This window comes from Ruegeria sp. CJ9 (assembly GCF_056536625.1).
Genome location: NZ_JBQFPY010000001.1, coordinates 897,444 through 1,096,146, shown reverse-complemented (window position 1 = coordinate 1,096,146; position 198,703 = coordinate 897,444). Strand labels below are relative to the sequence as shown.

Genomic DNA, 198,703 nt, shown 5'->3' with positions numbered 1-198,703 from the left:
CTTATGCTCACCCATGATCCCCAGCGGATACTGAACAGGCATCTCCCAACCCGCAAAATCAACCAGCTTGCCTCCCAACTCAACATGGAGATCGTAGAGAGGAGTGCGTTTTAAGTCAGTCATAGCTGTAGCCTTTCAATCAACGGGACTGGTCACGGACAACCATGACGGTGCAATGCGCGTTGCGCACAACACGGGCCAGGTTCGGGCCAATCTCATAGTTCGGGAAATCGCCTTTGGTCGACGCCATGACGATCAGATCAAAGCCGTCCTTATAGGCAAGCTTCAGAATTTCGCGGTAGACGCTGCCTTCTTCGACATGCACCGGCACATCAGAGGCATTGGCATGATCCAGTATGGCCTGAACCGCACCCCGCACGTGGTCTTTGGCGCCTGCGCCATAGTTGGCGGGTAGGTTCGGCAACTGGATGATCTCGGGGATGACGGCGACCGTGTGCAGTTCGGCACCATAGAATTTTGCCTGTTCCAAAGCGACCGGCAAAGCCAGTTTCCACGAGCGGTCGTCAGTGTGATCAATCGGCAGCAGGATTTTCGTGGCCATCACGTCTCTCCTCGAGATAGAAAATTTGTTTCAAAGGCGGGGGGCCGGGTTGGCCCCCCGTTTTATTTTGTCAGTGCCGAAGTTATTCGGCAGGTGAGCCGCCCGGTTCTTCGGACTGACCGTTCGAGGCAAAGAACTCTTTCGTCAGTTTGAAGACGATCGGGCTCAGCAATGCCAGAGCGATCAGGTTCGGGATGGCCATCATGGCGTTCAGCGTATCCGCCAGCAGCCAGACAAAGCCCAGATCTGCAGTCGCACCGAAATAGATCGCAACGATCCAAAGGATGCGGTAGGGCAGCAGGGATTTAACGCCCAGCAGGAACTCAACACATTTCTCGCCATAGAACGACCAGCCAAGGATGGTAGTGAAGGCAAAAATCGACAGCGCGATTGCGATCAGGTGACCACCACCCGGCAGAGAGGTTGCAAATGCCAGCGACGTCAGAGCCGCGCCCGATTCACCCGAGGTCCATGCGCCCGTCGAGATGATTGCTAGACCAGTGATCGAGCAGACGATGATGGTGTCGATGAACGTACCCAGCATCGCGATCAGGCCCTGATTGACCGGACCTTTGGTTTCGGCCGCTGCGTGTGCAATCGGAGCGGAACCCAGACCGGCTTCGTTGGAGAACACGCCACGTGCCACACCAAAGCGGATGGCGGCCCAGACAGCTGCACCTGCAAAACCGCCTTCAGCGGCAGATGGGGTGAAGGCGTAGGTAAAGACCAGCGACAGGGCGTTACCGATTTCGCCAATGTTGATGATCAGAACCAACAGGCCAGCGACGATGTAAGCGATCGCCATGGCCGGAACCAGCTTACCGGCAACCGCACCGATGCGGGTAATGCCACCCAGGATAACGGCGGCGGTCAGGACCATCAGAACAATTCCGGTGATCGAGGTATTCACGCCGAAATTCGATTCCAGAACTTGTGCCACACCGTTTGCTTGTACACCGTTACCGATGCCGAAGGCAGCAATGGCACCGAATAGGGCGAAGGCCCAACCCAGCCAGTGCCAATTCGACGACAGACCGTTCTTGATGTAGTACATCGGGCCGCCAACAAAATTGCCCAGCTCGTCCTTCTCGCGATACTTCACCGCGCAAACGGCTTCGGCATATTTGGTGGCCATGCCCACCAGGGCGGTCATCCACATCCAGAACAATGCGCCCGGACCGCCCAGGAAGACAGCAGTGGCCACACCGGCGATGTTACCCGTACCGATGGTCGCCGACAGCGACGTCATCAGCGCGTTGAACGGGCTGATCTGACCGTCACCCTGACCTTCGCGGCCTGCGAACAACAGCTTAAAGCCAGTGCCGATGCGCAGGATCGGCATGAATTTCAGCCCCACCTGCAAGAAGAAGCCGACGCCAAGAATGAGAACCAGCATGAGCGGCCCCCACACGACGCCATTGATGGCCCCTACGATTGAATTTAACGCTTCCATGGTTTCCCTCCCATTTGCGTTTGGATTATGCCCCGGTGGCGATAGCCCGTTGGCGGGCTTGCTTGAGGGCGGCAAAGTCTTCGTCCGCATGGAACGACGAACGGGTCAGCGGGGTTGCTGACACGTGCAGAAAGCCCTTGGAGCGCGCGATTTGCTCCAGTTGGGCGAATTCGTCCGGAGACCAAAAACGATCAATCGGGTGGTGTTTCGCGGTCGGTTGCAGGTATTGCCCGACCGTCAGGAAATCGACCTGAGCCGCGCGCAGGTCATCCATCACCTGGCGAACATCGTTTAGGGTTTCTCCCAACCCGACCATCAAGCCGGATTTGGTGAAGATCTCGGGGTTGGCGCGCTTGGCATCGTCCAGCAGCCGCAGCGAGGTATAGTAGCGCGCGCCGGGGCGAACGGACGGATACAGATGTGGAACGGTTTCCAAATTGTGGTTGAAGACGTCTGGGGCAGCCTGGAACACGACATCCGCCGCGTCGCCTTTACCTAGAAAATCGGGGGTAAGAACCTCGACCGTTGTGCCTGGGTTTTGGTGGCGGACGGCCCTAATGGTCTGAGCGATATGTTCGGCCCCGCCATCAGCCAGATCGTCCCGGTCCACGGATGTGATCACCACATGGCGCAGGCCCAGCTTTTTGACCGCCGCTGCGACGCGGCCCGGTTCAAATGCGTCCAATGCATCGGGACGTCCCGTGGCCACGTTGCAGAAGGAGCAACCGCGGGTGCAGATCTCGCCCATGATCATCATGGTGGCGTGACGTTTGGACCAGCATTCGCCGATATTGGGGCAGGCGGCCTCTTCGCAGACGGTCGCCAGATTGTGCTCGCGCATCAGACGACGGGTTTCGTAATACTCGGCGCTGTCGCCCTTTTTCTTGCGAATCCACTTGGGCTTACGCGGGATGACACTGTCTGCCTTCTTGGCCTTTTCAGGGTGGCGGGGGCGAAGCTGGATGGTCATCTGGCAGGTCCCTCTTAGGCGTGGATTGCGCGGCCCATGGCGTCAAGGCAGGCTTCTTTGACCGCCTCGCCCATGGCTGGGTGTGCATGACAAGTGGCAGCGACCTCGGCGACGGTTGCGCCTTTGGTCATGGCCAGAACCAACTCGGCAATCAGGTCTCCTCCGTGGGCGCCACAGATGTGGGCGCCCAGGATTTTGCCGCTTGGGTCCGCCAGAACCTTGACTGCGCCGTCGGTGTCGCCGGTCGAACGGGCGCGCGAGTTGGCCATGAAGGCGAACTTGCCAACCGAATACTCGGTGCCAGCCTCTTTCAGCGCTTCTTCGGTCAGACCGACCGAAGCGACCTCGGGGTCGGTATACACGACCCCCGGCACGGTGTTGTAATCGACATGGCCAGCTTGTCCTGCGAGAGTTTCCACGCAGGCGACGCCGTCTTCTTCGGCCTTGTGCGCCAGCATCGGACCGGGCACGCAGTCGCCGATGGCGTAAATGCCGGGAACCGAGGTCTGGAACGTCCCATCCACCTCGATGAAGCCGCGCTGACTTACTGTAACGCCCAGCTCCTCCAGGCCCAGCCCACGGGTGACAGGGCGGCGGCCCACAGCGATCAGGACCTTATCAGCCTCGATCACTTCTTCTTTGTCTTTGCCGACGCGATCAACGGTCAGCACCAGACCGGTATCGGTCTTTTCGACCGTTTTCAGCGCACGACCCAGCTGGAATTTCAACCCGCGCTTGGACAGTGCGCGTTGTGCCAGCTTGGCGATTTCACCATCAATGCCGGGTAGAACGCGGTCCAGATACTCGACCACGGTAACCTTTGCGCCCAGACGGGACCAAACCTGCCCCAGTTCCAGCCCAATCACACCTGCGCCGATCACGACCAGATGGTCCGGTACGCTCTCCAATGCAATCGCACCGGTCGAACTGAGGATGTCCTGCTCGTCGATCTCGATCCCCGGCAGCGAGGTCGGTTCCGAGCCGGTGGCGATCAGAATGTTTTTCGCTTGATAGACATCATCGCCGACCTTGACCTGTCCGGCAGAGGGGATGCTGGCCCAGCCATCGATATGGTCGACCCCGTTTTTCTTGAACAGAAACGCGATGCCTTTGGTCAGGTCGCCTACGATCTTGTCCTTACGCCCCATCATCGCGGGTACGTCGATGCTGGCCCCCTCGACCGCAATGCCGTGGGAGGAGAGATGTGCAAGTTCGGCATACTTGGCCGAGGAGGTCAGCAACGCTTTGGAGGGGATGCACCCCACATTCAGACAGGTCCCGCCAAGTGCCCCGCGCCCTTCGACGCAGGCCACTTTCAGTCCCAGCTGAGCCGCGCGGATCGCAGCGACATAGCCGCCAGGTCCGCCCCCGATGACAATCAGATCGTAGGTCATGACGCTAACTTTCAGTAGATCGGGTGGCTTGCGCACAGGGCGCGCACTTTTTCACGGGTTGCTTTTTCAACGGCTTCGTCTCCGCCCGGGTTCTGCGCCAGCGCGTCCAGAACGTCACCGATCAGATGGCCGATCTGCTTGAATTCCTCGGGGCCAAAGCCCCGGCTGCAACCGGCCGCAGTACCCAGACGAATACCGCTGGTGATGGTGGGTTTCTCGGGGTCACCGGGCACGCTGTTTTTGTTGCAGGTAAAGCCAGCGCGTTCCAGCGCGGCTTCGGCGTCTTTACCGGTTACGCCAACCGGGCGCAGATCCACCAGCATCAGGTGGTTTTCCGTGCCGCCCGAGACGATGTCGCAGCCACGTGCCATCATAACGTTGGCCAGAGCCGAGGCACTGTCGACGACGCGCTGCATGTACTCTTTGAATTCGGGTTTCAGAGCCTCACCGAAAGCGACGGCCTTACCGGCGATCACATGCATCAGCGGGCCGCCCTGCAAACCGGGGAATACGGCTGAGTTGATCTTTTTCGCCAGCGCTTCGTCATTGGTCAGGATGATGCCACCGCGCGGACCGCGCAGGGTTTTATGCGTGGTCGATGTCACGATATGAGCGTGCCCGACGGGAGAAGGGTGCAGGCCGGTTGCAACCAGACCGGCGATATGCGCCATGTCGGCTAGCAACCAGGCGCCAACCTCATCCGCAATCGCGCGGAAGCGGGCAAAGTCGATTTTCTGTGAATAGGCCGACGCGCCTGCAATGATCAACTGGGGCTTTTCGGCCTTGGCCAGTGCTTCGACCTGATCATAGTCGATCAGCCCCGCATCGGTCAAACCATATTGGATCGGACGGAACCATTTGCCGGATTGCGCCGGTTTCGCGCCATGGGTCAGGTGACCGCCCGCGTCCAACGACATGCCCAGAATGGTGTCACCGGGGCTGAGCAGCGCTAGCTTGACCGCGCCATTGGCCTGGGCGCCCGAATGGGGCTGCACATTCGCAAATTCGCAGCCAAACAGCTGCTTCAACCGGTCGATGGCTTCCTGCTCGACCTCATCCACATATTCACATCCGCCATAATAGCGGCGGCCGGGATACCCTTCGGCATATTTGTTGGTCAGAACCGAGCCCTGAGCGTCAATCACAGCCTGAGAGACGATGTTTTCAGATGCGATCAGTTCGATCTGTTCGGCCTGACGGGCGCCCTCGCGTGCAATCGATGCAGCAATGGTCGGATCGGCCTGTGTAAGCGACGTTTTGAACATGGTCATCTCCTCTGATTTCGAATCTCCGGTTCGAAACTATGTTTCCTATAGTGGAATTGATTCCCTTAAGGCAACATAAATCTCTTATTCGTGAAGTTGCGTGCGACTAAGGGAATATGTAAGCTGGAAAGAACGGGGAGATTTTCATGGGCGAAGACCAAAGAAACGAAGGGGTTACACCCGAAGAACTGGATGAAGGGGCGGCCTTGGGGCGTTCCATCCGCGACGCGCGACGGGAAAAGGGCTGGACTCTGGAAGAGGCCGGGCGTGCAGCAGGTATCGGGCGATCGACCCTGTCGAAGATCGAAAACAATCAAACCAAACCCAGCTTTGAGATCGTGCGGCGGTTGACACAGGCGCTGGATATGAACCCTCCGCAACTTTTTCTTCAATCGGGTCAGTCAGGCATAAACGGTCGGCGGGACTATACCGCTAAGGGGCAGGGTGAGTTCAGGGAAACCGCCACCTATTTGCACGAATTGCTGTGTTCGGATCTGACAAGCAAACGCATGCTGCCCTATGTGGCCACGATACGGGCCCGCGATATCTCTGAGTTTGACCCCTGGATCCGACATTCGGGCGAAGAATTCATGTACGTGCTGAGCGGCGAGTTGATTTTCATCTCGGAACACTACCGCCCTCTGCCGATGAAAGCGGGTGATTCGCTGTATTATGACAGCAGCATGGGGCATGGCTGTGTGTCGACCAGTGAAGAAGACGCGCAGGTTCTTTGGGTGTCGTTGGAATAGGTCGTGTACCTGGGAAACTTGGCGTTACCGCAGTTTATCACCTTTCCGGTGTGGCTTGGGTTTCGCGCACAGAAGAACTAAAAACCCAGTTTGTGGAAGTTTCAATATTGAGATCAGACGTCTTGGGATAGACCGCTAAAACCTGCTGTGATCCTTTGCTGTCGCGGTTTAAGAACAATCTATGCAGTCAACTTCGTTTAGTTGGCGTCAAACACATTCGTTACCAAACCGCGATTCCGGAACCCCAATACCGCTGAAGCTTGAATTTCCGTGGGGCGAGCAAGAGTTTTGAGGAGGGAGAAACACGTACTTATGGTCGCGTGGTTCTCTTGGCCCTCAGCCCATTGAAAGCGCATATTTGGTGCTTTCCTATTGGGCTCATAAGAAGATTGATGCCGGTGAAAACCCCGACGCCCTCATCAGGCAGGTTTTGGAAGGGAGCGAAAGTGTCGCGGCCGTTGGCGTTGCTGCCTCGAAAATACTTTAGACTCAGCATGTCTCCGAAGTCAGTCTTCCCTTCATCGCGAATTTTAGGATTTGGGACATGGACATCAACCGGCAAGCTCAGGAGTTTGGACGTGGACTAAACTTGATGGGCATAGATCCACTGCAAGGTACGACCGACAAAGAACGCGAGGCGCTAAAATATCTTGATGAGAGAACCCACAAGACTCGCACCCTACAAAGCATGGCTCCTATAGCTTTGTTTTCGGCCTCGGATGAGCTGCGCGACGCCTTCAAATCAAAGATTGCCGGGTACGAACATCACCTGCCGATTTATTTCAATGAGGAATTTGGCAACGTCGAGCATATCGAGGCTGTCAGGCGCAATGCCGAAGAGTGGGCACGAATGGTCGAAAGCACCAGCTATCAAATTTTTTCTAAGCCTGACACTGAGGGCATGTCGGAGATTGCATAAGTGCCTCCCCAGCCGACCACGGAAGACGGCAAGAAACAATAGAAAGAGGCAAGGGATAAACTAAGCGAATACAATGTGTTCTTTTGGGCAAAGGCGCGGCTCAGTGGCGAAGCTCCTAATCCAGACTAGGCGCCCGAGGATGTAGTAAGTTTCGCCAAGGCGCGGGCTAGACACGATTCATTCTGTTTTTTTGGAACGCGCGGGTGAAGGGGTGCACCAGGCCGCATTGGCAGCTGTGGCCGCGCTTACCCGGTTGTTCCGGCCCTGTCCCGATGGCAAAGCAATAATCGCCATTGCGATACCGGATATCGCTGCATTTGAGCAGGAGGATTTCCTCAATCCGAGAGCCGATTGTAAGAACGATAAGCGGAACCCAGTAGGTCGCATCCCGGATGATAAGCTTGCCTCGTTTCCACCGGCGATGGGCCGAAAGACAGCCGGTGAAAATCGGCGACGTCAGGAACTTTGCCAGGCGTTCTTCGGTCCAGGGTATTTGGATCTTGGGCATGGTCACGCGTACATAGAGCTCATCATTCGGGGCCTGCGCCGCGATGTGCCCTTCGACCTCTTTATGGGACAACGCCTCTGGAGGATTGATGCCGAGGTTCTTGGCACTCTTGAACATACGATTCCGCCCATCCCGATCTCGCTTGATAGTCGTTATGGTGCGGCGTGGAACCAGGTTATCGGCCAGGATCACCCGCTTTTCTGCAACCGAGATATCGTCTCGCCCCCTGATCTCTTCGGTCACCAGGAGGTCATGAGCATCAGCTGCAGAGATCTCGGTCGCCTTCGAGATTATCTTTCCTTCTTTGTTAAAGCGGTTCTTACCGTGACTACGACCTTGGGTGCGGGGTAGTCGGGCTTCCCAAGCAAAGAACTCTTTTTGCCGTTCCTCGTGATCGCCGAGACGGGAATATCGCCGAAGAATTCCAGCGTCAGCTTTTCTAGGGCATTGATGTTGCCCTGCATTGACGGGGTTGGATGGTTTTTCCGGGGTCTGGCCCCAAGCGTGTGAGAGAAGAACGGGCTCCTGAACGAAGCCGTCGAAATCCTCGATACCATGTTCTTTGAGCAGTTCACGGCTGGCAGTCCGCGCATCGTCGCCATCGGCTACGTCACTCTCGACATCGTTAATGCGCCGCTTGAGCGAAATGGCCTGGCGACCGAGGTCCGGCGAGAGCGGATTCGGCAAGGCAAGCGATATCATTTCACTGGCTTTTTTAAGCAGCTCTTTAACTCCCTCCCAATTTCCGCGCCTGGCGGCGCGGCGCAGTTTCTTGTTTTCAGCTTCGAGTTTTTCAATGCATTCGTCCACATCTTCCTTGGACAGACTACCCATGCTGTTCTACTCGGCCAGGATCCGGGACAACTCCACCCGGAGGGCTTCATTCAGCAGGGCCTTGGCGTCGGCAGGGGGCAGGGCAGTTGTATTCAGCGTGTCCACGATTTCGATCTCCTTTTGCTCGCAGACCGTGAAGAGCCTTGCGGCTCACATCACGGCGTCGCGCGGGAGATCGGTTCGCAACGAAAAACAGAGAAATGAGTTTGTTTGAGGGTTTGATAAGCTTCTGCGTAGGCGCTTGCGGAAATAGAAATACCGGCCCCTTCTCATAAGGTAGGGGCCGGCGCAGAGCTTGGGTTTTCGGTGGGACGAGTCGGCGCGCTTGCGGGCATAGCGCGCATCGGCATGTGTTACACTATGTGTCACAGTTTCGGATGGCTGTGACACATCGTTTTTCAGGGACTCTGTAAAGCTCTTATTTTCTTGGATTTTTTGAAGCATGTGGCTGGGGTGGTAGGAATCTTTGCCGTCCGATGAAACCTAAGAGCTTTTCCAACCGGCGGCCGAAACTGGGGCGGTTCCGAGGCATTTCGGGAGGGAACACGGGGCATGCCTGACCGCTAGAGAGGTCGTTAACCCGTGCCGACAAGTGCTGACGAGACCGCTAGATCGACCGTTCACTGGCGCTGACTGGACCGCTGACGACTGGTTCCGGGTGCTGACGGGTAGTCGCTGGTGCTGGCGGTTGGGTGGGCTTTGGTGGGGCTGGGGCGATCGTTCGAGCGGATTGCTGTCAACGTCCGCAACGAGCCCATACCCGACCGACATCGTAAATCGAATTATTGTTGTGGCGAGTACCAAATCGGCGAAGTGTAGGCCCGTTCCTGTGTTGTTAATTGGACGCCATCCGGCATGTCTATTCCGAACTTCACTGCATCATACGCCGTCCAGCGAGGGGTCGGAATTTCCATAACCCGGGCATAATAAAATGCGCTTTCCGAGGGATCGAAATCCGGGTCTTCCCACACGGTTCCCAGCTCAGAGGCTCCAATTGTGTTGGTCCACGAGGGGATAGAAAGGTCCACTGTGGTGCCTACCGACGGCAACTTGCCAGCGGCATCTGGTTCGCGGGAACCAGACCAGGCCACGTCGTAGACTTTTTCCCGTTGCTCTCCATCTGCATCTAACCAGCCCTTTATGATCTGGATTCGATCCAGGTTTGCTCCCATCGGATCACGAAGCGCATATACTAGAAAGGAAGGTGCGCCTTCACCGGGGTAAAGATCACCACCCATCGGCACCCCTTTGCTGTATCCCACAAGCGCCAAGTCGCGCCGTAGGGCATCTTCTTCGGCAAAAGAAAATCCTCCGAACATACGGACGCGCATTCGAGGTCCTGTAGTTGCGTAGGTTTCACGCCGATGCATCGCATCCCAAATGGCTTCTCGGGAATTCTCCTGCGCCCACACAGCTGTCAAACCACCAGTAATGTATTGCGACGAAAGCAGCGCAACAGTCCCGTCAGCATAGGTCTTACTGACATGTTGGCTGCGCTCTTCGCTGGGCTCGTAACCGGTAAACTTCCCGAAGAAATTGTCGTTATCTGGAGCCGTTAAACCTGTGTGTGTGTCACTAGCCCCACCCAGGCCAAACTTGAAAGGGTTTACTCCCAAAGCCTTTTCCAAAGATAAGCCTCGAAGTAACCCGGATCGAGCGTATTCACCGGGCAACATTTCTGGCTCTTTCGGAACCGAAGCATCCAGATTGCCGTAATCCCATGTTTCGAAGTCAGCAAATTCATCGTCAGGTGATAGGAACGGGTGGGCCTCACCATCTCCCTTAATCTGCGTTGGTTCGTATAGTCTTTCCCATTTGTTTCGCGCTTCTGCGTATGCGGGGTCTAACGGCACACCATCCGCGAAGTCATCGACTAACGGGAACATCCAGCCGTTAGACAAGTTCCCATTATGTGGAATAGCAAGAACACGCCCGCCTGTCGTTTGTTCATAGTTCTCCAACCACTTCCAAAGATCACGAGGGTTAGGTGAGCCCACAGGTGGCGTTGTTGTATAAGGCAGTATCTGTCTTGTGAGCTCAGGGCCATCGCGAAAGATCACATTTCGGTGCAAATTGTTCCCTGCGACGAGAGATGTCCATTCATAGGCAATAAAGGTGCTGAACACGCCCGGATCATTGTACTCTTCCGCGGCATCGATAATTTCGTCCCAAACACGGGCATACGCAGGGTTGCCTGGTTGATAGTTCAGCGCAGGGGAAACCTGTCCTTGCGCAAACGCGGCTGTAAGCTCAAGCGCAGCCGCTAGAGCGGCTTCTCCGCCCTTATTGAATTCTTCATGGAAATATCTGCCTTGCTCATCTGCCAAGATATTGGGAGCACCTCCGATGATATCGGTAATCGCACCCATAGCATCCGAATGATCTGTAATTATGAAGAAATCGAGAGGCCTCGACAACTTTACAGGTTGCCCCGTGTTCGACACAACTTCTTCGCCATGCGCAAACCGATAGGCATCATGAGGCATGAGGCGCGTACCGCCCCCACCAGCATCCCCGGAAAGACCAGTGTGAACGTGAGTGTCACCAAAATAGACTTGAGTTGGATACGCACGTTCGGCGTAAGGTGAATAAGGTCGACCGGAAGGGCCTGAAAGGCCTGACGGATTTATTGCATCCTGAGCTAGGACTGGGCTCCCCAGAATGAGAGCTGCCGGCAAAACATAGCGAAACAATTTTTCCTCCATAATTGAAGGCACCATAGCATAACTCTGCTCGGGAAGTTATTTCGACTGAGTTTGAAGGTTTGCTAAGTCCGCACAGCCGGCGCTGGTCATGTCGGGACAGACCACAAGCCCGATAGAAAGCGTCGGTTGACCGGTGTGAGCCCTTTTGCGTCTTTGCTGAGGAGCGAATAACAGATCATCAAGGATGTTAAGTGGGTGGGTACAAGGTTACGAACACGTTTTCTGTTCTCCAAAATCTTAGGCACTCAACAGAGCAGCTTCAACCGCTTTCGCAATACTAAGCAGATCGAGGTCAGCCTCCGGGCGCCCGTCAAGTTCCAACCCCACAGGTAGATGATCCCTTTCTGATGCACTCAGGGGGATTGATATTCCCGGAGCACCATAGACCCCGGTTGCAGCAACGTTTCGCATGAAAACAGGCAATATAGGCACATATTCACCGTTCAGGAAAACGGCCGCATCAGATCCCTCAATTGGGGGGGCTTCAAGTGGTGCAGTCGGAAAGATCAGGGCATCGAGTCCAAATTCCTCAAACAGCCTTAGATAAATCTGTCTGATCCCATCAATCCTGGCGATTGCCTCACGATAAGTAGTCTCTGATGGCGCGTCGTCACCCAAGACCGAATTGACATACGTGTTCTTGACGTCCTTGCTAGCGATCTTGTCGACCATGTCCTGCAATGTTGTGTTTGGTTGCTTTTGCGCCAGACAAGCAGCCATTGCATTTTTCATTTCGTAAAAACCAGCGGAGAACCCCACTTCGAAAGATGCCGCGCTTATCGGCGATATTTCGACTTCGATCAGGGTAACGCCAGCCTGTTCGAGTTTTGCGAAAGCATCGCTGACAGCGCGAGACACATGGGGCGAAAGGTTCACCATGTAGTCTTTTACTAAACCCAGGCGCAGACCTCGCAGGTCACGAGGTTCAGGCATTGTTTGATGAGTCATAATTGAAAACAGATACGCAACGTCTCCAACGGTTGTCGCCATGGGGCCTGCAACGTCAAACGTCGGGACAGAAGGGACAATGCCGTTCATATCTATCAGCGACGTCGAGGGTCGAAACCCAGCCACGCCTGTCAGTGCGGCGGGAACCCTGATCGAACCCGCGGTATCGGTTCCGAGCCCACCCAAAACGATCCCGGACGCAATCGCTGCAGCGGTTCCACCTGATGACCCGCCCGGGATGCGGGTAAGATCGGCGGGGTTTCGAACGGCACCAAACGCTGCGTTGTTAGACGTCACCCCAAAGGCAAGTTCGTGCATGTTCGCTTTGCCAATAACAATTGCACCCTCGGATGTCAGGCGGGAGACAATCGGGGCCGACTTCGAGGCAACATAATTGATACTCGGGGTGCCTGCTGTGGTCCGATACCCTTCAACATCGATATTGTCCTTGATAGCGAGCGGTATACCCGCCAATCGCCCGGTGTTGCCGCCAGAGCCAATCAACAGATCCACCCGCCTCGCGTCTGCCAAGGCCTTGTCCCGGTCATATGAAATGAAAGCGTTGATTTCACTGTTGGAAGCCATCTCATCAAACGCCTGCTCGACGAGCGAAACCGCCGAGAGCGATCCGCTGCGAACCTGATTTGCTTTTTCAACAATAGAGCCGGACATCTGCTGAAAACGTACCAAAGTTATGAATGCGTCTGAAGTTTATATTCGTCGATTCTCCGGTCAGCACCAAACTGTTCGACGGGAATTCACTCAAACGCGTAGATGCTTCATAGAATGGGCTAGGTTTTTGCGAATGCTGCAAACGGCAACTTCGTTCGCCTGACGGAAACTCGTCCAGAATGCTTGAATATCCGCTCCCCTAAAAACCGAGCAACTTCCTGCATCTAAATAAAGAAGCAACTGCAGGAGTTTGATCCATGAAGTACCTGTCTGCCCTCGGCGTTCTCGTTGGGGGTTTTCTTTTGCACCCACCGCCCAAGGCTGTCCTGACGACGATGCTCTGGGTGGTTGCTCGGTCTCATCCCGCTGTCTCGGCGCTGGTTCTGCTGGCGGTTCTCTGGACGTGGAGACATGGAGGCGACGATGACTGAACTGGAGCTAAACCCCGGCGACGTCGTGGTCGTCCGGGCCTTCGATGACGTTCCTGAACATCTGTTCCGCGTGGATGAGGTGTTTGAAGACTGCGTGACCGGCTTTGCTGTCACCGGCCCACTGGCTGGTTCTTACGGCGAACCAGCCCTCGAGATGATCCTGCGGATCGTCTCAGACACCTGAACCCATCCCAATCCTAAATCTGAAAGGAGGAGACCTATGTCTGCTCATATTCGCTATGCCTATCTGAAGGGCTATACGTGGCTGTATAGACGCAACTATCCCGTTGACGTTGCTCTCGCGCTGGGCACTCAGGCGTTGATGCAGAGCCTCAAGACCGGAGATCGTAACACCGCCCGTGTCCGAGCCGCCGAAGTCAATGCGCGGTTCGAGACGCTGGTGGAACAGGTTCGGTCGCAGGCAGAAGACGTCCTCTCTGCACCGGAGAACACCGCTGACGTTCCTGATTGGATCGATCAACCGGAGTCGTCTCTCGTCCGTCTCCGGGCCACTCTGGAGGACTCTGGATGCAATCTCGAGCGGTCTAAGTTCATCAGGCCATCATCGCCGGTGAAAGTGCCGGTTCGTGACCTGAGCCGGGCCTATCTGAACAAGCGCAGTAACGAACTACGACCCAGCGGGTTCAAATCGATCCGATACTCTGTCGGGTATTCACTAGTCGCTTTGGTGGCCAGTCTGTTTGCAGCCCGACACGGGATGACGGGCGGGACTTCCTGTCCGCAATAGCCCAACTGTCTCCGATGATCGGCAAGTCGGAACGAACCTGTGGGCTGACCCTGGACCAACTGGTCGCGTACTCGTCTCGTGGGTCGGTAACCATAACGGCCAGAACCCAGCGGCGTATCTGGTCGCAGGTCAATCACTTCCTCGACTGGGTTGTTTATGAGGGGCATCTGGAAGTTAACCCCTTCCGAACCGTTCTGTTCGCCCGGAAGATACGTCCTCAACCCTATGCAGTTCCGACTGACGATGAAGTGTCGCGGTTGCTGGGAGCCAAGGACCGCGACCTGCATCCGGTTCTGCTGACCTGTCTACTATCAGGAATGCGCGCGGGGGAAGCGGTCGGGCTGCTCCGGGAAGACCTCGTGACCAAGGGCAACCTCGGTTGCTTCTTTCATGTTCAACCCAATGAACTGCGACTGCTGAAGACCGACGCTGCCGAACGGTTGGTTCCGGTTCACCCGGCGCTGGATGAGACGTTCCGGCAGTTGCCTAGCCATGGCCCTCTGTTTCCTGACCTGACCGTGGCGCATGTCACCAAGGGGTTTGCGAGACTGAGACGAAGGTTGGACTTGGAACGACCGGGACTGGTGTTTCACTCGACCCGCAAGTGGTTCATCACCCAGTGCGAGCGAACAGGTGTTCTTGAGCCTTTCACGGCATCTCTGGTCGGCCACCAATCGGCACGGTCAGAGAACGGGATCACCTATGGCATCTACTCGGCTGGCATCAGTGATGAGCAGCGTCGGTCGATCGTCGATCAGATCCAACTCCCGACATGACTTTCCCGGACATTGAAGCGTTCGAGGAGCGAGCAGCAATTGCCGAATACGATGGCGGCTGCACCCGTAAGGCAGCGGAAAATCTGGCGGCTCGGGCTCAAGGGTTCTGGGATGCGGAAGCCTACTGGCAGTGGCTGGCTGACTATGTCGTCCACCGAAGGCCACCCTGACAACTAACCCTCGGCGGCCCTAAGCGGGTTGCCGGGGGAAGCTCACTTTGTTTTCTTTTTTCAGAAGCGGGCGTTGGTTGAGGGTTGGCTGAATGACCGTTCTGCGGACGAAGCGGACAAATATACCATCCGGTTTTCCGCTGCCGACTCAAGCAAGTAGGCAACCTTTCGACCCACTGAGCCAACTAGTCGCTTGCTCTTTGCATCGCGTCTTCGAGCTTTTGAATGTCGGCTTGACTCAACTGGGGCCGGTCGATTTTTATCGTTAGCTTTTCCAGTTTCGCGGTTAGTGGGAACGGTGGTTGGTAGTCGTCGTCGTTAACGCCAGTCAATGTATCAGAACCTATGTCAAACGCCTCGTCCCACTGAAGGGTGGTGGGAATAGTGTTCTTCATCTTTTGGGTTGCTACGACTTCGCCATCGACTTTCAGCGTCCCGCTGCCACCCTGACCTAAACCACTGGTGCTTCCATATGCGAGGGTTTCTGGTCCGAGGCCGTCATATTTGAAGTCAAACTCCAGAGTGTGCTTTCCGGGTGCCAAGGCTTCTTTGCCTTCCCATTTGATCCGTTCGAGATTCAACATATTCCAGAGAAAGACTGGCTTGCCATCAAGTAGGTAGAAACCATAACCGGCAAAGCGGCCGCCTGATGTCAAAATCATGCCTTCAGCACCACCTTCGGGCACATCTATCTCTGCTGTAATGGTGTACGAGCTGTTAAGAATACTTGGGGAATCTCCCTGAGGAACCCCAGTCATTGGCCGGACATAAACGAACTCCTTTCGTCCCGCCGCAATGCTTGGCCGAGGCAATGAAATTCTGGACGTGACCGAGGCATCCATCGGGAAGACCTGATACTTATTTGCTTCTTCTATAAATATAGCCTTCAGTTCTTCGATCTTCTCTGGGTGCTGCGCCGCCAGATCATTTCTTTGATTCATATCCGTGGTTAGATCGTAAAGCTCGAGCACTTGATTGTTCAATGGGTCAGGGTTTGGCGTCTTTGGCGTTTCCCATGGCATCCGGTTTACTTTGGTGCTCAGTAACCAACCTTCGTGATACAAAGCCCATTGTCCCATCATTTCAAAGTACTGAGTTCGGTGACGGCTCGGTGCATCCTTGTTCCTCTCATCGAAAGTATATGCAAAGCTGGTGCCTTCAATTGGAGATTGAACAATCCCGTCGACTTCCAACGGTGCATCAATTCCGGTGACTTCTAGGATCGTCGGCACGACGTCGATTACATGCATGAACTGATCTCGCTGACCGCCTTTGTCTGCGATTCCGTCAGGCCATGCCACCACCATGTTCTGTCGGATGCCGCCAAGCCTGTTTGCGTTCTGCTTGAAGTAGTCAAACGGAGTATCAAAAGCCCAGGACCATCCTGCCGACATGTGGTTGTAGGTCTCTTCGGTTCCCCAGGCATCGTACCACTGCAACTGTGTTTTTGCAGGCATCTCTGCGATACCATTGAACCAAGCCACCTCGTTCGGTGTCCCCATTGGACCACCCTCAGCCGAGGTGCCATTGTCACCGTTGATGTAGAAGATCAGCGTGTTGTCACGTTTTCCAAGGTTCTCTATTGCGTCAATCACACGCCCAATTTCATGGTCTGTATAAGCCGCATAGGCGGCGAACACTTCCACCTGCCGCACGAAGAGTTTTTTCTCGTCGTCTGTCAATTGATCCCACGGCTTGATTTTGTCTGCGGGCCAAGGCGACAACGTTGCATCTTGCGGGACAAGCCCCAACTCTTTCTGGTTCTCAAAAATTGTCTGCCTAAGTGCTTCGTACCCCCCATCAAACAGGTTCATCGCCTCGATCTTCTCGACCCACTCTTTGGTCGGGTGGTGAGGCGCATGCGTTGCACCGGGAACATATTTGACAAAGAATGGCTTACTTGGCTCGATTTGGTGCAACCGCGAAATGTGGTCAATCGCATCGTCGGCCATTCCAGTGATCAGGTTCCACTCAGGATCACCTTCAAACGGGTAAATCGGGGTGGTGTTTCGATATAGGTTCGGCTGCCATTGGTTCGCGTCTCCACCAACAAACCCATAAAAGTACTCGAAACCTAAACCAGTCGGCCATTTGTCAAATGGACCAGCCTGGCTCGCTGCAAATGCTGGGGTGTTATGATTTTTTCCAAACCATGAAGTGGCGTAGCCATTGTCTGAAAGTATCCTCCCGATAGTGGCTTTGTTGTCTGGAATAATACTGTTGTAGCCGGGATACCCGGTCGAAGATTCCGAAATCACTCCGAACCCGACCGAGTGATGATTGCGGCCTGTCATCAAGGCTGCCCTGGTCGGTGAACAAAGTGCGGTCGAATAGATATTCGTAAAACTCAAACCCTCTTTTGCCAATTCATCCATCGTATCAGTCGGGATGACGCCGCCAAAAGTACTAGGAATACCATACCCAGCATCATCCAACATGATGAGGAGGATATTTGGCGCGTTCTCAGGTGGCACGACACGCGGCGGCCACCAAGGGGTTGAATTGGTCGCTTGCTCCTCGATTTTTCCTCCAAACACCGAAGGTTCCGGAGGCAATTGCCTGCCATCAATTGTGGTGGTTCCGTCTGGAGAACCCACTTGCGATTGGGATAGCGCCATTTCGGTAGTGGAAACGAATGAGACCAATACTGCTACAGTTAGCTTCAATCTATTGGTTGCAGGCATTTCTAACCCTCCCTCCACATTGACACACGGGATTGCGGTCAACTTTATTTCCGTCGGTTTCGGGTTTCAGTGCCGCGCTAGACCAAATCCCGTAGTGATATTCATATTCAAGAATGTTCTATGTGTAGCACTAGATTTCCTTGGCACGGCAATTTTTTTTGCGACCGCTATGGGCTCAGACCAGTCGTTCGCAGCACTTGGATTGAACGAGCCCTCCGCCACTCAACAGCCCCAACCAGCTAGCACCAGCGACCACCCGTCAGCACCCGGAACCAGTCGTCAGCGGTCCAGTCAGCGCCAGTGAACGGTCGATCTAGCGGTCTCGTCAGCACTTGTCGGCACGGGTTAACGACCTCTCTAGCGGTCAGGCATGCCCCGTGTTCCCTCCCGAAATGCCCCGGAACCGCCCCAGTTTCGGCCGCCGGTTGGAAAAGCTCTTAGGTTTCATCGGACGGCAAAGATTCCTACCACCCCAGCCAGCTCTTCAGAACATGGAACGACGACAGGCACTTGGAGACAAGCCATGTCTCGAATTCGGAAACACCGATGTCGCAGCTGTTTCTTCAGAATACTTCTGGCTTAACGTTCGATAGAGTGGAGGTCGTAGTCGAAGCTGACGCAGGATACGCCAAGTTCCAAGATTCAACGGTACTCAAGGGTGTGGATAAGGCCACGCAGGTTATAGGGCTGCCTCGTATTCCTCTCAAAGAGCTGACCTTTAACGCTGACAATACAGTTTCCGCTTCATTCGAAAGCGTACGGGTAACGGTATCGGTGTTGGACAAGAGTGTCGATGAGCGCTGCCGCAACGCGGAATCTTTGACTATGTCGCCGACTTACACGGAGCTTCTGAACTCAAAATGGGACAAGAAGTGGGGATATATTTGGAATCTAAATTATATCGAGCGCACAAAAAGTGAGATGGTTGCGTACATTAAGTTTCACCTGGCGACCCAGAGAAGTATTATCCAGTTTCAGTGGATGACTTGTCATTTTCTGACCAGCTTAGCGGTTTTTCCAGAGCAACTGTTGGCAAACCGCTAAGCTGGGTGCTCACACGTAAGTTCTCTATCTGGATGTTGTTCTGGATTCCGATTTTCTTGCGGTTGCGACGACTGCGCCCCACAACAAGCACCAAGTAATTGTAGACACTATTCAACCGGGTTTAATCTGGTTGTGCTGAAGTAAAAAGCATGTGAGCCGGCGAGCTTTTTATTCCTTCAACTCAGTAGCTCGGCACTGATCTGCTTGCCGTCGAACTGACGCAACGCGGGGCAGAGCGGACATTCGCAGCGGTTGAGGCATTGGCCGTTTTCGGAAACCGCTGCGTCAAAAGCAATCGGAGTTTTGCCACCGACTATGGCGCCGATCACAAGTTTACTCGACACGATGAGTTGCTCTTTTGACGTTCCGCTGCCACTGCAGCGCAACATAGATCATCCGAGCGTCGCCAGATCGCGTTCACCAGACGGTCACACAGCAAAGACGCTTAAAAGAAGACTTTGTCTTTGCGTTACGTGATCTCCGCCTTAAGCTAAATAGACATTATTGTGTTCAGTCTTGAGTTTAAAACTATTACGAAGGGGGAATGCATGGCTTTCCAAAAGGAACTTCTGCAAGGCGAAGCGATCACGTCGATTGAATTCATAGAGGCTCTATGCGATGAAACGTCGCCGGTTCAGGAAACAGACGACGCATTAAGACGGCGAAGCAATCAAACGCTGAGTTGGATGCAGCCCGGCCTCGTTTATCCCGCACCCTTTCAATGCGCAATCAACTTGCTCAGCCTTCCCGACAGCCTAAGCCGAACACATTTTGCTGACATCCTGTCGGAGGCCCGCAGCTTTATTCACAGTGACTGCGGTAGTCTGCACGGCAGCGTATGCTTGGCGTTCAGGCCGAGTTTTTGGAGAAGCATTTGTGCGGACGAGGGCCTTACCCCGCCAAGAGATATAGACTTTTCCCAGTCGCTCGAAGGTGGTGATGCGCCTGAGGTCGTGGCGCGATCGAGCGGTGTTTTGCAGGACAGCCCGGTTCTTGCATGGTTTCTGGTCAAGGCGGATACGGAGGACGCGGTTCAAGAAATCGTGGAGTTTGTCGTTGGTCAGTTGCAAGTTTTGGGTGTTGCTGCGGAGGCGTTTGACTGTGTCTTCATGAGCAGCCGTCATCGCGATGATACTGGCTGCCCCGCGCATGGAGGCCGCGTACTAGGCGGCAGGTTTAGCGAAAACCTGCGTAATCCGTCTTCTCCTTCTGAAATCCTAGAGCATGTTCTCATCGGCAAGGAGAACCCCGCCTCAGCAGGCGGGGCCTTTGTGTTCACCCAGAGGTTTCACTTTAATTGGCCGGAGGTCAATTCGCGCACTTCAAGCGAGGTTGAAAAGCTGATTGGACGTGAACCTCACAGCGACGAACTCATTCCGTCTTTTGATGCCCGTTCCCACATCCGTTCGTCACACACCTATGACGCAGACGGTCATACGATCAAACTGCTGCGGATCGGCTTGCCATTTGGAACCAGAGGAGAAATGGCACCTTCTTCGCCCTTAATTGATGGCGTACGATCAGCATCCACAACCGACGAGGCAGGAATCTATTTCATTGGTATGGCCAAAACCGCAGACCGCATTGAACGGGTTCTGGAATCGCAATTCGGATCACCGACAGATGATGGCTTCGGTCGTGATCGATTGCTGAACAGTGGCGTGCTTAAATCCGATTTGGGGGCGTTCTTTTATGCACCAAACCTTAGGGAACTGGCGCCTAAACGCATCGTCGCGGATGTCCAGGCAAGAGCGAAGAAAGCTCAATCTGACTGGACACGGTTTCCGGCGATAGATTGGGACCGGTTTAATCGCCACTACAAAGACAGGTCAAAAAACGGATGGATGTACTACAACCATCAGGACTATCTTTACCACATTGGAACACGGCCTGCGGGGGGCGAGGACCTGCCAAGCCCGATCTCGATGCGAGTTCAATTTCTACTGGAGCGCATGTTCGCGAGGTGGGACGACACCTGGTATCGATCTCAAAAACCCGAGGAGCTAGCCCCTCTTCGCCAGCAACTGGAACGCTTTTTTAGCCATCCGGACAACCGCGATGAATGCGAAAAGGTGGCAGCAGAGACTGATGTGGCTTTTGACGATGCGGTTCGTGCAGCGACCAATGCGATCATGGACAGCTCCATTGCAATTCGCGCTGCTTGGGCGAAGCGCCTACTGTGCTGGCTTGCGGCTCGGAAAGACGGAATTGGTGGGCGTGGCAAGGGCGGCATGGATACCGCTGATGTTCACCCGCTCGACCTACTTGCTGGCTCAATGCCGGCGCAGTCCCTTTCTCAAGGCCGTTACTTTATCAATTACGCGAGAGATGACGACGAAGAAGCCGAGCGATATCAGTGGTATGCCATGGGACTCGGGCCGAACTCTGGCGTTGGCCATGTGGTGCCCGGTTATGACGTCTTGTTGCAGAGTGGAATTTCTGGAGTAGAAAAGCAGATTCGCGATGCGGAAGAAGCTCTGAAAAAAACTGATCCGGAGCGGGCGACTCAGTCGGTTGACTTCTATGCAGCTTCGCGGATCGCATTGAAAGGTCTCGCCGATCATCTGGCGGGCTTGCGAGGGACGGCCCAAGTAAAGCTCGACAGGCTTCGGCAAGGCGAGGATATCGAACGTCAGAACCTGCAAGACCTAATAAACCGCCTTACTTGGTTGGCGGGCGGCCACCCGCCACGCAATGTGTTGGAAGCGCTGCAACTCGTTTTTACGGGCCATTCTACATTGCACCTTTGCGGTGAGCCGGTGGCCGTCGGCCGGTTGGACCGGCTCTTGCGCCCATTCTTTGAAAACGGCCCGCAAGACAAGAGTGCATTGCAGGAGGCAATTGACTGCTTTTGGATAAAGCTAGCTGAAAAAGTTCTACTCAATCGTATTTTTATCGACGACCGTCAAGAGATTGGCAACATGGCGATGGGGCACCGCGCTGGGTCTTACCCCAAGGGGCAGAGTGTCAATCAGTGGATTCAGCAATTGACGGTTGGTGGTAAGAATCCAGATGGAAGTTTTGAGCATTCGGAAGTCACGATTGCTTGCTTGCAGGCCTCGGCCCGTTTGCCGTTCAACGCGCCTGTTTTATCGTTACGCGTTTCTCGGGACATGCCAAAAGATTGGCGAACGCGGCTAATCCGGCTGGCGGCTTTCGGCCAGATGAGTGGCGGGGCAAGCCCCATCTTGATGCATGACGATAAGATCATCCCGGCGATGGCCAAATCAGGCGACGACTTCGGACCGCCAGAAGGATCACCGGCAGCCGAGAAATGGTCTTCAACTGTGCGCATAGAAGATGCCCATAATTATGCCGCCGATGGATGTTACGAGCCACAATTCGTAGGTGCCAATTGGTTCACCCTTGGTGGCGCGATCATGCTGAAACCGTTGGAATACGCGCTCAATGAGGGCCGTGACATCCAATCTGCTGGCCCGGTGCATCTGCTGGGCCGAAATGCGTCGTTTCGGTCCAAACACGTACGTGATTACGGCAGCTACGATGAGCTGGAAGGTGTCTTTTTTAAACATTTTTCTTGGGGCTATGCCAAACAGATGGAGGGGTCTCTGCGGGATTTCGGACGCATGGAGAACATTTGTCCTGCGCCAATGCTCAGCCTGTTCATCAACGACTGTCTCAAAAAGGGTCAAGACATCTACGGCGGGGGCGCCCGATACAATGTTTTCGGACCCTGTTTCACAGCGCTTGCCAATACGATCAATGCTCTGTGGGCAATCAAGACGATGTGCTTTGACAAAGAGACGGCCTGTACGACGCTAGAAGAGCTTCTGCCTGCTCTTCTAAGTGACTGGGGTGGCAAAATGATAGATCCACTCATTCATCCGACCATCCTGGCCAAGGATGTCCCGGCTATTCGTGATGCAAGTGAGCGTTTCCAGCATTTGCGATCAATCGCACTCGAATTGCCAAAATGGGGCAGGAACCAGGGTGAAATAGACCTGTTTGGCAACCGGATTGCTGCCCGTGTTGCGACGATTGCAGTTGAGACCATGACCAAGCCAAAACCGGGGCTGGCAGCCCAATATGTGCGATGTGCCGAAAGGTTCGGGACGAAAGCGCATCCGTTCGGCGGATTTTCAATGCAACCCGGCGTAGGCACATTTGCGAGCTATGTCGAGCAAGGAATTGGCTGTGGCGCATCGGCTGACGGGCGCCTCTCGGGGCAGCCGCTCGCCACGGATATGTCCCCCAGTCCTTCGCCGCTCGACTTCCCGGCCACGCAAGAGAATCAACAAGCGGCAGATGGCGAAAAGGTGCTGGAAGCTGTCAGTTCCGATGAGTCATTCGGTTTTGCAAATGGTGCTCCAATTGACATCAACATCTCTGAAGACATGGCGGCGCATCGCCTACAAGAGATATTGGATGCGTTCGTTGATGGGGCTGGCTCAAACGTTTTGACTGTGACTACCGCGGATCAAGACACGTTCCTAGCGGCCTCAGGCTCTCCCGAAGCCTACGACCTCCTGAGGGTTCGCATGGGGGGCTGGACCGAAATGTTTGTTGCTATGTACGCCGTTCACCAGCAAGTGCATCCCCGTCGACCCTATTCGATTTGACAATACGAAATTTCATAAGCGGCGTGGAGGTATAAATGGCCGACATCTATCAGAAAATTTGGACTGCCGATCAAGAACACAATGGGCTTGAAGCGTTGCGTTCGACTTGGGATCCTGGCGACAGAACCGCCTACATAAAAGTCGATACGACACCAGCTGAGGCGCGCAACCCAGATCACCGTGTATTGTCCGATCTGTCCATCCCAAATGACAGACGAGAAACTTACGATTTATGCACGAAGCTCTTTAACAACTATGCACTGCCAGAGCGCGCGCGGGAGGTGGACACGCCGGAAGAGCGGACCGAGCGGCACGAATTCATCGAAGCGATCCGAGAAACGCCACCCATGAGGGTTGCAAGGGCCTACATTGAAGAACGCGTCGGAGTACCCATAACATCGGATCGTTGGCACAATCTGCTGATCGAACAATGGTTCCGCACTTTTGAGATGGGCGGCGATCCTGAACTATCTGGTTTCGAACATGTCATTGTTGGTGAGCAGGAAGGTTCCAAAGTCCAAGGCTATCATTTCTGGTACAAGTATTACTTGGATGACGGCTTTGCACGCGAAGTCGACGGGGGAAACGTCCTCATCCCGGGGTTGTCTGATGATCGCATTGTCTATGGTGGATCGAAAGCCAACAGCAGTCAGGACGAGTTTCCCGAAAGTGTTACGATTGAGTATCGCTGGCTTGCGCCTGACTACGATGCAGAAGCTATCAGACCTTTGTACAAAAGGATCGGCGGATTCTTTGTGGGGTGCTCGGTTGAGGGGCTTATGGCGCTTGGCACAGTCAGAGCTCATGTGGGTGCCAATGCTCCAAAAACAGCGGTGATTGAGGGCGCGCGCTATGACATGAAACTGTATAGGTCTCCCAATGACCGGCATATTCGCACGTTCTACCCCATCTTCCAACGCGCGGTTGATCCGGTCACGGGCAGCGACGATGCCGTGCGGTCAACATCGACAGCACCGCGTCCGGTCGAGGCGGGTGATGTAGGAGATGTGAGGATCATTGCGGCCCTCGTCAATCCAGAAGGCGACGATCCAGGAGCGGAAACCGTGACAGTTGTGAATGCTGGGCCAACGTCTTTGTCCACCGAAGGTTGGAAGATCGTCGACAAGAACGGCAAAGCTTCACACTTTGACATAGGCGCATTGCAACCCGGTACGCCATATGTCTTGCGACTTGACGGGAAGGGGGCTCAGCTTTCTAACAACGGTGGGACGATCTTACTTCAGCGCCCAGACGGGGAGATGGTCCATGTCGTCACCTACTCTAGGGCGCAGGCAAGCCGTCCGAACGCGACTGTGATCTTTCAATAAGGTTCAAGCCTCCGCCAGCTTCCAGCTGACGGGGGCCATACAGGACGTTATGGGAAAGCGCCACTTAGGAGTGGACGCGATCAACCAAGTCAAAAAAGGAGCAAACGTTATGCTTCAGCTTCCCATAACCCTGTAGTTCGTTTCTATTTCTGCTCGGAGCCCGAGACCTGTCACAATCAAAGCGAATTTTTGCGATTGCAGCGAATGACCGGTTCCACCCGCGATACGCGCGCAACATCGGAGATCTTTGCCTATGTCCTAAACAAAATGATCTCGCCAGCCTTGCGCCCCTGTTCGCCGGTATAGCTGACACCGTCCACCTTTAGCCCGTTATTGTCTAGCAGTGAGATGAGGCCGCCACCGTTAGCCAAGGGAGTTGAACCCATCGTCACAGCCCTGACTTCGCCCGGCGCCAACCACGTATCCGGCGCCAATGTGTGTGCCGCATCTTTTCGGTTCAACAACTGCCAACCACCAAGCGACACGCCCCGTGATGTTCTGTTCATCAGATAGACCAGCTCAGGTCGGCCATCGTGGTCTGGCTGGCCCTCGGACCCGACAGGGTTCACCAATGCCCCCACGATCGCGACACGCCTATCATCAGGAATGATCGTATCGTCATCTGGTCGCGGCGTGACAACATCATCGTCTGGCTGTGGACGTTCATAGCCAAGAAGCTCAGCTACGAGTTGAGAATTTGGAAGTGCATTGCCTGTGGTCTCATCCGTATGCACCGCTTGCGATCCGAAAACCAGAAACAAGCCAATATGGCGACCTGAATCGGCATCCTCGATAATCAGCCCGCCATCCTGCCAAACACCATTGTACTGGTCGAACTGACCCGCACTGCCCTGGTTCATATGGACGTCATGGATGCCCTTCATATCGCTATACGCCTCACCAAAAAGATAGATCTTCGATTGTTTGGAGCAGGCGGTTTGTAGAATTGGTATGATGAGATCGAGCAGATCGTTCTCGCTTCCAGGCACGTCATGCGGCAACAAAATACCGTCTTCGAAGTTAAGCAGGTTGCCCCGAATGTAATCCAGCGCAGCCCCGCCTGGCGCCTTATCAAGAACATGCCAGCCCATCGTCAACTCGCTGAGATGCGTCAGAACAGGGTGCTCGAAGTTATCAAACCGATAATGAGCGAGTTCAGAGATCGAACTTTGGGACTTCACGTTGATCGACGCCCGATACTCTTCGCCTCTTCCATCCTCTTAGAACAAGTGGATATGCGGCGACTGATCATCATCCTGTGCTGTCTCAGCAGTGACGCGAACGGCTTTGGCGCACCAGACGCCATATGGATCAATTGGCAAAATACTACTCCCTCTTCATTGGTTATCAAATGTCGTGACTGTTTCTCTGTCCAAAGCTTATCCGCTCGCTCCCTCAAGAAAGATCAAGATCTATCCAAATCCCATGGTGATCCGATGCGGCATACAGGGGTTTTGTGAGCTCGGGATACATCTCCCAACGGCCCGAAGCTGTGTACACACCTTTACGGAAAAGGCCGCCGAGCTGCACCATGTTCCAAAGTGATGGTGACAGGAGAATATAGTCGATCTTCTTGCTGTCTGCCCCGGTTCCAAATGTGCCAATACCGCGGTCACCCGTGCTTGCATTGAACTCAAATTCCGTGAAGGACGGGTGGTTTGTCACCTCTCGCAATGTAGTGGCCAGCAAGGGTGCCAACTCTTCGCTTTCAGGGGTGTCATTCAGATCACCCAGTACCACAACGTTTTCGATTCCTTCATCCAGGAGGCGCTGATAGTACTGTGCAGTGAAAGTGGCTTGCGCCTTTCGCTTGTCTTTAGAGGCCTGGTCATTGCCGCCGTACTTGGACTTGAAATGGTTCGGCAGAACCGCGATTTTTTCGCCGCCCGGGGTTTCTATGATGTATTCTGGGCAATCTCGCGAGAAGACCTTCTTGCCGCCGAATTCTTCATCAACATGGCTCCGCATCGATGGAATAGAGAAGCCGTGTCGTGCCATGATGCCTACGTCAATGCCACGATCATCGTTCCCATCAATGACCATCATATGCTTGTAGCTGTTGCCTGCGAGCGGTTCATAAATATGGTCGTGAAACTCCGTCAATACCGGTCGGCTCTCAATCTCAACAAGTGCCAGAATGTCGGCCCGCATGTCTCGGATCATCCGTGCCGTCATCGTGATCGCTTCTTCTTCGACGCGAGCTGTCTTGAGTTCAACCCAACCCACCCAGTCGTCTCTGCCGTCGGCATCGATACGCACCGGGCCGGTTCGTGGACGCACGACAATCTTGCCCCGAATTTTCCTGAGCCAGACAAAGCGCCCCTCGTCCCGATTGAGGATGCCGAGCGACTTCATCAAAGTAAGCATCCTAGCTTTGTCGGCTCCTGAATAGATCGGTTTCTCAAAGAGTTTGTTCAGCTCAGCATGAGCGTCGAGCACGTCTTTATGCGTGTCCGGATCTTCGTCGTTGAAGGCCTTGACCCGGTCAAAGAGGTTTTCGACGTTGAAAGCAGCAATGCGCATGGGGGCTTCCTCGATATCTCATGTTTGATTGCAAAGACTTTGATGGATGGGCTTAACGCGGCCCCTCTGGAAGGGTTGAACAATTGCTGGACTGTTCCGTGCCCCACCTCAATCCTCGCGAAGTCGCCTTCAGGACAGGTATTGAAGCATGTCCGAGAAGGTCACGACATCGCGGTCCCGCAAATCGGCGAACTGCTTCAGCATCACTTCCGCACCCAAGCGGGTATCGGCCAAAGCGTCGTGAAGCTCATCAGGGTCAAAGTCGATCCCATAGAAGGTCCCACATTCTGCGAGAGACTTACCGTCAAGATCCGGATGCAGCCTCCGCATCAGCTTCAGCGTATCGATGAAGTAATCGGACTGGACCGCCACACCGGTGCTCGCCTCTGCGCGCCGGATAAACCCAAGATCGAACCGGGCCACGTTGTGTCCCGCAACAATGCGTGTTTGAACGAATGCGTCGAACGTCTGCATCATCGATTTAAGGTCCGGGGCGTCATCCAGCTGATCATCCTGAATACCAGTGTAGTCTTGGATATAGTCAGGAATCGGCCGATGCTCCGCGCCAGGATTGACGAAACTCATCCACTCCTCGCCAATAACCGATTGGCTCACCTTTACTGAGGCGACTTGGATGATTGCGTGCGTGGACGGAAAAAGGCCCGTAGTTTCGAGATCAAAAACAGCGATGTCCATTTCAGAAAGCTTGGCGTCATATATCGGGTGCGTGCTCATCGAAAGTTCTCCCAGAAATCGAAGCGTGAAATCACATGTTTTTATCCTAGTTTTGATGACAAATTTTGTGTGTCTTTCAAAGTGGATTATGCAAAAAAATCAATGAAACAAACAAATGAAGTGTTCGCGGGCAGGCGACTAGTTCGTTTTCTACCTGAGCGGTCAATGGACACGGGGAGGCCGTTTCATGGAGTGATTGCTTGATGCCAAGGGCGTCTGGTTTTGTATGAACCACCAAACACACTGCACCCGCGTCGAACGGCAGCTTTCCGCTCGACGTGTCCTCCGCGGCGGTTGCAAAGCGCACAAAACGGTCATTCAAAAGGAAGATTTCAACGGTCGGTTTGTCCGCTGAGCCGACTTTGTAGCAAGGTGTCACTAACGCCCGCTACGCGGGACAAAACTCAGCTTTCTGTCGCAAGACCGATGCGCATTTTCCACAGTTTCAGGAAAGCGAATGTTTCTTACGGTGATGTCTTGAAGAACGATACCCGCAGTATCACTATTAGACTAGGCGACCTTAAACCAAGTCTTGTTCATTGTTTTCACTCCCTGATTGGCTGCGTTCCAAGCCAAAGCAGCTCACCGAAGCGAATCAAAAGACCGCAAGCGAGCTTGATGCCGAACCGGTTGCGAAGGTCGGCACCAATATCGACCGGCCGGTCATCAATCTTTATCGACCCCATATCACCTCCGGGGATTGTCTGATTGTCACCGGGTATCAGGACTTCTTGTCTTCGCTGTCGATTTTGATGAAGGAATTGCCAGAGCTAAGGGATCCCGAAAACGACAGCGATATCCGGATCCGGATATCGTTCGGGATCGACACAGCGAATACCAAAAGGCTAACCAACCCCAAACCAGTCACCGAAGAAATGAAACTCTACTGGCTGGAGCGCTCCGGGCTTCAAGTGGAGGAGGATCACGATCTCATCGCAGTGCTGGCAAAACACGCCATCAAAACCGGGAAAATTGATCTGCGTGTCTTCGATCCGGAGCTCGCCAAACGCAAGTTGGGGATATCTGGGGACCGGCGGTTACACTCAAAAATCGTCAGCTCACCAAAAGGTGCCATCGCCGGGTCCGCAAACTTTTCCTACTCAGGGCTCTACAGAAACATCGAGTATGCCGATGACCTGGATGCGGGCACTCATGAACTTCAGGTCGAACGCACAGAAGCCGCTGAGCAGGCTTGGGATGTATCTGTCGATTGGAATACCGAAGCGCTGGAGATACTCGAAAAGCTCATCAAACCGGTGACCGCTGAAGATGCGATGGCGCGTACGATCTCCGAGCAAAAGGGGTTCGAACCTTGGCTCACCGGAGACCGAAAAGATATCACGAGCCATACGCTGTTTGGGTATCAACAGGACCTGACCTATGAGGCGTGTTCCATCGTCTATGACCATGGGATCGCCTTTGTAGAAGCGCCAACCGGTTCAGGAAAGACAGAGATCGGCTGTCACCTGGCCGAAGCATTGTCAGAAACGTTCTCAGAAGTCGTGCCTCGCTCCCCGGTCCATGGCGTTGCGCGAAAAAATGCAGCTGTAATTGCCCCACCCAAAGTCATTCCCAGTTGGCGCAAGTACTCGACAAACTCGCTCCAACCTGTCGCAAACAGCAAACTTGCCAAACAACACCTCCGCGGCGCTGGCGATGAAGAAAAATCTGGGCTCAGGCTCGATCAGTTTGGCATTCTGATAATCGATGAGAGCCACACTGTGACACCGGGCTTTGAACAAGCATCTCAAATGGCCTCAGCTATTGAGCTCGCCCCGCCAAGCTGGAACGTCTGTCTGTCGGCGACTCTGCTCGGGAACCGCGATGTCGACTGGTTGACCCATATGCAGGAAAAGCGAGCGTCCATTTTCATGACTCCGCATTTCATTCAGGCCATGGGTGAATTGTTCGAGCGCGAAACCCAAGTTCCTAAGGATATCTTCAACCAGGATGCGCAACTGGCCGTCCTGTCAGAACCTGACACGACGCTCACGCGAGAGGCTCGCAACGAACTCGCTCAGTTGGTTTCGCCGTTTTTGACACGCAGACAACGGAAATGCATTGGCGAGGACGAAGATCCGACCAAGCACAGTTACCCAAGACTAGAAAACCACGGGCGCCCGAAGAAATTGAAGGTGACAAAGCCTCAGCAAACGCGCCTGGATGAGATTGTTGCTCTCTGCAAAGAACTTGCGCCTGGCGGTAGGGTGACCGCAGTCGAGAAAAGCCGCTTCGGACACGTCAGCACGCAACAAAGCACGCAGGATCAGCTCTACATCCGAAACCTTTTGAACATTCTGCGCGTGAGTGCAGCCCAAGCCCATTGGGAGATGTCTAATGGAGCTATTGGCAAATCGCTTCGCGACTTCGAGCGTGGTGGAAAATCGAAAAAAAAGGTATCCCACCGCGACCAGTCCGACATGTTCGCAGCACTGGGAATAGAAGCGCCTGAACCCACAAAGAAATGCGACGCTCTAAACCAAAAACTGGGTCTCAGTGTTCTCAAGGAGCTTGATGAGAAGCGGTATGAGGCGTGCCTGAGAATACAAAATGAAAAAGACAGGGTCGTCTTTCTCGCAGAACGGACGGACACACTCGAGATTTTTGCAGAAGCGCTGTCGCGCAGAGGCCACCACACCAACTATGTCGTGGGAAACCAAACCAAGGGTGAAGATCGCGCAGTGAAGGCGATCTTTGGAGATGGCCCCGACAGTTTCAAGCGTATCAAACAGGGCAAGTCCGTGGAGTCTTACTTCCGACCTGGAGGAAAGAACGAACCAAAAGGATCTGCATCGGTTTTTCTGACTTACAAGATGGCTGAAGGCATCAACCTTCAGTCGTCAGACACGCTGGTGTTCCTTGGTCTGACCTCGAACCTGAAAGAGCTCATCCAAGGTCTGGGTAGGATCGATAGGATCGATAGTGAGTTCGGGGTCGTCAATTACCACCTTGTTGATGTGCCAGTAGGTCAGTTTGCATCTGACGAAAAAATCGCCCAGCGCATAGAGAACTATAAAACTTTGGCGGGGGAGGCGCTAATAGACGCCGTCTTAGAAGAAAGCACCGAAGACGCAGAACTGATCCTCGAGAGTGTCGTTGAATACCTGCGATCCCCGCGGCGGCTCCGCGAAAATAACTTTCACGACGTGCTGGAACGCACCAAGCAAACAATCCCCGAAGACCGCTATAAACTCATCGACAAGGCCAAGATCCAAGGCACCTGGGGTGCGGAGTTGGCGCTCTTATCCGCTCGTGAGAAGTTCACGGCACTGCACCTCAAGGGGCTAAACAAGAGCAACAGCTTCTTCCCGCCTCGCCTGCTGCTTCTCAAGGATTCTGCGCCAGGCCTGATGTTGGAACGCAACCAGCTGGTCTGCGCCCAGTCTCTGGAGACTGCGTACGAACGGACCAGAAGCCTTGGCATGGAACACGCCCACATGTCACTGGAAGATCTCTCTGAAGCGCTAGAGACGATTTCAGAGCAGATTGGCAAGCTGACCGAGTGGGACTTGCGCCCGGCGCGCGTTGAGAGCCTCATGAAAGCCTGCGCCGAGTTCATGGGACGTAAAGGTGGTATCGAACTCAGTGATCAAGAACTGTTTGGCCATTTGTCTCTGCGCGCCGTAGAAATGGTGTGCGAGGCGTGGAGCCGTGAGCTTGATCCCTTCTGGGAACAAGCAAAACACGAAGTGCGTGACAGCTTCGCGTATGAGGATCTTCCCAAGGGCTACATCGCGCTTCAAGTAATCCTGGAAAAACTCGAAAGCGATCAGCAGGCGTCCGCTGCGATCCATGAAAAGATGGTCCGGGTCATCGAGGAAGCTGAACAGATTTCACGCGACCACGAACCCGCAATTGGACAGCGCATTTCAGTGGTGTTCTTTTCGGATGGTGCAGGCGAGCACTAAGCAGCCTCAGATAGCAGTGAAGCCAGATCCCGCTTTCCAAGCTCATGGATGATGCCATCATCGCGCTTTGAGTTTGGATTCTGCGTGCTTCCAGCAATTCGTTGAGTTGCATCCCGTCTTCCAGCGTGGCGCTTGGTTCAAGTTCACTTAGAGCTTCATCGATGGTTGTCGTCCTACGCCTATCCGAGCTCATGTTCCTGAAGCGCCCCTCGAACCAGGGACTTCAGAGCTTCGACATGCGCATGCGACGAGCCAGTGACGTCCAGCGTAGCTACCTGGAGGCATTCTTCCGCGCCTTCGCTTGCAATGGCGTATCGAGTGCGGATCGGATCGGGTGGCAAATCACCGTGGTGTGGATAGAGCAACATGACGTTCGGGCACCGATAGAGTTGGCTGTAGGCCATCAATTGATACACATCGGACTGACTTACACCCTGTTTCGGATCGTCAATGCGCGGCGCCATCCTTTTCCATTTCGTGTCGATGACGAGCGCGGTCCGATCGCCCTGCCGGATGATGAGGTCGGGCTTGGTCCGAAACCGACCTGTACCGCCTTCGAATAGGCAATCTCGATGACCGCCTTGCGCTGCGACACGGTATCCGCTGCCTGCGAGGGCGCGGGTGACCAGTCTGGCAACGTATTGTTCGAACAAGGCATTCATCTCGAACAGGAGCGCATGACCATTAATAGCGCCAGCAGTGGTTTGCTGATGCCGGTCTGTGAGTATTAGTCGGGCGAACGAAAGAAGCTCACTCCACCGCTGATTAGTCCTATCCAGAGTGATCTGGTCCCATCGCAACGCAGGGACGGAAACCTCGCTCACACCGGCATAGGTAAAGCCAAGCTCGCGCAGGATACGCTGGTTGTCGGGCGCCTGTGCCACGTGCTGCAAGCGCGTCACGGCGGCGCGCATCACCTGGTTGAGCGGTATATCAGAAGACAGTTCATCGTATCGGCAGGCCAGCCTCTGCGGCGCGACCGCATGGCGAGAGAACTGGCGGGTGACATCGAGCCTGCCGCGGAGGGCAGGTAGGTCGTCCGCATGATCCAAATAACGGCGCGGCAATCCCATTCGCACCGCTTCCATCAGGCGGGCGCAAAAAAGCCGGATCAACAATTCCAGTATGGTGTCCTTCTGCCATCCGAGCTGGGCCAGCGATCCTGCATCGATGCGCAGATCGTGGACAACCGCCAGCATGTGGATCAGGCGGCGACGCAGAGCATCATCGGAAGCCTCGCGCTCACCCAGGCCTTCGATCTTCGGAAGGATCTCCAATTGACAGCCTTGCGCGACGATTACGCCGACCACGCCGCGGACCCGCAGGCCTTTGCGGCCGTGTTCGAGTACACCTTCTCCACGGCGTCCCGCGAAGGTCGAGCGTGCCGCAACAGCGGCAATCCGATCAGCTTCCGCCTGCGGGATGGTCGCGTCGTCGTCCCCATAGCCGATGCGCTGCCATTCGCGGAGAGTGCGGCGGATCATGAACCAAGCAACCTCGCGTACTCGAAGCCGTCTTCAGCACTCCGCACATCCCATCTGAAACGCGGCATCGCGTCGCCATTGTCGAGGCCTGGAGGCGCTTTCAGAACAGTCCTGTTGAGGAAGCCACCCTTTATCGGCCCGTCATGAGTTTCCAGATCGCCCAGGACTGCAGCGATTTTGCCCCAGTCTTCGAAGAAGTATTCAGCCAGCAGCGGGATAACCTTGTGCTGCATCACTTCGTCCACGTCGGCTCGGGTGTCGCAGCCGGTAAAGTATGCTTGGCCGATCTGGTGGTCACGATCGTACAGATACTCAATGCGTTCATTAATGATTGCCAGAAGGCTAGGTAGGTCGATCCCGGTGCGGGCTGCGGCCTCCTTTAGAACTGTCGCATTTGGCATCATCTCGCGGAATGTGAACCGACGCCGAAGCGCAGTATCGAGCAGGGCGATCGAGCGGTCAGCCGTGTTCATGGTGCCAACGATGTGCAGATTCGATGGAACACCAAACTCGTCCCCGGAATAGGGAAGGCGCACCTTCAGCTGGTTCGGCTGACCGAGCCTCTTGTCCGATTCCAAAAGCGTAATCAGCTCGCCGAAAACCTTGGAAATATTGGCGCGGTTGATCTCGTCGATGATCAGGACGAAGGGTTCGGGATCAGTTGGCCCCTCGTGTTGCTGGCTGTTCATGTAGCGTTCAAGGGCCGGCACGTTCAGTTCAGCATCATAAAGCAAGTAAATTGATTTCATCGAGAAACGCCGGGAGTAGATTTCGCCGACAGGCACGCCTTCGCGGTCGATCCAGAGCCAACGGACTGCACGACGATGGGCGTATCCGCCACCGGGACGGGGGGCGAATTCGTAGCCGCCGGTAAACTCCCCGATGGCCCGGAACAGGCCGTTACCTTTCGACACGATGACGATGTCACCTTCTTGAACCCAGTTCCGAAAGATGAAGGGCATCTGCACCACGCCGGATCGGGCATCCACGTTGCCGTCTTGGTCACCCTGGGCCTTACAGGCCTCTATGATCTCGTCTCGGCTTTCGAATTTGTCGTCCGACCAGTCGATATCCCCGAAACCAAGGAGGGTGTAGCGGCCCTTGATCGCCTCTTCGAAGAGATGCGCGTCTTCCGGGTTATTCGCCTCACCGATCGACATCTTGAAGACTTGCCGGCCTTCAACCCGTATCAGATCTTCGCCAGATGAATGCCCATGACTGGTTTCCGCACGTTTAGCGATGCGGCGAAAAATGCCCGGCACGGTTTCCAACCGGAAGCCGGCTGTGGATGTGTCCTCGCCATCATCCGCACCGGTCATCGGCTGCCGCCCCTCGACGAACTCTTCATAAGCCATCGACTGGTGAAACGTGACGAAGTCGATCCGTCCCGCGGCGAGCAATCCTTGGTAGACGGCCATCAGATCGTCGCGATCTTCTGGCACCGGCTCCCCACACAACCTGACTGCCTCAGCCGCTGTGCTGAAAGTCTTCCCTGTGCCTGGCGGACCATAGAGAATAAGATTGGTAGCTGTGGGACGCTTATCCTGTTGGGCAATGGCCACAGTATTCTCTACCTGATTGGTCGGTTGTTGAACGCTGCCATTGGCAGGTACATCAATTTTCTTCGCTATGTCGGGATCAAGTTGGTATCGAACGAGCCTTTCTCCACCGTAGGTCAAATAGTTGATCGTGCCGCCGGCGATGGCTTTGACTCTCGAAGCAAGTCCTTCCACGAGCATTGCCCGCGCGACGTCGACTATATCTTCAGTTTCGATCGCGTCGTCCGCTTTGTTGCCCGCACCCTTGGGCTTGATCCGATAGGCTGAAACTCCGTTGGACCGATTGAAATTCTTCACTGGTTGGAATGGATTCCCAGCGGCGTCAAATAACGTGAATGGTCGCTCGTTTTGTGATGCCGCCGACTCGTCCAGCCCAAAGCGAAACACCGTGGCTGGGCTCTGATCAGCCCCAATCCGCTCCGGAGCGCTGATCTGTGCGAGGTCCTGGAAAATCTTCCCCGCCATAGCTTGGCATATGTTTGGCCATGCCTGGTTCAGGTCGAGTGCAGTATTCACGTCACGAACGAGCACGTCGACATGGGATGTACCTTCTTCACGGGCCGGCTCGATATACTCTTGCAGCACGTGTTGGCGAATTCGATCTGCATCCTTCGCTGCGCCGGGCGTTTCGCCTGCAATGAACCGTCCGTATTGCGACAACCAGCTGCTCCAATTAGATAGGCGGTTTTGCGGCTTTTCGGAGACCGGCATCAGGATTCGATAGTCTTCACCTCCGGAACGAGCGTCGTCGCGCATCGCTTTGAGACGTTCCCTGAGCTTCGCGAATTGATCGGCCTTCCAAGCTTCCTCAAGGTTGTCATAAGTCATGCCAAGCGCGCCGAGATTGCGCTCTATTGTACGGACAGCATGGGTTCTTGTATTTCGTCCTGCCTCGGTCTGCGCGCCGGATTGTTTTAACCAGGCCTTGAATTCATTGTCGTTCAACGGCTTCTCCCAAACTCAGCTCTACGAATATTGTTGCTCTTTTCTGACTGAGTGTCTTTACGTGAGGGCTTTCTGCGGCACCCGAGAAAGCGAAAGTGTTCCTTCGCTCATCCAGTTGATCGCTATTCCTTTGAGCTGTTTATCCGGCCACTCCTTGCGGATCAGCTCTGCATATGCTGCAAGCTGAGGTAGATAGGTTGCGAAACGTGCCTCAGGATCCAAGCAGGTCCCGGATTTGTGGTCGACGATTAGCAGCCTGTTTTGGCCTTCGGCCAGCAAATCGATGATCGCATTGGTCTCAGAGCCATCTGCAGCCACTTTCTGAATAGGAAGTTCGAAATATAAACGATCAAATCCCTGATCGGAGAGCCAAGAAGTTAGAGCCCTAGCCTGCGTTTCAATCTCCTCAAGAGTGTCTTTCGACAGGCCGGTAGCGGCTTCCAGCTGATCTGCCTTATCTGGGTGTTGGGCGAGGACGCGCAATGCAAGATGCCATGCAGTTCCTCGGGCCGCAGGATCAGCCAGTGCGCGGTCTGAGATAGGTGATCCAAGATTGTACGTTGCCAGATGGCTTGCTGGTTCATCGATCTGGTTACCAAAAGTCGATGGGCTCCGCCGCCACGCTGTCTTACCAGTCAGACTCAACATCCGTCGCTCGCCGAAGAGAGCATACCCAACGTTTTCAACGATTCTTGTCGAGTCGGGGCTTTCGACATTGCCGTCGAAGATTCGAGCCTCAAACGCGCGTCCGCAGAGAGAGATTTCGCCGTCGATGACTGTAAGACCGGCCTGATCCCGTAGAATATCTATCATCCGCTCGGGTTGCGTGCGTGCTGTCTTCCGTTCCTTTGGGAGAACCAAGATCAGTCTATCCCGAGCTCGCGTCAGCGCGACGTAGAGCTTGCGGGCGGCATCTTTCATATCTTCGGGATGCCGCGCCTCAGCAAAGGCTTGCTGGCTCTCCGGGGTTGCGAAGTCTGGGAGGAAGCCTAGTCCAGCGTTGTCCAGCACACTCGCAAGATGATCAAAGCTTTCGAACTCTGCACGCAACGTCCCAGGTCGCTCAGCAATGCTTTGATCGAGGCCGGCCACGAGTGTTATCGGCCATTCCCGACCCTTTGCTGAATGCCATGTACAAATTTCAACGCCACTGCCTGACCAAGCGTCGCGGTCCGGGTGGCGATCCCAGTCTCTATCCGTCTGCCCTGAAATCCAACCCAGAAAAATCTGCATGTTGTTGCCATGGAAGCCTGCTGCGGCGCGCAGCCCGGGCAACATCCTGTCAAACTCCTTCGCTTCACCATCTAGGCGGGCCAAATCCGCCAGGGCCTGTGTTGCATCGGAAATGCCTGCAGCCCAGTCTCGTAACCCGGTGGACTGCAACACCAAGGCGACCGCATCAGCGATAGGAAGCGCTTCGATTGCTTGGTTCAACCCTCGTAGGGTTTCCAATGACTGATGTGTGTCCAGTATTCCATCCACGGCGTTGCGAAGAGCATCCTCCGCCGCCATTCGAGGTGGCCCGAGCGTCAGCCACGTGAGTGCCGCGTATTTATCTCCGGGGTCAGACGCGTAGGCCAACGCCGCGCGCGTTGCACGCATAGCGGGTGCGCCCAGCCAGCCCGCCTGCTGAATGCGGACAGGAATGCCATGTGCCTCAAGTGCTGCGGCGACGCTGCTGGCATGACCATGCGTGTAACAGAGGACGGCGATGTCTTCTGGGCGAACAGCCCGAAGCTCTTCTCGCGCTTTGTCGAACACTTGTGTTCCATCAGCCAGAAGATCAGCGACGCGGTTGGCGATGCTGGGAGCCGCATTTACGAAGTCACTTCGCGGCAAATTCAGAACTTCGAATGCCGTCTCACCGGTTTCAGCCCTCACTGGCGAAAGCACATCGTAGTTATCTGGGAAGAGTGTTGGCCCCAGCGTGTTCACCAGTTCCATGATCCGCGGATCGGATCGCCAGTTGCGGTTAAGCGGTGCAATAACATCCGGATTGGCCGATTGAAGTGCTGCTGACAGCCGGGCGTCTGCGCCCTGAAATCCCATGATCGACTGTTTGGTGTCTCCAACGATGAGTGCATGCTTGGCGCTACAAGCCAGCCGCCAAAGCAGGGCGAACTGAACCGGGTTTGTGTCTTGAAACTCATCGATCACCACACAATCGATCTCGCCAAGAACCGATTGCAGGATTGCGGGGTCTTTCCGCAGCAAGGTTTCGGTTTCGACGATCATGTCGGCATAGTCGATGAGCCCTGCTTCCCGTTTCGCAGCCTGATAGGCGGCGAGAACCTCCTGTGCACCGGTCACAATTGCAGTAAGATGGGCGCGAGCATCCGCCAGCGGCCCCGGATGGCGTGGCAAGAAATCTGCAGCGGCGACCACGGCAGCTGCACGTTCATCGTAGCCATCAGGGGTTTGTGAGCCCCGCTTCGACTGACGAAGATTTCTCAGTTTTTGCCATAGCTTCCAGTCGCCCTCCAAAACACCAGGCCCCAAAGCGCGGCGCAGGTCTTTGTGGTTGCCGGAAAAGTCCTTCACGGCAGACGCATTGCCTTGGAATTGATTTGCAAGATTGTGCGGAAATGCACCCAGAAGAGACTGCACAGCCCGTCTCAATGCATCTGTCAAAGCTGTACCATCAGCTTCGCATTCGCCATAGCCATCGGTCAATTCCGCCAGTGCAGAGTTCAGAATATCCGGAGAACCACCTCTCTCGCCCAAGCCTCGGATCAGGTCGACGGTTTGCAGGAGTTTCGCGCGGAATTTCTCCTCGGCACTCATGCCTGTCTGCGGATCCCAAGCATAGCCAAATCGAGCCAAGTCAGCCATCAACGGCTTCAACGCCTCACAACGCCCCATCTCCAAGCGGATAAGAAGATCGCGCTCGGGCTCTGTCAGAAGACGGCTCTCGGGGGAGCGCCCGCCGACGAAGGCATGTTCTGTCAGAAGCCGCTGTCCTAAAGCGTGGATAGTACCGATGTATGCTCGGTCAATTTCAAGCGCATCCCCGATGCGCCCCCGCGCCATCAATGCGCCGCGGATACGATCGCGCATCTCCGAAGCAGCAGCTTCTGTGAAGGTCACTGCCAAAATCCTGCTGGCAGCAATTTCGCCACCCACCACCCAATCGGCAAGCGTTTCTTTGATGCGATGGGTTTTCCCGGCCCCTGCTCCGGCAGGTACAAGCGTGAGATGTGTCATGCCTGGTCCTCCTCGGGCAAAGTGAAGGCCGCAACCAGCGGGTTGCCTTCGAGTGCGTAAGCTTTGATACCGCGCTCTTTCTCGAACCGCTTGGCATCTCCCTCTCGGTTTAATCGCACTGTACCAGCACCAACCTCTGCGACGGCATCCGCAAGATGCGACATTGCATTCTCAGAGACATCTCGGGAGGCAGCTTCGATACGGGCAAGGCCCGCTCCAAGGTCATCGGACAAAACCGTCGCGTCGCGTGTTGTGTGATAGGCGGTGACGATTTGCGCTCCATCGTCGACCAGTCGCGTCAGCGCGGTCTCTTCGTTGGGACGCTGCAGCATAGCGCGATAGAGTGCGACTTGTAGGTCCCAGCCCTTTGACATGCGGTCGCGGCGATTGCCGGCTCCTGATCTCTTGTGATCAACAACGAGAATCCGCCCGTCCGGCAACTGTAGCAGGCAGTCGGCCTTGCCATGCAAGAGCAGTCCACCGTGATCCCCGGCAAGATTGATCTCGTTGTGCAAAATGGTCGCGCCAGTTTCGTTCAAGAATCCGGCCCAAGTTCTTGCGACGTCAAGTGCCTCGCCCAAGAGGGATTGACGTTCTGTAGCCCAAGATGCGCCGCTGAGCCATCTTGCGTGTTTCTTGATCGCTGCATCCAGAATATCGGGCAGTGTTGCTTCCAAAGCGTCAATCGCCGAGACTGGCGCGTTTTCGGGGAAGGCGTCTTCGAGGACCTGATGTATAATTGTCCCGAGGGTCATGACATCGAGGGTTTCTGGTGCCCAGGTGCGGTCTTTCGCATCGAGTTCGTCGAGCAACCAGGCCAAGGGGCTCACAAGCAGGGATTCAAGACGCGAGGGCGATTGCGGCAGAATCCGCCCCGCATCATCATGCCGGATGCGGAGAAGATCGATGCCCGGTTTGTCTGGTGTCCCAAGACCACGGTTGAGCCGCAGAATACCATCTTCCGGGAGTTCAGCCCTGAACCCGTGCGAAAGGTGGGGCGTTACATGCCATGCCACGGGCCATTGATCACGCGGTAGAGCTCGAACGTCCTGCACAAGGTCTGTTGGTTTCTCAAACCCGAGCATATGGCTGATCAAGGCCAAGCCGGTGGAAGGCGACAAAGGTTCTCCGAGCAGATTTTTCGCCGGTGCGAGGAGTGTCAAACCTTCTGTCCCTGCGCAAAGTTGACGGCGGAAGAGTTCCAGTCCACGCGCGAGCTTCTTCCGGCGGCCCTTAAGTTGCAGTCCGGTATTCTGGCGGATCAGAGCAACTTCAGCCTCGGTGAAGAAAGGATCCGACCCAGGGCTGCGTGGCCAGCGGTTGCCGTTCATCCCCAGCACAAGTAGCTGGCGAACGGGCCGCCACGGAAGTGTATTCTCTGTGAAGAGCGATACCCCTTCCACAAACCGTTGATGTCCAGTGGCGTCAACCTGGTGTGGAACCGCCAGCTTGTGAAGCAGTGCCCAGTCGAGCGTTTCGCGGGTTACTGCGCGCAAGGGCGCGATGCGCGGTTGCAAGTCCGTATCTGGTAGAGATTTATCGATCGCGCCCAGACGCGCGAACAATTGCTCCGGGGTATGCGATGGATGCAGTGCGTCCAGCAGCTCCTTCGCTGATCCAGTCAACTGAGAGGCAGTCTTGGACCAGCCGTAAACCATTACTTCACGGGCCATTTGATGACCAACGTAGCGCGCCCATGGCATCAAAGGAGAGATGTAAAGGGATGCCAGCGCCGTGCGCGGTGCAGGCACGGACAACAGGACCAGCAGGAGCGAAAGAAGTTCGCCTGTCAGGTCTCTCCTGGCCGCTTCCTCCGGCGCACCCGCAAGCGGCAGACCGAGTCGTTCGCAGCCTTCCTGCATTGCCAACATGTAGGCGGGGTCATCGGGCACCAAGAACCCTATTTCGCCAGGGCCATCAACGCAGCCGTCATCAAGCATGCGTTGGGCAAGTGCCGCTGCAAATTGTACTTCGTCTCTCGGATCACGCAGCCCGAAACAGGACACCGTGGAATCACGGTCGACTGGGTTCGTCGCCGTACCCAAGTGTTCTTGGACCATACCGTAGCAACCAACTGCCGACTCATCACCTCGCGGCTGGCGCTGCCTCCAACTTGTCTGAACTGCTTCGGGTGCAGCGCCGTGTTGGCGGGTCAGAGCTTCCACTAGGGCAGCTTCTGCCGCATCAGCGTGTGGACACGGCGACGGATCAAGGATCGGCAGTGGCTCGAGTGCATCTTTCGCTTCAGAACAGATCACGCGCGCCCATGCCGCCAATGGCTCAGGCAAACTGCCCAAGTCCTTCCAAAGTTCTTTCAAGGCAGCGAGGTGTGTTTTCGCACGACATTCCGGCAATGCCGAAACATCGAGTTCAGTAGGACTGAGGCTCTGCGTAGATCGAACCACAGCTGTGAGAGCTGCTTCGATGGCGCGCGTTGTCTCTGCTGGAGCGGCCTCAAAGCTGGCGCTCCAAGGTGCGTTCCGTCCTTCGAGGGTGGCAATCAAGTCCAAATCACAGGGTTTAGGAGCGAGATAGGTTTCGCGTAACAGGTCATCCGTCACATAGCGCACGGCTCCGGTAATTGGGTTGGCGGTCAACAACGGATCAATGCGCATCAGTGGTACTCTTTTGGAAATTATGTTGGAGAAAATGCTTTTTAACTATCTTAACTACTCTACCCTTAAGTTGAAAAGACTCAATCCAGTGCTCCCTTAAAATGAAAAGTTCACGTCGGCAGGGCTATGAGAGTCAGCGTCGGCTTGGGTTCACCGTATGGGATCAAGCTCAGCTCTCAAGGTTCGGGGTCCTATTTAGGTTCCTTCAAGCAGCCAAAACTAACCTCTCCCCTCGGAGATCGTCTGGATCAATGCTATTGTCCTCATCACTGCCTTTGCTGTTGAAGCAGTATAGATTTGTGATCCTTGTACCATCCCAGTTGTATCGGAAATGCTCACACTGAACCGCTTGGCCCAGAACGTCACCCGTCAAAATAGCTACTTTCGTACCTGTTGGACGTTCGGGGCAGTTGAATAGAACACCATCAAATCTATCTTCGCTCCTGCGCTCCAAAATGGATCTCCCGAATGCTCTTCGGGTCTCGAATGACATATCTGACTTAATACCGCGAGCATCCAAAAAATCGCCTTCCACGGGTCTACTTACCATTCGCATATCCACCCCAATTGGAGGCTCGGAAGTGCGACTCAGAAATAGCTCGCGCTTTGCCACAGACACAGCAAGTGCCGTTTGCTTGTCTGCCGAAAGCTCAAGGCATTTCGTAAATTGGTCAAAAAACCAACTTCCCTCAGGATTAGAATAAGTGAACGGAGCATGGTTCCAATTCTGTAGCTTTGGCGATCGTTCATATTGTGCATCAGGCGTTGCCCCAATGGCCCGATGCTTCTCTCGAAGGCGCGGATTGTATAACTCAGCAATTTCCGCCACTTCTTCGTGCCGACCGGAGGAGATTCTGGTGTACAGCGCAACTGGAGGAAACCGGGAAGGGATCAAAACGAAGTAGTTTCCGTTTTGCCTCGTGATTGGTAGTTTATCCGCCTCGTTGAGCATCTAGGTATTCTCTCACTTTGTAGATATCGACGACGCTACCGCCCATCATGTGTTCTAGGGCACTTATGTCGCCGAAATACTTGTTTGGGCGTTTTATCCAACTGTCCGCCGACAAGGGATCGGGGAGCAGGATTTGCAGGCACTTATATATTCCAAGTAGGTGCGAAATTCGTTCAATTGTGTCATTCGGTAGATTTCCTCCTTCTTTCTTCCACTTGAAGAACGTTGAGCGGCCGGGAGATCCCAGCAGCCTAATTTGCTCCTCAGTTGATAGCTTCCAGTCATCCGCGAGGTTCGAAAAGGCTTCCATCATTGCTGGAATCGTTTTTGCTCCCGCGTCGCTTCCGACGGCGGGATTAAGCTGTGGCATTCATCTTCCCTCCAATAGTCCAAAAATGGACTTGTATTCACAAAAGTCTCGATATAGATAAGTCCGTATCGGGACTTGTGAGGAGTATTAGTCCAAGAATCCCGAGATGCAAGTGAAACTTGTCGTTTGACGGCAAAGAACAAAGGACTGCTGCCATGCAGAGTATGATCGACATTGAAGACTGGGTGCGCGCCCAGCCAAACGCGCAAATTCCTGAAGCTGAGAGCTACCGTTTGCGTTTGTGGGACGGAGATGGCTTTGACGAAAAACGCTCGCTGAGCGATGCTAAACCGTCTGGTCGGCAGATTCTGGATGCCTTTGACCAATCGCCGGCCGATGAGTATGTGTTGCTCTACCTCCCTCGTCGCAAAAAGCTGGAGGTGATCGAACTGGACGACATCATCGATCTGCGAGCGCGGGGCCCAGAGCGCTTCTTCGCATTCAAGACCGATCGTCTCTTGAACTTCATCGTGAACGGACACCGGTTCAGCTGGGGGGCGTCAACGATTTCCGTCGCTCTTATTCGGCTCATCGCCCGGATTCCTGACAATGAGACCCTTTTTCTGGAGCGCGCAGACGCACCTGATAAGGAACTCGCTGATGACGATGCTGTCCGTCTGTCAGGCAAAGGTCTCGAACGGCTTGTTTCTCGCCAGCCGTCCTGGAAGCTCAACGTACAGGGTGTGTTGCTGACGCTGACATCTCCTGTCGTTGTGGTCAAAGATGCCTTGGCGCAGGCCGGTTTCGATCCGAGCGCTGGATGGATTGCGATCCTGAAGCGGAAGGGTGAAGCGAAACTCCAGGTAGCGCTGACCGATACGATCGATTTGACCCTACCGGGGATCGAAAAGCTTCGGCTGACTCCGGCTCAGATCAACAATGGCGAGGTGCAAACAGCGCCTCGCCGTGAATTCGGACTGTTGGAAAAAGACGAGGCATATCTGAATGAGCGCAGCTTGCACTGGGAGACCTTTGTCGATCGTGGTCGCCGTTGGCTGCTGCTTAGCAACTTCGTGCTGCCAGAGGGCTATAATCACTCGTTTGTCGACATCGCAATTGATGTGCCGCCAACCTATCCTCGGTCTGAGATAGACATGTTTCATTGCTTTCCCCACCTGACGCTCAGCAATGGCCGTGTCATTGGCGAAACATCGGGGCGGACAGCCATCGCAGGTCAGACCTTCCAGCAGTGGTCCCGTCATCTGAACGGTCAGACGCGTTGGAACCCGGCGACCGACAGTGTGATGACACACATTGCTGTTGTTGAAGCTGCGCTTTTGAAGGAGGTGGGCGAATGACTAGAAGCCTCACCTTAACAGAGCGTCAGCACGAGGAACTACGGGGCATGCTGTTTCCAGGCGATGGCTTGGAATCAGCGGCAATCCTGATCTGCAGGTACACCGGTCCGAAACGTGAAAGACTGATCGTTGCCGATATCTTGAACGTGCCTGATAGGGCGTGCGCTACACGTAAACGAGATTTTGTTAGCTGGCCAGGTTCAAGTATCGAAGAGGCTATCGACAAGGCCGAACAAGATTCCGACGCCATCGTGTTGGCCCACAGCCATCCTGGCGGCGGGCTCAAATTTTCTCGTGTCGATGATGCGAGCGACCGCGTAACTATGCCGGGATTATTCGCGGCAATCGAAGCAGATGGTCCCTATCATGGGTCCGCAATCATGACGCCAGACGGAGCGATGAAAGCCCGCGTGTATGACGAAATTGGCGGGCATCAGGAGATTAACCAAGTCTGGCGCGTTGGGAGGAACATTACGAACCTCACTACGCTCAGTGCATGCCATATCATGCCCTTTGGAAAGCAGATGACCGATTCCTTTGCGCGTCAGACCGCATGCGTGATTGGTGTGTCCGGTACTGGATCTTTGGTCGCCGAACTGTTGGCGCGTAAAGGTGTCGGCCATTTGATTCTGATCGATTTCGACACAATCGAACACAAGAACCTCAACCGTATCGTCAATTCCTCCATCGCGGATGCTGATGAGAACCGATCCAAAATACAGATGATGGTCGAGGCTATTGCGCGATATGCACCCAATACCAGAGTCACCATCATCGATGCGCCAATTGATGAGCGAAAAGCGGTCGTCGCAGCATCATCTGCTGATATTCTGTTCTCTTGTGTGGACAGCATGGTCGGCCGGAGCATCGCTGAACTAATTTCACGGCACTGTCTGATCCCATTGATCGATATGGGTGTCACGATTCCGACACGTAGGGATGCAGATGGACATCCTCACGTTGCAGACGTTTGCGGGCGCATCGATTTCGTGAGCCCCGATGGGCCAAGTCTGACTGATCGAGGAGTGGTGACTGCGGAGGGATTGCGCGCGGAATACTTATTTGCCAACGCGCCTGAAGCAGCCAAACGGGAGATTGAGGCTGGGTACATCTCGGGGATTCACGAAGAGGCGCCCTCCGTCATGGCATTGAACATGCGGGCTGCCTCCGATGCTGTCTTGGAATGGATAGAGCGTCAGTATCTCTATCGGCTCGACGGTAGTACTGGCTTTGCGCGCACGCTCTTCTCTCACGCTGCGGGCGAAGTTGAGTTCTTTTCGGAAGGTGATTTCGTGTGCGATTCAGCACACGGCTTAGCGCAAGGCCTCGTCGAGCCACTACTCGGAATACCGGGCCTGGCGCGGCCCGCCCGAAAGGATGCGGCATGAGTTTTGGTTTTTGGCTCAGATCCCTTTGGCAGCGTCATGGTCCCAAGAGACGACTTATCGTCGTCGAAGGAGATACACCCCCTGCTCCGATCCCATCGCGTCACGTTTATCTCTGTCGCGACGACGGCGATAATTGGTCAGTAGCTATGCGGTGCCCTTGCGGTTGCGGGGATGACCTCGAGCTCATGCTGTTGAAAGAGGTGAAGCCCAACTGGTCGCTGAAGACCAAAGAAAACGAGGCTCCGACCCTTCGGCCATCAGTTTGGCGAAAGTCTGGTTGTGGTTCACATTTTTGGCTCCGTAATGGACATATCCACTGGTGCTGAAGGAACTACCCTTTCCCTTATCCCGCTGATCTTCGATCCGGGCGAGACCTACCGATTTGACCGGAGCCCCGAGATTCTGGAGATCGACGATGCGACCACCACTGTGAAGGTGGGGCGCATACCCGCTTGTGTTGCAGGCCGCTGTTGCCGGTCAAGGCATTGCCCTTGGCTGGGGCAGGAAAACCGAAGGCATGATTGCAGGGGGCAAATTGATCCGACCCTGTCGCGAGAAAGTGGAACGGCCGACCGAGATTTCGGTTTTCCGTGGCAACGTGCGCAACCTGCATTCAAAGACTGATGATCTAGTCGAGTAGTTAACAGAAGAGCTAGAGGCTTAGCGGGCGTTCATTCAAGGTGCAGCATTCGTCTTTAGGCTTGAAGCTGCGGTTCTCTGCAACTCGTGTCAGCGACGGTTCCTGCCCAAAGCGAACACTCACCTCAGCGGCTGAGAATGGCGGCTTTCATGAGCAATTTGATAGTAGCATGCTTGTAAGACGCCCATTATGTGCCCGAAAGCATCCTTGAAATACGCAGCGCATACCGATCAGTCATGCCCGAAATAAAATCCGCCATGCTATGCAGGGCCTGCTCAACATTCGAGATTCCTCTGAGATCGAGTAGCAGCGCCCTCTCTACCTGCTTTGAATGATCATCCAAACTTTTTCGATCCCAATTATTGGTGGCAAGCTGCTCGTAAACGGGCAGGATACCGGACAAGACATTGCCGATAATCCGGTGGCCAGAAACTTCCAATTCAGTCTTTCGCCGGGCAGTGAAGATCCTCTTCTTGGAGAGATCCTTGATTTCCTCAAACTGCTTACTCAGCTTCCCCGCCTCGACCAACGATTGAGAAAAAGTGCCTGCCATAATCGCACTGTAGTTTGCCTTGAAAGCCTCAAGGCAATTTTCGATGCCCTTTCCGATGGCTACTGCGCGTAGATAAGCGATCTGTTCGGCTTCGCTCATATCCGAGGTGTCCCGATTGGGCTTGTCAGCAAGGTCAAAAAGCGCTCGACGCACGACATCAAACTGGAGTTCGCCGGTGGTAAAAGCGTCTTCGAGATCAACGATGTTGTAGCAAATGTCGTCCGCTGCCTCGACCACGAACACCAACGGGTGACGCCGCCACCAAGTATTCGACCCAACTTCAACTTTTGTCAGATTGAGCGCTTGAGCGACTTCTTCAAAAAGAGGCAGCTCAGAGTTGAAAACACCAAATTTTTTTCCGCCGAAGTATCCATCTTCCTTGTAGGCCAAGTCTGAGAGACCCTCCTTGGTCGCTGCGCTGAGGGGATACTTCATGAAGGCACCAAGCACCGCCTTTGATAGTCGCATGCCGCCATCGTTGCGATACATTTCCGTTCTGGCGATGATACGGAACCCCTGAGCATTTCCCTCAAATGCGCAGAACTCTTCCTGCAAGATCGGGTCCAGGTCAGCGAACATTCCTTTGGCATTCGTAAACTTATCCGAGAACCATTCGCCAATTGCGTTCTCGCCAGAGTGCCCGAACGGAGGGTTGCCGATGTCATGCGCAGCGCAAGCAGCTTGAACGATATTGGCCAGACTGTTTTCCTCACCCTTGTCGATGATCTCATGCTCAACTAGCCATTGCCCGATTGCCATCGCCAGTGATCTTCCGACGCTGCCGACTTCAATGGAATGGATCAGACGGTGGTGAACATGGTCATGCTCGTAGAGTGGCTGCACCTGAGTTTTATTCGCCAGACGCCGAAAAGGCTCCGAGAAAACAATTCGGTCGTAGTCCTGTGTAAAAATCGATCTGTTCACTTGTTCCGAGTACTTTGGATCGTGCAGTCGTTCGTTCGACAGCAAGGTGCTCCATTCCATTTCAATAGTCCTTCGCTCAATAAAACAGATCGCAGCTTGATTACCTGAAGTTGTTTTGCTCTTAAAGCAAAGAAGGACCGCTTTCCGCTCTGACGCCCCAAAGCAGTAGACAGCCCATAGTCCCAGTCATTTGTAATTCGTAGGTCCGTGGATCGGGTCCGTGTGGCGCTTGGCCTGGCCACGTTGTTCCAGTTCGATAGACCAGGGCAAACACACCCGCAGCGAATGCCCGGGTTGCAGGATGTCGTATTTGGTCAGCTCGTTTGACTTTGCAAAGTCCGACTTCTGCGCATTGCTTTCGTTGGTGCAGATTGAAGCGGATGTCAGCAATTCGCCTGAGGCGCTGAATCCAGAGTTAAAGACCTTATGTGCCGCGGCAGTTATTGGTAGCTAGGACACCAGCGAACTAAGCTGTGAGCCACCCGCCAAAACCGCCAAATTTGATAAAAGTTGTCGTCCTACCCGACAAAAGTTGCGATTCAAGCCGGACAAGTTGCGATTCTTACCGGACGACACACACACCGATGAACTGGCTGGGGTGGTAGGATTCGAACCTACGATACACGGTACCAAAAACCGCTGCCTTACCACTTGGCTACACCCCAACGGTGAGGCGCTGTCTACGATTGTTGGTTGGAGGGTTCAAGGGCTTTCGAGTGAAAAAAACTGACTTGGAGCAAAAATTTTTTTCCACGCTCCCGACGATCCAAATTGGTAAAATTTCCGGTCATGGATTGCCTATCTGGAAAAGGATTTATTGGTCACAAAGCCCATGGGAAAGGTCTGAAAGTGTTGAACACAGCCACTGTGTTCGAAGGGCGGAGGGTCTTTCACCCACGTTCTGAGCGGCGTTTTGAAGCTGGGAAATACATTGACTTGGAAATTCGCCCCGGAATTGCAAACGCCTTTCATTTGCAGGGAGCGGCATCTAAAATATTGAAATTAAATTATAAAAAAACGAAACTGGGTTGTGGAATTCCTTGAAAATACGTAGCAATGCAAATGCACTGGTACCCCGCGTTACAGGAGACGAAGATGAAGCTGAACCCGAATGTCGCAGAAGCACTGAACCGTCAGATCAACAGTGAGCTTCAGGCATCCTATATCTACCTTGCCATGGCCGCATATTTTGAATCGCAGGACCTGCCAGGATTCGCGCAGTGGTTCCGCGGCCACTCGGATGAAGAACAAACACATGCCATGCGTATCTTCGATTTTTTGGCGCAGCGCGGCGGGAGAATCGAGCTGGAGGGTATCGACACACCCAAGATGGACTATGACTCGCCGGTCGAGGCGCTGGAATATGCGCTTGCCAATGAAGAAAAGGTCACAGGTCAGATCAATGCGCTGTTTGAACTGGCGCAAGGGGTCAAGGAATACAGCACGCAAAACATGCTGAACTGGTTTTTGGCCGAGCAGAACGAAGAAGAAGACTTGTTTGGCAAGATTCTCGACAAGACCAAGGCGGCCAATGGCGATCGGTGGAACCTGTTGCTGTTGGACAAGGATATGGGCACGCGACCCACCCAGGCTACGGAATAGGCGACGGGACGGCTGCGGTCGCCCCCGTTACTCGCGGATTTCAGAGGGGTCGACTCCCCATAGGCTCGATTTCCGGGCCCAGCCGCGGTAACCGCCAGCAGAGATTTGGCACCAGTCCAGGCTGCAACTACCTAGGCGCGCCACCACCCCGGATTCGAATTGGGCACTGATCTGCGCATTTGGGTCGGGGCTGGCATAGACAGGCAGCATTTCGGATTCGATCAATACGGTCCGCACGCCGGACAGTAGGGCATAGTGAACCCATCCGCCGGCACCGTCACGGTCCTGAACCTTGCGCCAATTGCCGTATTCAGCCGTGATTTGCAGCGGCATGCCGCGCCGTTTGAACACCCAGTCGATTCGATGTGTTAACGAAGGACCACGCCGAACATTGCCCTCGGCGGCCTTCATCGAAACATATCTTGGCAATGGCAGGTTGGTCACAGGGCCGCGGGCATCCTGTGCGCTGGCAGCCAAAGTGCCCAGCACAAACAGAAATACGGACAAAACCACCAGAAGGCGGCGTTTTACCGATAGAAAACCACTCACTGACTGCCTGCTCTTGTGCCTGTTGATTTGGTTCCGAAAAAAGGTCGTCTCAATGCGTTGGGGTTCTTGTGCCCCGCCTTATCCTGCGCCACGATGCCATGGCGCGCGAAGGTTTGCAAAGCGATGGGAGGGCGAAAGTGCCAAGAGAACGTCTGAGTGTTGTTGTAACGCGACGGTTGCCCGAGGCAGTGGAAACCAGACTGAGCGAGTTGTTCGACGTCCAGCTGCGCGAGGATGACACCCCCATGTCGCGCGAAGAGCTGGTCGCAGCAGTTCAGAGTGCAGATGTCCTTGTTCCAACGGTGACCGACACAATTGATGGCGGTTTGCTGGGGCAGGCGGGCGAAAACCTGCGCTTGATCGCCAATTACGGGGCCGGTGTAGACAATATTGATGTGTCGACGGCACGACAGAGGGGCATTCTTGTTTCCAACACCCCCGGTGTGCTGACAGACGATACGGCCGATATGACCATGGCATTGATCCTTGCGGTCACGCGGCGTTTTCCCGAGGGCGTTGGTGTGATGCAACGGGGGGATTGGACCGGCTGGGCGCCGACCGCACTGTTGGGTGGGCGGATCGGTGGACGTCGCCTTGGCATTCTGGGCATGGGTCGGATCGGCCAGGCCGTGGCCCGCCGTGCCCGTGTCTTTGGAATGCAGGTGCATTACCACAATCGTCGTCGCCTACGCCCTGAGGTCGAAGACGAGTTGGAAGCCACCTATTGGGAAAGCCTAGACCAGATGGTCGCTCGGATGGATGTTCTTTCAATTCATTGCCCGTCGACCCCGTCTACCTTTCATCTGATGAACGCGCGTCGGTTAAAGTTGCTGAAGCCCTCGGCGGTAGTTATCAACACCTCTCGGGGTGAAGTGATTGACGAGAATGCGCTCACGCGCCTGATCCGATCGGGTGATATCGCAGGCGCGGGGTTGGATGTCTACGAACATGGCACTCAAGTGAACCCGCGTTTGCGGCAATTGCCTAATGTTGTTCTGCTGCCTCATATGGGATCGGCCACGCTGGAAGGCCGGATCGAGATGGGCGAGAAAGTCATTATCAATATCAAGACCTTCGAAGACGGGCACCGCCCGCCGGATCAGGTTGTGCCATCCATGTTGTGACGCAGCCGCGCCGAAGGAACAATTTTTCAGGAGGATACGATGCGACGAAATCTGATATCAGGATTGTTTGTGACGGCATTGACCTTTGGCGGGGCGTCCTTTGCGCAGGAAACAGCGGATGCGGTAGCACCCGAGGGTGCCTCGGACGGGCAGGTTCAGGGCCTGACCGACGAAGTGATTGCCTCGCTTGAGGCGAAGTTGGCCGGTCAGCCCGTAACTTCGCAGAACTGGATGGTTGCTGCGGCGAACCCGTTGGCCGTTGAGGCCGGAGCCAAGGTTCTGCGGGCCGGAGGGTCTGCGGCGGATGCCATGGTCGCGGTGCAGGTCGTGCTGGGGTTGGTCGAGCCTCAATCCTCGGGCCTTGGCGGCGGCGCGTTTCTGGTTTGGTACGACGCGGCAACTGGCAAGTTGACCACGCTGGATGGGCGCGAGACGGCTCCGCTGGAAGCGAACCACCGCCTATTCCACGATGAGAATGGTGAGCCCTTGCAATTCTACGATGCCGTTGTGGGGGGGCTGTCAGTCGGTACGCCCGGTACGCCAGCGTTGCTGGAAGAGGCGCACCGGCGTTGGGGTCGCAGCCCGTGGCCCAGCCTGTTTCAGGATGGCATCACGCTGGCGGATGAAGGGTTCCTTGTATCTCCGCGATTGGCCACTTTGGTCGAGGCAGATGGTGAGAGGTTATCGCGTTTTCCTGTGACGGCTGAATACTTCCTGCCCGGTGGTACGCCTTTGCAGCAAGGTCAGCGCCTGATGAACCCGGACTATGCGAACACGTTGCGTGTTTTGGCCAGTGAAGGGTCGGCCGGGTTCTACGGCGGTGAAATCGCCGCCGGCATCGTCAGCACGGTGCGCGGAGCGCCCGGAAATCCCGGAGTTCTTTCCGGCGTAGATCTGGCGCTATATCAGGTGATTGAACGCGAACCGGTCTGCGCGGCCTATCGTGTTTATGAGGTTTGCGGCATGGGGCCGCCCTCATCCGGGGCGCTGACGGTCGGTCAGATCCTTGGCATGCTAGACGGGTATGATCTGACCGCGATGGGCCCCGAGGATGCGAATGCTTGGCGGTTGATCGGCGATGCGTCGCGTTTGGCCTTTGCGGATCGCGGCCGTTACATGGCCGATCACGACTATGTACCGATGCCCACGCAGGGTCTGGTCGACCCCTCCTATCTGTCTGAACGCGGGCAACTGCTGGGCGGCGAGGGCGCGTTGATCGAAGCGACCCCGGGCAATCCAGAGTTCGATCACGCGTCGAACTGGGCGGATGATGTTTCGCTCGAGTTGCCCTCGACCTCGCATATCTCGATTGTCGACCAATATGGCAATGTGCTGTCGATGACCACGACGATTGAAAACGGGTTCGGCTCACGGTTGATGACTAACGGGTTCCTGCTGAATAACGAACTGACCGATTTCTCGTTCAAAACCCACAGCGATGGTGTTCCGATTGCTAACCGGTTAGAGCCCGGCAAGCGGCCTCGTTCCTCGATGAGCCCGACGATAGTCATGCAAGATGGCAAACCGGTATTGGCCATCGGATCACCCGGTGGAAGCCGTATCATTGGCTATGTCGCCAAGTCGATTATCGCCTGGGCTGATTGGGATATGGATGTACAACAGGCGTTGTCACTGCCGCATCTGGTTAATCGCTTTGGCACCTATGATGTGGAACAAGGCACCGCAGCCGAAGGGTTCTCGGACCCGTTGATCGAGCTGGGGTTCGAGGTGAACCCGCGCGATCTGACGTCTGGCCTGCATGCGATCGAGATCGGAGAGGTCCTAACCGGTGGCGCTGATCCACGTCGCGAAGGCATCGCGCTGGGCGAATAAAAGGAAAATTACATGGTGCAGGCAGCAGCGTTGCCGCGAAACGAGGCCGGGATTGAAACGGCTGTCAGTATTCTAAAGCAGAGGTTTGGTGATCGCCTGCAAACCGGCGTTTCAGTCCGAGAACAACATGGCCACACGACAACCTGGATCAACAATCAGGCCCCGGACGCGGTGGTTTTTCCCCATTCGACCGCGGAAGTATCCGAGATTGTCAAAACCTGTGCCCAGCACAAGGTGCCGGTGATCGCCTTTGGCACTGGCACATCGCTGGAAGGGCATGTGAACGCCCCGGCGGGTGGTATCTCGGTCGACTTGGGCCAAATGAATCAGGTGCTGGCCGTGCATGCAGGTGATCTGGATTGCGTCGTGCAATCAGGGGTGACGCGAGAAGACCTGAATACCCATCTGCGCGATCAGGGCCTGTTCTTTCCCATTGACCCCGGTGCCAATGCATCGCTGGGCGGTATGGCGGCAACGCGGGCCTCGGGCACCAACGCGGTGCGCTATGGCACGATGAAGGACAATATCCTAAGCCTTGAAGCGGTCATGCCCGATGGTCAGATCATCCGCACCGGCCACAGGGCACGGAAATCCTCGGCCGGGTATGACCTGACCCGCTTGCTGATTGGGGCCGAGGGCACGCTGGGCATAATCACCGAACTCACCCTGCGCCTGCAGGGCATCCCCGAGGCGATAACCTCGGCCCGGTGCTCCTTTCCAACAGTTGATGCGGCCTGTCAGGCGGTGATGATGACGATCCAATACGGCGTGCCCGTGGCCCGGATCGAGCTGTTGGACGAACTCTCAGTCAAGGCAGCCAACGCCTATTCCGGGCTTAACCTGCCGAAAACGCCTTTGCTGCTGTTGGAATTCCACGGATCGGAATCCGGCGCAGTTGAGCAGGCCGAAACCTTTGGTCAGATCGCTGAAGAGTTCGGTGGTACGGATTTCGCCGCCACTTCAACAACGGAAGAGCGCAACAAGCTGTGGCAGGCCCGGCATGATATGTACTGGGCCAGTCTGCAATTGCGCCCCGGTGCGCGGGGGATTTCCACCGATGTCTGCGTTCCGATCTCGCGCCTGGCGGAATGCGTCACCACGACCCGGGACAAGGCCAAGGAACTGGGCCTGATGGCACCGATCGTGGGGCATGTGGGGGACGGGAATTTTCACACTCTGCTGTTGATCGACATGGACAACGCCGATGAGGTGGCGCGGGCGGATGGGTTTGTCGGTTGGCTGAACGATCTGGCCATCTCGATGGAGGGCACGTGTACCGGTGAGCATGGAATCGGGCAGGGCAAGCGACCCTATCTGATCAAGGAACTGGGCGCGGCGGTCAGCTATATGGATGCAATCAAAAAAGCACTCGACCCGGACAACATCATGAACCCTGGGAAAATCCTGTCGAATGCAGATTTCGACCATCGTTAAAATTTCGGGCTGAAAGCCACAAGGCTGCCCAAATTCCATTCTATCTTTCGCAAAAATGAGCAGCGATTGATTTTGGAATCTCAGATGGGCATTTTGCGGATTTTTGGTTTTATGGTGGTCGTAATATCGACTATTGTGGGCCTTGATTATTACCAACAGGGCAAAAAGCACGAAGGCACTTTGTCCGTCAGTGGTTATGTCGAATCGATCAAGCACCGTTTTGCGCAACAACAGGAAGAGCGTGAGGCCAAAGCCGTCGAACGTAACCGGAAAAAACGCTGGAAAGCCGGGGCCAAGTCTTATCTGCCAGCAGCCAGCGCCGGATGGGCACAATTTGAGCTGACCCAGATGGACAGCGCGCCCGTCGATACGGTGCTTTCGAATTATGCCCCGATCCCCCTGATCAGTTCGGTAACTGGTACGGCTGAACTGATGCGTCTGGTGAAAGGCGGCAAGAAAGGGATCGCGCGCAAGCTGAGCGAAACCGGGCTGGTATATGCCAAAGGTGATGAGGTCGTCTGGTTCGACATCAGCCTCAAACCTAAATCGGCGCGTAACTCGCTGGCGGGCATGGCCCTTTCGCGGCAGCAAAATTTCATGTCGCATACCGCGATCAAACAGGGTTTTGCGGTGATTGACGGTGTCGCATTCATGGAAATCACTCAGGACCTGACCAATCCCACCGAAGCGGTGGATTATCGCAGGATCATCGGGCGGATCGGGATTGACGAAGAGGTTGTGATCCGGATGGGCACTAATGCCGATGACGCCACGATTCTAGAGCTTTTGGAGGCCGTCGATTATGCCGCCCTTAACACTTTACTGACTTATCCGTCGCTTGTGGTGGGGCAGGGTGTTTCGGTCCAGCAAGACCGCCAGCCAGAGGTCGCCGAAAAGATGGATCAGCTGTATAAGGAAATGCAGTTGGTTCAGGAAAAGATCACCGATGAAAAGCTCAAGAATCTGGATGTCACGGCGATGATGGTCAATTCGATGACGGCGTCGGATTTCAACAGCGATGGCATCATGGATATTACCGGGGGTGAGGTATTCGAAAATCAGGACATCCTGCAAATCGGATATGGTCGGGCGCAAAAACTGCTGTTGGACTCTGATCAGCGCCAGGCGGCTTTGGCAGAAGAGGACCAGGCCAAAGGATCAGGGTTTTTCAACAGGCTGAAAAACAAGCTGCCAGCCTTTGCCGCGCCCAAGTACAAGGATACGGCAGTGAAACCGGCCCCGAAAAAAACCTCGCAACCAGTGCGCGTGCATAAGGGCGGGTTAGGGACGTCCTGCGCGCAGGTTGGCAGCATCAAGCGGTGTTCAGCCTCGGGGCAATAACGCCAATCACGATGATTCCGCAGTCTGTTTACGGTAGCGGGTCGTTTTTTTTCTCTCACTGGTCGGATGAATGTCGCGCCGGGTGCTTCAAATGCGCCATATGGTGTCAACTGAATTCAAGGGGAGACGCCCGGTTATGAAAACCCAAGTCAAAGCATTGGTTGTTGGCGGCGGCGCCGTTGGGACCTCGATTGCCTATCATCTGGCCAAAGCGGGTTGGGATGATGTGATGTTGATTGAACGGGATGAGCTGACGTCCGGCTCGACCTGGCACGCCGCTGGCCTGCTGCCGTTGTTCAACATGTCCTACGCGACAACTCACATCCACAAGTACTCGGTCGACTTCTACAAGACGCTTGAGGAAGAAACCGGTCTGAACGCAGGGTTTGCTGTGGTCGGCAACCTGCGCATGGCCCAAACGCAAGAACGTATGGACGAATACATGCTGTATGCGTCCACCGCCGAGACCTGCGACGTTGCATATGAATGGCTGACCCCGGACCAGATCAAGGAACGCTGGCCGCTGATCGAGACGTCGGACCTGAAGGGTGCGATCTACCACACTGAAGATGGTTACATTAACCCGGCCGACGTGACGCAGGCGATGGCCAAAGGCGCCCGTCAACGCGGCGTCGATATCGTCCGCAAGATGCAAGCCGATGCGTTCCACTGGAACGGTACCCACTGGGAAGTCACCTGCACTAAGATGGTCGAGAAGGGCGGCAACCTCATTCCTTCGGATGAGCAGGTTGTTATCACCGCCGAGCATGTCGTCACCGCTTCCGGAAACCACGCGCAGCGCACGGCCAAGATGCTGGGCATCAAAATGCCTGCGATCCCGGTCGAGCACACCTTTATCGTCATGGACAAAGACCCCGAGCTGGTCAAATGGCGCGAAGCTGGCAACCCCGAACACCCTGTTGTCCGTGATGCTGACAACGAATCTTACGCCCGCGAGGAACGTGGCGGCTGGATTCTGGGTATTTACGAACACGGCGCGCCTGCGCAGTTCGAACACGGCGTTCCGGACAGTTTTCGCGCGGACCTGTTCCCGCTGGATCTGGACCGGATTGCTGATCAGTACATGGCGATGGCCGAACGCGTGCCGTCCTGCGCCGAGTCTGGTCTGAAAGACGATTTCAACGGCCCGATCTGCTATACCCCCGACGGCAACCCACTGGTTGGTCCGGCTCCGGGCCTACGCAACATGTGGCTGGCTGAGGGTTTCAGCTTTGGTATCACGGCTGCAGGCGGCACCGGCTACTATCTGGCACAGATGATGGTGGATGGCGAAGCCGAGATCGACATGGCCTCGCTGGACCCCAAACGCTACAGCAGTAACTGGATGACCACCGAGTTCGCGGCCCGCAAGAACGAAGAATGCTATGAGCACGTCTACATCCTGCACCACCCGGATGAAGAGCGTGAAGCCTGCCGTCCGCTGCGGACTGTTCCGGCCTACGACCGTCAGAAAGCACGCGGCGCGCAGTTCGGTTGGGTTAACGGATGGGAACGTCCGAACTACTTCGGTCCCACCGATGCGCCAGATAACTTTGATAAGGAAAGCCGTTCGTTCCGTCGTGGTGGCTGGTGGCAATACGCCGTCGAAGAGGCCAAAGCGATCCGTGAAGGCGTGGGTCTGGTCGACGCGTCCGCGTTTACCAAGCATGTCGTCAAAGGCCCCGGTGCTACCCAGTTTCTGGACTGGTTCACCTGCAACAAGCTGCCCAAAGTTGGTCGTATCAACCTGACCTACGCGCTGACCTCGCATGGCACCACCCGAACCGAATACACCATCGTCCGCAATGGCGAGAATAACTATTACATCGTCTCAGCCGGCGCTTGGACCGAATATGACGCCGACTATCTGCGTAAGGCGGCTGAGGACAAGATGGAAGAGTTCGGCTACATCGAAATCCAGGACGTAACCACCCAGTGGGGCGTCTTCGCCATCGCCGGACCCAAGTCGCGTGACGTTCTGAAAGAGCTCATCAAGGACGCCGATCCGGAAACCGCGCTGTCCAACAAGCGTTTCCCGTGGCTGTCGGCCCGTCAGATCGAACTGGGCATGTGCCCGGTCAACGCGATCCGAGTGGCCTATACCGGTGAACTGGGCTGGGAACTGCACCACCCGATCGAAATGCAGAACTACCTGTTCGACTTGCTGGAAAAAGCGGGTGAGAAGCACGGTATGAAGCTGGTTGGCGCGCGCGCCCAGAACTGGTTGCGTCAGGAGAAATCCTATCGCGCCTTTGGAACCGAACTGGGCCGCGACGCGACCCCACTGGAAGCTGACCTGCCGCGTTTTGTCGACCTGTCCAAGGACTTCCACGGCAAGGCCAAGCTGGAAGAAACCGGCGTGCGTGTGAAGTGCTGCACTTTGTTGATCGACGGGCCGGACGATGCCGACCCGTGGGGCCGCGAGGCGCTGTATACGCCAGAAGGCGAGCGTGTGGGACGTCTGACTTCGGGCGGCTACTCGGTGGCGTTCGAAAAGTCCATCGGTATGGGCTACGTGAAACCTGAAATGGCAGTCCAAGGCACCAAGCTGAAGGTCAAAATTCAGGACAAGCTTTGGGATGCGGTCGTGACCTGCGACAGCCCCTACGATCCGAAAAACGAAACCATCCGCAAGGACGGTTAACCCGGACAGAGAACAGGCGGCGCAGAGGTGCCGCCTGTTTTGCTATTGGCCCGGCTTTTCCGCGATAAAGGCCAGGTTGTTTGCAGGCATCTCAACGATTTCGACAATGGTTAGGTTCTGGTCGCGCATCAGCGCGGCAATGTCATCGTCATCCTTATACCCGATCTCAGCGTCTTGCTGGACCAGAGCATCGTGAAAGCGTTGGTCGCCATCGCTGGTCAATTGCCCCGAACGTTTGAATGGTCCGTAAAGGATAAACCGCCCCTTGGGGGCCAACGCCTGCGCGGTTTCGGTCACCAGCATTTGTGTTTCCGGCCAGCTGATCAGATGCACCAGATTGATCAGGACGATCAGGTCCTGACCGGCGAACTCGGTGTGCCAACCTTGCGCAGTGGCGTCCAAAGCCACTGCGTCCACAACGTTGGGCAGATCGGCAGCATAGGCTTTGATGCTGGTTATCCGCTCGACCTCGACTTCGGTCGGTTGCCAGATGAGGTTTGGCAGGCACTGGGCGAATGCGCTGACATGCTGGCCGGTGCCGCTGGCAATTTCCAGCGCCCGGCCTGCCTTGGGGGTCCATTGAGCCAGTAGGTCACACAAAGCTTCGGCATTGCGGGTCGCGGCAGGGGCGACAAGCCGCCCGTCCTGACCTTCGGTGGCAACGCTGGCGTTAGAGGGGAGGGTTCTTTTACTCATCGACGCAACCTTTTCGGGCTGAGGGCAGCAATGATTTCAGGGTCCAGTTCAGATGTCGCGCCGGTTGTCAGATCAGCAACCAGTTGCGAAGCCGCCGGAGAGGTCTGGAACCCATAGCCACCCTGACCCGCAGACCAGACAAAGGACGGATCAGACGGATCGGGCCCCAATACCAAAGTTCCATCCGGCGCGAAGCTGCGTAGCCCTGCCCAGTTTACCTCAACCCGGGTGACGGGTTCGGTCACCATCTCTTCGTACCGGGCCAGCCCCTCAGCCAACACCATGTCATCGGCGTAGGCATCCTGCGGTGGTACGGGATCGGCCTCGCACGGGGAAACCAACAGTTTGCCTGCATCGGGCTTGGCATACCATGTCTCACCCGCGCCCAACATCATCGGCCAGCCGCTCAGGTCATGCCCGCCGGGGGCAGGCAGCCGCGCCATCGACCTGCGTTTCGGAATTATTCCGATTGGTGCAATCCCCGCCATCACGGCGATCTCGTCAACCCAAGGGCCGGCAGCATTGATCAGGATGCGGGCTTCAAAGACTTCCCCAGCCTCGACGACCCAGCGCCCATCCTTGCGAATGGCGGTGACCCTGGCCTTGGTCACCACGTCACCGCCATTGCCGCGAATGGTGCGGGCGAAATCCTGCAGCAACCGGTCCGTGTCGATATCAAATGCCCCACTGCTGAGCGCTGCGAACCCAAGAGTGTCGGGGTTCAGGATTGGCACACGTGCCAGCGCCTGCGCCGTTTGGATCACCTGCATATTCAGATCATGGACGTCCCGTTCAAAGATTTCGGCCTGATCCTTACGACCAACCAACATCAGATCGCGGGGCGTCAGATACCCGCCGTTTTCAGCTCGCATAAACGCGGCACTGGCCCTGTTCAGCGCAACGACGGAGGGCGGACCATAGTTTTCCTCGAACAACGCGGCGGACCGGCCAGACGCGTGATAGCCCAACGCATCCTCAGCCTCGAGCACAGTTACCCGACCGTGATATGACAGGCGTGCCCCAGCGCTCAGACCGGCGATACCGCCGCCTATGACAAGAAAATCAATCATATGTCCCCTTTTCACCGCGTAACTATTATGGCGAAACCGATCGTCCTAACCTGTCTGGAACTCTAAGCAGGCTTGAATTTGCGCATCAACCCATCCAAAGAAGTAACAAGCAATAACAGGAGGGCAGGGTGAGTACCGCAGATCTACACCCGATGGCCACGGGGCATATTCCGTCCTACGTGACCCAGGCGGACGGCAGTGATTTTCTTTTAACGTTCATGTTTGTGTTTACCGTTTTGGTGATTGTTCTGATCGGGGTTGGATATTTCACCCTGCATTCGATCCCCGAAAAGATAGCGCACGAATCCAACCACCCTCAGTTCCAGTTGGTCGGGATACTGGCCTTGCTGGCGCTGTTCACCCATAACGGGTTGTTCTGGGTCGCCGCCATTCTGGTGGCTGGGTTCCAGTTCCCCGATGTGGCCGCTCCACTCAGAGCCATTGCGGATGCAATCCGATCTTTGGGCAATCAACGCCCCGAAGGCCCCGCAACGGCCCAACCCACCGAACCCACCGCGCAGCAGGAGCATTAGAATATGCTTGAGACATTGATGTGCGCGCTGGTGACGGTGCTGCCCGACTATCTGTTTCGCCGCTACGTTCAGGGTAAGCGGATCGGGCATGAAATCACGCTGTTCACCATGTGGTACGAATTGCGCTGGGGTCTGACCACTTGCGCCATTCTGGCGCTGACAGTGATCACCACGCTGTTTTATTTTCATCCCGCCAGCAAAACCGCGGCCTCGTATTTCCGCACCGTGACGATCCTGCCGCAACTGGGCGGGCGTGTGTCCGAGGTTTATGTGCGCAACAACGAAACGGTGACCGCTGGACAGCCGATCTTCCGGATCGAGGATTTCACACAGAGAGCCATGGTCGAGGCCGCGCACGCCGATATAGCGCAGGTTCAGGCATCGCTCAGGGTGGCGCAGACCGATCTGGCTGAGGCTGAGGCTGGCATCGCCGGGGCACGCGCTGCGTTGGATCAGTCGCTGGAGGATCTTGAACGCAACACCACGCTGCGGGACGAAGGGTCCAGCGCCGTGCGTCTGGCCGAGATTGACCGGCTGGAAAACCTGGTAGCCGAGCGTGAGGCACAATTGCGGGCCGCCGAGTCACAGCGCGCAGCAGTCGTGCAGCAGATCGAGGAGTTGATCCCCGCTCAACTGGCCAGCGCCAACGCTCAGCTGGACGCTGCCCTGACCGAGCTGGACAAAACCGTGATCAGCGCCGGGGTCACTGGCCGGATTGAACAGTTTGGCCTGCAGGTCGGCGACTATGTCAGCCCTCTGTTGCGTCCGGCAGGTATCTTGGTGCCGTCACACTCGGGCCATGATCGGTTTCAGGCCGCTTTCAACCAAATGTCCGCTCAGGTTATCAAGCCAGGAATGATCGGAGAGCTGGGTTGTATGACCAAGCCGTTCACCGTGATCCCGATGGTCGTGGTTGAGGTGCAGGATGTTATCCCCTCGGGCCAAATTCGCCCTTCGGATGAGCTGCGGGATGTGCAGGCCAATACCAATCCCGGATCAATCCTGGTGTATATGGAGCCGCTTTATAAAAGCATGGCCGATGACATCCCGCCGGGCAGCAACTGTCTGGCCAATGTCTATACCGACAACCACGAACGGCTAGAGCATGAGGATTTGGGTTTCTGGAAATCTGCAACGCTGCATGTGATCGACACGATTGGCGTTGTTCACGCTGCGGGCCTGCGCCTGCGTCTGATCCTGATGCCGGTGAATACGTTGGTTTTGACCGGTCATTAAACCAACCCCGGCCGCGCCGTCACTTAGTCGCGCGGCCGGGTATTTTCGCCTCGGTCAGCGAGGCATAAGAATAGGCCAGAACGCAGGCTGCGAAGCCTGCCACAAAGCCAAATACCATGGTGTATGAGTTGCTGAGGGCATAGACGGAACTGCCCAAGGCCATGCCGACCGTGCCACCCAACAGTTGAAACGTCATGGATATCCCGCTGGCCTGCCCGTGCAGATCCTGTGGCACGGCAAGCATGATGGTCCGTCGGGGCGGGACAAACAGGAACGGTACGCAACACCCCCACAAAACATAGCCAGCGAAGATCGGCGCCGTGACTTCCAGATGCATTCCCAACGCAACCAGCACGATGGCCAGTGTCCCCAACGCTGTGCCCGTCAGCGATGGGCCGCGCGTGCCAAACCTGTCGGCCACCTTACCGGCCAATGGGGCCACGAAGATCTGCGGAAACGCGATTGGCAAAAGGGCGGCACCGGCGGCCAGCGGTGAAAAGCCAAGTTTGGTTTGAAAATACGACGCGCCGAACACAAACAGGGCAATCTTGCCGAACTGCGCAGTGAACAGGATCATGTTCGAGGCCGCGAAACCCGGCTTTGCAAATAGTGATATTGCAATCAGTGGCGTTTGAATGCGTTGTTCGACCCGGACAAATAGGGCCAGCGCTACGAAGCCTGCAAGAAGCGCCATAATCACCTCGGGCTGGGTCCAGCCCCGATCTGGCCCCTCCATGATCCCGAACACCAGCGCAGCCAGACCCGGCACCAGCAGCAACAGACCCTTCCAGTCAAACCCAAGTACAGGCTGGTGTGGTGGATCACGCCAGTAGGCCCAGGCAATCGCGGCAACAGCCAATACAATTGGCGGGTTGACCCAGAAAATCCAGCGCCACGACAAGTATTCGGTCAGTATGCCTCCGACCAGTGGCCCGAGTGACAGAAAGACTGTTCCGATGCCGCCGTACAGACCAAGGGCAAGACCGCGTTCCTTTTCATCGAAGGACTGGATCAGCACCACCATCGACAAGGGAAAGATCAGCGCAGCACCAACGCCCTGAACCGCGCGGGCCGTCAGCAGCGCCAGGCCGCTCTCGGCAAACCCTCCCAACGCTGAGGATAGACCAAAGATTAAAAGGCCCACGCTCAGCAAAACCCGGATGCCCAAAATGTCGCCCAATCGTCCCGCAGCGCCGGCAAAACAGGCCAACACCAAAAGGTAAATATTGACCACCCAATGCGCATCCAACCGCGACAGATTTAGTTCGGCCCGGATGGTGGGCAACGCGACACTGACGACTGTTTCATCCAGCAATATGACGCCAAGAATGGCCCCCATCGCGCCAAGTATCCACCAGCGGCTGCGATCTTGTGCCTTGGTTTGCATCGGTTTTTCGTCCCACCGTTGATGGATCACCGACCCCATCAGGTCTGGTGCCGGCCCGTTCGTCAAGGCGCACTCCAACAAAAAAGGGCCAGCCAAATGGCCAGCCCTTCGGTGTGAGTGTTGTTAGGTTTACTGCGGAATGTCGCCTTCCAGCCCTTCGACGTAGAAGTTCATCCCTGCCAGTGTACCGTCATCGGCGGTTTCGCCTTCTGCCAGCCAGTCGCTGCCGTCCTGCTTTTTCAGCGGACCCGTGAAGGGGTGGTATTCACCTGCGGCCATGGCGGCCTTCATCGCCAGCGCTTCTTCTTTCACTTCGGCAGGAACCGCGTCCGAGATTTCGCCAATCTCAACCATGCCTTCTTTGATGCCGTCCCAGGTGTTCACAGTTTCCCACGACCCATCCATAACAGCCTGGGTGCGCGCGATGTAATAGGGCGCCCAGTTGTCGATGATCGAGGATACGCGTGGCTTCGGGGCGTATTCGCTCATGTCCGAGGCTTGCCCGAAGGTGATCACGTTGCCTGCCTCTTGCGCGGCCGCCTGCGGTGCGGTCGAGTCGGTGTGCTGCAGGATCACGTCGGCGCCCTGTTCGATCAGAACGGTGGCGGCGTCCGCTTCTTTTGCGGGATCGAACCAAGTGTAGGCCCAGACAATCTTGAACTCGACATCCGGGTTCACCTTCTTGGCGTGAATATAGGCCGAGTTGATGCCGCGGATCACTTCGGGGATCGGGTAGGAACCAATATAGCCGACGATGTTCGACTCGGTCATTTTACCGGCGATGTGGCCCTGAACGGCACGACCTTCATAAAAGCGAGCAGAATAGACCGAGACGTTGTCGGCGGTCTTGTAGCCAGTCGCATGCTCGAACTTCACGTTCGGGAATTTCTTGGCCACGTTGATGGTCGGGTCCATATAGCCGAACGAAGTGGTAAAGATCAGGTCAGCCCCTTCCAGCGCCATCTGAGTCATCACACGTTCAGCGTCCGGGCCTTCGGGCACCGATTCAACGAACACGGTTTCAACCTTGTCACCGAAATGCTCTTCGACCGCCAGACGGCCCTTGTCGTGTTCATAGGTCCAGCCGCCGTCGCCGACGGGGCCGACATAGACGAAACCGACTTTGGTTTTGTCTTCGGCCATGGCGCTTGTCGCCAGACCCAGCGCCATGGCGGCGCTTGCCAAAAGTGATGTGAATTTCATGTGTTACTCCCCAAGTTGGTTTAATTGGCCCCTAGTGTGAGGCATGGAAGATCCGGCCTAGTGAGGCAGGTGCGCTGCTCTTGTCGGCCGAAAGGATCACAAGCACAAGGATCGTGATGATATAGGGCGACATTGCCAGATACTCGACTGGAATGGCAACGCCCGCCGCCTGCAAATTAAGCTGCAACACCGTGATTCCGCCGAACAAATAGGCACCCAGCAAGGCGCGCCATGGCTTCCAGCTGGCGAAGACCACCAGCGCCAGGGCGATCCAGCCGACACCGGCCGTCATACCCTCGGTCCACTGCGGGACGCGGATCAGGCTGATATAGGCTCCGCCGAGGCCCGCGCATGCGCCACCGAACAGGATCGCCATGATGCGGATCTTGATAACCTTGTAACCCAAGGCGTGAGCCGCATCGTGGTTTTCACCCACCGCGCGCAGGATCAAACCGACGCGAGTGTATTTCAGAACGGCCCACACGGCGGCTGTTAGTGCGATACCGACATACAGGATCGGGTCATGCTGGAACAGGATCGGGCCGATCACCGGGATATCGCTGATCACCGGGATGTGGATGTCACCCATGCTGGGCGGCTTGATACCTACATAGCTTTGGCCCAGAAGGGCGCTGAAACCCAGGCCAAACAGGGTTAGGGCCAAACCACTTGCAACCTGATTGGCCAGCGCGAACTGTGTCAGCAGCACAAACAGTAGCGACAGTACGGCGCCGCCGATGGCCGCCGCAATGAACCCCAGCCAGGGTGAGCCGGTTTCGACCGAGATCGCAAATCCGCTGATTGCACCCACGATCATCATACCCTCGACGCCAAGGTTCAGGACGCCTGCTTTCTCGACCACCAACTCTCCGATTGCAGCCAACAGCAGCGGAGTTGCGGCCACCATCAGCGAGGCGATCAGAAGTACGGGATTGATTTCACCTAAATCCATGGGTCACGCCACCTCGCTATGGGCCGCACGGATGCGGTAGTTGGTCAAAAGATCGAAAGCCAGCAGGAAGAACAGAAGCATCCCCTGGAACACCTGAATGGCAGCGGCGGGCAGGCCCAGCTGAGACTGCGCGATTTCACCGCCGATATAAGTCAGCGCCATCAGGCCACCGGCCAGCAGGATACCCACCGGATGCAGACGGCCCAGAAAGGCCACGATGATCGCGGTAAAGCCATAACCGACGTTAAAGTCGATGCTGACCACACCCGAGGGGCCGGACACTTCGAACATGCCCGCAAGCCCGGCCAGCGCGCCGGACAGACCCAGGCAGAACAAGATCAGCCGCGCCGGGTTCACGCCTGCAAACTTTGCCGCGCGAGGGGCTTCTCCGGTCAGCCGGATGTGGAAGCCCAACATGTGCCGGTTCAGCAGGACATAGGCAAAGATCACCGCGATCAGCGCGGTCACGACACCCCAGTGCATCCCGGACCCCGCGATCAGTTCCGCATTATGTGCGCTTTCATAGGATTGCAGGTTACGCGAGCCGGGAAAGCCGAAGCCTTCGGGGTTTTTCAGCAGGCCCAGCGAGACCGAGGCCAGCATCTGTTCGGCCACGTACACCAGCATCAGCGAAACAAGTATTTCATTGGTGCCGAAGCGGACCTTTAGAAAGGCCGGAATGGATGCCCACAACCAACCGCCAAGCGCGCCAGCGATCACCATGATCGGAAAGACGTAAAACGCCTCTAGCGGATAGAAGGCCAAGCCCGCACCGGCCCCAAAGATGGCACCCATGATGTATTGACCCTCGGCCCCGATATTCCAGATACCGGCGCGGAAACCCAGCGATAGGCCAATGGCGATCAGCACCAGAGGTGCCCCTTTCACCAGCAATTGCGGACGGTAATAAAAGGCGAATTCTCCGAACAGAGGTTCCCAGAAAATAGTGCCGATGGCTTCGATCGGGTTCTTACCCAGAATGGCGAACAGAATGCCGCCAAACACCATCGTTGCCAACACCGCCACCAGCGGGGTGGCATAAGACCACGCCTTGGACGGCTGCGGCCGTTTCTCCAACACAATCATCCGCTCATCCCCCTGATTTCATTCTTTTGTAATGGATTAGACATGGGCCACCTCCATGCCATGTGCGCCGCCCATCATCAGGCCAATCTCATCCACGGTCAGGCCGGTGGTTGGGCGCGGCGCGCTCAGACGCCCTTCGTTGAGGGCGGCAAAGCTGTCCGAGATTTCCATTAATTCATCTAGATCTTGGCTAATGCAGATGACTGCGGTTCCTTTGGCCGCCAGGTCCAGAATGGACTGCCGGATCGAGGCTGCAGCCGCCGCGTCCACGCCCCAGGTGGGCTGGTTCACCACCAGAACGTCAGGGTTCTGCAACACCTCGCGTCCGATCACGAATTTCTGCAGGTTGCCGCCTGATAATGACCGCGCCGCATTTTCGGGGCCCGGCGTGCGGACGTCGAAGGCGCTGATGATTTTCTCGGCGAAACTTTTGGTTTCTGACCACTTCAGAAAGCCGTTGCTTTCCAAACCTTCGCGCACCGAACCGGTCAGCAAAGCGTTTTCGGTCAGGCTCATGTCCGGGGCCGCTGCATGGCCCAGCCGTTCTTCGGGCGCGGTCAGCACGCCCAGCTTGCGTCGGGCCGTCGGCCCCAGCTTGCCGATCGGCTGGCCGTTAAACTTGATGGCATCTGCTGTTGTCTGGATTTCACCGGACAGGACGCCCAGCAGTTCATCCTGACCGTTGCCAGCCACACCGCCGACCCCCAGAACCTCGCCCTTACGGACTGTCATGTGAACGTTCTTCAAAGCCGTGCCAAATTCCGAGGGCGACGGAACCGACAGCCCGCTTACATCCAGCGCTACCTCGCCAAATTCACGCCCCGAGCGTTCCGGTGTCTGCAAGGTCGAGCCGACCATCATCTCGGCCATGTCCCGCGCCGAGGTTTCAGAGGGCACACACTCACCTACGTTCTTGCCCAGACGCAAAATGGTGGCATGGTCGCAAAGCGTGCGAATTTCTTCCAGCTTGTGCGAGATATACAGGATCGAGGTGCCCTCGGACCGCAATTTGTTCAGTGTTTCGAACAGGATCTCAACCTCTTGCGGGGTCAGAACCGAGGTCGGCTCGTCCATGATCAGCAGCTTGGGGTCCTGCAACAGGCAGCGGATGATCTCGACCCGCTGACGCTCGCCGGCGGAAAGATCGCCAACGGTGCGGAACGGGTCCAGCGGCAGGCCATAGGTTTCCGACACTTCGCGGATACGCGAGGCCAGATCGCCCATCGGCGGCGGGTTCTCCATCCCCAGCGCGATATTTTCGGCCACGTTCAGCGCGTCAAACAGCGAGAAGTGCTGGAACACCATCGCGATCCCGTCGGCTCGTGCGGCGCGGGGTTCCGGTGGCGCAAAAGCCTGACCGCGCAGCAGCATTGTGCCGCTGTCGGGCTTCACCAGCCCATAGATCATTTTCACCAGCGTGGATTTACCCGCGCCGTTTTCGCCCAGCAGGGCATGAACTTCGCCTTCGCCGATGTCAAAGGACACCTGATCATTGGCCACGACGCCGGGATAGGCCTTGGTTAAACCTTGTAAGCTTAGCAGTGGAGTGGTCACGCGCTCAGGTCCTTTTTCAATTCGTTCTGCCGGGCGGGACGCAGCAGGTCTGCTGCGACGCCAACGGCGATCATCTGCGGGTGTTTGCCCAAGTCGGGGTCGCCGATTGGACAGGTGATCCGGTTAATCCGTTCGGGCATATGCCCCAGCGCTGCCAACCGAGACCGGAATCGCGCCCATTTCGTAGCCGAGCCGATCAGCCCCGCAAAGCGGAAATCGTGTGAAAGCAGCCGGTTGCACAGCTCCAGGTCCAGATTGTGTGAATAAGTCAGCACAAGATGTTCGGCATTGGTCGGCGCGTGGCGCACCAACTCGGCCGGTTTTGCTACCGGAACCACTGTTACTCCGTTTGGAACCGTGTTCGGAAAACGCTCAGGTGCAGTGTCGACCCATGTGATTGCCAGATCGGGCAATGGTGCGAGCACATCCACAAGTGCACGGCCGACATGACCTGCACCCCATATCCACAGATTGCGGGCCGGTTTGTGTACCGGTTCAACCATCCAGCCGTCGATCAGTTGCGGATCGGGCGCGATACCCTGACCGCGCGCAGCCGCCAGCAGGCGTTTGACGGACAGGGGCATGTCACCTCCCGCTGCCGTTCTTGCGATGACCATATCGTCCAGAGCGTCCACCGCGTTGGCGTCAAAGACTTCGCTAAACAACGAGACCGCGCCGCCGCAGCACTGCCCCATGTCTGGGCCAAGCGCATGATGCGTCAGTCGCGAGGATACGATTTGGGTTCGTGCGGCCTGGGCTGCTTCGTATTCAAGTACGCCACCCCCGATTGTACCGCTTTGCCCATCCTTCCAAACCAGCATAGCGGCCCCAACTTCGCGTGGGGACGACCCTTTGATCGCCGCGATGACCACCCGAGTTACTTTCCCGTTGGTTTTGACCGCCTCCCTCAAAGCCTCCAGGTCGAATCCCATCAGATGCCTCCCTTCACCCTTTGGACGCCGCGCCAGACTTCTTCGGCCGTGGCAGGCGCATCCAGTGCCGGGTAGCTGTCTCCACAGGCCGTCACCGCGTTGGACAGTGCCAGCCAGGCGGAAATTCCTAACATAAAGGGCGGCTCACCCACCGCTTTTGAGCGATAGATCGTGTCTTCGCGGTTCTGTCCGTCCCAGAGTGCGACGTTGAAAATGTCGGGTCGGTCCGAACAGGCGGGGATTTTGTAGGTTGACGGTGCATGCGTGCGCAGGTTGCCCTTGTCGTCCCAGACCAGTTCTTCGGTCGTCAGCCAGCCTGCGCCTTGCACATAGCCACCTTCTACCTGCCCGATATCCAGTGCCGGGTTCAGCGACGCACCCGCATCATGCAGGATGTCGGTGCGCAGAATGCGGTTCTCTCCGGTCAATGTGTCGACGGCAACCTCGGTGATCGAAGCGCCATAAGCAAAGTAGTAAAACGGGCGGCCCCGGCCCTTGATCCGGTCCCATTCGATCTTAGGCGTCTTGTAGAACCCGGTTGCCGACAGACTGATGCGCCCTTGATACGCCAATGCAGCGGCTTCAGCGAAGGTATAGCGTTCTTCGCCGACCGAGACGTGGCCATCCGTGAAGGTAACGCTGGACGGATCAGCCTGATGCCGTTCGGCCAGATAGTCGGCCATCCGATCGCGGATCGTGTCGCACGCGGCCTTCACCGCCATGCCGTTCAAGTCACTGCCCGAAGACGCGGCCGTGGCAGAGGTATTCGGCACCTTGGCCGTGTCTGTGGCGGTGATCTTTACCAACTCGAGCGGAATGCCAAAGCGCGAGGCCGCAACCTGCGCGACTTTCTGGAACAGGCCCTGGCCCATTTCTGTGCCGCCATGGTTCAAGTGGACCGAACCGTCCTGATACACATGCACCAGCGCACCCGCCTGGTTCAGGTGGGTCAGCGTGAAGGAAATCCCGAATTTCACCGGAGAGAAGGCGATGCCTTTCTTGATCACGCTGTTTTCGGCGTTCCACGCCGCGATCGCCGTCTTGCGCGCGGCATAGTCGCTGGATTTCAGCAGCGCTTCGGTCATGCCGTGCAGTTCGAAATCGGTGACTTCCATGCCGTAGGGCGTTGTATTGCCGCCTTCCGGCACCGGGCGCACGGGCGGAGCGGTCTCAACCTGCTCAACAGCGCCAAGGCTTGTCAGATCCTCATGCGGATCGACGCGTTCCAACGGACGCTTCGCCAGATGTTCAGGTTCCATGGTTGGCGGATGGGCAGGGTCGTAATAGTTCCGGCGGCGCAGCTCGACCGGGTCCAGACCCAATTCATAAGCGGCGTGGTCCATGACCCGTTCAATCGCGATCATGCCCTGCGGGCCGCCAAATCCGCGGTAGGCGGTGGCGGATTGGGTGTTGGTTTTCAGCCGGTGGCTTTCAATCCGCGCATTGGGCAACAGATAGGCATTATCCGAATGCAGCATGGCACGGTCAGCGACCGGCAGGGACAGGTCCTGCGCCCAGCCGCAGATGGCGTATTGCAGGAAGGACACGCCCTGAATATGGCCATGCTCATCAAAGCCTGCGCGATACGAAATCCGGAACGCATGGCGCTTGCCGGTGATGACCATGTCATCGTCGCGGTCATAGCGCATCTTGCAGGCCTTGCCGGTTACACGCGCGGCAATGGCACAGGCCACGGCCAGCGCGTTGCCCTGGCTTTCCTTGCCGCCGAACCCTCCGCCCATGCGGCGGGTTTCGACCCGTACGGCGTGCATTGGAACGCCCAAAGCGTCAGCAACCTTGTGCTGAATCTCGGTCGGGTGCTGGGTCGAGGAATGCACCAGCATATCCGCACCTTCGTTCGGCACGGCCAGGGCGGCCTGACCTTCCAGATAGAAATGTTCCTGCCCGCCGAGCTCAAAGCCCCCGTCGATAACATGGGTCGCGCCCGCGATAGCCGCATCCGCGTCGCCCTTGGCATAAATGCGCGGGCCTTCCTCGAACCGGCTATTGGCAGCAAGCGCCTCTTCGACCGTCAGGATTGGGATTTCTTCGTCATAGTCGATCTTGCCCAGCCGTGCGGCCTTGCGGGCGGCCAGATGGCTGTTGGCGACCACCAGAAAAACGGGTTGGCCGATATAGTGAACGGTGCCGTCAGACAGCAGCGGCTCATCATGGATCGAGGGCGAGACATCGTTGGCAAAAGGCAGGTCTTCGGCCGTCATGACCATCTCGACGCCTTCGGCTGCTTTGACCGCGGACAATTCCATCGCGGTGATCTTGCCCTTGGCAATCGGGCTCATACCGAACGCCAGATACAGCGTTCCCTTGGGCGTCGGAATGTCATCTACGTAGCGGGCGGTGCCGGACACATGAAGCGGCGCTGCGTCGTGGGGGAGGGGTTTTGTCACGCTCATGCCGACACCTCCAGCACGTTGGTCACGTGGCCCTGATCTTCAAGGTAATACCTTTCCAGCAGCGCCTTGGCCGTCTCAAGCCGATAGGTGGCCGAGGCGCGCATATCCGTCATTGGTGTGAAGTCATCGTCAAAGGCCAGCATCGCAGTATGCACCGTTTCACGTGTCCATGGATTGCCGTTCAACGCGGCCTCGACTTGAGTGGCGCGTTTTGGGACGCCGGCCATGCCACCAAAGGCGATGCGCGCCTGGTCGACGACACCATTTGAAACGGTGATGTTGAAACAGCCACACACGGCCGAGATATCCTGATCGAACCGTTTGCTGATCTTATAAGCCTTCAGGCGATCCGCCTGACGGGGGAAGCTGACGGCCTCAACAAACTCGCTGGGGCTGCGGTCCTGCTTGCCGTAGTCGATGAAGAACTCCTCCAGCGGTATCGAACGGCGGTCGTTGCCCTTGCGCAGATGCAGGGTGGCGTTCAGGGCAATCAGCGCGGGCGGGTTGTCCCCGATTGGGGAGCCATTGGCGATGTTGCCGCCGACGGTGGCCGCGTGGCGCACCTGAACGCTGGCATAACGGCGGATCATCTCGGCGTACGAGGGGTGCAGATCGGTCAGCGCCTCGCCCATGCGGTTCATATCGACCATGGCCCCAAAACGAATTTCATCGTCCGCTATTGTAATGTCTTTCAGATCGTCACAGCGATTCAGGAAGATCACCGGATCAAGATCGCGCAATTGCTTGGTGACCCACAGCCCTACATCGGTTGCGCCCGCGACCAAAATGGCATCTGGGTGTTCGGCATAGACCGCGGCCAATTCGTCAGAGGAGCCCGGCAGCATGGGCATCGTGGCAGATGTAGAACCAGGTTTGTCCTTGACCCAAACGGGCACGGGGTGTTCTTCGGCGGCTTTTGCTGCCCGAATGATCGGGGCGTATCCGGTGCAGCGACAAAGGTTCCCCGCCAACTGCGTGTCATGGTCCTTTGCGCCGCTCGAATGGCTGGCCACCATCGACATCACGAAACCGGGGGTGCAAAAGCCGCATTGCGATCCATGCAGATCAACCATGGCCTGCTGCACCGGATGGGCTTCGCCATTTGGGCCACTTGCACCTTCGACGGTACGAACCGCTTTGCCGTGCAGTTGCGGTAAAAACAGGATGCAGGAATTCAGCGCCTTGGCGCCGCCTTCATCCGTGACCATGACGGTGCAAGCCCCGCAATCACCTTCGTTGCAGCCTTCCTTGGTGCCGGTCAGGCCCCGATCCTCGCGCAGCCAATCCAGCAGGGTCGCTGTCGGATTGACATCCGCCAGTTCCACTGTCTCTCCGTTCAGAAGAAACGTGATATCCATTCGAGAAACCCGTCGCCTTACCCGGTTGCGCCCCTGTGGCCCTCCTTCGATGCGACGTAGAAAGAGTGGCGGGCGGAAAGCTTGCCATTAGATGTTAGAAACAGGGCAGGTTATCTGGCAAGAAAAACTGCTTATATGATGTACCATTAGGGCCGTTTTGCGAAAAAACACCGGGTTTCTGTAATATTCAGGCATCTGAAATTAAAGTGTTTTCTGTCAATCCAACGAATTTCTGCCCGAAGCACCTTCTGTAAAAACCGAACAATCGGTTTTGATTTTTTAAGCTTTCAAAAGCATCGGTTCCCGCTTTTGCCGCGCCGCTGGCTGGGATAGCGTAGGCGGTATGAGCAGCACCACACGATTCATTCACCTCCGCGTTCACACCGAATATTCCCTGCTGGAAGGCGCCGTACGGCTGAAAAAACTGCCCGCATTATGCGAAAAAATGGAGATGCCAGCCGTCGCCGTGACCGACACCAACAGCATGTTTTCGGCTTTGGAGTTTTCGGTCACCGCAAGCGGGGCAGGGGTGCAACCGATTATGGGGTGCCAGGTTGATCTGACCTATGTGCATGCGCAGCCAGGTGAAAAGCCGAAAATCCCGGCTCCGCTGGTGCTGCTGGCGCAGTCCGAGGTCGGATATGAGAACCTGATGAAGCTGAGTTCCTGTCTTTACGTGGACAAGGGCGGACAGCTTCCGCAGGTCACCTTGGAAGAACTGGCACAGCACTCGGACGGCCTGATCTGCCTGACAGGTGGGCCGGACGGGCCGGTGGGTATGTTGCTGCAGCAAGGCCAACGCCCGGCGGCTGAGGCTTTGGTGGATCGGCTGGCGGGCATGTTCCCTGATCGTCTTTACATCGAGTTGCAACGCCATCCGGGTGAGGGTGGCCAGCCCGAGGCCGAACACCTGACCGAGCGTGGGCATGTCGAAATGGCCTATGCCAAGAACCTGCCGCTGGTCGCCACCAATGATGTCTTTTTTCCCACTTCGGACATGTACGAGGCCCATGATGCGCTGATCTGTATTTCGGAAGGGGCGTATGTCGATCAGCAGGACGGACGCCGCCGTCTGACTGCGCAGCATTACTTCAAGTCGCAGCAGGAAATGGTGACATTGTTTGCCGATTTGCCCGAGGCGATCGAGAATACGGTGGAAATCGCCAAACGGTGCGCCTTCATGGCCTATCGCCGCGACCCGATCCTGCCGAAATTCGCCGATGACGAGGTCGCCGAACTGCGCCGCATCGCCAATGAAGGTCTGCAAAAACGTCTGGTAGTTATCCCGCATGCGGTGACGCCCGAGGAATATCAGGAACGGTTGGATTTCGAATTGGACATCATCGAAGGCATGGGGTTTCCCGGCTATTTCCTGATCGTTGCTGACTTTATCCAATGGGCGAAAGACGAAGACATTCCGGTGGGGCCGGGGCGGGGTTCGGGTGCGGGCTCGCTGGTGGCTTATGCTCTGACGATCACGGACCTTGATCCGCTACGTTATTCACTGCTGTTCGAACGGTTCCTGAACCCCGAACGGGTTTCAATGCCCGACTTCGATATCGACTTTTGTATGGACCGCCGTGAAGAAGTGATCCGCTACGTGCAGCAGAAATACGGCCGCGATAAGGTGGGGCAGATCATCACTTTTGGTGCCTTGCTGTCCAAGGCCGCCGTGCGCGATATCGGGCGAGTGTTACAGATGCCCTATGGCCAGGTGGATCGTCTGTCCAAGATGATCCCGGTCGAGGGTGTCAAACCCGTCTCCATCGAAAAAGCGTTGAAAGACGAACCCCGCCTGCGCGAAGAGGCCCGCAGTGAAGAGGTCGTGGACCGGCTGCTTACCTATGGCCAGCAGGTCGAGGGTCTGTTGCGGAACGCCTCGACCCACGCGGCGGGGGTAGTGATTGGGGACCGTCCGCTGGACGCGCTGGTGCCGCTGTATCAAGATCCGCGCTCGGATATGCCTGCAACCCAATTCAATATGAAATGGGTGGAACAGGCCGGTCTCGTCAAGTTCGACTTCTTGGGTCTGAAAACCCTGACCGTAATCCAGAATGCGATGGATCTGATCTTCAAATCCGGTCGACCCCTGCACATCGCCGCCGATAGCACGGAACTGTATGAGCCCGCCGAGGGGGCCGAAAACCAGATCAACGCTATCCCGCTGGATGACGAAGCGACGTATAAGCTCTATTCAGCCGCCAAGACGGTGGCGGTGTTCCAGGTGGAATCGTCGGGTATGATGGATGCGCTGAAACGCATGAAGCCCACGTGTATTGAGGATATCGTGGCGCTTGTGGCGCTCTATCGCCCGGGGCCAATGGAGAACATCCCCACTTACTGCGAGGTCAAGAATGGTCTTCGAAAGATTGAATCCGTACATCCTCTGATCGACCACATCCTTGAGGAAACCCAAGGCATCATCGTCTATCAGGAACAAGTGATGCAGATCGCGCAGGTGATGGCTGGGTACAGCCTTGGTGGCGCGGACCTGTTGCGCCGCGCGATGGGTAAGAAGATCAAAGAGGCGATGGATGCCGAACGCCCCAAATTCGAAAAGGGCGCGGGTGAGAATGGCGTGGATGCCAAGAAAGCCTCTGAGGTTTTCGACCTGTTGGAAAAATTCGCCAACTATGGTTTCAACAAGTCCCACGCCGCTGCCTATGCGGTGGTCAGCTATCAAACCGGTTGGCTAAAGGCGAACCACCCGGTCGAGTTTATGGCGGGTGTCATGAACTGCGATATCCATCTGACCGACAAACTGGCCGTGTATTTCGAAGAGGTTCGCAAGGGGTTAGAGCTGCCCTACGTGCCGCCCTGCGTGAACCGATCCCTGTCAACCTTTGATGTGGTCGACGGGCAGTTGGTCTATGCGCTGGGCGCGCTCAAGAACGTGGGCGCCGAGGCCATGACCCTCGTGGTTGATGGCCGCGGTGATAAGCCATTCGTCAACCTGTTCGACTTTGCCCGCCGTGTGGACCTGAAAAAAGTCGGCAAACGCCCGCTTGAAATGCTGGCGCGGGCCGGAGCATTCGACCAGCTTGATAAAAACCGCCGCCGTGTGTTCGAAAGCCTTGATCCGCTGGTACAGTACTCGGCGGCGATCCACGACCAAAAGAACTCGAACCAGGTTTCACTATTTGGCGAAGCAGGCGATGACTTGCCCGAACCCCGCTTGTCGCAAACGCCGGACTGGCTGCCTGCAGAACGCCTCAGCGAAGAGTTCAAAGCCATCGGTTTCTATCTGTCCGGTCACCCGCTGGACGACTATATGCCCGCGCTGAAACGCAAGAAGGTCATGACATTGGATGAGGTGACGGAACAGGCGCGCTCGGGCCCGTTCATTGCCAAGATGGCCGGTGTGGTGTCTGGGCGTCAGGAACGCAAATCGGCCAAGGGCAACCGCTTTGCCTTTGCGCAATTGTCTGACCCAAGTGGGGCGTTTGAGGTCACGCTGTTTTCGGAAACACTGGAGAAATCGCGCGAGTTTCTAGAGACCGGATCGCAAGTGGTGCTGACCGTCAAAGCCGAAATGGAATCCGATCAGCTCAAGTTGCTTGCGAATTCTGTTGGGCCGGTTGATTCTGTAGTTGCCGAAGCAGGCGCAACGGGGTTGCGAATATTTGTTGACGTCCCCGAGGTGCTTCCGACGGTCGCCAAGGTTCTAGAAGACGCGGCTGGTGCAGCCAAGCGCGCGGCCAAAGGGCCGATCCACATCTGTCTGCTGGATCCCGGTCTGCCGGGGGATGTTGAGATGGATCTGGGACAGGATTTCCCAATCAATCCGCAGATCAAGGGGGCCATTAAATCTTTGGATGGCGTCACCATGGTCGAGGAAATCTGACCCACCCTTTTGTTGCCACAGTGTTTTTGCGCCGCTAGGCTGGACTTATGCCCCGTTTCGGGGTGTGTCACAGGAGGGCACAGCTATGGCAATTACAGCTATTGGGTTCAGAACATTTGCATTGGCAGCCGCTGCGTCACTGGCGGTGGCGTCCGGGTCGCTGGCAGATGACAAGGATGACAAGAAGAAAAAGCAAACGATCGAAGGGGCTTTGATCGGAGCGGGCGTGGGTGCGTTGATCGGCGACGGCAAGGGTGCAGCCATCGGTGGCGTGGCCGGGGCCATTATCGGACATAACTGGAAGTGATTGTGATGCGGTTTGTTAGATTCAGAATGCTTGTTTGCGCCGCGATCCTGGCGGCCCCGTGTTTGGCGACGGCCGATGAGACTGCTGAACAGATGGTCCAGGACGCATTGCCTGTGATGCACTATACCTGCGCCTCGATTGCCGAGGAGGCGGACGGGGATGAAGCCTTTGTTGTAGAGGTTGTTGGTAAGATGACGGCCCTATCGCTCTACAACCGCCAGATCAATATCGAAGATCACGCGACCACGGACGAAGAAAAGGCCCAACTGCGTGAAGCTTTCATAGCCGCACTGTCGGAAGGCTGCGCCGCGGATAAGCATGCCCTCTTGGGCGGGGTGGTCGACAATGCGGTGAAAACGACGCTGGGTCTGTGATCAACGGTTTTCCGTATCTCTGACCAGATTTCTGGATTGAGAATTCAGTCGGGTGACCGAAGTGCGGGCAGCCCGACGCCAGTGCTCTCGAACCCGCCATCGGACGCAATCACTTGGCCAGTTACATAGCTGGCCTTGTCCGAGCAAAGAAATAAGATCACCTGAGCGATCTCTTCTTCCGAACCATAACGGTTCAGCGGAATGGCGTCATGATACGCGTTGATGATTTCGGGTGTGTGAACGGCCATCGCCAGCTTGGTACGAACCGGGCCGGGACAGACGCAATTGGCTCGAATCCCGTATTCTCCCAATTCTGCGGCTTGCTGTTTGGTCAGGTGGATGACGCCAGCTTTTGAAGTGCCGTACGCAACACGTAGGGTGCTGGCCCGCAGTCCCGAGATCGAGGCGATATTGACAATAGAGCCCCGGCTTTCGCGAAGGGCTGGAATTGAAGCCTGTGAAACCAGAAACACACCGTCAAGATTGGTTTCCATGACGCGGCGCCACACCGCAAAGTCGTGTTGCTCGATTGGTCCAAATTCGGCGATACCCGCATTGTTCACCACGGCGTCAATTCGTCCAAAATTTGACATAACGGCCTGTATTGTATCGTCCACCTGATCTGGATCTGAAACATCGGCAACAATCGGCATCGTGCCATCAAGATTGCTCGCCGCCTCGGTCAATGCTTCCGCATCACGATCGACCATCGCCACGTGCCACCCGTCCTGGAGAAACAGTCTTGAGGTGGCCAGCCCAATACCGCGCGCGGCACCGGTAACCAGAGCGAGTTTTTTGACCATTAATTTTCTCCGGTTATTTGGTTGCTGTGAATGCAACCCGTTTCACCAATGAGACTGAAGAAATAGAATTTCAGCCTCTTGATAAAGGCGGTACACAAAAAGCGCTCAATAATGCGGCGGACGTTCGTCTCCGAACACAACACCACCTGATCCTTCCTGCGCCCGTTCGCCTTCGCGACGCATCAGCATCTCGACCCGGCGGGTCAGGCGGTCGATCTCGGATTGCTGGCGGGTGACAACCGTGTTTAGTTCTTCGACCGTGCGGGTCAGATGGGCGATCTGCTCTTCCAAATGCTGCATGGGAGACTCCTTCTTTGCCGGTCATAGCGACACGTGAGGCCCAAGGCCAGCGAAAGCGCGCCTTGCCCCGATGCGGACCATGGGATAGACCGCGCGCGGAACACTAAACGCCCAAGGACGCCCCACATGGCCAAGCCCAAGAAACAGCCCCGCCCCAAGGCAGTAACGCCAAAAGGGTTCCGCGACTATTTCGGCCAGGAAGTCACGCAGCGCACCGAGATGCTGCGGGCTATTGCGGACGTCTATCATCGATATGGTTTTGATGCCTTAGAGAGCAGCGCGGTTGAGACCGTTGAGGCGCTGGGCAAGTTCCTTCCCGACGTAGATCGCCCGAACGAGGGTGTGTTCGCGTGGCAGGAAGTGGACGAGAATGACAAGGGCGACTGGATGGCCCTGCGCTATGACCTGACCGCGCCACTAGCCCGTGTCTATGCGCAGCACCGCAATGATCTACCGACACCTTATCGCCGCTATGCGATGGGCCCGGTCTGGCGCAACGAAAAGCCGGGTCCGGGACGCTATCGTCAGTTTTACCAGTGTGACGCGGATACTGTGGGTACGGCCTCGATGGCGGCCGATTCCGAGATTTGCGCCATGTTGTCGGACACGCTGGAAACCGTGGGCATCCCGCGCGGCGACTACTTGGTACGGGTCAACAACCGCAAAGTTCTGAACGGCGTGCTTGAGGCGATGGGACTGGGCGAAGACGCTGCTGCCCGCGACAATGTCCTGCGCACCATCGACAAGTTCGACAAGGTGGGTGAGCAGGGCGTGCGCGAGTTGCTGACCAAAGGCCGTCTGGATGCCTCGGGGGCGTTTATCGACGGCGTGGGCCTCAGCGACGATCAGGCCGAACCAGTGATTGCTTTCCTGACTTCGAAAGCCGCAGACACCGCTGGGACATTGGCCAACCTGCGTGCTGCTGTCGGTGACAGCAAGATCGGTGCCGATGGTATTGCCGAACTGGAACAGATCGGCGCGTTGCTGGATGCGGGCGGCTACGGTGCGGATCGGATCGAGATTGACCCTTCAGTCGTGCGTGGCCTCGGTTACTATACCGGGCCGGTGTATGAGGCCGAACTGACCTTTGAGATTTTCGACGAGAAAGGCCGCAAGCGGCAGTTTGGGTCGGTCTCTGGTGGTGGTCGCTATGACGATCTGGTCAAGCGATTTACCGGGCAGGAAGTGCCTGCGACCGGTATTTCCATCGGCGTCGACCGTTTGCTGGCCGCGTTGCGCGAAAAGGGTCGGATCGCTGCGCAGGCGACAGGCCCCGTCGTTGTGACTGTCATGGACCGGGATCGGATGGCCGACTATCAGACCATGGTGGCCGAGCTGCGCAATGCTGGCATCCGGGCCGAGGTCTATCTGGGCAATCCCAAGAACTTTGGCAATCAGCTGAAATATGCGGATAAGAGGAACTCTCCGATCGCGGTGATTGAAGGCGGCGATGAAAAGGCCAATGGCATCGTACAGATCAAAGACCTGATCCTGGGTGCGAAGATCGCCGAAAGCGCCACGCTGGAGGAATGGAAAGAACGCCCAAGCCAGTTCGAAGTGCCGCGTGGCGATCTGGTCGCCAAGGTGCGCGAAATTCTGGACAGTCAGGACTGATCCATGGCCAACCGTTCCCAGATACAAGCCCGCGCCGCGATGATGCGGGTCCGGTTCGAGGCCGCTGGTGCACAGGTCGTCGACCCGCCCCTGTTGCAACCAGCCGAAACGCTGCTGGACCTCTATGGCGAAGATATCCGTGCCCGCGCCTATGTGACCTCGGATGCGCTGCGCGGCGAACAGATGCTGCGCCCAGATTTCACGCTGCCAGTCGTGCAGATGCACATGAGCGATGGGGCTGAACCCGCGCGCTATACTTATTCCGGTGAGGTGTTCCGCCGTCAGGAGCACGACCCGGATCGGTCAAACGAATACATTCAGGTGGGGTACGAGGTCTTTGACCGCGATGATCCCTCGGGCGCAGATGCCGAGGTTTTTTCGCTGTTCGCCCTTCAGCTGCGCGGGCTGCCGTTGCGTGCGGCGACCGGCGATATTGGTATCCTGATGGCTGCGGTTCAGGGCCTGCGCACCACGGATCGCCGCAAGGCCGCCCTGATGCGGCACCTGTGGCATCCGCGTCGTTTCCGCAATCTGCTGGATCGGTTTGCAGGGCGCAAGCCGGTGCCAGAAGGCCGTGATGCCTTGCTGGATTCCCAGGACCCGCTGGCCATTGATGTGCCGATGATCGGCAAACGCCGCGCAAGCGAGATTGAGGCGCGGATCGAAGCCTTGCGCGAAGACCGCGACATCCCGCCGATTTCCGACAGCGAACTAGGCGGGTTGGAAACTTTGCTCAACGTGCGCGAAACCATGCCTTTTGCGTTAGAGCAACTGCGCGATGTGGCGGTAGACCTGCCGCAGATTACCCCGGCGCTGGACCGTCTTGAGACACGCGTGGCCGCATTGCAGGCGCGTGGTGTCGATGTCGAGAGGCTAGACTTCGAAGCTGCCTATGGCCGTACTTCCATGGAATATTACGACGGGTTCGTCTTTGGCTTCTATGCTGAGGGACGCCCGGACCTGCCTCCGGTTGCCACGGGCGGGCGGTATGATGCGCTGACCCGGCAATTGGGCAATGGTGCTGAAATCCCTGCTGTGGGTGGCGTGCTGCGCCCTGACCTGATCCTGGAAATCGAGGAGGGCGCGCAATGAGCCTGAAACTGGGCGTGCCCTCGAAGGGCCGGTTGATGGAGAAAACCTTCTCGTGGTTTGAAAAGCGCGGCATTACCCTGTCGCGCAGTGGTTCGGACCGGGAATATGCCGGTAAGGTCGAAGGGATTGAGGGCGTATCGCTGATTCTGCTGTCTGCAGGGGAAATTCCGCGCGAACTGGCGGCTGGGCGCATTCATCTGGGCGTGACCGGTATTGATCTGGTGCAGGAAAAGCTGCCGCGCTGGGAACAGCAGGTGGAAGAGGTGTCACAGCTGGGCTTCGGTAAGGCTGACCTGATCATTGCGACACCGGCCTGCTGGGTGGATGTCGACACGCTGGACGATTTGGACGCTGCTGCAGCGGCCTTTCGTAAAACCCATGGCCATCGGCTGAGGATTGCCACCAAGTACCACCGGCTGGTGCGCGAGTTTCTGACCGATGCGGGCGTCGCCGATTACACCCTGGTCGACAGTCAGGGTGCGACCGAGGGCACGGTGATGAACGAAACGGCCGAGGCGATTGCGGATATCACTTCGACCGGCGAAACCCTGCGGGCAAATCACCTGAAGATTCTGTCGGACGGAGTGATCTTACGGTCGCAGGCGACGCTGTGGCGCAGCAGGGTGCCCAACTATTCAGCCGATGACAAAGCGGTTCTATCCAAGTTACTGGATCACCTGACCTGATCAAAGCACTCCGATTTCGGCCAGCGCGCGGTTCAAATCATCGGGCAGGGCGTCGTCCTGCTCGCGCCCTTTTGGCAGATCGGCAGGGGTGTCTTCGGGTTTCAAATAGCGCCAGCCCTGAAACGGGCGCTTCAGAGCGGTTTGCGTACGGTGCACCTCTGGATCAAGCACGACGGCGCAACGGCGGATGCCGTCCTCACCGCGCACCTCATCCAGCCGCAGGATGCGCTGACGGCATTGGATTACACCCTTGATCACCCAATAAATTGACCCGCCGTTCAAAATCTCGGCCTCGCGCTTGGGCCACATGCGGGTGACATGGCGCGGGCAACCATCCTCGTACAGCGGTTTACGGCTGTCCTGCCACGCGATCAGCGTGTCTACACTTTCCGATCCGACCGAGAGTTTTATCAGGTTTACGTACTTATCCACAGCTTTCCCACAGAGTCGTCCCAAGGTCCACCTTTATATTGTAGCCTGATGACCGGCGTCATCAAGGTGTTGTGGTGGACGTGTGATTTAGGATAGTCTGGATACCTCTTTCAGTACAGGGAATCACCAATGAGCCGCTTTGCCGCCCCCATCGCCGAGCAGATCTGGGACATGAAATACCGCTTCAAACAGGCGGATGGCACACCGATCGACCAGACAGTCGAAGACAGCTGGCGGCGCATTGCCCGCGATTTGGCACGAGTGGAAAAAGATCAGGGGCATTGGGAAGATAAGTTCTTTGAAGCGCTGGAAGATTTCAAATACCTGCCCGCAGGTCGTATCACTGCGGGCGCAGGTACTGCACGGCAGGTGACCCTGTTCAACTGTTTTGTCATGGGAACCGTTCCCGACAGCATGGGCGGTATCTTTGACATGCTGAAAGAGGCTGCGTTGACCATGCAGCAGGGTGGGGGGATCGGCTATGATTTCTCGACCATCCGCCCACGTGGGGCTGATGTGCATGGGGTGGCCGCCGATGCCTCGGGGCCGTTGTCGTTCATGGATGTGTGGGACGCGATGTGCCGCACTATCATGTCGGCGGGTTCGCGCAGGGGTGCGATGATGGCCACCATGCGCTGCGATCACCCGGATATCGAACAGTTTATCACAGCCAAATCCGACCCGGCCCGCCTGCGCATGTTTAATATGTCGGTGCTGGTGACCGACCCCTTCATGGAAGCCGTCAAAGCCGACGGCCCGTGGGATCTGGTCTTTGGCGACAAGGTCTATCACACCGTTCAGGCGCGCGATCTGTGGAACAAAATCATGCAGGCCACCTATGACTATGCCGAGCCGGGCGTGATCTTCATCGACCGCATCAACCAGGCCAACAACCTGAGCTATGTGGAAACCATCGCCGCCACCAACCCATGTGGTGAACAGCCCCTGCCGCCATATGGCGCGTGTCTGCTGGGCTCGATCAACCTTGCGCGATTGGTAGCTGAACCTTTTGAGGATGCGGCACACCTGGATGAGGCCGCATTGCAGGATCTGGTCGCCACCGCCGTACGCATGATGGACAATGTGGTCGACGCGTCGAAATTCCCGCTGCCGGAGCAGGCGGCCGAAGCGCAAGCCAAACGCCGCATCGGGCTGGGTGTGACAGGTCTGGCCGATGCATTGTTGATGAAGGGCCTGCGCTATGGCTCGGACGAGGCGGCGCGTCAGACCGAGCGCTGGCTGCACGCGATCGCCCGCGCCGCGTATCTGGCGTCGGTGGACTTGGCGAAGGAAAAAGGGGCGTTCCCCCTGTTCGATGCCGAGAAATTCCTGGCCAGCGGCACGATGCAGCAAATGGACGAGGATGTGCGCGATGCGATCCGTGAACATGGCATCCGCAATGCATTGCTGACCTCGATTGCGCCCACGGGAACGATTTCCCTTTACGCTGGGAACGTGTCATCGGGAATCGAGCCGGTCTTTGCTTATGCCTATACGCGCAAAGTTCTGCAGAAAGACGGCTCGCGCACCGAGGAAGAGGTGGTGGATTATGCCGTGCAGATGTGGCGTGACAAGTTCGGGGACGCGGAATTGCCCGACTATTTCGTCAATGCGCAGACGCTACCACCGTCCGATCACGTCAAGATGCAGGCCGCGGCGCAGAAATGGATCGACAGTTCGATTTCCAAGACGATCAACTGCCCCGAGGACATCAGCTTTGACGCGTTCAAGGATGTATACATGCAGGCGTGGGATCAGGGGTGCAAAGGCTGCACCACCTATCGACCGAATGACGTGACCGGGTCGGTGCTGACCGTTTCGGAAAGTGCCGACACTGCGCCGGGCGAAAGCGCCGCTGCGCCGCATGAGGTCGATGGAGGCGAAGTCGTGTACATGTCCGAGCCTTTGGATCGTCCGCAGGCGTTGGAGGGGTCGACCTATAAACTGAAGTGGCCCGATAGCGAGCACGCGATCTATCTGACCATCAATGACATTGTCATCGGCGGCCGGCGTCGCCCGTTCGAGGTGTTCATCAACTCGAAGAACATGGAACACTACGCTTGGACGCTGGCGCTAACCCGGATGATCTCGGCCGTGTTCCGGCGGGGCGGGGATGTGTCCTTTGTGGTCGAAGAGTTGAAGGCTGTGTTTGACCCGCGCGGCGGAGCCTGGGTTCAGGGCAAATACATCCCGTCGATCCTGGCCGCGATTGGTGGCGTGATCGAGCAGCACCTGATCAATATCGGCTTTCTTGAAGGGGAAGGCATGGGGCTGAAATCCGACCCTCAGGCGCAGGTGGTCAATATGGATGCGCCACGCGGCAAAGCCTGTCCGTCCTGTGGTCAATTCGATATGGTGATGATCGAAGGTTGCATGACCTGCCGCAGTTGCGGGCATTCCAAGTGTGGCTGAGTTAGAAATCCTAAAGCAACAAAAGTTGATCGATTCTGGCGGGAAAATACCCCGCCAGAAGTCAATAGTTGAATCTCAAAGGCCACAATTTCGTTAACATTACATTAACGTCTCTTTTCCGCCTTAATTTACGTTGATAAGGGTAGCCCAGTACGCAGTGATGGGTTTAAGGGTACAGGCGGTAATATGAGAACCGGAAAAAGCGGTCGTATAGCCATTTCTTGGAGGCAAACGGAAATCGATGGACTTGAGGCAGCGCCCTTGTCCTTTTTGAGCGTCGGAGCTGCCTGGTCGTGGCGCGGACAGGCACGATTTTTGAAGAATTCCTCTGTGCAGATGCTGGAAGGAGCCGAAGACATTGGTTCCGACTTAGCGACGCTGAGCCATTGCGCGCATGTTCAAAACCTTTCAGAGGAAGCGAGTGGCCTGCTTGTGTTGACCAACGGTGCGCAAACTTTCACAGCGGCGTTGTTCCCAGTTGCTGGCGAATCAGCCCCGATACTGGTCTTCGAAGGGGATTGCCCGGAGCGGGATCAGGATTTCTGGATTAGTGAAGTCGCCGAATTTGCGGGCCAGGGGAACGAAGCAACCGGGATGGATGAGACTGTCATAGCGTTCCCATCCCGATCCACTCCGGTCCTGGATGATCAAGATCAGCAGAGGGCGGTTTCTGTCGGACGCAGAGCTGACTGACCCGCAGGTAAACCTCGATTTCAATGGAAATTCCAATGTTGCATGGCATGGTGTGTTGACTCTGCCGGTTTCGCGGATATAAGCGCGGCTTCATTGGTGTTGGTGGCCCCCGCAAGGGGATGCCTGTCATGGGGGAAACCTCAAGAGGACAACGCCCTTCATAGTGGTCCGTCTGGACCTCGACCTTAAGAAGGAGATCAGCCGTGACCAAACGCACGTCTGCCAAGCACAAAATCGACCGCCGGATGGGCGAAAACATCTGGGGTCGTCCGAAATCCCCGGTCAACCGCCGCGAATACGGCCCCGGCCAGCACGGTCAGCGCCGCAAGGGTAAACTGTCGGACTTCGGTCTGCAGCTGCGCGCCAAGCAGAAGCTGAAAGGTTACTATGGCGACCTGACCGAGAAACAGTTCCGCCGCATCTACGCAGAAGCCGTCCGTGTGAACGGTGATACTGGTGAAAACCTGATCGGTCTGCTGGAGCGCCGTCTGGACGCTGTTGTTTACCGCGCCAAGTTCGTGCCGACCGTGTTTGCTGCACGTCAGTTCGTGAACCACGGACACGTCAAAGTGAACGGCAAGCGGGTCAACATCCCCAGCTACCGCGTCAAAGAAGGCGACGTGATCGAAGTGCGCGACAAGTCCAAGCAGCTGGCTGTTGTTCTGGAAGCTGTTGCTTTGGCCGAGCGTGATGTGCCTGACTACATCGACGCGGACCACTCGAAAATGACCGCGACTTTCGTGCGCGCACCGGGTCTGGGCGATGTGCCGTACCCGGTCATGATGGAGCCGAACCTGGTCGTCGAATTCTACGCGAAGAACTAATCTTCGCCGAGACGCAAAATTTAAAGGGCCGCGCTTTCAGCGCGGTCTTTTTTTGTTTGTAGGGGCTCTGCCCTAGTCGATGCACGACGCACCCGAGGTATTTTTGGCCAGATGAAAAAGCGGATCAGATCGGCAAGGGGCGACCTTCGGCGATTGCTTCCATCGCGAAATACGAGGTCACGCTGTCCAGTTCGACTTTTTCGATCAGGCGTTGATAGACCTTGTCATATGACGCCATGTCCTCGGTCACGACCTTCAATTGATAGTCATAGTCGCCACCAATCCGGTGGAAATCCACCACTTCGGGGATGGTCAGCACATGGCTGCGAAATGCCTGCAACCACTCGGCCGAGTGATGCCGGGTGCGCAGCATAACAAAAACCACAAGGCTCAGCCCCAACTTCTCCCGTGCGATCCGTGCGGTTGAGCCGGTGATCACACCATCCTCATTCAGTGCCTTCAACCGCCGCCAACAGGCGTTCTGCGACAGCCCGACCCGATCGGCCAGTTCGCGTTGGGACAAGGTCGCGTCTGTTTGCAGCTCACGCAGGATGCGTTTATCAATTTGATCTATTTTTTCCACCATTCCTGATCATATGACACAAATTATTGAAAATCTATCAAAAGAACGGTGAAGTTTACTCAGGCAAAAGCAATCACATTGGTAGGGCAATACGGAGACTATGCCATGACCCTGTCCAAATTTCGCGCAGACATCCTGTCCACCACTCGCAATTCAAGCCTGCGCGACGGGCTGATCGGAGAGAACGTTCTGATCCCGGGTCTGCATGGGGACGTGCCGCTGGTCTATGCGGATTACGTCGCTTCGGGCCGTGCGCTGCGGCAGGTTGAGGATTTTGTCACCGAACAGGTGCTGCCTTTTTATGCCAACAGCCACACCGAGGCCTCCTATTGCGGTTCATACATGACTCGGTTGCGCCGCGAGGCGCGTGCAGAGATTGCCCGCATCGTTGGCGCGAGGGGAGAAGACGCGGTGATATTCACCGGGTCCGGCGCTACTGCGGGTCTGAACCGGCTGGTCAGCTTGTTGGGTGTGGATGCGGCTGACCGGCCGGTCGTTTTGATTGGGCCGTACGAGCATCATTCGAACATTTTGCCGTGGCGTGAAAGCAAGGCACAGGTGATCGAGATTCCTGAAGCTATTGAAGGTGGGGTTGATCTGGCGGCGCTGGAGCAGGTTCTGATCGACAATGCTGCATCGGATCTGATCATCGGGTCGTTTTCGGCTGCGTCGAATGTAACCGGAATCATTACCGACCCGGATCCGATCACCCGACTGCTCAAGGCGCATGGCGCCGTTTCGGTCTGGGATTACGCAGGCGGTGGTCCTTATCTGCCGATGGACATGGGGCCAGAGGATGCGCGCAAGGATGCTATCGTTGTGTCTCCGCATAAGTTTCCGGGCGGGCCGGGCGCGTCGGGTGTTCTGATCGTCAATCAGACCGCCGTGCGCCGCACATGCCCCAGTTGGCCCGGTGGTGGCACGGTCAGTTTTGTTTCGCCCTGGCGGCACGACTACAGCGAGGACCTGGCCACGCGCGAAGAGGCCGGAACACCCAACGTGGTCGGAGACATCCGCGCGGCGCTGGCTTTTATCGTCAAGGATGTTGTCGGCACTGATGAGATCGCCGAAAAAGAGGCGCAGTTTAACCGTATGGCGCTGGACGGGTGGGGTGACAACCCGAACCTGACCTTGCTGGGCGTCGATAACCCGCATCGCCTGCCGATCTATTCCTTCCTTGTGCGGGATAACTCTGGCCAGCCTGTTCATCAGCAACTATTCACCCGGATGCTTAGCGATATTTATGGCATTCAGGCGCGCGGCGGCTGTGCCTGTGCGGGGCCATATGCGCACCGTCTTCTGGGGATCGACCGCGCAACCTCGGATGAATTGCACGCGGCCCTGTCCGCGGGGGAAGAGATGAAGAAACCCGGCTGGGTGCGGCTGAACTTCTCGTATTTGATGAGCGAAGAGACCGTTCAGTTCATCATCGACAGTGTTAATGACCTGTCCCACCGGACCGAAGAGTTCGTACCATTCTACAACGCTGACCCGGCAACGGCCCGCTTCAAAGCGGCGTGACGGAATTGCCGCTTTTCTCAACGCGTTGAGACGGGTATGAGAGGCTCCAATTAACGGAGCCTCTTATGACCAAGATCACCCCTCAACCCGGCATTATGGACATCGCGCTGTATCAGGGCGGCCAGTCGCATGTGGCCGGGGTCGAGCATGTGATCAAGCTCAGCTCTAACGAAAACCCGTTCGGGCCCAGCCCCAAGGCGATTGAGGCGGTGCGCGACAGTGCCGTGACCTTGCATCGTTATCCCAGCACCGACCACGCTAGCCTGCGTGCCGCGATCGGGGAACGTCACGCGCTGGACCCCGCGCGGATCATCTGCGGTGTGGGCAGTGACGAGGTGCTGCAATTCGTGGCGCAAGCCTATGCCGGGCCGGGGGATGAGGTCATTTACACCGAGCACGGGTTTTCCATGTACCCGATTATCGCCCGTATGGCCGGGGCAACGCCGGTCATGGTGGCGGAACGGGATCGTCACGTGGATGTGGACAACATCCTTGCCGCGGTTACCGAGCAAACGCGCATCGTGTTTGTCACCAATCCGGGCAATCCGACCTCGACTATGATCGGCGAGGCGGACCTTGTGCGGTTGGCCGAAGCTTTGCCGCAAAGCTGTCTGTTGGTCATTGACGGAGCCTATGCAGAATTCGTCGATGGGTTCGATGGTGGTGCGTCTTTAGTGGATCGGTTCGAAAACGTCATCATGACACGTACGTTTTCCAAGATCTACGGGCTGGGCGGGATGCGGGTCGGTTGGGGCTTTGCCGCGCAATCGATCATCGACGTGCTGAATCGTGTGCGCCAGCCGTTCAACCTGTCTCTGACCGCGTTGGCTGCGGCCGAAGCGGCGGTGAAAGACGACGACTACCTGACCTTCTGTCACGGCGAAAACGCCCGGCTGCGCGTTTGGCTTTCGGAAGAACTTGCCAAGATTGGCGTGCCTACAGACCCGTCTTGCACCAATTTCATACTGGCCCGTTTCACCGATCAGGCCGAGGCCGAGGCCTGTGACGATTACTTCAAGACGCAGGGTTTGATCGTGCGCCGTGTGGCGGGTTACAACCTGCCCAACGCCTTGCGGATTACCGTGGGCGATGAAGAGGCATGCCGCCGTGTCGTTGCGGCCATCACCGCATTCAAAGGGGGCGCCGCATGAGCCAGGTATACGACCGCGTCGCACTGATCGGGCTGGGCCTGATTGCGTCGTCCATGTTCTGGGCCATCAAACGCGCGGGCCTTGCGGGTGAGGTCACCGGCTATGCCCGGTCCGAGGCCACACGCGATACTGCCCGTCGGATAGGCCTGTGCGACCGCGTCTGTGACACGGTGCAAGAGGCGGTTGAGGGTGCGGATTTGGTAGTGCTTTGCGTACCCGTCGGCGCAATGGGGACGGTCGCGCAAGAAATCGCACCGATCCTGAAACCGGGCGCGACGGTGACCGATGTGGGCTCGGTCAAGCGGCACGTGATAGAAGCGGTCTCGCCCCATATTCCCGAAGGAGTGCATTTCATCCCGGCGCACCCGCTGGCAGGGACCGAGCATTCCGGGCCCGAATCCGGGTTTGCCGAACTGTTCGATAATCGCTGGAGTCTGCTGGTGCCGGTTGAAGGTTCGGACCCGGACGCAATAGCCCGTTTGCGTGCGCTTTGGGAAGGAATGGGCGCGAATGTGGATGAGATGGACGCGGACCACCACGATCTGGTTCTGGCTGTGACCTCACATGCGCCGCACCTGATTGCTTACACGATGGTTGGCGTGGCAGACGACCTGCGCCGCGTCACTGACACAGAGGTCATCAAGTATTCGGCCGCTGGTTTTCGGGACTTCACCCGCATCGCGGCGTCGGACCCGACCATGTGGCGCGATGTGTTCCTGACCAACAAGGACGCGACCCTGGAAATCCTCGGGCGCTTTACCGAGGAGCTTTTTGCGCTGCAACGTGCTATTCGCACCGGCGATGGCGAACATCTGTTTGACTATTTCACTCGTACCCGCGCGATCCGGCGTGGGATTATCGATGCGGGGCAGGATACGGATGCGCCTGATTTCGGACGGGGAAAGGCGAACCCATGAAACGCGGCTGGAGGTTCCTTGCGATTGGATATTTGGCGGTCTGCGCCACAGTGTCCAACGCGGCGCCTCCTGAACAGTCGCTGGTTCCGGTTGCGCGGCCTTCGGCGACCCCGGTGCTTGCCTTTGCCAGCCCTCTACCCAGCGCAAAGACCCGTCCTGCATTACGCCCTAAGTCTCCGCAATTATTGGCCGTGGCGGCACGCCCCTCGGAATTGCCGTTGCTGGGGCCGGATACCTCGTTGATGCCGTATCTGCGACCTAAGGAATTGGAACAGGAGGCGTTGTTCAAGAAACGCAAACTGCGCAAAACTTCGGTCTGTGGGGATATCGCTATTCAGGGCAAGCCTGTCGGAAATGTGCCCGGTCGTATCAAGGCCTGCGGCATCAAGGATGCTGTGCAAATCACATCGGTTTCAGGTGTGGTACTCAGCCGCCCGTCGACGATGGATTGCGGTACGGCGATAGCGTTGAACAAATGGGTCGACAAAACGGTCAAACCCACCTTCAAACGGCGCGGTCCGGTGGCCGAGCTTCAGATTGCTGCCCATTACGCCTGTCGGACCCGAAACAATCAAAAAGGGGCCAGAATTTCAGAACACGGCAAAGGCCGGGCAATCGACATCTCGGGCTTTAAAATGGCAGACGGAGAGGTCGTGACCGTTCTGAAAGGCTGGCGAAAGAACCCGTCAAAACGTCAGCTGACCAAAGTCTGGCGCGGTGCGTGCGGCCCGTTTGGCACGGTTCTGGGGCCGAATGCGGACCGGTACCACCGCGATCATTTCCACCTGGATACGGCACGCCATCGTCGCGGGCCGTACTGCCGTTAACGCAGGATCAGACGCGGTGCCGGGCCCAAAGGGATTGGGCCCATGGCGACAAACCCATCGCGGAAATTCAGCTGCACGTCCAACGCATTGGGGTTGCCGCCAAGCCCGGCCAGAAAATTCAGTGTCGTTGTCACTGGGTCTACCGCCTGATCGGGCAGGGCGCCTGCCGCGTTGGCCATGTCGATCATGTCGCGCCAGTTTTCGGCCCGGATCGCGATTTCTCCGGTGGGAATGCCCTGTGGGTCTACGTCCAGCTCTCCGGTTGCGAACAGGCGCAGCGCGCCCCATTTCATTTCAGCCAGGCGCAAGTCCAGCTTAACCGGTTGCGGTCTGCTTTGTTCCAGCGCGGATCGATCCCATGCCTTGTCGAAAGTGGCAGTCAGGTCCAGCTCCAGCGTTTCAAACGCTTGCGGCAGGGTAGTGGCCGAACGCATCAGTTCGCGCAGGTCATCGCCGGGGGTGAAGCCGTCTGCCTGCGCGCTGATCACATATGCCTCGGGGGTGGCGGTCTGTTCCATCACAAGGGCCAATGTGTTGCCCCCGGCCAAAGCCTCGGAATCATCGGTGATCGACCACGGCCCGGCAGTCAGAGCCATCTTTTCCAACATAAGCGCCACGCCGGGTTGCAGTTCCAGTTCGGCCTGCAGGTCGGTGGCCTGAATCGTTGCGGTCTGGTCGAAATAGGACAGGCGCTGCGGCGTGTCGGCAAAACGCAGCACTTGTCGACCAGGCCAGATTGCCGGGCTTTGGAATTCGATCCAGTCCGCGCTCCAGGCGGTGCCATTGACCGGGTCGGCCAGCGCCGGGTTATTCAGACGCGTCATGTGGTTCAGTGGATACCCTGCAGTTTCAACGTCTGAAAAATCAGCCTGCCAGCCCTGTTCCTGCTGTTTGTCAAACCATGTGGTGATCGCGTTGCGCAGGCCGAAGCCGGCGACGAACCAATAGACGCTCCAGATTACAGCGATGAAAATGATTACCCGTATCAGACCGCGCATGGCAGTTCGCCCTTTTTCCCACCTCGGAATTGATGTTTATAGACGCAAACGGGCAAGGACCAGTGCTATGACGATGTGGGTTTTCGGATATGGATCGCTGCTGTGGAATCCGGGCTTTCCGGTGGCCCGCAGCGAACGCGCCACACTGAACGGTTATGCGCGGTCCTTTTGCATGAGCTCGATCCACCATCGCGGTACTGAAGACCATCCTGGTCTGGTTCTGGCGCTGGACGAACAGGCCGACGCCAATTGCAAGGGGCTGGCTCTGGCGGTTGAGGCAGGACACGAAGACCGCACCCTGCATGAATTGCGCGAGCGCGAGCTGATCTCGTCGGCCTATGTCGAGAAGATGCTGGACCTGCACCTGGACAGTGGCGAGGTTGTGAATGCCGTGACTTACGTGATCGACGCCGATCATGTGCAGTATTGCGGCGGTATCCCTCTGGAAGAGCAGGCCCAGATAATCGCCCATGCGGTCGGCGGGCGGGGGCCAAACACCGAATACCTCTATAACACCGCCGAACATTTGGCCGAGATCGACCTGCGCGACCCCGATCTTGAGTGGTTGGCGCAACGTGTGCGTGATATCACCGCATAAACCCTTGGCGTCACCGGTATAAGTTCGCTAGATTCAGCGCAGAGCAGGCAAAAACCGGGAACCACGCGCATGGCGCAGGCACATCAGGGCGCGAGACCTCATTTCTCGCATCCCATTCGACAGATTGTGATGATGTTGGTCGCAATAGGTCTGGCCGGGTTGGGCGTCTTTATGGCCTTGCCCTATGTGATGCCGGTGATTGAAGCCAACCCATACCTGAACGGCTTTATCATCCTGGTGTTCATCATCGGTGTTTTCGCCTGTTTCTTTCAGGTGACCCAACTGATCGGCTCTGTCCGATGGATCGAGGCGTTTGTGGGCGGTGTTGTGCGCGAAGATGCCCGCACACCGCAATTGCTGGCACCGTTGGCATCCCTGCTGCGCGAACGGGGCGCGCGGTCTCAGATCAGCTCAACTTCGACACGGTCCATTCTGGATTCAGTCGCAGAACGGGTCGAGGAAGAACGTGAGATCACCCGTTATATCACCAACGTCCTGATCTATCTGGGTCTTTTGGGTACGTTCTTCGGGCTGGCCACCACGGTTCCCGCCATCGTGGACACAATCCGCAGCCTTAACCCGCAGGAAGGTGAAGAGGGGCTGGCCGTGTTCAATCGCCTTATGGTCGGGCTGGAATCGCAGCTGCAGGGCATGGGCGTGGCCTTCGGGTCTTCGTTGTTGGGTCTGGCTGGCTCGCTGATCGTTGGTCTTCTGGAATTGTTTGCGGGCCATGGACAGAACCGGTTCTACCGCGAGCTTGAGGAATGGTTGTCCTCGATCACCCGCGTTGGCTTCGGGGCCAGCGATGAAGGTGGCGCTGAACTGGCGGTTCTGACGCCAGTATTGGATGCCATGTCCGAACAGATGAACGCGCTGCAGGATCTGTTTTCAGCGCAAGAGGCTGATCGCGCTGCGGTGTCGTCCAAACTGGGCCAGTTGGCGGATTCGATCGGCGAAATGAACGTGCGACAGTCCGATGCCGAGGGCGTGACAGCTGCCTTGGAACGGGTTGCGCTTGGGCAGGACGCCCTGCTGGATCACATGCGCGAACAGGGCGCTGGAGACGGGATAGACGCCGAAAGCCGTATGCGCCTGCGCTCGATGGATGTGCAGTTGCTTCGTATTCTCGAAGAAATCTCGGCTGGCCGTCAGGAAAGCATGAGCGAGTTGCGCAAGGATATCGAATTGCTGGTCAAAGCCCTGACCTTACCCCGAGGCGCCGTGCGTACTGCTCCGGAAGGAGAGTAATCCATGGCCCTGTCCCGACGCACAGGTCAACGGTTCCAGGGTTCGGTCTGGCCCGGTTTTGTGGATGCGATCACCGGACTTTTGATGGTGCTGACGTTTGTGCTGACGATCTTCATGGTCGTGCAGTTTGTGCTGCGTGAGACTATTTCCGGGCAAGAGGACGAACTGACCGCCTTGTCGGATGAGGTTGCGGCGCTGGCCGGAGCGTTGGGGCTGGAAGAACGGGAAAACAGCCGGTTGCAAGCGCGGTTGGGTGTGTTGAACTCGACTTTGTCGCAGGTCGAGAACGAACTGGTGCAAGCGCAGATCCAACTGACCGATTTTGAGGCTCAGGTCGCGGCCCTACTGGTAGAGCAGGAGCGTGCACAGGGTCAAATCGCCGAGTTGGTTGATGAGCAGGGCGCGTTGAATCTGGCCTTGGCGCAAAGCCGCGCTGAGATCGATGAACAGACCGAAGCCGCGCGTCTGGCTGCAGCGCAACGCGAGGCGCTGGAAGCCTTGGTTGCTGATCTAGAACAAAGCGATGCGGCGCAGTCCACGCGGATTTCTGAGCTAGAAGAACAACTGAGCACCGAAGAGGCTGCCAAGCTGGCTGAGGCCGCCGCCGCCGAAAATCTGCGCAACCGATTGCTGAACGCGGATGCTGAACTGACGGCCATGACCTTGGCGCTGGAAGCGCAGCGGAAAGAGGCTGAAGAGACCTTGACACTGTTGGCCGCTGCACAGGCTGCAAAAGCCGAATTGGAACGGCAGTTTGGGGCCTTGAACGCAGAAGATCTGCAAGCTCGGCTTGAGGCAGCCTTGGCAGCCCGGACCGAGGCTCAGGCTGAAGCGCAGGAACAACGCACATTGGCCGACGAACGCGCGGCCTTGCTGGCCGTTGCGCGTGATACGCTGTCGAATGAGCAGGCGATTTCGGAAAAAGCGCAGCGCGAAACGGCATTGCTCAATCAGCAAATGGCGGCACTGCGCGAACAATTGGGTGGGTTGCAGGCGTTGCTGGACGATTATCAGGAGCGCAATGCGGCCGCCGATATCCGTATCCAGACGCTGGGTCAGGACCTGAATGCAGCGTTGGCGCGGGCCGCGTCGGAAGAACGTCGCCGCCGACTGCTGGAAGAGGCCGAGCGCGTTCGCCTAGAGGCCGAGGCCGAAGAACTGGCAGCACAGGCCGAGGACCTGCAGCGTTACCGTTCTGAATTCTTCGGTCGTTTGCGCGATGTCCTAGGCGATGAAGAAGGCGTGCGGATCGAAGGAGACAGGTTCGTTTTCTCATCCGAGGTGCTGTTCGACACAGGATCAGCTACGCTGTCGCCGGTCGGGCGGCAAGAGGTCGCCAAGGTGGCCAATATCCTGCGCAGTGTAGCGGCAGAAATTCCCGAGGGTCTGAACTGGGTCATCCGTGTCGATGGCCACACGGACAACGTACCTCTGGCCGGGACGGGCCGGTATCGCGACAATTGGGAACTCAGCCAGGGCCGGGCGCTTTCGGTGGTGCGATACATGGTCGAAGCGCTGGGTATCCCGCCGAACCGGCTGGCCGCCAACGGGTTTGGTGAGTTCCAGCCTGTCAATCCCGCCGATACCCCCGAAGCCCGCGCCCAGAACCGCAGGATCGAGTTGAAATTGACTGAGCGTTAAATCGCTACAATGGGCTTTTTCAGGCAGACGAAAGTGGTTTCGATCCGCCGCAATTTTAGCTCGCGCTGGGTGAAAGGCGAGTGTGATGCCCCTATATCTGCCCCATAGGTTGAGCAGGTACGGATTTGAACAAATTGGCAGTTGAATTGCAAAGCGCGGTTGATGAAGCCCTGCAAGCACCTTATCGGCGTGTGGTCCGGTTTGAGACCTTAAAAGGAACCCCGTTTTGGATGAAGCGCATTGAGCAGTCTGCGCCTCTGCTTTGGCTGGTAAAGGGAACTCCGAATATGGCGTTCGACCGGGACCGGTGTTCACATCATTTCCTGTGGCACAGCGGTGTGCCAGTCCCGGCAATTGTGACCGAAGGTACCGGCTACTTTGTGCTTGAAGATGCTGGCGCCAGTCTGACTGACATCTGCAAGTCTGACTCTTTGACCGCCGAGGATAAAGAAAAGGCATGTCATGCGGCGGGGCAAGCGTTGGCACGCTTGCATTCAATCGACCTAGCCCACGGGCGCCCGGCTTTTCGGGATATGTGCTGGGACGGGCAGCAAATTCGTTTCATTGATCTCGAATACTTTGTGCAAACCAGGGCCGGGCGCATTCGCAAAGCCAGGGACGTTGGAATCGCGTTGGTGTCCGCTTTGTCTCAGAGTTTCGACGGGCTGCGTTATGCTCAAGTCTTTCTGTCGGCCTATCGGGCTTCACGGCGCCGTCGATCAGAGTATTTTCACAGCCCGCATCCACAGCGCACCAAATAAACATAAAAAAACCCGCCGTTGAAGGCGGGTTTCTTTCTGTATCACGATGCAATCAATCTGCGGTCAGCAGCGGTGGCTTGTCCCCCGGAATGCGCGGCTGATCGGGGCCGAAGATTTCCAGGTTCAACTCGCCCTTCTTGACCGAGACACGAACCACACCACCCTTGGCCAGCTTGCCGAACAGCAACTCCTCGGCCAGAGGCTTCTTGATGTGTTCCTGGATCACGCGGCCCAGAGGACGCGCGCCCATCTTGTCGTCATAGCCCTTGTCGGCCAGCCATTCGGCGGCTTTGGGCGTCAGGTCGATGGTCACATTGCGATCCAGCAATTGCGCCTCAAGCTGCAGGACGAATTTCTCGACCACTTGCAGGATGACCTCTTTCGGCAGAGGTGCGAACGAGATCACGGCGTCGAGACGGTTGCGGAATTCCGGCGTGAACATGCGTTCGATCGCAGCGGTATCCTCGCCTTCGCGGCGGTCACGGGCAAAGCCAATGGCGGCCTTGGCCTGTTCCTGCGCACCCGCGTTCGACGTCATGATCAGAACCACGTTGCGGAAATTCACCGTGCGGCCGTTGTGATCGGTCAGCTCCCCGTGGTCCATCACCTGCAGCAGGATGTTGAACACGTCCGGGTGGGCCTTTTCGATCTCATCCAGCAGCAGCACGCAATGCGGATGCTGATCCACGCCGTCGGTCAGCAGACCACCCTGATCGAACCCGACATAACCCGGAGGGGCACCGATCAGACGGGAGACCGCGTGTTTCTCCATATATTCCGACATGTCAAAGCGCAGCAGTTCCACGCCCAGCGTATCTGCCAACTGTTTGGCCACTTCGGTCTTACCCACACCGGTTGGACCAGCGAAGAGATAGTTGCCGATGGGTTTTTCTGGTTCGCGCAGACCAGCACGGGCCAACTTGATTGCGCTGGCAAGCGCCTCGATAGCTTCGTCCTGACCAAACACCACCCGTTTCAACGAAGTTTCCAGATCTTTCAGAACCTCCGCATCGTCCTTGGTGACGTTTTTGGGCGGAATGCGCGCGATCTTGGCAACGACGGCCTCAATCTCTTTCACACCGATGGTCTTGCGGCGTTTGCTTTCTGCGACCAGATGCTGTGCGGCACCGGCCTCATCGATCACGTCGATGGCCTTATCTGGCAGTTTGCGGTCGTTGATATAGCGCGCCGACAGTTCTACGGCGGTTTTGATCGCATCCGCAGTGTACTTGATCTCGTGATGCTTCTCGAAATAGGGTTTCAGACCGCGCAGGATTTTTACGCTGTCTTCGACCGAAGGTTCATTCACGTCGATCTTCTGGAACCGGCGGCTGAGCGCGCGGTCTTTTTCGAAATGTTGACGGAACTCTTTATAAGTGGTCGAGCCCATGGTGCGCAGCTTGCCGCCCTGCAGGGCAGGTTTCAGCAGGTTCGACGCATCCATCGCGCCACCCGAAGTCGCACCGGCACCGATCACGGTGTGAATCTCGTCAATAAACAGCACAGCGTCGGGGTGATCTTCCAATTCCGTCACGACTGCTTTCAGCCGTTCCTCGAAATCACCGCGATAGCGGGTGCCCGCAAGCAGCGCGCCCATATCCAGCGAATAAATGGTGGTGTTCGACAGCACATCAGGGGCTTCGCCGCCCACGATCTTGTGGGCCAGACCCTCGGCAATGGCGGTTTTGCCCACGCCCGGGTCACCCACCAGCAGCGGGTTGTTCTTGCGGCGACGGCATAGCACCTGAATGCAGCGTTCCACCTCATCGGCGCGACCGATCAGGGGGTCGACATCGCCTGCACGCGACTTGGCGTTCAGATCGATGCAATATTTCCCAAGCGCGCTTTCTTTCTGATCACCATCAGTGGTGCTGGATTGAGCCTCTTCCTCGACCTGATCCGCGCCGGAAACCGAGCGGTTTTCGCCATATGCCGGATCTTTGGCTACGCCGTGTGCGATGAAATTCACCGCGTCATAGCGCGTCATGTCCTGTTCTTGCAGGAAATAGGCTGCGTTGCTTTCGCGTTCAGCAAAGATGGCGACCAGAACGTTGGCTCCGGTCACTTCGGTGCGGCCCGAACTTTGCACGTGGATCGCGGCGCGCTGAATCACGCGCTGGAAAGCGGCGGTTGGTACGGCCTCGGACCCATCAATGTCGGTGACCAGATTAGACAGGTCTTCGTCGATGAATTCGACCAAAGTGCTGCGCAATTCTTCCAGATCGACGCTGCAGGCTTTCATGACGCGGATGGCATCGGGTTCTTCCAGCAGCGCCAGCAGCAGATGTTCCAGCGTTGCAAATTCATGTCGCCGTTCATTCGCAGCCGCAAGGGCCGCGTGGATGGCTTGTTCTAAAGTGCTCGAGAATGAAGGCACGCGGGTGCTCCTCTGTCTTGGGTCGAAAGGGGCAGGATGTGGCCCCGGTTCAACCATGTCCTCATACTAATAGAGTTTGGTTGATCGTGGCCCGGCTTCAAGGGTTTTCTTTCACTTGACAGTCACATTTCCTGTGACCGTGGCCGTGAAGAGCGCGAAATAAGCATTAGAAGCGGTCTTTTCTAGCCCTGATTTCGGCAAATACAGCCGTCGGTTCGGCGTTTTCCATACCCAGATTGGCCTGAATCGACGCATCAGTGGCACGCAAGAACGGGTTTGTGGCCTTTTCCAGCGCCAGGCTCGAGGGAACCGTAGGTTTTCCGGCGGCGCGGGCGGTGTCGATATCCGCAATGCGTTGCTGCAGTGCGGCATTGCCTGGATCGACCGAAATGGCGAATTTGGCGTTGGATTGCGTATATTCGTGGCCCGAATAGACGATTGTTTCGTCGGGCAGTGCGGCCAACTTGGAAAGAGATTGCCACATCTGCGGCGCGGTACCTTCGAACAGGCGGCCGCAGCCCAGGGCCATCAGGCTGTCTGCGGTAAAAACGGCAGCGCTTTGCGGCATGTAGAATGCAATATGACCAACCGTGTGGCCTGACACATCCAATACCTGCACCGGTTCGTCACCAATCTGGAACGAGTCGCCCTCGGCCACTTGCAGATGCAGTGGGGGCAGGCGGTGGGCGTCGGCACTGGCACCAATGACTTTGGCGTGGTGTCTTTCCAGAATACCGGTCAGCCCGTCGACGTGATCCCAATGATGATGGGTCAGCAACACGTGACTTAGCGTCCAGCCGCGGGCGTCCAGTTCTGCCAGAATCGGTCCTGCTTCGGGCGCATCAATCAGGGCGGTCTGGCCACTGGTGGCGTCATGCGCCAGAAAAGCATAATTATCGCTGAGACATGGGATGGTTACGATCTCAAGAGGCATGGCCTTTTGCCCTTTCGTTGCTAGACTGCGCCCAGCTAAGCCGATTGACCAGGTGTCCGCAATGCATCTTGATGTGCAGGATCTGAGGAATTTCTACTACCGCAGCACATTGGGCCGTGCGGCGCAGGCCGCTATTCGTGGACGGCTGACGCAGTTGTGGCCCGAAGCCAAAGGTCAGACCGTAGTAGGCTTTGGCTTCGCGGTGCCACTTTTGCGGCCATATCTGGCAGAAGCGCGTCGTGTCATCGGCTTGATGCCAGGGCCGCAGGGGGTCATGCCCTGGCCTGCCGGGATGCCCAATGTCTCTGTGCTGACCGAAGAAACACTCTGGCCCATTGAAACTGGGCACGTGGACAAATTGGTCGTGATGCACGGGTTGGAGACCTCAGGCCAGCCCAGCGAATTGCTGAACGAATGCTGGCGGGTTCTCGGACCAGGCGGGCGCGCGATTTTCATTGTGCCGAACCGGGCCGGGCTGTGGTCGCGATCAGATCGAACGCCCTTTGGATTCGGGCGCCCGTATTCGGCGTCGCAGTTGGAAAGCCAGCTCAAGGCGCATCACTTCATTCCCGAAGGCCACTGCTCGGCCCTGTATATGCCGCCTTCGTTTCGCCGGTTCTGGTTGAAATCGGGCAGTCTGATCGAAAAAACCGGTCAGCGCATGCCAACGGTGATGGCAGGGGGCGTGCTGATGGTAGAGGTCACCAAGCACATCCGCCCCCCCAGCGGCACCGTCACAAAAGATACCGAACGTCGCCCGATCAAGGCGCTAGATGGACTGTTGAAGCCAGCATAATTCTTGTGTCGATTTGGGACGTTTCAAAGCCCGAATTTGCGGGAAATAGGTCACAGGAATCGCAAAAACCTACACTTTCGTAACATTTTTCCTGCCTTCCAGCCGGATAAAAGGGTCGCACCCTTCGTAAGTAATTGAAACAAAACATTTTGTGGATAAAGTGCTTGCCGTGATAATATATTGCTAGCTTGGTTCGGCTCTGCTACATCCCCGGTGATTTTGATCCCCGGCCGTCTGGGCGGGGTTTCCTCACGCCCCCGTGGTAGCGGCCGCTACTCAAAATCGGGGCCTCAAATATCGGAAGGGTGGACGTGTCCGAACCAGCTTCGATTTCCACTGGCATTGCTGAACGCTATGCCACCGCGATCTTTGAGATCGCCAAAGAGAATAATGGCCTTGCAGGTCTGGAAACCGGCATCAACGATTTGGCAGCAGCTTTGGGCGAAAGCGCCGACTTGCGCGACCTGATTGCATCGCCGCTGGTATCCCGCGCCGAACAGGAAGCAGCGATTACCGCGATTGCCGACAAGATGGGTCTGCATACCATCCTGCGCAACACGCTGGGTCTGATGGCCGAAAAGCGCCGCCTGTTTGTTATTCCGCAACTGGTGCAGGTACTGCGCGACATGCTGGCAGACGAACGCGGCGAAGTGACCGCCGATGTCGCCTCGGCCAAGGCGTTGACCAAGACGCAACTGGATAAACTGTCCAAGACGCTGTCCGAGCGTGTGGGCAAGACCGTGACAATCAATGCGACCGTTGATGAAAGCCTCATCGGCGGTCTTGTCGTTAAAGTGGGCTCGAAAATGATCGATAGCTCGATCCGTTCGAAGCTGAACTCCCTACAGAATGCAATGAAAGAGGTCGGATAAATGGGAATCCAAGCTGCAGAGATTTCTGCAATCCTGAAGGACCAGATCAAGAATTTTGGTCAGGAAGCCGAAGTGGCCGAAATCGGCCGCGTGCTAAGCGTCGGTGACGGGATTGCCCGTGTATACGGCCTGGACAACGTACAAGCCGGTGAGATGGTCGAATTCCCCGGTGGCATCATGGGCATGGCGCTGAACCTGGAAAGCGACAACGTCGGTGTCGTTATCTTCGGTTCCGACCGTGACATTAAGGAAGGTGACACCGTCAAGCGCACCAACTCGATCGTGGATGTTCCGATCGGTGACGAGCTGCTGGGCCGTGTTGTTGACGGTCTGGGCAACCCGCTGGACGGCAAAGGCCCGATCAACGCAACCAAGCGTGGCGTTGCAGACGTTAAGGCACCAGGCATCATCCCGCGTAAGTCGGTTCACGAGCCGATGGCAACCGGCCTGAAATCGGTTGACGCGATGATCCCGATTGGCCGTGGCCAGCGTGAGCTGATCATTGGTGACCGTCAGACCGGTAAAACTGCTGTTGCTCTGGACGCGATCCTGAACCAGAAAGTGTACAATGACGCAGCAGGCGACGACGAGTCGAAGAAACTGTACTGCGTTTACGTTGCCATCGGTCAAAAGCGTTCGACCGTTGCGCAGCTGGTGAAGAAGCTGGAAGAATCCGGTGCGATTGAATACTCGATCGTTGTGGCCGCAACCGCGTCCGACCCGGCTCCGATGCAGTTCCTGGCACCCTACGCTGCAACCGCGATGGCCGAATACTTCCGAGACAATGGCCGTCACGCGCTGATCATCTATGATGACTTGTCTAAACAGGCTGTGTCCTATCGTCAGATGTCGCTGCTGCTGCGCCGCCCGCCCGGACGTGAAGCCTATCCTGGCGACGTTTTCTACCTCCACTCGCGCCTGCTGGAGCGTTCGGCCAAGCTGAACGAGGATTTCGGTGCGGGCTCGCTGACTGCTCTGCCGGTCATCGAAACTCAGGGTGGTGACGTTTCGGCGTTTATTCCGACCAACGTGATTTCGATCACCGACGGCCAGATATTCCTGGAAACCGAACTGTTCTACCAGGGTATCCGCCCTGCTGTGAACACCGGTCTGTCGGTTTCGCGTGTGGGCTCTTCGGCTCAGACCAACTCGATGAAGTCGGTTGCCGGTCCGGTTAAACTGGAACTGGCTCAGTACCGTGAAATGGCTGCGTTTGCTCAGTTTGGTTCCGACCTGGACGCCGCGACCCAGCAGCTGTTGAACCGTGGTGCGCGTCTGACCGAGCTTATGAAACAGCCGCAGTACTCGCCGCTGACCAATGCTGAAATCGTCTGCGTCATCTTCGCCGGTACCAACGGTTACCTCGACAAGATCGACGTGTCCGATGTTGGCCGTTACGAAGCTGGCCTGCTGGCGCACCTGCGTGGCAAGCACGCGGATCTGCTTCAGTGGATCACGGACGAAGATCCCAAGATCAAGGGTGACGCTTCCGATAAGATCAAGGCTGCGCTGGACGAATACGCCGCAACCTTCGCTTAAGGGAGAGGCGGGCATATGCCAAATCTTAAGGACCTTAAAAACAGGATCGAGTCGGTCAAATCGACCCGCAAGATCACCAAGGCCATGCAGATGGTCGCGGCTGCAAAACTGCGCCGCGCCCAGGAATCAGCTGAAGCCTCGCGCCCCTATGCCGAACGGTTCAATGCCGTGATGGCGGGGCTGGCGGCTTCGGTCGGGGGCAGCGACAGCGCCCCCAAGCTGCTCCGTGGTACGGGCAGTGATGATGTCCATCTGCTGGTCGTCATGACAGCTGAACGCGGCCTGTGCGGCGGCTTCAACTCGAACATCGCCAAGCTGGCCCGCCAAAAGGCGGACGAGCTGCGCGCCAAAGGCAAGACGATCAAAGTTCTGACCGTCGGCAAAAAAGGCCGCGACGCGCTCAAGCGTGATTTTGGCGATCTGTTCGTTGGACATATCGACCTGAGCGAGGTCAAGCGTCTGGGTTACACCAATGCGCAAGACATCGCGAAGGACGTCCTGTCGCGCTTTGACGGGGGTGAGTTCGACGTTGCCACGATCTTCTATTCGAAGTTCGTCAACGTTGTGACCCAAATCCCGACGGCACAGCAGGTCATCCCCGCCTCGTTCGAGGAAACCGAGGGTGACGATAGCGGTGCTGTTTTCGACTACGAGCCCAGCGAAGAGGCCATCTTGGCCGACCTGCTGCCCAAGGGGGTTGCAACCGCGATCTTCTCGGCCCTGCTCGAAAACGGAGCGTCTGAACAGGGTGCACGGATGTCCGCAATGGACAACGCGACACGCAACGCGGGTGAGATGATCGACAAGTTGACGATCCAATTCAACCGCTCGCGTCAGGCCGTGATCACCAACGAGCTGATTGAAATTATTTCCGGCGCCGAAGCGCTGTAAGAAAACCGGAGACAACAATATGGCGAATGCAAAAGGCAAAGTCACACAGATCATCGGGGCCGTCGTCGACGTGCACTTCGAAGATCAGCTGCCTGAAATTCTGAACGCGCTGGAAACCGAAAACAACGGCAAGCGTCTGGTACTGGAAGTTGCCCAGCACCTGGGTGAAAACACTGTCCGCACCATCGCGATGGACGCGACCGAAGGTCTGGTTCGTGGTGCTGAAGTGACCGACATGGGCGCGCCGATCTCGGTTCCGGTTGGTAACGCCACCCTGGGCCGCATCCTGAACGTTGTTGGCGATCCCATCGACGAAAAGGGCCCGGTTGAGGCAACCGAATCCCGCGCCATCCACCAGCCTGCACCGACCTTCGCAGAACAGTCGACCGAGTCGGAAGTTCTGGTCACCGGCATCAAGGTTGTGGACCTGCTGGCCCCTTACGCCAAAGGCGGTAAGATCGGCCTGTTCGGCGGCGCTGGCGTTGGTAAAACCGTTCTGATCATGGAACTGATCAACAACATCGCAAAAGTGCACTCGGGCTTTTCGGTGTTCGCGGGTGTTGGTGAACGGACCCGTGAAGGGAACGACCTGTACCACGAGATGATCGAATCGAATGTTATCAAGCCGGACAACCTGTCGGAATCGCAGGTGGCCCTGGTTTACGGTCAGATGAACGAACCTCCCGGAGCGCGTGCGCGTGTTGCTCTGACCGGCCTGACCCTGGCCGAGCAGTTCCGCGACCAGTCCGGTACCGACGTTCTGTTCTTCGTCGACAACATCTTCCGCTTTACGCAGGCGGGTTCCGAGGTTTCGGCTCTGCTGGGTCGTATTCCTTCGGCGGTGGGCTACCAGCCGACACTGGCCACTGACATGGGTGCCCTGCAGGAACGCATCACCTCGACCAAGTCGGGCTCGATCACCTCGGTGCAGGCGATCTACGTGCCTGCGGACGACCTTACCGACCCTGCGCCGGCAACCTCGTTCGCTCACTTGGATGCGACTACCGTTCTTAACCGTGCGATCTCGGAAAAGGGTATCTACCCTGCGGTTGACCCGCTCGACTCGACTTCGCGTCTGCTCGACCCGGCCATCGTTGGCGAAGAGCATTATCAGGTTGCGACCGATGTTCAGCAGATCCTTCAGCGCTACAAGTCGCTGCAGGACATCATCGCCATCCTTGGCATGGACGAGCTGTCGGAAGAGGACAAACTGACCGTGGCCCGTGCCCGTAAGATCGAACGCTTCATGTCGCAGCCGTTCGACGTGGCGCAGGTCTTCACCGGTAGCCCTGGCGTTCAGGTTCCTCTGGATGTCACCATCGCGTCGTTCAAGGCCGTTGTGGCTGGCGAATACGATCACCTGCCCGAAGCGGCCTTCCTGATGGTTGGCGGCATCGACGAAGTGATCGCCAAAGCGGAAAAGATGGCCGCAGAAGCCGCCTAAGGAGTATCCCTGATGGCAAACACGATGCAATTCGACCTCGTCAGCCCCGAGCGGAGCCTTGCTTCGCTCAGCGCGACGGCGGTCCAGATTCCCGGCGCGGACGGGGACATGACGGCGATGCCCGATCATGCCCCCACCATCACCACGCTGCGCCCGGGCATCCTGAAGGTCGAAGCACCTGAAGGGTCCAGCGAATACCTGGTCACCGGTGGGTTTGCTCAGATCAATGGCGATGGCCTGTCGGTTCTGGCCGAAAAGGCGATCCCGGTTGCCGAAGTGACACGCTCACACCTGGACGATCTGATCGCCGAGGCACGCGCGTCGCACGAGGCAGCGAAGGAAGGCGATGATCAGTCCATCGTTGACGACGCTGCCAAGTTGCTGGCCGACATGGAAGCCCTTGGAACGCATATGAGCCTGTAAGGCTCTGGCAATTCTTGTGATTTATAACGGCTCCGCCTGCGCGGGGCCGTTTTTTTGTCGTGATTTTGCCGAGGCCGCAGGATAGGTGTAAGGAATACAAAGACAAAGACATCAACAATGAAGACTTTTCGAACCCACCCTATTGGTATCGACCAAGGCGAGTCAGTGCTGTTTTCCGATTTCGCTGATGGCGGCGATATGTGGACGGGCGAGGGGCCACGCGAACGGCGGTCTGCGATCCTCTTCAGTCAGCCATTTCGAACCGCACCGGTGGTTCAGATTGGCGTGTCTTTATGGGATGTGGACACGTCCTCGGCGCTACGTGCCGAGGTGACGACTGCGGACATTACACCTGAGGGCTTTGTTACCGTATTCCGAACCTGGTCGGATACGCGAATTGCCCGGATACGGGTGACATGGACGGCCATTGGTGAGGTCGCACATGAGGACGACTGGGATATCTCGTGATTGATTCAACGCCTGAGCCAGGAAGTGGTTTGAAAAACATGCTACGCGCTTTTCGGGATAATCAGTGTAGTCTGGAAAACAACCAGTTCCACTCGTAAGGATTAGCACCGCTCAGAATTATGGCGCAAATCGTTATGACGGCTCCAAGCACGCAAAATACGGGAACACGACCCAAGGCAAAACCACGCACGAAAAGTCCGATAAATCCTATGAGCAGAGAAAGCATAGGGAGACCAATCATAATCACGCTGGCCCCGAGGGCGTACTCTCGGGCACTCTCGGTATCCATCGAGTGGGCGATTTTGCCTGTAATAAGGTAAAATGTGGCAATGGCGCCAAAGCTGAAGCCTACTATGGAACATATGGTCCGAGCCCTGTTTGACGTAATACGCTTTCGACGCCCTCCCGTTTCGGAGGCGTCCGCGATAGCCTTGTTCCGCTGTTTGTCACCAGCCAAAATGCCGCGGTACATAAGGATACAGCCAGCCACTAACGCGAACACCCCCGCAACACCCAGCCCGGCTGCGGCACCGATCCCATAGCTTTGCTTTATAACCTCGTAACTTTCGTTCGCCTGTTTTACTGCGTGTTGCCCGACACTCAAAAACAGTATGCCGACAAGGACCTTCCAGTGATTTGGTCGGAGTGATGGAGCTTTTGTTACTTTTTGCGAAAGGTCAGAGGTTGCTTGAGGGTTATTGGCGTTGATGCGTTGAATGCGGTCTTGAAAGCTTGTGTTGGACATGGGTCGAGGTCTGAAACTCTATCAGTTAGTGCTTGTAGGTTTTTTGCCAGGGCAATGTGTTGAAAATTGGTCCGACGTCAGCGCAATTGATGCGCAGAGGCCAAGAAAGGAGCCGCAACATAATTGGGTGTGAGACGTCTGAACTTTTCTACGTTTGACAACATTCGTAGCGCTAAGGCACAGGTCGCTCATAAAGTTGTTTCGCCGACATGCATTGACGTGTTCCAGACACGGTCCAACCAAGCTCTGCAAGCGGGCGTTGCCAGGATTGCGGTGGTCTGAAGTGGCGTGAAATGCTGCTCTAGGCCTCATTTCCCTCAATCATGTCCACACGGGTCGCGTGACGGCCGCCTTCAAATTCGGCGGTCAGAAAGGCATCGACGATATCCAACGCCTGACCTTCACCCACAACGCGCGCACCGATGGACAGCATGTTTGCGTCATTGTGCTGGCGGATCATCCGGGCCGAAAACGCGTCGGAACAAACACCACAACGGATGCCGGGGACTTTGTTGGCGGCCATCATGATGCCTTGACCGGTGCCGCACAGAACGATTCCCAATAGGCAATCGCCCGAAGCCACAGCCTGTGCAGCAGCTTTGCCGTGCAGGGGGTAGTGGGTGCTTTCAGGAGTGGTAGGGCCGATGTCCAACACTTCCCAGCCATTTGCCGCAACATGGTCAGCAACGGCCTGACGCAAATCAATGGCTGCGTGGTCACTGGAGAGAACGATGCGTTTGTTGACTGTCATGGGACTTTCCACAGATAACCACGCTGATTTTCGTGGCAGGTTGGTCGCGGGCGCGGAGGCCTGCAAAGGGAAGGGCGGCCCAAAAGGACCGCCCGATCCAAACTTAGTCCATGTGGTACATAGACTCGTAGATCGGGATCAAGGTCTTGTCTTCGAATAGCGACGACACGCTGGTACCGTTCCATATATTCAGGATCGCCTGCGTGAAGATCGGAGACGTTGGTACGATGCGGATGTTCTTGGCTTTTGCGATCTCTGGGGTTGGCTGGATCGTGTCGGTTAGCACCAACGACTTCATTACCGAATTGGTTACGCGTTCGACTGCCGGGCCGCTCATGACGCCGTGTGTGATGTAAGAGTGCACCTCTTTCGCACCATTATCCATCAGTACCTGAGCCGCTTTGCACAACGTGCCGGCAGTGTCGCACATGTCGTCTACGATCAGGCAAATCTTGTCTTTGACATCGCCGATCACGGTCATTTCTGCCACTTCGCCAGCCTTTTCGCGTCGTTTGTCAACGATCGACAAGGGAGCGCTGATGCGTTTGGCAAGTTCACGTGCACGGGCCACACCGCCCACGTCGGGCGAGACAACCATAAGTTCATCCAGGTTGTTCTTGAACTGGTGTTTTACATCCAGTGCAAAGATTGGCGAGGCATAGAGGTTGTCGACCGGCATATCGAAGAACCCCTGAATCTGCGCTGCGTGCAGGTCCATGGTAAGGATCCGCTCGATCCCTGCACCGGTCAGCATGTTGGCCACCAGCTTGGCGCTGATCGGCGTGCGGGCCTTGGTGCGGCGGTCCTGTCGAGCATAACCGAAGTAGGGGATAACAGCGGTGATCCGTTGGGCCGATGACCGGCGCAACGCGTCGGCAATGATCAGCAGCTCCATCAGATTGTCATTGGCGGGGTTCGAGGTTGGCTGGACGATGAACATGTCCTCGCCACGCACGTTTTCGAACACTTCGACGAAAATCTCGCCGTCATTGAACCGTTCAACTCTCGCATCGACCAGACCCTGATCGACGCCGCGATACAGGCTCATGCGGCGAGCTATGGATTCGGCAAGCGGAAGATTTGCGTTCCCAGCGATAAGCTTGGGTTCGTTGAGTGTCGGCATCGGCTGAGGTCCCCGGGCAGCAATGGCAAATGTGACAGATTCGTGATGTTGACACCGCTTAGCATGGCCTTACCGTCCAGCAAAGGTAACGCAGCGGAGAAAGTGCACATGGCCCGGATTGACTACTATTTTGCGACAATTTCGCCATTCACCTATTTGGCAGGTGAGCGGCTGGAGGAGGTCGCGGCCAAGCATGGCGCGACGATCAATTACAAACCGCTGGATATCATGGCGCTGTTCGGGCGTACGGGGGGAACGCCGCCAAAAGATCGCCACCCGTCGCGCAATGAATACAGGGCGCAGGAACTGCTGCGCCAATCCAAGAACCTGGGAATAGAATTCAATCTGCAACCGGCGCATTGGCCGACCAATATGGCGCCGTCGTCCTATGCGGTGATTGCAGCGATGAAGGATGGGGCAGGGGATGTAGGTAAGTTGGTCCAGTCCTTGCTGCGGGCCTGTTGGGCCGAGGAAAAAGACATCGCACAGGATGATGTGATCCGCGATTGCCTGACGCAGGCGGGCTTTGACCCAAATCTGGCAGACAGTGGCCTGCTGGTCGGCGCCGAAACCTATGCCGCCAATCTGGAAGAGGCCGTTGAAAGCGGCGTCTTTGGCGCGCCGTTCTACATTACTGAGGATGGCCAGCGGTTCTGGGGGCAGGACCGTTTAGATGATCTGGACCGGCACCTGACCGAGGCCAAGGGTTGACCGGCATGCCAGTCAAAGCAGGTCGAGGAAACGGTCGATATCGTCGCTGCTGATCGACCAGTCACAGACCAGACGGCAGGCGAGCGTCTCTTCGTCACTTGCCCCGTCAAGTTCTGCCCCCCAAAGGTGGTAGATCGCCCCGGCCTCATGCAGTTGCCTATGCCGGGCGCGGGAAAAATGGGCGAATACCATGTTGGCCTGCGGCTCGTGCAGGAAGGTCGCGCCCTTGGCACGCAGGCCGTCGGCCAGGTGGGCACAATTGGCGTTGGCCTTACGCGCCATAGTCAGCCACAGGTCATCCTGCAAATAGGCTGCCATCTGTGCGGACAGATAGCGATGTTTTGAAAACAGATGCGCACCGCGCTTGCGCCGCAGTTCAAACTCCCAGGCTTTGGATTCGTCAAAGAAGACAACTGCCTCGACCCCCATCAAACCGTTCTTGGTGCCGCCAAAGCTGACCGCATCGACGCCCGCTTTCCACGTCATTTCGGCCGGAGAACAGTTCAGCGCGACCAAAGCGTTTGTGAACCGAGCTCCATCCAGATGGACGGGCAGGTCAAACTCCTTTGCTACGCCGCACAATACCTGCAACTCCTCCAGCGAATAGACCGAGCCGCGCTCGGTCACCTGGGTGATCGAAACCGGTCCGCGTTGCGGACCATGCACACCGCGGGTTTCTTCGGCCAGAATGGAACGGCGCAGCGCTTCGGGATCCATCTTGTCGCCGCCGGGTACCAACGTCAGCTTGGTGCCGCTGTAGAATTCCGGCGCGTTGCATTCATCCTCGTGGATATGGGCGACGGGCGAACAGAACACCGTCTCCCACGGCTGTGCCAGGGTTGCCAATGCCAGCGAGTTTGCCGCCGTTCCGGTGGCTACCAGATACACCGCAGCACCGGGCGCTTCAAAGATGCCGCGAATTCGATCGCGCACCTCATTCATCAGTGTGTCGGCCCCATAGGCCATCTGATAGCCCTGATTTGCTTCGTTCAAAGCGGTCATGACCTGCGGATGGACCGGCCCGGAATTGTCAGAGGCAAAATACATCAGCTGGGCTCCTCGATGATATAGTCTTCCCATTCTTCGATGGGTGTTTCGAACTCGGACACTGTGCGCCCCTGAACCGAGATTCCGGTAGCGTGAACACTGTCCGGCGTACCTGATATCAATGGGTGCCAGTCGTAAAGAGGTTTCCCTTCCCACAACAGCCTGTAAGCGCACGTTTGCGGCAGCCAATAGGCGTGATCGTCGATATTGTCGGGCTTCATCACGATACATTCCGGCACGAACTGGTGGCGGATATCGTATTGGGTGCAGCGGCAGGTCTCATCATCCAGCAGACGGCAGGCGACGCAGGTCAGGGCCACCTCGCCTGTGTCTTCGTCTTCAAGCTTGTTCAGACAACACTTGCCGCAGCCGTCGCAAAGCGCCTCCCACTCTTGCTCGTTCATCTTGGTTAGGGGTTTGCGTTCCCAGAACCGGGGGCTCAGGCCAGTGCGATCAATAGGATCGGCGGTCATAGCGTCGCCAGCAGTGTTCGGGCCTTGTCACAATCAGAGTTCATTTGTGCAATCAACCCGTCCAGCCCGTCGAAGGTCAATTCAGGTCGTAGATATTCAACCAGACCAATCGATAGGGTCGCACCATAAAGGTCGCCTGAAAAGTCGAACAGGAAGGTTTCGATATTCGGCACTTCGCCCTTAAACATTGGCCGCGTCCCGATCGAGGCTGCGCCTTGATAGCTGCCTTGATGCGGGCCGTCCAACACATCGACCAGCACCGCGTAGACGCCGAATTTTGGCGGGTGCAGACCTTCGATGGACATGTTGGCGGTCGGGAAGCCCAACTCGCGGCCACGTTGTTCGCCGCCGATCACCGGACCCTCGATCCGATGCCAATGGCCCAGCATGGTTGCCGCATCGCGAGGGCGGCCTTCGGTCAGCGCTGTACGGATCGCGGTGGACGACACGATATTCTCGGACCGCTCCATCAAAGGTGCGATGGTGACGCCAAAGCCCATTTGTTGACCGAACCGAACCAGATCATCCGCCGTACCGCTGCGCCCCTTGCCGAAACAGAAATCGGCACCGACAACCACATGCGAAAGGCCCAACCCGTCGCAAATCACGTTCGACGCGAATTCTTCCGGAGTCAGCCCGGCAAGGGCGGAATTGAAGGGCAGTTCATACAATTTCTTGACACCCAGCTTTTCTAGCCGGTGCGCTCGGGCATTGCAGCGCATCAGGCGAAAAGGCGGGGCTGCGGGTGCGAAATACTCGCGTGGGTGCGGCTCAAAGGTCATCACCCCCAAAGGCGCATCCGGCGCGGCATTGCGGGCCAGTTCGATCACAGACTGGTGGCCGATGTGGACGCCGTCAAAATTCCCGATCGCCACGCTGGCGCCGCGGTCCTGAGGCTCGATGAACTGAAAATCACGGATGATGCGCATAGCATCTGCCTAACGGGACTGCGGTTCGGGTTCAAGCATCTGATTGCATTGTCAGTGTGTGGGATGATCGGCCAAAAAACGTCTGGCCCATTCCCGGTTTGTCGAGTCTGCCAGCTTGTCTGTGGCGGGCGTGAACTCGGCACCCCGCGCGGGATCGATCCCCAGCAGGTATAGTACATCGGTCAAAACGCCAATTGGATCGTTTTCAAGTTGTTCGTAATGGATGATATGCGGCGTGATCTGCTGCGCGGCGAACCAGTCACGCCAGGCCGCATCCCCTTCTTCAAGTTCAGCCATGTATCGGGCGATGGCGATCGGATCGTAAACCGGGTCGGCAGGTGGGGTGAGACGCTCCAACTCGGTCCCATCTGCGTTGCGGTGCCACAATCCGGTCTGTTCGGCTTTCACAATCGAAATAGCCTGTTCCAGCTTGTTGCGCCGATTAAGGTAAACGAAGCAGACCTCGCCAAAGGTGGCTTTCAGCCGGGCTAGGTCATCCCCGGCGGTCGGGTATAGACTGCGCAATTGCTGAAGAAAGAAGGCCCGACTTTTGCCTTGCAGGCGCAATCCGAAGATGTCTGTAGCGGCTTTTCTCTGGTGAATGGCCTCGGCAAAGATTGCGCGCAGGGTGCTTTTTGTATCCGGAAACGCGCTGCGATCCAGATCGTAATACGCCATCCATTCTTCCAAGATCGGGGCATGAAAGTACGAATCCGGTTTTCCTGCGCAACCCGTGGCGGCTAGTAGCTGGCACAGCAAAGTGCTGCCGCTGCGCGGGGTCGTGCAAATTAAGTAGCTGTCAAAATTGTTTACCGACCCGGGTCTAGACCGGGCCGGTGAACGAAACAAGGCTGGTAAAGCTGTGCTTTGGATCAGTCGAACTTGCGCGACGGGGCCAGAACCATTGCTTCGCCGACCAGAACCTTTTTGCCATCTACGGCGCAGTGGCAATCCAGTTTCACCCGACGCTTGGCAAAGTCGATGTCGATCACTTTGACCTCGGCATAGACCATGTCACCGGGGCGCACGGGGGCCAGGAATTTCAGCGACTGACCCATATACACGGTGCCGTGGCCGGGCAGCTGTTCGCCGATGACGGCCGAGATCAGGCCCGCCGTCAGCATCCCATGGGCGATGCGCCCCTCAAAGATCGTGTCGCGGGCATAGTCATCATCCAGATGCACCGGATTCCGGTCGGTCGAAACCTGCGCAAACATCTCGATATCTTCGTCAGTCACCACTTTGCGCAGGTGACGGGTCATGCCCATTTCGATGTCTTCAATACAGATCGTGCCGCGCGGAAGATTGTCCAACATGTCGCCCTCACTTGAATCCGTTGAGCAACAAAAGGATCAATGTTGCCCGTGTTCGGCAACTTTATTACTTCGCAAGCGCAGAAAATCAAGCCTTTTCTGCTTATCTCAGGCGACCGATTGTATAGGTGGGATTTATATTTTCCCTTGCAATGTAGTCAGTTAGCGATTCGTGGTGCGGATGATGCTCGGTTTTTGTTTCTGCAGCAGCCAATCCGCCCGAGATAAACAGAGAATCAATCCCCTCACCCATGCCGCCCAGAATGTCGGTATGGGGGCCATCACCGATCACCAAAATGTCGCCATCGGGGATGTCGTGGCCCAGTTCTTGCAGCCTACGGCGGGCCAGATCATAGATCGGCGGGTGGGGTTTGCCGAAGTACAGGCTTTCGCCGCCCATCTCGGTATACAGTTTGGCCAGCGCCCCGGCACACCATTCGCGCACCTCGCCCCGGTCGACCACAATATCGGGATTGGCGCACAGCAGCTTCATGCCCTTTTGCTTGGCATAGAGGAAATCCGCGCGGTTGACGGACGGGTCCGCCATCGGATCAAACGGACCGCAACAGACGATCCCTTCGGCCTCATCCAGCGGGACCCGTTCGATGTGGATCGGGTGGTGCAGTATTTTCAGCGGCTCAAAGAACCCCGCATCGCGCTGCCATTCGCCCATGAAATAGACCTTTTCCCCGACGGCGCCCCGGAACATCGCCGACCGCGCAGAATCGCCGCTGGTGGCGATGGTGTCATAGGCATCTTCGGGGACGTTGAATTGCACCAATTGTTGGGCAACGCCCGCGCGGGGTTTCGGAGAGTTCGTCACCAGCACGACAATCCCGCCTTTCGCACGATAGGCTTTGAGGGCAGCGACGGCCTCGGGGAAGGCGGTGATGCCGTTGTGAACACAGCCCCAAAGGTCAACGAACAGTGCTTTGTAGCGGTCGGATATGTCGGACAGGGCGTGGACGATCTGAGTCATTGAGGACCTCGGGCGAGTTGAATGCAAGGTTGCGTCAGCTATTGCAAAGCTGACGGGCTTTGACCATCCCGCAATGCCAATTGCCGCCGTTAAATGGCTGTGTCGGTCAGTTTTCTTCGCTGATCTCGTCGACATCCGGCGCCTGCTGGACGGCATCGGTGCCCAGAATGACTTGCGCGCCAATCCTGTTTTGGAACCGCACCACCACCAGATAGCCCGGACCCAATTGATCTTGAAGGATTTCGACCAAAGGTGTCTCGCGCAGGCTTTCTGGCAGCAATCCAGCGACCGAGGAGACTTTGTAAGCCGCTTCAATCGGCAGGTCGACGATCAGCCAGATATCTGCCTGCTTGCGTTTGGCGTTTACGTCAATGCGGATGACCTCGACCGACACCGGGTCTGCCCAATCGCGGATGGCTTGCGCGACCTGAGCTTCGGTTCGGGTTTCGAGATAGCGATTATAGGTGGATTTACCCAACTGCAAAACGACAAGAGCCAGAAAGGCCAATGTCACAGTCACACTGGCGGTAAAGTTCAGTTTCCGGCGACCTTTGCTGAAGACCATCGAGCGGGCCGCGTACACGATATAAACCGCGCAGGCGGACAGGATGATCGCGCCAAGGTTGGTGGCGAATAACAACCCGGCCTCATACGCCTCGCCCGGTTCGCCGAAATACAGCAGAACGCCCGAGGCGGACAGGGGCGGCACCAGTGACACGCCGATGGCCGCGCCGGGCAGCAAGCTGGCTTCGGAGCGGTTGATTTGCACGTAAGCACCGGCGACGCCTGCGGCCAGAGCGACAATCAGGTCCTCGGTTCCGGGGTCGGTCCGGGCCAAGACTTGATCAGGGATCAGGATGCCGCGCGGGACATCTGCGACATAGACCAAGAGCCACGCGAGCAATACGCAAAGAATGGCCGCACCGCAGACAATCAGAGCCAGATAGAACGCACGCCCCAGCCACCCCATGACCATAGCCGCCGCCACGCCCAATATGGGAGCCATCAGCGGCGCCACCAGCATTGCGGCAATCACCACCGCGCCTGAATCGCGAAGCATGCCCATCGTAGCGATCACAACCGATAGGGTCAGCAGCATCGCAAAGCGCCGCCAATAGGCTGCTCTGTCCTTGCCTTCAAACCGCAAGATGTCTCGGGTGGTGCTGAACTTGCGTGTACTCATATGTCGGAACTGATCCGCTACTTGCTCTCCTGACCAGAGTAGCAATGGAAGCGGGTCGCGCAAATCCTATGCCTCAACAAAAAAAGGCGCCCCACTTGGGCGCCTTTTCTTTGGAAAGATCTAAAGATCAGACCTTGAGGTTCGGAATGATTTGCTTTTTGCGGCTCATGATGCCCGGCAGGACCACGGCGTCGCCGTTAACCGATGCGCCAAAGCTTTTCTCGGCCACGCCTTTGACTAGATCGTTCGGCACCAGCAGAGTGGCCTCTTCGTTCAGAATGTCGACCACGAACAGCAGCACCTGATCGACGCCGTCCTCGCTGGCCACACTGACCATCGAGTCCGCCAGGCTAGCCTTGCGGTCCAGCACGACGCCGGGGGCCGTGGTTTCCAGAACCGAGACGCGGAACTTGGTGCCGTCGACCTCGTATTCTTTGCTGTCCATGCGGATCAGTTCGGCGTCTGAGAAGGACGATACATCCGATTTTGCCGCGAACATGTCGGCGGCATAAGCCGATACGTCTAGGCCCAGTTCAGCAGCCAGTTTCTCGGCCACTTCGCGATCATGCGCAGTGGTTGTGGGCGAGCGGAACTCCAAGGTATCCGACAGGATGCAAGTCAGCGCCGCGCCTTTGATGGCGTCGGGCATCTTGGCTGCGTCGTCGCCCATCAGGTCGACCATGATGGTGGCGGTGCAGGCCAGCGGGCGCACGGTGATGTCGATCGGGCCTTTGGTTTCCAGGCCGCCGACCAGCTTGTGGTGGTCGATGATGGCTTGGATATCGGCACTGTTGATGCTGGCGGGCAGTTCGGCCGGGTTGTTGGTGTCAACGATGACAACCGGCGCGTCGGCTTCGACGTCGTCGATGATACGCGGCTTGGACAGGTCCCAGCGCTGCAGCATGAACGCGGCTTCGGTGTTGGGCTCGCCCAGCAGAACGGGCTCGGCCTGTTCGCCTATGACTTCGTTCAGGTACCACGACCACAGGATGGGTGATCCTGTGGAGTCGGTGTCGGGAGATTTATGGCCAAATACAAGGGTTGTCATGTCAGCGTCCTGAGGATGATAATTTGCGCGCCTTATAGGGCGGTCCGCCGGGGTTGTCACCCGGCAGAATCCTCGCTGCGACGGTTGGTCTGTCTTTCGCCGAGTGCGATCAGAAAGGCGCGCGGGTCAAGAAATATCCAGCCTGTTGCAATTGGTTCAGCAATCCATGAGTACCGCCTAGATGTCCAGCCCCCACGGCGATCACTGCGGTCTGATCTTGAATGTCCAGAATCCTCGGCATCCAATTGTTGTTTCGCCCGACCAGTAAGTGCTGTTCGAACGCCTGCCATTCTTCGTCAAACACTTCGGGCGACATACCAGAATGCTCTCGCGCCAAAATACGGCCTAGTTCGATGGATTGTGCGTGATTTTCCTCGAAATATGAGTTTGTCATGGTGGCCAGCTGGTCGTCGCTGGTTTCGTACGAATTGACCCACCGCGCTAGCGATTCCGCCTGTTCTTCAATCGAGTGGAGTTCAAACATGGTCATCAGTTCCTCAATGCTCTCCAGCGAAAATTGAGGGATGCCTTGATCTTCGGCTAAAACGGTCAGACGCGCATCCAGCCCATGATTGGCGTTCGGGTCCTGAAGTAGGCATGTAGGCATGGCCAGAGTCATGCCCAGAAACCAGGGGCGCATTTTCGCTCCCATCCAACTGGGTATGCCGCGTTCGGCTAGGGCGGAAGACAGGGTTGTCCAAGCCTCTTCGGGTAGCAGGTCAATCAAGGTGGGGCCGGACGTAATCAAGATCGGGCTCGGGTCCAGAGCCAGTTCCTTTTCCCAGGCCTTCATCTCGTCTTGGGTTACTTCGAAATAGAATGCATCGGCTTGGCTGAGTGTTGGCGTCAGGTTTGCGACAATCACATCCATGCGCGGATCGTTCAGGTGCATCGTACCTATCAGGTGCAGCACCGTTGTGCCCTTTGTTGCGATCCAGTGGTTGCCTTCTGTAAATGGGACGTTGGTCAGGGTTTCTTTCAGCTCGGCGTGGGCTGCAGGTGACAATTCGCCCTTTAGATCGCGCCCCTCGCAAGCTGCGTGAACCGTGACGGGCAGCAACAGGCAGATCACCAGCAGAATTATGCGCATGTGGAAATTTCCTTTGAAATCAGAGTTGCTGAAACACTGCCTCGGCAGGTGAATGGGTGCAAGGCCGATTGGAAAGCTGCGCCTGGCGTCTGGCATTCCGCCGCAAATCGCATAGCATGCAAACATGAACCGCGAGCAGGATCTCTATCCCCCCATCAAGGCGCTGTTAGAGCGTCAGGGCTATTCCGTCAAAGGCGAGGTTGGCGCGGCTGATATCGTGGCCGTGCGGGATGGCGAAGAACCGGTCATCGTCGAGCTTAAGCTGCGGTTTTCGCTGGCATTGTTCCATCAGGCGATCACACGGCTGAAAGTGACGGATCAGGTTTACATCGGGGTGTGCAAGCCCAAAGGCCGCAGCGCGCGTCGGGCGCTGAAGGACAATCTGGCGCTGTGTCGCCGGCTGGGGTTGGGGCTGATCACCGTGCGGGCCGATGGCAAGGTCGAGGTGCAATGTGATCCCGGCCCGTACGCACCGCGCAAGTCCAAGGCTAAGACTTCGCGCTTGTTGCGTGAGTTCGACCGGCTTGAGGGCGATCCCAATGCAGGCGGCGCTACGCGACACGGGATCGTCACGGCCTATCGTCAGGACGCCCTGAAATGCGCGGCACATCTGGCGGAATGTGGGGCAACCAAAGGGTCCGAAGTCGCAAAGGCAACCGGCGTTCCTGAGGCCACTCGCCTGATGCGCGACAATCACTACGGTTGGTTCGGTAAGGTGGAAAAGGGCGTCTACGACCTGACCGCCGCCGGGCAGGACGGTCTGAAACACTGGGCTTACAGCTGGGAACAGCCTGACTGAGCCCGGTTGCAAAAAATCCATCACAGCTTGTTGACTCGGGGTTTGCGACCCCCTAGCTATGCGTCGTTATCACTCTCATCACCCGAGTGCTAACGCCTCGCCATCCGGCGAGGGGAGGATAAATAAACTTTGAGCCCAAGGAGCTGCAAAGATGGCATTGAAACCGCTTCATGACCGCGTGTTGGTTCGCCGTACCGAAAGCGAAGAAAAAACAGCAGGCGGGCTGATCATTCCTGACAGCGCTAAAGAAAAGCCCAGCGAAGGCGAAGTCGTTGCAACCGGCGAAGGCGCACGCAAGGACAGCGGCGAACTGATCGCAATGGCTGTAAAATCCGGTGACAAGATCCTGTTCGGCAAATGGTCGGGCACCGAGGTTCAGGTCAACGGCGAAGAGCTGCTGATGATGAAAGAAAGCGACATCATGGGGATCATCGAGTAAGCCGCGCGCTTCTCTGATCTTCATTTCCAACTTATTTCTCAAGGAGAGACAATATGGCTGCTAAGGACGTCAAGTTCGACACCGATGCCCGCAACCGCATGCTGTCAGGTGTGAACATCCTGGCCGATGCTGTCAAAGTGACCCTGGGCCCAAAAGGCCGCAACGTGGTTCTGGACAAATCCTTTGGCGCACCGCGCATCACCAAAGACGGTGTTTCGGTTGCCAAGGAAATCGAACTGGAAGACAAGTTCGAAAACATGGGCGCGCAGATGGTGAAAGAAGTCGCCAGCCGCACTAATGACGAAGCCGGCGACGGCACCACCACCGCAACCGTTCTTGCGCAGGCAATCGTTCGCGAAGGCCTGAAGCAGGTTGCAGCGGGCCTGAACCCGATGGACCTGAAGCGCGGTATCGACCTGGCAACCGCCAAGGTTGTTGAAGGCATCAAAGACGCCTCGCGCGAAGTCAAAGACTCGGCAGAAGTTGCTCAGGTTGGCACCATCTCGGCCAACGGCGAAGCCGAAATCGGCCAGCAGATCGCAGACGCGATGCAGAAGGTTGGCAACGAAGGCGTCATCACCGTCGAAGAAAACAAAGGTCTGGAAACCGAGACCGATGTTGTCGAAGGTATGCAGTTCGACCGTGGCTACCTGTCGCCTTACTTCGTCACCAACGCAGACAAGATGATCGCAGAACTCGACGACTGCATGATCCTGCTGCACGAAAAGAAACTGTCCTCGCTGCAGCCGATGGTTCCGCTGCTCGAGCAGGTGATCCAGTCGCAAAAGCCGCTGCTGATCATTGCTGAGGACGTTGAAGGCGAAGCGCTGGCAACTCTGGTTGTCAACAAACTGCGCGGCGGCCTGAAAATTGCTGCTGTCAAAGCACCGGGCTTCGGCGATCGCCGCAAAGCCATGCTGCAGGACATCGCGATCCTGACCGGCGGTCAGGTTATCTCGGAAGATCTGGGTATGAAGCTCGAGTCCGTCACCATGGACATGCTGGGCACCGCCAAGAAAATCGAGATCACCAAAGACGAAACCACCATCGTCGACGGTGCTGGCGAGAAAGCCGAGATCGAAGCACGTGTTGCTCAGATCCGCACTCAGATCGAAGAAACCACCAGCGACTACGACCGTGAAAAGCTGCAAGAGCGCGTTGCCAAACTGGCAGGCGGTGTTGCCGTTATCCGCGTCGGCGGCATGACCGAAGTTGAAGTGAAAGAGCGTAAGGACCGTGTGGACGATGCTCTGAACGCAACACGCGCTGCTGTTCAGGAAGGCGTTGTTGTCGGTGGTGGTGTTGCTCTGGTTCAGGCCGGTAAAGCACTGGAAACTCTGGAAGGTGCAAACGCTGACCAGAACGCTGGCATCAACATCGTTCGCAAAGCCATCGAAGCGCCGCTGCGCCAGATCGCCGAGAACGCAGGTGTTGACGGTGCGGTTGTTGCGGGCAAAGTCCGTGAATCTGCTGACGCAGCATTCGGTTTCAACGCACAGACCGAAGAATATGGTGACATGTTCTCGTTCGGCGTGATCGATCCGGCAAAGGTTGTCCGTACCGCTCTGGAAGATGCGGCATCGGTTGCTGGCCTGCTGGTCACCACCGAAGCAATGGTTGCAGACAAGCCTGCCAAAGAAGGCGCAGCACCTGCAGGCGGCATGCCTGACATGGGCGGCATGGGCGGCATGATGTAAGCACGTCGAATTCGCCCCGGCGAATTCCGACGATCCCGACAAGCGCTTGGCCCTATGGCCAGATTGCTTAGAGGGACCGCCATAGAACTTACTGACGGGGTCGCCTTTGGGCGGCCCCGTTTCTTTTTACCACTACGCCGCGCTGGAAAGTGAGTGTGCAAACGCTCGCGATACCGCTATGCGGTTGATATGCGTTTGTTTCTGCTCACCACTCTGACCATGTGCGCCTTTGCGGCGAATTCGATCCTGAATCGTCTGGCTATAGACAGCGGTGCCAGCGACCCCGCCGGGTTTGCCATAATTCGCGTGTTGTCCGGGGCAGTGGTGCTGACCGGTCTGGTTTGGCTCAGGTCAGGTCGTCTGCCATTGCGCAACCGGCGCAGGTTGGCGGGGGCAGGATCGCTGTCACTCTATATGATTGGGTTTTCCATCGCCTATCTGACGTTGGATGCGGGCCTTGGGGCGCTGATCCTGTTTGGCGTTGTGCAGATCACAATGTTCGCAGTGACGTCGTTAACCGGCAATGCTCCGACTGCGCGACAGATGGGGGGCGCGGCAATCGCCCTTATGGGGCTGGTCTATGTCCTGTGGCCGTCCGGAGCAGTACAGGTCGACCCGATTGGCGCAGCTCTGATGACAGCTGCCGGGGTCGGATGGGCAGTCTATTCGCTGGTTGGGCGGTTTGAGCCTGACGCCCTTGCTGGAACGGCGGCCAATTTCGTTATAGCCCTGCCGGTTACTGCGCTAGCGTTAATGCTGACCGTTGGGGGTTGGCAGATGAGTGGCGCTGGCTACCTGCTGGCTGCCCTTTCTGGAGGTGTGACCTCGGGGATGGGCTATGCCGTATGGTATCGGGTTTTGCCGCAACTGGCGCCAAGCACGGCGGCGGTAGTGCAATTGAGCGTACCAATCATCGCCATCCTCGCTGGCGTTTTGTTGTTGGGAGAAGTCGCCAGTTTGCGCCTGATCTTTGGCGCGGCGCTGGTTCTGGGCGGCATCGCGCTGGCTGTCCTGCGCCTGAAGCCGCGCTAGGGGTTTCAACGCAATCGGATAACGCTTATCTGGCGGCTATGAGATATCTGCTTGCCCTGTTTCTTTTCCTTGTTCCCGCCTTGGCCCAGGCCAAATGCGTGGTGCTTTTACACGGGCTGGCGCGGACCGAGGCGTCCTTCACAGTGATGGAACAACTGTTTCAGGCGCACGGGTACACCGTTGTCCGACCCGGCTATCCTTCGACCGATTTGCCGATACCTGAACTGGCGAACCAGACATTGCCGGACGCCTTCGCGGCCTGTGGTGATGAGACCGTGAACGTGGTGGCGCATTCAATGGGTGGCATCCTGCTGCGCTATTGGTTGCAGGACCATCACCCGGAAAACCTGGGCCGTGTGGTCATGCTCGGCCCGCCCAATCAGGGCAGTCAGCTTGTGGATGAACTGGGCGCGTATGAGGTGTTCGGCATGCTGCATGGCCCCGCCGGGCTGGCCTTGGGCACGGGCCCCGAGGGCATACCGCGCAACCTGCCATCCGTTGAGTTTGAGGTGGGCGTGATCGCGGGTGAGAACTCGCTGAACCCGCTGTTTTCCTCGCTGATCGACGGCAAGGATGACGGCAAGGTCTCGATTGAAACGACAAAAGTGGACGGCATGACGGATCACATCGTTCTTCCGGTGACGCACACTTTTATGATGAACAATCCCCGCGTCATGGCGCAGGCGCTGCATTTTATCGAATTCGGGCAATTCGATCCGCAGATCACCTGGCTGGATGGCGTCATGGATATCATCAACGAAATCTGTATCGGGCAGGATTGCTCGGAACCCGAGTCGGAGCCCACGCAATGACCGCATTGAATCTGACCCTGACCGGTGCAGAGGTGCTGTTGCCGGAGCATGGCCTTGTGCCCGCCGATCTGTCTCTGGCGGATGGCATCATTCAAACGGATCGGGTCGGGCGACAGATCGACCTGTCCGGCTATCTTGTTCTGCCCGGTATTATCGACCTGCACGGGGATGGGTTCGAACGCCATATCGCGCCACGCCGCGGGGCGATGAAGCAGATGGACGAAGGCATTCTCTCGGTCGAGGCTGAATTGGCTGCGAATGGTATCACTACCGCCGTTCTGGCCCAGTTTCACAGTTGGGAGGGTGGGGTGCGTGGCCCGGAATTCGCGGATCAGGTGTTTCGCGCCATAACCTCGGTCAAGGATCGCGTCGTGACCGACCTGATGCCTCAGTTGCGGTTCGAGACACACATGCTGGATGACTATGCGGACCTGCCCGGCCGTATTGCGGACTGGCAGGTGCCCTATGTCGTGTTCAACGACCACCTGCCGCATGACCGTCTGGCCGAGGGGCGCAAGCCGCCGCGTCTGACCGGCCAAGCACTGAAAGCCGGGCGAAACCCGGACACGCATTTTAAAATGCTGTTGTCCATGCACGCCCGTCGTAACGAAGTGCCAGCGGCGCTGGACACGCTATGTGCGGCATTGGACTCACAGTACGTGCGCATGGGCAGCCATGACGACGCGACTGCACAAATACGGGCCGACTGGCGGGCGCGGGGGGCGCAGATCTCGGAATTTCCCGAAACGCTCGAAGCAGCCGAGGCCGCGCGTGCCGCCGGGGATTACATCATTTTAGGATCGCCCAACGTGGTGCGCGGTGGATCGCACAAGGGTAATGTCAGCGCACTTGACCTGATCACGATGGGATATTGCGATGCGTTGGCCTCGGATTATCACTATCCCAGCCCGCGCCGCGCGGCGCTGATGGTGGCGAAGTCTGGCTTGGTGGATTTCGCCGGGGCCTGGGCGCTGGTGTCATCCGGCCCCGCCCGTGTCCTTGGTTTGCAGGATCGGGGCAAGCTGGCCCCCGGCCAGCGCGCCGATCTGGTGATACTGGATGCCGAAACCCGCCGCGTAGCCGCCACGCTGGCTGGCGGGCGGGTTAGCTATATGTCAGGTGATATTGCGGCGCGGTTTGTTGGCTGATTCACCGTGCAATGCGGTTGAAATGCCCCATTTTGCGGCCTGCCTTAACCTCGGCCTTGCCATAGAGATGCAGCGCCACGTCGCGTTCCTGCGCTAGTTCGGGCACGCGGTCCGTGTCCGTTCCGATCAGGTTTTCCATGACCACGTCCGAATGTCGCTGACCATCTCCCAAAGGCCATCCTGCGACGGCCCGAATATGCTGTTCGAACTGATCCACGGCGCAGCCATTCTGCGTCCAGTGGCCCGAGTTATGCACGCGCGGCGCGATCTCATTCACGATCAGACCGCCGGGCGTCACGAACAGTTCGACGCCCATGACGCCGACATAATCCAGCGCGTTTAGGATGTTGGCGGCCAACAGAACGGCATCTGTCCGTTGCGCCGGGCGCAGACGGGCAGGGACTGTTGTGGTGTGCAGGATACCATCGCGGTGTATGTTCTCACCGGGATCGAAACAGGCAACCTGACCGTCCAGCCCGCGGGCCGCAATGATCGATACCTCGTGGCTAAACTCCACAAACCCCTCAAGGATCGCGGGTGCCCCGGCCATATCGGCCAGCGCGGCTTCGGCATCCTCGGGTGCGCGCAGACGGGCCTGCCCCTTACCGTCATAGCCAAACCGGCGCGTTTTCAGGATTGCGGGCGTACCGATCTGCTCGATCGCCGCATTCAGGCTGTTCAGATCGGTGATATCCGCGAAAGGCGCGGTTTGCAGGCCAAGCCCCTGCAGGAAATTCTTCTCGGTCAACCGGTCCTGGCTGACGCGCAGCGCTTCTCGCCCCGGACGGATCGGGCAGTGCGCTTCAAGCAGGTCCAGCGCTTCGGTCGGGATGTTCTCGAACTCATATGTGATGACATCTACCGACCCGGCAAACGCCTTTAGCGCATCGATATCGTCATAGGCGGCGGTGGTCACGCGATCGGCCACTTGGCCGGCAGGAGGGTTGGCGCCGGGTTCGTAGATATGGGTCACAAACCCCAGACGAGACGCTGCCACGGACAGCATCCGGCCCAATTGACCGCCGCCCAGAACTCCGATCCTGGCACCCGTTTGCAATGCGTCACTCATCGACGGGCTCCTCGGGGATCGACGCCGACAGTGCATCGCGCCAAGCGTCCAGTCGTTGCGCCAAAGCGTCATCCTGCAAGGCCAGAATCCCGGCCGCCATCAGGCCCGCGTTGGCCCCACCGGCCGCGCCGATGGCCATGGTGGCAACAGGGAACCCTTTGGGCATCTGCACGATGGAATACAGCGAGTCGACGCCCGACAGGGCCCGCGTCTGTACCGGAACGCCAATCACCGGCACCCGTGTTTTCGACGCCATCATGCCAGGCAGATGCGCGGCCCCACCGGCCCCGGCAATGATCACATGCAGCCCGCGTGATGCGGCGGTCTTGCCATAGTCCCACAAGCGGTCCGGTGTGCGGTGCGCCGAGACAATGCGCTTTTCGTACGCGATGCCTAACTCATCAAGTATGTTCGCGGCTTCCTTCATCGTGGGCCAGTCCGACTGGCTGCCCATGATGATCCCCACTTTCACATCGCTCATCCGCTTGTTTCCCTGCCGTCTGAAAGAGCGCGCACTATAGCTAAATCGGTCCCAGAGGCAATGTGGTTTGGCGACCGTATGGCTCGTCTGACGTCCTGCTGAAAATACATTCGAATTAGTGTATACTTGATCGCGGGACAGTGGTTCCCGAGGAGGTACCCATGACAGATACAGTTTTGAAAAACCGGGACGGCCAAGCCGTGCCGCAGGACAGTATTGAGGCATTTAAATCGCAAGTTCGCGGGGCACTGATTTTGCCCGGTGACCCCGAGTATGACGGTGCGCGCAGTATTTGGAACGCGTTGGTTGACAAGTATCCCGGTGCAATACTGCGGTGCCACGGCACCGCCGATGTCGCGGCGGCCGCCAGGTTCGCGTTTGAAAACAACATACTGGTATCGGTAAGAGGTGGCGGTCATAACGTGGGTGGGCGCGCCGTCTGCGATGATGGCCTCGTAATTGACCTGTCCTGCATGCGCGCGGTCCATGTTGATGCAGAAACCCAAACCGTACGCGCTCAGGGCGGGGCCACGTTGGGGGATGTAGACTGCGAAACACATCTTCACGGACTTGCTGTGCCATTGGGCGTCGTATCGCAGACAGGTATTGGCGGATTGACGACGGGTGGCGGATTCGGCTGGATGGCACGAAAATACGGGCCAACCTGCGACAACGTTATCGAGGCCGAAGTCGTAACGGCAGACGGTTCGATCAGAACTGCGAATGCGAACAGGAATCCAGACCTTTATTGGGGCATCTGCGGCGGCAGCGGAAATTTCGGCATCGTGACGTCATTCCTTTACAGGGCGTATCCTCTGTCTACGGTGTTGGGGGGCATGATTGCATATCCCCGAGCCGACGCCGCCGAAGTGCTGCGAGGTTTTCGGGATATCGTTTCACGGGCACCTGATGAACTGACGGTCTATGCGGGGTTGTTGTGGGGACCGGATGGAACGCCGCTAACAGCTATGGTGCCGTGTTGGATTGGAGACGATAAGGAAGCTGGGCGTCAGGCAATCCAACCCCTGACGGAGATCGGAGAACCTTTGGTCGTCGACTTGCACGAGATGCCGTTCCCCGCCAAACAAAGCATGCTGGATGGGGCCTATGGGCCAGGCAGCCGGAACTACTGGAAATCTGCATATCTCAACGCGCTGACGGATGAGGCCATTGATACGATCGTTGCACAATCTGAAGGGATGACAATACCCGGCTCGGGCATTCTGATCGAACATTGCGCTGGCGCAGCAAAGTCCAAATCAAATGGGGACAACGCCTTTGCGCAACGCGGTCACGACTATCTGATTGCGATACTACCGCTGTGGACTGATCCAGCGGATGACGCGGATCAGATTGCCTGGGCGCGGTCCATGCATGATGCAATTGCGCCCTATTCCACGGGCGGAACTTATCTGAACTATCTGGGCGCCGATGAAGACAGTGCGATAGAGACGGCATTCGGTGAAAATCTTGATCAAATGAAAGAGGTTAAGCGGAAATACGATCCGACCAATTTCTTCTGCGCAAACGCAAATGTTTCACCTTGAAACAGATGTCATCCGTTTGAATATGACGTAACACTGCAAAACTCGGTTCATAAGCGCCTTGAATGTGCGTGTGAACCGAGTGGTGGAGTTTTCAGGCAATGATGTCCGGCGTCAAACGGTCCTCGATCAGACGAATGATGTCCTTCAGGCGAAGTTTTTGCTTTTTCAGTCGCTTAATCGTCAACTGATCGGCTGTGCCGGTGGACTGCAGCGCCTCGATCGCTTCGTCCAGATCACGGTGTTGGCGGCGAAAAACCTCCAGTTCAACCCGCAAAACCTCATCTGTTTTCATCGAAAGATCTGTTGGCGCATTCATGAGCGACTCAGTGCCTTTTGTGGTGCTTGTGACACAAGATAGTGTGTCAGGGTTTATCCGGCCAGACCTTGTGGACATCGCGGCATAAACCCATATTCTATTATACGCGGTTGCCGGAACGGGGCCGCATCACACGTCGCTTTGGCAATAAAGGACGAAAATACGTGTCAAAACTTACTCTTGGCTCATACCCGCATCTTTTGGGGTTCGAGCAGTTGGAACGTCTTCTGGAACGGTCTGCAAAGGCCGGTAACGAAGGCTACCCGCCTTATAATATTGAGCAGACCTCGGACTTTTCATACCGCATCACCCTGGCTGTGGCTGGGTTCGCGGAACAAGATTTGTCGATCACAATCGAGGATCGCCAGCTTGTGATCCGGGGGCGCCAACGCGACGACAGCGAGGGGCGCATTTTTCTGCATCGCGGCATCGCCGCGCGCCAGTTCCAGCGCATGTTCGTGCTGGCCGATGGTGTCGAGGTGGGCGAGGCGATCATGGAGAACGGTCTGCTGCATGTGGACCTGACCCGCGCCGTGCCTGAGACCGTGGTGCAAACGATCAACATAAAAAAGGGGTAAGAGCTATGAATACACCGATTGAATATAACGCCGAAGGCGACCGCATCGTTTATGTGAAAACCGTCGATGTTGCCGATCTGCCCCGCGATGTCCGGGATAAGGCAGGCGATCTGGATCAGTTGTACGCGGTTCACGATTCCGATGGCCAGCAGCTTGCGCTCGTGACAGATCGTAAGATGGCCTTTTTCCTGGCCCGTGAACACGATCTGTCACCGGTGGCCGTTCACTGAACGGCCCCGCCGGTTATTTTTCGGCGTGACAATCCCAACAACAAGCGCGACACATACGAACCGGCATGACATGCCCGGCTGATTTACTCTGCATCAGGGGATTTTGCGGATGAGCTGGTTCGATTTCGATTGGGTAGACGCCTTCAGTGATCGCGCCTTTGGCGGCAACGGCTGCGCCGTGGTTCACGGCGGGGCTGAATTGCCCGAAGATGTGTGCACTGCTTATGTGCGCGAAACCTCTCTGGTTGAATGCACGTTCACGGGACCATCTGATGTGGCCGAAATCCGGGTGCGCTATTTTCTGGCCAGCAAGGAAATCCCTTTTGCCGGACACCCCACAATTGCAACTGTAGTGGCGATGCGGTCCCGTGGTTTGGTTGAAGGCGATGCACTGACGTTGGAAACAGGCGCGGGGATCGTTTCGATTCGTTTGAACGGAGACGAGATCGAAATGACTCAGGTCGCGCCGAAATTCGGCAATCCTGTTCCCGTCGATCTGGTTGCGGCCGCCATTAGCCTGCCCGAGGATGCGATAATCTCACCGCCGCAATTTGTGTCCACCGGGTTGCCGTTCTGCATTACGGTTCTGCGTGATCACGAGGCCTTGCGCGCCGCACAGTTGGATCTTGAGGCACTGCGCAAAGTGGCCGCGAAGGCCGGATTTTCTGGCACCGATATGGCGGAACCGTTCCTTGTGACGATGAAGGGCGCGACAAATGCGGGCGACACGTTCTCACGCCTGTTGATGGCGCCACCCAGCCCGCCCGAAGACCCGTTCACCGGATCGGCCACCGGTGCCATGGCGGCCTATCTGTGGAAGTACGGGTTAATGCCCAAAGACAGTTTCATCGCAGAACAAGGCCATGACATGGGCCGCCCCGGTCAGGCTGTTGTCACACGCGTTGGCCCACCCGATGCGATGACCGGTATCAAAGTCGCAGGGCGCGGTCATGTGTTGATGCGGGGGCAGGTTGATCTGCCCGAGACAACACAATGACACGACCTGCCATTGCCATCCTGCCATATGGGCATCGGCTGGGGCCAAAACTGGCCTCGGTTTCGCTGTCCGAACTGATCTGGCCCGAAGGGTGCCCGGATCGCCTGACCGGCAAGACGGTGGGCGATCTGGAGCGCACCGATCACCTGATCATGTACCCGAACTCGACCGTGCATCTGCGCTTGCGTCGCGGTACCCGCGCGCGGATTTCATTGATGATGGGCGAGCCTTCGGCCATTCACGCCAAACATGATCGGATGCTGCGATATACATGGCGGCGGTTCTTCCGGGTGCTGACTTTTCATGACGTGCTGCTACACAACATCCCGAATGCAGTGTTCCTGCCGTATGGCGTGACGATGGTGCCCGACTGGCAGGACCTGAAGGTTGAGAAAACCAAATCCTGCTCGCTAATTGCTTCGGCCAAGCGCGATCTTGTAGGGCATCAGTTGCGCCATTCGGTGATCGACTGGGTGCGTGAAACTGGTGCAGATGTTGATATCATGGGCCGGGGATACACTCCGTTTGATCTCAAATCCGACGGGTTGGCGCCGTACCGCTATTCTGTGGTGATCGAGAACGTGCGTGAGAAGAATTACTTTTCGGAAAAGCTGACGGATGCGATCTTGTGCTCCTCGGTCCCGATCTATTGGGGATGCCCGAATATCGGCGATTTCTTCGATACCTCTGGTATGATCCTGTGCGAAACCAAAGAGGATATTCAGCGCGCGATCCAATCCGCATCAATCGAGGATTTCGCCGCGCGCCTGCCGCATCTGCAGGCGATCCAGCAACACGCAGCAGAATATGGGGATTTTGAGGGCAGAGCCGTGCGCCTTCTGCGCGCTGAACTAGACGCGGGCCCGAACTAACCAGCGGGTGCCAACCAGCCTTCTTGCAGAATTGGACGGGCCTCGGGGTCAATCCCGTGCCGATCGCATAGCCGCTGCAGATACGATCCGCGCACCGGCAAACCGTCCGTGTTCTGCGCCATCAGCCGTTTCTGATGACCATAGACGTGGACGGAATGAACCATGTCGCCTTCAATCTGTGCGGTCGGGATGAACGGGTTGTGCAATTTCCACAGATCATGCTTGGACAGAGGGTAAAACACCTCCGCTTGCATGGCATGGCTGTCCTCGTCGGTCTTGCGCAGGAAATGTGCAAAGGCTTTGGGGCCGGAACTGCCCCAGGGCAGGCTCTCGATCCCCCAGGTCTCACCGTCCCGGATGCGTTGACGGTTGCGCCGGTGCAGCGGACCGCCCCGCCAGGGCTGGGTCGGGTTGGCTGCGATCACAAAGTCCAGCATATGCGCCAGCGTTTGCGAGTCTGCTGGCAGGCGCAACACACCGGTCAGGAAATTTCCGGTATGGGATTGTCCAAAGATATACGCTGATGGAAAGGCAAAGGGCCTGACACAATAGGCGTCCAGATCCACCCAGATGAAATCGGTTTTCTGCATCAGTCGCAGACGAAAAATGTCGGAAAAAACCGCGACGCGTCGCCGGTCACCTGCAGGCATATCAAACGGCGCGGGCCAGAGGATATCACTGGCGGGCCGCAATTCGCCCCCTGCGGGAACGCCTTCGATCTCGTGCCCGGTATAAAGAATAAACCGGTGACCCCGATCCAGATAGGATTGGATGCACAATGCCTCTAGCCAACTTAGATCTGATCCGAACCAGAAACTGGCTATGGTGGGCAGGTCAGAGGGCATAGGCGTGTTGCGTCCAAATCAAGTCAGGCAAATGCACCAATTGGCCAGCGCCTTGTCAATCGTGCCTACAAAAAAACGGCCCCCGAAAGTCGGAGGCCGCCTGAATGGAATTGCCTGCGCTTAAGACGCGGCGATCAAACCCATGCTTTCCAGCTTGAGCAGCACCTGATGGGCGCAGTTGTCGACATCGACATTTTCGGTCTCGACGCTCAGTTCGGGGTTGGCCGGTACATCGTAAGGGTCTGAAATACCGGTGAATTCCTTGATCTTGCCTTCGCGTGCCAGCTTGTACAGGCCCTTGCGGTCACGGCGTTCGCATTCTTCGATGCTGGTCGCAACGTGAACCTCGCAGAAAGCACCGAACTGTTCGATGTCTTCCCGTACGGCACGGCGGGTGGTGGCATAGGGCGCGATTGGCGCACAAATGGCGATGCCGCCATTCTTGGTGATCTCACTAGCCACGTAACCAATACGACGGATGTTCAGGTCGCGGTGCTCTTTAGAGAAACCCAGTTCAGACGACAGATTCTTACGAACGATATCACCATCCAGCAATGTAACCGGACGGCCACCCATTTCCATCAGTTTGACCATAAGCGCGTTGGCGATGGTGGATTTGCCCGAGCCCGAGAAACCGGTGAAGAACACGGTAAAGCCTTGTTCCGAGCGGGGCGGTGACGTGCGGCGCAGTTCGGTGACAACCTCAGGGAAGCTGAACCATTCGGGGATTTCCAGCCCTTCGCGCAAACGGCGGCGCAGCTCGGTGCCCGAGATGTTCAGGATCGTGACGTTGTCCTTGTCTGCGATCTCGTCATTCGGTTCGTACTGGGCGCGTTCCTGCACATAGACCATGTGTTTGAAGTCAACCATTTCGACGCCGATTTCATCCTGGAACTGGCGGAACAGGTCCTGCGCGTCATAGGGGCCGTAGAAATCTTCACCCGCCGAGTTCTTGCCCGGACCGGCGTGGTCTCGGCCAACGATGAAATGTGTGCAGCCGTGGTTGGCGCGGATCAGGCCGTGCCAGACCGCCTCGCGCGGGCCAGCCATGCGCATCGCCAGGTTCAGCAGCGACATCGAGGTGGTCGATGCCGGGTACTTGTCCAGAACCGCCTCATAGCAGCGGACGCGGGTGAAGTGATCGACGTCGCCCGGTTTGGTCATGCCAACGACAGGGTGGATCAGCAGGTTGGCCTGCGCCTCTTTCGCGGCGCGGAAGGTCAGTTCCTGGTGTGCGCGGTGCAGGGGGTTGCGGGTTTGGAACGCAACGATGCGGCGCCAGCCCAGCTTGCGGAAATAGGCGCGCAACTCGTTCGGCGTGTCCCGGCGGCCACGGAAATCATAGTGAACCGGCTGTTGAATGCCGACTACGGGGCCGCCCAGATAGACCTTGCCAGCCACGTTGTGCAGATAGTTCACCGCCGGGTGCGCATCGTCATCGGCGCCAAAGACCTTTTCGGCCTCTCGCGCTTTGTTCGGGGTCCAGCGGTCGGTCACGGTCATGGTGCCGAGAATGACACCTTCCTGATCGCGCAGGGCAATGTCCTGACCCAATTCGATGGTCTCAGCAAATTCTTCGCTAACGTCCAGCGTGATGGGCATCGGCCACAGGGTGCCGTCGGCCAGACGCATGTTTTCGACGACGTTGTCGTAGTCAGCTTCGCTCAGGAACCCTTTGAGAGGGTTGAACCCGCCATTCATCAGCAGTTCCAGATCGCAGATCTGACGCGGGCTCAGGTCCCAGCTGGTCAGGTCGGCAGCTTCCACTTTCAATTTCTGCGCCGACTCGTACGAAACGTACAGTTCAGAGATCGGAGCCAGATTGCTTAACATCGTCATTGGAATACTCTTGTCGCAGTGCGGTTTTATCGGTGATTCAGGGGTGTTTATGGGGCATGTGCCCCGGCTGCTGGGCGAAGTCCATATACATTCACGAAATTAAGGACGATATGCGCGGTTTTTGTCCGGAATGGAAGGATTTTTCGCCTGACGCAGCTTTTCCCGACTTGTATCCCGCTGACACGCACCTGTCGTGTGAATTCAGTACATCCGTTCCTAGGCGGCCTTGTCCGTCATAAGGTCCGCAGCACGCGTCACCGGCAGCGCGGAAACCGGTTGTGTCACGCCGCGCAGCTCAAACGATTGCAGTCCGGACAGATCGCCGTCATACCCAGCCGCCTGCAGTAATTCGGCCGAGACCAGTAGTTCCGCCCCAAGCGCCTTGGTCTGGCCTTCAAGACGACTGGCCACATTAACCGCGTCGCCGATAATGGTGCGCGCAGAACTGCCTGCAGCGCCGATTTCACCTAGTACCAGATCGCCCAGATGCAGACCCATTCCGATGCGTATCCGGGGGCTGCCTTCGGTTTGAAGCTGTTGATTGAAATACTCAAGCGCGCGGCTGACATCGGCGGCGGCCTTCAGCCCGGCACGGGCCGAGTCTTTGGCATTCGGGGTTTCGAACACGGCCAGCAAGCCGTCGCCCATGTATTTGTCGACCACCCCGCCATCCGCCGTGATTGCCGGGACGATGGCATCAAAGAAACGGTTCAGCAGGAATACAATGTCATAGGGCAACTGGCCCGTGGTCCGCGATGTGAACCCGCGCATATCGAGAAACAGAACCGCCAGCTTGCGTTCCTGCCCTTGGCTGGCATGGGCTCGTCCGCGCTTGCCATCAGAGCGGAACATCCGAAACGCAACTAGGGGGGCGGTTGGCCGTATCTGACAGGCCAGCCTTGCGCCAGTCGGGGCGCTGACGGCGGCAAGGCTGCGGGTTTCAACCTCATCCGGGGTGGGCAGTTGATCCGCGCCATCCTCAATGATCACGCGACAGGTGGTGCAACGCCCCTTGCCCCCGCAAAGGGCTGTGTGCGGAATGCCATTGGCCTGCGAAATCTCAAGCAGGGTCATGCCCTTTTCTGCCACGACCTCGGGGCCATCGACATACTTGACCCGGACCGAGTGCCTGCGGCGCCATAGTTTGCGGATAGTAAATACCGCCAGCGAAGCCCCCAAGGCGATCCAGAAGGCCATTAACGCATTGTCTTTGACACTGAACATGACCTGAAAGGCCTCGGGCGTGGGCCAGTTGTAATGTTCTATATATTGATCGCGCAGGAACGGATCGGCAAAATCCGCCCAGATGCGGCGCCCTTCGGTAAGCAACCCAGCCAGCGCAAAGCTGGGCACAAATACCGCCAGACCGATCAGGTAAGGCACCCATCTGGACCACCAGCGGGTCAGTCGCAGCCACATGTGCAGCCCAATGCAACTGTGGACCCAAACCACCAGCAACAGCAGGCTTTGCATCCAGATCGCCGAGTTGGGCCACATCAGAATGATGATGTACCCCATCTCGTCATTGACGTTATAGATTTCGTGGGCATAGCGCGTCTGCACGATATGCGAGATCAGTTGCAGCGGGATCAACAGCCCCAGAATGACCTGCAAGGCCGTGCTGAAGGGCATGCGTAGCGTTCGGCGTTGGCTAATGGAATAAAGCGCAAGGCCAAGGTGGACGAACAGTGCCAGATACAAGATCAAGCTGCCCAGACTGTGCCGGGTAACTGCGTGGCGCCCATCCTGCATGCCGTGCAGGTAATCGGTATGGAACAGCCCCAACCCGATATTGATGAAATGAAAGAAGGCAAAGGCGAACAGGGTAAGACCGCTGATGATCCTAAGCCGGGTTGTCCACCCGCCTTGCCATAAAACGCTTTTCAATCAAGCCACCTGTATTCGCCGCGCGTGTTCCCGAGTCTGGTACGGCGACGCGAGTGGGTCAAGTTATGGTTACGTAAATGGCGGTGTCCACGGGGTTGCTTGGGATTCAGCGAAAATAATCGTTGGCGAAAGAGTGAACAGCACAATATGGCTTAGCTCCGGTCGGGACCGAGAGCTGTAGATCAACCCGTCAGCACCCGTATCGCGGGCGTGATCAGAGAAGCGCCATGTCGGTGAAACGCCCCGTTCTTCGTGGATATCCTGCCAGATAATCGACGCATCGGACTGGCCCCTCAGATCGACCAGTCTTGCACCAGTAACTTGGCCTCTTTGCAATATCCGCGGCGGATCGTTGGGCGAGACATACCGACGAATGACGACCCCTGCGCTTCGGCGCTGAGAGAGGCATAGAGAGCAATCTGCCCTGAATGATGAAAACGCCCCTCGGGCGCCCGGGCAGGGGCCAAAGGGGCGTCACTTTGGGAGAGAAACAGAATTCTCCAGACCGGGCCGGAGAACTCCAGCATTGTCTTAGTCCTGTTCCGCCAGGAACCGCTCGGCATCCAGCGCGGCCATACAGCCCATACCGGCGCTCGTGACGGCCTGACGATAGATGTGGTCAGTCAGATCGCCTGCTGCGAACACACCGGGCACCGAGGTTTCGGTCGAGCCCGGCTTGGTCACCACATACCCACCCATATGGGTTTCCAGCGAGTCCTTGACCAGCTCATTTGCTGGCGCGTGACCAATGGCGACAAAGACGCCTTTACAGGGAACTTCGGTGATCTCACCGGTTTTGACGTTCTTGACGCGCACACCCTCGACGCCCAGTGGGGAATCGGTGCCGATCACTTCTTCCAACTCGTGGAACCACATCGGTTCGATCTTTTCGTGTTTCAGCAATCGTTCCTGCAGAATTTTCTCGGCCCGCAGTTCGTCGCGGCGGTGAATCAGAGTAACCTTGCTGGCGAAATTGGTTAGGAACAGCGCTTCTTCCACGGCGGTGTTGCCGCCACCGATGACCACGATTTCCTGTCCGCGATAGAAAAAGCCGTCGCAAGTCGCACAGGCCGAAACACCAAAACCCTTGAACTTGTCTTCCGACGGCAGGCCCAGCCATTTAGCGCGCGCACCGGTGGCCAGAATGACCGCGTCCGCAGTATAAATATTGCCGCTGTCGCCTTTTGCGGTGAAGGGGCGTTTGCTGATGTCTAGATCACTGATGATATCGCCGATGACCTCACAACCCATCGCCTGGGCATGTTCTTGCATTTTGATCATCAGATCAGGCCCCTGAACTTCGGTGAAACCGGGGTAATTTTCGACGTCGGTGGTTGTTGTCAACTGACCGCCGGGCTCGATTCCCTGAACCAGGATCGGTTCAAGCATCGCGCGGCTTGCGTATACGCCCGCAGTGTAACCGGCCGGTCCCGATCCGATGATCAGAACCTTGGTGTGACGTGTCTCGCTCATGGTACCCCCAACTCGATCTGCCTGATTTGGGCGCGTGGCCCCTGGCGGATGGATATAGCGACCCCTGTGCCGCGCTTAAAGCCCCTTCCTGATTTACGCCTGTCAGACGCTAGGTAAATGACGGTTGAATAAGAACATTGAAAATAAACAATATTGCGCATTCACGAAAGATTATTGCGCATCTGCCGGGTGCTGATATAACAACCGAAAAATTCAGGAGTATTTGATGGTCGCGATACGGCTGGACGAGATTGACCGCAAGATTCTGGCGGAATTGCAGGCAGACGGTCGCATGACCAATGTCGAATTGGCAAAACGTGTGGGAATTTCCGCCCCACCTTGCCTGCGGCGCGTACGCACCCTTGAAGAATCAGGCTTGATCCGCGGCTACCATGCCGATGTAAATTCACGCGAGCTGGGGTTTGAGGTTCAAGTCTTTGCCATGGTCGGTCTGGAAAGTCAGGCCGAAGCCGAGTTGACCGCATTCGAGGAACGCTGCCGCGAATGGCCTTTGGTTCGGGAATGCCACATGCTGAACGGCGAAGTTGATTTCATTCTGAAATGCGTTGCGCCTGACCTAAGCAGTTTTCAGCAGTTTCTGACCGGCAAGCTGCTGACCACGCCGAATGTGGCCAGCGTCAAGACATCGCTCGTTATTCGCGGCGCAAAAGACGAACCAGGCGTGCCATTCGACGTTCTCGAGGAACGCATGAACCGAACGGCCTGAATTCCCGATGTTTCGGATGCGGTTTCATCTGTGGCAGGAAGGCTGCCACCGACATAGAGACCATCCAACTGACTAATAACTGCATAATGCCCCCACATTGCAGAACTCGTTTTAAACTAGGCGGAAATTGCGTCCACCTCACCATCCCCCGCGCGCGGCATGACCAGCGGGCCGAAATCATTGAGTGATTCGACATGCGAGAACAGGTTCAGATAGACCGATCTTAGCGACCGGCTGACCCGGCGAATTGCATTGGTGCCAGGGTGATAAGATTCGAATTGCAGACCATCGACCCGAATGACCGAGTGCCGTTTCAGGCAAATGTGAAACAGTTCGACCGGCGTTGGTGGCATGGTTTCAATGACACCCATTCCATCCTGAAATTCGTGGACCGGCGTTAGCACCTGTTCGTCTCCGTGCAGATGACGCAAATGCGCGGGCGTGCCCACGATTCGCGCAGCAGGGCCAGCGATTACACCGGACATCGGTTTTTGCATCCCGAACGTGTCGGCCATAATCCGTGTCAGTGGACGTGTCCGCCCCCGCGAATCCACACGCCCGGGTATCAGCGTGACTGACCCTTTCCACAACACTGTTTCGGATACACCATCTTGCGTCAGGACTGTATCACCTGGCAGCAGATCTTCGATTGCCATCGGGCCAAATTCCGTTTCAACCAACGCCCCACGCGTAAATGCGCAGAACGCGTCCTCGAACATTGGCAGGGCAGGTGCGATGTGACGAGTCTGGACCACATCGCCGTTTTTCATCAGCGTACTGACCTCATAGCGCCGCAGCTGCGCCTTGTGTTGTGTGGTCGGTCTTGGCGCCTCGCGCAGCAATGCTGAGGTTTCAACAGCATTTCTGGCGGCGCGTGATAAAGAATTTGGAATAGCCATTACAATTCCGTCCCCTCTAAAAACCGCGCAGGCAGGCAAGACCCCCGTACAGGCCAGCCTGATCGGTTATTTCCATGTCTTGGAAGAAAGCGGCGACATGCAAGGCGACAGAAACGCAGATCGCTTTTTGCGAAGGAAGTTCCTACATTTTTGGTCAGCACAATGACCCCCCAGACAAACTCATACAAACGCAGGCGAAATTGCCAGCGCACACACGCCCCGGTATTGAGCCGCGCAAATATTGGCGGCAGGCCGCACACCGGATCGGAGCACCCCTCCGTTGTGCGTCTTATTCCCCAGAACCGGCAGCTTGGTTCGCGGGAAAGTCATCGTCAGCGTCGGACCGCCAGGCGGCGCGCAACTCTGACCGAATTGCTGGAAACCCGTTTCCACGGCATCTCCAGTTTTTGCTCTCTGGTGGCCACAAGTACGGCGCTTAGAAAGCGTGATCTCGTCTTCATTTTTGTGTCCTGCTCGCTTGGGAACTGACGCCCCGTTTTCCTCTGACACCTAAGTCTGCCCGCTTATTACGGCGGCGATAAGGCTGATCCGGATTGAATTCAGGACAAATGAAGTCTTGCATTTCCTCTTTTCTGATCGCGTCGCGCTCCACTGGAGAATCGGCAGATAAACACTTGAGAGCGGACAATAATTATCAAATTGTCGAGACACGAATAGATAGGAAAATTGTGGCGAAAAAGCGGCGATTTTGCCGCAATTCGGACCCAGTCTTAAAGTTTTATGGCAGAAATGAGGCGACCGTAATCAGCCTCTTTCGCGTGGGTTGAGCGGCGGTACGAGTAGAATCTGTCGGGGTCAGAATAGGTGCAATGGCGTGTCCATTCGGCCTGTCCGACCCCCGCCTGACGCAGCCTGTGAAGGCCAAAAGCAGGCAAGTCGAACTGCAGTCGGTCGCCCGTTCCATTCGCAAAAAACTGCAGGTTTTTCGGAGAATCCGCGACGAATTCATCCAGAAATTCCGGCCCGACCTCATATGCCGCCTGCGAGATCGAGGGGCCGATTACCGCCACGGTGTTTTCCCGCTTGGCGCCAAGCGCCTCCATTGCGTCCAACGTTGCCTCAAGCACCCCATCCAAAGCGCCGCGCCATCCGGCATGCGCAGCTCCGATCACGTTCGCGTCAGAATCGGCAAATAGGACCGGCTGGCAGTCGGCGGTGAGAATCGTCAGGGCCAGATCAGGGGTTGCCGTGACCACCGCGTCGGCTTTTTGTTTGTCACCGTTGATCGGGGCGTCGACAGTCAGAACGGTGGGAGAGTGGACCTGATGAATGCCCACCAGGGCTTCGGGTGTGACGTCCATCGCCTGCGCCACGCGCTTGCGATTTACCGTGACCGCTTCGGTCTGATCGGAGGAGCCATAGCCGCAGTTGAGGCCCGAAAAAATACCCGATGATGCACCGCCGCGTCGGCTGAAAAAACCGTGGCGCACAGGGGCCAATAAATCAGAGGTCAGAATTTCCAAGGTCATGGCTCCAATCCCGGAGGTGGTGCGGAAGGGGTGGGGTAGAGGCCCAGCACTTTGAACAGGTTTCCCATTTCATCGGGGTGCGTCAACCGGCGATGTGCGGCAATTACCGCTTCAAGCTCAGACCCGCCGAGGGGCGCGGCAAGGGCTTGTGCACGGGTGGCAATTCCCAAGCGCTCCAGAAATACACCCTGTGGTGTCAGGCGCGAATGGGCGCATCCAGCGGCGCGGGTCGCCAGTGCCAGTGGTTCGAAATCCACATGTGCCGTCAGGTCAGCCTGACCGGGTTGGGCCAAAGGATCAGCGCGTTTATGTGCCTGCAGTGCCTGAAACGTGTCGCCAAGCGAATGCCAGTCGCCATAATCCACAATCAACCCTGCGCCGCCATGGGTGCCAATCCGCCCAGCAACCACGGTAATGATGGGAATGGCTGCGGCACACAGTTCGACCAGGTCACCATCAGCAGTGTCGTTCAGTCGATCCTTGAGGGCGATCTGATCTGCATGTGGACCCAATCCCCAAGTTAACGCGGTGCCATCGCGGCCAATCAACCGCTCGCGCCAGCCATCGCGGTCGCGCAGGAACTGTCGTATTGGCAGGGCGTCGAAGAACTCGTTCGCGACCAGAAACAACGGCGCTTCGGGCAGATCGGCGACCGAGTCGATCCAGCGCGGGTTATGATCCTTCAAAGTTTGCGCTTGTACGTCACGTAGAGCAGGCGAGGCTTCAAGCAGCACGACCTTAGCGGCCTCATTGAAGCCCGGCACGCGGGACGTGGCGCGCAGCATGTCGGCCATCAACGTGCCACGCCCTGGTCCAAGCTCGGCCAGAACAAAATGCTCGGGGTGGCCCTGATCCATCCAGCTTTGGGCCAGGGACAGGCCAATCAATTCTCCGAACATCTGGCTGATCTCGGGGGCAGTGATGAAATCGCCCTGCGTGCCCAGAGGGTCACGGGTGGTGTAATAACCGTATGTCGGGTGCAGCAGGCATTCGACTATGTAATCGGCCACACTTATCGGGCCGTCCTGCGCAATACGCGCCAGCAGATGATCTTGCAGGCTCATGCCTTCGATCTTGCACGCAGGGCGAACCACAAGCCAAGGGCAATCATCGGCAGTGACAGCAATTGGCCCATCGTCAGACCATAGCCGCCCACGTGCCAGGCCAGACCCAGCGGGTTCCCCGCCGAGATAAACTGTGCGTCGGGCTGACGGAAGAATTCGACAATGAATCGAGAGGCACCATAGCCGGCCAGAAAGACCCCCATGACCAGGCCCGGCCTGTGAAACGCGCCACGCCGATAGGCGAGCCACAGCAGCAGGGCACCCAGAAACAGTCCCTCTAACGCCGCCTCGTAAAGCTGTGAGGGGTGCCGCGCGCACATCCCGGCGACGACACCGGGGCAATCCTGCGCCGCCGCTCCGGGGAAGATCACCGCCCAAGGCAATTCGCTGGGGCGTCCCCACAACTCGGCGTTGGTGAAATTCGCCAACCGCCCGAGCAATAGCCCTGGCGGCACTGTGTGGGCGATCAGGTCGGCCATGGACAGAACCGGAATTTGGTGGCGTCGCGCATAAAGATAAGAGGCGATTACTACCCCCAACAGCCCGCCATGGAACGCCATGCCACCCTGCCAGACCTTGAGAATCTCCAGCGGGTTCGAAAGGTAATAGGCGGGCTGGTAGAACAGCACGAATCCCAGGCGCCCGCCCAGAATCACACCGAGGATGATCCAGGTAATCAGATCTTCAAGCTGTTCGGGCTTCATCGGGGGCGTCTTGTCGGGCCACAGAGCTGGGCGCCGCAGCGCCGCAATGCCCATCCGCCAAGCAATAAGAATGCCAACGATATAAGCCAGCGCGTACCACCGCAGGGCGAACTCCATCCCAAACAATGAGATCGAGAACAACTCGGGCGACAGATCGGGGAAATTCAGAACAGCCTGCATGTGCGTCTCATTGCCCGGGGTTTGCAGGGCAAGTCAACCTTGAGCCCGGAGTAATCATTCCCCATATAGAGACCAACCGCGATTTCGGAGTAGAGCCATGCAAACCCGCAACAAGATTCTCGATGATGTTTCCCAATTGATGACCAACGCCATGGGCGTGGCCCAGGGCGCACGGGAAGAGGCTGAGAATGCGATGAAGTCGATGATCGACCGCTGGCTGGCCGACCGCGATTTCGTCACACGCGAAGAATTCGACGCCGTTCGCGCGATGGCCCAAAAAGCGCGTGAAGAAAACGCAGCGCTGGAATCCCGCATAGCCGCGCTTGAGGCAAAGCTGGACAAGTAACGCCCCAAAAATCTGATTTTTGGCTAAAGCTATCCGCCGCGCAATCCGAACTTGGGTTGTGCGGTGTTGTGCATCATGCCGCCCTGCTGAGATTAATCAAGACAAAGCTACAATTCGTGCCAATATTTTGATCGCCGTTGCCGACTGTCCACAACTTATTGCTGTTATCCCCAATAAATAGGGTTGCCAGAACCCATCTCGCATCGCACCATATTTAGTACAGGCAGACGGGGTTGGCCCCGGCTTGTAGAGTAAGCAACTAGCATTGGGGCGCTGCCAGCCCCTAAGAGGCTAGAGATTAGTGAGGTGGCATTATGGCCCTTTCCGAGCAGTTTCTCGAAGAAGACCTTCATCCGATCGATATTGTTGAACATATTGCTGAACATCACGACTGGGACTTTGACCGGATCGGGGATGATCAGATTGCCATGGCCGTCGAAGGGCAGTGGCGCACATACTCGATCACGTTGGCCTGGTCGAACTATGACGAAACCCTGCGCATGGTGTGCTCGTTCGAGATGGAGCCACCGACGGATCGCGAAGCCAAGCTGTATGAACTGCTGAACAAGATGAATGATCAGTGCTGGGCCGGGGCGTTTACGTACTGGGCCAATCAAAAGCTGATGGTTTATCGCTATGGTCTGGTTCTGGCCGGTGGTCAGATGGCCAGCCCGGATCAGATCGACACGATGATCAGCGCCGCGGTGCTGAGCGCCGAGCGCTACTATCCGGCGATCCAGTTGGTCACATGGGGCAATCGGACCCCCGAAGAAGCGATACAAGTCGCCATTGCAGAGGCCTACGGCCGCGCGTAAAGCTTTGCCCCGAACCGAATGAGGAGAGGGGCAATCATGGACATGTCACGCGTTGCCGAACAGGGGCTGGTTCTTCTGGGGTGCGGCAAGATGGGATCGGCCATGCTCGCCGGATGGTTAGAGCATGGCCTTCCTGCGTCAGCGGTCTGGGTAATTGATCCTAACCCCTCGGACTGGCTTAAGGCGCAGGGCGTCAACATCAACACCCCGCTGCCCGTGGCCCCCGCCGTGGTACTAGTGGCCGTCAAGCCGCAGATGATGGGCGAGGCGCTGCCTGCGATCAAAACGTTGGGCGGAGGTAACAGCCTGTTTGTCTCGATCGCAGCGGGGACATCGATTGCCACGTTCGAGGCCGTTCTGGGCAAAGACACCCCGATCGTGCGCGCCATGCCAAACACGCCAGCCGCAATCCGGCAGGGAATCACGGCGCTTATCGGCAATGCGAAGGCTTCGGACGCGGATGTGGCATTGGCTGAAAACCTGCTGTCTGCCATCGGCGAGACCGTTCGGCTGGAAGATGAGGCGCAGATGGACGCCGTCACCGGGCTCAGCGGGTCAGGCCCGGCCTATGTCTTTCACCTGATTGAAACGCTCGCCGCCGCTGGTCAGGCACAGGGCTTGCCACATGAGCTGGCGATGAAGCTGGCTAAATCCACTGTAGCCGGGGCAGGGGCATTGGCCATGGCGGCAGAGGAAGACCCCTCGCAACTGCGCGTCAATGTCACATCGCCTAACGGCACAACCCAAGCCGCGCTTGAGGTGCTGATGCACGAGGAAGAAGGTTTCCCCAACCTGCTGCACCGTGCAGTCAAAGCTGCGACAGATCGATCCAAGGAGCTGTCCCGTGAGTGAGATTACATTCGACGATTTTCTCAAGGTCGACATCCGCGTGGGCGAGGTGATCCGGGCCGAACCTTACCCAGAGGCCCGTAAACCTGCGATCAAGATGTGGATCGATTTTGGGGATGAGATTGGTGAGCGGAAAACCTCGGCCCAGGTCACCGCGCATTACGATCCTTCGACGCTGGTGGGCAAGCAGGTGATGGCCGTAGTGAACTTCCCCCCGCGCCAGATCGGTCGGTTCATGTCTGAAGTTCTGGTACTAGGCTTGCCCGATGAAAACGGTGAAGTGGTCTTGATCGGCCCGGATGGCGAAGTTCCTATCGGCGGGCGGATGCACTGATGAAATTGCTGATCACCCGCCCAATGACCGCCGCCGTCGAGGCCCGCGCTCGCCGCGCGTTCGATGTGGAAATTCGTAGCAACACCTTGCCCATGACGTCCGAGGAAATGCTACGCGCACTAAGGGATTTCGATGTGGTCGTGCCCACATTGGGTGACCAGTTTTCGGCCCAGATTTTCTCGGATGCCCCCAACCCTCGGTGCAAACTCCTGGCCAATTTTGGTGTCGGTTACAACCATATCGACGTCGACGCCGCGCGTACCGTTGGTGTCGCGGTCACCAACACGCCCGGTGCAGTCACCGATGCGACGGCCGATATCGCCATGACCCTGTTGTTATCCACGGCCCGTCGCGCGGGCGAGGGCGAACGGCTGGTCCGCGCGGGCAACTGGCAAGGATGGCATCCAACGCAGATGCTGGGCCACCACGTTACCGGCAAGCGAGTCGGAATCGTTGGTATGGGCCGGATCGGTCAGGCCATTGCCCGGCGCTGTCATTTCGGGTTCGCGATGCAGGTGGCGTATCAGTCACGCAGCCCGAAGGAGGTAGAGTTTCCTGCTGAATATATCCCCGACCTTTCGTCTTTGGCGGCGTCGGTCGATTTCCTCGTGATTGCCGTGCCTGGCGGGGCTGAAACCCGTCACCTGATCAACGCGCAGGTGCTAGATGCGATGAATCCATCAGCCATTCTGATAAACATCGCCCGCGGTGAGGTCATTGACGAGACCGCCCTGATCGCCGCCCTACAGTCCGGCCAGATCGCGGGCGCCGGGCTGGACGTGTATGAATTCGAACCCGCCGTTCCGCAGGCGCTGCGTGATATGGATAACGTGACCCTGTTACCACATCTTGGCACAGCCACCGAGGAAGTGCGCAGCGACATGGGGCATATGGCACTGGACAACGTGGCGGCCTTTGTCGAGGGACGGCCGTTGCCAAATCCGGTCTAAGATCCGACCGCCTCGCGCCAGTGTTTGCGGCAGAGCGAGACATAGGTCTCGTTCCCGCCGATCTGCACCTGTGCACCTTCGGTGATGGTGTTGCCGTTCTCATCCTGACGAATCACCATCGTCGCCTTGCGCCCGCATTTGCAGATGGTGCGCACCTCACGCATTTCATCAGCCAGAGCTAACAGCGCTGCTGAGCCCGGAAATAGACGCCCCTGAAAGTCCACTCGCAACCCATAAGCCAATACCGGCACGTTTAGGTCATCTACCGCACGGGCAAGTTGCCAGACCTGATCTTCCGTCAGGAATTGCGCCTCATCTATAAAAACGCAGGCGATATTGCCCTGATCCAGCCGCGCTCGGATCATGGCAAAGACGTCATCTTCGGTTGTGAACGTATCGGCGTCTGCGGAAATCCCGATCCGCGACGCAATTTTCCCGACACCAGCGCGCCCATCCAGGGCAGCGGTCATCAAATAGGTGTCCATGCCCCGCTCACGATAGTTATGCGAGGCTTGCAATAAGACGGTCGATTTACCCGCGTTCATGGTGGAATAATTGAAGTAGAGCTTTGCCATGCACCCGGGTCTAATTGGCAAGACCTGCCTGGGCAAGGCATCAAAACCCGTTAAGGAAGCGACGTCGCCGTTGTCATTGCAGGGACAGAGCGTACGCTCAAAGGGGATGGATCCCCTGCGCCTACAACAGCGACGCCGTCGGCCAACATGCGGCCTATACCGAACGGGGCTTAAATTGCGCCCCGCAATCACTCTTTACCGGCCGGAACGGCCGCCACTCACTCACAAAACCCCTGCATATCTGAGGGATAGCCAATTTATGACATTTCAACTATGAATCGAATATGGGAAATTTCCTGTCCCTTTCCCCCACAGTGGCAGATGTTGTGGAGGGCACAGGCAGCAAAGGTACAAACATGGCAGATATCGGGGCCTACCTGAAAAAGCACACAGAGGCGTTGGTCAAAGACGTCGGCATTGAATCCGCGTGTGAGATCACTGGAAAATCCAAGGCGACTCTGGGGCGGTATTATTCAGACAATGCCGAACACGCCGACCGGTTCATGCCTGTGGACGCCGTGGCCCGGCTTGAGGCTGTGTCAAACTACCCGCATGTTACCTCGGCGCTGGCCGATCTGAAAAACATCACGCTGTCGTATGACGGTCGCAACACCGAAAGCCCGCGCACCGGTGGGGTGAATTCGGACGTGATCGCGTTGAGCCAGCGGTTCGCCATGCTGATGACCGAATATCAGGCCGCCATCGAAGACGGCATCATAACCGTGAACGAGGCCAAACGCCTTCTGAAGGAAACCAGCCTGCTGCAACAGGTGCTGATCGAGATGAAGCTGCATCTGGAAGAGGAAAGCGTGAGCTAACTCTGATCGTTAACCTTCCCGCGAATAATACCTGCAGAGTCGGGCTTCAAAGGTCTGCTTTGCGGACAATCCGGACTTTACTGCCGGCGATTTGAAGGTCAGCTTCCTATGCATTGGCAGATACTTAGTCTAGAATTGCCATATGCTGATTGGAACGCAAAACACGCTCTCAGAAGTGATCAATGCTAGAGGTGTTTTTACACCTCTTGGTGTTTCTCGATCCTCAAAAGAAGTCTGTGAAGCTGTTTCCGATGCTTTAGGGCGTCACTTCATTATGGATGATCTCCATGATGCAGTGTGTCGAGAAATTGCCGAAATGACCAATGCGAGCGCGGCCACTGTCGTACATTGCAGTGCGGCTGCGATTACATTGGCTGTAGCGGCCTCTATGACCGGTTGTTCCCCAGGCGCGATTAAACAGCTTCCCGATGCAAGCGGTCTCAAGAGCCGAGTCATTTTGCCTGCAAAACACGCAGTAAATTACGGTCATCCCATTGAGCAAGCTATCCGACTTGCAGGTGCGAAACCGGAGCTTGTGGGCGACAATTCGGCTTGCGGCATTGAGGACCTTGCTCACGCTTGTTCAAAACTGGATGCGTGTTGTTTAGTGCTTGTTTCCTCCAGACTTACTGGAGGCGAAATGCTGGATTTTCGAAAAGCAGTCTCTGCGGCCCATGAACATGATCTGCCAGTGGTGATTGATGGCGCGGCCCAGGATTTTCGAATTGAAGACTTGCTGGATACCGGAGCTGACGTGGTTCTCATTAGCGGCCAAAAATACTTAGCTGGCCCAACATCAGGTTTGGTTCTTGGAAAGCCCGATCTGGTTTCAGCAGTCAGAGCACAGGAAAAAGGAATAGGGCGCGGCATGAAGGCATCAAAGGAAGCTCTCCTCGGTGTCCTTACTGCTTTGAAGCTTCGCCAACAGCTTAACAAAGAGGCTTGGTCGTCACAACAAAAGGAAAAGGTTGCCCGATTTGTCTCAGTAGCGAACACGATTGAAGGTATCACGGCCAATGCAAATCCTGATCCTACAAATCTGCCATTTGATCGAGCGCATCTCTGCATTGCCAAGTCGTCAGAATTTCCTGATGCGGCACAAATGGCAGCAGCTTTGAAAGCCGGTGAACCTTCGATCTGGATCATGGACCATTTAACCCACCAGTCGGAGATAGTGTTGGAGCTAGTCCAACTTACGCAAGAAGAAATCGACACAGTTCTGGATCGAATTAGAGACGTACTGTCCCAATATCAAAAATCCTAAAAGCTGACATTTACGCAACCTGCGGCATTGGTCAAATTGGGCTCAAAGCGGACAGGCGAACTCTTTTACGCGGCTTCTGTATACAGGCCGTTACCCGTGCCGCTTCACGATCACCGATCCCACCGAATACCCAGCGCCGAACGAACAAATAAGACCAACATCTCCATCCGACAGATCATCGGAATACTTGGAAAACGCGATGATCGACCCGGCTGAGGATGTGTTGGCATAGTCCTGCAGAATATTGGGCTGTTCACCCGCTTCGGGTTCGCGTCGCAGTACCTTTTTGCCAATGAAATCATTCATCGTCTTGTTTGCCTGATGCAGCCACAGGCGTTTCAGGTCGCTGCTGCCAACCCCTTCGGATTCCATGTGATCCGAGATGTGTTTGCTGACCATCGGCAGCACTTCCTTGAACACTTTCCGGCCGTTTTGCATGAATTGCATGTCTCGCCGGTCGATCACCCCATCAGGGCGCGAGCGGCGCAGGAAGCCATTATTATTGCGGATGTTGTTCGAGAAGGATGTGGCGCAGCGGGTCGAGAGGATTTCGAAATGCGGGCCCGTCGCGTCTTCGATCCGCTCGACCAAGGTGGCCGTGGCCACATCGCCGAAGATAAAGTGGCAATCGCGATCACGCCATTCCAGGTGACCCGAACAGATTTCGGGGTTGACCACCAGCGCTGACCGGACCGAGCCCGAGCGCACCATGTCCGCCGCTGCCTGAATACCGAACGTAGCCGAGGAGCAGGCGACATTCATGTCGAAGCCAAAGCCGTTGGTGCCCAACGCCTGCTGAATCTCGATCGCGATCGCAGGATAGGCGCGTTCATGGTTTGACGCGGCGCAGATCACCAGATCGACATCTTCGGCACTGCGACCCGCCTGAGCCAGCGCTTTTTTGCAGGCATCCACGGCCATCTCGGTCATGATGCCGGGTTCGTCATCGCCGCGTTGGCGAAGCAGGGGATGCATCACGTCTGGGTCCAGCACACCGGATTTATCCATCACATATCGGTTCTCGATACCCGATGCCTTGAGGATGAATTCTACGGACGAATGCTGTATCGGTTCAATCTCACCCGCTGCAATCGCGTCGGCATTTTTGGCGTTTTGCGTGTCGGCATAGGCGTTGAAGGCGGCGACAAGCTCGGCGTTGGTGATGACGTTCTCGGGCGTGAAAACACCGGTGCCGGTGATTGCGGGCGTATACATGGCGGGTCCTGAATGTTTCGAATCCGCTTAAAATGCAGTCGCTGCGGGTTTTGATCAAGAGAAGGTGACCCAAGGGAATGCAGCGAAACCAGTCAAATTACTGCTTCACAACTTGAATGGTTCATAATCTGAAGTATATGACGCCACGGACACACGGAGCTCCCAATGCCAGACAACATAAGCGACAGGCTTGGCCGCCTAAGCCCTGAAATCCAGTCAATCATGGGTGTGTATGCCCTGTACTGGAAGCTGGAAGAGGCGTTCGATTGCATTGAAACGGAACTTAGCCATCCGGAATGCCACATGTTGATCAAACTGGATCAACCCAAGCGTATGGGCGTTCTGGCGGCCGACATGCTGAGTGTCCCTTCGACCATAACCGCCACGGCGGACGGTTTGGAAAAAGCTGGCTATCTGACGCGTGAACGTGACCCCGAAGACCGCCGTGCCTGGTTGCTGGTTCTGACTGAGCAGGGCGAAGAGGCCCGGAATATGCTGGTGTCCGAAGCCGGTGACCTTTTTCACCGCGCATCCGGATTGGATGCAAAGGAAACTGCCGAATTCGCGCGATTGGCGCGCAAAATCCGAGACAACATCCTGAAAACAGGAATTCCCGAGGGATTGACGAAATGAAACTCCTCTCTGTTCTGAGTGCGACCCTGATCGCGCTGACGACACCGGTTCTGGCTCAAGAAACCGCCAAGCCGGTCAAGCTGATGCAGGTGCGCGAAACCGCACCGGGCTTTTCACGCCAGTTCTTTGGGCGCGTGGCCGCCCGACAAACCGTTGATCTGGCCTTTCAGGTCTCGGGTCAGATTGTTGAGATGCCGGTGACCGAAGGTTTTGTGATCCCCAAGGGTGAGTTGATCGCGCAGCTGGATCAAGCACCTTTCCAGCGCCGGTACGACCGCGCGGTCCTGCAAAAGGATCAGGCGGACCGAACCGTGGCTCGCTTGTCTCGATTGCGGGGTACCACCGCCAGCCAAGTGGCCGTGGACGATGCGGAGACAGAGGCGCAACTGGCTGATATCGCCGTGCGGGATGCGGAATACGATCTTGAACATGCGACTCTGACCGCGCCATTCGACGCGCTAGTGTCCAGCCGGGCGGTCGAAGCCTTTACCACCGTGTCAGCTGGCGCCCCCATCGTGCGCATTCACGACATGTCGGAATTGCGGATCGAGGTCGATGTGCCCGAGATTCTGTTTCAGCGTTCGGGTCAGGAAGAAAGCTATACGATCACCGCGAAATTCCCGACCAGTGACGAGGTATTCCCCCTTCAGATTCGTGAGTTTGATGCCGAAAGCTCAACCGTGGGGCAGACATTCCGCATTCAGTTCGGCCTAACCCCGCCGGAGGGTTTGCAAATCCTGCCGGGCTCGTCCGTGACTGTGACTGTTCAGGTAGAGGATGGCCGAACCGGTATCGTCATTCCGGCCGCGGCCATCGTTGCAGGCGCTGATGGAGCTTTGGGCGTCATGGTGTTTTCGCCAGTTGGCGCCGACGAAGGCGCCGTTCAATACGTTCCTGTCACCATCGAGCCCACCCAGACCGGCGAGGTCCGAGTGCTGACCGGTCTGTCGGACGGTGACGAAATCGTTGTCGCTGGCGGCAGTGCGCTGACCGACGGTCAGGCCGTACGCCGCTTTGCTGGCTTTGCGAACTGAGGGCAAACAGATGAACATCGCGCGCGCCTCGATCGACCGGCCGATTTATACGTGGCTGATCATCCTGATTGCCCTGTTTGGGGGAATTTGGGGCTTCCTGTCGCTGGGTCGTCTGGAAGACCCGGCCTTCACCATCAAGAATGCCGTCATAGCAACGCAATACCCAGGCGCCACAGCCGAAGAAGTGGCGCTCGAGGTCTCGGAACCATTGGAATCTGCCATCCAGCAGATGGGCGAGGTTGATACGATCACCTCGGTCAACCAACCGGGATTTTCGCTGATCGAGGTCGAGATCAAATCGACTTATGACGGTACAGAACTGCCTGAAATTTGGACCAAGCTGCGCGCCAAGGTGCGCGACGCATCGCGTGCATTGCCATCGGGCGTAAGCCAACCAATGGTGAATGACGGGTTCGGTGATGTGTTCGGCCTGTTTTACGCTGTCACGGCCGAAGGGTTTTCGGACGCTGAAAAGCATGAGTTATCCACTTTTTTGCGGCGCGAATTGCTGACCGTTCCCGGTGTCGCGGATGTTGAGGTGATGGGCCTGCCGGACGAGGCGATCTTTGTCGAACCCGATCTGGCCATTTCCGTCAACCAGAACGTGCCTATCCCGTCCATCAACGAGGCCATTGCCAACGCGGACTCGGTTAATGCGTCTGGATCGGTCCGAACTGAGAATGACCGCACCACGATCCTGACGGCCGAAGGGTCAGATACAGTTTCTGCCATTGCCGGTTTGTCGTTGGGGTCGCAGGGGCAGGTGATCAACCTATTCGACATGGCGCACGTCTTTCGTGGCCGTCAGACCGACCCCGAGGTCATGATCCGGTTCAACGGGACCGAGGCGTTTACGCTGGGAATCGCGGGCCTGTCGACCGAGAATATCGTCGAAGTCGGCCAGCGTGCCGATGCCAAATTCGCCGAGTTGGACCCTCAGATTCCCTTTGGGGTCGAAATCCTGCCGATCTATCAGCAGCATGTGGTGGTCGAACAGGCCTCGAACGACTTTCTGGTGAACCTGGCCATGTCAGTCAGCATCGTTGTAGCGGTTTTGGCTATCTTCATGGGCTGGCGCGCGGCGGTGGTCGTGGGCTCGACCCTTCTGCTGACCGTAGTTGGGACACTGTTGTTCATGTCGATCTTCTCGATCGAGATGGAGCGAATATCGCTGGGCGCCCTGATCATTGCGATGGGGATGCTGGTGGACAACGCCATCGTGGTGGCCGAGGGAATGCAGATCGCCATGCTGCGCGGTAAAAATTCCCGCGATGCGGCTGATGAGGCGGCGTCGAAAACGCAAATCCCGTTGTTGGGGGCGACGGTCATCGGCATCATGGCTTTTGCCGGTATTGGCCTTAGCCCGGATGCGACGGGTGAGTTTCTGTTCTCGTTGTTTGCGGTAATTGGTATCTCGCTGCTGCTTAGTTGGGTTCTGGCGCTTACGGTGACGCCGATGCTGGGGCATTACTTCTTCAAGCAGGGAAAAGAGGGCGAGGTGGACGCTTATGGCGGCATCATGTTCCGTGTCTACGGTGCGATCCTGCGGTGGTCCTTGCGGATGCGCTGGCTGGTGATTGCCGCGCTGGTCGGGGTGACGGTGGCCTGTTTCGCTGGCTTTGGTTTGGTGAAACAGCAGTTTTTCCCTGACTCGAACACACCGCTGTTTTTCGTGCATTACAACCTGCCGCAAGGCACGCCCATCGCGCGCACGGCTGAGGATATGGCGGTCTTCGAAGACTGGCTGGCCGAGCGCGACGATGTCGTGTCCGTCACCACCTTTGTCGGGCAGGGCGCAACTCGGTTCCTGTTGACCTATTCGGCCGAAAAACCAAACCCCAGCTATGGGCACATGATCATTCGTACTGAAACGCTGGATGACATTCCAGTTTTGCAGGCGGATTTGGAAGCGTTTGGGCAGGCACAATTCCCCGAGGGCAAATTCCGTACCAAACGCCTGATCTTCGGCCCGGGCGGCGGAGACCCAATCCAAGCCCGGTTCTCGGGCAGTGATCCGAAGGTATTGCGCCAGCTAGCCGATGAGGCGGTGTTGAAAATGCGCGAGGCTTCCCCTAATGCGCTGAACGTCTATCATGATTGGCGCGAGCAGGAGCTGGCAGTGCAGCCGATCTATGCGACCGAGCGGGCGCAGACCGCAGGTGTGTCCCGAGAAGATATTGCCGCGACTTTGCAGTTTTCCACGGACGGGATCACCGCCGGAGAATTCCGTGAGCGGGACCGTCTGATCCCCATCATCATACGCCGTCCCGCGGACGGGGATTATTCGATCGTCGATCAGGTGGTGTTTTCAGAAGAATCGCAAAAGTTCGTTCCAATCGAGCAAATGGTCGATGGGTTCGAATACAAGCCGCTCAACACGCTGGTGCATCGTCGTGACCGCGTGCTGACGATCACCGTCGGGGCTGATATCCCGCCCGGCATGACGGCGGCACAGGTCCATTCTGAGGTACGCGCGGCCATCGAAGACATGGACCTGCCACCCGGTTATCGCATGGAATGGGGGGGAGAGTTCGAAAACGCTGGCGAGGCCAACGAAAGCCTAGGACGTCAGTTGCCCCTGAGCCTGCTGATCATGGTGCTGATCTCAGTGTTGATCTTTAACGCGATACGCCAGCCGATCATCATCTGGCTGTTGGTGCCGATGTCGGTGAACGGCGTCGTGATCGGGCTGTTGGGGACGGGTCTGCCGTTTACCTTCACAGCGCTGCTGGGGCTGCTGAGCCTGTCGGGGATGCTGATCAAGAACGGGATCGTTCTGGTCGAAGAGATTGATCTGGTCCGCGCCACCGGCAAGCCCCTGCGCGAGTCGATTGTCGAAGCTTCTGTCTCGCGTTTGCGCCCTGTGATGCTGGCGGCGATCACCACCATACTAGGGATGGCACCGTTGCTGACGGACGCGTTCTTCCGCTCGATGGCGGTGACGATTATGGGCGGTTTGGCCTTTGCCACGATCCTGACCATGGTCGCGGCTCCGGTCTTTTACATGGTGTTCTTTGCACGCGATGAAAAACGCGAGGTTGCACAGGCCTGACTGGTACCGGGCGGCGTTTCAGTCGCCCGGGTCCTTTTCCGGATCATAATGATAGTAAAAACAGGATAGCTTGTTTCCGTCCGGGTCGCGCAGATAGGCGACATAGAAATCAGGCGCGTAATAGTCCCGAATGCCCGGCGCACCTGCGTCCGTGCCCCCAAATTCCAGACCTGCCACGTGAAAACGCCGAACTTGCGCTGCGCTGCTGGCCGGAAAAGCAATCATCGTTCCATTGCCCACGCAGGCCGCCTCACCATCAAATGGCGTACAGACCCAAAACCCTGTCCCGGCATCGGGATGGTTTCCCCAGCCCGCGCGATCCTTTGACCAACCCGGAAGGCGCGGCTGATCCAGTACAGAAAAGATCGCGTCATAGAACCGGATGGCCCGGGACAAGTCATTGGTTCCGTATGTGGTGTAAAGGCGCATGGTTTCACCGGTTGTCAGAACAGCATCATGCTGCCCGCGACAACACAGGGAAAGCGAAAACGGCCCTGCGGTTCGCGTCAGATCAGTGGGATCAGCGGCACATCACACGCGGCAAGCGTCATCAAAGCGGCGAGAACCATAAACCTGCGCATTTTGTTTTCCTTCTGCTCGTTTGCAAAAAAGATGCGCGCCCGAAGACACGGGGTCAACGGGCGCGGTGTGTTTGGTTCAAAATGCGCGGGTTTCACCCCAGGGGAGTTAGCCCTGCAGCGACTTCACCTCAACATCGCCTTCGGCCTGTGCCTTGATCGCCAGCGCGGCAGCATGGCTGGCGGCCGCGGTGGTGAAATAGGGGATCTTGTCATAGAGCGCGATTGAACGGATGGACTTGCTGTCCTCGACCGCCTGTGCGCCTTCGGTGGTGTTCATCAACAATTGCACCTGACCGTCTTTTAGCATGTCAGCCACGTCAGGGCGGCCTTCATAGACCTTGTTGACCACATCACAGGCTACACCCTGTTCAGCCAGCCAGGACTGGGTGCCGCGTGTGGCCACCAGAGAAAAACCTTGCCCGGTCAGAACCTGCGCGGCCTCAAGCATCGCGGGGGTCTTGTCGGCATCCTTGATCGAGATAAACGCACGACCCGAGGACGGCAGTACCATACCAGCACCCATCTGTGCCTTTAGGAAAGCGCGGTGGAAGTCGCGGTCCCAGCCCATGACCTCACCGGTCGAGCGCATTTCCGGACCCAGAATGGTGTCGACGCCGGGGAAACGAGCAAAGGGCAGCACCGCCTCTTTCACCGAAAACCACGGCATGTCCGGATCAGCCAGTGTCATCTGGTCTGCGATCTTGGTGTCCTGACCGTCCTGATAAGGCGGGCGCTGCGGGAAGTTCGCCAGCTTCTCACCAGCCATGACACGCGCGGCAATCGATGCGATGGCACTGTCGGTCGCCTTTGCGACAAACGGTACGGTCCGTGAGGCGCGCGGGTTGACCTCGATCAGATAAATCTCGCCATCCTTGATGGCGAACTGCACATTCATCAGGCCGACGACATTCAGAGCTTTGGCTAGCTTGAACGCCTGATCCTTGATCTGATCCAGGATTTCTTTCGACAGCGAATAGGGCGGCAGCGAACAAGCCGAGTCACCCGAGTGAACGCCAGCCTCTTCGATATGCTGCATGATGCCAGCGACATGTACGGCCTCACCGTCGCAAATGGCATCCACATCCAGCTCAACCGCACCGGCCAAATAACTGTCCAGCAGAACCGGGCTGTCGCCCGAGACCACTACAGCCTCGTTGATATAGCGTTTCAGCTGCTCCATATCGCGCACGATTTCCATCGCGCGGCCACCTAGAACGTAAGAGGGGCGGATGACCAGTGGGAAGCCAATCTCGTCGGCAATCTCCAGCGCCTGTTCATCGGTCGAGGCGATGCCGTTCTTGGGCTGTTTCAGGCCCAGATCATTGACCAGCGCCTGAAAGCGTTCACGGTCTTCGGCAAGGTCAATCGCATCCGGCGTGGTGCCGAGGATCGGGATACCTTCAGCCTCAAGCGCATTGGCCAGTTTCAGCGGGGTTTGGCCGCCGAACTGAACGATCACACCGTGCAGCGTGCCGTTCTCCTGCTCTTTCGTCAGGATTTCCATGACGTGTTCAAAGGTCAGCGGTTCAAAATACAGCCGGTCCGAGGTGTCATAGTCGGTCGAGACCGTCTCGGGGTTGCAGTTGACCATGATGGTTTCAAATCCCGCTTCGGTTAGTGCGAAACAGGCGTGGCAGCAGCAATAATCGAACTCGATGCCCTGACCGATCCGGTTCGGGCCACCGCCAAGGATGACAACTTTTTTGCGGTCAGACGGGCGCGCTTCGCATTCGACCTCGCCCATCATGGGCGCTTCGTAGGTTGAATACATATAAGGCGTCTGTGCTTCGAACTCGGCGGCGCAGGTGTCGATACGCTTGAACACGGCGTTGACGCCCAGATTGCGGCGGGCGCGGCGGACGTTGTCCTCATCCCGGCCGGTCAGATTGCCCAGACGAGCATCGGTGAAGCCCAGCATTTTCAGCTTGCGGATGCCGTCTTCGGTCACCGGCAGGCCATCTTTGCGGACAACGCGCTCAGCCTCGATGATCTCGCGGATACGGGCCAGGAACCATGGGTCAAATTTGGTGACGCCAAAGATTTCGTCATCGGTCAGACCGTGACGCATGGCCTGCGCGATGGTGCGCAGACGGTCGGGGGTCTGTTTGCTGATCGCCTTGATGACGGCAGCTTTGTCGCTGGCTTCTTCCCAGACACCGACGTTAAGCCCGGGGATTTCGATCTCATCAAACCCGGTCAGGCCCGATTCCATCGAGGCCAGCGCCTTTTGCATCGATTCGTGGATCGTGCGGCCGATGGACATGGCCTCTCCCACCGATTTCATCGCAGTGGTCAGGTAGGGTTTGGACCCCGGGAATTTTTCGAAGGCAAATTTCGGGATCTTGGTGACTACATAGTCGATCGTAGGCTCGAACGAGGCCGGGGTGACTTTGGTGATGTCGTTATCCAACTCGTCCAGCGTGTAACCCACGGCAAGTTTTGCGGCGATCTTCGCAATCGGGAAACCGGTCGCCTTGGACGCCAGCGCCGAGGAGCGCGATACACGTGGGTTCATCTCGATCACAACCATGCGGCCATCATCGGGGTTGATCGCCCATTGTACGTTCGAACCGCCGGTTTCAACGCCGATCTCGCGCAGAACGGCGATCGAACCATTGCGCATGATCTGGTATTCCTTGTCGGTCAGCGTCAGGGCAGGGGCCACGGTGATCGAGTCGCCGGTATGCACGCCCATCGGATCGACGTTTTCGATGGAGCAGACGATGATGGCGTTGTCGGCGGTGTCGCGCACCACCTCCATCTCATACTCTTTCCAACCCAGCAGGCTTTCATCGACGAGGATCTGGTTGACGGGCGAGGCATCCATGCCCGAGCGGCAAAAATGGATATAATCCTCACGGTTATAGGCCACGCCGCCACCGGTGCCGCCCAGGGTAAAGGCAGGGCGGATAATGGCGGGCAGGCCGATTTCTTCCAGCTCATCCAGCGCCATCTGCACACCGGCATCCAGATCGGTGGAACCGTCTTCGCGCTTGGGAGCGGTCACGATGGTTGCCTTGGGGTTTTCCAGCCCCAGCCGGTCCATCGCCTCGCGAAACAGGGCGCGGTCTTCGGCCATTTCGATGGCGTCGCGTTTGGCGCCGATCATCTCGACCCCGAACTTTTCAAGCACGCCCATCTCTTCCAGCGCCAGCGAGGTGTTCAGGCCGGTCTGCCCGCCCATGGTGGGCAGCAAGGCGTCGGGGCGTTCTTTTTCGATGATCTTGGCGACAACCTCGGGGGTGATCGGTTCGATATAGGTGGCGTCAGCCAGCCCCGGGTCGGTCATGATGGTGGCCGGGTTTGAGTTCACGAGGATGACCCGGTATCCTTCTTCGCGCAGCGCCTTACAGGCCTGGGCGCCGGAATAGTCAAACTCGCAGGCCTGACCGATGACGATGGGCCCCGCTCCGATGATCATGATCGACTGGATGTCGGTTCTTCTGGGCATGGCCTGGTTCCTTCGGTTGTCTGCGAGTCAGGGCGCCCCCATGCGCCCAAATTGTCCTGCGTTATAGGGACCGCGCGAAAAGGTTCAAGGGGTATCGGAAACGGTGACGAAATTGCCGCTTTCACCTCTTTCCCTTGCCGTCGTATTCTCTATACCGCGCAGCACGACAAATGAGGATGCAATTGCGTATTCGTTTCGATCAAGGGCCAGCCGGACCCGGAACAAGTTTCGACCGGCCAGCCAGTGTGATCCGTGCAGACAAGCCGGACGACGTGCCCCAGGCTCTGGTGGCGCTGGATGAGGCGCGCGCCGACGGTGCGTGGCTTGCCGGTTATGCCAGTTATGAGCTGGGCTATGTGCTTGAGCCGCGCTTGGCTGACCGACTGCCCGCGGATCGCCGTCTGCCTTTGTTGTGCTTTGGCGTTTATGAGGCCCCAGTGCAACGCGATCTTCCCTCGGCAGCTGGTGGCGTCACCGGATTTGAGCCCCGCTGGGATGAGGCACGGTATACGCGCGCCTTTCAACAGGTTCATGACGCCATCGGGGCCGGGGATATCTACCAGGCCAACCTGACCTTTCCTATCGACCTGACCATCCAGGGCGACAGCACCGCGCTATATGCCGCACTGGCTTCTGGGCAAGCGGTGGGTCACGGCGCGCTGGTACAGCAGGACGGCTTGCCTGATTTGCTGAGCCGCTCGCCCGAGTTGTTCTTTCGTACCGATGCGGATCGAGGGATTGAAACCCGCCCGATGAAAGGCACGCAACCTCGCAGCGATGATATGGCCGAGGACGCGCGACGCCGGGCCTTTCTGTCGATTGACGAAAAGAATCGGGCCGAAAACCTGATGATCGTCGATCTTCTACGAAATGACCTTAGCCGTGTTGCGCTGCCCGGATCGGTCAAAGTGCCCGAGCTGTTCAAAGTCGAAACCTATGCGACTGTGCATCAGATGGTGTCGTTGGTGCAGGCGCATCTGCATTTGGGGGCCGAGCTGTCCGATATCCTGATGGCGCTGTTCCCCTGTGGTTCAATCACCGGTGCGCCCAAGATCCGTGCGATGGAGATTTTGGCCGATTTGGAGCCTTGGCCTCGCGACATCTATTGCGGCGCCATAGGCTGGGCGGCCCCGGACGGCCGGTCCGAGTTCAACGTAGCGATCCGCACGCTAATGGTTGAGGATGGCAGAGCCACTCTGAACGTGGGCGGTGGCCTGGTCTGGGACAGCACAGCCCCGTCGGAATACGAGGAAGCGTTATGGAAAGCCCGCTTTGCCCACCAGCTGATCCTGACTTCCGCATAATCGAAACGCTGGCCTTTCGGCCAGAACAGGGGTTCGTGCGACGTGATCGGCATTTGGCTCGGATGGCCCGATCCGCCCAAGCCTTTGGGATTTCCTTTGACGCGGACCGCGCCATTGATCTGTTGAACGGCGTGGGTGGCTCATCACCGCTTAGGTGTCGACTGACGCTGACCGCAGGTGGTCAGCTGGATGTAACGACCGGAGCATTGGCCGATAATCCGACGATCTGGCGGTGCGCCATTGCCGAACCGCGCCTGACCGCGTCTGACATCTGGTTGCAGCACAAAACAACACAACGTTCCATATACGACACCACTCGAGCGACTTTGCCTCAAGGCATAGACGAGGTCCTGTTTCTGAACGAACGCGACGAGCTGTGCGAAGGCACCATCACCAATCTGTTTCTGCATATGCCGGATGGCCGTCGCCTAACGCCTGCGTTGTCCAGCGGCGTTCTACCCGGCATTCTGCGCGAAGAATTGCTGAGTAATAAAGAGGTTACCGAAGCCGCCCTGACCTTGACCGACCTGAAAAACGCAGAAAAACTCTATATGGGGAATTCGTTGCGTGGTCTGATCCGGGCGGAGTTGGCAATACAGTGAGTAAACAAACCGATTGGGCGGACAGCGGGGTGCCGTATCTGCGATTACGGCTGGAATTTGGATTGTTTTTCATTGCCGCGCCGGTGTTGATCGCGGTGTTCTTTCCACCCGACTGGATGTTCCCCTCATTGTTCACCTTCACGGCCATCGGGATTGTGTTGCTGCATTTTACGCCCGACTTTGCCTGGGCTGAACTGCGGTACAACTGGCGCAACTGGTCCTGGCGCGAGGTTGCTTTGTTTACCTTAGCCATGACGATCATTTGCGCCGTGGTTGTGATGGCAATGCGACCCGAGGCGGCGTTTTTCCTACTGCGAAATCGACCCGAATTCCTTCTGGTGATTTGGATTGGTTACCCTTTGCTGTCGGCCCTGCCGCAAGAGCTTTTGTTCCGGTCCCTGTTCTTCCGCCGCTATCACGAAATCTTGCCAAACGGACGCGCGGCCTATCTGCTGAACGCTGCGCTGTTTTCACTGGCACATCTGATGTATTGGAGCTGGATCGTCGCCGTTATGACCTTTGCCGGAGGGTTGCTGTTCACCTGGGCCTATCGCAAACGCGGATCGTTTTTCTACGCGGTCTTATTGCACGCGATCGCGGGAAATATCATCTTTGCCGCCGGTCTGGGTATCTATTTCTACTCGGGCAACGTGCAAAGGCCGTTTTGACAGCGCGACCTGCCTTGACTTTCCATGCCTGACAGGGTGTATCGGCGCGACGAATTCTGCGCCCGAAGGGATATTTTCATGCATGCCTATCGCAGCCACACCTGCGCCGCTCTGACCGCCGCCAATGTCGGTGAAACCGTCCGCCTGTCCGGTTGGGTGCATCGTGTCCGAGATCACGGTGGCGTGCTGTTCATCGACCTGCGCGATCATTTCGGAGTGACACAGGTTCTGTGTGACGGTGACAGCGCCGCCTTTGCCGAGCTGGAAAAGGTTCGGTCCGAATGGTGTATCCGCATCGACGGCACTGTCAAAGCGCGCGACGCTGAGCTGGTAAACCCGAAACTGCCCACCGGCGAGATCGAAGTTTACGTGCGCGAATTGGAAGTGCTGGGCGCCGCTGATGAGCTGCCGTTGATGGTGTTCGGCGATCAGGAATACCCCGAAGAAACCCGCCTGCGCTATCGTTATCTGGACCTGCGCCGCGAGGCGATGCAGCAGAACATGACGCTGCGCTCGGACGTTGTGGCGTCTATGCGCCGTCGCATGTGGGATCAGGGGTTCCGCGAATATCAGACGCCGATCATCACTGCGTCGTCGCCGGAAGGCGCGCGTGACTTCTTGGTGCCTTCGCGTCTGCATCCGGGCAAGTTCTATGCGTTGCCGCAGGCGCCGCAGCAGTTCAAGCAGCTGATCATGGTGTCGGGCTTTGACAAATACTTCCAGATCGCGCCGTGTTTCCGCGATGAAGACCCACGTGCCGACCGCTCACCCACCGATTTCTATCAGCTTGACCTTGAGATGTCGTTTGTTGAACAGCAGGACGTGTTCGACACGATCCAGCCCGTTCTGACCGGTGTGTTCGAGGAATTCGGCGGTGGTCGCAAGGTTGATCAGGAGTGGCCGCAAATCTCCTACAAGGACGCGGCACTTTGGTATGGCAGCGACAAGCCGGACCTGCGCAATCCTATTAAAATGCAAGTGGTCTCCGACCACTTCCGCGATTCTGGCTTCGCGATATTCGCGAAGCTTTTGGAGCAGGAAGGCACCGAAATCCGCGCCATTCCTGCGCCGACGGGTGGCAGCCGCAAGTTCTGTGACCGCATGAACGCTTTTGTCCAGAAAGAGGGTCTGCCCGGAATGGGCTATATCTTCTGGCGCGATCAGGGCGAAGGCATGGAGGCCGCAGGTCCGTTGGCCAAGAACATCGGCCCCGAGCGGACCGAGGCAATCCGTCAACAGCTGGGTCTGGGTGTTGGTGACGCCGCGTTCTTCCTGGGCGGCAAGCCGAAGGCCTTTGAAAAGGTGGCGGGTAAGGCGCGCGATGTGATCGGTGAGGAGTTGGGTCTGACCGAGAAAGACCGCTTTGCCTTTGCCTGGATCGTAGATTTCCCGATCTACGAACAGGACGAAGAAACCGGCACCATCGACTTTGAACACAACCCATTCTCGATGCCGCAAGGTGGTATGGCGGCGCTGCAGGGTAATCCTCTGGACGTGCGTGGATATCAGTACGATCTGGCGTGCAACGGGTATGAGCTGGTCTCGGGCGCGATCCGGAACCACAAGCCTGAGATCATGCTGAAAGCCTTTGAACTGGCAGGCTATGGCGAGGATGAGGTGAAAAGCCGCTTTGGTGCGCTGTTCAACGCCTTCCACTATGGCGCTCCGCCGCACGGTGGTTGTGCTGCGGGGATCGACCGGATCGTGATGCTATTGGCTGATGAGGCCAACATCCGCGAAGTCATGATGTTCCCGATGAACCAGCGCGCCGAAGACCTGATGATGGACGCGCCATCCGATCCGACCTCGGATCAGTTGATGGAATTGGGATTGCGGATCATCCCACAGGATTGATCAATCACCCGCCGCAGCCCCTGCGGCGGGTTTTTCCTTTGGATCAGGTGCCACAAGCCTGTGGTTAATATTCTGCGGTAATTGCTGTGTTGCTTCAGTGTCGGTCAACGGACAGGATTTTGATCCGCGTGCAACACGGATGTTCCGGGCTGTTGCACGGGTCTGAGAATAGGCCCAGATCGTCAGGATCGTGGATGTCAGAAAATACGCCGTTATCAATTCAGATCGCCTCGCGCTGTTCCAGTCGCGCCTGAACGATGCCGGCGACCTTTGCGGCCAGCGCCGTAACTGGTCCTCCGCCTGCGCGCGTTTCGGCCAGTTTCTGCGCGGCATCCGCCAGAACCGTATCCTCGGCATCCCGGGCAACGCCGATCAGGAATTGGGCCGCATAATCCAAAGTTCGATGATCGTTCGGCCCGGCCAGTACATCTGCGATATGGGCCATGTCGTCTTGATAGGCCATCGGGTCCGGGTGAATAACCTCATCCCGAATGGCGTGCAGGTTGTTGGGCCGACGATCCTGTGGCAGGTTTTCCAGAATGAACTGCTGAAAATGAGAAAGTGATTTCAGGGGTTTGTTCAAAAACCCATCGGCACCTGTTTGCAACGCAGCCTCCTGACCGTGATCGTCGCCGGACATGCCCAGAATGGCGCCGATACGTGGGGTTGCTTCGGCCAATTCGGCAATCAGGTCGGCACCGGACCCATCTGGCAAGCCGATATCCACCAGAATGACAGAAGGGCGATAGATCTGCAGGTGGCGCCGGGCCGAGGTCAGGCAATCCGCCCGCCGGATACGCGCACCGCTATGCAGGCACATCAGCCGGATCGCGTCACAGGCAAAGCGACTGTCTTCGACAACCAGAATGGTTTGACCCAGCAGAGGCCGCGTGGCCGTCGGCTGCGCGGGTGAGGCGAAGGGGCTCGAATCGTCCATGGCAGAACTCCTAATCAGCAGATGCCCTAAGCTAGGAACTTCTGGCTAACACAGGGTTAACGGCAATTTGGCGCACTTGTTCTTTGGCCAAACTGCCCCCATAACCGCGGCAACGCAGAACACAGGAGAGTTCAATGATTGGTCGTCTGAACCACGTCGCCATTGCCGTACCCGATCTTGAGGCCGCGTCCGCGCAATATAGCAATGCACTGGGCGCCAAGGTCGGCGCGCCGCAGGATGAGCCCGATCATGGCGTTACCGTTGTGTTCATCGAACTGCCCAACACCAAGATCGAATTGCTGTACCCGCTGGGTGAAAACAGCCCGATCAACGGCTTTCTGGAAAAGAACCCGGCAGGCGGCATCCACCATGTTTGTTATGAGGTCGAAGACATTATCGCTGCCCGTGATCACCTAAAGGAAACCGGTGCCCGCGTTCTGGGATCGGGCGAGCCGAAGATCGGCGCGCATGGCAAGCCGGTACTGTTCTTGCATCCCAAGGACTTTAACGGCTGTCTGGTCGAACTAGAACAGGTTTAATCAAGCGAGGCTGTCATGACGATCACTGCTGCACTGGTATTGTTTGCCGTCATCTGGTTCATGACGCTGTTGGTTGTGTTGCCCATCCGTATCAAAACGCAAGGCGATCTGGGTGATATCGTTCCGGGCACCCATGCGGGCGCGCCGGAGGTGCATCACATGAAGAAAAAGATGTGGATCACCACCGGGATTTCGGTGGTGCTCTGGGCTGTTATTGCCGGGATTATCATCTCTGGCGTGATCTCGGTGCGCGATTTCGACTGGCTGAACCAACTGGAACCGCGGAACTGAGCGTCAGGTCGAGAGACCTGACAGCTTGTGATAGATATGGGTGAAAGTGGCAACCCCGAGGATTGGGATCACCAGATTCACCAGCGGCACCGAGAGGGGAATGGCCATCAAGGTGCCGGCCAGCCAAATGGTGGCGGAGTGTTTGGCGCGCAGCTTGCGCGCGCCGTCCCGCCCGATCCTTCGCATCGCGGCCAGCGTGAAATACTCCCGACCCAGCAGAAACCCGTTCATTGCCCAGAAAATAAACGGCGCTAGTGGTGGGAACATCGCGTAGAGGATCAGCGCCAGCAGGTTGGCCACAACCAGCACGCCCATGAAGCTAACCGCATCCCTTAACCCTTCGTTGAACGGGATGCCCGGAACGGCGGGCAGGGTGGGATAGTGTTTATCCTCGACCGCCTGCGCGACCTCTTCCAGAAACAAAGACGTAATCGCCGAGGCGACTGGCATCATCAGAAAAACCGGCAGTATCAACACCACAAAAATGCCGGAGTAGTTCAGTACATCGTTCAGCCACGGCACGGCGCCAATCCAAGGCAGTGAAATTTCATCCCCGGACAGCCTGTTGATTAACCAGATCGCACCAGCGCAGGCCGCGATCAACAGCGCGACCGTCAGACCTATGCCACGCAGCAGGACTGCGCGGAACTTGGGGTCTCCGATCTGACCAAGCGCCGCAAAAAACGCGTTGAGGATCATCATTCCTCGACCCATTCGGTCAGCGCTGCCACATCCGGGCGCGGACGTTCTGGCGGGGCCGTGCCTTCGGTAGCAATGTGGATCAGGCCAACGATGCGCTCGTTGTCTTGCAAGCCAAAGGCTTGACGGCAGAATTCGGGATCATGGGTTTGCCAGCCGGACAACCAGTTCGCCCCCCAACCCGCTGCAAGCGCCGCGTTCAGTAAGGCCAGACAGACAGCACCAGCCGAATAGGTCTGTTCAATCGCCGGGATTTTTTCGGATGGTTTCTGCACCTCGACCACGGCAACGGCCAGATGGCCCATGTCAAACTGGCTTTGCGCTTTTGCGATGTCCTCGGGCGTCTTGCCCAGGGCAACGCCCCGCTCGTGCGTCAACCCGGACAGGCGCGGCATTGCGCCTTTCTCAAGAACGATAAAGCGCCACGGCTCCAGCTTGCCGTGATCGGGGCTGCGGGCGGCGGCGGTCAAAAGCGGCAACAGCTCATCCCGCGTCGGGGCCGGAGCAATCAGCGTTTTGGCAGGGCGGGACCGGCGCGATTGCAGAAATTCCAGGGCAGCCGGGTTTTTCAAGGACATATGTTAACTTCCTTTACATGAGCAGTCTGTATCTGGTTGAGTATCTGGCGCGTTTCAAGTGCAATCAGCTGGATAGGCCGGATCATTTTCATTCCCCGGTGCCCCATGCAAGGGTATTTACAGGCAAGAGGTGAAAAGATGGCCAGGCCGAAACTGCGCGGCATACCCGACCTAAGCGCCCATGCCGTCCCTGGCACGGCGGTTCCGGTTCGGGTCGCGCCGAAAGCCGCAAAGGACAGCATCACGATGGACAAGGGCGTAATCCGCATTACGGTCACTGTGCCGCCCGAATACGGCAAAGCCAACGAAGCTGTGCGCCGGATACTGGCCACGGCCATGCAGGTGGCCCCTTCGACGCTGACCCTAAAACAAGGGCAGACTGCGCGGGACAAGCTGTTTGTCTATGCGCCTTGACTGGGTCTTTCGTGGATTTGATACACCCCTTCCGGCAAATCCAGCGCAGCGGCCAGATCGCGGACCTGCTCGGGCGACAAGGTTATTTTCTGGATCTTGTCTGTGCGTGGGTCCAGCTGCTCAAGCGTCACACATTCGGCGAAGCTGTTGATGACGACATCCTCTTGCAAAGGTTTGGGGCCTTCGTCCACCAGAGTAATGACTGTCGAGTCGAATTCATGCTCAATCGAAAACATATAGGCAGAGTGCAGGGAGCAAGGCGGCAATGCAACCCGTTCCCGTGCAATCCGAAGGTGGCAGTCCCCCAGGTGTCGCGCTATGGTTTTTCAAACGGGATCACCGTTTCAAAGGAATATGAATGCGCCGTCTGATCTATTTGCTGTTTCCTCTGTTGTTGACGGCCTGCAGTGCCGGTGTCCTGCGCGTGCAACCGGCAAATGAATGGTCGCTGGATTCGAGTGATTTTCAGGTCGACGCCGCCGCGTTTCGGAAAATCAGCCGTCAGGTCGGCGACGAAGCCCGCGCCGAATGTCTGCGCCAGGCCAAGGTCAAAAATTGCGATTTCACGATATTGGTCGACCTGAACCCGCGCGCACCGGCAAATGCCTTTCAGACTCTGGATGATGACAATCAGCCGGTAATCATATTCACGCGTTCGATGATCCAATCTGCGAAGAATCCTGATGAACTGGCGTTTGTCATGGGGCACGAGGCAGCGCATCATGTTTTGGGACACATCGCCCGGCAGTCGAAAAACGCCCAGGAAAGTGCCGCGATCTTCAGCGAATTGGGTAAGCTGCATGGCGAGGAAGGCAAAGACCTTGAACGCACGCAGAAATTGGGGGCCGAATTGGGTGTGCAGGTGAACGTGAAAGCGTTCGAGCTTGAGGCGGACCAACTGGGCACGATCATCACCCATAACGCGGGATACAACCCTTTAATTGGCGCCAAATATTTTGATCGCCTTCCCGATCCGGGGGATCAGTTTCTGGGAACGCACCCCCCAAATACCGACCGAGTTCAGATCGTTCTTGAAACCGCAAGACAATTGGGTTTGACGCAATGACCGCTTTGACACGGCTGGGCGTGATCCTGACGGACCGGGGGTCGAAATACGCGGTAACAGGCGCAGCCGTTGGCACGCGGGCCGATGTTAATGCAGTCTTGCAGGAGCTCAAGTCAGACAAGGCTTATGCCAAAGCCACGCACAACACCTGGGCGGCCATTTTGCCGACCGGGGCGTTGAAGGCCGATGACGGGGAAAGCGGTGCGGGCATGGTGATTCTAAGGATGCTTGAACGGGCCGGGCTGGACAGTCATGTGGTCATCGTCACCCGCTGGTACGGCGGAAAAAAGCTGGGTGGGGATCGATTTAGGCGCGTGCAGGACGCGACCCGAGCCTATCTGGATCATATCGGCGTCGGGCCTTGATGTGAGTCAAAGGCCCAAGCACCGGGTTGAGATATCCTGCTGCGGACAGATGGCAGGAAAGGACCTCTCATGCCCGATCAAGAAGTCTTGAAATTCCATGCAGGTCTTGTGGATCAGATGGCTACGAAACTTGGTGTGGATCTGCAGGAATCCGCGATTGAAGGTGATGTTTCGATCGATCAGCTTTCCGATGCTGTTCTGAGGTGTACGGGCTGTGCAAATCCCAATCATTGCCAGAGCTTCCTACAGCAGCCCGCGCAGGCGGGCCAAACGCCGGAATACTGCCGCAATCAGGAAATGCTCCGAAAACTGCAGCCTTAACGACAGGAAGGTTTCATGCCGCATTAGAGTGGTCACCGGACGCGATAGGTGACCTACAGACTAGCAGAAACCAACACCGGTTTGCTGTGTTGAAAACATGATCAAAGCAGGAAAACTGATGGCGCGAAATTCTTTGGGGGATGTCGAAAAACACTTTTGGCTAACCCGTTCGGTGGCGCGATGTATGAAAATCTCGTTGACCGAAGCCATGGCAGAGAAACGGCTGACACCGGATCGCTATGCCGAACTGGTAACACGCTGCCGGGCATCGCAGTGCAGTAACCAATGTGCCATCTGGTTGTCTGAACAACAATCCGAGGCCCACACCGCACCCGAATTCTGTGCCAACGCTGATCTGTTGAACGCGTTGAAGACCTGATTACAGTTTGGAATGCGACCCGTCACACAGCGGAGGATTCCCGCTGTGTTTGCAGCCACAGAAAAAGACTTTTTTGCTGCTGTCTGCCGTGTACTTTACCGGTTCGAACCCGGTGTCTTTGTGCGATCCATCGCAAAACGGCTGCCGCTTGGATCGGCCGCATGCACACCAGAAATAGCTTTTCCCTTCGATCACCTCGACCGGGAAGGGACCTTTTTGCGCGATGGTGGGGCTGTCAGACATGTGGCTACTCCGTCTTTTGCTGATGTCAGTCTACCAGTGTAGAGCGATACGCGAAAATCGGTAGCCTATGCTCATAAATCCGCTGTTTCTGAGGGGGTTACCGGCGTTGTTTCGCCTTTCTTCACGATCGCGTGATCGAATTCGTTGCAAATATGCCATTCAAGTCGTATTGTGAGACCGGCCCCGGATTCTTGGGCAATATCAGGAAATTAATAGAGGAATGACGGACATGAAACTCAAATTTGCTGCCGTTGGTGCATTTGCCCTTGTTTTGGCTGCTTGCTCGCAGCAGGAAGAACCGGCGCCGGTTTATATCACGCCTGAGTACGACAAATTCGGCACACCTAGCTGCCCGGCAGGAACTGAGCTGGCCACGACAGAAGCAGGCCAGACCGTCTGTAATCCGGTCGCACAATAACTATTCCGCGGGTGGCCCGTTTTTAAGGCTGCCCGCACATTCTCGACAAAAAAACCGCCCTCGGGGCGGTTTTTTCTTGCCCTCCATAAATCAATGCGGCTTCAGTTCCGTACACCGAAAAGTTGAAGGCTGATGAGAAACCTTCTTACACATCTCAAGGATCGAACGCGTTGGAGCTGGCAAGGGCTGGTCGCGACCTGGCGTGAAGAGTATTCGTTCCGCGCCTGGGTTTGGGCAAATCTGGTCTCGGCTGCTTTGGCCGTTTGGTTGCCGTTCGGTGAAGGGGTGCGCGCCCTGATCCTGATATTTGGCCTGCTTGTTTTGGTGGCCGAGCTGTTCAATACCGCGATTGAGCGCGCTGTCGATCACACCTCGACCGATCACAATAAACTGGCGGGGCAGGCCAAGGACGCCGCCAGTGCTGCTGTTGCGTTAACGGCTTTGGCGGCGGGATTGGCTTGGGTCATCGGGCTTCTAAGCCTGTTTTGAAGCCATCAATACCTCCGCCGTTTTATACCATAGCGATATCTTCGGTTTTGAATTCCGTAACTCCGTGGAAGGTAATAAGGCGAGGCATGTTTGTTGCTGAACGCTTGCCTTGACCGGTGGTGTCGTTTGACCGGTTTGACGTAATGAACCTTGGGTTTGCTCTTGTGGTGGTACACTTTCGGCTTGGTTTGATGTTTGTGTTTGCTGGACCGATGATAGACTTTAGGTTCGCCATAGTATCGCTGCACATGGTGTTTGCTGCGCAGGTGCAGGCTCAGCGGTTCGGACCCTATAATTATGAAACCGCCCGCGCGGACGTTGTCCGCAACAGCGGGAACGGCATAAAGCTGGGCAGCAAGGATAACCGTTATGCATTTCAGGCCAAAGGGGCGTAGGCAGGACATTGGAACTTCCTTCCTATAAGGCGGTATGTCCCGTCATAATCCACGAGTCTGGCGCAAAACACCAATAAACTTGCCTCACGCTTTGCCCAGCAGGGGTGACTGGATCAGGTCAGCTTGCCCCAAAGGTCATATTCGCCAGCCTCATCGACCTCGACCGAGACGATGTCGCCAGGGTTGAGGGTTTCAAACCCTTCGTCGATAAACAGATTCCCATCGATCTCGGGCGCGTCGGATTTGGTGCGGCAAGTGGCGGCTTCGCCATCGACCTCGTCCACGATCACCTCGATGGTCTGGCCGACCTTTGCGGCCAGCTTTGCCTCGGAGATCGCCTGTGCCTTCTCCATGAACCGTTCCCAGCGCTCTTGTTTGATCTCGGCCGGAACATGGTCGGGCAGATCGTTCGAGCGTGCGCCATCCACGTTTTCGTATTGGAAGCATCCCACGCGATCCAATTGCGCCTCATCCATCCAGTCCAAAAGCGTCTGGAACTCAGCCTCGGTCTCGCCGGGATAGCCGACGATAAAGGTCGAGCGCAGGGTGATATCGGGGCAGGTCGCGCGCCATGCTGCGATCTCGTCCAGTGTTTTCGCCGCTGCCGCCGGGCGGGCCATGCGTTTCAGAACGTCCGGGTGGGCATGTTGGAACGGAATGTCTAGATAGGGCAGGATGTTGCACCTGGCATCGGCCATCAGGGGGATCAGCTCGCGCACATGCGGGTAGGGGTAGACATAGTGTAGACGAACCCAGGCATCCAGCTGCCCCAGCTCACGCGCCAGATCGGTAATGTGGCTGCGCACCTCACGGTCCTTCCACGGGTTCACATCGTATTTCCGGTCCAGCCCATAGGCCGAGGTATCCTGCGAGATCACCAGCAATTCGCGCACGCCATTGTCGACCAGCTTTTCGGCCTCACGCAATATGGCGTGGGCGGGACGACTGGCCAGTTTCCCGCGCATGTCTGGGATGATGCAAAATTTGCACTTGTGGTTACAGCCCTCGGATATCTTGAGATAGCTGTAATGGCGCGGGGTCAACTGCACGCTGGCGGCGGGCAGTAGATCAACGAATGGATTAGGATCGGGGGGAACTGCTGAATGCACCGCATCCAGCACCTGTTCGTATTGATGCGGCCCGGTCACGGCCATAATGCGCGGGTGGTGTTCACGGATATAGTCGGGCTCGGCCCCCAGGCAGCCGGTCACAATGACCTTGCCGTTTTCTACCAAAGCCTCGCCAATGGCGTCCAGAGACTCAGCCTTGGCGCTGTCAAGGAACCCGCAAGTGTTCACGATTACGGCATCGGCCCCGGAATAATCTGGCGAAATGCCGTACCCTTCTGCACGAAGACGGGTCAAAATCCGCTCGCTATCGACCAAGGCCTTGGGGCAGCCCAGCGACACCATACCAATGGTTGGTTGGTTGGTACGTGGCGTATCAGGCATCCTGGCGGCGGGCGCCAGGTCAGGGCGGAGGTTTGGTGGGTTCGTGCTCATGGCGCGGCATATAGTGGGGAACGCTTCCTCTTGCAAATACGGGCTGGGCTTTGGATGATCTTTTCAACGCATGCCAAATAAGCGGAGAGCAGAAAAATGAAGTGGCTGGTGCGCATACTCTTCTTATTCGTGGCCGCAATCGGGTTGGTCATCGGCGCCTTATTGCTGATGCCGGGGGATAAGCTGGCGGCGATTCTGGCGGAACAGGTCAAAAGCGAAACGGGGCGCGACCTGACCTTGTCGGGGGATGTGAACCTGTCGTTCTGGCCCGTTCTGGGGATGGAGACCGGCCCTGTCACGTTTGGCAACGCACCCTGGGCCGGGTCCGAACCGATGCTCAGCGCCGAAAGCCTTGCCGTCGGCGTGGATGCTTCGGCGCTGCTGAACGGAGATTTACGGATAAGGCGGGTTGTCGCGGATAATCCGGTTTTGAGGCTCGAGTTATCCGATGGACGCGGCAATTGGGAATTAAGCGCTCCGGTTGCCTCGCAGGCGACGACCGGAAGCAATACCAGCGCGTCATCTGCATCGCCTCAAGGTGCCGTGACGCTGGACCGTCTGGAACTGACCAATGCACAGTTGGTTTACATCGAAAATGGCGCAACGAAATTCAACTTCTCAAACGTTGATCTGTCGGCCAGCTGGCCGGGGCCGACCTCACCCATGGTCATGGAGGCGCGGATGGCAGTGCCGGGCGGCCACGTGAAAGTTGACCTCGAAATACCGGACCTGCCGACCTATGCATCCGGGGCTGTCGCACCTTTGAAATTGGCTCTGACCGCGCCGGGCGGCGAGGTTGGGTTCGATGGCCGCGTCAACCTTGCTGGAGAAATGGACGGCGCGCTTGCGGTCAAAACCAGGAACACCGAGGAAATGATGGCCGCTTTTGGACAGGCGGGTGTCGGGGTGCCGCTGGGATTGGGCCGCAAGGCCGATGTGTCTGGGCAGATGACCTATACCAGCGAGGGCCGTATCTCACTGCGCAACATGGTGGCGCAGTTGGACCACAACCGCTTTACCGGAGAAACGGATATCGAGATTTCGGATCCGCCGAAAATCACCGCGCGGCTCAAGAGTGGGGATATTGACCTTTCACGTTTCAATGACGCGCCGGCATCGAGCGGGGGTGGGTCGGGAACGGTGTCCTCGCCTGACAGTGGGTGGTCCAAGGCCCCGATTGATGCCTCGGCCCTGTCGCTGGCCAATGGAGAAATACGCCTGACGACCTCGTCCATTGTCCTGCCCGACCTAGAACTGGGAGCCAGCGACCTGACGCTGATACTCGACCGGTCCCGTGCTGTGTTGCAGATGAACCCGGCCACTTTGTTCTCGGGTCAGGTGAACGGGCAGGTGGTGGCCAACAATCGCAATGGCCTGTCAGTCGGCGGTAAGCTGAAGGCGAAAAACATGAACGTTCAACAAGCCCTGTCCACCCTCGCGGGGATTGAGCGTTTTACGGGTACAGGAACGGGTGAGTTTGAATTTCTAGGCGTCGGGCAGACCGAAGACCAGATCATGCGATCCCTCAGTGGCACGGGCAATCTGAATGTGGGGCAGGGCGTGATTTCGGGTTTTGATCTGGATCGCCTGATGGGGCGCGGCAAAGGTTCGGGTGGGACAACCGTGTTCAACAGCCTGACAGCCAGTTTTACCATTGATCAGGGTGTGCTGACCAATAACGACCTGCTGATGTCACTGGACAATTTCCGTGCAGATGGGACGGGCAAGGTCAATATCGGCGCGCGCAGGATCGACTATCTGTTTACCCCAACCGCGCTGCGGGCCAACTCGGGGCAGGGTCTTTCGGTTCCAGTGCGGATTGTCGGGCCGTGGAGCGACCCTTCGATCCAACCCGATTTGTCCAAAGTGATCGAGGCCGCCGCCGAAGGTCAGCTGAAAGACCTTGAGGACGACGCCAAGCAAAAGGTTCTGGACAAAGTCGGTGATGAACTGGGCACAGCAGTGACAGACAGTGAAAGTGTCGAGGATGCTTTAAAAAACAAGTTGGAAGAAGAGGCGAAGAAAGGCCTGTTCAAATTGTTGGGCGGAAATTAACGGGCGGGGCGCGTTAGGCGCCCCGAACCCGGATCAGATGGTCTGATCGTAGTCGCCAACACCGGGCTCGGTGCGAATGACGGCGTCGATATCGGCAAAGATGGCACGCATTTCATCTTCACTTGCGCTGCTTTCGCAGACCACAACCAGGTTCGGCGTGTTCGAAGACGCCCGCACCAGACCCCAGCTGCCATTGTCCAGAATGACCCGCGCGCCATTGACGGTGACCACCTCTTTGATGGCGCGCCCGGCTAAGGTTTCACCTGCGTCAGCTTTGGCAACCAACTTGTCCACCAGCCGGTTAAGAATGTCATATTTCTCGGTATCGGCGGCATAGGGCGACATTGTTGGCGTCGACCAAGTTTTTGGCAGTGCCTTGCGCAGGTCCGACATGCTTTTGTCCGGGTTGCGATCCATCAGTTTGCAGATCTCGACCGCGACCCGCATGCCGCAGTCATAGCCGCGCCCGATCGGCTCTGCCAGGAAGTAGTGGCCCGATTTCTCGAACCCTGCCAGAGCATTGATTTCTTTAACCCGGCGCTTCATGTGGCTATGGCCGGTTTTCCAGTAATCGGCTTTGACGCCGTGGGCCTGCAACTCGGGGTCGCTGGCAAACAGCCCGGTTGATTTGACGTCCGCCACAAAGGTCGCATTGGGGTACAGCTTGGCCAGATCGCGGGCCATGATCACGCCGACCTTGTCGGCGAAAATCTCCTCACCCTCGTCATCGACAACACCGCAGCGATCTCCGTCACCGTCAAATCCCAGCGCCATGTCGGCGCCGCTGGATTTCACGGTGTTGGCCATGTCGTGCAACATCTCCATGGCTTCGGGATTAGGGTTGTAGTTGGGGAAGGTGTAGTCTAGCCGGTTGTGGCTGGGCACGACCTCGACCCCCATCCGTTCGAAAATCTCGGGCGCAAAGGCTGACGCTGTACCATTACCCGTCGCACAGACAACTTTCAGCGGCCGAGACATTTTGAAGTCACCAACCAGATCGTCGATATAAGCTTCTTTCACGCCGTCCACGAATTCGTACGAACCCCCCTCGTGGGGGATGCCTTGTCCATTCAGAACGATGTCGCGCAATTCCGACATCTCGTCCGGGCCGTGGGTTAACGGGCGTTCAAAGCCCATCTTTACGCCGGTCCAGCCGTTCGGGTTGTGGCTGGCGGTGACCATGGCCACGGCAGGGACATCCAGATGGAACTGGGCGAAATAGGCCATAGGGCTCAGTGCCGGGCCGATATCCTTGACCTGAATCCCGGCCTGCATCAGGCCCAGGATCAACGCATTCTTGATTGCCAGCGAGTAGTCGCGATAGTCGTTGCCGACCGCGATCACAGGCGCGATTTCACGCTTGCGCATCTGAGTGCCCAAACCCAGCCCCAGCGCCGTCATGCCCGGCAGATTGATCTCTTCGGGGTATTTCCAACGGGCGTCATATTCGCGAAACCCGGTGGGTTTGATCATCGGGTCGCGTAGAAAACTCCAGGTGTTCGGAATCACCTCGGGGATGGGTTTGGTCATACTATCGCTCTTGCTTAAATCTGAATCGGGTTGGCTTTGGCCAATGCATCAAAGCGCATCAATGTGTCAATCAATTGAGGCATTTGATCCAGATAGATCATGTTGGGGCCATCACAGGGGGCGTTGTCCGGATCTTGGTGTGTTTCCATAAAAACACCGGCTATACCAACGGCAACAGCCGAGCGTGCCATAACGGGCGCAAATTCGCGCTGACCACCGGATGCACCACCCAATCCACCGGGCTGAGCCACAGTGTGGGTGGCGTCCATTATCACCGGGTACCCGGTGCGAGCCATTTCCGGCAGAGATTGCATGTCCACCACGAGGCGGTTGTAGCCAAAGCTGACACCACGTTCCGTCAGCATGATGTTGTGATTGTCGGTGCTTTCGATCTTGGCCGCGACGTTCTGCATGTCCCAAGGGGCCAGGAACTGACCTTTTTTGACGTTGACCACCGCGCCTGTTGCGCCTGCGGATTTTAGAAGGGCGGTTTGACGGCAAAGGAAAGCGGGGATTTGCAGGATGTCACACACCTCGGCAACGGTCGCGCATTGTTCTTTCTCATGCACATCCGTAGTGACTGGCACGCCAATGCTGTCCTTTACCGATTGCAGCACTGCCAAACCTTTGTCGAGGCCCAGTGCAGGAGCTGCGTTTACAGAGGTGCGGTTAGCCTTGTCGAACGAGCCTTTAAACACATACTGAGCACCGGCGGCGTCGCAGGCCTCTTTCATTTTGCCAGCGATCATCTGGGCGTGATCGGCGGTTTCAAGTTGGCAGGGGCCGGCAATGATCGTCAGAGGCAGATCATTACCGACCGTGAGATCGGAGATTTTTACATGTTTCATGTGTCTTACGAGGATACCTGTTCACGAAGGACCGACGCGGTAAGCGAGATCATCAGGTAGATACCAGCAAACAATAGGAAAGCCAAAATCGTATTTTCAAACTTGCGCGGATAGCTGGGTTCCTCACTGGCGACCGGGTTCACTGAAACCGTCAGATAACGCACTTTGCGGTTGGCTTCGGTTCGTGTGGTTTCCATCTGTTCCATTGCGGTTTGCAGCATCAAATCACGAGCCACAAGGTCGGCCTGGGCCATCTGAATTCGCACGCTTAAACGCGCCAGCGAGTTTTCGCCTGCTGACGCGTCCAGCATTTCGGCGTTCAGTTCTGCCAGGGCAACTTCAAGTCGTTGAATGTCCGCACGGACACCATCCACTTTGGCTTGGTTCGGGCGCAAGTTGTCCAAAAGTGCGGCCAGCTGCAGTTCTTTTTCCTGCAACTCGATTTCGATTACGTTGATCCGTTCGCGCAGGCCAAGGAGGACGTTTTCTGGGTCCAAAACCGCCCCCTGAAGCTGCAGCTCGATCAGTTCCTCCTGAGCTTTTCGACGTTCGTTCTGAGCCAATTCAAAACCGGCCCGGGCATCGCGCATTTGGTCTTCGCGTTTCAATTCGGTCAGACCGTTGATGGTTTCCTCGGCATAGGACAGTAGAAGATTGGAAAGTTCGACTGAAATCTCGGGGCTTGGTGCCGCAACTTCCATCCGGATGATACCGTCGCTGGGGTCGTACCCAATGGTAATCATCCGCTTGTAAAGCTTATAGGTATCCTCAAGAGATGCATCCTGCGGCAGGCGTTGAATCGGATCGATCCAATCCTGCTTGAAGATTTCGGAAAAATTGGTGTCGTTCTCAAGTCGCACCAGCGCGTCTTTGGATTCCAAAAATTCCTGCGTGGCGACGGAATCTTGTGCAGTGGCGAATTGAGTACCTGCAAGAAACCCACCAAAGGACGCCCCGCCGCCGTCTGCCTGCAAGATTGAAAAGGCGGAATCGCTGGCGTACATCGGTGTTGCGTACCGATAGAAATAGGTGCCCACAATCAGGGTCGGCAGCAGTACAAAGGCTGCCAGACGCGCAAACAGCGCAAACAGCTTGCGTTTGCGGCGGCGTGCGATGTCCTTTTGAATTTCACCGATTTCAAGATTTCGCCGCTCGGCTGGCGTTAGCTCCGGACCGGTAAGGCCTTGGGAAGAGTCCGAAATCGTCTGCGGCAACTGGATCTTGATCTTGTCCTTTGCTTGATCATTCGAACCTGTTTTTTCGGCTGCCAAATCCAGCAAGTTGGCACGTTCGAACGGATCGATGCCCTTTTTACGTAATAGCCGCACCGCGTCGTAATCCGACGTTGCAGCAAGCCCGTTTTTCTGGGCCAGACGACGTGCCACACGCAGTTGGCGACCGGTTAGCCCTTCGCGCTTGATCGCCTCAATATCGGTCGAGGGAGACGGGTTATTTGCCGCCTCAGACGGTTGCGTCGCTTTTCTGATGCGCGAAATCGCGTCGGCCCGTGCGTCTGCGGAATCCGAGCCCTGACGATTGCGGCGCCAGCGATATTTTTTAGCCTTGGGTTTGGTAGTCATATAACTGTCGTGCCTCTTCCAAGGTGTCGAACATGTAAAGCTGACCGTCCAATAGAACGGCCGCCTGCTGTGCAAATTTCTCAAGAACGTCGGGATTGTGGGACACGATCACCAGTGTCGTTGTCCGCAAACGCTCTCGCAGGATGTCACCTGCTTTTCGGTTGAATTCTACATCCGTGGATGAGGGCATGCCCTCATCAATCAGGTACATGTCAAAATCCAGCGCCAGCATCAGGGCAAAGGTAAAGCGAGCCCGCATACCGGATGAATAGGTCCCGATAGGCTGATTGAAATACTCACCCAGATTGCACAGCCAGCTGCAATACGCCTCGACATAGTCGGGATCCATCCCATAGATTTTGGCGATGTAGCGGGCGTTTTCCAGGGCCGAAAGCTTTTTGACCACACCGCCGGAAAACCCCATCGGGAACGAGATGCGGCAGGATTTGCGGATCACACCCTCATCCGGTTTTTCCAGCCCGGCCATCATGTTGATCAATGTCGTCTTGCCGGTGCCGTTTGGGGCCAATATGCCAATCGACCGGCCCAGTTCGATCTGGAACGAGACCCGATCCAGGATCACCTTGCGGCGGGTCCCGGTCCAAAAGGACTTACTGACATTCTCAAACTCAAGCATTCACGGCCTGCTGCTCGGGCGTTTGTTTGGTACACCGCCCAGGTTGGTAAACCATCGACAAATTTATTGGTCCATGTTGGCTACATTATGTCGAATTGTGAAACAAATGATCAATGCGTACCGTCGCTGTGCTGTTGGTTTTGTGACTTTTGCATCTGTTGGCCTTGGGGTGTCCGTTGACTATCTTTCCTTTCGACCGTCAACCAATTTGATGCAGGAAGTCTTGCGATCTGATGAATTCGCTACAGAAAGAAATTGCGGCCTGCCGTATTTGCGCAGACAGGTTTCAGACCACGTTTACCGCGCATAAGCCGCGCCCGGTGGTCTGGTTTCGGTCTGGTACGCCATTGTTGATCGCAGGGCAGGCGCCTGGCGCGCGGGTCCATGCCTCGGGGCGTCCGTTCACCGATCCCTCTGGCGACCGTCTGCGGGACTGGCTGGGGATTGACGAGGCCGTATTCTATGACCGCGCCCGCGTGTCGATCGTTCCGATGGCCTTTTGCTTTCCCGGATATAACGAGCGTAAAGCCGACCTACCACCGCCGCCCATATGCGGAAAGACATGGCATGACAGGGTGATGGATGAGTTAGGCGAGGTACCGCTTACGGTTCTGGTCGGGGGGCACGCGCACAAATATCACCTAGGTGTACGTACGGCCGTGACCGAAACCGTGCGCAACTGGCGAGACCATGCGCCGCGCGTCTTTCCCTTGCCTCATCCGTCTTGGCGGAATACGGCATGGCTAAAGAAAAACCCGTGGTTCGAAGCTGAACTGCTGCCGGTTCTGCGTGCGCGGGTGCAAGAGGTTTTGAATGACTAACGCCACGGCGCTTGACGCCGCCCATGCCACGATGGAGGCCAGTCCGCTGGATGACGCGGCGCGTCTGCGGTTTTTTGAGCGCCTGGCAGACTCTGAGCTGTTTCTGTTGCTGGCCGAAGAAGCGCAGGACGAGAATATTTCGCCCGAGCTGTTCGATGTTGCGGATGGCCGCTTTGTACTGGCCTTTGATCGCCACGACCGTTTGGCCCGATTTGCGGAACGTCCCGTGCCTTACGTCGCGCTGTCGGGTCGGGTGCTGTCGACGATGCTGGCAGGGCAGGGGATCGGGCTGGGTCTGAACCTTGAGGTCGCACCTTCATCCATGCTGATCCCGGCCGAAGCGCTGGGCTGGCTGGCCACCACGTTGGAACATGCACCAGAAGAGGTACAGCAACGTCTGGCAGAGTTCCTGCCGCCAAAGGGCATGCCGGATGATCTGTTGACAGCGCTGGACACAAAGCTGGCCACAGCCGTCGGCTTGGCCGAAGCTGCGTTTCTTGTTGGGACCAAGACGGAAGAGGGCGGCATGGGCCACCTTCTTGGTTTTGTCGGCGCGGTTGAGGGAGCTGAGCTCGCACTGGCCAAAGCCGCGTCCGAGGCACTGACCTTTTCCGGGATCGAGGCTGGGGCGATGGATGTTGGTTTTTTTGGCCCGCATGATCCAGCATCAGCGGCACTGGCACGGGTTGGCTTACGGTTCGACTTGCCACAGCCCGAGGCGCGGGTCATCGAACAGGTTACGCCGGGCACTAACCCGGATAAGCCACCAATTTTGAAATAGGTGGTCAGGCAAGCCCCGCGATCCAACGAACCGCGGGGCATTGCGACTATTCTGCTGCTGCTTCCAGCTTGTCTTGTGTGCGGGTGTCGAAATCGCTTGCGTCATGGCGTTCGTGCAGCTGCGTATGCGGCTCACCAAACGCACGGTTGACCATGCGGCCACGCTGAACAGCGGGGCGCGCGTCGATCGCCTTGGCCCACCGCATCACGTTTTTATAGGACTCGACATCCAGGAATTCGGCGGCGCTGTAGAGGCGGCCCAACACCAGTTGGCCATACCAGGGCCAGATGGCCATATCAGCAATGGTATAGTCTTCGCCTGCAATATAAGCGTTTTCAGCCAGTTGCCGGTCCAGCACGTCCAGCTGCCGTTTGGCCTCCATCGCGAAGCGGTTGATCGGGTATTCCCATTTCTCAGGCGCATAGGCGTAGAAATGGCCAAAACCGCCGCCAAGATAAGGCGCACTGCCCATCTGCCAAAACACCCAGTTCATCACCTCGGTGCGTTCCTGACCCGATTTCGGCAGGAAAGCATCGAACTTTTCTGCCAGATGGAACAGGATCGAGGCGCTTTCGAAAACACGCACAGGCGCATCACCCGAGCGGTCCCAAAGCGCAGGGATTTTTGAGTTCGGATTGGCGTCGACAAAGCCCGAGCTGAACTGGTCCCCCTCTCCGATATTAACCAGCCATGCGTTGTATTCGGCACCGTCGTGACCCAGCGCCAGTAGTTCTTCCAGCATCACTGTGACTTTGACACCGTTTGGGGTAGCCAGTGAATAAAGTTGCAATGGGTGCTTTCCGACCGGCAAGTCCTTGTCGTGGGTCGCCCCGGCAATGGGTCGGTTGATATTGGCAAATCGACCACCGCTTTCGCTGTCCCATGTCCAGACTGCGGGGGGCGTGTATGGGGATTGCTCGCTCATCTATCGTCTTTCTCAGCTGCGTTCTGGTAAAGTTTATGTCCGTCTCAACAGCTAATGTTGCAAAGCCCCGAGTCCAACCCCGGATGTTGGGGCAGTTTTGTAACATTCGGGATCGGACCTCTCACATTTCTTCATGCGATGTCACAGCGGCGCGAGCAGGACTGCCCATTGGGGCGAAAATATCTATTCTCTCAGCAAGTGCCCAACCCCGAGGACAAAAGGATTTACCACATGAAACGCTTTGCCCTGACTTTCGTGACAGCTTTGGCCTTTGCCGTGCCGGCTTTCGCCGGTGATCAGTATGTAGACGGCACCGGCTTTGCCGTGTCGGGTTACGACGTTGTCGCCTATCGTGGCCTGGATCAGGCGCCGGTTGGCCAAGCCCAGCCCGAGGCCGTACGTGGCCGTTCTGATATTACAGCGGACTATAACGGTGCCACCTGGGCGTTCTCGACCGAACAGCACCGCGATAAGTTTCTTGAAAACCCCGCCTATTACGCCCCGGCCTATGATGGGCATTGCGCTTACGGTGTATCGCGTGGTGGCAAGGTTCCGGCGAACCCGAACCTGTGGCGGATTGTCGATGACAAGCTGTACCTGAACATCACTGATGTTGTTGTCGGCTTTTTTGAAGAGGATATCCCCGGCAACATCAATCTGGCCGAAGGCAACTGGCCGGGGATCGAAGGTGATGACGCATCGACCAGCGTTATTCCGAAATTCACCTCGGAAGGTCCGGTCGCAAACTAATACGCTACTCACCGAAGCTAAACCCGGTCCACACTAGGCCGGGTTTTTGCTGTTAGCCAGCCAGCCAGAAGTCGTCGCGCATTTGTTGACCCGCGTCGAACTTGATGCGAACGCTTTTCGCGCCGGGAAACTTTCGTTCGGTGATCGTGTCGGGAACCACGACTTCACCGGCGCCTGCATCGTTCGACTGAAAGCTCAGAACTTCGGTTTCCGTCCGCCGGGCCGAGGCAAGAACCGAGGTTGGCAGCGCCACCCGGTTGGACCCCTCACAAACCGGTGTTGGAACAAAATAAGTCAGATGACGGCCATAGAACCCAACGGCTTCGGGGACATGGTCTGCTTCGATTGAGGTCTGAGAATCCGGGTTTGCGCCATCCGGGCTGTGCGCCAGAGCTGTGTTCAGCAACACGCGGCAGGCGTCGATATCAGCGCTTTCCAATTCAATGACACGTTTGCGTAGCTTCGGCCGGCGCGGCATGCCGGTGGCACGTCCTTTGACGGTCAGCCCTTCGCGGCGTAAAAAATCATACGCCTCTTTGGCGCGCGCGAAATGTGTGCAATCGCCGTTTCTGTGGTCTGGATGTGCGTGAAATGCGATGTGGCGCCAAGCATCTCGGATATCGTCGGACCCTGCATTCTGGTCCAAGCCCAAAGCTTCGAGCGCGTCAACGCGTGCATTTATCTTTTCAACAGGCTCCATAGCCAAAACACTCATTAAACAAACACTACGAACTCAGTGTGTGGAGGCTCACGAATTTGTCAAACTTTATCAAAAATTTATCGCTATTTGGGGGACAGTTCGAAAGGGGTCGCGCTATTGTTCACATCCCGGTTGCACTTGTGATCCCGCAAAAAAGCCCGGAGCCTTGGTAGGGTCCGGGCAAAGTAATCAACAGGGATCAAATCAGGCGACGTTTTGCAATTCGGCCTTTGGAGTAATACCCAGTGCAAAACACACGTCGCGCGTCAGTTCAGGCCGGTTCAGGGTATAGAAATGTAGCTTGTCCACGCCTTCGTCGATCAGGTCCGAACACAGTTCGGTGCATAGTGCTGTGGCCAGCAGATCCTCTCGATTATCGCGAATCGCCTTTTCAAAGGCGTTTTCGACCCAGTCAGGGATATGCGCACCACAGCGGCGGGCAAAATTGCGGGCACCTTTCCAGTTCTCGATGGGCAGGATGCCGGGCACGATGGGCTTGTCGATCCCGGCTTTTTCGCAGGCATCGCGGAAGCGGAAAAAGGTCTCGGCCTCAAAGAAGAACTGCGTCAGGGCTTCGTCCGCACCGGCATCCAGCTTGGCCTTGAGCCAGTCGACATCAGCCGAAAAATCCTGTGCCTCGGGGTGCTTGTCGGGATAGGCGCCGACGCGGATGCTGAACATTTCGGTTTCAGCCAGGGCTTCGATCAACTCGACCGAGTTTGCGAACCCATCGGGATGCGGCAGGAACCGAACCTGACCTTTCGGCGGATCACCCCGCAGGGCGACAATGTCCTGAACCCCGGCACGCGCGAATGTATCGGCGATCTCCAGCGTTTCCTGGCGCGAGGCGTCCACGCAGGTCAGGTGCGCTGCCACAGGAAGGCCGGATGATTTGTGCAGGGTGGCCACGGCATCGCGGGTTAGTTCGCGGGTTGTGCCGCCCGCCCCATAGGTGACCGAGACAAAGCGCGGCTCAAGCGGGGCCAGCGTCTGAACCGTATCCCACAGGCGGAATGAGGCCTCGAGCGTTTGCGGCGGGAAAAACTCGAATGAAATTTCTGGTTTCGTCATGGCTGCCTCACTGGTCCTATCTGTGGCTCTTGTGCCAGTTTGCGCATTGTGAGACAAACTCATATTACTCAAGAACAACATGAGTCACACTACAATGCACATCGAATTCCGACACCTGCGTACGATTAAGGCCATCCATGAATGCGGCGGCTTGGCCCGTGCGGCGGATCAGCTGAACATCACGCAATCCGCGCTGAGCCATCAGATCAAGGGGTTGGAGGATCAGGCGGGGGTCGAATTGTTCCTGCGCCGGTCCAAGCCGATGAAACTGTCGGCGGCGGGCTTGCGTCTGTTACGGCTGGCTGAGCAGATTCTGCCGCAACTTGAGGCGACGCAACAGGAATTTTCCTCTCTGCGGGACGGGCGCACGGGGCGGATGCATATCGCCATCGAATGTCACGCCTGTTTCGAATGGCTGTTCCCGGTGCTGGAATCTTTCCGCAAATCCTGGGGCGATGTAGATGTCGATATCCGCCCGGGTCTGGCCTTTGACGCTTTGCCTGCCCTGCAGAAGGAAGAGGTCGATCTGGTGGTGTCGTCCGACCCTGAGGAGCTGCCGGGTATAGAATTCATCGAACTGTTTGACTATGACGCGGTCTTTGTCGCGTCGTCCTCGCACCCCTTGGCGCAGAAAGAGTTCATCGAGGCCGAGGATTTCCGAGGGCAAACCCTGATTACATACCCGGTCGAACGCACACGTTTGGATGTGTTCAGCCAATTGCTGATCCCGGCACGCGTTGAACCGGCCGCAATCCGGCAGGTGGAATTGACGGCAGTGATCCTGTTGCTTGTGGCCTCGAACCGGGGCGTTGCTGCGTTGCCTGACTGGGTCGTGCGCGAGGTAAAATACAACTCGGACTATGTCACCCGCCCGCTGACGGAAAACGGAATTACCCGCACATTGTACGCGGCAGTGCGCTCGGAAGACCTTGAAAAACCCTACGTGCAGGAACTGATCGAACTGGCGGGAACCGAGGCGCGCAAGCTGCAAGAGCAATAGGTAATAAACGCGGGTCTGCTATGCGCATCATTCCTCTTGGCAAGGGCGCGTTGCACCAGTATACGCGCGGTTTGACCGGACAGGAGCCTTTGGACAATGGTTGGCAGTGCAAACCTCAACATCATGATCAAAGCCGCGCGCAAGGCGGGGCGTTCTTTGGTCAAGGATTTTCGTGAAGTCGAGAACCTTCAGGTGTCGATGAAAGGCGCGGGCGACTTTGTCTCCAAGGCCGATATTGCCGCCGAGGCAATCCTGAAAGAGGAACTGCTGGGTGCGCGCCCAACCTATGGCTGGTTGGCCGAAGAGGGCGGCGCGATTGATGGTGAGGACCCAACCCGCCGTTGGATTGTAGACCCGTTGGACGGCACAACCAACTTCCTGCACGGCCTGCCGCACTGGGCGGTGTCGATTGCGCTGGAACACAAGGGCAAGATCGTGGCCGGAGTGATCTATGACGCCGCCAAGGATGAGATGTTCTTTGCCGAAAAAGGTGAAGGCGCATGGATGAACGATACCCGCATCCGTGTCTCGGGCCGTCATCGCATGATCGAGTCCATCTTTTCGACCGGCTTGCCATTCGGGGGCCGCTCGGACCTGCCTGCCACGTTGCAGGATCTGGCCCGGCTGATGCCTGCCTGCGCTGGTGTGCGCCGCTGGGGCGCTGCGGCGCTGGACATGGCCTATGTGGCCGCAGGCCGCTATGAAGGGTTCTGGGAGCGTCGCCTGAACGCTTGGGACGTGGCCGCTGGGATCATCATCGTGAAAGAGGCCGGTGGCTTTGTGCAAGCCCTGAACCCCGAAGGCAACGTGCTTGAGGATGGCGAGGTGATCTGCGCCAATGAGCCGATCTTTGACCAGTTCGCCAAGGTTATCCGGGGCTAAGCTTCCTGCAAATCCATTAAAAAAAGCGCGCCCTGTTACAGGCGCGCTTTGTCGTTTCAAAGAGACTGGATTCAGAGGGTTGCGCGCTGCGCCAGCCCGGCTTCATCCGCCAGCCGTGCGGCAACAGATGCAACCGCCAGGTCCTGTAGCCCAACACCGGTTCCGTCGAACAAGGTGATCTCATCCGCGCTTGCCCGCCCCGAATGGTCGCCATTGATGACGGCACCGATTGGGGTGATCTGATCTTCGGTCAACGAGCCGTTTGCGATGGCATGCTGAGCTTCGCCAAGGGTGACCGATTGGGCAACTTCGTCGGTGTAAACCGTTGCACTGGCAACCAGCGCGGCGTCGACTTCTTGCTTGCCTACCGTATCGGTGCCCATGCAGGCCAGATGGGTGCCCGGTTTGATCCAGTCTTTCATCAGCAAAGGTTCAAACGCCGACGTGATGGTGATGATGACATCCGCCTGTGCGCCCAGCTCTTCTTGACTAACAGCTTCGAAGTCGAGGCCGATTTCTTTCGCGACCTCACCCAGACGCGGAAGCATCTCGGGGTGGGGGTTCCAGGCAACGACTTTTTCAAAGTCGCGTTGCTCGGCTGCGGCGCGCAGTTGGAAGGCGGATTGATGGCCAGCGCCAACCATGCCCAGAACCTTGGAGTCCTTTCGGGCCAGATGGGCGATGGAAACGGCAGACGATGCAGCCGTGCGCACGGCGGTCAGGTAGTTGCCGCCGACCAGTGCAGACAGACGCCCGGTGTCCGGGTCGAACAGGAAGACAGTGGATTGGTGGTTGGTCAACCCTTTGTCCAGATTGCCGGGCCAGTAGCCGCCAGATTTGACACCCAGCACCTGACCGGCCCGATCAAAGCCGGATTTGAATCCATATAGCGCATCGGCATAGCCAATCGCTTCACGGATGACCGGAAAGTTGTAAGCATCTCCGCGCGCCATTGCGGCGAACACGTCCTGCACCGCGTCAAACGCGTCGCTGCGGCCAACCAGTTGCTGGCACAGATCTTCTCCGACGATCAGCAAGGGTTTTTCCGACATATCTTTCATGACCTTTTCCTTAGCTTGAGGGCAGGTCCGGGCGGCAGGGAAGGGAAGAACCGCCGCCCGGATCAATGCGGTTCGGCTTAATACGCCTTACCGCGAGCGGATACTGGCCAGAGGGTTTCGACCTTGCCGTTGCGCACCCCAACATACCAATCATGGACGTTGGCGGTGGGGTCGCAGTGACCCGGAACTAGACGCAGTTTGTCGTTCACCTTCAACGCACCGTCGGGATCAGCGACAACACCGTGTTCGTCCGAACACTTGACGTATTCCACATCGGTGCGCCCAAAGATCACCGGCAAGCCACTGTCCACCGACTGCGCCTTGAGGCCTGCATCGACAATGGCCTTGTCGGCCTTGGCGTGGCTCATGACGCTGGTGAGGATGAAGAACGCGTTCTCCCATTCTCCACGGTCGATGCGGTTGCCGTCCTGATCAAGGATACGACCATAATCGGCGTCCATGAAGGCGTAGGAACCGCACTGCAGTTCGTTGTATACGCCCGAAGTGCTTTCAAAATAGTAGGACCCGGTGCCGCCACCGCCGACAATGTCACACTCCAGACCTTCTGCGGCCAACCCGTCCACTGCGTCTTTGACCTGTGCCACGGCAACGTCGATCTTAGCCTTGCGGTCCTCATAAAGGTCCATGTGCTGCATCGCGCCCTGGTAAGCCTGAATGCCAGAGAACTTCAGCCCCGGAGCCGCGTCGATGGCTTTGGCGATGGCGATTACCTCGGGTGTCGTCGTCACGCCGCAGCGACCTGCGCCGCAGTCAATCTCGACCAGACATTCGATCTGGGTGCCATGGCGTTGTGCCGCCTCGGACAGATCGCCGACATTGTCGATGTCGTCGACGCAGCAGATCGTCCGTGCGCCCAGCTTGGGCATGCGCGCAAGGCGGTCGATCTTGGCCGGGTCGCGCACTTGGTTCGAGACCAGAACGTCTTTGATACCGCCGCGGGCAAAGACTTCGGCCTCTGAAACCTTCTGGCAGCATACCCCACAGGCCCCACCTAGTTCGACCTGCAGCTTCGCCACATCGATGGATTTATGCATCTTGCCATGCACCCGGTGACGCATCCCATGGGCCTTGGCATAGTCACCCATCTTTTTGATGTTGCGCTCCAGCGCGTCCAGATCCAGCACCAGACTCGGCGTCTGAATTTCGGCCTCGTCCGTGCCAATCGCGGCAGGAATGTCAAAGCCAACTTCAAGCTGATCAATATTCACAGGCTTGTTCATACTTCTTCCTCCTCAGCCCTTGATCCAGGGCAATTTATCCAAATCCACGTTGCCGCCAGTGATGATCACGCCGATGCGTTTGCCTTTGAACACTTCGGGGTGTTTCAGGATGGTGGCTAACGGCACGGCGCTGCTGGGTTCCATCACAACACGCAGGTATTTCCAGGTGATCTTCATCGCCTCGACGATTTCGTCTTCGCTGGCGGTTTGAATGTCGGTGACAAAGCGGGACACAAAGTGCCAGGTATTTTCCTTCAGCGGCACTTTCAGACCGTCGGCGACAGTGATCGGCGCGTCATCCGCGATGATGTGCCCGGCCTTGAAGCTGCGATAGGCGTCGTCGGCTTGTTCCGGTTCGGCGGCGTATATCTTTACCTCGGGGGCCGCGTTCGACATTGTCAGGCACGTGCCCGAGATCATGCCGCCGCCACCAATGGGTGCGACTACAGCGTCCACACCGTCGGTTTGCTCAAGCAGTTCGGCCGAACAGGTGGCTTGCCCTGCAATTACACGCGGGTCGTTGTAGGGGTGAACGAACTCACCGCCCGTCCGGCCTTGCACTTCGGCAAACACGGCCTCACGCGAGGTGGTCGAAGGTTCACACTGGGTGATGATCCCGCCATAACGGCGCACCGCGTCTTTCTTGGCTTGCGGTGCCGTGCGCGGCATCACGACGTTACAGGGAATACCCCGCCGTCCGGCTGCATATGACAAACTGAGCGCATGGTTGCCCGAAGAGTGGGTGGCCACGCCGCGCTTTGCAGCGTCGTCATCCAGCCCAAAGACCGCATTGCAGGCCCCGCGCACTTTGAAGGCCCCGGCTTCTTGGAAGTTTTCACATTTAAAGAACAGCTGTGCGCCGGTCAGTTCGTCCAGATAGTCCGAACGCATCACTGGGGTGCGGTTGATATGTGGCCGAATCCGTTCGTGCGCTTCGCGCATGTCGGCCAGCGTCAGGCTTTCAGCTGTGGTGAGTGCGTCCAACATCAAGCTCCTCCTTAAGCTGCGGATTGCATCGGTGTGGCGCTGCCGCTGCGGAAGTACTCCTGCGCTGCTGCAACACCGCTGCCCAACGTGATCGGATAGTCCAGATCAGCCATCGCCATTTCGATCGTGGCCAGACCGGACAGAACCATTACATCCGTCAGGCTGCCCAGATGGCCGATACGGAAGGCTTTGCCGTTCATTTCGCCCAACCCGATGCCAAAGCTTACGCCATAGGCATTAAAGGCGTGATCGGTCAGCGCATTGCTGTCAAAGCTTTCAGGTACGTAAATCGCACTGACGGTATCGGAATACAGGTCGGGCGATTGCGCCACCAACTCCAGCCCCCAGGCGGCAGTTGCCTTGCGGACCCCTTCGGCCAGACGGAAATGGCGGGCATATACGTTGTCCAGACCTTCCTCGAACAGCATCTTCAGGCTTTCGCGCATACCATAGATCAGCTGCAGCGGTGGGGTATAGGGAAACCCGCCCGACGCATTTGCGTTCATCATGTCGCGGAAATCAAAGAAGGTGCGCGGCAGTTGGGCCGTTTCCATCGCAGCCAGCGCCTTGGGGCTGACACACAGGATCGCCATACCGGTTGCCAGCATGAAGCCCTTTTGCGAACCCGACACCGCGATATCGACGCCCCAGCCATCAAACTCGAACGGCATCGAGGCCAGTGAACTGACGCAATCCACAAACAGCATCGCCGGGTGGTCGCTGGCATCCATTGCCTTGCGCACCGCTCCGATATCCGAGCGTACGCCGGTCGCCGTTTCGTTATGCGTTACCAGAACTGCTTTGATCTTATGCTCTTTGTCTGCGGCAAGAGCTTCGGCAAACTTATCGGCGGGCGCGCCGCTGCCCCAGGGGCATTCGATGATGCGGACATCCAGGCCGTGCCGTTGGCACAGGTCGATCCAGCGATGGCTGAACATGCCATAGCGCGCAACCAGTACGCTGTCGCCGGGGCTGAGAGTATTGGTCACCGATGCCTCCCAGCCGCCTGTTCCGCTGGCCGGGAAGGTGATGATCTTCCCTTCTTTGGTTCCAAACACCTTTTTGGTGTCTTCCAGCACAGGGGCAAAGGTTTCGACAAAATCAGGCGCGCGGTGGTCCTGTGTCTGGACCTGCATCGCTAGGCGCAACCGATCCGGGATATTGGTGGGGCCGGGAATGAATACCGGGTTTTGATTGGACATTTCTAGATCCTCCGATTTGAAGAAGAGTGTTGTAGAAATCGCTCCTTGGTGCAATTTTCTTGAAAAATATTTTCATTTTTGCAATTAAATAAATAATCCATTGAATAGATGTGATTTTCCGTTTTTCATTTTTGAGTTTCAGAAAGCGGGATGAAAAAAACTTTGCCGGTCTGAAAGGAGAAATCAGTGACGGACACCCCCAAAAGGCCGCGCGGCAGGCCCAAATCGCTGTTCAAGGAAAGCTCGGCCGGGACCATGCAATCACTGGATCGGGCGCTGGTTGTTCTGACCGCAGTGGCACGAATGGAACGCGCTGCGCTAAGCGATCTTGCGCGCGAAGTGGATGTACCTACAGCCACTACGCACCGCATTCTGGCGACGTTGCAGAAACATGGGTTTGTCGCCTTCGATGACGAACGGCAGGAATGGATGATCGGGATTGAAGCGTATCGCACCGGCGCTTCGTTCCTGCGTCGAAACAGCGTGATTGAAATCGGGCGACCGATCTTGCGGCGCTTGATGCAAGAAAGTGGCGAAACCGCGAATTTGGCCGTGCCAGACGGGTCCGAAGTGGTTTTTGTCGGACAGGTTGAAACGCCAAACCCGATCCGGGCGTTTTTCCCACCGGGTGCTAGGACGCCGATGTACGCGTCCGGCACAGGCAAAGCGATATTGGCCGCGATGAGCGAGTCTGCGGCCAGCAAAGCATTGGCGGCTGACGCTGTTCGTTTCACCTCACATACGTTGCTGCCGAACGAAGGGCTAGAGGCGGATTTGGCTAAAACCCATGCCCGCGGCTGGTCGCATGATCATGAGGAACGGTACGAAGGCATGTCTTGTATCGGTGCCGCCATCTACAATGACCGGGGCGAACCCTGTGCCGGGATTTCCGTGTCTGGGCCGTCTGTCCGGTTCGTTGCCGACCGGGCAACAGAACTGGGTACGTTGGTTCGGGACGCCGCAGAAGAGATCACGCAGCTCAGCGGTGGTCGATTACCGAAGCCGCCTGAGGACTAGCGCCTATTTTCGCGGGACCCGTGGAATGCGGGATTGCGATAATTTGTATTTGTGTTCGGGGTGGGGCGGGTGGCCGTGGGTGCGGCCCCAATACGCGGGGCCACCTCGTTTAAGCCAAAGCGGGAGGCACAGGACCAGGCCGACAAAAAAGCCCCCCGTGTGCGCCCAATAGGCAACTCCACCTTCGTCTGGGTTGCTTGCAAGGCTGCCCATGAATTGAAGGCCCAACCAGATGCCCAGCATGATGAAAGCCGGGATGGTGAAAATCCGAAAATAGACGATCAGAATCAGCAGAACGTCCACGCGCGCTTTGGGGAACAGCAAAAGATAGCCGCCCATCACCCCGGCAATCGCACCCGAGGCTCCAATGGTCGGCACCACCGAGTCCGGCGCGGTGGCAACGTGGATCAGGCCTGCGCCGACACCAGCCAGCAAATAGAACAGCAGGAAGGGCAGGTGGCCCATCTCATCCTCAAGATTGTCCCCGAAAATCCAGAGAAACAGCATGTTCCCGGCCAGATGCATCCATCCACCATGCAGAAACATCGACGTCACAAGGGTTTCGAACGCAAATCCATCGGTGATCCGCGCCGGGATGATAGCATAGTCGAAATACAGCCTGTTGATCAGCGGTGCATTATCCATAATCCCCACATAGCTGAAGAAAATCAGGATATTGGCTGCCATCAGTAGGTAAACGACATAGGGCGTGCGCCCCGACGGATTGTGGTCACGGATCGGAAACATGGGGGGACGCTGGGCTTTTCCCGGCCCAGCGTCAAGGTACGGTTACGCCGCACCTCCCAACAAGGCCGCATTGCCTCCGGCGGCGGTGGTGTCGACGCAGACGTGACGCTCGCCCAGAACCCGCGCCCGGTCAGGCCGACCGGGGATCAGCGGCAGGATCGGGCCGTCACGGCGGGCCAGGTGGCGTTCGATCTCGCGCGCGGTTTCGTCATCTCCCCACCACAGAACTCCTGAGATATTGGCGATGTTCTCTAGCCTGTGCAGGTCCACCATTCCGGTCGCTAGAATGGCGGTGCCGCCCAGGGCTGCGACTGCTTCGGCCTGCGCTTGCGCGGCCTCGGGTCCTGGCCCCATGCACAACAACGGCGCGCGGGGGAATTCACTCAGTCGGTTGGATTCGCCGGTCGGACCGGGCAGGGATTGCGTGCGTACGGCAGCAGGCTGGCCTTGCGGATCAGTTAGATCGCCCATCGTGTTGTTCCAATTCGCCGTGCTGTGTTGACGATCCGGAGCACAGAAGCGTGCCATGTAGTTCGGCCCACCCGCCTTGGGTCCGGTGCCCGACAGACCTTCGCCGCCAAAGGGCTGAGAACCCACGATCGCACCAATCTGGTTGCGGTTGACATAAATGTTGCCCGCGTGAACGGCCTCGGTGATGTGTTGGACCCGGTCATCGATGCGGGTGTGCAGGCCGAAAGTCAGCCCATAACCCGTGGCATTGATGTCGGCGATGACCTGATCAATCTCAGCAGCCTTGAAGCGGACGACATGCAGGACCGGGCCAAACACTTCACGCTCCAGTGCGCTGATACCGGGGATTTCGATCAGGGTAGGGGCGATGAAAGTCCCTTCAGGTGGCGTGTTCAGTTCCTTCACCGCCCGGCCTTCTGCGCGCGCTTGCGCGATGTGGTCCGCAATGCCTTGCAGCGCGTCCTGATCAATGACCGGGCCGCAGTCGGTCGACAAAAGCCATGGGTCACCGACCTGCAAAGCCTCCATCGCGCCGGTCAGCATGGTCAGCAAGTCGTCGGCGATATCTTCCTGCACATAGAGGCAGCGCAGGGCCGAGCATCTCTGACCCGCAGATTGAAATGCGCTTTCGATGATGGATTGCACGGCTTGTTCAGGCAGTGCGGTGCTGTCCACAATCATGGCGTTCAATCCGCCGGTTTCCGCGATCAAAGGCGTGCCAGGTTTCAGGTTCTCTGCCATTGCTGAACGAATTTTCAATGCGGTGGCCGTCGAGCCTGTAAAGGCGACCCCAGACACGCGCGGGTCTGACGTCAACGCCGCCCCGACTGACGGCCCACCGGGCAGCAGTTGCAGAACGTCGCGCGGTACTCCGGCCTCGTGCAGCAGTTGGACAGCCCGGTGCGCGACCAACGGCGTTTGCGGCGCAGGCTTGGCTAGAACGGCGTTGCCGGTGGCCAAAGCCGCCGAAATCTGCCCGGTAAAGATTGCCAGCGGAAAGTTCCAGGGGCTGATGCAAGTAAACGTGCCCGCTGGTTCAGCCGCGGGGATGTTAGCAGCATAATAACGAAGGAAATCGACCGCCTCGCGCAGTTCAGCGACCGCATCGGGAATCGATTTGCCAGCCTCTCGCGCCAGCAGAGCGAAAAGCTCACCATAATGTGCTTCGTACAGATCAGCTGCTGTATTCAATACCTGCGCCCGTTGTTCAGCCGGAGCATTCCACGGGGACGCCGTGGCCAACGCAAGTTCGACATCCTGAGCGCTGGCCGGGGCGACCGCGCCCGGTCGGTCCTGCGGATGCGCCGGATTGGTGACGGGTTCGTCAGCGTCGGGATGCGCGTCTTGTGACAGAAGCGGCTGCGCATACCAGTGATGTGCGCGAAACGCATCGCGGGCGGCGTCTATCCGATCGAGCGTCGGTGTGTGTTGCAGATCGAACCCTTTAGAATTGGGTCGCTCGGGTTGAAACAGTTCAGGGCCGGTTGGCAGCGGTGATTTTGGTTCTGCAATGGTGTCGAACGGGTCCGAGGCGACCTCCTCGGGTGGCACATTTTCATCGACGATCTGGTTCACGAAGGAGGAGTTCGCACCGTTTTCAAGCAAACGCCGCACCAGATAGGCCAAAAGATCGCGATGTGCTCCGACCGGAGCGTAAATTCGGCAGCGAGTGTTGCTTTGATCGCGAACGATCTGATGCAAAGTTTCGCCCATGCCATGCAAACGCTGAAACTCGAACGGTTGCGCGTCGGCCATATGCAGGATTGCGCTGACCGTATGGGCGTTATGGGTGGCAAATTGCGGGTAAATCCGGTCGGTCATACCCAACAGCTTGCGGGCATTGGCGATGTACGAGATATCGGTCGCCGCCTTACGCGTGAAAACCGGGAAACCGTCGACACCCTCGACCTGCGCGCGCTTGACCTCGGTATCCCAATAGGCCCCTTTGACCAGCCGGACCATCAGTTTGCGGTCATGACGTTCTGCCATGTCATAGAGCGTGTCCAGAACAAGCCCCGCACGCGGACCATAGGCTTGCACGACAATGCCGAAACCATCCCAACCGGCCAATGCGGGTTCACCCATCACGGCTTCGATCACTTGCAAGGAAAGCGACAGGCGGTCGGCTTCCTCGGCGTCTACATTCAGGCCCATACCGGCGGCTTTGGCCAACAGACACAGGGCGCGCAGGCGAGGGACAAGCTCTTCCATCACCCGTTGTTCCTGCGCCAGTTCATAGCGCGGATGCAGGGCTGACAGCTTTACCGATATCCCCGGATTGGCCCGGATATCGTCATGGGTGCAGGCATCGGCAATGGCCGCGATGGCGCGGGAATAAGACAGGTGATAACGGGCGGCGTCAGCTTCGGTGCGCGCCGCCTCGCCCAGCATGTCGTAGGAATAGGTGTAACCCTTTGCCTCCATCCCGGCGGCCCGGTCCATGGCGGACTGGATAGTCTCACCCAGTACAAATTGACGGCCCATTTCCTTCATCGCGCGGCCAACGGCCGTACGGATCACCGGTTCGCCCAATCGTTTGATGGCCCCACGCAGGGCGCCGACGGGCGACGCTTTGCCCTCGTCCAGAACCTTTCCGGTCAGCATCAGCGCCCAGGTTGACGCGTTCACCAACGAAGACGATGACTGCCCCAGATGTTTGCCCCAATCCGACGGTGCGATCTTATCCTCGATCAGCGCGTCGATGGTGTCGGCATCAGGGACGCGCAGCAGCGCCTCGGCCAGACACATCAGCGCGATGCCCTCGTCGGTGGACAGGCCGTATTCAGCCAGAAACACCTCCATCATGCCGGGCGAAGTACTGGACCGGATGTCACGCACCAACTGAGCCGCTGCTGCACAGATCGCCGTGCGGTCGGCTTGGGGCAGGTTGGTCTGTTCGACCAACTGATCCAATACTGCAGACTGGTCAGCATAGGTCTGGCCGTCGATATGGGTGCGCAGGCTGTGTGTCATGTATCCTCCGGGCTTTTGGGGAGTATACAGTCGATTTTTCAGGACAATCGCCTTAAGTTCAAAAAATGGTAGGCGAATGTTCTGAAATTTCGAGGCTCAGCGATGCAAAAAGGTAATCCCGATCTGGACCGGTTCGACCGGTCGATCCTAGCGATTCTGGCCGAGGACGGGCGCATTTCGGTTGCCGACCTTGCGCGGCGGATCGGGTTGTCGAAATCTCCAACTCAAGCACGTGTGAAAAGACTTGAGGCCGAGGGTATCATCACCGGATACCGTGCCCTGCTGGACCCGATCCGTCTTGGTCTGGATCACGTCGCCTTTGTCGAGGTGCGCCTGACCGACACGCGCGAGAAGGCCCTTGCCGAGTTCAACGCGGCAGTGCGTAGGGTGGCCGAGATCGAGCAAGCCCATATGATTGCGTCAAATTTTGACTATTTGTTGAAAATTCGTACCGGCTCGATGTCGGAATACCGCGCGGTGCTGGCCGAGAAAATCTCATCCCTGCCGCATGTGGCCAACACATCGACCTTCGTCGCGATGGAAGCGGTGAAAGAGACGGGCGTGTCCGGTGCCATTGACGGGATGGGTTGACGAAAACCCCGCACGCGTCACCATTGGGTCATGAAACAGATCACCTATGCCACCATCCTGTTAATAACATCCACAACAGCGCATGCCGATGAATGCCCTGTTGCGCCGGATCACAGCGCCGATGTCAGTGGCGTAATCGCCCAGATACAACAGGCCGAAAGCGAACAGGCCGCCCGTCTCTTGTCGAACCAATTGTGGGAGTTTTGGACGGACGCACCTGATGAAAGCGCGCAGGCGGTTCTGGACCGAGGCATGACGCGCCGAAACGCATGGGACCTGCTGGGCGCGATCGAGGATTTCAACAAGCTGGTCGCCTATTGCCCGTCATATGCCGAAGGGTACAACCAGCGCGCCTTTGCGCATTACTTGCGGCAGGATTTTCAGGCCGCATTGCCCGATTTGGACAAGGCGATCGAACTGTCGCCTAACCATGTGGCGGCCATCAGCGGGCGCGCCCTGACCTTGTTGGGATTGCAAAGGATTGAAGAGGCGCGCGAAGCTTTGAACCAAGCACTGGAACTGAACCCGTGGCTGTCGGAGCGTCATCTTCTGGCACCCGGAGGGCCACTGGCGCCTCCGGGTGAAGATATCTGACAAAACGCCCCCAACTGTAGTGTGATGGCTTTTTCGACGTTTAGCCGACCAGACCGTTGTCGGAGCGCTTGATCGCGATGACCGATGATCGCGGTGTACCGCCATCGGGCCAGTTGCTGCCCGGATGCTGAATGCCCACAAACATGGTGCGCAGGTCGTTGGACCAGGCCAAGCCGGTGACCTCGCAACCATTGGGGCCCGTCATGAACCGTACGATTTCACCGGTCACCGGGTCGCCAACCAGCATCTGGTTATTGCCATTGCCAGCAAAGTCACCCTCGTTGTTGTCCTTACCGTCGGTCTGAATCCAGATCAGGCCCGTCGAGTCGATGACCATGCCATCGGGCGAGTTGAACAGGTTACCCACATTCACATTCGGCGAGCCAGCGCGGTCGTCGGAATGCACCGTTGGGTTGCCCGCCATGACGTAGAGATCCCAGTCAAAGGTGCCTGCGGTGTGATCGTCATTCGCTGGTCGCCAGCGGACGATCTGACCGTACTTGTTGGCCTCACGTGGGTTGGCGGCATTGACCGACGTGTCGTCACCACCGGCATTCGGTTTGACACCACGGTTCTTGTTGTTGGTGAGGCAACAATAGGCCTCGACCGCAACCGGGCTCGATGCCACCCATTCTGGGCGGTCCATAGTGGTGCCACCTACGGCCGACGCTGCCACGCGGGTAAATATCCGGATTTCAGCATCATCCATGCCAGTCGTTTCCGGCGTCAGTGGCAGCCATTCGCCGGTCGCATCGTCGTTGAACTTGGCAACGTAAAGCGTTCCGTCATTCAGCAAGCTCTCGGTTTCGCCACCCGGCTGATAGGTGCCGTTCGAGACGAACTTGTACAAGTACTCGCCGCGCTCGTCATCGCCCATATAGACAACCACACGGCCATCTGCGGCCAGTGTCACCTCGGCGTTTTCGTGTTTGAAGCGGCCCAGGCCGGTGTGTTTGACCGGCGTGCTGTTCGGCTTGGTCGGGTCGATTTCCACGATCCAACCCGTGCGGTGCGGTTCGTTTGGGTTTTTTGACGTGTCGAAACGCGGATCGAAAAGCTCATACCCGTTCCAGCTTTCGGCTTTGACACCGTAACGCTTGAAGCCGTCTGCCACCTTCTGGTCGTAGCTGGCGTTTTCATCGGACGATCCGAAATAGCCGTTAAAGTTCTCTTCACAGGTCAGGTATGTGCCCCATGGCGTTTTACCTGCGCCACAGTTGTTCATGGTGCCCAGAGATGCGGTGCCGGTTGGGTCGGCCTGCGTCTTCAGCAGATCGTGACCTGCAGCGGGGCCTACGATCTTCATCGGCGTATTGTGGTGGATACGGCGATTGAATGGGCTGTCTTTGACAACCGACCAGCCATTGGGGCCTTCGGCGATCTCCATCACGGTCACACCCTGAATGTTCTGCAGCTTCAAAACATCATCCGCGTTGGCGGGCACGCCTTCCTGCGCAGCTGGCATGTTGATCTTGCGGTTCGGGTATTCGTGGTTGATGGCGATCAGCTCGTGACCCCGGAACGAAAATGTCTCCATCCCATCAGTGTTTTCACCGAAGATACGGTCTGATTTGTCCAATGGGCCGCCATCCGTCAGGTCATAGCCATCGGCATCGGAAAACAGTGGATCGCCCCAACGCATCAGAATTTTCCACTCATACCCTTCGGGCACATGCACGGTGCCATCGGTCTGCGCAGCAATCGGCGTGAATGCAAAGCGCGACGTGGTGACGGCATGAGCGGCAGTCGACCCCATCAGACCCGCGCCCATAGCGGCAGCGCCTGATCCAAATGCTAGCACACCACCCAGAAAACCTCGGCGCGAAATGGCGCTTTCTACAACACGGTCAAAGTCGTTTTCTTCGGGGCGGGGGAAATGCAGCTCGTCCCAATCGTCGGCGGACAGGGTGGTGGGATCAATGTCTTTCATGGATAGCTCCTGGCTGTCAGAAAATAGCAGATGAAAGGCAATTAGAATTTCTTTGTGACAGCTTGATAACAACCCCATTAAGGGAGAGGCCTGATCTTTCAGAATTTTGCGTGCAATGAAAAGGGAAAAGGCCTTTTCTCTGCGGGAATCCGCGCGTTCTGGTGCGCGATTGTTCCGCAGAAAAACACGCGTGCCTGCGACATTTAGCGCAAACGCTGACCAGCTGCGTCGAACCGATAGGCCTTGTCAGCAGTATAGGCGAGCCGCAATTCCTGACCTTCGGAAATAGCGTGCTGACCGAATAGCCGCGCGGTCACGGATTGGTCGTGTATTTTGGCGATAACGTTTGTATCTCCACCCAGTTTCTCCACATGGCTGACCTGAGCTGTCAGCGGGCCGTCGTCGGACAGAAACAGGTCTTCGGGGCGGATTCCAATGATGTTCTGGCCGCTATCCCCCAACAGGCTTTCGGGTAGGAAATTCATAGACGGTGAGCCCAGAAATCCTGCAACGAACTGGTTTGCAGGGTTGTTGTACAGCTCCATCGGGCTGCCGATCTGTTCCACCCGCCCGTCACGCAGAACGACGATCTTGTCGGCCAGTGTCATCGCCTCGGTCTGGTCATGGGTGACATAGATCATCGAGGCGTCCAGTGCCCGGTGCAGGTTCGCAATCTCGATCCGTGTGTTCATCCGCAAGGCGGCGTCCAGATTGGACAGCGGTTCGTCAAACAGGAACAGCTTGGGTTCCCGTACAATGGCGCGGCCGATAGCGACCCGCTGGCGTTGACCACCCGACAATTCAGACGGATAGCGATCCAGATAGGGCTCGAGGTTCAGCATCCGGCTGGCATTGGCCACGCGTTCCTCTATCACCGCTTTGGACTGCTTTTCCTGCTTCAGCGCCAGCGTCATGTTCCCGCGCACGCTGAGGTGCGGGTAAAGTGCATAGCTTTGAAACACCATAGCTATGCCACGCTTGGATGGCGGCACCAGATTGACCTGTTGACCACCGATATTGATTTCGCCCGAGGAGGCATCTTCGAGCCCCGCAATCACACGTAGCAGGGTGGACTTGCCGCAACCCGAGGGGCCGACGAAGACAACAAACTCGCCTTCTTCAACCTCAAGCGTGATGTCCTTGAGGACATGCACATTGCCAAAGGATTTGTTCACATTGCTCAGCGTCAGGGCGGTCATTTTGCGGGCTCCTCAAGGGAAACGGGCTGGCCGGTGCGGATGCTTTCATCCGCGGCCAGACAAATGGCGAGGGATTGAACGGCGTCATTCATATGACGGGTCAGGTCGATGTCTTCGGCGATTGCGCGCAGCATATAGGCTTGTTCGGCATCGCAGAGTTCCTGATGGCCGGGTTCATCGGGCATTTCGATGGTTCGGTCACCTTGTGGCGTATGGACCAGAAGGCCTCCGACCTTTGTATGCCCATCAATATCGGAGGATGCGCCTTTATTGCCATCGGTGATTGAAACCGATCCGTTGGGCGACACGATATCTTTCACGAAAAAGGCTGTTTCAGACATCATTGGGCCCCATCCGGCCTCATACCAGCCGACCGAGCCGTCATCAAAAACCACCTGAAACTGACCGTAATTGTACATGTCCTCGGCGATCTCATCGGATAGGCGCAGACCCATGCCGTGTACGCGGACGGGCTGCGCGTCGGTGATCTGGCACATCACGTCCACATAATGCACGCCGCAATCGACAATAGGTGAGGTCGTTTGCATCAGCGCCTTATGCGTTTCCCATTCCGCGCCCGAGGATTGCTGGTTCAGGTTCAGACGGAACACATATGGCCCGCCGAGATTGCGCGCCTCGGTGATCAAGCGCATCCAAGACGGGTGGTGGCGCAGGATATAGCCCACGACCAGCTTGCGGTTCAGCCGCGTGGCGGTTTCCACCACCCGCCGCGCGTCAGCGACGTTGGTGGCTAGCGGCTTTTCGACGAAGACATGCGCGCCTGCCTGCATCGCCGCACAGGCGTAATCGGCGTGGCTGTCGGAATAGGTCGCGATCACAGCCAGATCGGGGCGGGTCTCATTCAGAGCAGTTTCGAAATCCGAATACGCTGGATAATCCGAAAGTTCGGTGTGATCTACGCGCCCGGATCGGTTCACCAGCCCGACGATTTGCGCATCGGGGTGGTGGTGATGGGCCAGCGCATGGCTTAGCCCCATATTGCCCAGACCTGTGATCAGTACACGGGTCATTTGACAGCTCCGGATGTGATGCCACGGATCAGTTGGCGCGAGAAGATGACGTAGAGAACCAGAACCGGCAGGATTGCCATCGACAGGGCGGACAAAACCGCGTTCCAGTCGGTCACGAACTGGCCGATAAAGACCTGACTACCCAATGTCAGCGTTTTGGTTTCCTCAGCCGGGGCAAGGATCAGCGGGAACCACAGGTCATTCCAGATAGGGATCATGTTGAACACGGCTACAGTTGCCATTGCCGGACGAACCAGTGGCAGGACCAGTCGGAAAAAGATCGTGTATTCCGACAGACCGTCAATGCGACCTGCGTTTTTCAGGTCATCACTGACCTGCCGCATGAATTCAGACAGTATGAATACGGCCAGCGGTAACCCCTGCGCTGTGTAGACAAGGATCAGCGCCCACAGCGTGTTCACCAG

181 protein-coding genes, 1 tRNA gene and 2 pseudogenes (1 of these 184 running past the window's edge) are annotated in these 198,703 nt (G+C 57.2%); 91 read left to right on the top strand and 93 right to left on the bottom strand.

Annotation, left to right across the window (positions count from 1 at the left end; all coding sequences use genetic code 11):
- The 6 genes and pseudogenes from gcvT to glyA form a co-directional block, all read right to left on the bottom strand.
- Positions 1–123, bottom strand: a pseudogene (gcvT, locus tag ACR0AJ_RS05415) (glycine cleavage system aminomethyltransferase GcvT); the annotation flags it as partial.
- Between the two features lie 16 nt (positions 124–139).
- Entirely contained in the window at positions 140–562 is a 423-nt protein-coding gene (locus tag ACR0AJ_RS05410; RefSeq protein ID WP_170347762.1) for a universal stress protein, read from the bottom strand.
- An 82-nt stretch (positions 563–644) separates the two neighbouring features.
- The gene (locus ACR0AJ_RS05405; protein ID WP_170374140.1) at positions 645–2,015 is read right to left on the bottom strand and encodes an alanine/glycine:cation symporter family protein; all 1,371 of its coding nucleotides are present in this window, start codon (positions 2,013–2,015) and stop codon (positions 645–647) included.
- 25 nt (positions 2,016–2,040) lie between these two features.
- Positions 2,041–2,985, bottom strand: coding sequence for a lipoyl synthase (gene lipA, locus ACR0AJ_RS05400; RefSeq protein ID WP_170374142.1), 945 nt, complete (start codon positions 2,983–2,985; stop codon positions 2,041–2,043).
- Positions 2,986–2,999: 14 nt separating this feature from the next.
- On the bottom strand, positions 3,000–4,379 hold the full coding sequence (gene lpdA, locus ACR0AJ_RS05395) for a dihydrolipoyl dehydrogenase (RefSeq protein ID WP_425081143.1): 1,380 nt from the start codon (positions 4,377–4,379) through the stop codon (positions 3,000–3,002).
- 11 nt (positions 4,380–4,390) lie between these two features.
- Positions 4,391–5,644, bottom strand: coding sequence for a serine hydroxymethyltransferase (glyA, locus tag ACR0AJ_RS05390; RefSeq protein ID WP_480645944.1), 1,254 nt, complete (start codon positions 5,642–5,644; stop codon positions 4,391–4,393).
- A 146-nt stretch (positions 5,645–5,790) separates the two neighbouring features.
- Here glyA and ACR0AJ_RS05385 point away from each other — a divergent pair, with 146 nt between their 5' ends.
- Together ACR0AJ_RS05385 and ACR0AJ_RS05380 are read left to right on the top strand one after the other, a co-directional pair.
- Positions 5,791–6,393: a helix-turn-helix domain-containing protein gene (locus tag ACR0AJ_RS05385; protein ID WP_170347767.1), complete on the top strand. Its 603-nt coding sequence runs from the start codon at positions 5,791–5,793 to the stop codon at positions 6,391–6,393.
- Positions 6,394–6,937: 544 nt separating this feature from the next.
- Positions 6,938–7,312 carry a hypothetical protein gene (locus ACR0AJ_RS05380; RefSeq protein ID WP_170347768.1) on the top strand — a complete coding sequence of 125 codons (375 nt, stop codon included), beginning with the start codon at positions 6,938–6,940 and terminating at the stop codon, positions 7,310–7,312.
- A 166-nt stretch (positions 7,313–7,478) separates the two neighbouring features.
- On the opposite strand, the gene ACR0AJ_RS05375 is transcribed toward ACR0AJ_RS05380, so the two are convergent.
- The 3 genes from ACR0AJ_RS05375 to ACR0AJ_RS05365 all read right to left on the bottom strand — a co-directional run bounded on the left by ACR0AJ_RS05375 (position 7,479) and on the right by ACR0AJ_RS05365 (position 12,979).
- Positions 7,479–8,654, bottom strand: a complete 1,176-nt coding sequence (locus ACR0AJ_RS05375) for a hypothetical protein (RefSeq protein WP_480740293.1) — start codon at positions 8,652–8,654, stop codon at positions 7,479–7,481.
- Between the two features lie 782 nt (positions 8,655–9,436).
- On the bottom strand, positions 9,437–11,359 hold the full coding sequence (locus ACR0AJ_RS05370) for a DUF3604 domain-containing protein (RefSeq protein ID WP_480645948.1): 1,923 nt from the start codon (positions 11,357–11,359) through the stop codon (positions 9,437–9,439).
- A gap of 237 nt (positions 11,360–11,596) precedes the next feature.
- Positions 11,597–12,979 (bottom strand): amidase family protein, encoded by a 1,383-nt coding sequence (locus tag ACR0AJ_RS05365; RefSeq protein ID WP_170347772.1) that lies wholly within the window; start codon positions 12,977–12,979, stop codon positions 11,597–11,599.
- 257 nt (positions 12,980–13,236) lie between these two features.
- Between ACR0AJ_RS05365 and ACR0AJ_RS05360 the strand changes: the two genes are divergently transcribed.
- From ACR0AJ_RS05360 to ACR0AJ_RS05345, 4 genes are read left to right on the top strand one after another with little or no spacing between them, the layout of a single operon-like run.
- Positions 13,237–13,410: a hypothetical protein gene (locus ACR0AJ_RS05360; RefSeq protein WP_170347773.1), complete on the top strand. Its 174-nt coding sequence runs from the start codon at positions 13,237–13,239 to the stop codon at positions 13,408–13,410.
- On the top strand, positions 13,403–13,594 hold the full coding sequence (locus ACR0AJ_RS05355; protein WP_170347774.1) for a hypothetical protein: 192 nt from the start codon (positions 13,403–13,405) through the stop codon (positions 13,592–13,594). Before ACR0AJ_RS05360 ends, ACR0AJ_RS05355 begins: the two co-directional genes overlap by 8 nt.
- Positions 13,595–13,630: 36 nt before the next feature.
- Positions 13,631–14,158: a DUF6538 domain-containing protein gene (locus tag ACR0AJ_RS05350; RefSeq protein ID WP_480740291.1), complete on the top strand. Its 528-nt coding sequence runs from the start codon at positions 13,631–13,633 to the stop codon at positions 14,156–14,158.
- A gap of 14 nt (positions 14,159–14,172) precedes the next feature.
- The gene (locus ACR0AJ_RS05345; protein WP_480740290.1) at positions 14,173–14,934 is read left to right on the top strand and encodes a site-specific integrase; all 762 of its coding nucleotides are present in this window, start codon (positions 14,173–14,175) and stop codon (positions 14,932–14,934) included.
- 355 nt (positions 14,935–15,289) lie between these two features.
- Here the strand turns inward: ACR0AJ_RS05345 and ACR0AJ_RS05340 are convergent, their stop codons facing one another.
- Complete coding sequence (locus ACR0AJ_RS05340; RefSeq protein ID WP_480740289.1) at positions 15,290–17,788, bottom strand: arylsulfatase; 2,499 nt, start codon at positions 17,786–17,788, stop codon at positions 15,290–15,292.
- Positions 17,789–18,334: 546 nt separating this feature from the next.
- Between ACR0AJ_RS05340 and ACR0AJ_RS05335 the strand changes: the two genes are divergently transcribed.
- Positions 18,335–18,832: a hypothetical protein gene (locus ACR0AJ_RS05335; RefSeq protein ID WP_480740288.1), complete on the top strand. Its 498-nt coding sequence runs from the start codon at positions 18,335–18,337 to the stop codon at positions 18,830–18,832.
- A gap of 176 nt (positions 18,833–19,008) precedes the next feature.
- On the opposite strand, the gene ACR0AJ_RS05330 is transcribed toward ACR0AJ_RS05335, so the two are convergent.
- Positions 19,009–19,176, bottom strand: coding sequence for a hypothetical protein (locus tag ACR0AJ_RS05330; RefSeq protein WP_480740286.1), 168 nt, complete (start codon positions 19,174–19,176; stop codon positions 19,009–19,011).
- Positions 19,177–19,380: 204 nt separating this feature from the next.
- Here ACR0AJ_RS05330 and ACR0AJ_RS05325 point away from each other — a divergent pair, with 204 nt between their 5' ends.
- Both ACR0AJ_RS05325 and ACR0AJ_RS05320 read left to right on the top strand, forming a co-directional pair.
- Positions 19,381–23,412: a Dyp-type peroxidase gene (locus tag ACR0AJ_RS05325; protein WP_480740285.1), complete on the top strand. Its 4,032-nt coding sequence runs from the start codon at positions 19,381–19,383 to the stop codon at positions 23,410–23,412.
- A gap of 35 nt (positions 23,413–23,447) precedes the next feature.
- The gene (locus ACR0AJ_RS05320; protein WP_480740283.1) at positions 23,448–24,740 is read left to right on the top strand and encodes a lamin tail domain-containing protein; all 1,293 of its coding nucleotides are present in this window, start codon (positions 23,448–23,450) and stop codon (positions 24,738–24,740) included.
- Between the two features lie 251 nt (positions 24,741–24,991).
- Here the strand turns inward: ACR0AJ_RS05320 and ACR0AJ_RS05315 are convergent.
- The 3 genes and pseudogenes from ACR0AJ_RS05315 to ACR0AJ_RS05305 form a co-directional block, all read right to left on the bottom strand.
- Positions 24,992–25,942, bottom strand: a pseudogene (locus ACR0AJ_RS05315) (DUF2278 family protein); the annotation flags it as partial.
- A gap of 193 nt (positions 25,943–26,135) precedes the next feature.
- A complete protein-coding gene (locus ACR0AJ_RS05310) occupies positions 26,136–27,263 on the bottom strand; it encodes an endonuclease/exonuclease/phosphatase family protein (RefSeq protein ID WP_480740282.1) in 1,128 nt (375 codons plus the stop codon).
- Between the two features lie 129 nt (positions 27,264–27,392).
- Positions 27,393–27,998 carry a 3'-5' exonuclease gene (locus ACR0AJ_RS05305; RefSeq protein WP_480740281.1) on the bottom strand — a complete coding sequence of 202 codons (606 nt, stop codon included), beginning with the start codon at positions 27,996–27,998 and terminating at the stop codon, positions 27,393–27,395.
- A gap of 539 nt (positions 27,999–28,537) precedes the next feature.
- On the opposite strand from ACR0AJ_RS05305, the gene ACR0AJ_RS05300 reads away from it, so the two are divergent.
- Entirely contained in the window at positions 28,538–31,906 is a 3,369-nt protein-coding gene (locus ACR0AJ_RS05300) for a DEAD/DEAH box helicase family protein (RefSeq protein ID WP_480740280.1), read from the top strand.
- 179 nt (positions 31,907–32,085) lie between these two features.
- Here ACR0AJ_RS05300 and ACR0AJ_RS05295 read toward each other — a convergent pair whose 3' ends face one another.
- The 6 genes from ACR0AJ_RS05295 to ACR0AJ_RS05270 form a co-directional block, all read right to left on the bottom strand.
- On the bottom strand, positions 32,086–33,390 hold the full coding sequence (locus ACR0AJ_RS05295) for an McrC family protein (RefSeq protein ID WP_155148029.1): 1,305 nt from the start codon (positions 33,388–33,390) through the stop codon (positions 32,086–32,088).
- Positions 33,387–35,894, bottom strand: a complete 2,508-nt coding sequence (locus ACR0AJ_RS05290; protein WP_480740279.1) for an AAA family ATPase — start codon at positions 35,892–35,894, stop codon at positions 33,387–33,389. Before ACR0AJ_RS05290 ends, ACR0AJ_RS05295 begins: the two co-directional genes overlap by 4 nt.
- 57 nt (positions 35,895–35,951) lie before the next feature.
- Positions 35,952–39,098 (bottom strand): UvrD-helicase domain-containing protein, encoded by a 3,147-nt coding sequence (locus ACR0AJ_RS05285; RefSeq protein ID WP_155148031.1) that lies wholly within the window; start codon positions 39,096–39,098, stop codon positions 35,952–35,954.
- Positions 39,095–41,713, bottom strand: a complete 2,619-nt coding sequence (locus ACR0AJ_RS05280; protein WP_480740277.1) for a RecB family exonuclease — start codon at positions 41,711–41,713, stop codon at positions 39,095–39,097. Before ACR0AJ_RS05280 ends, ACR0AJ_RS05285 begins: the two co-directional genes overlap by 4 nt.
- Before the next feature lie 205 nt (positions 41,714–41,918).
- The gene (locus ACR0AJ_RS05275; protein WP_196223516.1) at positions 41,919–42,665 is read right to left on the bottom strand and encodes an RES family NAD+ phosphorylase; all 747 of its coding nucleotides are present in this window, start codon (positions 42,663–42,665) and stop codon (positions 41,919–41,921) included.
- Complete coding sequence (locus ACR0AJ_RS05270) at positions 42,646–43,035, bottom strand: MbcA/ParS/Xre antitoxin family protein (RefSeq protein ID WP_209016276.1); 390 nt, start codon at positions 43,033–43,035, stop codon at positions 42,646–42,648. Before ACR0AJ_RS05270 ends, ACR0AJ_RS05275 begins: the two co-directional genes overlap by 20 nt.
- 119 nt (positions 43,036–43,154) lie before the next feature.
- Here ACR0AJ_RS05270 and ACR0AJ_RS05265 point away from each other — a divergent pair, with 119 nt between their 5' ends.
- From ACR0AJ_RS05265 to ACR0AJ_RS05255, 3 genes are read left to right on the top strand one after another with little or no spacing between them, the layout of a single operon-like run.
- Positions 43,155–44,333, top strand: coding sequence for a multiubiquitin domain-containing protein (locus ACR0AJ_RS05265; RefSeq protein WP_480740275.1), 1,179 nt, complete (start codon positions 43,155–43,157; stop codon positions 44,331–44,333).
- Positions 44,330–45,721 carry a ThiF family adenylyltransferase gene (locus tag ACR0AJ_RS05260; protein ID WP_155148037.1) on the top strand — a complete coding sequence of 464 codons (1,392 nt, stop codon included), beginning with the start codon at positions 44,330–44,332 and terminating at the stop codon, positions 45,719–45,721. Before ACR0AJ_RS05265 ends, ACR0AJ_RS05260 begins: the two co-directional genes overlap by 4 nt.
- Entirely contained in the window at positions 45,718–46,047 is a 330-nt protein-coding gene (locus ACR0AJ_RS05255; protein WP_256372811.1) for a ubiquitination-like system serine protease family protein, read from the top strand. Before ACR0AJ_RS05260 ends, ACR0AJ_RS05255 begins: the two co-directional genes overlap by 4 nt.
- 501 nt (positions 46,048–46,548) lie before the next feature.
- On the opposite strand, the gene dgt is transcribed toward ACR0AJ_RS05255, so the two are convergent.
- The 3 genes from dgt to ACR0AJ_RS05240 all read right to left on the bottom strand — a co-directional run bounded on the left by dgt (position 46,549) and on the right by ACR0AJ_RS05240 (position 48,503).
- Positions 46,549–47,898, bottom strand: a complete 1,350-nt coding sequence (dgt, locus tag ACR0AJ_RS05250; protein WP_480740273.1) for a dGTP triphosphohydrolase — start codon at positions 47,896–47,898, stop codon at positions 46,549–46,551.
- 126 nt (positions 47,899–48,024) lie between these two features.
- Entirely contained in the window at positions 48,025–48,228 is a 204-nt protein-coding gene (locus ACR0AJ_RS05245) for a hypothetical protein (protein ID WP_155148040.1), read from the bottom strand.
- Positions 48,229–48,428: 200 nt separating this feature from the next.
- Positions 48,429–48,503 (bottom strand) — tRNA-Gln (locus tag ACR0AJ_RS05240).
- A 430-nt stretch (positions 48,504–48,933) separates the two neighbouring features.
- On the opposite strand from ACR0AJ_RS05240, the gene ACR0AJ_RS05235 reads away from it, so the two are divergent.
- Positions 48,934–49,440: a ferritin gene (locus tag ACR0AJ_RS05235; RefSeq protein WP_480740271.1), complete on the top strand. Its 507-nt coding sequence runs from the start codon at positions 48,934–48,936 to the stop codon at positions 49,438–49,440.
- Positions 49,441–49,467: 27 nt separating this feature from the next.
- On the opposite strand, the gene ACR0AJ_RS05230 is transcribed toward ACR0AJ_RS05235, so the two are convergent.
- Positions 49,468–49,956 carry an SH3 domain-containing protein gene (locus tag ACR0AJ_RS05230; protein ID WP_425081164.1) on the bottom strand — a complete coding sequence of 163 codons (489 nt, stop codon included), beginning with the start codon at positions 49,954–49,956 and terminating at the stop codon, positions 49,468–49,470.
- A gap of 170 nt (positions 49,957–50,126) precedes the next feature.
- Here ACR0AJ_RS05230 and ACR0AJ_RS05225 point away from each other — a divergent pair, with 170 nt between their 5' ends.
- The 5 genes from ACR0AJ_RS05225 (at position 50,127) to ACR0AJ_RS05205 (ending at position 58,365) form a co-directional block, all read left to right on the top strand.
- The gene (locus tag ACR0AJ_RS05225) at positions 50,127–51,113 is read left to right on the top strand and encodes a 2-hydroxyacid dehydrogenase (protein ID WP_170349330.1); all 987 of its coding nucleotides are present in this window, start codon (positions 50,127–50,129) and stop codon (positions 51,111–51,113) included.
- A 39-nt stretch (positions 51,114–51,152) separates the two neighbouring features.
- Positions 51,153–52,946, top strand: a complete 1,794-nt coding sequence (gene ggt / locus ACR0AJ_RS05220) for a gamma-glutamyltransferase (RefSeq protein WP_480740270.1) — start codon at positions 51,153–51,155, stop codon at positions 52,944–52,946.
- Positions 52,947–52,958: 12 nt separating this feature from the next.
- Positions 52,959–54,380 (top strand): FAD-binding oxidoreductase, encoded by a 1,422-nt coding sequence (locus ACR0AJ_RS05215; RefSeq protein ID WP_480740268.1) that lies wholly within the window; start codon positions 52,959–52,961, stop codon positions 54,378–54,380.
- Positions 54,381–54,446: 66 nt separating this feature from the next.
- Positions 54,447–55,721: a hypothetical protein gene (locus tag ACR0AJ_RS05210; protein ID WP_480740266.1), complete on the top strand. Its 1,275-nt coding sequence runs from the start codon at positions 54,447–54,449 to the stop codon at positions 55,719–55,721.
- Between the two features lie 136 nt (positions 55,722–55,857).
- Positions 55,858–58,365 carry a GcvT family protein gene (locus tag ACR0AJ_RS05205; protein WP_480740264.1) on the top strand — a complete coding sequence of 836 codons (2,508 nt, stop codon included), beginning with the start codon at positions 55,858–55,860 and terminating at the stop codon, positions 58,363–58,365.
- Positions 58,366–58,407: 42 nt separating this feature from the next.
- Here ACR0AJ_RS05205 and ACR0AJ_RS05200 read toward each other — a convergent pair whose 3' ends face one another.
- Together ACR0AJ_RS05200 and ACR0AJ_RS05195 are read right to left on the bottom strand one after the other, a co-directional pair.
- The gene (locus ACR0AJ_RS05200; RefSeq protein WP_170374171.1) at positions 58,408–59,061 is read right to left on the bottom strand and encodes a DUF938 domain-containing protein; all 654 of its coding nucleotides are present in this window, start codon (positions 59,059–59,061) and stop codon (positions 58,408–58,410) included.
- On the bottom strand, positions 59,058–60,131 hold the full coding sequence (locus ACR0AJ_RS05195) for an NAD(P)/FAD-dependent oxidoreductase (RefSeq protein ID WP_480740262.1): 1,074 nt from the start codon (positions 60,129–60,131) through the stop codon (positions 59,058–59,060). Before ACR0AJ_RS05195 ends, ACR0AJ_RS05200 begins: the two co-directional genes overlap by 4 nt.
- Before the next feature lie 128 nt (positions 60,132–60,259).
- Here ACR0AJ_RS05195 and ACR0AJ_RS05190 point away from each other — a divergent pair, with 128 nt between their 5' ends.
- Together ACR0AJ_RS05190 and ACR0AJ_RS05185 are read left to right on the top strand one after the other, a co-directional pair.
- A complete protein-coding gene (locus ACR0AJ_RS05190) occupies positions 60,260–60,664 on the top strand; it encodes a hypothetical protein (RefSeq protein WP_480704179.1) in 405 nt (134 codons plus the stop codon).
- 3 nt (positions 60,665–60,667) lie between these two features.
- On the top strand, positions 60,668–61,900 hold the full coding sequence (locus ACR0AJ_RS05185; protein ID WP_170374176.1) for an HlyD family secretion protein: 1,233 nt from the start codon (positions 60,668–60,670) through the stop codon (positions 61,898–61,900).
- A gap of 19 nt (positions 61,901–61,919) precedes the next feature.
- Here ACR0AJ_RS05185 and ACR0AJ_RS05180 read toward each other — a convergent pair whose 3' ends face one another.
- From ACR0AJ_RS05180 to ACR0AJ_RS05145, 8 genes are all read right to left on the bottom strand, one after another.
- On the bottom strand, positions 61,920–63,353 hold the full coding sequence (locus tag ACR0AJ_RS05180; protein WP_480740260.1) for an MFS transporter: 1,434 nt from the start codon (positions 63,351–63,353) through the stop codon (positions 61,920–61,922).
- 63 nt (positions 63,354–63,416) lie between these two features.
- A complete protein-coding gene (locus ACR0AJ_RS05175) occupies positions 63,417–64,490 on the bottom strand; it encodes a BMP family ABC transporter substrate-binding protein (protein ID WP_170347786.1) in 1,074 nt (357 codons plus the stop codon).
- Positions 64,491–64,521: 31 nt separating this feature from the next.
- Positions 64,522–65,442 (bottom strand): ABC transporter permease, encoded by a 921-nt coding sequence (locus ACR0AJ_RS05170; protein WP_170374180.1) that lies wholly within the window; start codon positions 65,440–65,442, stop codon positions 64,522–64,524.
- A gap of 3 nt (positions 65,443–65,445) precedes the next feature.
- Positions 65,446–66,528, bottom strand: coding sequence for an ABC transporter permease (locus ACR0AJ_RS05165; RefSeq protein WP_170360597.1), 1,083 nt, complete (start codon positions 66,526–66,528; stop codon positions 65,446–65,448).
- A gap of 36 nt (positions 66,529–66,564) precedes the next feature.
- The gene (locus tag ACR0AJ_RS05160) at positions 66,565–68,082 is read right to left on the bottom strand and encodes an ABC transporter ATP-binding protein (protein ID WP_170347790.1); all 1,518 of its coding nucleotides are present in this window, start codon (positions 68,080–68,082) and stop codon (positions 66,565–66,567) included.
- Positions 68,079–69,014, bottom strand: a complete 936-nt coding sequence (gene xdhC, locus ACR0AJ_RS05155; RefSeq protein ID WP_170347791.1) for a xanthine dehydrogenase accessory protein XdhC — start codon at positions 69,012–69,014, stop codon at positions 68,079–68,081. Before xdhC ends, ACR0AJ_RS05160 begins: the two co-directional genes overlap by 4 nt.
- On the bottom strand, positions 69,014–71,428 hold the full coding sequence (xdhB, locus tag ACR0AJ_RS05150; RefSeq protein ID WP_480740257.1) for a xanthine dehydrogenase molybdopterin binding subunit: 2,415 nt from the start codon (positions 71,426–71,428) through the stop codon (positions 69,014–69,016). The genes xdhC and xdhB overlap by 1 nt, the downstream gene beginning before the upstream one ends.
- Positions 71,425–72,786 carry a xanthine dehydrogenase small subunit gene (locus ACR0AJ_RS05145; protein WP_480662503.1) on the bottom strand — a complete coding sequence of 454 codons (1,362 nt, stop codon included), beginning with the start codon at positions 72,784–72,786 and terminating at the stop codon, positions 71,425–71,427. Before ACR0AJ_RS05145 ends, xdhB begins: the two co-directional genes overlap by 4 nt.
- A gap of 343 nt (positions 72,787–73,129) precedes the next feature.
- Here ACR0AJ_RS05145 and dnaE point away from each other — a divergent pair, with 343 nt between their 5' ends.
- The 3 genes from dnaE (at position 73,130) to ACR0AJ_RS05130 (ending at position 77,311) form a co-directional block, all read left to right on the top strand.
- Entirely contained in the window at positions 73,130–76,630 is a 3,501-nt protein-coding gene (gene dnaE, locus ACR0AJ_RS05140; protein ID WP_480662501.1) for a DNA polymerase III subunit alpha, read from the top strand.
- Positions 76,631–76,715: 85 nt separating this feature from the next.
- Positions 76,716–76,937 (top strand): YMGG-like glycine zipper-containing protein, encoded by a 222-nt coding sequence (locus ACR0AJ_RS05135; RefSeq protein WP_170347795.1) that lies wholly within the window; start codon positions 76,716–76,718, stop codon positions 76,935–76,937.
- A 5-nt stretch (positions 76,938–76,942) separates the two neighbouring features.
- Entirely contained in the window at positions 76,943–77,311 is a 369-nt protein-coding gene (locus ACR0AJ_RS05130; RefSeq protein WP_254440162.1) for a YmgD family protein, read from the top strand.
- Positions 77,312–77,355: 44 nt separating this feature from the next.
- Here the strand turns inward: ACR0AJ_RS05130 and ACR0AJ_RS05125 are convergent, their stop codons facing one another.
- Positions 77,356–78,114 (bottom strand): SDR family NAD(P)-dependent oxidoreductase, encoded by a 759-nt coding sequence (locus ACR0AJ_RS05125; RefSeq protein WP_170347796.1) that lies wholly within the window; start codon positions 78,112–78,114, stop codon positions 77,356–77,358.
- Between the two features lie 105 nt (positions 78,115–78,219).
- On the bottom strand, positions 78,220–78,414 hold the full coding sequence (locus ACR0AJ_RS05120) for a SlyX family protein (RefSeq protein ID WP_170347797.1): 195 nt from the start codon (positions 78,412–78,414) through the stop codon (positions 78,220–78,222).
- Positions 78,415–78,540: 126 nt separating this feature from the next.
- On the opposite strand from ACR0AJ_RS05120, the gene hisS reads away from it, so the two are divergent.
- The 3 genes from hisS to hisG are packed head-to-tail and all read left to right on the top strand — an operon-like array spanning position 78,541 to position 81,806.
- Positions 78,541–80,028, top strand: a complete 1,488-nt coding sequence (gene hisS / locus ACR0AJ_RS05115; RefSeq protein ID WP_480740255.1) for a histidine--tRNA ligase — start codon at positions 78,541–78,543, stop codon at positions 80,026–80,028.
- Positions 80,029–80,031: 3 nt separating this feature from the next.
- The gene (locus tag ACR0AJ_RS05110; RefSeq protein WP_170347799.1) at positions 80,032–81,120 is read left to right on the top strand and encodes an ATP phosphoribosyltransferase regulatory subunit; all 1,089 of its coding nucleotides are present in this window, start codon (positions 80,032–80,034) and stop codon (positions 81,118–81,120) included.
- Positions 81,117–81,806 carry an ATP phosphoribosyltransferase gene (gene hisG, locus ACR0AJ_RS05105; protein ID WP_170347800.1) on the top strand — a complete coding sequence of 230 codons (690 nt, stop codon included), beginning with the start codon at positions 81,117–81,119 and terminating at the stop codon, positions 81,804–81,806. The genes ACR0AJ_RS05110 and hisG overlap by 4 nt, the downstream gene beginning before the upstream one ends.
- Here the strand turns inward: hisG and ACR0AJ_RS05100 are convergent, their stop codons facing one another.
- The gene (locus ACR0AJ_RS05100; RefSeq protein WP_480645976.1) at positions 81,807–82,238 is read right to left on the bottom strand and encodes a DUF1489 family protein; all 432 of its coding nucleotides are present in this window, start codon (positions 82,236–82,238) and stop codon (positions 81,807–81,809) included.
- A 129-nt stretch (positions 82,239–82,367) separates the two neighbouring features.
- Between ACR0AJ_RS05100 and ACR0AJ_RS05095 the strand changes: the two genes are divergently transcribed.
- The 3 genes from ACR0AJ_RS05095 to rpsD all read left to right on the top strand — a co-directional run bounded on the left by ACR0AJ_RS05095 (position 82,368) and on the right by rpsD (position 86,167).
- Positions 82,368–84,650, top strand: a complete 2,283-nt coding sequence (locus tag ACR0AJ_RS05095; protein ID WP_170347802.1) for an adenosylcobalamin-dependent ribonucleoside-diphosphate reductase — start codon at positions 82,368–82,370, stop codon at positions 84,648–84,650.
- Between the two features lie 315 nt (positions 84,651–84,965).
- On the top strand, positions 84,966–85,343 hold the full coding sequence (locus ACR0AJ_RS05090) for a hypothetical protein (protein ID WP_480687048.1): 378 nt from the start codon (positions 84,966–84,968) through the stop codon (positions 85,341–85,343).
- A 203-nt stretch (positions 85,344–85,546) separates the two neighbouring features.
- A complete protein-coding gene (gene rpsD / locus ACR0AJ_RS05085) occupies positions 85,547–86,167 on the top strand; it encodes a 30S ribosomal protein S4 (RefSeq protein WP_170347804.1) in 621 nt (206 codons plus the stop codon).
- 124 nt (positions 86,168–86,291) lie between these two features.
- Here the strand turns inward: rpsD and ACR0AJ_RS05080 are convergent, their stop codons facing one another.
- On the bottom strand, positions 86,292–86,753 hold the full coding sequence (locus tag ACR0AJ_RS05080; protein ID WP_170360571.1) for an Lrp/AsnC family transcriptional regulator: 462 nt from the start codon (positions 86,751–86,753) through the stop codon (positions 86,292–86,294).
- Positions 86,754–86,855: 102 nt separating this feature from the next.
- Here ACR0AJ_RS05080 and ACR0AJ_RS05075 point away from each other — a divergent pair, with 102 nt between their 5' ends.
- The 4 genes from ACR0AJ_RS05075 (at position 86,856) to ACR0AJ_RS05060 (ending at position 91,166) form a co-directional block, all read left to right on the top strand.
- On the top strand, positions 86,856–88,271 hold the full coding sequence (locus ACR0AJ_RS05075; RefSeq protein ID WP_170408960.1) for an aminotransferase class V-fold PLP-dependent enzyme: 1,416 nt from the start codon (positions 86,856–86,858) through the stop codon (positions 88,269–88,271).
- Positions 88,272–88,336: 65 nt separating this feature from the next.
- Positions 88,337–89,422 (top strand): histidinol-phosphate transaminase, encoded by a 1,086-nt coding sequence (gene hisC / locus ACR0AJ_RS05070; protein WP_480740252.1) that lies wholly within the window; start codon positions 88,337–88,339, stop codon positions 89,420–89,422.
- Positions 89,419–90,339 carry a prephenate/arogenate dehydrogenase family protein gene (locus ACR0AJ_RS05065; protein ID WP_480740250.1) on the top strand — a complete coding sequence of 307 codons (921 nt, stop codon included), beginning with the start codon at positions 89,419–89,421 and terminating at the stop codon, positions 90,337–90,339. Before hisC ends, ACR0AJ_RS05065 begins: the two co-directional genes overlap by 4 nt.
- On the top strand, positions 90,336–91,166 hold the full coding sequence (locus ACR0AJ_RS05060; protein WP_480740249.1) for an extensin-like domain-containing protein: 831 nt from the start codon (positions 90,336–90,338) through the stop codon (positions 91,164–91,166). Before ACR0AJ_RS05065 ends, ACR0AJ_RS05060 begins: the two co-directional genes overlap by 4 nt.
- On the opposite strand, the gene ACR0AJ_RS05055 is transcribed toward ACR0AJ_RS05060, so the two are convergent.
- Entirely contained in the window at positions 91,163–92,164 is a 1,002-nt protein-coding gene (locus ACR0AJ_RS05055; protein ID WP_480740247.1) for a DUF2125 domain-containing protein, read from the bottom strand. The genes ACR0AJ_RS05060 and ACR0AJ_RS05055 overlap by 4 nt on opposite strands.
- A 67-nt stretch (positions 92,165–92,231) precedes the next feature.
- Between ACR0AJ_RS05055 and ACR0AJ_RS05050 the strand changes: the two genes are divergently transcribed.
- The 4 genes from ACR0AJ_RS05050 to ACR0AJ_RS05035 all read left to right on the top strand — a co-directional run bounded on the left by ACR0AJ_RS05050 (position 92,232) and on the right by ACR0AJ_RS05035 (position 96,412).
- The gene (locus ACR0AJ_RS05050; RefSeq protein ID WP_170347811.1) at positions 92,232–92,762 is read left to right on the top strand and encodes a gamma-glutamylcyclotransferase; all 531 of its coding nucleotides are present in this window, start codon (positions 92,232–92,234) and stop codon (positions 92,760–92,762) included.
- Positions 92,763–92,831: 69 nt separating this feature from the next.
- The gene (locus ACR0AJ_RS05045; protein ID WP_480740246.1) at positions 92,832–94,010 is read left to right on the top strand and encodes a biopolymer transporter ExbB; all 1,179 of its coding nucleotides are present in this window, start codon (positions 92,832–92,834) and stop codon (positions 94,008–94,010) included.
- Positions 94,011–94,013: 3 nt separating this feature from the next.
- On the top strand, positions 94,014–95,651 hold the full coding sequence (locus tag ACR0AJ_RS05040) for a peptidoglycan -binding protein (protein WP_480740244.1): 1,638 nt from the start codon (positions 94,014–94,016) through the stop codon (positions 95,649–95,651).
- Between the two features lie 230 nt (positions 95,652–95,881).
- On the top strand, positions 95,882–96,412 hold the full coding sequence (locus tag ACR0AJ_RS05035; RefSeq protein ID WP_480635779.1) for a phosphotransferase: 531 nt from the start codon (positions 95,882–95,884) through the stop codon (positions 96,410–96,412).
- A 52-nt stretch (positions 96,413–96,464) separates the two neighbouring features.
- Here the strand turns inward: ACR0AJ_RS05035 and clpA are convergent, their stop codons facing one another.
- Together clpA and gloB are read right to left on the bottom strand one after the other, a co-directional pair.
- The gene (clpA, locus tag ACR0AJ_RS05030) at positions 96,465–98,789 is read right to left on the bottom strand and encodes an ATP-dependent Clp protease ATP-binding subunit ClpA (RefSeq protein ID WP_170347815.1); all 2,325 of its coding nucleotides are present in this window, start codon (positions 98,787–98,789) and stop codon (positions 96,465–96,467) included.
- Between the two features lie 166 nt (positions 98,790–98,955).
- Entirely contained in the window at positions 98,956–99,723 is a 768-nt protein-coding gene (gloB, locus tag ACR0AJ_RS05025) for a hydroxyacylglutathione hydrolase (RefSeq protein ID WP_170347816.1), read from the bottom strand.
- A gap of 61 nt (positions 99,724–99,784) precedes the next feature.
- On the opposite strand from gloB, the gene ACR0AJ_RS05020 reads away from it, so the two are divergent.
- From ACR0AJ_RS05020 to ACR0AJ_RS04990, 7 genes are all read left to right on the top strand, one after another.
- A complete protein-coding gene (locus ACR0AJ_RS05020) occupies positions 99,785–100,519 on the top strand; it encodes a class I SAM-dependent methyltransferase (protein WP_170347817.1) in 735 nt (244 codons plus the stop codon).
- 311 nt (positions 100,520–100,830) lie between these two features.
- Positions 100,831–101,391 carry a F0F1 ATP synthase subunit delta gene (locus ACR0AJ_RS05015; RefSeq protein WP_480740241.1) on the top strand — a complete coding sequence of 187 codons (561 nt, stop codon included), beginning with the start codon at positions 100,831–100,833 and terminating at the stop codon, positions 101,389–101,391.
- On the top strand, positions 101,392–102,930 hold the full coding sequence (gene atpA, locus ACR0AJ_RS05010; RefSeq protein WP_170347819.1) for a F0F1 ATP synthase subunit alpha: 1,539 nt from the start codon (positions 101,392–101,394) through the stop codon (positions 102,928–102,930).
- A 15-nt stretch (positions 102,931–102,945) separates the two neighbouring features.
- Entirely contained in the window at positions 102,946–103,821 is an 876-nt protein-coding gene (locus ACR0AJ_RS05005; RefSeq protein ID WP_058280013.1) for a F0F1 ATP synthase subunit gamma, read from the top strand.
- 19 nt (positions 103,822–103,840) lie between these two features.
- Positions 103,841–105,265, top strand: a complete 1,425-nt coding sequence (gene atpD / locus ACR0AJ_RS05000; protein ID WP_170347820.1) for a F0F1 ATP synthase subunit beta — start codon at positions 103,841–103,843, stop codon at positions 105,263–105,265.
- A gap of 12 nt (positions 105,266–105,277) precedes the next feature.
- The gene (locus ACR0AJ_RS04995; protein WP_058280015.1) at positions 105,278–105,688 is read left to right on the top strand and encodes a F0F1 ATP synthase subunit epsilon; all 411 of its coding nucleotides are present in this window, start codon (positions 105,278–105,280) and stop codon (positions 105,686–105,688) included.
- A gap of 117 nt (positions 105,689–105,805) precedes the next feature.
- Positions 105,806–106,156, top strand: coding sequence for an H-type lectin domain-containing protein (locus ACR0AJ_RS04990; RefSeq protein WP_170347822.1), 351 nt, complete (start codon positions 105,806–105,808; stop codon positions 106,154–106,156).
- A gap of 61 nt (positions 106,157–106,217) precedes the next feature.
- Here the strand turns inward: ACR0AJ_RS04990 and ACR0AJ_RS04985 are convergent, their stop codons facing one another.
- The 3 genes from ACR0AJ_RS04985 to ACR0AJ_RS04975 form a co-directional block, all read right to left on the bottom strand.
- On the bottom strand, positions 106,218–106,901 hold the full coding sequence (locus ACR0AJ_RS04985; RefSeq protein ID WP_480740239.1) for a hypothetical protein: 684 nt from the start codon (positions 106,899–106,901) through the stop codon (positions 106,218–106,220).
- A 301-nt stretch (positions 106,902–107,202) separates the two neighbouring features.
- Positions 107,203–107,652: a ribose 5-phosphate isomerase B gene (gene rpiB / locus ACR0AJ_RS04980; RefSeq protein WP_480740237.1), complete on the bottom strand. Its 450-nt coding sequence runs from the start codon at positions 107,650–107,652 to the stop codon at positions 107,203–107,205.
- 103 nt (positions 107,653–107,755) lie between these two features.
- A complete protein-coding gene (locus ACR0AJ_RS04975; RefSeq protein ID WP_170347825.1) occupies positions 107,756–108,775 on the bottom strand; it encodes a ribose-phosphate pyrophosphokinase in 1,020 nt (339 codons plus the stop codon).
- A 108-nt stretch (positions 108,776–108,883) separates the two neighbouring features.
- Here ACR0AJ_RS04975 and ACR0AJ_RS04970 point away from each other — a divergent pair, with 108 nt between their 5' ends.
- Positions 108,884–109,486, top strand: coding sequence for a DsbA family protein (locus tag ACR0AJ_RS04970; RefSeq protein WP_480645995.1), 603 nt, complete (start codon positions 108,884–108,886; stop codon positions 109,484–109,486).
- Between the two features lie 12 nt (positions 109,487–109,498).
- Here ACR0AJ_RS04970 and ACR0AJ_RS04965 read toward each other — a convergent pair whose 3' ends face one another.
- The 9 genes from ACR0AJ_RS04965 to ACR0AJ_RS04925 form a co-directional block, all read right to left on the bottom strand.
- Positions 109,499–110,533 (bottom strand): threonine aldolase family protein, encoded by a 1,035-nt coding sequence (locus tag ACR0AJ_RS04965; RefSeq protein ID WP_480740235.1) that lies wholly within the window; start codon positions 110,531–110,533, stop codon positions 109,499–109,501.
- Positions 110,533–111,006 carry a YcgN family cysteine cluster protein gene (locus ACR0AJ_RS04960; protein WP_170547940.1) on the bottom strand — a complete coding sequence of 158 codons (474 nt, stop codon included), beginning with the start codon at positions 111,004–111,006 and terminating at the stop codon, positions 110,533–110,535. Before ACR0AJ_RS04960 ends, ACR0AJ_RS04965 begins: the two co-directional genes overlap by 1 nt.
- Positions 111,003–111,935 carry a bifunctional riboflavin kinase/FAD synthetase gene (locus tag ACR0AJ_RS04955; RefSeq protein WP_480740234.1) on the bottom strand — a complete coding sequence of 311 codons (933 nt, stop codon included), beginning with the start codon at positions 111,933–111,935 and terminating at the stop codon, positions 111,003–111,005. Before ACR0AJ_RS04955 ends, ACR0AJ_RS04960 begins: the two co-directional genes overlap by 4 nt.
- Before the next feature lie 51 nt (positions 111,936–111,986).
- Entirely contained in the window at positions 111,987–112,784 is a 798-nt protein-coding gene (locus tag ACR0AJ_RS04950) for a Stf0 family sulfotransferase (RefSeq protein ID WP_480740232.1), read from the bottom strand.
- Between the two features lie 23 nt (positions 112,785–112,807).
- On the bottom strand, positions 112,808–113,251 hold the full coding sequence (locus tag ACR0AJ_RS04945; protein WP_058275996.1) for a MaoC family dehydratase: 444 nt from the start codon (positions 113,249–113,251) through the stop codon (positions 112,808–112,810).
- A gap of 100 nt (positions 113,252–113,351) precedes the next feature.
- Positions 113,352–114,227: a TIGR01459 family HAD-type hydrolase gene (locus ACR0AJ_RS04940; RefSeq protein WP_170347831.1), complete on the bottom strand. Its 876-nt coding sequence runs from the start codon at positions 114,225–114,227 to the stop codon at positions 113,352–113,354.
- Positions 114,228–114,333: 106 nt separating this feature from the next.
- Complete coding sequence (locus ACR0AJ_RS04935) at positions 114,334–115,410, bottom strand: DUF389 domain-containing protein (RefSeq protein ID WP_170347832.1); 1,077 nt, start codon at positions 115,408–115,410, stop codon at positions 114,334–114,336.
- A gap of 127 nt (positions 115,411–115,537) precedes the next feature.
- The gene (locus tag ACR0AJ_RS04930) at positions 115,538–116,458 is read right to left on the bottom strand and encodes a manganese-dependent inorganic pyrophosphatase (RefSeq protein ID WP_170347833.1); all 921 of its coding nucleotides are present in this window, start codon (positions 116,456–116,458) and stop codon (positions 115,538–115,540) included.
- A 109-nt stretch (positions 116,459–116,567) separates the two neighbouring features.
- Positions 116,568–117,548, bottom strand: coding sequence for a TraB/GumN family protein (locus tag ACR0AJ_RS04925; RefSeq protein WP_480740229.1), 981 nt, complete (start codon positions 117,546–117,548; stop codon positions 116,568–116,570).
- A gap of 124 nt (positions 117,549–117,672) precedes the next feature.
- On the opposite strand from ACR0AJ_RS04925, the gene ACR0AJ_RS04920 reads away from it, so the two are divergent.
- From ACR0AJ_RS04920 to ACR0AJ_RS04895, 6 genes are all read left to right on the top strand, one after another.
- A complete protein-coding gene (locus tag ACR0AJ_RS04920; RefSeq protein ID WP_170347835.1) occupies positions 117,673–118,347 on the top strand; it encodes a DUF2161 domain-containing phosphodiesterase in 675 nt (224 codons plus the stop codon).
- Between the two features lie 151 nt (positions 118,348–118,498).
- Positions 118,499–118,786: a co-chaperone GroES gene (groES, locus tag ACR0AJ_RS04915; RefSeq protein WP_170347836.1), complete on the top strand. Its 288-nt coding sequence runs from the start codon at positions 118,499–118,501 to the stop codon at positions 118,784–118,786.
- Positions 118,787–118,839: 53 nt separating this feature from the next.
- Positions 118,840–120,483 (top strand): chaperonin GroEL, encoded by a 1,644-nt coding sequence (gene groL, locus ACR0AJ_RS04910; RefSeq protein ID WP_170347837.1) that lies wholly within the window; start codon positions 118,840–118,842, stop codon positions 120,481–120,483.
- Positions 120,484–120,672: 189 nt separating this feature from the next.
- Positions 120,673–121,515, top strand: a complete 843-nt coding sequence (locus ACR0AJ_RS04905; protein ID WP_170347838.1) for a DMT family transporter — start codon at positions 120,673–120,675, stop codon at positions 121,513–121,515.
- Between the two features lie 38 nt (positions 121,516–121,553).
- Positions 121,554–122,327, top strand: coding sequence for an alpha/beta fold hydrolase (locus ACR0AJ_RS04900; protein ID WP_480635803.1), 774 nt, complete (start codon positions 121,554–121,556; stop codon positions 122,325–122,327).
- Entirely contained in the window at positions 122,324–123,475 is a 1,152-nt protein-coding gene (locus ACR0AJ_RS04895; protein ID WP_480662484.1) for an alpha-D-ribose 1-methylphosphonate 5-triphosphate diphosphatase, read from the top strand. Before ACR0AJ_RS04900 ends, ACR0AJ_RS04895 begins: the two co-directional genes overlap by 4 nt.
- 1 nt (position 123,476) lies before the next feature.
- On the opposite strand, the gene ACR0AJ_RS04890 is transcribed toward ACR0AJ_RS04895, so the two are convergent.
- Both ACR0AJ_RS04890 and purE read right to left on the bottom strand, forming a co-directional pair.
- Positions 123,477–124,544, bottom strand: coding sequence for a 5-(carboxyamino)imidazole ribonucleotide synthase (locus ACR0AJ_RS04890; protein ID WP_480740227.1), 1,068 nt, complete (start codon positions 124,542–124,544; stop codon positions 123,477–123,479).
- Positions 124,537–125,025 (bottom strand): 5-(carboxyamino)imidazole ribonucleotide mutase, encoded by a 489-nt coding sequence (gene purE / locus ACR0AJ_RS04885; protein WP_170347842.1) that lies wholly within the window; start codon positions 125,023–125,025, stop codon positions 124,537–124,539. The genes ACR0AJ_RS04890 and purE overlap by 8 nt, the downstream gene beginning before the upstream one ends.
- Before the next feature lie 161 nt (positions 125,026–125,186).
- On the opposite strand from purE, the gene ACR0AJ_RS04880 reads away from it, so the two are divergent.
- Positions 125,187–126,572 (top strand): FAD-binding oxidoreductase, encoded by a 1,386-nt coding sequence (locus ACR0AJ_RS04880; RefSeq protein WP_170347843.1) that lies wholly within the window; start codon positions 125,187–125,189, stop codon positions 126,570–126,572.
- Between the two features lie 91 nt (positions 126,573–126,663).
- Here ACR0AJ_RS04880 and ACR0AJ_RS04875 read toward each other — a convergent pair whose 3' ends face one another.
- Positions 126,664–126,888 (bottom strand): YdcH family protein, encoded by a 225-nt coding sequence (locus ACR0AJ_RS04875; protein WP_058280035.1) that lies wholly within the window; start codon positions 126,886–126,888, stop codon positions 126,664–126,666.
- Between the two features lie 164 nt (positions 126,889–127,052).
- Between ACR0AJ_RS04875 and ACR0AJ_RS04870 the strand changes: the two genes are divergently transcribed.
- From ACR0AJ_RS04870 to ACR0AJ_RS04855, 4 genes are all read left to right on the top strand, one after another.
- Entirely contained in the window at positions 127,053–127,466 is a 414-nt protein-coding gene (locus ACR0AJ_RS04870) for an Hsp20 family protein (RefSeq protein ID WP_170347844.1), read from the top strand.
- Between the two features lie 5 nt (positions 127,467–127,471).
- The gene (locus tag ACR0AJ_RS04865) at positions 127,472–127,696 is read left to right on the top strand and encodes a DUF1150 family protein (RefSeq protein ID WP_170347845.1); all 225 of its coding nucleotides are present in this window, start codon (positions 127,472–127,474) and stop codon (positions 127,694–127,696) included.
- Between the two features lie 109 nt (positions 127,697–127,805).
- A complete protein-coding gene (locus tag ACR0AJ_RS04860; RefSeq protein ID WP_170347846.1) occupies positions 127,806–128,693 on the top strand; it encodes a PhzF family phenazine biosynthesis protein in 888 nt (295 codons plus the stop codon).
- A complete protein-coding gene (locus tag ACR0AJ_RS04855; protein WP_170347847.1) occupies positions 128,690–129,565 on the top strand; it encodes a glycosyltransferase family 10 fucosyltransferase in 876 nt (291 codons plus the stop codon). Before ACR0AJ_RS04860 ends, ACR0AJ_RS04855 begins: the two co-directional genes overlap by 4 nt.
- Here the strand turns inward: ACR0AJ_RS04855 and ACR0AJ_RS04850 are convergent.
- The 6 genes from ACR0AJ_RS04850 to trxB all read right to left on the bottom strand — a co-directional run bounded on the left by ACR0AJ_RS04850 (position 129,562) and on the right by trxB (position 135,609).
- On the bottom strand, positions 129,562–130,410 hold the full coding sequence (locus ACR0AJ_RS04850; protein WP_480740225.1) for a hypothetical protein: 849 nt from the start codon (positions 130,408–130,410) through the stop codon (positions 129,562–129,564). The two genes, ACR0AJ_RS04855 and ACR0AJ_RS04850, sit on opposite strands and share 4 nt — an antisense overlap.
- 120 nt (positions 130,411–130,530) lie before the next feature.
- Positions 130,531–132,249 (bottom strand): bifunctional sulfate adenylyltransferase/adenylylsulfate kinase, encoded by a 1,719-nt coding sequence (locus ACR0AJ_RS04845; RefSeq protein WP_480740224.1) that lies wholly within the window; start codon positions 132,247–132,249, stop codon positions 130,531–130,533.
- Between the two features lie 216 nt (positions 132,250–132,465).
- A complete protein-coding gene (locus ACR0AJ_RS04840; RefSeq protein ID WP_170347850.1) occupies positions 132,466–134,136 on the bottom strand; it encodes an adenylate/guanylate cyclase domain-containing protein in 1,671 nt (556 codons plus the stop codon).
- Positions 134,137–134,205: 69 nt separating this feature from the next.
- Complete coding sequence (locus ACR0AJ_RS04835) at positions 134,206–134,472, bottom strand: RES family NAD+ phosphorylase (protein ID WP_480740222.1); 267 nt, start codon at positions 134,470–134,472, stop codon at positions 134,206–134,208.
- Positions 134,430–134,663, bottom strand: coding sequence for a hypothetical protein (locus ACR0AJ_RS04830; protein WP_480740220.1), 234 nt, complete (start codon positions 134,661–134,663; stop codon positions 134,430–134,432). Before ACR0AJ_RS04830 ends, ACR0AJ_RS04835 begins: the two co-directional genes overlap by 43 nt.
- A 4-nt stretch (positions 134,664–134,667) precedes the next feature.
- Positions 134,668–135,609: a thioredoxin-disulfide reductase gene (gene trxB / locus ACR0AJ_RS04825; RefSeq protein WP_170395432.1), complete on the bottom strand. Its 942-nt coding sequence runs from the start codon at positions 135,607–135,609 to the stop codon at positions 134,668–134,670.
- Positions 135,610–135,835: 226 nt separating this feature from the next.
- On the opposite strand from trxB, the gene ACR0AJ_RS04820 reads away from it, so the two are divergent.
- A complete protein-coding gene (locus ACR0AJ_RS04820) occupies positions 135,836–136,336 on the top strand; it encodes an Lrp/AsnC family transcriptional regulator (protein WP_170374263.1) in 501 nt (166 codons plus the stop codon).
- Between the two features lie 116 nt (positions 136,337–136,452).
- Here ACR0AJ_RS04820 and ACR0AJ_RS04815 read toward each other — a convergent pair whose 3' ends face one another.
- From ACR0AJ_RS04815 to lgt, 4 genes are all read right to left on the bottom strand, one after another.
- The gene (locus ACR0AJ_RS04815; RefSeq protein WP_480646008.1) at positions 136,453–137,235 is read right to left on the bottom strand and encodes a Hint domain-containing protein; all 783 of its coding nucleotides are present in this window, start codon (positions 137,233–137,235) and stop codon (positions 136,453–136,455) included.
- A gap of 731 nt (positions 137,236–137,966) precedes the next feature.
- A complete protein-coding gene (gene pgeF / locus ACR0AJ_RS04810) occupies positions 137,967–138,725 on the bottom strand; it encodes a peptidoglycan editing factor PgeF (protein WP_480740218.1) in 759 nt (252 codons plus the stop codon).
- Complete coding sequence (locus ACR0AJ_RS04805) at positions 138,722–139,789, bottom strand: class I SAM-dependent methyltransferase (protein WP_170347856.1); 1,068 nt, start codon at positions 139,787–139,789, stop codon at positions 138,722–138,724. Before ACR0AJ_RS04805 ends, pgeF begins: the two co-directional genes overlap by 4 nt.
- Positions 139,786–140,673, bottom strand: coding sequence for a prolipoprotein diacylglyceryl transferase (gene lgt, locus ACR0AJ_RS04800; RefSeq protein ID WP_480740216.1), 888 nt, complete (start codon positions 140,671–140,673; stop codon positions 139,786–139,788). The genes ACR0AJ_RS04805 and lgt overlap by 4 nt, the downstream gene beginning before the upstream one ends.
- Before the next feature lie 97 nt (positions 140,674–140,770).
- On the opposite strand from lgt, the gene ACR0AJ_RS04795 reads away from it, so the two are divergent.
- From ACR0AJ_RS04795 to ACR0AJ_RS04775, 5 genes are all read left to right on the top strand, one after another.
- On the top strand, positions 140,771–141,019 hold the full coding sequence (locus ACR0AJ_RS04795) for an accessory factor UbiK family protein (RefSeq protein WP_037308471.1): 249 nt from the start codon (positions 140,771–140,773) through the stop codon (positions 141,017–141,019).
- A gap of 314 nt (positions 141,020–141,333) precedes the next feature.
- Positions 141,334–141,834 carry a type III secretion system chaperone family protein gene (locus ACR0AJ_RS04790; protein ID WP_170347858.1) on the top strand — a complete coding sequence of 167 codons (501 nt, stop codon included), beginning with the start codon at positions 141,334–141,336 and terminating at the stop codon, positions 141,832–141,834.
- A gap of 36 nt (positions 141,835–141,870) precedes the next feature.
- On the top strand, positions 141,871–142,686 hold the full coding sequence (gene proC, locus ACR0AJ_RS04785) for a pyrroline-5-carboxylate reductase (RefSeq protein WP_480740214.1): 816 nt from the start codon (positions 141,871–141,873) through the stop codon (positions 142,684–142,686).
- On the top strand, positions 142,679–143,017 hold the full coding sequence (locus tag ACR0AJ_RS04780) for a tRNA-binding protein (protein ID WP_170408992.1): 339 nt from the start codon (positions 142,679–142,681) through the stop codon (positions 143,015–143,017). Before proC ends, ACR0AJ_RS04780 begins: the two co-directional genes overlap by 8 nt.
- Positions 143,017–143,967: a 2-hydroxyacid dehydrogenase gene (locus ACR0AJ_RS04775; protein WP_170408993.1), complete on the top strand. Its 951-nt coding sequence runs from the start codon at positions 143,017–143,019 to the stop codon at positions 143,965–143,967. The genes ACR0AJ_RS04780 and ACR0AJ_RS04775 overlap by 1 nt, the downstream gene beginning before the upstream one ends.
- On the opposite strand, the gene ACR0AJ_RS04770 is transcribed toward ACR0AJ_RS04775, so the two are convergent.
- Positions 143,964–144,542: a thymidine kinase gene (locus ACR0AJ_RS04770; protein WP_170360506.1), complete on the bottom strand. Its 579-nt coding sequence runs from the start codon at positions 144,540–144,542 to the stop codon at positions 143,964–143,966. The two genes, ACR0AJ_RS04775 and ACR0AJ_RS04770, sit on opposite strands and share 4 nt — an antisense overlap.
- Positions 144,543–144,898: 356 nt before the next feature.
- Here ACR0AJ_RS04770 and ACR0AJ_RS04765 point away from each other — a divergent pair, with 356 nt between their 5' ends.
- A complete protein-coding gene (locus ACR0AJ_RS04765; protein ID WP_170347863.1) occupies positions 144,899–145,360 on the top strand; it encodes a hypothetical protein in 462 nt (153 codons plus the stop codon).
- Positions 145,361–145,502: 142 nt separating this feature from the next.
- Complete coding sequence (locus tag ACR0AJ_RS04760; protein ID WP_480646015.1) at positions 145,503–146,624, top strand: PLP-dependent transferase; 1,122 nt, start codon at positions 145,503–145,505, stop codon at positions 146,622–146,624.
- A 90-nt stretch (positions 146,625–146,714) separates the two neighbouring features.
- Here the strand turns inward: ACR0AJ_RS04760 and ACR0AJ_RS04755 are convergent, their stop codons facing one another.
- Positions 146,715–147,839 carry a beta-ketoacyl-ACP synthase III gene (locus ACR0AJ_RS04755; protein WP_170347865.1) on the bottom strand — a complete coding sequence of 375 codons (1,125 nt, stop codon included), beginning with the start codon at positions 147,837–147,839 and terminating at the stop codon, positions 146,715–146,717.
- A 165-nt stretch (positions 147,840–148,004) separates the two neighbouring features.
- On the opposite strand from ACR0AJ_RS04755, the gene ACR0AJ_RS04750 reads away from it, so the two are divergent.
- The 3 genes from ACR0AJ_RS04750 to ACR0AJ_RS04740 are packed head-to-tail and all read left to right on the top strand — an operon-like array spanning position 148,005 to position 152,558.
- Positions 148,005–148,472: a MarR family winged helix-turn-helix transcriptional regulator gene (locus tag ACR0AJ_RS04750; RefSeq protein WP_170347866.1), complete on the top strand. Its 468-nt coding sequence runs from the start codon at positions 148,005–148,007 to the stop codon at positions 148,470–148,472.
- Positions 148,469–149,506 (top strand): efflux RND transporter periplasmic adaptor subunit, encoded by a 1,038-nt coding sequence (locus ACR0AJ_RS04745; protein WP_170347867.1) that lies wholly within the window; start codon positions 148,469–148,471, stop codon positions 149,504–149,506. Before ACR0AJ_RS04750 ends, ACR0AJ_RS04745 begins: the two co-directional genes overlap by 4 nt.
- A gap of 10 nt (positions 149,507–149,516) precedes the next feature.
- Positions 149,517–152,558, top strand: a complete 3,042-nt coding sequence (locus tag ACR0AJ_RS04740) for an efflux RND transporter permease subunit (protein ID WP_170347868.1) — start codon at positions 149,517–149,519, stop codon at positions 152,556–152,558.
- Positions 152,559–152,576: 18 nt separating this feature from the next.
- On the opposite strand, the gene ACR0AJ_RS04735 is transcribed toward ACR0AJ_RS04740, so the two are convergent.
- Together ACR0AJ_RS04735 and carB are read right to left on the bottom strand one after the other, a co-directional pair.
- On the bottom strand, positions 152,577–152,987 hold the full coding sequence (locus tag ACR0AJ_RS04735) for a VOC family protein (protein ID WP_170347869.1): 411 nt from the start codon (positions 152,985–152,987) through the stop codon (positions 152,577–152,579).
- 258 nt (positions 152,988–153,245) lie between these two features.
- On the bottom strand, positions 153,246–156,590 hold the full coding sequence (gene carB / locus ACR0AJ_RS04730; protein ID WP_480740213.1) for a carbamoyl-phosphate synthase large subunit: 3,345 nt from the start codon (positions 156,588–156,590) through the stop codon (positions 153,246–153,248).
- 176 nt (positions 156,591–156,766) lie between these two features.
- Between carB and ACR0AJ_RS04725 the strand changes: the two genes are divergently transcribed.
- From ACR0AJ_RS04725 to aspS, 4 genes are all read left to right on the top strand, one after another.
- Positions 156,767–157,894 carry an aminodeoxychorismate synthase component I gene (locus tag ACR0AJ_RS04725; protein WP_425081090.1) on the top strand — a complete coding sequence of 376 codons (1,128 nt, stop codon included), beginning with the start codon at positions 156,767–156,769 and terminating at the stop codon, positions 157,892–157,894.
- Positions 157,849–158,496, top strand: coding sequence for an aminotransferase class IV family protein (locus ACR0AJ_RS04720; RefSeq protein WP_480740211.1), 648 nt, complete (start codon positions 157,849–157,851; stop codon positions 158,494–158,496). The genes ACR0AJ_RS04725 and ACR0AJ_RS04720 overlap by 46 nt, the downstream gene beginning before the upstream one ends.
- The gene (locus ACR0AJ_RS04715; RefSeq protein WP_480646026.1) at positions 158,493–159,164 is read left to right on the top strand and encodes a CPBP family intramembrane glutamic endopeptidase; all 672 of its coding nucleotides are present in this window, start codon (positions 158,493–158,495) and stop codon (positions 159,162–159,164) included. The genes ACR0AJ_RS04720 and ACR0AJ_RS04715 overlap by 4 nt, the downstream gene beginning before the upstream one ends.
- Before the next feature lie 78 nt (positions 159,165–159,242).
- Positions 159,243–161,018, top strand: a complete 1,776-nt coding sequence (gene aspS / locus ACR0AJ_RS04710; RefSeq protein ID WP_480646028.1) for an aspartate--tRNA ligase — start codon at positions 159,243–159,245, stop codon at positions 161,016–161,018.
- A gap of 220 nt (positions 161,019–161,238) precedes the next feature.
- Here aspS and ACR0AJ_RS04705 read toward each other — a convergent pair whose 3' ends face one another.
- Positions 161,239–161,955 carry a response regulator gene (locus tag ACR0AJ_RS04705; protein ID WP_480740210.1) on the bottom strand — a complete coding sequence of 239 codons (717 nt, stop codon included), beginning with the start codon at positions 161,953–161,955 and terminating at the stop codon, positions 161,239–161,241.
- Positions 161,956–162,089: 134 nt separating this feature from the next.
- Between ACR0AJ_RS04705 and mce the strand changes: the two genes are divergently transcribed.
- Together mce and ACR0AJ_RS04695 are read left to right on the top strand one after the other, a co-directional pair.
- Complete coding sequence (gene mce, locus ACR0AJ_RS04700) at positions 162,090–162,494, top strand: methylmalonyl-CoA epimerase (RefSeq protein WP_170347876.1); 405 nt, start codon at positions 162,090–162,092, stop codon at positions 162,492–162,494.
- A 15-nt stretch (positions 162,495–162,509) separates the two neighbouring features.
- A complete protein-coding gene (locus ACR0AJ_RS04695; RefSeq protein WP_170347877.1) occupies positions 162,510–162,785 on the top strand; it encodes a DUF1467 family protein in 276 nt (91 codons plus the stop codon).
- Between the two features lie 3 nt (positions 162,786–162,788).
- Here the strand turns inward: ACR0AJ_RS04695 and ACR0AJ_RS04690 are convergent, their stop codons facing one another.
- Together ACR0AJ_RS04690 and ACR0AJ_RS04685 are read right to left on the bottom strand one after the other, a co-directional pair.
- The gene (locus ACR0AJ_RS04690) at positions 162,789–163,484 is read right to left on the bottom strand and encodes an EI24 domain-containing protein (protein ID WP_170516636.1); all 696 of its coding nucleotides are present in this window, start codon (positions 163,482–163,484) and stop codon (positions 162,789–162,791) included.
- Complete coding sequence (locus ACR0AJ_RS04685) at positions 163,484–164,062, bottom strand: nitroreductase family protein (RefSeq protein WP_170347878.1); 579 nt, start codon at positions 164,060–164,062, stop codon at positions 163,484–163,486. The genes ACR0AJ_RS04690 and ACR0AJ_RS04685 overlap by 1 nt, the downstream gene beginning before the upstream one ends.
- 138 nt (positions 164,063–164,200) lie before the next feature.
- Here ACR0AJ_RS04685 and ACR0AJ_RS04680 point away from each other — a divergent pair, with 138 nt between their 5' ends.
- Positions 164,201–164,476, top strand: a complete 276-nt coding sequence (locus ACR0AJ_RS04680; protein ID WP_480740208.1) for a DUF167 domain-containing protein — start codon at positions 164,201–164,203, stop codon at positions 164,474–164,476.
- Here the strand turns inward: ACR0AJ_RS04680 and ACR0AJ_RS04675 are convergent.
- Complete coding sequence (locus ACR0AJ_RS04675) at positions 164,464–164,712, bottom strand: hypothetical protein (protein ID WP_170347880.1); 249 nt, start codon at positions 164,710–164,712, stop codon at positions 164,464–164,466. The two genes, ACR0AJ_RS04680 and ACR0AJ_RS04675, sit on opposite strands and share 13 nt — an antisense overlap.
- Positions 164,713–164,834: 122 nt before the next feature.
- Here ACR0AJ_RS04675 and ACR0AJ_RS04670 point away from each other — a divergent pair, with 122 nt between their 5' ends.
- The 4 genes from ACR0AJ_RS04670 (at position 164,835) to ACR0AJ_RS04655 (ending at position 166,607) form a co-directional block, all read left to right on the top strand.
- Positions 164,835–165,542, top strand: coding sequence for a M48 family metallopeptidase (locus ACR0AJ_RS04670; RefSeq protein ID WP_170347881.1), 708 nt, complete (start codon positions 164,835–164,837; stop codon positions 165,540–165,542).
- The gene (locus tag ACR0AJ_RS04665) at positions 165,539–165,907 is read left to right on the top strand and encodes a YigZ family protein (protein ID WP_480646032.1); all 369 of its coding nucleotides are present in this window, start codon (positions 165,539–165,541) and stop codon (positions 165,905–165,907) included. Before ACR0AJ_RS04670 ends, ACR0AJ_RS04665 begins: the two co-directional genes overlap by 4 nt.
- 69 nt (positions 165,908–165,976) lie before the next feature.
- Positions 165,977–166,228 carry a DUF6455 family protein gene (locus ACR0AJ_RS04660; protein ID WP_170347883.1) on the top strand — a complete coding sequence of 84 codons (252 nt, stop codon included), beginning with the start codon at positions 165,977–165,979 and terminating at the stop codon, positions 166,226–166,228.
- 118 nt (positions 166,229–166,346) lie between these two features.
- On the top strand, positions 166,347–166,607 hold the full coding sequence (locus tag ACR0AJ_RS04655; protein WP_170347884.1) for a DUF6455 family protein: 261 nt from the start codon (positions 166,347–166,349) through the stop codon (positions 166,605–166,607).
- Here ACR0AJ_RS04655 and ACR0AJ_RS04650 read toward each other — a convergent pair whose 3' ends face one another.
- Positions 166,608–166,850, bottom strand: a complete 243-nt coding sequence (locus ACR0AJ_RS04650) for a CDGSH iron-sulfur domain-containing protein (RefSeq protein WP_170347885.1) — start codon at positions 166,848–166,850, stop codon at positions 166,608–166,610.
- A gap of 229 nt (positions 166,851–167,079) precedes the next feature.
- On the opposite strand from ACR0AJ_RS04650, the gene ACR0AJ_RS04645 reads away from it, so the two are divergent.
- The 3 genes from ACR0AJ_RS04645 (at position 167,080) to ACR0AJ_RS04635 (ending at position 168,152) form a co-directional block, all read left to right on the top strand.
- Entirely contained in the window at positions 167,080–167,268 is a 189-nt protein-coding gene (locus ACR0AJ_RS04645) for a hypothetical protein (RefSeq protein ID WP_170347886.1), read from the top strand.
- Between the two features lie 132 nt (positions 167,269–167,400).
- Positions 167,401–167,757, top strand: coding sequence for a diacylglycerol kinase (locus ACR0AJ_RS04640; RefSeq protein WP_170347887.1), 357 nt, complete (start codon positions 167,401–167,403; stop codon positions 167,755–167,757).
- Between the two features lie 143 nt (positions 167,758–167,900).
- A complete protein-coding gene (locus ACR0AJ_RS04635) occupies positions 167,901–168,152 on the top strand; it encodes a hypothetical protein (protein ID WP_480640703.1) in 252 nt (83 codons plus the stop codon).
- Positions 168,153–168,265: 113 nt separating this feature from the next.
- Here the strand turns inward: ACR0AJ_RS04635 and rimO are convergent, their stop codons facing one another.
- The gene (rimO, locus tag ACR0AJ_RS04630; RefSeq protein WP_170347889.1) at positions 168,266–169,654 is read right to left on the bottom strand and encodes a 30S ribosomal protein S12 methylthiotransferase RimO; all 1,389 of its coding nucleotides are present in this window, start codon (positions 169,652–169,654) and stop codon (positions 168,266–168,268) included.
- Between the two features lie 96 nt (positions 169,655–169,750).
- Between rimO and ACR0AJ_RS04625 the strand changes: the two genes are divergently transcribed.
- The gene (locus tag ACR0AJ_RS04625) at positions 169,751–171,709 is read left to right on the top strand and encodes an AsmA family protein (RefSeq protein ID WP_480740204.1); all 1,959 of its coding nucleotides are present in this window, start codon (positions 169,751–169,753) and stop codon (positions 171,707–171,709) included.
- Between the two features lie 33 nt (positions 171,710–171,742).
- Here the strand turns inward: ACR0AJ_RS04625 and ACR0AJ_RS04620 are convergent, their stop codons facing one another.
- The 4 genes from ACR0AJ_RS04620 to ACR0AJ_RS04605 are packed head-to-tail and all read right to left on the bottom strand — an operon-like array spanning position 171,743 to position 176,304.
- Positions 171,743–173,239 carry a phosphomannomutase/phosphoglucomutase gene (locus ACR0AJ_RS04620; RefSeq protein WP_480740202.1) on the bottom strand — a complete coding sequence of 499 codons (1,497 nt, stop codon included), beginning with the start codon at positions 173,237–173,239 and terminating at the stop codon, positions 171,743–171,745.
- A 14-nt stretch (positions 173,240–173,253) separates the two neighbouring features.
- Complete coding sequence (kdsA, locus tag ACR0AJ_RS04615) at positions 173,254–174,087, bottom strand: 3-deoxy-8-phosphooctulonate synthase (RefSeq protein ID WP_480740200.1); 834 nt, start codon at positions 174,085–174,087, stop codon at positions 173,254–173,256.
- Positions 174,088–174,092: 5 nt separating this feature from the next.
- Positions 174,093–175,667 carry a KpsE/RkpR family capsule polysaccharide export protein gene (locus tag ACR0AJ_RS04610; protein WP_170347893.1) on the bottom strand — a complete coding sequence of 525 codons (1,575 nt, stop codon included), beginning with the start codon at positions 175,665–175,667 and terminating at the stop codon, positions 174,093–174,095.
- Positions 175,645–176,304, bottom strand: a complete 660-nt coding sequence (locus ACR0AJ_RS04605; protein ID WP_170347894.1) for an ABC transporter ATP-binding protein — start codon at positions 176,302–176,304, stop codon at positions 175,645–175,647. Before ACR0AJ_RS04605 ends, ACR0AJ_RS04610 begins: the two co-directional genes overlap by 23 nt.
- Before the next feature lie 233 nt (positions 176,305–176,537).
- On the opposite strand from ACR0AJ_RS04605, the gene ACR0AJ_RS04600 reads away from it, so the two are divergent.
- Positions 176,538–177,125 (top strand): uracil-DNA glycosylase family protein, encoded by a 588-nt coding sequence (locus tag ACR0AJ_RS04600; protein WP_480662451.1) that lies wholly within the window; start codon positions 176,538–176,540, stop codon positions 177,123–177,125.
- Positions 177,118–177,906: an SseB family protein gene (locus ACR0AJ_RS04595; protein ID WP_480740198.1), complete on the top strand. Its 789-nt coding sequence runs from the start codon at positions 177,118–177,120 to the stop codon at positions 177,904–177,906. The genes ACR0AJ_RS04600 and ACR0AJ_RS04595 overlap by 8 nt, the downstream gene beginning before the upstream one ends.
- Before the next feature lie 46 nt (positions 177,907–177,952).
- Here the strand turns inward: ACR0AJ_RS04595 and yghU are convergent, their stop codons facing one another.
- The gene (yghU, locus tag ACR0AJ_RS04590) at positions 177,953–178,831 is read right to left on the bottom strand and encodes a glutathione-dependent disulfide-bond oxidoreductase (RefSeq protein WP_480740197.1); all 879 of its coding nucleotides are present in this window, start codon (positions 178,829–178,831) and stop codon (positions 177,953–177,955) included.
- Between the two features lie 231 nt (positions 178,832–179,062).
- Between yghU and ACR0AJ_RS04585 the strand changes: the two genes are divergently transcribed.
- Positions 179,063–179,581 (top strand): YHS domain-containing (seleno)protein, encoded by a 519-nt coding sequence (locus tag ACR0AJ_RS04585; RefSeq protein WP_480740195.1) that lies wholly within the window; start codon positions 179,063–179,065, stop codon positions 179,579–179,581.
- A 52-nt stretch (positions 179,582–179,633) separates the two neighbouring features.
- Here the strand turns inward: ACR0AJ_RS04585 and ACR0AJ_RS04580 are convergent, their stop codons facing one another.
- Both ACR0AJ_RS04580 and metF read right to left on the bottom strand, forming a co-directional pair.
- Positions 179,634–180,296 carry a DnaJ domain-containing protein gene (locus ACR0AJ_RS04580; protein WP_480567080.1) on the bottom strand — a complete coding sequence of 221 codons (663 nt, stop codon included), beginning with the start codon at positions 180,294–180,296 and terminating at the stop codon, positions 179,634–179,636.
- Between the two features lie 189 nt (positions 180,297–180,485).
- On the bottom strand, positions 180,486–181,352 hold the full coding sequence (gene metF / locus ACR0AJ_RS04575) for a methylenetetrahydrofolate reductase [NAD(P)H] (RefSeq protein WP_170347900.1): 867 nt from the start codon (positions 181,350–181,352) through the stop codon (positions 180,486–180,488).
- Positions 181,353–181,446: 94 nt separating this feature from the next.
- On the opposite strand from metF, the gene ACR0AJ_RS04570 reads away from it, so the two are divergent.
- Together ACR0AJ_RS04570 and ACR0AJ_RS04565 are read left to right on the top strand one after the other, a co-directional pair.
- On the top strand, positions 181,447–182,352 hold the full coding sequence (locus tag ACR0AJ_RS04570; protein WP_170349338.1) for a LysR family transcriptional regulator: 906 nt from the start codon (positions 181,447–181,449) through the stop codon (positions 182,350–182,352).
- Positions 182,353–182,448: 96 nt separating this feature from the next.
- Positions 182,449–183,234 carry an inositol monophosphatase family protein gene (locus ACR0AJ_RS04565; RefSeq protein WP_170347901.1) on the top strand — a complete coding sequence of 262 codons (786 nt, stop codon included), beginning with the start codon at positions 182,449–182,451 and terminating at the stop codon, positions 183,232–183,234.
- 71 nt (positions 183,235–183,305) lie between these two features.
- Here the strand turns inward: ACR0AJ_RS04565 and bhcD are convergent, their stop codons facing one another.
- The 4 genes from bhcD to bhcA all read right to left on the bottom strand — a co-directional run bounded on the left by bhcD (position 183,306) and on the right by bhcA (position 187,725).
- A complete protein-coding gene (gene bhcD, locus ACR0AJ_RS04560; RefSeq protein ID WP_170347902.1) occupies positions 183,306–184,295 on the bottom strand; it encodes an iminosuccinate reductase BhcD in 990 nt (329 codons plus the stop codon).
- Positions 184,296–184,372: 77 nt separating this feature from the next.
- Entirely contained in the window at positions 184,373–185,536 is a 1,164-nt protein-coding gene (gene bhcC / locus ACR0AJ_RS04555; protein WP_480662443.1) for a 3-hydroxy-D-aspartate aldolase BhcC, read from the bottom strand.
- A 12-nt stretch (positions 185,537–185,548) separates the two neighbouring features.
- Positions 185,549–186,523 (bottom strand): beta-hydroxyaspartate dehydratase BhcB, encoded by a 975-nt coding sequence (gene bhcB, locus ACR0AJ_RS04550; protein ID WP_480740193.1) that lies wholly within the window; start codon positions 186,521–186,523, stop codon positions 185,549–185,551.
- An 11-nt stretch (positions 186,524–186,534) separates the two neighbouring features.
- Entirely contained in the window at positions 186,535–187,725 is a 1,191-nt protein-coding gene (bhcA, locus tag ACR0AJ_RS04545; protein ID WP_170547984.1) for an L-aspartate--glyoxylate aminotransferase BhcA, read from the bottom strand.
- A 186-nt stretch (positions 187,726–187,911) separates the two neighbouring features.
- Here bhcA and ACR0AJ_RS04540 point away from each other — a divergent pair, with 186 nt between their 5' ends.
- A complete protein-coding gene (locus tag ACR0AJ_RS04540; RefSeq protein ID WP_480740191.1) occupies positions 187,912–188,742 on the top strand; it encodes an IclR family transcriptional regulator in 831 nt (276 codons plus the stop codon).
- A 3-nt stretch (positions 188,743–188,745) separates the two neighbouring features.
- On the opposite strand, the gene ACR0AJ_RS04535 is transcribed toward ACR0AJ_RS04540, so the two are convergent.
- Together ACR0AJ_RS04535 and putA are read right to left on the bottom strand one after the other, a co-directional pair.
- Complete coding sequence (locus ACR0AJ_RS04535) at positions 188,746–189,489, bottom strand: rhomboid family intramembrane serine protease (protein WP_170347907.1); 744 nt, start codon at positions 189,487–189,489, stop codon at positions 188,746–188,748.
- A 42-nt stretch (positions 189,490–189,531) separates the two neighbouring features.
- Positions 189,532–192,933, bottom strand: a complete 3,402-nt coding sequence (gene putA, locus ACR0AJ_RS04530; protein WP_480740190.1) for a bifunctional proline dehydrogenase/L-glutamate gamma-semialdehyde dehydrogenase PutA — start codon at positions 192,931–192,933, stop codon at positions 189,532–189,534.
- A 102-nt stretch (positions 192,934–193,035) separates the two neighbouring features.
- Here putA and ACR0AJ_RS04525 point away from each other — a divergent pair, with 102 nt between their 5' ends.
- Positions 193,036–193,524, top strand: coding sequence for an Lrp/AsnC family transcriptional regulator (locus ACR0AJ_RS04525; RefSeq protein ID WP_170347909.1), 489 nt, complete (start codon positions 193,036–193,038; stop codon positions 193,522–193,524).
- 30 nt (positions 193,525–193,554) lie between these two features.
- Positions 193,555–194,118, top strand: coding sequence for a tetratricopeptide repeat protein (locus ACR0AJ_RS04520; protein ID WP_480740189.1), 564 nt, complete (start codon positions 193,555–193,557; stop codon positions 194,116–194,118).
- A gap of 40 nt (positions 194,119–194,158) precedes the next feature.
- Here the strand turns inward: ACR0AJ_RS04520 and ACR0AJ_RS04515 are convergent, their stop codons facing one another.
- From ACR0AJ_RS04515 to ACR0AJ_RS04500, 4 genes are all read right to left on the bottom strand, one after another.
- Positions 194,159–196,048 (bottom strand): PhoX family protein, encoded by a 1,890-nt coding sequence (locus tag ACR0AJ_RS04515; protein WP_480740187.1) that lies wholly within the window; start codon positions 196,046–196,048, stop codon positions 194,159–194,161.
- Positions 196,049–196,251: 203 nt separating this feature from the next.
- Positions 196,252–197,247 (bottom strand): ABC transporter ATP-binding protein, encoded by a 996-nt coding sequence (locus tag ACR0AJ_RS04510; protein ID WP_170347912.1) that lies wholly within the window; start codon positions 197,245–197,247, stop codon positions 196,252–196,254.
- A complete protein-coding gene (locus ACR0AJ_RS04505; RefSeq protein WP_480740186.1) occupies positions 197,244–198,278 on the bottom strand; it encodes a Gfo/Idh/MocA family protein in 1,035 nt (344 codons plus the stop codon). Before ACR0AJ_RS04505 ends, ACR0AJ_RS04510 begins: the two co-directional genes overlap by 4 nt.
- Positions 198,275–198,703 carry the 3' portion of a carbohydrate ABC transporter permease gene (locus ACR0AJ_RS04500; protein ID WP_170347914.1) on the bottom strand. Its footprint extends 411 nt past the window's final position, so 429 of the gene's 840 nt are visible here — the last part of the coding sequence; its start codon lies beyond the right edge, outside the window — the gene reads right to left on this strand; it ends in the stop codon at positions 198,275–198,277. The genes ACR0AJ_RS04505 and ACR0AJ_RS04500 overlap by 4 nt, the downstream gene beginning before the upstream one ends.

Bases quoted from the DNA above. Each gene is read 5' to 3' on its own strand.
- ACR0AJ_RS05410 (WP_170347762.1), bottom strand. From the start codon at position 562: ATGGCCACGAAAATCCTGCTGCCGATTGATCACACTGACGACCGCTCG.
- ACR0AJ_RS05405 (WP_170374140.1), bottom strand. From the start codon at position 2,015: ATGGAAGCGTTAAATTCAATCGTAGGGGCCATCAATGGCGTCGTGTGG.
- lipA (WP_170374142.1), bottom strand. From the start codon at position 2,985: ATGACCATCCAGCTTCGCCCCCGCCACCCTGAAAAGGCCAAGAAGGCA.
- lpdA (WP_425081143.1), bottom strand. From the start codon at position 4,379: ATGACCTACGATCTGATTGTCATCGGGGGCGGACCTGGCGGCTATGTC.
- glyA (WP_480645944.1), bottom strand. From the start codon at position 5,644: ATGTTCAAAACGTCGCTTACACAGGCCGATCCGACCATTGCTGCATCG.
- ACR0AJ_RS05385 (WP_170347767.1), top strand. From the start codon at position 5,791: ATGGGCGAAGACCAAAGAAACGAAGGGGTTACACCCGAAGAACTGGAT.
- ACR0AJ_RS05380 (WP_170347768.1), top strand. From the start codon at position 6,938: ATGGACATCAACCGGCAAGCTCAGGAGTTTGGACGTGGACTAAACTTG.
- ACR0AJ_RS05375 (WP_480740293.1), bottom strand. From the start codon at position 8,654: ATGGGTAGTCTGTCCAAGGAAGATGTGGACGAATGCATTGAAAAACTC.
- ACR0AJ_RS05370 (WP_480645948.1), bottom strand. From the start codon at position 11,359: ATGGAGGAAAAATTGTTTCGCTATGTTTTGCCGGCAGCTCTCATTCTG.
- ACR0AJ_RS05365 (WP_170347772.1), bottom strand. From the start codon at position 12,979: ATGTCCGGCTCTATTGTTGAAAAAGCAAATCAGGTTCGCAGCGGATCG.
- ACR0AJ_RS05360 (WP_170347773.1), top strand. From the start codon at position 13,237: ATGAAGTACCTGTCTGCCCTCGGCGTTCTCGTTGGGGGTTTTCTTTTG.
- ACR0AJ_RS05355 (WP_170347774.1), top strand. From the start codon at position 13,403: ATGACTGAACTGGAGCTAAACCCCGGCGACGTCGTGGTCGTCCGGGCC.
- ACR0AJ_RS05350 (WP_480740291.1), top strand. From the start codon at position 13,631: ATGTCTGCTCATATTCGCTATGCCTATCTGAAGGGCTATACGTGGCTG.
- ACR0AJ_RS05345 (WP_480740290.1), top strand. From the start codon at position 14,173: ATGATCGGCAAGTCGGAACGAACCTGTGGGCTGACCCTGGACCAACTG.
- ACR0AJ_RS05340 (WP_480740289.1), bottom strand. From the start codon at position 17,788: ATGCCTGCAACCAATAGATTGAAGCTAACTGTAGCAGTATTGGTCTCA.
- ACR0AJ_RS05335 (WP_480740288.1), top strand. From the start codon at position 18,335: ATGTCGCAGCTGTTTCTTCAGAATACTTCTGGCTTAACGTTCGATAGA.
- ACR0AJ_RS05325 (WP_480740285.1), top strand. From the start codon at position 19,381: ATGGCTTTCCAAAAGGAACTTCTGCAAGGCGAAGCGATCACGTCGATT.
- ACR0AJ_RS05320 (WP_480740283.1), top strand. From the start codon at position 23,448: ATGGCCGACATCTATCAGAAAATTTGGACTGCCGATCAAGAACACAAT.
- ACR0AJ_RS05310 (WP_480740282.1), bottom strand. From the start codon at position 27,263: ATGCGCATTGCTGCTTTCAACGTCGAAAACCTCTTTGACCGGGTCAAG.
- ACR0AJ_RS05305 (WP_480740281.1), bottom strand. From the start codon at position 27,998: ATGAGCACGCACCCGATATATGACGCCAAGCTTTCTGAAATGGACATC.
- ACR0AJ_RS05295 (WP_155148029.1), bottom strand. From the start codon at position 33,390: ATGATCCGCCGCACTCTCCGCGAATGGCAGCGCATCGGCTATGGGGAC.
- ACR0AJ_RS05285 (WP_155148031.1), bottom strand. From the start codon at position 39,098: ATGACACATCTCACGCTTGTACCTGCCGGAGCAGGGGCCGGGAAAACC.
- ACR0AJ_RS05280 (WP_480740277.1), bottom strand. From the start codon at position 41,713: ATGCGCATTGATCCGTTGTTGACCGCCAACCCAATTACCGGAGCCGTG.
- ACR0AJ_RS05275 (WP_196223516.1), bottom strand. From the start codon at position 42,665: ATGCTCAACGAGGCGGATAAACTACCAATCACGAGGCAAAACGGAAAC.
- ACR0AJ_RS05270 (WP_209016276.1), bottom strand. From the start codon at position 43,035: ATGCCACAGCTTAATCCCGCCGTCGGAAGCGACGCGGGAGCAAAAACG.
- ACR0AJ_RS05260 (WP_155148037.1), top strand. From the start codon at position 44,330: ATGACTAGAAGCCTCACCTTAACAGAGCGTCAGCACGAGGAACTACGG.
- ACR0AJ_RS05255 (WP_256372811.1), top strand. From the start codon at position 45,718: ATGAGTTTTGGTTTTTGGCTCAGATCCCTTTGGCAGCGTCATGGTCCC.
- dgt (WP_480740273.1), bottom strand. From the start codon at position 47,898: ATGGAATGGAGCACCTTGCTGTCGAACGAACGACTGCACGATCCAAAG.
- ACR0AJ_RS05235 (WP_480740271.1), top strand. From the start codon at position 48,934: ATGAAGCTGAACCCGAATGTCGCAGAAGCACTGAACCGTCAGATCAAC.
- ggt (WP_480740270.1), top strand. From the start codon at position 51,153: ATGCGACGAAATCTGATATCAGGATTGTTTGTGACGGCATTGACCTTT.
- ACR0AJ_RS05215 (WP_480740268.1), top strand. From the start codon at position 52,959: ATGGTGCAGGCAGCAGCGTTGCCGCGAAACGAGGCCGGGATTGAAACG.
- ACR0AJ_RS05205 (WP_480740264.1), top strand. From the start codon at position 55,858: ATGAAAACCCAAGTCAAAGCATTGGTTGTTGGCGGCGGCGCCGTTGGG.
- ACR0AJ_RS05200 (WP_170374171.1), bottom strand. From the start codon at position 59,061: ATGAGTAAAAGAACCCTCCCCTCTAACGCCAGCGTTGCCACCGAAGGT.
- ACR0AJ_RS05195 (WP_480740262.1), bottom strand. From the start codon at position 60,131: ATGATTGATTTTCTTGTCATAGGCGGCGGTATCGCCGGTCTGAGCGCT.
- ACR0AJ_RS05185 (WP_170374176.1), top strand. From the start codon at position 60,668: ATGCTTGAGACATTGATGTGCGCGCTGGTGACGGTGCTGCCCGACTAT.
- ACR0AJ_RS05175 (WP_170347786.1), bottom strand. From the start codon at position 64,490: ATGAAATTCACATCACTTTTGGCAAGCGCCGCCATGGCGCTGGGTCTG.
- ACR0AJ_RS05170 (WP_170374180.1), bottom strand. From the start codon at position 65,442: ATGGATTTAGGTGAAATCAATCCCGTACTTCTGATCGCCTCGCTGATG.
- ACR0AJ_RS05165 (WP_170360597.1), bottom strand. From the start codon at position 66,528: ATGATTGTGTTGGAGAAACGGCCGCAGCCGTCCAAGGCGTGGTCTTAT.
- xdhC (WP_170347791.1), bottom strand. From the start codon at position 69,014: ATGGGATTCGACCTGGAGGCTTTGAGGGAGGCGGTCAAAACCAACGGG.
- xdhB (WP_480740257.1), bottom strand. From the start codon at position 71,428: ATGAGCGTGACAAAACCCCTCCCCCACGACGCAGCGCCGCTTCATGTG.
- ACR0AJ_RS05145 (WP_480662503.1), bottom strand. From the start codon at position 72,786: ATGGATATCACGTTTCTTCTGAACGGAGAGACAGTGGAACTGGCGGAT.
- dnaE (WP_480662501.1), top strand. From the start codon at position 73,130: ATGAGCAGCACCACACGATTCATTCACCTCCGCGTTCACACCGAATAT.
- ACR0AJ_RS05135 (WP_170347795.1), top strand. From the start codon at position 76,716: ATGGCAATTACAGCTATTGGGTTCAGAACATTTGCATTGGCAGCCGCT.
- ACR0AJ_RS05130 (WP_254440162.1), top strand. From the start codon at position 76,943: ATGCGGTTTGTTAGATTCAGAATGCTTGTTTGCGCCGCGATCCTGGCG.
- ACR0AJ_RS05125 (WP_170347796.1), bottom strand. From the start codon at position 78,114: ATGGTCAAAAAACTCGCTCTGGTTACCGGTGCCGCGCGCGGTATTGGG.
- ACR0AJ_RS05120 (WP_170347797.1), bottom strand. From the start codon at position 78,414: ATGCAGCATTTGGAAGAGCAGATCGCCCATCTGACCCGCACGGTCGAA.
- hisS (WP_480740255.1), top strand. From the start codon at position 78,541: ATGGCCAAGCCCAAGAAACAGCCCCGCCCCAAGGCAGTAACGCCAAAA.
- ACR0AJ_RS05110 (WP_170347799.1), top strand. From the start codon at position 80,032: ATGGCCAACCGTTCCCAGATACAAGCCCGCGCCGCGATGATGCGGGTC.
- hisG (WP_170347800.1), top strand. From the start codon at position 81,117: ATGAGCCTGAAACTGGGCGTGCCCTCGAAGGGCCGGTTGATGGAGAAA.
- ACR0AJ_RS05095 (WP_170347802.1), top strand. From the start codon at position 82,368: ATGAGCCGCTTTGCCGCCCCCATCGCCGAGCAGATCTGGGACATGAAA.
- ACR0AJ_RS05080 (WP_170360571.1), bottom strand. From the start codon at position 86,753: ATGGTGGAAAAAATAGATCAAATTGATAAACGCATCCTGCGTGAGCTG.
- ACR0AJ_RS05075 (WP_170408960.1), top strand. From the start codon at position 86,856: ATGACCCTGTCCAAATTTCGCGCAGACATCCTGTCCACCACTCGCAAT.
- hisC (WP_480740252.1), top strand. From the start codon at position 88,337: ATGACCAAGATCACCCCTCAACCCGGCATTATGGACATCGCGCTGTAT.
- ACR0AJ_RS05065 (WP_480740250.1), top strand. From the start codon at position 89,419: ATGAGCCAGGTATACGACCGCGTCGCACTGATCGGGCTGGGCCTGATT.
- ACR0AJ_RS05060 (WP_480740249.1), top strand. From the start codon at position 90,336: ATGAAACGCGGCTGGAGGTTCCTTGCGATTGGATATTTGGCGGTCTGC.
- ACR0AJ_RS05055 (WP_480740247.1), bottom strand. From the start codon at position 92,164: ATGCGCGGTCTGATACGGGTAATCATTTTCATCGCTGTAATCTGGAGC.
- ACR0AJ_RS05050 (WP_170347811.1), top strand. From the start codon at position 92,232: ATGACGATGTGGGTTTTCGGATATGGATCGCTGCTGTGGAATCCGGGC.
- ACR0AJ_RS05045 (WP_480740246.1), top strand. From the start codon at position 92,832: ATGGCGCAGGCACATCAGGGCGCGAGACCTCATTTCTCGCATCCCATT.
- ACR0AJ_RS05040 (WP_480740244.1), top strand. From the start codon at position 94,014: ATGGCCCTGTCCCGACGCACAGGTCAACGGTTCCAGGGTTCGGTCTGG.
- ACR0AJ_RS05035 (WP_480635779.1), top strand. From the start codon at position 95,882: ATGAAGCGCATTGAGCAGTCTGCGCCTCTGCTTTGGCTGGTAAAGGGA.
- gloB (WP_170347816.1), bottom strand. From the start codon at position 99,723: ATGCCTCTTGAGATCGTAACCATCCCATGTCTCAGCGATAATTATGCT.
- ACR0AJ_RS05020 (WP_170347817.1), top strand. From the start codon at position 99,785: ATGCATCTTGATGTGCAGGATCTGAGGAATTTCTACTACCGCAGCACA.
- atpA (WP_170347819.1), top strand. From the start codon at position 101,392: ATGGGAATCCAAGCTGCAGAGATTTCTGCAATCCTGAAGGACCAGATC.
- ACR0AJ_RS05005 (WP_058280013.1), top strand. From the start codon at position 102,946: ATGCCAAATCTTAAGGACCTTAAAAACAGGATCGAGTCGGTCAAATCG.
- atpD (WP_170347820.1), top strand. From the start codon at position 103,841: ATGGCGAATGCAAAAGGCAAAGTCACACAGATCATCGGGGCCGTCGTC.
- ACR0AJ_RS04995 (WP_058280015.1), top strand. From the start codon at position 105,278: ATGGCAAACACGATGCAATTCGACCTCGTCAGCCCCGAGCGGAGCCTT.
- ACR0AJ_RS04990 (WP_170347822.1), top strand. From the start codon at position 105,806: ATGAAGACTTTTCGAACCCACCCTATTGGTATCGACCAAGGCGAGTCA.
- ACR0AJ_RS04985 (WP_480740239.1), bottom strand. From the start codon at position 106,901: ATGTCCAACACAAGCTTTCAAGACCGCATTCAACGCATCAACGCCAAT.
- rpiB (WP_480740237.1), bottom strand. From the start codon at position 107,652: ATGACAGTCAACAAACGCATCGTTCTCTCCAGTGACCACGCAGCCATT.
- ACR0AJ_RS04975 (WP_170347825.1), bottom strand. From the start codon at position 108,775: ATGCCGACACTCAACGAACCCAAGCTTATCGCTGGGAACGCAAATCTT.
- ACR0AJ_RS04970 (WP_480645995.1), top strand. From the start codon at position 108,884: ATGGCCCGGATTGACTACTATTTTGCGACAATTTCGCCATTCACCTAT.
- ACR0AJ_RS04965 (WP_480740235.1), bottom strand. From the start codon at position 110,533: ATGTATTTTGCCTCTGACAATTCCGGGCCGGTCCATCCGCAGGTCATG.
- ACR0AJ_RS04960 (WP_170547940.1), bottom strand. From the start codon at position 111,006: ATGACCGCCGATCCTATTGATCGCACTGGCCTGAGCCCCCGGTTCTGG.
- ACR0AJ_RS04955 (WP_480740234.1), bottom strand. From the start codon at position 111,935: ATGCGCATCATCCGTGATTTTCAGTTCATCGAGCCTCAGGACCGCGGC.
- ACR0AJ_RS04945 (WP_058275996.1), bottom strand. From the start codon at position 113,251: ATGTTGGACAATCTTCCGCGCGGCACGATCTGTATTGAAGACATCGAA.
- ACR0AJ_RS04940 (WP_170347831.1), bottom strand. From the start codon at position 114,227: ATGACTCAGATCGTCCACGCCCTGTCCGACATATCCGACCGCTACAAA.
- ACR0AJ_RS04935 (WP_170347832.1), bottom strand. From the start codon at position 115,410: ATGAGTACACGCAAGTTCAGCACCACCCGAGACATCTTGCGGTTTGAA.
- ACR0AJ_RS04930 (WP_170347833.1), bottom strand. From the start codon at position 116,458: ATGACAACCCTTGTATTTGGCCATAAATCTCCCGACACCGACTCCACA.
- ACR0AJ_RS04925 (WP_480740229.1), bottom strand. From the start codon at position 117,548: ATGCGCATAATTCTGCTGGTGATCTGCCTGTTGCTGCCCGTCACGGTT.
- ACR0AJ_RS04920 (WP_170347835.1), top strand. From the start codon at position 117,673: ATGAACCGCGAGCAGGATCTCTATCCCCCCATCAAGGCGCTGTTAGAG.
- groES (WP_170347836.1), top strand. From the start codon at position 118,499: ATGGCATTGAAACCGCTTCATGACCGCGTGTTGGTTCGCCGTACCGAA.
- groL (WP_170347837.1), top strand. From the start codon at position 118,840: ATGGCTGCTAAGGACGTCAAGTTCGACACCGATGCCCGCAACCGCATG.
- ACR0AJ_RS04905 (WP_170347838.1), top strand. From the start codon at position 120,673: ATGCGTTTGTTTCTGCTCACCACTCTGACCATGTGCGCCTTTGCGGCG.
- ACR0AJ_RS04900 (WP_480635803.1), top strand. From the start codon at position 121,554: ATGAGATATCTGCTTGCCCTGTTTCTTTTCCTTGTTCCCGCCTTGGCC.
- ACR0AJ_RS04895 (WP_480662484.1), top strand. From the start codon at position 122,324: ATGACCGCATTGAATCTGACCCTGACCGGTGCAGAGGTGCTGTTGCCG.
- ACR0AJ_RS04890 (WP_480740227.1), bottom strand. From the start codon at position 124,544: ATGAGTGACGCATTGCAAACGGGTGCCAGGATCGGAGTTCTGGGCGGC.
- purE (WP_170347842.1), bottom strand. From the start codon at position 125,025: ATGAGCGATGTGAAAGTGGGGATCATCATGGGCAGCCAGTCGGACTGG.
- ACR0AJ_RS04880 (WP_170347843.1), top strand. From the start codon at position 125,187: ATGACAGATACAGTTTTGAAAAACCGGGACGGCCAAGCCGTGCCGCAG.
- ACR0AJ_RS04875 (WP_058280035.1), bottom strand. From the start codon at position 126,888: ATGAATGCGCCAACAGATCTTTCGATGAAAACAGATGAGGTTTTGCGG.
- ACR0AJ_RS04865 (WP_170347845.1), top strand. From the start codon at position 127,472: ATGAATACACCGATTGAATATAACGCCGAAGGCGACCGCATCGTTTAT.
- ACR0AJ_RS04860 (WP_170347846.1), top strand. From the start codon at position 127,806: ATGAGCTGGTTCGATTTCGATTGGGTAGACGCCTTCAGTGATCGCGCC.
- ACR0AJ_RS04855 (WP_170347847.1), top strand. From the start codon at position 128,690: ATGACACGACCTGCCATTGCCATCCTGCCATATGGGCATCGGCTGGGG.
- ACR0AJ_RS04850 (WP_480740225.1), bottom strand. From the start codon at position 130,410: ATGCCCTCTGACCTGCCCACCATAGCCAGTTTCTGGTTCGGATCAGAT.
- ACR0AJ_RS04845 (WP_480740224.1), bottom strand. From the start codon at position 132,249: ATGACGATGTTAAGCAATCTGGCTCCGATCTCTGAACTGTACGTTTCG.
- ACR0AJ_RS04830 (WP_480740220.1), bottom strand. From the start codon at position 134,663: ATGCTGGAGTTCTCCGGCCCGGTCTGGAGAATTCTGTTTCTCTCCCAA.
- trxB (WP_170395432.1), bottom strand. From the start codon at position 135,609: ATGAGCGAGACACGTCACACCAAGGTTCTGATCATCGGATCGGGACCG.
- ACR0AJ_RS04820 (WP_170374263.1), top strand. From the start codon at position 135,836: ATGGTCGCGATACGGCTGGACGAGATTGACCGCAAGATTCTGGCGGAA.
- ACR0AJ_RS04815 (WP_480646008.1), bottom strand. From the start codon at position 137,235: ATGGCTATTCCAAATTCTTTATCACGCGCCGCCAGAAATGCTGTTGAA.
- pgeF (WP_480740218.1), bottom strand. From the start codon at position 138,725: ATGACCTTGGAAATTCTGACCTCTGATTTATTGGCCCCTGTGCGCCAC.
- ACR0AJ_RS04805 (WP_170347856.1), bottom strand. From the start codon at position 139,789: ATGAGCCTGCAAGATCATCTGCTGGCGCGTATTGCGCAGGACGGCCCG.
- lgt (WP_480740216.1), bottom strand. From the start codon at position 140,673: ATGCAGGCTGTTCTGAATTTCCCCGATCTGTCGCCCGAGTTGTTCTCG.
- ACR0AJ_RS04795 (WP_037308471.1), top strand. From the start codon at position 140,771: ATGCAAACCCGCAACAAGATTCTCGATGATGTTTCCCAATTGATGACC.
- ACR0AJ_RS04790 (WP_170347858.1), top strand. From the start codon at position 141,334: ATGGCCCTTTCCGAGCAGTTTCTCGAAGAAGACCTTCATCCGATCGAT.
- proC (WP_480740214.1), top strand. From the start codon at position 141,871: ATGGACATGTCACGCGTTGCCGAACAGGGGCTGGTTCTTCTGGGGTGC.
- ACR0AJ_RS04775 (WP_170408993.1), top strand. From the start codon at position 143,017: ATGAAATTGCTGATCACCCGCCCAATGACCGCCGCCGTCGAGGCCCGC.
- ACR0AJ_RS04770 (WP_170360506.1), bottom strand. From the start codon at position 144,542: ATGGCAAAGCTCTACTTCAATTATTCCACCATGAACGCGGGTAAATCG.
- ACR0AJ_RS04765 (WP_170347863.1), top strand. From the start codon at position 144,899: ATGGCAGATATCGGGGCCTACCTGAAAAAGCACACAGAGGCGTTGGTC.
- ACR0AJ_RS04760 (WP_480646015.1), top strand. From the start codon at position 145,503: ATGCTGATTGGAACGCAAAACACGCTCTCAGAAGTGATCAATGCTAGA.
- ACR0AJ_RS04755 (WP_170347865.1), bottom strand. From the start codon at position 147,839: ATGTATACGCCCGCAATCACCGGCACCGGTGTTTTCACGCCCGAGAAC.
- ACR0AJ_RS04750 (WP_170347866.1), top strand. From the start codon at position 148,005: ATGCCAGACAACATAAGCGACAGGCTTGGCCGCCTAAGCCCTGAAATC.
- ACR0AJ_RS04745 (WP_170347867.1), top strand. From the start codon at position 148,469: ATGAAACTCCTCTCTGTTCTGAGTGCGACCCTGATCGCGCTGACGACA.
- ACR0AJ_RS04740 (WP_170347868.1), top strand. From the start codon at position 149,517: ATGAACATCGCGCGCGCCTCGATCGACCGGCCGATTTATACGTGGCTG.
- ACR0AJ_RS04735 (WP_170347869.1), bottom strand. From the start codon at position 152,987: ATGCGCCTTTACACCACATACGGAACCAATGACTTGTCCCGGGCCATC.
- carB (WP_480740213.1), bottom strand. From the start codon at position 156,590: ATGCCCAGAAGAACCGACATCCAGTCGATCATGATCATCGGAGCGGGG.
- ACR0AJ_RS04725 (WP_425081090.1), top strand. From the start codon at position 156,767: ATGCAATTGCGTATTCGTTTCGATCAAGGGCCAGCCGGACCCGGAACA.
- ACR0AJ_RS04720 (WP_480740211.1), top strand. From the start codon at position 157,849: ATGGAAAGCCCGCTTTGCCCACCAGCTGATCCTGACTTCCGCATAATC.
- aspS (WP_480646028.1), top strand. From the start codon at position 159,243: ATGCATGCCTATCGCAGCCACACCTGCGCCGCTCTGACCGCCGCCAAT.
- ACR0AJ_RS04705 (WP_480740210.1), bottom strand. From the start codon at position 161,955: ATGGACGATTCGAGCCCCTTCGCCTCACCCGCGCAGCCGACGGCCACG.
- mce (WP_170347876.1), top strand. From the start codon at position 162,090: ATGATTGGTCGTCTGAACCACGTCGCCATTGCCGTACCCGATCTTGAG.
- ACR0AJ_RS04695 (WP_170347877.1), top strand. From the start codon at position 162,510: ATGACGATCACTGCTGCACTGGTATTGTTTGCCGTCATCTGGTTCATG.
- ACR0AJ_RS04690 (WP_170516636.1), bottom strand. From the start codon at position 163,484: ATGATCCTCAACGCGTTTTTTGCGGCGCTTGGTCAGATCGGAGACCCC.
- ACR0AJ_RS04685 (WP_170347878.1), bottom strand. From the start codon at position 164,062: ATGTCCTTGAAAAACCCGGCTGCCCTGGAATTTCTGCAATCGCGCCGG.
- ACR0AJ_RS04680 (WP_480740208.1), top strand. From the start codon at position 164,201: ATGGCCAGGCCGAAACTGCGCGGCATACCCGACCTAAGCGCCCATGCC.
- ACR0AJ_RS04675 (WP_170347880.1), bottom strand. From the start codon at position 164,712: ATGTTTTCGATTGAGCATGAATTCGACTCGACAGTCATTACTCTGGTG.
- ACR0AJ_RS04670 (WP_170347881.1), top strand. From the start codon at position 164,835: ATGCGCCGTCTGATCTATTTGCTGTTTCCTCTGTTGTTGACGGCCTGC.
- ACR0AJ_RS04665 (WP_480646032.1), top strand. From the start codon at position 165,539: ATGACCGCTTTGACACGGCTGGGCGTGATCCTGACGGACCGGGGGTCG.
- ACR0AJ_RS04660 (WP_170347883.1), top strand. From the start codon at position 165,977: ATGCCCGATCAAGAAGTCTTGAAATTCCATGCAGGTCTTGTGGATCAG.
- ACR0AJ_RS04655 (WP_170347884.1), top strand. From the start codon at position 166,347: ATGGCGCGAAATTCTTTGGGGGATGTCGAAAAACACTTTTGGCTAACC.
- ACR0AJ_RS04650 (WP_170347885.1), bottom strand. From the start codon at position 166,850: ATGTCTGACAGCCCCACCATCGCGCAAAAAGGTCCCTTCCCGGTCGAG.
- ACR0AJ_RS04645 (WP_170347886.1), top strand. From the start codon at position 167,080: ATGAAACTCAAATTTGCTGCCGTTGGTGCATTTGCCCTTGTTTTGGCT.
- ACR0AJ_RS04640 (WP_170347887.1), top strand. From the start codon at position 167,401: ATGAGAAACCTTCTTACACATCTCAAGGATCGAACGCGTTGGAGCTGG.
- ACR0AJ_RS04635 (WP_480640703.1), top strand. From the start codon at position 167,901: ATGAACCTTGGGTTTGCTCTTGTGGTGGTACACTTTCGGCTTGGTTTG.
- rimO (WP_170347889.1), bottom strand. From the start codon at position 169,654: ATGAGCACGAACCCACCAAACCTCCGCCCTGACCTGGCGCCCGCCGCC.
- ACR0AJ_RS04625 (WP_480740204.1), top strand. From the start codon at position 169,751: ATGAAGTGGCTGGTGCGCATACTCTTCTTATTCGTGGCCGCAATCGGG.
- ACR0AJ_RS04620 (WP_480740202.1), bottom strand. From the start codon at position 173,239: ATGACCAAACCCATCCCCGAGGTGATTCCGAACACCTGGAGTTTTCTA.
- kdsA (WP_480740200.1), bottom strand. From the start codon at position 174,087: ATGAAACATGTAAAAATCTCCGATCTCACGGTCGGTAATGATCTGCCT.
- ACR0AJ_RS04610 (WP_170347893.1), bottom strand. From the start codon at position 175,667: ATGACTACCAAACCCAAGGCTAAAAAATATCGCTGGCGCCGCAATCGT.
- ACR0AJ_RS04605 (WP_170347894.1), bottom strand. From the start codon at position 176,304: ATGCTTGAGTTTGAGAATGTCAGTAAGTCCTTTTGGACCGGGACCCGC.
- ACR0AJ_RS04600 (WP_480662451.1), top strand. From the start codon at position 176,538: ATGAATTCGCTACAGAAAGAAATTGCGGCCTGCCGTATTTGCGCAGAC.
- ACR0AJ_RS04595 (WP_480740198.1), top strand. From the start codon at position 177,118: ATGACTAACGCCACGGCGCTTGACGCCGCCCATGCCACGATGGAGGCC.
- yghU (WP_480740197.1), bottom strand. From the start codon at position 178,831: ATGAGCGAGCAATCCCCATACACGCCCCCCGCAGTCTGGACATGGGAC.
- ACR0AJ_RS04585 (WP_480740195.1), top strand. From the start codon at position 179,063: ATGAAACGCTTTGCCCTGACTTTCGTGACAGCTTTGGCCTTTGCCGTG.
- ACR0AJ_RS04580 (WP_480567080.1), bottom strand. From the start codon at position 180,296: ATGAGTGTTTTGGCTATGGAGCCTGTTGAAAAGATAAATGCACGCGTT.
- metF (WP_170347900.1), bottom strand. From the start codon at position 181,352: ATGACGAAACCAGAAATTTCATTCGAGTTTTTCCCGCCGCAAACGCTC.
- ACR0AJ_RS04570 (WP_170349338.1), top strand. From the start codon at position 181,447: ATGCACATCGAATTCCGACACCTGCGTACGATTAAGGCCATCCATGAA.
- ACR0AJ_RS04565 (WP_170347901.1), top strand. From the start codon at position 182,449: ATGGTTGGCAGTGCAAACCTCAACATCATGATCAAAGCCGCGCGCAAG.
- bhcD (WP_170347902.1), bottom strand. From the start codon at position 184,295: ATGAAAGATATGTCGGAAAAACCCTTGCTGATCGTCGGAGAAGATCTG.
- bhcC (WP_480662443.1), bottom strand. From the start codon at position 185,536: ATGAACAAGCCTGTGAATATTGATCAGCTTGAAGTTGGCTTTGACATT.
- bhcB (WP_480740193.1), bottom strand. From the start codon at position 186,523: ATGTTGGACGCACTCACCACAGCTGAAAGCCTGACGCTGGCCGACATG.
- bhcA (WP_170547984.1), bottom strand. From the start codon at position 187,725: ATGTCCAATCAAAACCCGGTATTCATTCCCGGCCCCACCAATATCCCG.
- ACR0AJ_RS04535 (WP_170347907.1), bottom strand. From the start codon at position 189,489: ATGTTTCCGATCCGTGACCACAATCCGTCGGGGCGCACGCCCTATGTC.
- putA (WP_480740190.1), bottom strand. From the start codon at position 192,933: ATGACACACAGCCTGCGCACCCATATCGACGGCCAGACCTATGCTGAC.
- ACR0AJ_RS04525 (WP_170347909.1), top strand. From the start codon at position 193,036: ATGCAAAAAGGTAATCCCGATCTGGACCGGTTCGACCGGTCGATCCTA.
- ACR0AJ_RS04520 (WP_480740189.1), top strand. From the start codon at position 193,555: ATGAAACAGATCACCTATGCCACCATCCTGTTAATAACATCCACAACA.
- ACR0AJ_RS04515 (WP_480740187.1), bottom strand. From the start codon at position 196,048: ATGAAAGACATTGATCCCACCACCCTGTCCGCCGACGATTGGGACGAG.
- ACR0AJ_RS04510 (WP_170347912.1), bottom strand. From the start codon at position 197,247: ATGACCGCCCTGACGCTGAGCAATGTGAACAAATCCTTTGGCAATGTG.
- ACR0AJ_RS04505 (WP_480740186.1), bottom strand. From the start codon at position 198,278: ATGACCCGTGTACTGATCACAGGTCTGGGCAATATGGGGCTAAGCCAT.